The organism is Pontibacter roseus DSM 17521, from assembly GCF_000373265.1.
Lineage (GTDB): Bacteria > Bacteroidota > Bacteroidia > Cytophagales > Hymenobacteraceae > Pontibacter > Pontibacter roseus.
The window spans coordinates 1-230,686 of record NZ_KB890761.1 but is presented as its reverse complement, the minus strand read 5'-3'; the positions used below and the strand labels follow the sequence as shown (position 1 = coordinate 230,686).

General features: G+C 54.0%; 199 protein-coding genes, 1 tRNA gene and 1 riboswitch (1 of these 201 cut by a window edge). Of the genes, 98 read left to right on the top strand and 102 right to left on the bottom strand.

What is annotated here, in order from left to right:
* From B051_RS0101030 to B051_RS0101000, 7 genes are all read left to right on the top strand, one after another.
* A protein-coding gene (locus tag B051_RS0101030) for a class I SAM-dependent methyltransferase (RefSeq protein WP_018476311.1) crosses the window boundary here: on the top strand, positions 1-273 show its final stretch. The gene continues 537 nt to the left of window position 1, outside the view; 273 of the gene's 810 nt are visible here — the last part of the coding sequence; its start codon lies off the left edge, out of view; the stop codon is at positions 271-273.
* A 167-nt stretch (positions 274-440) separates the two neighbouring features.
* Positions 441-1,664, top strand: a complete 1,224-nt coding sequence (locus B051_RS0101025) for an ABC transporter permease (RefSeq protein WP_018476310.1) — start codon at positions 441-443, stop codon at positions 1,662-1,664.
* 238 nt (positions 1,665-1,902) lie between these two features.
* Positions 1,903-4,836: a DEAD/DEAH box helicase gene (locus tag B051_RS0101020; RefSeq protein WP_018476309.1), complete on the top strand. Its 2,934-nt coding sequence runs from the start codon at positions 1,903-1,905 to the stop codon at positions 4,834-4,836.
* A gap of 152 nt (positions 4,837-4,988) precedes the next feature.
* On the top strand, positions 4,989-5,435 hold the full coding sequence (locus B051_RS0101015; RefSeq protein ID WP_018476308.1) for an SRPBCC family protein: 447 nt from the start codon (positions 4,989-4,991) through the stop codon (positions 5,433-5,435).
* A gap of 68 nt (positions 5,436-5,503) precedes the next feature.
* Positions 5,504-7,000, top strand: coding sequence for a 1-hydroxycarotenoid 3,4-desaturase CrtD (crtD, locus tag B051_RS0101010; RefSeq protein ID WP_018476307.1), 1,497 nt, complete (start codon positions 5,504-5,506; stop codon positions 6,998-7,000).
* A complete protein-coding gene (locus B051_RS0101005; RefSeq protein WP_018476306.1) occupies positions 6,993-7,676 on the top strand; it encodes a carotenoid biosynthesis protein in 684 nt (227 codons plus the stop codon). Before crtD ends, B051_RS0101005 begins: the two co-directional genes overlap by 8 nt.
* A gap of 160 nt (positions 7,677-7,836) precedes the next feature.
* Entirely contained in the window at positions 7,837-8,445 is a 609-nt protein-coding gene (locus tag B051_RS0101000; RefSeq protein ID WP_018476305.1) for a hypothetical protein, read from the top strand.
* A 78-nt stretch (positions 8,446-8,523) separates the two neighbouring features.
* Here the strand turns inward: B051_RS0101000 and B051_RS0100995 are convergent, their stop codons facing one another.
* The 3 genes from B051_RS0100995 to B051_RS0100985 form a co-directional block, all read right to left on the bottom strand.
* Entirely contained in the window at positions 8,524-8,766 is a 243-nt protein-coding gene (locus B051_RS0100995; protein WP_018476304.1) for a DUF6952 family protein, read from the bottom strand.
* Positions 8,767-8,768: 2 nt separating this feature from the next.
* Positions 8,769-9,089, bottom strand: a complete 321-nt coding sequence (locus B051_RS0100990; protein ID WP_018476303.1) for a thioredoxin family protein — start codon at positions 9,087-9,089, stop codon at positions 8,769-8,771.
* Between the two features lie 132 nt (positions 9,090-9,221).
* Positions 9,222-9,845: a Tll0287-like domain-containing protein gene (locus tag B051_RS0100985; protein ID WP_018476302.1), complete on the bottom strand. Its 624-nt coding sequence runs from the start codon at positions 9,843-9,845 to the stop codon at positions 9,222-9,224.
* 232 nt (positions 9,846-10,077) lie between these two features.
* On the opposite strand from B051_RS0100985, the gene prfA reads away from it, so the two are divergent.
* The 3 genes from prfA (at position 10,078) to B051_RS0100970 (ending at position 13,618) form a co-directional block, all read left to right on the top strand.
* Entirely contained in the window at positions 10,078-11,154 is a 1,077-nt protein-coding gene (prfA, locus tag B051_RS0100980) for a peptide chain release factor 1 (protein ID WP_018476301.1), read from the top strand.
* 656 nt (positions 11,155-11,810) lie between these two features.
* On the top strand, positions 11,811-13,181 hold the full coding sequence (locus tag B051_RS0100975; protein ID WP_018476300.1) for a hypothetical protein: 1,371 nt from the start codon (positions 11,811-11,813) through the stop codon (positions 13,179-13,181).
* 11 nt (positions 13,182-13,192) lie between these two features.
* Complete coding sequence (locus tag B051_RS0100970) at positions 13,193-13,618, top strand: secondary thiamine-phosphate synthase enzyme YjbQ (protein ID WP_018476299.1); 426 nt, start codon at positions 13,193-13,195, stop codon at positions 13,616-13,618.
* A 3-nt stretch (positions 13,619-13,621) separates the two neighbouring features.
* On the opposite strand, the gene B051_RS20680 is transcribed toward B051_RS0100970, so the two are convergent.
* From B051_RS20680 to gpmI, 3 genes are all read right to left on the bottom strand, one after another.
* Positions 13,622-15,121, bottom strand: a complete 1,500-nt coding sequence (locus B051_RS20680) for a M43 family zinc metalloprotease (RefSeq protein WP_018476298.1) — start codon at positions 15,119-15,121, stop codon at positions 13,622-13,624.
* 126 nt (positions 15,122-15,247) lie between these two features.
* A complete protein-coding gene (locus tag B051_RS0100960; protein WP_157578446.1) occupies positions 15,248-15,820 on the bottom strand; it encodes a hypothetical protein in 573 nt (190 codons plus the stop codon).
* On the bottom strand, positions 15,813-17,354 hold the full coding sequence (gene gpmI, locus B051_RS0100955; RefSeq protein WP_026236110.1) for a 2,3-bisphosphoglycerate-independent phosphoglycerate mutase: 1,542 nt from the start codon (positions 17,352-17,354) through the stop codon (positions 15,813-15,815). The genes B051_RS0100960 and gpmI overlap by 8 nt, the downstream gene beginning before the upstream one ends.
* A gap of 303 nt (positions 17,355-17,657) precedes the next feature.
* On the opposite strand from gpmI, the gene B051_RS0100950 reads away from it, so the two are divergent.
* From B051_RS0100950 to B051_RS0100925, 6 genes are all read left to right on the top strand, one after another.
* On the top strand, positions 17,658-18,080 hold the full coding sequence (locus B051_RS0100950) for a DUF4783 domain-containing protein (RefSeq protein ID WP_018476295.1): 423 nt from the start codon (positions 17,658-17,660) through the stop codon (positions 18,078-18,080).
* Between the two features lie 66 nt (positions 18,081-18,146).
* Positions 18,147-19,004 (top strand): carboxylating nicotinate-nucleotide diphosphorylase, encoded by an 858-nt coding sequence (gene nadC, locus B051_RS0100945; RefSeq protein WP_018476294.1) that lies wholly within the window; start codon positions 18,147-18,149, stop codon positions 19,002-19,004.
* 61 nt (positions 19,005-19,065) lie between these two features.
* A complete protein-coding gene (locus B051_RS0100940) occupies positions 19,066-19,650 on the top strand; it encodes a hypothetical protein (RefSeq protein WP_245539550.1) in 585 nt (194 codons plus the stop codon).
* Positions 19,651-19,760: 110 nt separating this feature from the next.
* Positions 19,761-20,084: a hypothetical protein gene (locus B051_RS0100935; RefSeq protein ID WP_018476292.1), complete on the top strand. Its 324-nt coding sequence runs from the start codon at positions 19,761-19,763 to the stop codon at positions 20,082-20,084.
* 162 nt (positions 20,085-20,246) lie between these two features.
* Positions 20,247-20,981 carry an SAM-dependent methyltransferase gene (locus B051_RS0100930; RefSeq protein ID WP_018476290.1) on the top strand — a complete coding sequence of 245 codons (735 nt, stop codon included), beginning with the start codon at positions 20,247-20,249 and terminating at the stop codon, positions 20,979-20,981.
* 6 nt (positions 20,982-20,987) lie between these two features.
* Positions 20,988-21,743, top strand: coding sequence for a ZIP family metal transporter (locus tag B051_RS0100925; protein WP_018476289.1), 756 nt, complete (start codon positions 20,988-20,990; stop codon positions 21,741-21,743).
* A gap of 157 nt (positions 21,744-21,900) precedes the next feature.
* Here B051_RS0100925 and B051_RS0100920 read toward each other — a convergent pair whose 3' ends face one another.
* The 6 genes from B051_RS0100920 to B051_RS22560 form a co-directional block, all read right to left on the bottom strand.
* Positions 21,901-22,221, bottom strand: coding sequence for a hypothetical protein (locus B051_RS0100920; RefSeq protein ID WP_018476288.1), 321 nt, complete (start codon positions 22,219-22,221; stop codon positions 21,901-21,903).
* A 174-nt stretch (positions 22,222-22,395) separates the two neighbouring features.
* On the bottom strand, positions 22,396-22,800 hold the full coding sequence (locus B051_RS0100915; protein WP_018476287.1) for a septal ring lytic transglycosylase RlpA family protein: 405 nt from the start codon (positions 22,798-22,800) through the stop codon (positions 22,396-22,398).
* A gap of 35 nt (positions 22,801-22,835) precedes the next feature.
* On the bottom strand, positions 22,836-23,531 hold the full coding sequence (locus tag B051_RS0100910) for an alpha/beta fold hydrolase (protein ID WP_018476286.1): 696 nt from the start codon (positions 23,529-23,531) through the stop codon (positions 22,836-22,838).
* A gap of 41 nt (positions 23,532-23,572) precedes the next feature.
* Entirely contained in the window at positions 23,573-24,301 is a 729-nt protein-coding gene (locus tag B051_RS0100905) for a hypothetical protein (protein WP_018476285.1), read from the bottom strand.
* Positions 24,302-24,361: 60 nt separating this feature from the next.
* Positions 24,362-24,667, bottom strand: a complete 306-nt coding sequence (locus B051_RS0100900; protein ID WP_018476284.1) for a hypothetical protein — start codon at positions 24,665-24,667, stop codon at positions 24,362-24,364.
* Position 24,668: 1 nt separating this feature from the next.
* Entirely contained in the window at positions 24,669-24,812 is a 144-nt protein-coding gene (locus B051_RS22560; protein WP_169336186.1) for a GNAT family protein, read from the bottom strand.
* Between the two features lie 751 nt (positions 24,813-25,563).
* Between B051_RS22560 and B051_RS0100885 the strand changes: the two genes are divergently transcribed.
* Both B051_RS0100885 and B051_RS0100880 read left to right on the top strand, forming a co-directional pair.
* A complete protein-coding gene (locus B051_RS0100885) occupies positions 25,564-25,743 on the top strand; it encodes a hypothetical protein (protein WP_018476281.1) in 180 nt (59 codons plus the stop codon).
* Between the two features lie 152 nt (positions 25,744-25,895).
* A complete protein-coding gene (locus B051_RS0100880; protein ID WP_018476280.1) occupies positions 25,896-26,153 on the top strand; it encodes a hypothetical protein in 258 nt (85 codons plus the stop codon).
* Positions 26,154-26,231: 78 nt separating this feature from the next.
* On the opposite strand, the gene B051_RS0100875 is transcribed toward B051_RS0100880, so the two are convergent.
* The gene (locus B051_RS0100875; protein ID WP_245539549.1) at positions 26,232-26,618 is read right to left on the bottom strand and encodes an Hsp20/alpha crystallin family protein; all 387 of its coding nucleotides are present in this window, start codon (positions 26,616-26,618) and stop codon (positions 26,232-26,234) included.
* 406 nt (positions 26,619-27,024) lie between these two features.
* Between B051_RS0100875 and B051_RS20675 the strand changes: the two genes are divergently transcribed.
* Positions 27,025-27,447, top strand: a complete 423-nt coding sequence (locus tag B051_RS20675; RefSeq protein ID WP_033316662.1) for a hypothetical protein — start codon at positions 27,025-27,027, stop codon at positions 27,445-27,447.
* 107 nt (positions 27,448-27,554) lie between these two features.
* The gene (locus B051_RS20670) at positions 27,555-27,953 is read left to right on the top strand and encodes a hypothetical protein (protein ID WP_018476277.1); all 399 of its coding nucleotides are present in this window, start codon (positions 27,555-27,557) and stop codon (positions 27,951-27,953) included.
* 63 nt (positions 27,954-28,016) lie between these two features.
* Here the strand turns inward: B051_RS20670 and B051_RS0100860 are convergent, their stop codons facing one another.
* The 3 genes from B051_RS0100860 to B051_RS0100850 all read right to left on the bottom strand — a co-directional run bounded on the left by B051_RS0100860 (position 28,017) and on the right by B051_RS0100850 (position 32,807).
* Complete coding sequence (locus B051_RS0100860; RefSeq protein WP_018476276.1) at positions 28,017-28,988, bottom strand: hypothetical protein; 972 nt, start codon at positions 28,986-28,988, stop codon at positions 28,017-28,019.
* 135 nt (positions 28,989-29,123) lie between these two features.
* Entirely contained in the window at positions 29,124-31,502 is a 2,379-nt protein-coding gene (locus B051_RS0100855) for a ribonucleoside-diphosphate reductase subunit alpha (protein WP_018476275.1), read from the bottom strand.
* 345 nt (positions 31,503-31,847) lie between these two features.
* On the bottom strand, positions 31,848-32,807 hold the full coding sequence (locus B051_RS0100850; protein ID WP_026236109.1) for a ribonucleoside-diphosphate reductase small subunit: 960 nt from the start codon (positions 32,805-32,807) through the stop codon (positions 31,848-31,850).
* A gap of 648 nt (positions 32,808-33,455) precedes the next feature.
* On the opposite strand from B051_RS0100850, the gene rplU reads away from it, so the two are divergent.
* Positions 33,456-33,764 (top strand): 50S ribosomal protein L21, encoded by a 309-nt coding sequence (gene rplU / locus B051_RS0100845; protein WP_026236108.1) that lies wholly within the window; start codon positions 33,456-33,458, stop codon positions 33,762-33,764.
* Positions 33,765-33,836: 72 nt separating this feature from the next.
* Positions 33,837-34,106 carry a 50S ribosomal protein L27 gene (rpmA, locus tag B051_RS0100840; RefSeq protein ID WP_018476272.1) on the top strand — a complete coding sequence of 90 codons (270 nt, stop codon included), beginning with the start codon at positions 33,837-33,839 and terminating at the stop codon, positions 34,104-34,106.
* 84 nt (positions 34,107-34,190) lie between these two features.
* Here rpmA and B051_RS0100835 read toward each other — a convergent pair whose 3' ends face one another.
* Positions 34,191-34,814 carry a hypothetical protein gene (locus tag B051_RS0100835; protein WP_018476271.1) on the bottom strand — a complete coding sequence of 208 codons (624 nt, stop codon included), beginning with the start codon at positions 34,812-34,814 and terminating at the stop codon, positions 34,191-34,193.
* A 342-nt stretch (positions 34,815-35,156) separates the two neighbouring features.
* Positions 35,157-35,266, top strand: a riboswitch (SAM riboswitch).
* 65 nt (positions 35,267-35,331) lie between these two features.
* Between B051_RS0100835 and metH the strand changes: the two genes are divergently transcribed.
* Together metH and metF are read left to right on the top strand one after the other, a co-directional pair.
* Entirely contained in the window at positions 35,332-39,045 is a 3,714-nt protein-coding gene (metH, locus tag B051_RS0100830) for a methionine synthase (RefSeq protein WP_018476270.1), read from the top strand.
* A 46-nt stretch (positions 39,046-39,091) separates the two neighbouring features.
* Entirely contained in the window at positions 39,092-40,048 is a 957-nt protein-coding gene (gene metF / locus B051_RS0100825) for a methylenetetrahydrofolate reductase [NAD(P)H] (RefSeq protein ID WP_018476269.1), read from the top strand.
* A gap of 69 nt (positions 40,049-40,117) precedes the next feature.
* On the opposite strand, the gene B051_RS0100820 is transcribed toward metF, so the two are convergent.
* From B051_RS0100820 to hemW, 3 genes are all read right to left on the bottom strand, one after another.
* A complete protein-coding gene (locus tag B051_RS0100820; protein WP_018476268.1) occupies positions 40,118-40,891 on the bottom strand; it encodes a cyclase family protein in 774 nt (257 codons plus the stop codon).
* Positions 40,892-40,912: 21 nt separating this feature from the next.
* Complete coding sequence (locus B051_RS0100815; protein WP_018476267.1) at positions 40,913-41,323, bottom strand: hypothetical protein; 411 nt, start codon at positions 41,321-41,323, stop codon at positions 40,913-40,915.
* 79 nt (positions 41,324-41,402) lie between these two features.
* The gene (gene hemW / locus B051_RS0100810; RefSeq protein WP_018476266.1) at positions 41,403-42,530 is read right to left on the bottom strand and encodes a radical SAM family heme chaperone HemW; all 1,128 of its coding nucleotides are present in this window, start codon (positions 42,528-42,530) and stop codon (positions 41,403-41,405) included.
* A gap of 167 nt (positions 42,531-42,697) precedes the next feature.
* Here hemW and B051_RS0100805 point away from each other — a divergent pair, with 167 nt between their 5' ends.
* Positions 42,698-44,479 (top strand): BamA/OMP85 family outer membrane protein, encoded by a 1,782-nt coding sequence (locus B051_RS0100805; protein WP_157578444.1) that lies wholly within the window; start codon positions 42,698-42,700, stop codon positions 44,477-44,479.
* A gap of 83 nt (positions 44,480-44,562) precedes the next feature.
* Positions 44,563-44,635 (top strand) — tRNA-Met (locus B051_RS0100800).
* An 87-nt stretch (positions 44,636-44,722) separates the two neighbouring features.
* Here B051_RS0100800 and B051_RS20665 read toward each other — a convergent pair.
* The 3 genes from B051_RS20665 to B051_RS0100785 all read right to left on the bottom strand — a co-directional run bounded on the left by B051_RS20665 (position 44,723) and on the right by B051_RS0100785 (position 49,684).
* Positions 44,723-45,958, bottom strand: a complete 1,236-nt coding sequence (locus tag B051_RS20665; RefSeq protein WP_018476264.1) for a PepSY-associated TM helix domain-containing protein — start codon at positions 45,956-45,958, stop codon at positions 44,723-44,725.
* Between the two features lie 80 nt (positions 45,959-46,038).
* On the bottom strand, positions 46,039-47,259 hold the full coding sequence (locus B051_RS0100790; RefSeq protein ID WP_018476263.1) for a DUF4374 domain-containing protein: 1,221 nt from the start codon (positions 47,257-47,259) through the stop codon (positions 46,039-46,041).
* Between the two features lie 28 nt (positions 47,260-47,287).
* Positions 47,288-49,684 carry a TonB-dependent receptor gene (locus B051_RS0100785; RefSeq protein WP_157578442.1) on the bottom strand — a complete coding sequence of 799 codons (2,397 nt, stop codon included), beginning with the start codon at positions 49,682-49,684 and terminating at the stop codon, positions 47,288-47,290.
* Positions 49,685-50,227: 543 nt separating this feature from the next.
* On the opposite strand from B051_RS0100785, the gene B051_RS0100780 reads away from it, so the two are divergent.
* Entirely contained in the window at positions 50,228-50,572 is a 345-nt protein-coding gene (locus tag B051_RS0100780; protein WP_018476261.1) for a hypothetical protein, read from the top strand.
* Positions 50,573-50,683: 111 nt separating this feature from the next.
* Here the strand turns inward: B051_RS0100780 and B051_RS0100775 are convergent, their stop codons facing one another.
* Together B051_RS0100775 and B051_RS0100770 are read right to left on the bottom strand one after the other, a co-directional pair.
* On the bottom strand, positions 50,684-51,124 hold the full coding sequence (locus B051_RS0100775) for a hypothetical protein (protein ID WP_018476260.1): 441 nt from the start codon (positions 51,122-51,124) through the stop codon (positions 50,684-50,686).
* 339 nt (positions 51,125-51,463) lie between these two features.
* The gene (locus tag B051_RS0100770; RefSeq protein ID WP_018476259.1) at positions 51,464-51,790 is read right to left on the bottom strand and encodes a DMT family transporter; all 327 of its coding nucleotides are present in this window, start codon (positions 51,788-51,790) and stop codon (positions 51,464-51,466) included.
* Positions 51,791-52,004: 214 nt separating this feature from the next.
* On the opposite strand from B051_RS0100770, the gene B051_RS0100765 reads away from it, so the two are divergent.
* The 6 genes from B051_RS0100765 (at position 52,005) to B051_RS0100735 (ending at position 65,886) form a co-directional block, all read left to right on the top strand.
* Positions 52,005-53,093 carry a PAS domain-containing sensor histidine kinase gene (locus tag B051_RS0100765; RefSeq protein WP_018476258.1) on the top strand — a complete coding sequence of 363 codons (1,089 nt, stop codon included), beginning with the start codon at positions 52,005-52,007 and terminating at the stop codon, positions 53,091-53,093.
* Between the two features lie 455 nt (positions 53,094-53,548).
* Positions 53,549-57,238: an Ig-like domain-containing protein gene (locus tag B051_RS0100755; RefSeq protein ID WP_157578440.1), complete on the top strand. Its 3,690-nt coding sequence runs from the start codon at positions 53,549-53,551 to the stop codon at positions 57,236-57,238.
* A 6-nt stretch (positions 57,239-57,244) separates the two neighbouring features.
* Positions 57,245-58,204, top strand: coding sequence for a PorP/SprF family type IX secretion system membrane protein (locus tag B051_RS0100750; protein WP_018476255.1), 960 nt, complete (start codon positions 57,245-57,247; stop codon positions 58,202-58,204).
* A gap of 490 nt (positions 58,205-58,694) precedes the next feature.
* Positions 58,695-62,888, top strand: coding sequence for a T9SS C-terminal target domain-containing protein (locus B051_RS0100745; RefSeq protein ID WP_018476254.1), 4,194 nt, complete (start codon positions 58,695-58,697; stop codon positions 62,886-62,888).
* A 27-nt stretch (positions 62,889-62,915) separates the two neighbouring features.
* A complete protein-coding gene (locus B051_RS0100740) occupies positions 62,916-63,869 on the top strand; it encodes a PorP/SprF family type IX secretion system membrane protein (RefSeq protein ID WP_018476253.1) in 954 nt (317 codons plus the stop codon).
* Between the two features lie 16 nt (positions 63,870-63,885).
* On the top strand, positions 63,886-65,886 hold the full coding sequence (locus B051_RS0100735) for an OmpA family protein (RefSeq protein ID WP_083919404.1): 2,001 nt from the start codon (positions 63,886-63,888) through the stop codon (positions 65,884-65,886).
* 75 nt (positions 65,887-65,961) lie between these two features.
* Here the strand turns inward: B051_RS0100735 and B051_RS0100730 are convergent, their stop codons facing one another.
* From B051_RS0100730 to B051_RS0100700, 7 genes are all read right to left on the bottom strand, one after another.
* On the bottom strand, positions 65,962-66,729 hold the full coding sequence (locus tag B051_RS0100730) for a 3-hydroxybutyrate dehydrogenase (protein ID WP_018476251.1): 768 nt from the start codon (positions 66,727-66,729) through the stop codon (positions 65,962-65,964).
* Between the two features lie 107 nt (positions 66,730-66,836).
* The gene (locus B051_RS0100725; protein WP_018476250.1) at positions 66,837-69,338 is read right to left on the bottom strand and encodes a TonB-dependent receptor; all 2,502 of its coding nucleotides are present in this window, start codon (positions 69,336-69,338) and stop codon (positions 66,837-66,839) included.
* A gap of 51 nt (positions 69,339-69,389) precedes the next feature.
* Positions 69,390-70,355, bottom strand: a complete 966-nt coding sequence (locus tag B051_RS0100720; protein ID WP_157578438.1) for an alpha/beta fold hydrolase — start codon at positions 70,353-70,355, stop codon at positions 69,390-69,392.
* Positions 70,333-71,889 (bottom strand): sodium/pantothenate symporter, encoded by a 1,557-nt coding sequence (locus tag B051_RS0100715; RefSeq protein ID WP_018476248.1) that lies wholly within the window; start codon positions 71,887-71,889, stop codon positions 70,333-70,335. Before B051_RS0100715 ends, B051_RS0100720 begins: the two co-directional genes overlap by 23 nt.
* A gap of 300 nt (positions 71,890-72,189) precedes the next feature.
* Complete coding sequence (locus B051_RS0100710; RefSeq protein WP_157578436.1) at positions 72,190-72,546, bottom strand: hypothetical protein; 357 nt, start codon at positions 72,544-72,546, stop codon at positions 72,190-72,192.
* A 27-nt stretch (positions 72,547-72,573) separates the two neighbouring features.
* Positions 72,574-72,918 carry a hypothetical protein gene (locus B051_RS0100705; RefSeq protein WP_157578434.1) on the bottom strand — a complete coding sequence of 115 codons (345 nt, stop codon included), beginning with the start codon at positions 72,916-72,918 and terminating at the stop codon, positions 72,574-72,576.
* 6 nt (positions 72,919-72,924) lie between these two features.
* On the bottom strand, positions 72,925-73,695 hold the full coding sequence (locus B051_RS0100700; RefSeq protein ID WP_018476245.1) for a LytR/AlgR family response regulator transcription factor: 771 nt from the start codon (positions 73,693-73,695) through the stop codon (positions 72,925-72,927).
* A 134-nt stretch (positions 73,696-73,829) separates the two neighbouring features.
* Here B051_RS0100700 and B051_RS0100695 point away from each other — a divergent pair, with 134 nt between their 5' ends.
* Together B051_RS0100695 and B051_RS0100690 are read left to right on the top strand one after the other, a co-directional pair.
* Positions 73,830-76,001, top strand: a complete 2,172-nt coding sequence (locus tag B051_RS0100695) for a sensor histidine kinase (protein WP_157578432.1) — start codon at positions 73,830-73,832, stop codon at positions 75,999-76,001.
* An 87-nt stretch (positions 76,002-76,088) separates the two neighbouring features.
* Positions 76,089-76,904, top strand: a complete 816-nt coding sequence (locus B051_RS0100690; protein WP_018476243.1) for an alpha/beta fold hydrolase — start codon at positions 76,089-76,091, stop codon at positions 76,902-76,904.
* 43 nt (positions 76,905-76,947) lie between these two features.
* Here B051_RS0100690 and B051_RS0100685 read toward each other — a convergent pair whose 3' ends face one another.
* The 14 genes from B051_RS0100685 to B051_RS0100620 all read right to left on the bottom strand — a co-directional run bounded on the left by B051_RS0100685 (position 76,948) and on the right by B051_RS0100620 (position 93,719).
* Entirely contained in the window at positions 76,948-77,400 is a 453-nt protein-coding gene (locus tag B051_RS0100685; protein WP_018476242.1) for a GNAT family N-acetyltransferase, read from the bottom strand.
* A 94-nt stretch (positions 77,401-77,494) separates the two neighbouring features.
* The gene (locus B051_RS0100680; protein ID WP_018476241.1) at positions 77,495-78,220 is read right to left on the bottom strand and encodes an SIMPL domain-containing protein; all 726 of its coding nucleotides are present in this window, start codon (positions 78,218-78,220) and stop codon (positions 77,495-77,497) included.
* A gap of 94 nt (positions 78,221-78,314) precedes the next feature.
* Positions 78,315-78,833 (bottom strand): hypothetical protein, encoded by a 519-nt coding sequence (locus B051_RS0100675; RefSeq protein WP_018476240.1) that lies wholly within the window; start codon positions 78,831-78,833, stop codon positions 78,315-78,317.
* Between the two features lie 90 nt (positions 78,834-78,923).
* Positions 78,924-80,729 (bottom strand): hypothetical protein, encoded by a 1,806-nt coding sequence (locus B051_RS0100670; protein ID WP_018476239.1) that lies wholly within the window; start codon positions 80,727-80,729, stop codon positions 78,924-78,926.
* Between the two features lie 164 nt (positions 80,730-80,893).
* Positions 80,894-83,080, bottom strand: coding sequence for a DUF4175 family protein (locus B051_RS0100665; RefSeq protein WP_018476238.1), 2,187 nt, complete (start codon positions 83,078-83,080; stop codon positions 80,894-80,896).
* Complete coding sequence (locus tag B051_RS0100660) at positions 83,080-84,594, bottom strand: BatA domain-containing protein (protein WP_071594836.1); 1,515 nt, start codon at positions 84,592-84,594, stop codon at positions 83,080-83,082. Before B051_RS0100660 ends, B051_RS0100665 begins: the two co-directional genes overlap by 1 nt.
* A 155-nt stretch (positions 84,595-84,749) precedes the next feature.
* The gene (locus B051_RS0100655; RefSeq protein WP_018476236.1) at positions 84,750-85,643 is read right to left on the bottom strand and encodes a DUF58 domain-containing protein; all 894 of its coding nucleotides are present in this window, start codon (positions 85,641-85,643) and stop codon (positions 84,750-84,752) included.
* Positions 85,636-86,190: a hypothetical protein gene (locus B051_RS0100650; protein WP_018476235.1), complete on the bottom strand. Its 555-nt coding sequence runs from the start codon at positions 86,188-86,190 to the stop codon at positions 85,636-85,638. The genes B051_RS0100655 and B051_RS0100650 overlap by 8 nt, the downstream gene beginning before the upstream one ends.
* A 24-nt stretch (positions 86,191-86,214) precedes the next feature.
* A complete protein-coding gene (locus B051_RS0100645; protein WP_018476234.1) occupies positions 86,215-87,222 on the bottom strand; it encodes an AAA family ATPase in 1,008 nt (335 codons plus the stop codon).
* 3 nt (positions 87,223-87,225) lie between these two features.
* Positions 87,226-89,517 (bottom strand): S41 family peptidase, encoded by a 2,292-nt coding sequence (locus B051_RS0100640; RefSeq protein WP_018476233.1) that lies wholly within the window; start codon positions 89,515-89,517, stop codon positions 87,226-87,228.
* Between the two features lie 42 nt (positions 89,518-89,559).
* The gene (locus B051_RS0100635; RefSeq protein WP_018476232.1) at positions 89,560-90,177 is read right to left on the bottom strand and encodes a DUF4159 domain-containing protein; all 618 of its coding nucleotides are present in this window, start codon (positions 90,175-90,177) and stop codon (positions 89,560-89,562) included.
* A gap of 100 nt (positions 90,178-90,277) precedes the next feature.
* Complete coding sequence (locus B051_RS0100630; protein ID WP_018476231.1) at positions 90,278-91,594, bottom strand: TldD/PmbA family protein; 1,317 nt, start codon at positions 91,592-91,594, stop codon at positions 90,278-90,280.
* Between the two features lie 34 nt (positions 91,595-91,628).
* Entirely contained in the window at positions 91,629-92,024 is a 396-nt protein-coding gene (locus B051_RS0100625; protein ID WP_018476230.1) for a four helix bundle protein, read from the bottom strand.
* A 48-nt stretch (positions 92,025-92,072) separates the two neighbouring features.
* The gene (locus tag B051_RS0100620; RefSeq protein ID WP_026236105.1) at positions 92,073-93,719 is read right to left on the bottom strand and encodes a TldD/PmbA family protein; all 1,647 of its coding nucleotides are present in this window, start codon (positions 93,717-93,719) and stop codon (positions 92,073-92,075) included.
* A gap of 292 nt (positions 93,720-94,011) precedes the next feature.
* Here B051_RS0100620 and B051_RS0100615 point away from each other — a divergent pair, with 292 nt between their 5' ends.
* The 5 genes from B051_RS0100615 to B051_RS0100595 all read left to right on the top strand — a co-directional run bounded on the left by B051_RS0100615 (position 94,012) and on the right by B051_RS0100595 (position 98,707).
* Entirely contained in the window at positions 94,012-95,688 is a 1,677-nt protein-coding gene (locus B051_RS0100615; RefSeq protein ID WP_018476228.1) for a S41 family peptidase, read from the top strand.
* Positions 95,689-95,801: 113 nt separating this feature from the next.
* Positions 95,802-96,314: an RNA polymerase sigma factor gene (locus tag B051_RS0100610; RefSeq protein ID WP_018476227.1), complete on the top strand. Its 513-nt coding sequence runs from the start codon at positions 95,802-95,804 to the stop codon at positions 96,312-96,314.
* Positions 96,301-97,074 (top strand): HEAT repeat domain-containing protein, encoded by a 774-nt coding sequence (locus tag B051_RS0100605; RefSeq protein ID WP_018476226.1) that lies wholly within the window; start codon positions 96,301-96,303, stop codon positions 97,072-97,074. The genes B051_RS0100610 and B051_RS0100605 overlap by 14 nt, the downstream gene beginning before the upstream one ends.
* 33 nt (positions 97,075-97,107) lie before the next feature.
* Positions 97,108-97,965, top strand: a complete 858-nt coding sequence (locus B051_RS0100600; RefSeq protein ID WP_245539548.1) for a DUF4097 family beta strand repeat-containing protein — start codon at positions 97,108-97,110, stop codon at positions 97,963-97,965.
* Positions 97,966-97,999: 34 nt separating this feature from the next.
* Entirely contained in the window at positions 98,000-98,707 is a 708-nt protein-coding gene (locus B051_RS0100595; protein ID WP_018476224.1) for a DUF4097 family beta strand repeat-containing protein, read from the top strand.
* Between the two features lie 126 nt (positions 98,708-98,833).
* On the opposite strand, the gene B051_RS0100590 is transcribed toward B051_RS0100595, so the two are convergent.
* Complete coding sequence (locus tag B051_RS0100590; protein ID WP_018476223.1) at positions 98,834-99,490, bottom strand: septal ring lytic transglycosylase RlpA family protein; 657 nt, start codon at positions 99,488-99,490, stop codon at positions 98,834-98,836.
* Between the two features lie 320 nt (positions 99,491-99,810).
* Here B051_RS0100590 and B051_RS0100585 point away from each other — a divergent pair, with 320 nt between their 5' ends.
* Positions 99,811-100,725: a DUF72 domain-containing protein gene (locus B051_RS0100585; RefSeq protein ID WP_018476222.1), complete on the top strand. Its 915-nt coding sequence runs from the start codon at positions 99,811-99,813 to the stop codon at positions 100,723-100,725.
* 134 nt (positions 100,726-100,859) lie between these two features.
* Here the strand turns inward: B051_RS0100585 and dgt are convergent, their stop codons facing one another.
* Together dgt and B051_RS0100575 are read right to left on the bottom strand one after the other, a co-directional pair.
* A complete protein-coding gene (gene dgt / locus B051_RS0100580) occupies positions 100,860-102,227 on the bottom strand; it encodes a dGTP triphosphohydrolase (protein WP_018476221.1) in 1,368 nt (455 codons plus the stop codon).
* Positions 102,228-102,254: 27 nt separating this feature from the next.
* The gene (locus B051_RS0100575; RefSeq protein WP_245539547.1) at positions 102,255-103,160 is read right to left on the bottom strand and encodes a DUF3667 domain-containing protein; all 906 of its coding nucleotides are present in this window, start codon (positions 103,158-103,160) and stop codon (positions 102,255-102,257) included.
* 618 nt (positions 103,161-103,778) lie between these two features.
* Here B051_RS0100575 and B051_RS0100570 point away from each other — a divergent pair.
* Positions 103,779-104,249 carry an Hsp20/alpha crystallin family protein gene (locus B051_RS0100570; protein ID WP_245539546.1) on the top strand — a complete coding sequence of 157 codons (471 nt, stop codon included), beginning with the start codon at positions 103,779-103,781 and terminating at the stop codon, positions 104,247-104,249.
* A 67-nt stretch (positions 104,250-104,316) separates the two neighbouring features.
* On the opposite strand, the gene B051_RS0100565 is transcribed toward B051_RS0100570, so the two are convergent.
* The 5 genes from B051_RS0100565 to B051_RS0100545 all read right to left on the bottom strand — a co-directional run bounded on the left by B051_RS0100565 (position 104,317) and on the right by B051_RS0100545 (position 111,364).
* Entirely contained in the window at positions 104,317-106,449 is a 2,133-nt protein-coding gene (locus B051_RS0100565; RefSeq protein ID WP_018476218.1) for a T9SS type A sorting domain-containing protein, read from the bottom strand.
* A gap of 183 nt (positions 106,450-106,632) precedes the next feature.
* Positions 106,633-108,639 carry a M56 family metallopeptidase gene (locus tag B051_RS21865; RefSeq protein ID WP_018476217.1) on the bottom strand — a complete coding sequence of 669 codons (2,007 nt, stop codon included), beginning with the start codon at positions 108,637-108,639 and terminating at the stop codon, positions 106,633-106,635.
* Entirely contained in the window at positions 108,636-109,028 is a 393-nt protein-coding gene (locus tag B051_RS0100555; RefSeq protein ID WP_018476216.1) for a BlaI/MecI/CopY family transcriptional regulator, read from the bottom strand. Before B051_RS0100555 ends, B051_RS21865 begins: the two co-directional genes overlap by 4 nt.
* 213 nt (positions 109,029-109,241) lie before the next feature.
* Entirely contained in the window at positions 109,242-110,321 is a 1,080-nt protein-coding gene (locus B051_RS0100550; protein ID WP_018476215.1) for a site-2 protease family protein, read from the bottom strand.
* A gap of 68 nt (positions 110,322-110,389) precedes the next feature.
* Entirely contained in the window at positions 110,390-111,364 is a 975-nt protein-coding gene (locus B051_RS0100545) for a TIGR03885 family FMN-dependent LLM class oxidoreductase (RefSeq protein ID WP_018476214.1), read from the bottom strand.
* Between the two features lie 535 nt (positions 111,365-111,899).
* Here B051_RS0100545 and arfB point away from each other — a divergent pair.
* Entirely contained in the window at positions 111,900-112,316 is a 417-nt protein-coding gene (gene arfB, locus B051_RS0100535; RefSeq protein WP_018476212.1) for an alternative ribosome rescue aminoacyl-tRNA hydrolase ArfB, read from the top strand.
* A 218-nt stretch (positions 112,317-112,534) separates the two neighbouring features.
* Positions 112,535-113,188, top strand: a complete 654-nt coding sequence (locus tag B051_RS0100530) for a hypothetical protein (protein WP_026236104.1) — start codon at positions 112,535-112,537, stop codon at positions 113,186-113,188.
* A gap of 259 nt (positions 113,189-113,447) precedes the next feature.
* On the opposite strand, the gene B051_RS22330 is transcribed toward B051_RS0100530, so the two are convergent.
* The 3 genes from B051_RS22330 to B051_RS22320 are packed head-to-tail and all read right to left on the bottom strand — an operon-like array spanning position 113,448 to position 114,091.
* On the bottom strand, positions 113,448-113,612 hold the full coding sequence (locus B051_RS22330; protein WP_018476210.1) for a hypothetical protein: 165 nt from the start codon (positions 113,610-113,612) through the stop codon (positions 113,448-113,450).
* Positions 113,613-113,651: 39 nt separating this feature from the next.
* Positions 113,652-113,855, bottom strand: a complete 204-nt coding sequence (locus tag B051_RS22325; protein ID WP_157578428.1) for a hypothetical protein — start codon at positions 113,853-113,855, stop codon at positions 113,652-113,654.
* 59 nt (positions 113,856-113,914) lie between these two features.
* Complete coding sequence (locus tag B051_RS22320; protein WP_018476208.1) at positions 113,915-114,091, bottom strand: hypothetical protein; 177 nt, start codon at positions 114,089-114,091, stop codon at positions 113,915-113,917.
* 429 nt (positions 114,092-114,520) lie between these two features.
* Between B051_RS22320 and B051_RS20655 the strand changes: the two genes are divergently transcribed.
* Positions 114,521-115,366, top strand: coding sequence for a cyanophycinase (locus tag B051_RS20655; RefSeq protein WP_018476207.1), 846 nt, complete (start codon positions 114,521-114,523; stop codon positions 115,364-115,366).
* A 3-nt stretch (positions 115,367-115,369) separates the two neighbouring features.
* Here the strand turns inward: B051_RS20655 and B051_RS0100505 are convergent, their stop codons facing one another.
* Complete coding sequence (locus tag B051_RS0100505; RefSeq protein WP_018476206.1) at positions 115,370-116,284, bottom strand: NAD(P)/FAD-dependent oxidoreductase; 915 nt, start codon at positions 116,282-116,284, stop codon at positions 115,370-115,372.
* 294 nt (positions 116,285-116,578) lie between these two features.
* Between B051_RS0100505 and B051_RS0100495 the strand changes: the two genes are divergently transcribed.
* Together B051_RS0100495 and B051_RS0100490 are read left to right on the top strand one after the other, a co-directional pair.
* The gene (locus B051_RS0100495; RefSeq protein WP_026236103.1) at positions 116,579-117,817 is read left to right on the top strand and encodes an OmpP1/FadL family transporter; all 1,239 of its coding nucleotides are present in this window, start codon (positions 116,579-116,581) and stop codon (positions 117,815-117,817) included.
* Positions 117,818-117,834: 17 nt separating this feature from the next.
* Entirely contained in the window at positions 117,835-119,265 is a 1,431-nt protein-coding gene (locus B051_RS0100490) for an SGNH/GDSL hydrolase family protein (RefSeq protein ID WP_018476203.1), read from the top strand.
* Between the two features lie 115 nt (positions 119,266-119,380).
* Here the strand turns inward: B051_RS0100490 and polA are convergent, their stop codons facing one another.
* Positions 119,381-122,224 (bottom strand): DNA polymerase I, encoded by a 2,844-nt coding sequence (gene polA / locus B051_RS0100485; RefSeq protein WP_018476202.1) that lies wholly within the window; start codon positions 122,222-122,224, stop codon positions 119,381-119,383.
* A gap of 264 nt (positions 122,225-122,488) precedes the next feature.
* Between polA and B051_RS0100480 the strand changes: the two genes are divergently transcribed.
* The 3 genes from B051_RS0100480 to B051_RS0100470 all read left to right on the top strand — a co-directional run bounded on the left by B051_RS0100480 (position 122,489) and on the right by B051_RS0100470 (position 125,582).
* Complete coding sequence (locus tag B051_RS0100480) at positions 122,489-123,130, top strand: hypothetical protein (RefSeq protein WP_157578426.1); 642 nt, start codon at positions 122,489-122,491, stop codon at positions 123,128-123,130.
* 269 nt (positions 123,131-123,399) lie between these two features.
* Positions 123,400-123,966, top strand: coding sequence for a hypothetical protein (locus tag B051_RS0100475; protein ID WP_018476200.1), 567 nt, complete (start codon positions 123,400-123,402; stop codon positions 123,964-123,966).
* Between the two features lie 227 nt (positions 123,967-124,193).
* Complete coding sequence (locus B051_RS0100470; protein ID WP_026236102.1) at positions 124,194-125,582, top strand: sigma-54-dependent transcriptional regulator; 1,389 nt, start codon at positions 124,194-124,196, stop codon at positions 125,580-125,582.
* Here the strand turns inward: B051_RS0100470 and B051_RS0100465 are convergent.
* The 4 genes from B051_RS0100465 to B051_RS0100450 all read right to left on the bottom strand — a co-directional run bounded on the left by B051_RS0100465 (position 125,579) and on the right by B051_RS0100450 (position 130,277).
* On the bottom strand, positions 125,579-128,191 hold the full coding sequence (locus B051_RS0100465; protein WP_018476198.1) for an ATP-binding protein: 2,613 nt from the start codon (positions 128,189-128,191) through the stop codon (positions 125,579-125,581). The genes B051_RS0100470 and B051_RS0100465 overlap by 4 nt on opposite strands.
* A 199-nt stretch (positions 128,192-128,390) precedes the next feature.
* On the bottom strand, positions 128,391-129,161 hold the full coding sequence (locus B051_RS0100460; protein WP_018476197.1) for a TPM domain-containing protein: 771 nt from the start codon (positions 129,159-129,161) through the stop codon (positions 128,391-128,393).
* Positions 129,162-129,167: 6 nt separating this feature from the next.
* Positions 129,168-129,605, bottom strand: a complete 438-nt coding sequence (locus tag B051_RS0100455) for a TPM domain-containing protein (RefSeq protein ID WP_018476196.1) — start codon at positions 129,603-129,605, stop codon at positions 129,168-129,170.
* A 93-nt stretch (positions 129,606-129,698) separates the two neighbouring features.
* A complete protein-coding gene (locus B051_RS0100450; RefSeq protein ID WP_018476195.1) occupies positions 129,699-130,277 on the bottom strand; it encodes a LemA family protein in 579 nt (192 codons plus the stop codon).
* Between the two features lie 257 nt (positions 130,278-130,534).
* On the opposite strand from B051_RS0100450, the gene B051_RS0100445 reads away from it, so the two are divergent.
* From B051_RS0100445 to B051_RS0100420, 6 genes are all read left to right on the top strand, one after another.
* Positions 130,535-131,536, top strand: coding sequence for a sugar phosphate nucleotidyltransferase (locus tag B051_RS0100445; RefSeq protein WP_018476194.1), 1,002 nt, complete (start codon positions 130,535-130,537; stop codon positions 131,534-131,536).
* A 37-nt stretch (positions 131,537-131,573) separates the two neighbouring features.
* Complete coding sequence (locus B051_RS0100440) at positions 131,574-132,431, top strand: LytTR family DNA-binding domain-containing protein (RefSeq protein ID WP_018476193.1); 858 nt, start codon at positions 131,574-131,576, stop codon at positions 132,429-132,431.
* A 132-nt stretch (positions 132,432-132,563) separates the two neighbouring features.
* A complete protein-coding gene (locus tag B051_RS0100435) occupies positions 132,564-133,886 on the top strand; it encodes a TraB/GumN family protein (protein ID WP_018476192.1) in 1,323 nt (440 codons plus the stop codon).
* A gap of 96 nt (positions 133,887-133,982) precedes the next feature.
* Positions 133,983-136,190, top strand: a complete 2,208-nt coding sequence (locus B051_RS0100430; RefSeq protein ID WP_018476191.1) for a prolyl oligopeptidase family serine peptidase — start codon at positions 133,983-133,985, stop codon at positions 136,188-136,190.
* 174 nt (positions 136,191-136,364) lie between these two features.
* Complete coding sequence (locus B051_RS0100425; RefSeq protein ID WP_018476190.1) at positions 136,365-137,108, top strand: acyl-[acyl-carrier-protein] thioesterase; 744 nt, start codon at positions 136,365-136,367, stop codon at positions 137,106-137,108.
* Positions 137,109-137,241: 133 nt separating this feature from the next.
* On the top strand, positions 137,242-137,712 hold the full coding sequence (locus B051_RS0100420) for a GNAT family N-acetyltransferase (protein WP_018476189.1): 471 nt from the start codon (positions 137,242-137,244) through the stop codon (positions 137,710-137,712).
* 65 nt (positions 137,713-137,777) lie between these two features.
* Here the strand turns inward: B051_RS0100420 and B051_RS20650 are convergent, their stop codons facing one another.
* The 3 genes from B051_RS20650 to B051_RS0100405 form a co-directional block, all read right to left on the bottom strand.
* On the bottom strand, positions 137,778-138,119 hold the full coding sequence (locus tag B051_RS20650; protein WP_018476188.1) for a DUF4286 family protein: 342 nt from the start codon (positions 138,117-138,119) through the stop codon (positions 137,778-137,780).
* 149 nt (positions 138,120-138,268) lie between these two features.
* Positions 138,269-138,811: a hypothetical protein gene (locus B051_RS0100410; protein ID WP_018476187.1), complete on the bottom strand. Its 543-nt coding sequence runs from the start codon at positions 138,809-138,811 to the stop codon at positions 138,269-138,271.
* 164 nt (positions 138,812-138,975) lie between these two features.
* Complete coding sequence (locus B051_RS0100405; RefSeq protein ID WP_018476186.1) at positions 138,976-140,217, bottom strand: MFS transporter; 1,242 nt, start codon at positions 140,215-140,217, stop codon at positions 138,976-138,978.
* A gap of 135 nt (positions 140,218-140,352) precedes the next feature.
* Here B051_RS0100405 and B051_RS0100400 point away from each other — a divergent pair, with 135 nt between their 5' ends.
* Entirely contained in the window at positions 140,353-141,000 is a 648-nt protein-coding gene (locus B051_RS0100400) for a YdeI/OmpD-associated family protein (RefSeq protein ID WP_018476185.1), read from the top strand.
* Positions 141,001-141,246: 246 nt separating this feature from the next.
* On the opposite strand, the gene B051_RS0100395 is transcribed toward B051_RS0100400, so the two are convergent.
* The 4 genes from B051_RS0100395 to B051_RS0100380 all read right to left on the bottom strand — a co-directional run bounded on the left by B051_RS0100395 (position 141,247) and on the right by B051_RS0100380 (position 145,521).
* Entirely contained in the window at positions 141,247-141,810 is a 564-nt protein-coding gene (locus tag B051_RS0100395; RefSeq protein WP_018476184.1) for a hypothetical protein, read from the bottom strand.
* Between the two features lie 253 nt (positions 141,811-142,063).
* On the bottom strand, positions 142,064-142,633 hold the full coding sequence (locus B051_RS0100390; RefSeq protein ID WP_026236101.1) for a hypothetical protein: 570 nt from the start codon (positions 142,631-142,633) through the stop codon (positions 142,064-142,066).
* Positions 142,634-142,684: 51 nt separating this feature from the next.
* Positions 142,685-145,036 (bottom strand): TonB-dependent receptor, encoded by a 2,352-nt coding sequence (locus B051_RS0100385; protein WP_018476182.1) that lies wholly within the window; start codon positions 145,034-145,036, stop codon positions 142,685-142,687.
* A gap of 158 nt (positions 145,037-145,194) precedes the next feature.
* Positions 145,195-145,521 carry a hypothetical protein gene (locus B051_RS0100380; protein ID WP_018476181.1) on the bottom strand — a complete coding sequence of 109 codons (327 nt, stop codon included), beginning with the start codon at positions 145,519-145,521 and terminating at the stop codon, positions 145,195-145,197.
* Positions 145,522-145,822: 301 nt separating this feature from the next.
* Between B051_RS0100380 and htpG the strand changes: the two genes are divergently transcribed.
* Together htpG and B051_RS0100365 are read left to right on the top strand one after the other, a co-directional pair.
* Entirely contained in the window at positions 145,823-147,646 is a 1,824-nt protein-coding gene (gene htpG / locus B051_RS0100370) for a molecular chaperone HtpG (RefSeq protein ID WP_018476179.1), read from the top strand.
* Positions 147,647-147,872: 226 nt separating this feature from the next.
* On the top strand, positions 147,873-148,775 hold the full coding sequence (locus tag B051_RS0100365; RefSeq protein ID WP_018476178.1) for a toxin-antitoxin system YwqK family antitoxin: 903 nt from the start codon (positions 147,873-147,875) through the stop codon (positions 148,773-148,775).
* Here the strand turns inward: B051_RS0100365 and B051_RS0100360 are convergent.
* On the bottom strand, positions 148,772-149,134 hold the full coding sequence (locus tag B051_RS0100360) for a YraN family protein (protein ID WP_018476177.1): 363 nt from the start codon (positions 149,132-149,134) through the stop codon (positions 148,772-148,774). The genes B051_RS0100365 and B051_RS0100360 overlap by 4 nt on opposite strands.
* A gap of 232 nt (positions 149,135-149,366) precedes the next feature.
* On the opposite strand from B051_RS0100360, the gene lipB reads away from it, so the two are divergent.
* From lipB to porN, 9 genes are all read left to right on the top strand, one after another.
* On the top strand, positions 149,367-150,059 hold the full coding sequence (gene lipB / locus B051_RS0100355) for a lipoyl(octanoyl) transferase LipB (RefSeq protein ID WP_051080636.1): 693 nt from the start codon (positions 149,367-149,369) through the stop codon (positions 150,057-150,059).
* A complete protein-coding gene (locus B051_RS0100350) occupies positions 150,043-150,450 on the top strand; it encodes a hypothetical protein (protein ID WP_018476175.1) in 408 nt (135 codons plus the stop codon). The genes lipB and B051_RS0100350 overlap by 17 nt, the downstream gene beginning before the upstream one ends.
* Before the next feature lie 53 nt (positions 150,451-150,503).
* Positions 150,504-151,664 carry a DUF4271 domain-containing protein gene (locus B051_RS0100345; RefSeq protein WP_245539545.1) on the top strand — a complete coding sequence of 387 codons (1,161 nt, stop codon included), beginning with the start codon at positions 150,504-150,506 and terminating at the stop codon, positions 151,662-151,664.
* A 64-nt stretch (positions 151,665-151,728) separates the two neighbouring features.
* Positions 151,729-152,532: a uroporphyrinogen-III synthase gene (locus B051_RS0100340; protein ID WP_018476173.1), complete on the top strand. Its 804-nt coding sequence runs from the start codon at positions 151,729-151,731 to the stop codon at positions 152,530-152,532.
* 160 nt (positions 152,533-152,692) lie between these two features.
* Positions 152,693-153,652, top strand: a complete 960-nt coding sequence (locus B051_RS0100335; protein ID WP_018476172.1) for a PorP/SprF family type IX secretion system membrane protein — start codon at positions 152,693-152,695, stop codon at positions 153,650-153,652.
* A 229-nt stretch (positions 153,653-153,881) separates the two neighbouring features.
* The gene (porK, locus tag B051_RS0100330; protein WP_026236099.1) at positions 153,882-154,901 is read left to right on the top strand and encodes a T9SS ring complex lipoprotein PorK/GldK; all 1,020 of its coding nucleotides are present in this window, start codon (positions 153,882-153,884) and stop codon (positions 154,899-154,901) included.
* A 77-nt stretch (positions 154,902-154,978) separates the two neighbouring features.
* The gene (porL, locus tag B051_RS0100325) at positions 154,979-155,776 is read left to right on the top strand and encodes a type IX secretion system motor protein PorL/GldL (RefSeq protein WP_018476170.1); all 798 of its coding nucleotides are present in this window, start codon (positions 154,979-154,981) and stop codon (positions 155,774-155,776) included.
* 52 nt (positions 155,777-155,828) lie between these two features.
* Complete coding sequence (gene porM / locus B051_RS0100320; protein ID WP_018476169.1) at positions 155,829-157,424, top strand: type IX secretion system motor protein PorM/GldM; 1,596 nt, start codon at positions 155,829-155,831, stop codon at positions 157,422-157,424.
* A gap of 25 nt (positions 157,425-157,449) precedes the next feature.
* The gene (gene porN / locus B051_RS0100315) at positions 157,450-158,307 is read left to right on the top strand and encodes a type IX secretion system ring subunit PorN/GldN (protein ID WP_018476168.1); all 858 of its coding nucleotides are present in this window, start codon (positions 157,450-157,452) and stop codon (positions 158,305-158,307) included.
* 86 nt (positions 158,308-158,393) lie between these two features.
* Here porN and uvrC read toward each other — a convergent pair whose 3' ends face one another.
* From uvrC to porW, 3 genes are read right to left on the bottom strand one after another with little or no spacing between them, the layout of a single operon-like run.
* A complete protein-coding gene (gene uvrC / locus B051_RS0100310) occupies positions 158,394-160,205 on the bottom strand; it encodes an excinuclease ABC subunit UvrC (RefSeq protein ID WP_018476167.1) in 1,812 nt (603 codons plus the stop codon).
* Positions 160,206-160,216: 11 nt separating this feature from the next.
* The gene (locus tag B051_RS0100305) at positions 160,217-162,523 is read right to left on the bottom strand and encodes a penicillin-binding protein 1A (protein WP_018476166.1); all 2,307 of its coding nucleotides are present in this window, start codon (positions 162,521-162,523) and stop codon (positions 160,217-160,219) included.
* Between the two features lies 1 nt (position 162,524).
* Entirely contained in the window at positions 162,525-165,401 is a 2,877-nt protein-coding gene (gene porW, locus B051_RS0100300; protein WP_018476165.1) for a type IX secretion system periplasmic lipoprotein PorW/SprE, read from the bottom strand.
* Between the two features lie 358 nt (positions 165,402-165,759).
* On the opposite strand from porW, the gene B051_RS0100295 reads away from it, so the two are divergent.
* The 11 genes from B051_RS0100295 (at position 165,760) to B051_RS0100245 (ending at position 175,056) form a co-directional block, all read left to right on the top strand.
* Complete coding sequence (locus tag B051_RS0100295) at positions 165,760-165,993, top strand: AtpZ/AtpI family protein (RefSeq protein ID WP_033316658.1); 234 nt, start codon at positions 165,760-165,762, stop codon at positions 165,991-165,993.
* A 3-nt stretch (positions 165,994-165,996) separates the two neighbouring features.
* Complete coding sequence (locus B051_RS0100290; protein WP_018476163.1) at positions 165,997-166,386, top strand: hypothetical protein; 390 nt, start codon at positions 165,997-165,999, stop codon at positions 166,384-166,386.
* A 38-nt stretch (positions 166,387-166,424) separates the two neighbouring features.
* Entirely contained in the window at positions 166,425-167,459 is a 1,035-nt protein-coding gene (gene atpB / locus B051_RS0100285; RefSeq protein WP_018476162.1) for a F0F1 ATP synthase subunit A, read from the top strand.
* A 38-nt stretch (positions 167,460-167,497) separates the two neighbouring features.
* Entirely contained in the window at positions 167,498-167,761 is a 264-nt protein-coding gene (gene atpE / locus B051_RS0100280; protein ID WP_007653345.1) for an ATP synthase F0 subunit C, read from the top strand.
* Positions 167,762-167,898: 137 nt separating this feature from the next.
* Complete coding sequence (locus B051_RS0100275) at positions 167,899-168,393, top strand: F0F1 ATP synthase subunit B (RefSeq protein ID WP_018476161.1); 495 nt, start codon at positions 167,899-167,901, stop codon at positions 168,391-168,393.
* A 57-nt stretch (positions 168,394-168,450) separates the two neighbouring features.
* A complete protein-coding gene (atpH, locus tag B051_RS0100270; protein WP_018476160.1) occupies positions 168,451-169,008 on the top strand; it encodes an ATP synthase F1 subunit delta in 558 nt (185 codons plus the stop codon).
* A 2-nt stretch (positions 169,009-169,010) separates the two neighbouring features.
* Positions 169,011-170,591 carry a F0F1 ATP synthase subunit alpha gene (gene atpA / locus B051_RS0100265; protein WP_018476159.1) on the top strand — a complete coding sequence of 527 codons (1,581 nt, stop codon included), beginning with the start codon at positions 169,011-169,013 and terminating at the stop codon, positions 170,589-170,591.
* A 70-nt stretch (positions 170,592-170,661) separates the two neighbouring features.
* Positions 170,662-171,549 (top strand): ATP synthase F1 subunit gamma, encoded by an 888-nt coding sequence (gene atpG / locus B051_RS0100260; protein WP_026236097.1) that lies wholly within the window; start codon positions 170,662-170,664, stop codon positions 171,547-171,549.
* 166 nt (positions 171,550-171,715) lie between these two features.
* On the top strand, positions 171,716-173,419 hold the full coding sequence (pafA, locus tag B051_RS0100255; RefSeq protein WP_051080628.1) for an alkaline phosphatase PafA: 1,704 nt from the start codon (positions 171,716-171,718) through the stop codon (positions 173,417-173,419).
* 50 nt (positions 173,420-173,469) lie between these two features.
* A complete protein-coding gene (locus B051_RS0100250; RefSeq protein ID WP_018476156.1) occupies positions 173,470-174,045 on the top strand; it encodes an inorganic diphosphatase in 576 nt (191 codons plus the stop codon).
* A gap of 114 nt (positions 174,046-174,159) precedes the next feature.
* The gene (locus tag B051_RS0100245; protein WP_018476155.1) at positions 174,160-175,056 is read left to right on the top strand and encodes a UbiA prenyltransferase family protein; all 897 of its coding nucleotides are present in this window, start codon (positions 174,160-174,162) and stop codon (positions 175,054-175,056) included.
* On the opposite strand, the gene B051_RS0100240 is transcribed toward B051_RS0100245, so the two are convergent.
* The 4 genes from B051_RS0100240 to B051_RS0100225 form a co-directional block, all read right to left on the bottom strand.
* Positions 175,038-176,564: an NAD(P)H-hydrate dehydratase gene (locus B051_RS0100240; protein WP_018476154.1), complete on the bottom strand. Its 1,527-nt coding sequence runs from the start codon at positions 176,562-176,564 to the stop codon at positions 175,038-175,040. The two genes, B051_RS0100245 and B051_RS0100240, sit on opposite strands and share 19 nt — an antisense overlap.
* An 859-nt stretch (positions 176,565-177,423) precedes the next feature.
* Positions 177,424-179,835, bottom strand: coding sequence for a DUF5686 and carboxypeptidase-like regulatory domain-containing protein (locus tag B051_RS0100235; protein ID WP_026236095.1), 2,412 nt, complete (start codon positions 179,833-179,835; stop codon positions 177,424-177,426).
* Positions 179,836-179,916: 81 nt separating this feature from the next.
* The gene (locus B051_RS0100230; RefSeq protein ID WP_018476152.1) at positions 179,917-180,825 is read right to left on the bottom strand and encodes a phosphatase PAP2 family protein; all 909 of its coding nucleotides are present in this window, start codon (positions 180,823-180,825) and stop codon (positions 179,917-179,919) included.
* 88 nt (positions 180,826-180,913) lie between these two features.
* Positions 180,914-182,119 carry an NADH-quinone oxidoreductase subunit D gene (locus B051_RS0100225; RefSeq protein ID WP_018476151.1) on the bottom strand — a complete coding sequence of 402 codons (1,206 nt, stop codon included), beginning with the start codon at positions 182,117-182,119 and terminating at the stop codon, positions 180,914-180,916.
* A gap of 231 nt (positions 182,120-182,350) precedes the next feature.
* Here B051_RS0100225 and B051_RS0100220 point away from each other — a divergent pair, with 231 nt between their 5' ends.
* Both B051_RS0100220 and map read left to right on the top strand, forming a co-directional pair.
* Entirely contained in the window at positions 182,351-182,812 is a 462-nt protein-coding gene (locus tag B051_RS0100220; RefSeq protein WP_018476150.1) for a hypothetical protein, read from the top strand.
* 115 nt (positions 182,813-182,927) lie between these two features.
* A complete protein-coding gene (map, locus tag B051_RS0100215) occupies positions 182,928-183,692 on the top strand; it encodes a type I methionyl aminopeptidase (RefSeq protein ID WP_018476149.1) in 765 nt (254 codons plus the stop codon).
* A 314-nt stretch (positions 183,693-184,006) separates the two neighbouring features.
* Here the strand turns inward: map and rlmH are convergent, their stop codons facing one another.
* From rlmH to B051_RS0100195, 4 genes are all read right to left on the bottom strand, one after another.
* Positions 184,007-184,480, bottom strand: a complete 474-nt coding sequence (rlmH, locus tag B051_RS0100210) for a 23S rRNA (pseudouridine(1915)-N(3))-methyltransferase RlmH (protein ID WP_018476148.1) — start codon at positions 184,478-184,480, stop codon at positions 184,007-184,009.
* A gap of 120 nt (positions 184,481-184,600) precedes the next feature.
* Positions 184,601-185,194, bottom strand: coding sequence for an NADH-quinone oxidoreductase subunit C (locus B051_RS20645; RefSeq protein ID WP_018476147.1), 594 nt, complete (start codon positions 185,192-185,194; stop codon positions 184,601-184,603).
* 24 nt (positions 185,195-185,218) lie between these two features.
* Positions 185,219-185,800, bottom strand: a complete 582-nt coding sequence (nuoB, locus tag B051_RS0100200) for an NADH-quinone oxidoreductase subunit NuoB (protein ID WP_018476146.1) — start codon at positions 185,798-185,800, stop codon at positions 185,219-185,221.
* Between the two features lie 83 nt (positions 185,801-185,883).
* Positions 185,884-186,372 carry an NADH-quinone oxidoreductase subunit A gene (locus tag B051_RS0100195; RefSeq protein ID WP_018476145.1) on the bottom strand — a complete coding sequence of 163 codons (489 nt, stop codon included), beginning with the start codon at positions 186,370-186,372 and terminating at the stop codon, positions 185,884-185,886.
* Between the two features lie 748 nt (positions 186,373-187,120).
* Between B051_RS0100195 and B051_RS0100185 the strand changes: the two genes are divergently transcribed.
* The gene (locus B051_RS0100185; RefSeq protein ID WP_018476143.1) at positions 187,121-188,557 is read left to right on the top strand and encodes a thioredoxin-like domain-containing protein; all 1,437 of its coding nucleotides are present in this window, start codon (positions 187,121-187,123) and stop codon (positions 188,555-188,557) included.
* Positions 188,558-188,561: 4 nt separating this feature from the next.
* Here the strand turns inward: B051_RS0100185 and B051_RS0100180 are convergent, their stop codons facing one another.
* Together B051_RS0100180 and B051_RS0100175 are read right to left on the bottom strand one after the other, a co-directional pair.
* The gene (locus B051_RS0100180) at positions 188,562-189,188 is read right to left on the bottom strand and encodes a YczE/YyaS/YitT family protein (protein ID WP_018476142.1); all 627 of its coding nucleotides are present in this window, start codon (positions 189,186-189,188) and stop codon (positions 188,562-188,564) included.
* A gap of 110 nt (positions 189,189-189,298) precedes the next feature.
* Positions 189,299-189,868 (bottom strand): DinB family protein, encoded by a 570-nt coding sequence (locus tag B051_RS0100175; RefSeq protein WP_018476141.1) that lies wholly within the window; start codon positions 189,866-189,868, stop codon positions 189,299-189,301.
* Between the two features lie 182 nt (positions 189,869-190,050).
* On the opposite strand from B051_RS0100175, the gene B051_RS0100170 reads away from it, so the two are divergent.
* Entirely contained in the window at positions 190,051-190,731 is a 681-nt protein-coding gene (locus B051_RS0100170; protein WP_033316634.1) for a hypothetical protein, read from the top strand.
* Between the two features lie 60 nt (positions 190,732-190,791).
* Here the strand turns inward: B051_RS0100170 and B051_RS0100165 are convergent, their stop codons facing one another.
* Positions 190,792-191,076 carry an acylphosphatase gene (locus B051_RS0100165; RefSeq protein WP_018476139.1) on the bottom strand — a complete coding sequence of 95 codons (285 nt, stop codon included), beginning with the start codon at positions 191,074-191,076 and terminating at the stop codon, positions 190,792-190,794.
* A 123-nt stretch (positions 191,077-191,199) separates the two neighbouring features.
* The gene (locus B051_RS0100160) at positions 191,200-191,652 is read right to left on the bottom strand and encodes a hypothetical protein (protein WP_018476138.1); all 453 of its coding nucleotides are present in this window, start codon (positions 191,650-191,652) and stop codon (positions 191,200-191,202) included.
* A gap of 386 nt (positions 191,653-192,038) precedes the next feature.
* Between B051_RS0100160 and sdaAA the strand changes: the two genes are divergently transcribed.
* The 3 genes from sdaAA to B051_RS0100145 all read left to right on the top strand — a co-directional run bounded on the left by sdaAA (position 192,039) and on the right by B051_RS0100145 (position 195,348).
* Positions 192,039-192,947 carry an L-serine ammonia-lyase, iron-sulfur-dependent, subunit alpha gene (sdaAA, locus tag B051_RS0100155; RefSeq protein ID WP_018476137.1) on the top strand — a complete coding sequence of 303 codons (909 nt, stop codon included), beginning with the start codon at positions 192,039-192,041 and terminating at the stop codon, positions 192,945-192,947.
* A gap of 216 nt (positions 192,948-193,163) precedes the next feature.
* Positions 193,164-193,895, top strand: coding sequence for a hypothetical protein (locus B051_RS0100150; protein ID WP_018476136.1), 732 nt, complete (start codon positions 193,164-193,166; stop codon positions 193,893-193,895).
* Positions 193,896-194,091: 196 nt separating this feature from the next.
* Positions 194,092-195,348, top strand: coding sequence for a pyridoxal phosphate-dependent aminotransferase (locus B051_RS0100145; protein WP_026236094.1), 1,257 nt, complete (start codon positions 194,092-194,094; stop codon positions 195,346-195,348).
* Positions 195,349-195,407: 59 nt separating this feature from the next.
* On the opposite strand, the gene B051_RS0100140 is transcribed toward B051_RS0100145, so the two are convergent.
* Positions 195,408-195,866, bottom strand: a complete 459-nt coding sequence (locus B051_RS0100140) for an Lrp/AsnC ligand binding domain-containing protein (protein WP_018476134.1) — start codon at positions 195,864-195,866, stop codon at positions 195,408-195,410.
* Between the two features lie 156 nt (positions 195,867-196,022).
* Here B051_RS0100140 and B051_RS0100135 point away from each other — a divergent pair, with 156 nt between their 5' ends.
* Complete coding sequence (locus B051_RS0100135; protein ID WP_018476133.1) at positions 196,023-196,979, top strand: asparagine synthetase A; 957 nt, start codon at positions 196,023-196,025, stop codon at positions 196,977-196,979.
* A 269-nt stretch (positions 196,980-197,248) separates the two neighbouring features.
* Here B051_RS0100135 and B051_RS0100130 read toward each other — a convergent pair whose 3' ends face one another.
* The 10 genes from B051_RS0100130 to B051_RS0100085 all read right to left on the bottom strand — a co-directional run bounded on the left by B051_RS0100130 (position 197,249) and on the right by B051_RS0100085 (position 207,000).
* Complete coding sequence (locus B051_RS0100130) at positions 197,249-198,619, bottom strand: LutB/LldF family L-lactate oxidation iron-sulfur protein (RefSeq protein WP_018476132.1); 1,371 nt, start codon at positions 198,617-198,619, stop codon at positions 197,249-197,251.
* 150 nt (positions 198,620-198,769) lie between these two features.
* Positions 198,770-200,431 carry a M28 family peptidase gene (locus B051_RS0100125; RefSeq protein WP_018476131.1) on the bottom strand — a complete coding sequence of 554 codons (1,662 nt, stop codon included), beginning with the start codon at positions 200,429-200,431 and terminating at the stop codon, positions 198,770-198,772.
* A 33-nt stretch (positions 200,432-200,464) separates the two neighbouring features.
* The gene (gene ispF / locus B051_RS0100120; protein ID WP_018476130.1) at positions 200,465-200,950 is read right to left on the bottom strand and encodes a 2-C-methyl-D-erythritol 2,4-cyclodiphosphate synthase; all 486 of its coding nucleotides are present in this window, start codon (positions 200,948-200,950) and stop codon (positions 200,465-200,467) included.
* A 211-nt stretch (positions 200,951-201,161) separates the two neighbouring features.
* Positions 201,162-202,262 carry an alkene reductase gene (locus B051_RS0100115; protein WP_018476129.1) on the bottom strand — a complete coding sequence of 367 codons (1,101 nt, stop codon included), beginning with the start codon at positions 202,260-202,262 and terminating at the stop codon, positions 201,162-201,164.
* A 94-nt stretch (positions 202,263-202,356) separates the two neighbouring features.
* Complete coding sequence (locus B051_RS0100110) at positions 202,357-203,181, bottom strand: aldo/keto reductase (RefSeq protein WP_018476128.1); 825 nt, start codon at positions 203,179-203,181, stop codon at positions 202,357-202,359.
* A gap of 58 nt (positions 203,182-203,239) precedes the next feature.
* Positions 203,240-203,689, bottom strand: coding sequence for a MarR family winged helix-turn-helix transcriptional regulator (locus B051_RS0100105; RefSeq protein ID WP_026236093.1), 450 nt, complete (start codon positions 203,687-203,689; stop codon positions 203,240-203,242).
* 119 nt (positions 203,690-203,808) lie between these two features.
* Positions 203,809-204,246 (bottom strand): PepSY-like domain-containing protein, encoded by a 438-nt coding sequence (locus B051_RS0100100; protein WP_018476126.1) that lies wholly within the window; start codon positions 204,244-204,246, stop codon positions 203,809-203,811.
* Positions 204,247-204,467: 221 nt separating this feature from the next.
* Positions 204,468-204,914 (bottom strand): PepSY-like domain-containing protein, encoded by a 447-nt coding sequence (locus B051_RS0100095; protein WP_157578422.1) that lies wholly within the window; start codon positions 204,912-204,914, stop codon positions 204,468-204,470.
* A gap of 176 nt (positions 204,915-205,090) precedes the next feature.
* Positions 205,091-205,591 (bottom strand): hypothetical protein, encoded by a 501-nt coding sequence (locus tag B051_RS0100090; RefSeq protein ID WP_018476124.1) that lies wholly within the window; start codon positions 205,589-205,591, stop codon positions 205,091-205,093.
* Between the two features lie 143 nt (positions 205,592-205,734).
* Positions 205,735-207,000 carry a M16 family metallopeptidase gene (locus B051_RS0100085; RefSeq protein ID WP_018476123.1) on the bottom strand — a complete coding sequence of 422 codons (1,266 nt, stop codon included), beginning with the start codon at positions 206,998-207,000 and terminating at the stop codon, positions 205,735-205,737.
* 254 nt (positions 207,001-207,254) lie between these two features.
* On the opposite strand from B051_RS0100085, the gene B051_RS0100080 reads away from it, so the two are divergent.
* The 4 genes from B051_RS0100080 to ytxJ are packed head-to-tail and all read left to right on the top strand — an operon-like array spanning position 207,255 to position 210,233.
* On the top strand, positions 207,255-209,234 hold the full coding sequence (locus B051_RS0100080; protein WP_018476122.1) for an alpha-ketoacid dehydrogenase subunit alpha/beta: 1,980 nt from the start codon (positions 207,255-207,257) through the stop codon (positions 209,232-209,234).
* Positions 209,235-209,269: 35 nt separating this feature from the next.
* On the top strand, positions 209,270-209,470 hold the full coding sequence (locus tag B051_RS0100075; RefSeq protein ID WP_033316633.1) for a hypothetical protein: 201 nt from the start codon (positions 209,270-209,272) through the stop codon (positions 209,468-209,470).
* A 54-nt stretch (positions 209,471-209,524) separates the two neighbouring features.
* Complete coding sequence (locus tag B051_RS0100070; RefSeq protein WP_018476120.1) at positions 209,525-209,881, top strand: hypothetical protein; 357 nt, start codon at positions 209,525-209,527, stop codon at positions 209,879-209,881.
* 10 nt (positions 209,882-209,891) lie between these two features.
* On the top strand, positions 209,892-210,233 hold the full coding sequence (gene ytxJ, locus B051_RS0100065) for a bacillithiol system redox-active protein YtxJ (RefSeq protein ID WP_018476119.1): 342 nt from the start codon (positions 209,892-209,894) through the stop codon (positions 210,231-210,233).
* 31 nt (positions 210,234-210,264) lie between these two features.
* On the opposite strand, the gene B051_RS0100060 is transcribed toward ytxJ, so the two are convergent.
* On the bottom strand, positions 210,265-210,672 hold the full coding sequence (locus B051_RS0100060) for an OsmC family protein (protein WP_018476118.1): 408 nt from the start codon (positions 210,670-210,672) through the stop codon (positions 210,265-210,267).
* Positions 210,673-210,739: 67 nt separating this feature from the next.
* Here B051_RS0100060 and B051_RS0100055 point away from each other — a divergent pair, with 67 nt between their 5' ends.
* The 5 genes from B051_RS0100055 to B051_RS0100035 all read left to right on the top strand — a co-directional run bounded on the left by B051_RS0100055 (position 210,740) and on the right by B051_RS0100035 (position 220,856).
* Positions 210,740-211,471 carry a hypothetical protein gene (locus B051_RS0100055; protein WP_245539544.1) on the top strand — a complete coding sequence of 244 codons (732 nt, stop codon included), beginning with the start codon at positions 210,740-210,742 and terminating at the stop codon, positions 211,469-211,471.
* A gap of 125 nt (positions 211,472-211,596) precedes the next feature.
* The gene (lipA, locus tag B051_RS0100050; RefSeq protein WP_018476116.1) at positions 211,597-212,508 is read left to right on the top strand and encodes a lipoyl synthase; all 912 of its coding nucleotides are present in this window, start codon (positions 211,597-211,599) and stop codon (positions 212,506-212,508) included.
* 479 nt (positions 212,509-212,987) lie between these two features.
* A complete protein-coding gene (locus B051_RS21860) occupies positions 212,988-217,886 on the top strand; it encodes an ice-binding family protein (RefSeq protein ID WP_018476115.1) in 4,899 nt (1,632 codons plus the stop codon).
* A 35-nt stretch (positions 217,887-217,921) separates the two neighbouring features.
* Positions 217,922-218,857: a PorP/SprF family type IX secretion system membrane protein gene (locus tag B051_RS0100040; protein WP_018476114.1), complete on the top strand. Its 936-nt coding sequence runs from the start codon at positions 217,922-217,924 to the stop codon at positions 218,855-218,857.
* 19 nt (positions 218,858-218,876) lie between these two features.
* On the top strand, positions 218,877-220,856 hold the full coding sequence (locus tag B051_RS0100035; protein WP_018476113.1) for an OmpA family protein: 1,980 nt from the start codon (positions 218,877-218,879) through the stop codon (positions 220,854-220,856).
* 104 nt (positions 220,857-220,960) lie between these two features.
* Here B051_RS0100035 and B051_RS0100030 read toward each other — a convergent pair whose 3' ends face one another.
* On the bottom strand, positions 220,961-222,169 hold the full coding sequence (locus B051_RS0100030; protein WP_018476112.1) for a PQQ-dependent sugar dehydrogenase: 1,209 nt from the start codon (positions 222,167-222,169) through the stop codon (positions 220,961-220,963).
* A gap of 208 nt (positions 222,170-222,377) precedes the next feature.
* Between B051_RS0100030 and B051_RS0100020 the strand changes: the two genes are divergently transcribed.
* Positions 222,378-224,672 carry a TonB-dependent receptor domain-containing protein gene (locus B051_RS0100020; protein WP_071594835.1) on the top strand — a complete coding sequence of 765 codons (2,295 nt, stop codon included), beginning with the start codon at positions 222,378-222,380 and terminating at the stop codon, positions 224,670-224,672.
* An 11-nt stretch (positions 224,673-224,683) separates the two neighbouring features.
* Here the strand turns inward: B051_RS0100020 and B051_RS0100015 are convergent, their stop codons facing one another.
* Together B051_RS0100015 and gcvP are read right to left on the bottom strand one after the other, a co-directional pair.
* Positions 224,684-225,262 carry a DUF4136 domain-containing protein gene (locus B051_RS0100015; protein WP_018476109.1) on the bottom strand — a complete coding sequence of 193 codons (579 nt, stop codon included), beginning with the start codon at positions 225,260-225,262 and terminating at the stop codon, positions 224,684-224,686.
* A gap of 168 nt (positions 225,263-225,430) precedes the next feature.
* The gene (gene gcvP / locus B051_RS0100010) at positions 225,431-228,349 is read right to left on the bottom strand and encodes an aminomethyl-transferring glycine dehydrogenase (RefSeq protein WP_018476108.1); all 2,919 of its coding nucleotides are present in this window, start codon (positions 228,347-228,349) and stop codon (positions 225,431-225,433) included.
* 274 nt (positions 228,350-228,623) lie between these two features.
* Here gcvP and B051_RS0100005 point away from each other — a divergent pair, with 274 nt between their 5' ends.
* Entirely contained in the window at positions 228,624-229,844 is a 1,221-nt protein-coding gene (locus B051_RS0100005) for an NAD(P)-dependent oxidoreductase (RefSeq protein WP_018476107.1), read from the top strand.
* A 367-nt stretch (positions 229,845-230,211) separates the two neighbouring features.
* Here the strand turns inward: B051_RS0100005 and B051_RS22650 are convergent.
* On the bottom strand, positions 230,212-230,686 hold a 475-nt coding region (locus B051_RS22650; protein WP_211214309.1), incomplete at its 5' end, for a hypothetical protein.

Here is a 230,686-nt window from a genome sequence, read left to right as displayed (position 1 = left end):
GACGGCTATAACATCCAGGAGATACAGGACAAGCTGAAGCTGGCTGGTTTCAGCAGAGTGGAGGCCCGCTATTCGTACGGGAAGCCTGGCCAGGTGTCGTGGCGCCTGTCCATGAAGTACCCGCTGCTGATGCTGGGAGCCTCCAAAGCCTTCTTTTTAGTGCTGCCTTTCTACTACCTGCTCACCTTCCCGGTGTGCCTGGTGCTCAACTGGTTGGACGTGAATGGAAACCATCCGTCCGGCACCGGTTTGATTGTGAAGGCGTGGAAGTAAATTAAATTGCTAAATTGCTGAAGCGTTCTCTATTGCCATACCTACTCCTCTACCTTTGTAACAAAAGGAAATTGCCTGCTGCGGCAGTAAAAGGGAAAATGATGAGCAAGGTATACCACACAACTCAACAATCTAGCGATTTCATAATCAGCCATTAACACAACTAAATGAACGTTCCTTTTCTCATAGCGAAGCGGTATTTCTTCTCCAGGAAGAAGAGGAACATCATTAGCATTATCTCCAACATCGCCATGATTGGCGTGGCCGTGGGCACCATGTCGCTGATTATCGTGCTCTCGGTGTTCAATGGATTAGAGGATTTGATTCGGGCCATCTACAGCAGCTTTGACCCAGACCTGAAGATATCCGCGGCGGAGGGGAAATCCTTTGAGACCGATACCGAGTTCATGAACCGCATCCGGCGTACCCCAGGTATAGCCGTGGTGACGGAGGTGATTGAGGACAACGCCCTGCTGCGCTACAACGACCGCCAGATGGTGGTGAAGGTGAAAGGCGTGAGTGAGAACTTCTTTGAGCAGAATGACATCGACTCCGCTGTGGTGGAAGGCAGCCATAGCCTGTACCGCAAAGACGGCTACTTTGCCCTGATTGGGCGTGGCGTGCAGTACCAGCTCTCCATCCGAACGGGCAATCGGTTCACGCCCATGCAGTTCCTGTATCCGCGCAACACCAAATTCAACCCACTCAACCCGGAAGGGGCCTTCAACGAACTCAACATCACCTCGGGAGGCGTGTTCGCCATTGAGCGGCAGTACGACGACGCCTATGTGTTTGTGCCGCTGCAGTTTGCCGAGGAACTCATGGAGTATGGCCGCCGGCGGACTTCGCTCGAGATAAAGGTGGACAAAGGCTACCGGATTGAGGCCGTGAAGCGCTCGCTGCAGCAGTTGCTGGGAGAGTCGTTCAAGGTGCAGAACAGCGATGAGCAGCATACCAGCCTGCTACGTGCCGTGAAGGTGGAGAAGCTGTTCGTGTTCATCACCTTCGCCTTCATCCTGCTTATCGCCTCGCTCAACATCTTCTTCTCCCTCTCCATGCTGGTGATAGACAAGAAGAAGGACATTGCCATATTGGCCTCCATGGGGGCTACGAAGGAAACCATCCGCAACATCTTTCTAATGGAGGGAGCTTTGGTCGCCTTCATTGGTGCTGCCTACGGGCTTTCGCTGGGTATGCTCGTCTGCAACCTGCAGCAGACGTTTGGGTTGGTGTCTATGGGTATGGCCACGTCTGTGGTAGATTCCTATCCCGTCAAGATGGAGGTGGGAGATTTCGTGCTGACGGGGCTCGCCATTGTCGTCATCACCCTGCTCGTTTCTATCAGGCCGGCCCGCAAGGCGGCCGCCATGTCCGTCACAGAACACATCTAACCGGCAGGTATAGCCACACTTTCTCTCAGGCGGAGACGCCTCTTTCTCCTCGCAGCAGCATGGGTTGGCAAAGGCGCACCTGTATGGCATTGTAGGCCTTTATGAGCAATGATTCACGCACTTCGAAAGGAACCACTAGAAATATGATAATTTTTTGATTGTTAGGCTATTTAAACCAGTTGCAGGTAGGATATTTGGAGTTTAAAGGGTAAATTAGGGGTCCTAATATTGTACCTGTATGGAAGTATACACCACGCAACCTTTCCAGGCCATCTATTCGTTGTTCGAGCACGAGTACCTGGGATACCAGTTTGAGTCTTTTGTGGTGCAGATTAATACCAAGGGCCAGCTGACTTTGCAGCACCAGAATATTTCTGCCAAAAACGCCGATGAATTCGCCTCTCGCCTGGACGCCCGCGACTTCGAGCTGATTCCCCTGATTGACCAAATCCAGCAGGATGTAGTAATAAAGAAGTTCTCCGCGAAGAAGGTTTCCGCCGCCGATTTCTTCCTGAAGGTATATGACCCGGAAAAAGGTGACAAGGTTCTGCAGGAGAAAATAAGCCAGTACATACAGGTGCGCATGGGCAAGATTCTCGACTTGCTGGCCAACAAGAGGACCTTCATCATGGGCAAGGACGGCGACCCTACCTGGAAAGAAATTACCGTGGCCCCACAAAAGGCGACAGTGCTGTTCCACTTCAGGCGCAACGAGACCAACACGCACTACTTCCCTACCATCAAGTACCAGGGTGAGAAGCTTCATTTCCAGTACCGGGATGCCGTACTGGTATGTAACGAACCCGCCTGGCTGCTGCTGGATGGCGTGATTTACAGCTTCGAGAAAGGTATAGACGGCAAGAAGCTGCAGCCTTTCCTCAACAAGAAGTTTATTGTGATTCCGCGCACCGTGGAAGAGAACTATTACCGCAAGTTCATCACGCCGCTCGTCGAGTCGTTCGATGTGTACGCGGAGGGGTTCAACATCAAATCTGAGAAATATACGCCGAGCCCTTACCTGACCTTCTCAGAGATAAAGGACGCTGATGCGCCGGTTATGGCAGGCGGCAAAATGGCCGAAGCGGCCAAGGCAGCGCGTGTCGCAGCAGCCGATAAAATCCTTTTTAACCTATCGTTCCGTTACGGAGACCATGTGGTGCAGACGCAGGAGGCCAAGCGGGTGAGCGTGAGCATGGAAAAGACCACCGACTCCTACATCTTTCACCGGCTCATACGCGATGCCGTGCACGAGAAAGAGTATGTGAAGGAACTGGCCAAGCGGGAGCTGAAGGTGAAGAACGGGCAGGCGGTGCTGGAAAAAGGCGCGGCTTTCTCCTGGCTCAACAGCAACTTGAACGAACTGGAGAACCTGGGCTTTACGGTGGCCCAGGCCGAGAAGAACGGCAAGGACTACTTTATTGGCGAGGTATCGGTGCAGGTAGGTATAGCCGAGAACAACGACTGGTTCGATATTTACGGTACTGTGCGCTTCGGCGAGTTCGAAGTGCCTTTCATCCGCCTCAAAAACCACATCCTGACCCGCAACAATGAGTTCACGCTTCCGAACGGGCAGATAGCCATCATTCCGGAGGAGTGGTTCACCCAGTACATCGAACTGTTTGCATTTTCGGAGGGGGAGCAACAGCTGACGCTGCGCAAGCACCACATGGCGCTGGTGAACGACCTGCAGAACGGCAACTTGGCCCAAGTGACCATGACGCGCAAGCTGGAGAGGCTGCGCGAGTTCGACGCTATAGAAGACAAGCCGATGCCGGTGGGCTTCCAAGGGGAACTGCGCCCCTACCAGAAGGCGGGCTACAACTGGCTGCACTTTGTGAAAGACTACAAGTTTGGCGGCTGCCTGGCCGACGACATGGGGCTGGGCAAAACGGTGCAGACGCTGGCCATGCTGCAGCACCGCAAGGAGAGTGGCGCCGAGGCGGCATCGCTTCTGGTGATGCCCACCTCGCTGATATATAACTGGCTCAACGAGGCGCAGAAGTTTACGCCACAGCTGCGCATCCTGACTTATACCGGTACCTACCGCGACAAGAACGTGGAGTTGTTCAACGACTACGATTTGGTGCTGACCTCCTACGGCATAGTGCGTCTGGACTCCGAGCTGCTCCAATCCTATTTCTTTGATTACATTATACTGGACGAGTCGCAGGCCATCAAAAACCCGGATTCCAACACCTCCCGCTCGGTGAGGTCGCTCAAGTCGCGGCACCGCCTCATACTGACGGGTACTCCGGTGGAGAACAGCACCATGGACCTGTGGTCGCAGATGTCATTCATCAACCCAGGATTGCTGGGAACCAAGCATTTCTTCCGCAATGAGTTCCTCAAGCCCATTGAGAAGCAGAAGGACGAGCAGAAGACCCGCCGGCTGCATGCGCTTATCAAGCCTTTCATTTTGCGCAGGCACAAGTCGCAGGTGGCCAAGGAACTCCCGGCCAAGGTGGAGCATACCACTTTCTGCAGGATGACGGAGGAGCAGGAGCACGCCTACGAGGAAACCAAATCCTATTACCGTAACAAAATCCTGACGAGCCTGGAGGAGAACGGGGCGAACAACACGCAGTTCATGCTCTTGCAGGGCCTCATGAAACTACGGCAAATCGCCAACCACCCGTTTATGACAGACCCAGGCTACGAAGGAGAGTCGGGCAAGCTGAAGGAGGTGCTGCGGATGACGAGGAACGTGGTCGCGAAAGGACATAAAGTCCTTATCTTCAGTCAGTTCGTGAAGCACTTGGAAATCATTCGGCAGGCGCTGGACGACAAAGGTATCACCTATGCCTACCTGGATGGTAATACCAAGAACCGGCAGCAGCAGGTGGAGCTTTTCCAGAACAATGAAAGCATACAGACTTTCCTGATATCGCTGAAAGCAGGTGGCGTGGGCCTCAACCTGACAGCCGCCGACTATGTGTTCATCCTGGACCCGTGGTGGAACCCAGCCGTTGAGGCGCAGGCCGTGGACCGGGCACACCGCATCGGGCAGCAGAACACAGTGTTCACCTACAAGTTCATCACAAAAGACACGGTAGAGGAGAAGATACTGGCGCTGCAGAGTCGTAAGATACAACTCGTCACCGACCTCATCAGCACCGACGAAACCATCATCAAGAGCCTGACGAAGGACGATATAGACAATCTGCTGAGTTAAAGGCGGCCAGTGAAAACAATCTATACCTTAGGATGTTGATTGCTTGAAAGTGTAACGGAGCCGTAGCGCATCAGTGTGCTGCGGCTTTTTCTTTTGCGGCAGGTATAACCTTGGCCAAGCGAAGAGGTTAAAGAAGGACAAGACACGACCAAATGCGGCTTCACCTCAAAACCACTGTGCAGCAGGATTACCTCAGCGTTTTTCAGGCCTTTGATGAACGGCTGTTCAGGAGGCTGGCACCGCCCTACCCGCGCCTGAAGCTGTTGCGCTTCGATGGCAGCGAGCCGGGCAACGTGGTGGAAGTGGAGCTGCAGACAGGTGTCAAATCCTTCCGCTGGACGAGCCTGATTACGGAGCGTCAGATAACCGATACAGCGGCCTGGTTCGTGGACGAAGGGCAGGAACTGCCGCCTCCGCTGCGGCACTGGCGGCACAAGCACCTGGTCAGCAGGCAGGACACGGGCGCCACCATCCACGACATCATCGACTACAGTACCGGCAGCAAAGTATTGGACGCCCTGCTCTACCCGCTCATGCTGGCTGGCTTTGGCATGCGGAAGCCGGTGTACAGGAAGATTTTCGGGACAGGTAAGGTATAGCGGGTTTTCAAAACCTTTCCTATACCCTGTCAGTTAAGTGCAGAAGAAAATAAAGTGTATCTTAGGGTATGACGAAAGCAGTCATCATTGGGTCAGGTATAGGCGGCATCGCCACGGCCATCCGGCTGGCGGTGAAAGGGTATGCCGTGACCGTGTTTGAGGCCAATGCTTCGTTTGGCGGCAAAATGCACCAGTTCGACCTGGAAGGCTACCGCTTCGATGCCGGGCCTTCGCTGTTCACGCTGCCGCACTTGGTGGATGAGCTATTCACACTGGCGGGCCGCACCCCCTCCGACTACTTCACCTATACCCGCCTCGACCCCATCACCCACTACTTCTGGCCCGATGGCAGCCGGTTAAAAGCCCATGCCGACCCGGAGGCGTTCGCCGAAGAGGTGGAGCAGCAGTTGGGGGTGCCAAAGGAGGCAGTGCGGGAAGTGCTAGCCAAGAGCGCCAGGCTCTACAACGGCACCGCCGATACGTTTCTGCACAAGTCGCTGCACCGGCTGGATACCTACCTGAGCGCGGATGTGCTCAAGGCGTTGGGCTGCCTCTCTGATTTGGGCTTGACGACAACCATGCACAGCGCCAACGCGCAGCAGTTCAAGGACCCGCGCTTCGTGCAGTTGCTGGACCGCTTTGCCACCTACAACGGCTCTGACCCTTACCAAGCCCCCGGAACCCTCAACCTGATACCGCACCTGGAGCACAACATCGGCGCATTCTATCCGAAGGGCGGCATTTATTCCATTGCCAGCAGCCTAGTGAGGCTGGCAGAGGAACTGGGCGTGGAGTTCAGGTATAGCGAGCCAGTAGAGCGCATTCTAATAACAGGAAGCAGAGCGACAGGTATAGAGACACCGAAGGGCAGGTATAGCGCAGAAGTGGTGGTCAGCAACATGGACATTGTGCCAACCTACCGCCGCTTGCTCCCCGACCAGCCGGCGCCGGAACACACGCTGCAGCAGCCGCGTTCCAGCTCCGCCCTCATCTATTACTGGGGTATAGCGCATGAGTTCCCAGAGCTGCACCTGCACAACATCTTCTTCAGCCAGGATTACAAAACCGAGTTTGAGCATATCTTCCGGCACAAAACGATTAGTCCCGACCCGACGGTGTACGTCAACATCACCTCCAAGCTGGAGCCAGCCGATGCGCCGCCGGGTTGTGAGAACTGGTTTGTGATGGTGAACGTGCCACACCATCAGGGGCAGGACTGGGAGGCGCTCATCCAATTGACGCGGGAGGCTGTGGTAGGGAAACTGAGCCGCATGCTGGGTATAGACTTAAAACCGCTGATACAGTGTGAGCAGGTGCTGGACCCGCTGCTGATTGAGCGACAAACCTCCTCTTATGCCGGGGCCTTGTACGGGAGCAGCTCCAATAACCGGATGGCTGCCTTTCTGCGGCACCCGAACTTCAGTTCTAAACTCAAGGGCTTGTACTTCTGTGGCGGCAGCGTGCATCCGGGTGGTGGTATTCCGCTCTGCCTGCTGTCGGCCCGCATTGTGGGGCAGCTTGCGCCCACGGTAGCCCCTGTCAAAAAGCAACAGTTCCATGCCTGATACCATCGAGACGCAACATACAGCTATACCTGCCCTACACAAACTACGCCCTTATGCCTTCCCGGTGGCGTTGGCCGTATTGGTCATTTTCCATGCGGTGGGCTTCTGGGGGCTCCTGTTCAGCGGTGAATCGGAGTACTTCCAATCGCTCACGCCGCTCAACCTGCTGCTGACCTATGCGCTGCTGTTCAGTTTCCACAAGCGTTGGGATGGCACGTTTGTGCTGTTTGCCCTAGTGGTAGCGGCGGCTGGTTTCATGGCGGAGGTGGTGGGCATCCATACCGGCCTGCTCTTCGGTGACTATGTCTACGGCGAGGCCTTGGGCGCCAAACTCTGGGATGTGCCGCTACTCATTGGGCTCAACTGGCTGATGCTGGTCTACACCACAGGTCATATCGCCAACTTCACTTCCCTGCACTGGCTGCCGAAAGCGTTTCTGGCCGCGCTGCTGATGGTGGGGCTTGACTTCTTTATTGAGCCGGTGGCCATGCGATTCGACTTCTGGGACTGGAGCGGCAGCCACATCCCATTGTCAAACTACCTGGGTTGGCTGGGACTGTCGTTTCTGCTGCAGGTGTACTTCCAAAAAGTGGATATTTACAAGCGCAACCGGCTCGCGCCTTTTGTGTTCCTGGTGCAATTGGTTTTTTTCATCGCCCTATACCTGTTTCTATAAAGCGGGTAGCTTAATACGCTCAGGGTGTTGTACTTTGCTCCGATTTGCCATACCTTTGCAAGTTGTGGATAGAAAAACCGCTGTAGCTTTTCAGCTAAGTGAATTGTGACACGTAATCAATTCTTCCTGCGGATTGGCTTTACTTACAAGCAAGATACATATGACCTTTTTGGACACGATATTGGGGGAACTCCTGCAGATTTTCAGGCGGGAAGGTATAGAGGCGCATTCCGATGAGGACCTTATCCGAAAACTCGACATCCGGCAGTCATCGTTCAAGGAGCTTTTCTCCAGTAGGGCTGACATGGTACGGCAGGTTATTCTGTTCGATATCGAGCAGCAAAAGCGTGAGCAGGAGCAGCTGCTGGCGAAGGCCTCCAACCCGGTGGAAGAAATCATGATGCTGCTGCAAGACGGTATCAAGAAGATAAGGGAGATAGACCCGGTTTTCATTACAGACATGCAGCAGTACCCGCAGGCCTGGCAGCTGAGCATGGAGCATGTGAGCAGCAACAACCAGTATGTGAATGCCGACATCCTGAACAGGGGCATCCTGCAGGGCTACTTCCGGAAGGACATCAACCTGCAGCTGGTCACTAAGATTATCCTGGAGCAGTTCTTCATGATGATTAACCCCAGAATATTCCCACCAGAAAAGTACGACCTCTCAGAGGTGTTCCGGAGCATATACTTGTACTATGTGCGGGGCATCTGTACCGAGACAGGCGGCAAACTGGCAGAGGCGTATTTCTCCAGAAATATATTGTAGCCCTTGCTACAGCCCCAACAGAAAAGCGGCCTGCAGGTATACCTGCAGGCCGCTTTTCTGTTGGGGCTCTGCTCAGCCTTAGCTGATGGACACGCGCACCTTTTTGGTGTACTCACGGAGTGCCGTTTTGAAGTCAGCACCGGTGTCCTGCATGTGGTTCAGAATCCAGACAGCCGCCAGCACGTGCGTCAGCTGTTCGCCTTCGTCGTCACCCTCCACCTCGATGGTAAGCGGTTGCTCGTCTACGATGGCAGCCTCTGCGGCCATCAACTCGTCCAGCGACTGGTTCTCCACTAGTTTCTTGATTGCGGGTATCTTCATGTCTATACGGTCAGTTTGGTAATCAAATCACGTACGGCTTCCTCTTTGCTGGCTGCCACGGTGTCCACCAGCTTGCCGCCTTTGAAAATGGCGAAGAAAGGAAGGTTGGTCACGCCGGCCACTTTGCGGGCTTCCGGGCTTGTCTCAGCGTTCACGTCCACGAAGGCGATGTTGGCGAAGGCCTCATCATCTGACATGCGCTTGAACTTGGGGGAAAACAGGCGGCAGCTGCCACACCAGTCGGCGTAGTATTTCACCACCACGTTCTGGTTGGAGTTGAGCACGTTATCAAAATCACTATCGGTTGCTACGATTACAGCCATATCTCTATATTTAGAAATTGAACATCAGATTAGGTATGCCTAATCATACTGGGTACAAATTTAACTGTTTCAACCTTAAAAAGCAGGCCGAAAGTCTTAATAGTGATTTATACCGTCGTAGCGTCCAATTGTTTAGCGTCTTCTTCTGCTTTTCTTGGGCTGGTCGTTGAGGAAGGCCACAAAATCAGCTTTATCGAAGGTGATGTGCCACATGCCTATCAGGTCGCCCTTTTTGTAGTTGATGGCCTGGTCCTTGGGGTACTTCTCCTGAATCAGGGTATAGTCGGCTGGTGCCAGCTCCTTGCCCGGGGTGCCATGGCAGTTCAGGCAGTTCTCCTGCCGCACATAGATGGGGGCGGTATACAGCAGCTCCTCCTGGTTCAAGGCCACTACCTCAGCCGAGTCGCTTTGGCTTTGTGTATACCTTTGTAGGGTTGTGGTCACCTGCGCGTCGAGCTGGTTTTGCGGGTTGCGGGGACGGCCGCTGACACGCCGGGAAATAGCCCCGTATTTATGCTGCAGCGCCTCCACCTCCTCGTAGTTCTCGGGTTGGCAGTGGGGCATGGCGGCGGCTACACCGCCCTGTGTCAGCTGCTCTATCAGGCGTGCGTCCCATTGCTGCGTCGCCAGCGCCACCACCGAGTCACCGGCCTTGCGGGCGGCATTCAGAATGTCCTGCTGCGTGAGCCGCTTCACCTTGTGGCGCTCCGCCTCCTGGGCGATTTCCTTCCCGCCTTCAATCGGTTTTATTTTCACATCGCAGCCTGAAACTATACATGCTATGCAAAAGGTTATAGTAGCGGACAAAGAACGGGCGTTGAACATCTTTCCGGGCAAATTTGTAGTAGGGTAAATCAGTAGTAGGGCTGCACGGGCAGCGGGGAATAAGAGGTGGTTTTTTTGATATACCGTCTTTCCTCTTGCCACTTAAGTTTTACTACTTCAACGCCAATTTAGTATCTTTGCAGCTTAAAACCATAACAGAACGATGTTAGATAAATTAGAAGCCATTAATCAGCGATTTGAGGAAGTAAGCCAGCTGCTTATCCAGCCTGATGTGGCCAGCGACATGAAGAAATTCAAGGCGCTGAATAAAGAGTACAAAGACCTCGACAAGATAGTAGTAGAATATAAGAAGTACCTCAACATCCTGAGCAACATCGACAGCGCCAAGCAGGTGATTGCCACCGAGAAGGACGAGGAGTTCCGTGAGATGGCCAAGGAAGAACTGGATGAGTTGCTTCCGCAGCGCGACGCCATGGAGGATGCCCTGAAAGAGCTGCTCATACCGAAAGACCCCAACGACAGCAAAGACATCATCATGGAAATCCGTGCGGGTGCAGGTGGCGATGAGGCTTCTATCTTCGCCGGCGACCTATACCGCATGTACATCCGTTTCGCTGAAAAAATGGGTTGGCGCACGGAACTGATTGATGCAACGGAAGGCACATCGGGCGGTTATAAAGAAATCATCGTAGGCATGTCGGGAGAGGACGTGTATGGCAAGCTGAAGTTTGAGTCAGGCGTACACCGCGTGCAGCGCGTTCCTGCCACTGAGACGCAGGGCCGCATCCATACCTCGGTTGCCTCCGTGGTGGTGCTGCCTGAGGTGGAGGAGTTTGACATTGAGCTTGACATGAACGACATCCGCAAGGACCTCTTCTGTTCTTCCGGACCGGGCGGTCAGTCAGTGAACACGACCTACTCGGCCGTGCGCCTGACGCACATCCCTACCGGGTTGGTGGCGCAGTGCCAGGACCAGAAGTCACAGCTGAAGAACTTTGACAAGGCGCTAGCAGTGCTTCGCTCCCGTATCTACGAGCAGGAACTGGCTAAGAAGCTGGAGGCCGAAGGCGCCCAGCGTAAGAGCATGGTGGGCGGCGGCGACCGTTCCGACAAAATCCGCACGTACAATTACCCACAGGGCCGCGTGACGGACCACCGTATTGGCTACACCGTGTATAACCTGCCAGCCGTGATGGATGGCGGCATTGAGGACTTTGTGGAGGAGCTGCGCATAGCTGAGAACGCGGAGCGCCTGAAAGAAGGTGCCGCAGCGCAATAAGCTGCTTTTTTTAAGCTGAAGATATATTTAGGAATGTGGTGCAGCATGAGTAGCTGCGCTGCATTCCTTTTTTTTATTAGCTGAAGTAGCGGCGGCTTTGCTGTTTGCCCGCTGCACAGGCGAAGCTACAAACTCGCTGACCGCTCGAACAGTGGAGGGCCAGTTGGTGCACCTGGTTTAGACCACTGCTCCGTAGCATCCGTTGTAAGTATGTCTTGCTATACCTGCCAGTTTATACCTATACCGATATTGTCATTCCGACGAAAGGAGGAATCTGTTACCATAGCCACCGCCGGTACGAGCGCAGCGGGAACAGGCGGTGAAAACTGCGAGCCAGTCTGCACCTGACGTTTTCCCCTTCCCTACCGTCCTCAGAAAAGCCGCATCTGCGCTGGCGCTGGATGTGCGGCAGGTATGGTATGAGATTCCTTCTTTCGTCGGAATGATAATAATGCTTAATGGGATTTGTACAAGTGATTCCCCCTTTGAAGGGGGCAGGAGAATGTTCATGGCTGCGGGAATTCACTCACCACGAGGAGAACCAGGTATAGCAGCTACACCTGATTAAAACCGCTTCCTAACAACATTGCGTACCGAATTCCTGTTTTATTGCTAAATTGTAAGGGCATTCACCTGACTCGAAAAAACACTACTACTTGAAATACCTCCTCGCTATACTGCCCCTGCTCCTGTTGTTGTCGGTCATAGGCTGCGAACCGAAGGACGAGGTGATTACCTCTGACCCAAAGGCGGAGTTGCGCTTCTCCGGCGACACAGTGCTGTTCGATACCGTTTTCGTAACCCAGGGCAGCGTCACCAGGCGGCTCAAGGTATACAATCCCAACAAGAACGCGGTGCGCATCAGCAGCATCAACCTGGCAGGCGCCGCCTCTTCTCCCTACAAGCTCATCATCAACGGCCTGGAAACCCCGGTAGCGAACAACCTCGAACTGCGCGGCAAGGATAGCCTTTATATCCTAGTGCAGGTCCATGTGAACCCCATGGACCAAAACCTGCCTTTCCTGGTGGCTGACTCCATTTTGTTTGAAACGAACGGCAAGCGCCAGAACGTGAAGCTGGTAGCCTATGGGCAGGATGCCGTCTTCCATAGGAAAGGTGCGATAGGTAACTCCACCTGGTCTGCCGGGAAGCCACATGTGCTGCTAGACACAGTGCTAGTGCGCGAGGGGACTACCCTTACCATTGAGAAAGGCGCCCAGGTATATGCCGGCAACAAGGCGGTGCTGCTGGTAAACGGTACCTTGCGAGTAGAAGGCACACCGGGAGAGCGTGTGCGTTTTGCGGGGCTGAGACGGGAGGAGCAGTATGCCACGGCACCGGGCCAATGGGAAGGCATACGCATACTCGCTGCCAGCGCGAACAACCGCATCCGCTACGCAGACATCAGGAATACCATGAGGGGGCTGCAAATCGGAAATCCTGGCAAGGCGGGTACACTGGTAGAGGGTTGCGCCATTCAATATGCTTTTCTGGATGGAATTATTGCCTTTACATCGGATGTGAAGGTGGTGAATACACTGATTCAGAATTGCGGACAGTACAGTTTCGGAGGGCTGGGAGGCGGGAACTATGAGGTGCTCTACTCTACCGTCGTCAACTATAACAGCCAGATGCAACGCGAAACGCCCGCCTTTGTGGTAGTCGATTTTATTCCGGGCACCGACATCAAGGACCAGCCTACGACGTTGCGACTGGTCAACTCCATCGTGTACAGCGAAGGCTCCAGCTATGGCAATGAGGTCCTGCTGGAGGGGAACATGACAGCAGACATTGCCCACAACATACTACGCACAGATAAGTATAAGGAAACGCTGAACGTGAACGGCAATCAGCTGGACATCGACCCAAAGTTCAAGGAGGTGCGTAAGCAGAACTTCAGCCTGGACACGCTCTCCCCCGCCAGCGGCGCGGCGAAGGCACTGCCAGGTATAGCCAACGACATCAAAGGCGACAAAAGGAATGCAACAAAGCCCGACATAGGCGCTTTTGAACGGACAATAGATTAAAGACTTACCGCATGTGGTTTCAGAAAGAGATACGGCTGCCCGCCGTGAAACGCGGCTTTCACCTGATTACGGACCTGCTGACGGCGCAGCTGCCGGAGCTGGAGACGTATAAAGTCGGCTTGGCGCACATCTTCATCAAGCATACCTCCGCCAGCCTTTCCGTAAACGAGGATGCGGACCCCACCGTGCGGCAGGATTTTGAAAGCCACTTCAACCAGATGGTGCCCGAGAACGCCCCTTACTACCGCCATACCTCGGAAGGTCCGGATGACATGCCCGCTCACTTGAAAGCGGCCCTTCTGGGCAGTTCCGTCACGGTACCTATCTCCAATGGTGGCTTCAACTTGGGTACTTGGCAAGGGGTATACCTGTGCGAACACCGCAACCAAGCCTCCAAGAGAACGGTGGTGGTCACGCTGCAGGGCGAAAAATTCTAGATTTTACTTCACGATACTCACCTTTTTCACGCTCAGGCCATCGGTGCTGCTGATGCGAAGCACATACATGCCGGCTGGCAGTTCCCGCACATCCATCCGCACTACCCTGTCTTGTACCTGCTGGCGCAGCACGATTTGCCCATAGCGGTTGACCAGTTCCACCTGCTGTACCTGCTCGCGCGCGCTTTGCTCCAGTGTGATGAATCCAGTAGCCGGATTTGGGTAAACCAGCAGGTCCTCGGCTGTCACATAAATATACTCCTCCTTCTCTAAGGTATGGCTCATGTTCCCGTTGGAGGTGGTGAGGGTGACGCGGTATTTCCCAGGGCGGGTATAGCGTATAGTCGGGTTCTGCTCGGTGGAGGTGGCGGGTGTGCCGCCCTCAAAGTGCCATAGCCAGGAGGTCGGCTTGAAGCCCGCAGATGAACCTGCAAACTGCACCTGGTCCCCGGCTGCTACCAGCGTGTCCTGTGGTTGAGCGGTCTCGAAGCGGGAACGCAACTCGCCTGTGCAAGCCACGGAGTTGAAGATAGAGCCGCGTGCTGAACGGAGTACGCTTTGCATATAGATGGCCTGGCCCCTGGTGAAGAGGTTCATGCAGGCGTCGTTGGTATAATCCATGTAGTTCTGCCACATGTTGCCGTTCGGGCCATTCCGGCACGAGGTCACGGCCCCTTCCGGGCAGCCTACCGTCTCATTCAACTGGTTCGGGGTATCGTCAATGTCGTCGGAGTCGTTGCAGGTCATGCCCAGCCCCCAGATGTGCTTCAGGCCGAGCCAATGCCCCACCTCATGCGTGGCAGTGCGACCGAGGTTGTAAGACCAGGCGCTTTTATTGAACGGAGCCGTTCCCACAGAGCGGTAGTGTAGCACCACACCATCACGCTCGGGCAGGGCCCCAGGTGAAGACGAGTAACCCAGTTCATCGTTGGCCAAGTTGCAAATCCAGATATTGAGGTACTGGGTAGGGTCCCAGGCATCCGCGCCGCCGCTAGCGCTGGCCTTCACCTGGTCGGAGATGTAGCTGAAGGAGGTTTTGGTGGTCTGGGTGCGGTTGATGCCGGAGGTTGGATTCCCCTGCGGGTCCACGATGGCCAGGCAGAACTCAATCTCGGTGTCGGCGGCAAAGGCACGGAAGGGAGCAGGCGTGTTGGTGGTGTCGGCGTTCAACCGGCGGAAATCCTCATTCAGGACGGCCAGTTGCGAGAGTACCTGTGCATCGGGTATGTTCTCGCTCTCTTTGCTGTACACCACATGGAACACCACTGGTATGCTGATGGTGACTTGCCGTAGGTGCTGCCCCTCGGGCTGCTGCTGCAGCGCCTGTTGTACCGCCTCTAGAGCCTGCTGCCTGCGCTGCTCAAAGCCCGGGTCACGTTGCTGCATCACCTCCTGGTAACTGTCCGTGGCGCAGCCGCGGCCCCGCACGGGGGCTAGGTCCTGGGCAAGAGCCTGGGCCGCCGTCAGCAGGAGCAGAAGCAGGGAAAAGACACGAGTACGCATAAATCACATAACCAAGGGAAACCGCTATACCCTAACTCGCAAGTCATGAGCGGCTTAGTGTAGCAATATACTGATTTATGCTTTGAAAAGGTGCCTGCGCGAGGGCATATTAAGCCAGCATACAGATTATAGGTTGGCGTCGATGCGGTAACGGAGTGAATCGCCCAGCATGAGCTTCTGCACTCCCTCCACACGGTAACTGCCGATGTTGCCCGTTCCTGGCTCTGCGGTCAATGTGATTTCCCGTTCGGAATAGAAGAGGATGTTCTCTTCCAGCACCGTCGCTTTTAGCTGTTCCAGCTTCTGTTCAGGGGAAACGATGAGTTGGAGCCGCTGCACAGGGGCAGCCGCCTCCTCTGACTTGGTGAAGACGGTGAGGGTGCTGCCATCCGGAAGCGTCTGCTCCTCTTCCCGGTAGAAGTCGCGCAAAGCCGGGCGGCTCAGGTCCACCTCCTGGAAAATGGAAAGCTCCTTCTCCCAGTCCACCTCTGCCGTCTCGATGGTCTCAGTGGGTTTGCCTTGTGTAGTGACCGACTTCAGCACCATAGGCTTTTCCTGCTCTAGACGAGTGATTTGCTGCTGAAGGTAAGCCGTCAGGTTATACGTGGCCGCCCTGTCAGAAACAGGCGGTACGGGCTGCTCACAGGCTGCCGCGGCCCAAAGCAGGGCCAGTAATAATATGACGTTATACCTAGCCAATGTTTGCCTCTCTCTGAAGAAGTGATGCCCCTGACATTTCGATGGGCTTCTGTATACCCATCAAATCCAGGATAGTCGGAGCGATGTCTCCCAGTTTGCCGGGCACAAGCGTACCGGCGTAGTCGCTGCTCACCAGCACGCAAGGCACCAGGTTGGTGGTATGGGCGGTGTTGGGCGTGCCGTCTGGGTTTATCATGAAGTCCGCGTTGCCGTGGTCGGCTATCACAATGGTGTCATAGCCGTTCTGCAAGGCTGTGGTGATGACGGCTTCCGCGCAGCGGTCCACGGCCTCGCAGGCCTTCACGGCAGCCTCAAACACACCGGTATGGCCCACCATGTCGGGATTGGCGAAGTTGAGGCAGATGAAGTCGGCAGTCTTGTTTTGCAGCTCCGGCACAATGGCATCGCGGATGTCATAGGCGCTCATTTCGGGTTGCAGGTCGTAGGTGGCCACTTTGGGCGACGGGCAGAGCAGGCGCTTCTCTCCCTCAAAAGGCACCTCTCTTCCGCCGGAGAAGAAGAAGGTCACGTGCGGGTATTTCTCAGTCTCGGCAATGCGTATCTGCCTTTGACCTGCCTTGGCGATTACCTCCCCTAGTGTGTTGTTCAGGTTGTCCTTGTCAAAGATGGAATCCACTCCCACGAAGGTGTCGTCGTAGTTGGTCATGGTGACGTAGTGCAGGTTGAGCTTGCGCATGTTCTGCTCCGGGAAGTCCTGCTGCGTGAGCGCCTGTGTGATTTCGCGGCCACGGTCGGTGCGGAAGTTGAAGCAGATGACCACATCACCCTCCTTAATGGTAGCGACAGGTTGATGCTCGTGGTTCACCTTCACAAGGGGCTGTATGAATTCATCGGTCACGCCGGCGTTGTAGGAATCCAGCACGGATTTAATCAGGTTCTGGGAAGGGGTGCCTTTGCCGTGCACCAGCAGGTCATAGGCCAGCTTCACGCGCTCCCAGCGGTTGTCGCGGTCCATGGCGTAGTAGCGGCCTATCACAGAGGCGATGGTGCCACGGGTGTTCTCCAGGTGCTGCTCCAGTTCGTTGATATACTTTACGCCGCCCTTCGGGTCTGTGTCGCGGCCATCCATGAAGGCGTGGATGTACACGTGCTGCAGGCCATAGTCGGCTGCGACGGAGCAGAGTGCCTTGAGGTGTTCTATGTGGGAGTGCACGCCCCCATCAGACAGCAGGCCAATGAGGTGCACGTCTTTCTTGTTTTCTCTGGCGAAGGAGTAGGCGCCCGCGAGGGCAGGTATAGCCGCCAGCTTGTGTTCAGCTATGGTTTTGTTGATGCGCACCAGGTCCTGGTATACCACCCGGCCGGCTCCCAGGTTCATGTGGCCCACTTCCGAGTTGCCCATCTGCCCCTCTGGCAGGCCCACCGCCTCGCCGGAAGCCTGCAGGGTGGTGCAGGGGTACTGGGCCATGATGGCGTCAACAAAAGGCGTGTGTGCCTTGTGAATGGCTGAAACCTCTGGGTTGGTGGCGATACCCCAGCCATCCAGAATCATTAGCATTACCTTCTTATCCATACTGCAAATATAATATAATCTACGAGGGCCGACCAGCCAAGGAAGCTAATTATGTGTTGGCGCGAGACAGCGGTTTGAGGTCTTGATGCTTTAAATCATCGGCCAAGTGCCGTGGGCATCACAGGGCAGCTGCCTGTGCCAGGGCGCAGGTATACACAAGTTCACCTGAGGCCAGGGAACGTTGTTGCGGCGCTGGTGTTACCTATTTACAAATTGATAATATATCCTTACTTTTAAGGCCAAGAGTGGATTTTTGTTGGCATAGTTTTAGCTACTACCATGGCGAGGTTACAAACGAGATTTATGAAAAACTTTAAAAACATTGCTGTAGTACTTTTCCTGGCTTTGTCGGCTGTTTTCATCACAAGCGGACAGGCGGCTGCGCAGAAGGATGTGTTTGATGGCGTGGAGACGGCGCTTCGCGTGGGGGCGGCCAAAGACCTTGCCCGGCACTTCGATAGCAAGGTGAGCCTGTCGTTCGCTGACGAGAAGGCCACGGATTACAGCAAGACGCAGGCGGAGTTTGTGATGAAGAACTTTTTCAGCAAGAACCCTCCTACCGGCTTCTCTTACAACTTCCCTACCCCCAGTGAGTCGGTGAAGAAAGACAAGCGCTATGTGATTGGCACTTACACGCACCGCAACGGTTCTTACACCGTTTTGATTCGGGTGAAGGACGCAGGAGGTAAGTTCCTGATACATTCCATCGACTTTATAAAAGATTAAGAAGATAATAGTGAGATTTTTAGCAAGGCCCGGGTTATATACCGGGCCTTTTTTTATTTTTGCACCGTGAAAGCAACATACTTGACCGAACAAAGCATAACCGAGTTTATATCCAGGGCCCTGACCGAGGATGTAGGCGACGGAGACCACTCTTCACTGGCTTCCATTCCCAACGATGCCCAGAACCAGGCGCGCCTGCTGGTAAAGGGAGAAGGCATACTGGCCGGCGTGGAGCTGGCTGGCTATATCTTTAAGCAAGTGGACCCTGAACTGCAAGTGGAGGTGCTTCTGCAGGATGGCGCGCAGGTGAAGTTCGGCGACGTGGCTCTGACCGTGAAAGGTAAGGCGCAGTCTATCCTGACGGCCGAGCGACTGGTGCTGAACTGCATGCAGCGTATGAGCGGCATCGCCACCTATACCCATTACCTGAACACGCTGATAGCCGGCACGAAGGCCAAGCTGCTGGACACCCGCAAGACCACGCCTAACTTCCGCATCATGGAGAAGTGGGCCGTGCTGATTGGCGGCGGCGTGAACCATCGATTCGGGCTGTTCGATATGATTATCCTGAAGGACAACCACGTGGACTACGCCGGCGGCATACGTGAGGCGATTGAGGCCACGCAGCGTTACCTGAAGGAGAAGGGCAAGGACCTGCGCATTGAGGTGGAGACCCGTAGCCTGGAGGAAGTGCAAGAGGCGCTCGATACAGGCGGCATCCACCGCATTATGCTCGATAACATGACGCCGGAGATGATGCGCGAGGCGGTGGCACTCATTGGCGGCCGCTTCGAGACAGAGGCCTCCGGAGGTATAACCGAGGCCACGATAGGCGAAGTAGCCAAGTGCGGGGTGGATTTCATCTCGGTGGGGGCGCTGACGCACTCCATCAAGAGCATGGACCTTAGCCTGAAGGCTTACTAAACTTGTAAATTGCCCGGCTCTCATGAGCCAACGACATTCAAAATCTGATTTCAATTAGTTTATGCAACAACCAAACCAACGACACCGGATGCCGCAGGGCGCTGCCCCAAATGCAATCCGTACCAAGAAGTATCAACTGGAGAAGAACATGTTCACAGGTATAGCCTTGGGCAAGGTATGGCGCAAAGACTGGTGGATGGCCCTCATTCCGCTGGTGCTGTTTCTGCTGCCTGCCGTGTTCGCCTTTTCCTGGTGGTGGGTTGTGGGTGCCGTGCTGGTGACGCTTATCTTCGTGCTGCTCCGCTCAGCCCAGGTGATGGGGGTGACGCAGATGGAGCAGGGCAACCCGCTGTTCGAGAAGCTGAGCTACGAGATTGACCAGCGCCAGATTCTGATGAAGCGTAATGAGCGTGAAGGCATGGCCCTGAGCTGGGACATGATAAAGTCAGTTGACCGCAGAGCAGACTCTTACCTGCTGTGGCTCAAGCCCCCCACCGCAGAGCAACTGCCTGGCGGCTGGAAGGGCTGGGTAGCCAGAACGTTCCAGTCCCCTATCTTCGTGCTGCTGCCCTTCCGCATCTTCAACAGCCCGAATGACATCAAAATGATGGACTCGCTGCTGCGCCGCAAGAACCTGGTAGCGTAGCAGTGCCATAACCTTTGGTAGCACGCTTGTCGTAAATAATTAATAAAGAATGCTTTGCTGGCAGTTTGTCCAACAAGGTGACTATAGATAAAGTATAAAATCATACAAAAATGACTAAGAACATACTAGCAGTATTGGCGGCAGGCTGTGGCTTGTTTATGACTTCTTGTGAGACCCCTAAGGACTACAGACCGGAGTCCAAGGTATCGGTTGACTATGTGCAGCCGGGCACCCGCAGCACGTACAACGTATCAGACATGGGTGCTGACATGCCAGGAGACGTACATGATGCAGGCCATGCAAAACCAGAAACAACTGAAAAGCGTGAGGAAGTGATGCCAAATGCTGACTTGGGCGGCAACACCATTCAGCCAGGCGATAGCATCAAAGAGACGACTGAGACGAACTCCGAGGCGGGCGCCATCAAGCGTTAGTCCGGGATTGGAAAGCCTCTGAGCCTGCCGCTGCTGTAGCACAGTAGCGGCAGGCTTTTTTTATGGGAACAGGTATAGCCATACCCAAAGCCGGACATACCGTATACCCTTGTTCCAAAATAAACGGTATATTTGCAACCTTATTGCTTTTACAGCCCCGCTATGCCCGAACAGGAAGAATGGTTCAGTACATGGTTCGACTCGCCATACTATCACATATTATACAGCAATCGCGACGATAACGACGCTAAGCTGTTCCTAGACAACCTCCTGGTCTACCTGCACCCCAAACCCACTGAGAAGATACTGGACCTGGCCTGTGGCAAAGGCCGCCACTCCCTATACCTCAACGAGCGCGGCTACGACGTGACGGGAATCGACCTTTCGGAGCAGAGCATTGCCCACGCCAGGCGGTTTGAGAACAATCGGCTGCACTTTGCCGTGCACGACATGCGGGAAGTATACCAGCCGGAGGCGTTTGATTTCGTGCTCAACCTGTTCACCAGCTTCGGTTACTTCAACAACGAGACTGAGAACGTAGTTGCCCTTCACGCCGCCGCCAAGGCGCTCAAGCATGGCGGCAAGCTGGTCATCGATTTCATGAACACCGACCGCACCATCGCCCATCTGGTGGCGCACGAAGAGAAAGAAGTGCAGGGGATAAACTTCCGCATCAGCCGTGGCGTAGAAGATGGCTTTATCGTCAAAACGATATGTTTTACGGACAAGGGGCAGGACTATCGCTTTGAGGAGCGCGTGCGGGCGCTGCGGCAAGAAGACTTTCTGGAGTACTTCAAGATGGCGCAGCTCCGGCTGGTGGAGGAGTTCGGAGACTACCAGCTCAGGCCCTACTCCCGCGACAGCAGCGAGCGGATGATTTATGTTCTAAAGAAATAGCGTGACATGCTTATTGCTATACTTGTACTCTTCTTCACGGTAGTACTTTCTGGCTTTTTGGTGAAGGTGTTTCCTCCGGACAACATTAAGTGGCTGAAGATGGCGCTCGCTTTCAGTGGGGCCTACCTGTTCACCATCACCATCATCCACCTGCTGCCGGATGTGCTGCTCAGTAATAGCGACCCGCACCTGGTGGGCTACTGGATTCTGGCCGGTTTCTTTCTGCAATTGGTGCTGGAAATCTTCTCCCATGGGGTAGAGCACGGCCACATGCATACCCATGGGCACAGCCACGGGCGCGTCGGCTCCATGCCATTCCTGCTGCTGGGCTCTCTCTTCATCCACTCATTCCTGGAAGGTAGCATCCTGGTGGAGGGCGGCAGCCGTCACCTGAATCACAGCCACGACGGCGAAAACTTCTATGTGGTGCTGCTAGGTATAGCCATTCACCACGTGCCGGCGGCCTTCGCCCTGATGTCGGTGCTGCTGTTCCGCATCGGTAACTTTAGGAAGGCGTTTCTGTGGCTGCTTATATTCGCGGTTGGGGCTCCTCTGGGCATACTGGTGAGCAACGTGCTGCTGGCGCAACAGTCCAGTAGCGGCTTTGTGTACACGGCTCTTACGGGGCTGGTGGCAGGCAATTTCCTGCACATCTCTACTACCATTCTATTCGAAACCAGCCCAGAGCACCGGTTCAACCGCAACAAGCTCATAGCCACTTTGCTGGGTCTTATGTTGGCGCTGCTCACAGATTTCATCTAACTGGCAAGATAAGCCAGAAGGTATGGCCGGGAAGAGTCTTTGCAAAACTCTCCTTTTGTGAATCGATGACCAGGTATAGCGAAGTATGTATAGCGCGGAAACGAAAAAAGCTGGTATGACACCAGCTTAATCAGGGTTTAAAGCAAGAAGATGTGCTTTACATGATGGTGGAGAGCAGCGTTGCTACAAGCGCTTTCAAGGCCAGCATCATTACGCTGGGCTTCACGCTCATCTCTGACTCTTCATCGGCTGGGGTGATGTCTTTCAGGAAGGAAAGCGGGCTCTCCAGCGACTCGGCATCGAGTACGGATTTGCTCTTCTTCTGGGAAGTAGCAGCTGTTTTGTCAGCAGGTTTAGTGGCGTTGGCAGTACTTTCCACTTGGGCCGTCTGCGTGGCAGGCTCTACTGTCGTTTGAAGCGTGGCACAGCCGTTGTGCAAATCCGCGGCATGCGGAGCAGAAACCACTCCAAGCAACATGGCTGCTGATAAGGATGCGGTGACAAAAACGGTTTTCCACTTTCTAAACATGCCCAAATGTAAAGGATTCACTTCCAATTACCAAATATTTAGTTGGATAATTTAGAGAAATAACGCCTGTGATGGGCAAGCGGCTATCAGGAGTGGGTGTACGAAGTTACAGTATAGTTTTCTTCATCGAGCGGGTGCCGGCTTCACTACTTTGAGTTTGACAGGTATAACGCCAGCATCTAAAGAGTTGAGTCGCTTGGCGGCTGCCTCCGACAAATCCACTACCCGCCCTTTCACGAAAGGACCTCTATCCGTAATCTTCACCTTCACGGTTTTGTTCGTCTGCAGGTTCGTCACTTTAACCTTGGTGCCAAACGGCAGGGTACGGTGAGCCGCGGTCATTTTGCCTCTGTGGTAAGGGTCACCGTTGGCCATTTTGCGGCCATGCAACTTGTTGCTGTAATAAGATGCCTTGCCTTGCTCAGTGTAGCCGCGCTGCCCGGCAGCGGGCTTGCTGCTGCTGCACGAGCTGCCGCCTATTATTAGAAAGCCGAGCAACAGGATGATGTAAAAACGGAATGTATGCATAAGGTAATGAAAGTAGCGGTATGCTAATGTGTCGGTTAAACGGGATCAGGTATAAAGTATTGCCGAATTTCGTGCGAGAGTCGCTGTAGGTCCACCAGTTCCAGGGGGTGGCGGGTGGCGGGCAGCACAAGTAGCCGGGCGTTTGGCAGGTGCCGGAAGGCCCAAGCCGTCTCCTCCAAGCTCACCATCGTATCCTGGTCACCTACGCTCACCTGCACTGGGTTACTGACTTGGGGCAGTGTGTCTGCCGTAAGCGGTGGATGTTCTCCCAGGTGCCGCATCATCTCGGCAGTGTGGCGCATCACCTCCTGCCAGTCCTCCGGGTGGTGCCGCTCGGCCAGCGTAGCGGCGAATTGGGGCACCTTTTCGGCCACCTTCTCCGGCTGCAGCATTTTCACCTCCTTGGCGGCTGTCTCGGGTGACCAGGCAAATTTAGTAGCCAGTGTGAAGATGCGGCCAATCCGCTGCGGGTGGTGCAGGGCCAGGTATAGCGCCACGTAACCCCCCATGCTATACCCGAACACATCCACCTGAGGCAGGTCCTGCTGGTCCAGGTAGCGGAGCACGTCTTCGGCGAATTGTTCTATGCGGAAAGGCTGGTCAAGCGGCTGCCCGCCATGGCCTGAAAAGCTCAGGGTATGCATCGTAAAAGAAGCCTCCAGCAAGTTCCGGAGCGGGTGCAGGGTGGCTGCAGCGCCAAGGGCACCGTGCAGCAGAAGCAGGTGTTGCATGCGGTTAATCTAGGTATAGCCTGCGCCACGGCAGGCGGCTGTTACTGTCTTATCTGGTAGTTGTATACCTCCACTGCCTGGGTCAGCTTGTCTTTCTTGAAGAGCTGCATCACCAGCGGAATGGCAATTAGGCCGGCTCCGCCGTAAACCACAGGCGAGATGTTGAAGGAGTTGGGGTTGGTGGTGCTCTGGGACGAAGAAAGAATGCCCACCGTAACCAGGCCTGCCCCCGCTATACCCATGGCCGTGTAGATGAAACGCTCCCGCTTGTGGCGCTGAAGCAGCAGCATACTGGACGCATTGTCAGCCAAGGCCTGCTCCAGGTTGTCCTGGTTGAACGTCATGAGCGGGCCATTGTCTTTGGAGAAGAAGTAGATGCGGCGGCGGTTGGCACGCGGCATGCCATAGCCATAGGGAGAGTAACCCATGGACGAGTAGTCGAAGGTGGTGGTGTAGAACTTGGAAATGCGCGGACCTTCCGTGATGCGCTTCGCGAAAGAGTCGAACCGGTTGCCGGCGGCCACACGCGCAAAGTACCCATCGTCGCTCTGGTACACATCCACGAGCTCGGGGCTATACTTGAGGGAATCGTCGAGCAGGAAGAAGTCCTGTTTGAAAATGGGTGACTTGTACTGCAGCTTGTTGGCGTACACAACCTCACCATTGCGCAGTTGCACGAAATACCTGCCGGGGCGCTGCTGGGTGTCTTGCGCCTGTAGGCTGAAGCAGAGCAGGATGGCTGCTAGCAGCGTATAGAGTGACTTGTTCATGTGATGTATCTGAAATTCAGGATAAATGCTAGGGAATAAGAGGCATACGGAGCGACCGCGTCAAAAGATGAGTGCCAGCATGACCAGCATACCCACCAGCGACAGGTATACCCAACTCATGAGCTGCCCCCTGTGTTTGCTGGGCACCAGGTTGCTTACCATTACAACGGCAATGAGTACGCACAAAATATACAGCAGGATAAAAGTTACGGCTTTTACCCAATTCGGCACAATGGTGTTTTCTGCCTGGTACTGGTCATCCATGCCCATGTCTGCCACCAGGTAGCGCAGCCCGAAGAACACCACCACCTCAAACACAATAAAATAAAACAGGCCATACAGGCGGTTTTGATTGCTTGCAGACATGTTACAGGCTTTTGAAGAAGTGAAAGCTCTTAGTGTGATACCCTTCCCGGAAGTAAAAACTATGGGCGGCGCTGTTAGCTACGTAGGCATTCAGCGTCACAGTTTCTAACTGCTGGCTAGGTATAGGTTGTATCGCATTCTCCATCTTGGTTCATCGCTCATCTGCCGCCAGAGCCTTGTTTGAGGCCAGCAGCCTTTAAATATACCGCTCTTTTCCCTAAATATACTATCCGATTCAATAGGACGCCATACCTTATTATAAGCGGCCCATCAGCTGATTCCTAATGGTAATAATATGATAGGTGTCCAGTTAATCGATAGCAGGTATTTGCCTTAGGTGGAGGTATGGAAAAGCTACAGGATTTTGTACAAAACCCATGGCATCCATCGGCCTCTATATTCATATGCTGCCATATTGTTTGTTGCTGATATCAAGAGAGATAATAAAGTTTTAGTGCAGCTGCCTGTATTCTTAGTGAGGAGCAAATGTGCAATTTCTGGTAAAAAAAGAAGAATCTAGTTGCACATAGTTGATATTTGAAACAATCAAGATGATAAAGTCCGTTAAAATACCAGAAGTATGTAGGGATATGAGGCTATTGAAGAATATTAAATTAGACAATCACTATTTCAACTATAGTGATCAAACACGGAAAATCTTTAGTATAGGTTACGAAGATTTGACGACGCTTATCTATTATCAGGACGCCAACAACAACTACACGCTAGTAATTTCGAAAGAAGACGATCCACCGCTGGTTTTAGAAAAGAACATATCGCGCGCGGAAGCGTTCAGAATCATGAATACCCGGGTCTGACCCGGGTATTTTTGTTTACTGCCCTTGCCATACCTCAGCCTTGGTCCCCTATTCTTCCGATAGCCGTATGAACACTTCATGAGCACCTGGAACAAGTATTACAAAATCGCCTTCTTCGGATTTATTGCAAACCTACTCCTGCAAGTCATTGTTTCGCTGGCAGTAGACCCTTATCTCGCCGCTGTGCTCTCGCCCTTTTACCCTGTCTGGTTTATACTGGCGGTGGTTGGGTGGCGGAAAGAGCATCCGCGCAGGTAATTGCTGCAGAGCAGGTATACCAGTATTTGACTGCCCTAAGTTTGCTTTGTTTTTTTTGTGGAGTCTCGCTGATAGTACCAGATTATAGTGGCATGGCGGCACTTTTCTGGTCAATATTTTGCTTAGGTATAATTAGCCAAAGTAGAATAACCATGTCTGAATCAAACAACATGACGGATGTGAACGAAGTGCAGCACATGTTCCTGCAGGTAGAGAGCAGTGATGCTGTTTGCGTCCTAAACGTAGCCGGTCACCCGTACAGGCTGCGTGAGCTCATCTTTATGATGATAGAAAACGGGTGCCGCGTCATGAAGACGACCGCGGACCAATACAACATCTTCAGCTACGACAAAGAGACGGTAGAGGTGTTTGACTACCTGACGTCCATCATCAAAGCTAAGTTCGTGTAGAGCCGGTGCCAAACCCCATAAAGCAGGAAGGGCTACCATCATGGTAGCCCTTCCTGCTTTATGGGGTTTGGCTATGTATTATTTCTGCTTGATTTCAATCTCGCGCGGGTTCAGTGCTGAGTCGTGGTAAGGCAGCTTTACCAGGAGTTGGCCATCCTCATACACTGCTTCAATGCGGCTTAGGTCCACCTGAGGCGGAAGCATAAAAATGCGTGTAAACATAGGAGCCGCCATCTCTGGGTTGTCCTGGCTTTGCAGCACCGAGAACACCGTCACCTGGTTCTGGTGCAGCACCACACGGAATGCTTCCGGATTCACGCCGGCCGCCCATACCTCAATGACTGCCCCTTTCTTGTATTTCTTTATATCGGCATATGTCTCACTCACACCACCACCCAGCGTATTGAACAAGTCAATCTGGTGTGCAATGTTGCGTAGGAACTCTTTATTTTTTATGATTTTCATCTCTTTCTCCTCTTTCGTTTTCAAAGGCATTAATGCAAAATGAGTGCCAATAGGGGGATGCCACCCTCCAAGCGCTGCGATGGCAAAACATGCGTCAAAGTGGCTTGAACCATATTTAAAGTGCCAAGGAATCAGGTCAAATTGTCGTTCTTTCACGGCACCCATCAGGGAGTAGTGCAAAATGGCCCTTTACCAAGTTACAGTTTTGGCGAGGGTATACCTGAGTAAATATGGGGAAGGCCCGAGCATGGGAAAAAGTGGTCAGCTTTCCGGGGAAGAGGCGCTGCTTTTAAGCTGCAAGGCCATGGTGAAGGCAAAAGCCAGCTATTTGCAAACTATTCAACCCAATACTTGTATTTTGTCCTTATTTATCCATCATTTGTCACTCCAACAGTTGCCCCACTGCATGTTTGACCTTTACTTCAAAGACAATTTCGTTGCCATCTATTACAACAAGGAGTTGCGCCTGGGAAAAGCCATCTGGAATGGGCAGCTCAGTGGGGCCGAGTTTCGGGAGGCCACCTTGCTGTGTCTGGATTTGATAGACAGGTACGAGCTGAGCGGCTGGCTGGGCGACGACCGCAACATGCAATCCATTCTCCCCGCCGATTTGCAATGGAGCCTGGAGGTGTTCGTGCCCCGAATTGTGGCAGGCTCAGTGTTGCGCCTGGCGCTGTTGCCATCCGTGTTCAAGGAGAACCAGCAAGCGATGGAAGTCATGCACGAGAAAAGAAACAAACTGGGGCAGCAGCTGGTGATTCGGGAGTTTGCGCACGAACAAGACGCGCTGGCCTGGCTGCTGGAGCCGGTAGCTACGCAGCATACCTGAAGTTTAACTTTTCGCTTATATTTGCAGGTATAGGAATGGCAGCCAACGCTGCTTTATCCTGTAGTGACATGTTTTAGATTATACTTGGTAGATACGTGGCGGCTGCAATGCAACTTTTCTTTCAAAACAATTTCGTAAAGCTTTCTTTTGACAAGCAATCCCAGTTAGGTATAGCCGAGTGGACAGGTCGGTTGCATGGCGCAGAGCTGCGGGAGTCTTTCCTGCTGTGCCTGGAGATGATTAACCGCTTCTCCCTGACCAAGTGGCTGGCCGATGACAGACGCATGGGGCCAATCACGCCTGATGACTTGGAATGGAGCCTGGAGGTGCACGTGCCCAACATGGCGAAGAGCCCGCTGCAGCGCTACGCCCACCTCCCCTCTCAGTTTGACACCACCCGGGACTCGGTTGACAGCATGATTAACAAGGGACACACGTACGGTCTCAACCTCACACTCCGGGATTTCAAGAGCAAGCAGGAGGCTCTGGCCTGGTTGATGGAGTAGTGGGTATTGTAGCCGTTCCGGTCCAGACAATCGCAGGAACTGCGCACACTGCAAGGCTTTGGGCTATTTCACAAATGTTGCTATTCGCTCCTCATACCTAGCTCTAACAAAGTTATCTTTTGAATGACCTGGGAACGTTTCAACAATATTTAGGTATTTCCGATAGCCAATAGCTTTAGCTAAGTACGCCTCATGCATGAAGTTTAGATAATTGACAATGCTTATTAAGCAATTATGGAATTGGGTGAAATCAATTTCAGCATGCATAAAAGACTCTATATCATTATAATTTGCTTTAATTCTAAGCCTATAAAGAATGTCGAACATTGTAGTTGGGCCGAGATTATCTGTAATAAGCTTCCATTGGTTTTTATTGAAGCTCTGACATATCGCACCCGATTTTGTTGTGATTGGGACTGCAGACTTTTGTCTTTTCTCGCGGTGATACTTTGCAAGATTTGACCTAGTAGATTTAAGAAAGGTTGCTATTTGCGACTGCGCATCTGCATCGCTTTTTATTTGTGTGATAGCTGATTTTATATTGTGTAATGGAAGGTTGGAAATGGAATACTCCTCATAATTTCCTTCAGCAAAAAAACTTATAGAACCGGGATACTGCCTGTTTTTTACTCTATCCCCGAAAGCTCTAATCAAGTCTAGGTGGGATTCCCTCCGATCCCCAATAGCTAAGCAAAAAGCGTGCATATTAAGGTAACAAGTGTAATACGCTTGTGGGAAAGACCAATGTAAGGCGTGTCTATAATAATCTGGATTCCCTTGTTTTGCTGTTAGATGTAAGGCGTATTCGGTGCTCCAAGAATTCCATAGTATCTTCTTAATCCTCTCATATTGACAGTTAGGTTTACTAAAAAGTCGTGAATTAAAATATTTTACCTTTTCTAGGCTGTAGGCATCTGTATCATTTTCCAAGTGTTTGCATATAGCTTGGAAGTGATTTGAAAATACCTGCGCTGGAATAGAAAGCCTTTTCTTCAGTTCAGCTTCCACATAGGAAGCCGAGGTTACTTTCAACATGCTCTAGGGATTTTATCTAGTAATATAATTTTTAGACAACAGTATTCCACCCACTGACGGGGAATCAGCAGTAACATAGGATACACTTGCTTTGCGCAAAAAAGAAGGAGGGCAATAAGCCCTCCCTTCAGTTATTTACGATCCGCAAGCTTCGCAAGCGTCTGGATTATCCAGAGAGCAGCTCATGTCGCTGCGATTCTGGTCCTGGTTGTAAACTGGCTCCAGGGTTTCAGCGGCCTGTTTCTCCACCGTGAACTTGATGGCGTCAACAGCGGCCTTGGTGCGCAGGTAGTACATGCCGGTCTTCAGGCCTTTCTTCCACGAATGGAAGTGCATGGAAGTCAGCTTGCCGAAGTTCACGTTCTGCACGTGCAGGTTCAGCGACTGGCTCTGGCAGATGTAGGCACCGCGGTCGGCGCTCATGTCAATCACCGTGCGCTGGCTGATTTCCCATACCGTCTTGTACAGGTCTTTGATGTTCTGCGGAATAGTTTTAATCTCCTGCACCGAGCCGTTGGCCGCGATGATGTCCTGCTTCATCTTGTCGTTCCACAAACCTAGACCAATAAGGTCCTTCAGCAGGTGCTTGTTCACCACCATGAACTCTCCGGAAAGCACGCGGCGTACATAGATGTTGGAGGTATAAGGCTCAAACGATTCGTTGTTGCCCAAAATCTGAGCCGTAGAAGCCGTCGGCATTGGCGCTACCAACAGCGAGTTGCGCACGCCGTGTGTCATCACTTCCTGGCGCAGCTCTTCCCAATCCCAGCGGCCGCTGTCTGGTGTTATACCCCACATATCAAACTGGAACCTGCCTTCTGACAGCGGAGAGCCTTTGAAGGTCTCGTAGGCTCCATTCTTCTTGGCCAGGTCCTTAGAAGCCGTCATGGCCGCAAAGTAAATTGTCTCGAAGATGTCCTTGTTCAGGCCGCGTGCCTCTTCGCTCTCGAATGGCATACGCAGCGCAATGAAGGTATCCGCCAGGCCCTGCACACCCAGCCCGATTGGACGGTGGCGCATGTTGGAGTTCTTCGCCTCCGGCACCGGGTAGTAGTTGATATCAATTACCTTGTTCAGGTTTTTGGTCACGTGGTACGTCACGTCAAAAAGCTTCTGGTGGTCGAACACCTTATGGCCGTTCTCCTCCTTCACGTAGCGTGGCAGCGCCAGCGAGGCCAAGTTACATACCGCTACCTCGTCGTGGCTGGTATACTCCATAATCTCGGTGCAGAGGTTGGAGCTCTTGATGGTACCCAGGTTCTGCTGATTGCTCTTGCGGTTCGCGTGGTCCTTATAGAGCATGTACGGCGTGCCGGTTTCAATCTGCGACTCCAGTACGGCAAACCACAGGTCCTGCGCCTTCACCGTCTTGCGGGCACGGCCCTCGCGCTCATACTTTTCATAGAGGCGCTCGAAGTCCTGTCCCCAGCAGTCGCCAAGCCCAGGTGCCTCGTTCGGGCAGAACAGGCTCCAGCTGCCGTTCTCTTCCACGCGCTTCATGAACAGGTCTGGCGTCCAGAGGGCGTAGAACAGGTCACGGGCGCGGTTCTCTTCCTTGCCATGGTTCTTCTTCAGGTCCAGGAACTCGAAGATGTCGGCATGCCATGGCTCCAGGTATATCGCGAAAGCGCCTTTGCGCTTGCCGCCGCCCTGGTCCACATAGCGGGCCGTGTCGTTAAACACCTTCAGCATAGGTATAATGCCGTTGCTCGTGCCGTTGGTGCCCTTGATGTAGGAGCCCGTGGCGCGCACGTTGTGGATGCTCAGGCCGATGCCGCCGGCGCTTTGCGAAATCTGGGCACATTGCTTCAGCGTATCATAGATGCCCGGTATGCTGTCGTCCTGCATGGTGAGCAGGAAGCACGAGGACAGCTGCGGCTTTGGCGTGCCGGCATTGAATAACGTTGGTGTGGCGTGCGTAAACCACTTTTCAGACATGAGATTATAAGTCTCGATGGCAGATTCGATGTCCTCCTTGTGGATACCCACGGCCACACGCATCAACATATGCTGGGGCCGCTCCACTATCTTGCCGTCTAGGCGAAGCAGGTAGGAACGCTCCAGCGTCTTGTATCCAAAATAATCGTAGTTGTAGTCCCGGTCATAGATGATGGTCGAATCCAGCGTGTTGGCGTGCTTTCGGATGATTTCATACACATCCTTGGCCAACAGCGAAGCGTTCTCTCCCGTCTTCGGGTCCTCGTAGGTATAGAGGCGCTTCATGGTGTTGGAGAACGACTTGCTCGTCACCTTGTGCAGGCTCGAAATGGCCACGCGTGCCGCCAATACCGCGTAGTCGGGGTGCTTGGTGGTGAGCGAGGCGGCCGTCTCAGCCGCGAGGTTGTCCAACTCAATGGTCGTTACGCCGTCGTAGATGCCGTCAATGACTTTCTTGGCCACCTCAATCGGTGACACGTAGTCCATGTTCAGACCATAGCACAGCTTCTCGATGCGTGCGGTAATTTTGTCGAATTTGACGGATTCGCGTCTGCCGTCACGTTTAACTACTAACATAGCCTATACATTTAGCGGGTGTCAAGGGCCCGGGTGATTAATTAAAGATAGATATAGAAAAGCCGCTGCCGAAGGCAGCCGGTTGAAACATGCTAATATATTCATAAGGCGATACGCAGATATAGTCGTAAGCCGTTGGAATACTATACTTTATAAGTTAAGCCTAATGCTTTCACAGGTGTCGGGGCAGAACCTGCCCCAGTGGCGCTAAGGGCCGTTTTGATGTCGGAGCGGCAAGCGGAAACACATCGCTATACCTGCGCCCGACGAGTTGGTAATTCAGGAAGGGCAGGGCCGGATGCCCCGCTCCCTTTGTCTCCTAAACTTACTAAGTATTTCAAGTAGTTAAAAGTCCTCGTCCAGCGAGAACACGTTTTTGTCTTTGTCGCCCATCACGCCGGCTTTCTGGTACTCGCCCACGCGCTTCTCAAAAAAGTTGGTCTTGCCCTGCAGCGAAATCATCTCCATGAAATCGAAGGGGTTGGTAGCGTTGTAGAGCTTGCTGCAGCCCAGGGCCACCAGCAAGCGGTCGGCCACGAACTCGATGTACTGGCTCATGAGCTTGGCGTTCATGCCAATCAGGTCCACCGGCAATGCGTCCGTCACGAACTCCTTCTCGAATTCCACTGCATCACGTATAATCTCGTGCACACGGCTTTCAGGCAGCTTTTCGTTCAGCATGGAGTAGAGCAGGCAGGCGAAGTCACAATGCAGGCCCTCGTCACGGGAAATCAGTTCGTTGGAGAAGGTCAGCCCTGGCATCAGGCCACGTTTCTTGAGCCAGAAGATGGAGCAGAAAGAGCCGGAGAAGAAAATGCCCTCCACAGCCGCAAAGGCGATTAGCCGCTCGGTAAAGTTCTCGCTGTTAATCCACTTCAAGGCCCATTCGCCTTTCTTCTTCACGCACGGCACCGTCTCCAGCGCGTTGAACAGGTAATCCTTCTCGGACTGTTTCTTGATATAGGTATCAATCAGCAAGGAGTAGGTTTCCGCGTGGATGTTCTCCATCATAATCTGGAAGCCGTAGAAGCAGCGCGCCTCCGGTAGTTGTACCTCCTGCATGAAGTTGATGGCCAGGTTCTCGTTTACGATGCCGTCAGAGGCTGCGAAAAAGGCCAGCACATGGCTGATGAAGTGGCGCTCGCCGTCGTTCAGGTTCTCCCAGTCTTTCTGGTCCTGCGACAGGTCAATCTCTTCAGCGGTCCAGAAGCTGGCTTCTGCCTTCTTATACATTTGCCACACCTCATCGTGCTGTATCGGGAAAAGAACAAAGCGATTCGGGTTTTCTTGTAATATTGGCTCCATACACGTAAACTTTAATGGGTTTTAAGGCAGGCGGCAGGCCGCAACTGCTTACATCTTGATTGTTGTGCCTGTGGGTTGGCCCGGTGCTATGGGCGCTGCCGTCAGGTTAACAGGATTTCAAATATAGTGATAAGAACTTTAATTGGCGGGTGAAAGTTGTTCAATTTATTAACACCTTTCTAAGTGTCTGACATCCTGTGTTTTGATGAGAAATCAACACCAATATAAACATAATGTTGTGTATATATAGAACGTGATAAATATTGTAATTAAAATATTGTTTCCGGGTTAAGTGCCGAAAAATGCAAGATTAAGCGAGCAGGAGCGGGTTTTGGGGCGCACACGAAGCATAAAATGCAAAACGGAGTGCTGCCAAATGTCGTGACCGCAAGCCAAAGAATAAGTTCTTGCGGAGAGAATGTGGAAAATGTTGATTTCTGAAAACTTGGGTAAGCCTTTGCGGACTAGGGTGTTATAGCGGTTTTTAACAGGTGCAAAAAGTTTGGCCGTGGATTTCAACACCGTTATCCACATAACTGTGGATGGCCTGTGAAAAAACAGAAGGAATTAAGAAACAATGATTTGCATCTTAAATATAAGACCGCTAATTTTGCAGACTTAAATTTTCATAAACATACATTGAAGCTGATGTACGCAATTGTAGAAATCGCAGGTCAACAGACCAAGGTAGAGAGCGGTAAGTTCATCTACGCTAGCAAGCTTTCCGGCAATGATGGTGACGCCGTTGAGTTCACCAATGTTCTTCTTACTGATGATAATGGCAGCATTACTTTAGGTGCTCCTTTCGTTGACGGTGTTAAAGTGGTTGGAAAAATCCTTGGCAACGTGAAAGGCGACAAAGTAATCGTTTTCAAAAAGAAGAGAAGAAAAGGATACCGTAAGAAGAATGGCCACCGCCAGCACTACACGAAGGTCCTGATCGAGAGCATTGGTTAAGCAGTAGGAAGAAATTAATCGTAAAACCTTTTCGGGCTTAGGAAGCTAACCTGAATTAAATAGTAAAAGAAGATGGCACACAAAAAAGGAGCTGGTAGTTCTAATAACGGTCGCGAGTCACACTCCAAGAGACTAGGTGTTAAGATTTACGGTGGCCAGGACATCATCGCTGGTAACATCATTGTAAGACAAAGAGGCACTTCCCACCACCCAGGTAAGAACGTGGGTATGGGCAAAGACCACACGCTGTTCGCCATGGTGGACGGTGTAGTACAATTCAAAAAAGGCGTTAAGAACCGTTCATTCGTTTCTGTGGTTCCTAAAGTGGAAGCAGAAGCGTAAGGAGGTACGACACACGCCGCCGCCCTTGGGTGACGACAATAAAAAGGGGATGCGAGAGCATCCCCTTTTTATTTGTCAAGGTTTTCAATTTGAGGCGAGCATGGCCTCAGGTATAGCCGAGGGAATTTTCACCTGCTTTCCGGCGCGCCCGCCTTTCCAGTAGGTATAAAGGCCGGTGGCTATACCTGCCACAGTCAGGAAATAGGCGGCTGTAAGGCTTCGGAAGGAAAGCGGGATGCTGCCCAGCACCAGGCCCAGCCCCACCAGCCAGATTAGGCCATGCCGTATGGGTGAGTTAACCGCAGGCGCATAGGCCGTCCTGAACCCTACTAGGTGCAGGAGTTTGGGGGCCTCTGCTGCCAGCAGCACGAGGTTCAGCAGCAGGAAGAAAGCGAGCACGTATGGCGTGCCTTGCCAGTTCTGCGATATGGTGACCAGCAGGATGTTCAGGAGCATGGGGAGCAGCGCAATGGCGCCGAGCGTGCGGTAGCGGAGGGTCAGCAGGATGAACCCGACCACCACCTGGGAGTAGGCGATGAAGCGGGCGAAGAGGCCCAGTTGGAACTCCGCCAGTCTCTCCTCCAGCCACACCGGCCCGATGAGGCCCGGGAACCTATGCTCGTAGAAGAGCTTTGCCATACCTGCCGTAAAGAAGATGAGCCCCAGAAAAACGCTGATGCCATTGAGCGTGAATGTCTTGAAATTCATAGCCTCGATTTTTTGAACACTGCAAAACGTTAAAGTATAGCCTTTCATCAAAGTAGCAAAAGAATTATACCAACCCGCCGATTGTGTAGACAAGTAGGCTATACCTTAGCCGGAAGCACATTTATATGACGGAACAAGCTCTTGATTGAAAGTTTATTCAGATAACGGCAACAAGGCTATGTTGCCTCCCGTATACTTAAACATAAAGAGTTATAGAGTGAAAACAATTAAACTCTTTTAGGAAAAGGACACTTATGGTGTCCTTTTCTGTTTTCATATCATTTTTTGTATATCCATTCCGGCTGAGTTTCGTAATTCAAGGATATCTACATACATTGCAGCTTCTTATCAAGAAAGACCGAGGGATTGGGCCCTATGACGTCTTAGCAACCTTGTACCAGCTTGGTGCTAATTCCCTTCTCAGCCATACCTTGGTTGGGAGAAGATAAGAGAGTATATCCTATCCGGGTGTCCTTCTTGATAAGCTAGTACAGCAGAAGAAAGAGGAGAGACACCGATGAAAAACCACCACCCCATTTACGATTTGCTGCGCGAACGCGTGCTCGTGCTCGATGGTGCCATGGGCACCATGATTCAGCGCCACCAGCTCACAGAGGCTGGCTTCCGTGGCGAACGCTTCAAGAACCACGGTAGCGACCTGAAAGGCAACAACGATTTGCTGTCCATCACGCGCCCCGATATCATCAAAGCCATACACACGGAGTACCTGGAAGCCGGTGCCGACATCATCGAGACCAACACCTTCAGCGGCACCCGCATCGCCATGGCTGATTACAAGCTGGAGGAGCTGGTGTATGAGATGAACCATGAGTCGGCGAAGATAGCGCGGGAGGCAGCCGATGCGGTGGAGGCGAAGGTGCCCGGCAGACCGCGCTTCGTAGCCGGCGCCATCGGGCCAACCAACCGCACGGCCTCGCTCTCCCCGGACGTGAACAACCCCGGCTACCGCGCCATCACCTTCGACCAGTTGGTGGAGGCCTACTATGAGCAGGTGCGCGGCCTTGTAGATGGCGGCTCAGATTTGCTACTGGTGGAGACGGTGTTCGATACGCTTAACTGCAAGGCGGCCCTCTTCGCTATTATGCAGTATGTGCAGGACGGCGGCAAGGAGCTGCCCATCATGGTGTCTGGCACCATCACCGACGCCAGCGGCCGTACCTTGTCCGGGCAGACGGTGGAGGCCTTCTGGAATTCCATTTCGCATGCGCCTATCCTGAGCGTGGGTTTCAACTGCGCTTTGGGCGCGCGCCAGCTCAAGACCCACATACAGGAGCTCTCCCGCATCTCCGACTGTTACATCAGCGCCTACCCGAACGCCGGTCTGCCGAACGCCTTTGGCGGCTACGATGAGACGGCCCAGCAGATGGGGGCGATTGTGGAAGAATACCTGAAGGAAGGTCTGGTGAATATACTGGGTGGTTGTTGTGGCACTACGCCTATCCATACCAAAGTAATCGCAGACTTAGTGCAAAAGTATAAACCGCACACTCCCTCCCCGGTTCCTCCTCTCCCGCGCTACAGCGGTCTCGAGCCCCTCACCATCACCTCCGATACCTTGTTCGTGAACGTAGGCGAACGCACCAACGTAACCGGCTCCAAGAAGTTCTCCCGCCTCATCGTGGATGGCAAGTTCGAAGAAGCCCTCTCCGTTGCCCGGCAGCAGGTGGAAGGCGGCGCCCAAGTCATCGACGTGAACATGGACGAAGGTATGCTCGACTCAGAGCAGGCTATGACCAACTTCCTGAACCTCATCGCCTCCGAACCCGATATCTCCAAACTCCCCCTCATGATTGACTCCTCCAAGTGGAGTGTGATAGAGGCGGGCTTGAAATGTGTGCAGGGCAAGAGCATCGTCAATTCCATCTCACTCAAAGAAGGTGAAGACGCTTTCCGGAAGCTGGCCCGCAAAGTGCGGCAGTACGGAGCGGCCGTGGTGGTGATGGCGTTTGATGAGCAGGGGCAGGCCGATACCCTGGAGCGGCGCATCGAAATCTGTGAGCGCTCCTACCGCATACTCGTGGATGAGGTAGGCTTCCCGCCGCAGGACATCATCTTCGACCCGAACATACTCGCCATCGCCACAGGTATAGAGGAACACAATAACTACGCGGTAGACTACATAGAGGCCGTGAAGTGGATAAAGGCCAACCTGCCGCATGCCCAAGTGAGCGGCGGCGTGAGCAACCTGTCCTTCTCCTTCAGGGGCAACGACGTTGTGCGCGAGGCCATGCACACCATTTTCCTGTACCACGCCGTGCAAGCAGGTATGGACATGGGCATTGTGAATGCGGGCATGTTGGGCATCTATGAAGAAGTGCCGAAGGAGCTGCGCGATTTGATTGAGAATGTCATTTTCAACCGCCACCCGGATGCCACCGAGAAACTCGTGAATTATGCGGAGACTATCAAGGGCAAAGGCAAGACAGCCACTGCCGCCGACAATGCCTGGCGCGATGCTCCGGTGGAGGAGCGCCTGAAGCACGCGTTGGTGAAAGGTATAGTAGAATACATAGACGAGGACACTGAAGAGGCGCGTCAAAAAGCCACCAAGACGCTGGATGTGATTGAAGGCCCGTTGATGGCAGGTATGCAGGTGGTGGGTGATTTGTTCGGCGCCGGCAAGATGTTCCTGCCGCAGGTGGTGAAGAGCGCCCGCGTGATGAAGAAGTCGGTGGCCTACCTGTTGCCGTTCATGGAGCAGGAGAAGCTGGCATCCGACACCTCCAAGTCAACGGCGGGTACTATCCTGATGGCCACGGTGAAAGGCGACGTGCACGACATCGGCAAGAACATCGTGGGCGTGGTGCTGGCCTGCAACAACTACGAGGTGATAGACCTGGGCGTAATGGTGCAGCTGGATAAGATACTGTCGGAGGCCGCAGCGCAGCAGGTGGACATCATCGGCCTGAGCGGACTCATCACGCCGTCGCTGGACGAGATGGTCTACATTGCGCAGGAGATGGAACGACGGGGCATGACCATTCCGCTGCTCATCGGCGGAGCCACGACCTCGCGGGTGCATACCGCTGTCAAAATAGCACCGCAGTACAGCGGGCCGGTGGTGCACGTGCACGACGCCTCCCGCAGCGTGACGGTGGTGAGCAGCCTGCTGGGCAGCAACCGCGAAGAGTACATCGCTGAAATCAGAGCCGAGTACGAGAAGCTGCGCCAGGACCACCACAGCCGCACCAAAGACCGCGCCTTTGCCAGCATAGCCGACGCCCGCGCCAACAAGTACAAAGTGGATTGGGCTGCTACTGAGGTGACGAAGCCGAGCTTCATCGGCAACAAGACCTACCTGAACTACCCGCTTTCCGAAATCGTGCCGTACATCGACTGGACGCCCTTTTTCCATGCCTGGGAGCTCAAGCGGCAGTACCCAAAAATACTGGACGATGCCGAATATGGCACAGAGGCACGCAAACTCTTCGCCGATGCGCAGCAGATGCTGCAGGAAATCGTGGACAAGCAGCTGCTGGAAGCCCGTGCCGTCGTCGGGTTCTACCCAGCCAACGTGGAAGCAGATGATACCATTGAGGTATACGCCGACGATGCACGTGAAAACGTGCTGACGGAGTTCCATACCTTGCGGCAACAGGGCAAGAAGGGCGCCAACGTGCCGAACCTGGCCTTCTCTGATTTCCTGGCTCCGAAGGAAACAGGTATAGCAGACTACATTGGCGGCTTTGTGGTGTCGGCGGGATTTGGCATTGAGAAGCTGCTGGAGCAGTACGAAGCAGAGCACGACGACTACCGCAGCATCATGGTGAAAGCGCTGGCCGACCGTCTGGCGGAGGCCTTTGCCGAGCACATGCACGAGAAGGTGCGCAAAGAGCTGTGGGGTTACGCGCCCGAAGAAAATCTGGACAACGAGGGGCTGATTAAGGAGCAGTACAAAGGCATACGTCCGGCCCCCGGCTACCCCGGCTGCCCCGACCATACCGAGAAAATCACGCTCTTTAACCTGCTGGATGCCGAAAGGACATCGGGCGTCATCCTGACGGAAAACCTGGCCATGTATCCGGCATCCTCAGTGAGTGGTCTGTACTTCTCGCACCCGGAGTCTAGGTACTTCGGCTTAGGCAAGATTGGCGAGGACCAGGTGGCGGACATTGCGCAGCGCAAAGGCATGGCCAAAGAGGAGCTGGAGCGCTGGCTGTCGCCTAACCTGAACTACGAGCCAAAGCCGGTAGCGCAGCAGGCGGTATAAACACGAGTCAGGAACCAGACACATCATTCACCCAAATATTACCACGTTGAAAGTAACGGACCATTTCAGAAACGCCAACGGCAACACCCTGTTCACTTTTGAAATACTGCCTCCGCTGAAGGGCGAGAACATGAGGACGCTCTTCAGCCACATAGACCCGCTGATGGAGTTCAAGCCTCCCTTCATTGATGTGACCTATCACCGCGAGGAGTACATCTACAAGTCCAGGGAGAACGGACTGCTGGAGAAGCGCACGACCCGCAAGCGCCCTGGCACGGTGGGCATCTGTGCGGCCATCCAGAACCATTACAAGGTGGACACAGTGCCCCACCTGATTTGTGGCGGCTTCAGCCGGGAGGAGACCGAAAACGCCCTGATAGACCTGCACTTCTTGGGTATAGACAACGTGCTGGTGCTGCGTGGCGACTGCGTGAAAAGCGAGCAGCGATTCGTGGCGGAACCGGACGGGCACAACTACGCCTCAGAATTGATTGAACAGGTGGTAAACATGAACAACGGCTGCTACCTGGATGAGGAGCAGATGTACCACAACGGCACGGATTTCTGCATCGGGGTGGCGGGCTATCCGGAGAAGCACTTTGAGGCGCCCAACCTGAAGTCGGACATGCGGTGGCTCAAGAAGAAGATTGAGATGGGGGCCGACTACATCGTGACGCAGATGTTCTTCGACAACCAGAAGTACTTCGACTTTGTGAACGCCTGCCGCGCCGAAGGGATAACCGTGCCCATTATTCCGGGCCTGAAACCCATGACCACCAAGACGCAACTGACGCTGCTGCCCAGTCTGTTCCACATCGAAATCCCCTGTGACCTGGCCGACGCCATTGAGGAGTGCCCCGATAACAAAGCCGCTGCGCAGGTAGGCGTGGAGTGGGCCATACAGCAGTCGAAGGAGTTGATGGCCTTTGGCGTGCCCTGTCTGCACTACTACTCCATGGGCAAATCGGACTCGGTACGTAAAGTGGCTGAGGCGCTGTTTTAAGGTATAGCTATACCTGATTCGTGGCGTGCTTCTGACCCATGGATGAGTCCGCTACAGCCCAGGCTATACCTACAACTTTGGAAAATCGGGCGACAAAGCGTACAGCACCGGCTTGCTGGGGCTGGCATCCAGTTGCAGGCTGGCGATTTGCAGGTTGAGCAGGTATAGCCCGTCTTTGATGTGGTCAGGTGCGTAGATGAGCTCCGTGATGGTGGTGCCGCAACGGGTGCTGTGCGGATATTGCCAGAACGCGTGGTGGCACAGCAGCTTACCTTCGTCCAACTCGCGGTCTACCGAAGGCAAGTCGAGCAGCAGGTGCGCTATACCTTGCTGGGCCAGGTACTCCCCGATGGTATGCTCTAGGTAGGGCGGGTTGGTACCAGAGTAGTGGCGGGTGAGCTTGTCATCCGTGTTCGGCAGTGTGCGTAGAATGACGGCCTCTGGGCGTATTCCTTGCAGCTTTGTCTTCACGTCTTCTAACATTACCACGTCATCCCCGTTCTCTTGCTGCTGTGGCTGCACGGTTATGAGTTGGGCCACGAACAGAAAGCGCTTCAGGCAATTGTGGATAGTGGCGTTCTCATCCGCGGAGATGTGGCCGTAGCACTCGGTGTGGGTGCCGTTGCCGTGTGGTGTCAGGTGCACGCGCTTGTAATTGGTGCTGCCCCCCTCGGCCACGCTTCCCACGAAATCCCCTACCCGTATCACATCAAAGGCCACTGGCTCCGCCCAGAAGCACTCCGGCTGCGGCTGCCCGGCGTGTAGCGGCATGGAGATGTCCAGCGGCTCCAGCGGGTTGAAGCTATAGGCTTGATCGCGGTAGGTGATGGTGGCGCTTGTCATACCTGTGTGGGTTTGGGCGGGCTAGTCCAGCAGCCAACGCATGGCGGCCTGGTCACTGGAGAAGTTTTTCACCTCGAAGCTGATGGCTCCCAGTGCCTCGGCTCTGGTGACGACGGCTTCAAATGAGAGCTTGTTGAACAGGTTCTCCGGCAGCACACGGGCCAGCTTCTTCAGCCCCAGTTCAGAGAGGGATTTGTAATACGTGTTGGAAAGCCAGTCTTTGGTCTGCGGCAGCAGCGTCCCGATGTTCAGGGCACTCAGCAAAAGCTTGTCGGCCTTCGCCTCCCTTAGAAACCGGTTTATGCGCTCTCCCGTCTGTACCATCTCTTCGTGCCCGGCTTGCTTGAGCCAGGTATTGGTCACCAAGCCGTTGTCACGGTCGATGGCAATTCGACTGATGTCGTTAAGTAAGAGCGTTTCCAGTTGCGGCATAAAAGTTAAGGCCCCTGTGAGACCAGCTATCGTCAAATTTACGAATTAATCTAATGCATTGTACAGGGTGTGTTTCTGCTTACTCCACAAATAAATCCAGCGTAATCTGGTCGGCAAGCAGCTTGCCTTTGTCGGTCAAGTATAGCACATCGTCCTGAAGGGTAGCCAACCCCTTTTGCTGGAGCTCCTGCAGATAGGCGCTATGCGTTGCCTGCACGTCGTAGCTATACCTGTCGCGTAGGATGCCCAGGTCGCAGCCCCAGATGGTGCGGAGCGTGGTAAGCAGGTAGTCGTTGGCCTGGTCGGCAAGGGTGAGTTCCTCCAGTTCAAAAGGCACCACGTCCTGGCCAATGGCCTCAGTATACTTGCGGTTATGCGACACGTTGTACTGGCGGCTGTGGCCGTTGAAGGAATGCGCGCTCGGCCCCACACCTAGGTAATGCACGCCGCGCCAGTAGTTGCTGTTGTGCCTGGACTCATAACCTGGCTGGCTGAAGTTGGACACCTCGTACTGCACAAAGCCATGCTGCTTCATCTGCTCCAGCAGTATCTCGAACTGCTCTGCCGTGAACTCGTCTTCCGACGGTTTGAACGAGCCTTTCTTGCTCCAGCGGCCGAAGGCGGTGTCGGGTTCAATGGTGAGGCCATAACAGGAAACATGCTGCACGTTCAGGGAGAAGAGCGTCTGCAGGTCCTGCAGCCAGATGCTGTGGTCCGGCGCAGGTATACCATAAATCAAATCCACGGTGATGTTGTCGAAACCGGCCGCCTGCGCGTCTTTCACGCATTGCAGGCTCTCGGTGGCGGAGTGGGCGCGGTTCATCAGGCGCAGGTGTGGCTCATGGAACGACTGCAACCCGATGCTCAGGCGGTTGATGCCAGCCGCTTTCAACTCCAGCAGCTTCTCCGGCGACAAGTCATCCGGATTGGCCTCTAGGGTTATTTCGGCATCCTCCGAAACTATAAACAGCCCTTTAATGGTTTGCAGGAGTAGTTGCAATTCGCTCTGCGTGAGCAGCGAGGGCGTGCCGCCACCAAAGTAGATGGTGTGCACCGGCTGGCCCTGCAGGTAGTCCTGGCGTAGCGCCAATTCTCGGGCAATGGCCTGTATGGTGGCCTCCTTGTGCCCCATGGAGGTGCTGAAGTGGAAATCGCAGTAGTGGCAGGCCTGCTTACAGAAGGGAATATGGAGGTATATGCCGGACAAAATTTATAATCGCTAAATTGTTGGGTTGTTAAATTGCTGCTGGCTCTCCTGATGGACAAGGCGATAATCTGCGAGCACGCGCGTACCTTTGTAGATAAGCCAGGCAAGGCTCCTTGTTATAGGGTTAACAATTTAGCCGCCAAACAATTCAACAATACAAAACACAAATGTACAGAATCGCAGCCTTAGTCTGGTGCTTATTCGTGTGGCTGCCGCTGGTGCAGGCGCAGGAGAAGCCACAGCCGCCGGTGCCACAGCCGGTGGTGCCGCAGGCGAAGGCAGCGCTCAGGGTATACGCCACTGGCCCCGACCGACAGGTGCTGCGGCAGTATACCTACCGTACTCAAGTCCCTGACACAGTAGAGGCACGCAAAGAAGTACAAGCGCTGGTACAGCGGCTGCATCAGGATGCCTACCTCCTCGCCTCTGCTGACAGCTCTTACAAGCGCAACGATACGCTCCACGTGAAACTGCACATCGGCAACCGCTACGACTGGGCCGAACTGCGCAACGGCAACCTGAGCGAAGGCGTACTGGTGGAGTCAGGCTTCCGGGAGAAGTTCTATCGCAACGTGCCTTTCAAGCCAGCCGAGTATGCGAAGCTGCAGCAGCGCATCCTCGACTACGCCGAGCGCAACGGCTATCCCTTCGCCTCCGTCTGGCTGGACTCCATCCAAATCAAAGACAATAAGATATCCGCTGCCTTGATGGTGGAGAAAGCCTTTGTGGTGACTTATGACACGGTGCAGGTAATGGGCGGCAGCAAGACGCAGGCTAAGTTCCTGATGCGCTACCTGCAGCTATACCCTGGCCAGCCTTACAACCAGGACCAGGTGCTGGCCTCGCAGCGCATGCTCACGGCCCTGCCTTACATTAAAGTGGTGCGCCCGCCGCAGGTGCAGTTCGCCCGTGACAAAGCCCGGGTGATTTATTTTCTGGAGGACCGGCAGGCCAACCAGCTGGATGGCGTGGTGGGCTTCCTGCCCGACCCGGGCCGCAGCGACAACAAACTGCTCATCACGGGCGAGGCCAACATGAACATCCGCAACATCAGGGGCAGCGGCAAGCAACTGGGCCTGCAGTGGCGGCGCGTGAACAGGGGCTCCGTCATACTCAACGGCGAATACCTGCACCCCAACCTCTTCGGAACGCCTTTTGAGCTTGGCACACGCTTTGGCCTGCTCAAGCAGGATTCTTCCTTCATCACGGTGCAGCCGCGGGTGCAACTGGCCTACAACACCATCCGGTACGGCCGCTTCAGCGTGTTTACGGAGTGGCGCAACTCCCGCATCCTCTCTTCTGCCAACCCGCAGAGCCTGAAGGCGCTGGACCTGGCCGATGCCCGCACCAATACCTACGGCCTGAACTACCTCTGGAACAACCTCGACGATTTCTACTTCCCCCGGAAAGGACGGCTGGTGGAGCTGCAGCTGGCGGCCGGCCGCAAAAAACTGTTGCGCAACCCGGAGCTGGAGAAGGAGTTTTACGATACGTTGGAGGTGAATACGACACAGCTGAGCCTGGGCCTGCGGCTGGAGAACTTTTTCCGGGTTGGCAAGAACAGCGCGCTGCTGGCTAGGCTGCGGGGAGAAGCCCTCCTCAACGACCAGATTTTCCTCAATGACATGTACCGGCTGGGTGGATTGAATTCTTTGCGGGGCTTTGACGAGTACTTCTTTTATGCCTCCACCTACGGTGTGGGCACGTTGGAGTACCGCCTGTTCACGGCTGAAGACTCCTATGTGCTGTTGTTCTATGACCAGGGCTACTACCGCAGCGATTTGGAGGCCTCGCAGGCGGAGGGGCTGCCACTGGGGGTGGGTGGCGGTATCAGCTTCAGCACCGGCGCAGGTATTTTTCAGTTGGTGTATTCCGTCGGGCATTCGGAGCAACAGCCTATGTCCTTGAAATACTCGAAGATACACTTCGGGATAACCAGCAAATTTTAGAAATCAGCAAATCTTTTGCTTTTTTTGGTACGTATAGCTTGCATGGTACGAATGTTTATACTACTTTTGTAACACAATAACAGTGCGGGATGGAGCAGTTGGTAGCTCGTTGGGCTCATAACCCAAAGGTCACAGGTTCGAGTCCTGTTCCCGCTACAAAAGAGAGGCCTGATTCAGAAATGAGTCAGGCCTCTTTGCTTTAAAGGAAATCCTCCTCATTGTAGAGGAACCCAGACCGAGGGACTAAACTGTTGGAATTCCCGCTTCTGCTGCTGTCTTCTGTTGACGGCCTCCAACGGAGCCGGCTTTTTTCTTAGGTTTCTTTTTCTTGTTCCACCAAACCAGGAAACCTGTGATGGGTAGGCTGGCACAGATTAAACTGATGAAAAAGGCGAGAATCTTACCCGGCAAGCCCCATACAACCCCGATGTGCATATCATAGTTGAGCATGACCAACTGGTCAGCAACGCTGGCTTCTGAGTACCTGTCTCCCTTTACACGATAATGCTCCAAGGTATACTGGTCGTAATAGTACTCGTTGCGGTTGTACCACGACCCATGGTCCTGGTAGGCTGTGACTTCAATCGCATCTTCCTTGTCGTGGAGCTCAGGCGTCATATAGAAGCCCTGTGCATCAGGCTCCTGGGCCAGCGTCTTGTACCAAGCCTTATCCAATACCGAAATGGTGTCATTAGCCACCAGACCCGCTTTAGATACGTCTGAGTGCGGATGGTGATGCTCCGGCCTGGACTCTCCTCCTGAGGTGACGTAGTATACAGAATCAGCAAACCACTCAAAGCTCCAAACCAGACCTGTAACGGCCAGCACGAAGGCTAGAACCAGACTATAAAAGCCCAGGATGTTGTGCAGGTCGTAGTTTACACGCTTCAAGCTTCCATTCCACTTAATCTTAAAGCTTTTGTCAATGTTGGACTTGTTCCACTTTTTGGGCCACCACATAATCAAGCCTGTAAACAGCAGCACCACGAAAATAAGCGTAGCCGCGCCTACTATGGGCCTCCCAATCTCATAAGGCAGCCAGAGCGCGCGGTGTCCGTCAATGATGAACCGGAAGAAATCGAACTCCCCTTCCCCAAGACTCTGCTGTTTCTGCAAGAATTCGCCAGTATACGGATTCATGAAAACAGCGGTAAAGGTATGCTTGCCGTTCACCTCCCCTTCATACCCCACGGCTGCGGCTCCTTCCTTGTTACTGTAGGTCAGGCCGGTTGGCGCTGCGCCGGGCATGTATACCTGAGCCGTATCCAATAGCTGGCTGGGCGGCACAAATGGCTTGTTCTGGGCTTCCACGAAGCGCCAGGGCTCCATCGCATCTTTTATTTCCTGCTCAAAAGCATAAAAGCAGCCTGTGATGCTCACTATGAACACCACGCTGCCAGATGTAAGACCCAGCCAGAGGTGCAACCAATCATTCACCATTCTGAAAACACCCTTGCCGCTCTTCTTTTTGCTCTTCATCTTACTGAAACGGTAATGATTTGAATGAAATGATACCAGCCCCACCCGCAATTGATGGAGCTGGTATACCTGGCTGCTTGTTAGATTTTTGAGAAGCCGGCTACAAAGTTTGCCTGCACCTGGGCGCCTTTTGTCGCTGTGTAGTTCTGGGTATCGATTCTGTACACATAGATGCTGTTACCCTCCGGTATAGCCATGTATACAAAGTTGCCATCGTGCAGTGCCGCTAACCTACGGCCAACGCCTGCATGCTCCGGCAAGCCTTCGATGTAGGAAACCGTCTTGGTGTTCAGGTCAACTACGGCCGACTTCAACGGGCCGTCAGACCATCTGGCTTGCTGCGCACGATTAGTTGTGTTGATTTCCACGAATACCTTTCCGTTGCCCAGGTATAGCATATGGGATATCGTTTTGCCACCTGTAGCCGCTGCCACATCAAAGAAATAGGACTGGTCAAACTCTGTCTGACCGCTCTTGATGCGCAGGATGCCGGCTGGTTTAGTAGACTGGCTGTAACCGTTTGCCGGGTTGGAATGAGACGCCGCGTATATATCGCCTTTCTCGTCTTCGATGAGTCCGGTTTTGGTGTTGAATCCGCCAACCGGGCCGGTACGGGTGTCTTCTATGACTTTGTGGAACTGCAGGGCCGGATAGGTATACACGGCTATCTGCGCTTTGTCGGTGTGTGGCGTGTTGAAAGTGGTAGGGTCGCTGATGTAGTAGCTCAGGAAAAGGTGACCGCCACTGATGCGCATGCCGGCATAGGCAGGGGCCTTTAGGTTGGTGATGTCGGAAACCGGAAGCTCTTTGGTGCCCGTTACGGTAAGGGTGTTAGCGTTGAAGGTATGGAACTTAATCACATCCGAAGTACCTGCCATCTCTACCGCAACCAACGTATTGTCATCGGCTTTCACAATGTCAGAAAGGGGGTTGGCGAACGAGACATTCCCAATTTGCTTCAGCTCTCCTTTCTCATCTCTGGATATACCTACCACATTCCTGTCGTCCAGACCGCCAACGCTATAGAGGGTTTTGTCAATCTGTGTGAAGTCGAAATACCCTGGCTGCTCTATACCTTGGCCAACGGCAGAGAGTGTCCCCGTCATGACATCGTCAAACGGCACGGAGTAGTAGGTAAAGATGCCGTCGTTGCCCTGCAGCGCAAGTGAAACCACAAATTGCTCATTCTCTGTAGCTGGGTTAGCATTGGAATCATCATCGCTGCAGGAAGTGAATGCCGCTATCGCAAAAAGGCTCAGAAGCGGCAAAGCCAGGCGTCTGGTAAATTTAGTTAGGTTCATGTGTTTTATTTTATGAATAAAGTATAGATTAAAGGACGTATCGCAGCTTCAGGTAAAAGGCACGTCCAGGTTTTTGCAGGTAAAATTTATCGTAGAGGCGGGCATCTGTCAGGTTGCGGCACTCCGCTGCAATGTTATATCTTCCGTCAGCCAGGCTCAGGGAGATTTCCAGGTTATGGGATGCCTGTCTTGGGATGGCTACTTTGCCGTTCTTCGAGCCGTTCTGCGCCCAGCTCAAAAAATAACTCTCCACAAAATTGTAGTAATAGTTAATCCCTAGGGTTGATGCCGGAGCCACCACATCTTTGAAGGTGAGGCCGGCATTTGCATTAGCGAACAGGTATGGCTTGTTGGGCTGACGGAAGCCTTTGTTGAAGTTCCTCACCCAGCCGGAGTAGTCGTTGTAGAGCGAGTCAGCCTGGTCTGTTATGTCCTGGAATGTGGCGCTGCCGCCCAGGTGCAGCAGTTCACGCCATTGGTACTTCAGGCTTCCTTCCACACCCAAAGTGCGCACATCGCTTAGGTTGCCATACGTCGTGACCGGACTGGCCACTCTCACGTTCTGGTGAATGAGGTCTTTGGACTCGCGGTAGATAAAGCTGCTCCCCAGGTCAAACTGGTGGTCCTGGGCAAGCTTGAAACCATAGGCCGCCCCGATGTTGAAGTTGTCGCTCTGCTCCGGGCCCAGGTCCGGATTCGGGTTGATAAACAGCCCATCGCCAAAAATCTCGGCTGGCTCGGGTAGGCGGTACGTGTGCTCATATGAGGCCCTGAACTGAAGCGTTGGCAGCAGGAAATAGGAACTCGCCACACCATAGCCTACGTTCTGCTTGTGCACTTCAAAGGCATCCATACGCCTTGTCTCGCCGCCAAAGTCAAACTCTTTGCTGGTTTCAGCACGAAGCAGGTATAGCTTGCCAAAAAGCGTGGTGGTCCATTTTTCGGATGGGTCGAATTTGTAGGCGAAGCCGGCTACTTGTTTGTTCAGTGTCTTCGGGAATTGATTCTCAATCTTCTCGGGGTTCTCTGAGTCGAACGTCTCGCGGCGGAAATGCGAGACAGAGTAGTTAAGCGCCAGCGAATGCTGTGGATTGATGGTATAGCCGGCATTGAACTGGCTGTTGAAGTCGGTATCGTCCAGCGTGGTGAACGTGCGAGACTGCTCCCCGTCCCTGGAACCCGGTATTCTCGTGGCTTCTCCCAGCCAGTTGTAGGTCACGCCACTCAAGGTGTCAATCACTTCGCCCTGCGTGTAGTTGAAAGCGGCGTTCAGGCTGACGCTCAGGCCATCTGCAAACAAGTCGTCCTTGCTATACTTAAAGGTGGGCACTACAGAGGTGTTGTTGCGCATGATTCCTCCGTACACCGTTCCCATTGTGGCACCTGTCTGCACCTGCTGGTCGTTTCCGGATGCGATGACGCCAAACAACAGGTTGTCAGCATACCTGCGCCCCGTCCAGCCGGTCTCCAGCATAAGGGTACCCGAACGGTAGCGGTCGTGGAAACGCTCTACTTCGGCCGAATCTACTACGTTGGAGTTCCTGACAATCGGCACCCATACCTTGTAGTTGTTATCAGAGTAATTGTAGTTTCCGCTGCCCCGGAAGGTGAAGCCGTTTGTAGGATTGGTATAGGCCCCGTTCAACGACAACCGGTGTGTGTTGAAAGAGCCAACGGAATAAGAGGCGTCTAAGAAGTTATCCTTTTTGTTGGTGATGATGTTGACCGCTCCGCCCAGGGCGTCGGTGCCAAGCCATACCGGAACCACTCCTTTGTATACCTCTATCCTTTCAATCGTATTGACGGGTATGTCGCTCAGGCTGAGTGACGAAGAGAAGTTATCCATGGGGAGCCCATCCAAAAAGAACTTGACCTGGTCTCCGGAAAAGCCGTTTAAGCTGAAGCTTGCTCTGGAGCCCAATCCGCCTTCTTCCAGCACCCTTACACCGGACACGCGGTTCAATACCTCCTTCGCGTCGGATGTACTGTTGAGTAACTCCTTGGTGGAGACAGCGGTAACAGTATAGGCCTGCTCGTTTACCTGTGTGGTCGCCGATTTTCCAATCACTTCGACACCCTCAATTTCAAAGGTCCTTTCCTTCAGGCTGAAGTCAACCTGCAGGTTTTGCAAGGGTTTTAGCTCTATGGCTTTCTCTTGAGTTTCGAAACCCAAGAAGCTAGCTGTCAAAACGTAGTTTCCAGGCGATATGCCTGATAAGCTGAATTGGCCGTTTTGGTCTGTGGTGATTCCAACCTGCGTGCCTTTCACAACCACAGTAACGCCTGCCAAGGCCTCTCCCGAAGCTGAGCTTACTTTCCCAGAGACGCTAGCCTTGTCTATAGCCTGACTCCACGCGGTGGAACACAGGCAGAAAAGCGCCAGGAAGATTAAGAAAGCTATAATGGACTTGCTATACAGATGCAATGCTTGCTCTTATTTAGAATGAGTTTAAACTACTGCAAATGTAGAATGAAAACAGGAGCAGGCCAAACTATTTAGATTAAATCTAAATAGTTTTTAAAGGTAGCGGGTCTGCAACACCTTGATACTATGACAGGAAGCTAAACGCCAGGACGAATGGCTTATAATTCAGGTATGTTTGAAGCTATATCACAGCACTTGCCACAGAGATGGAACAAGGTCTTACAAAGGCATAGAATGGCAGCAAGGGCAGCTAACTCTTTCAAGAAAATACCCTAAATTGGAGTGACCTGGTATACCTCAGACTGACAGCGGGGCTTATAGGGAAGCAACCGGCAAGTCTTTGTTTTTTTAAGTTGACTGGACTCCCCTTCGGGAAGCTCCCCTGCAGGCAAGGATGCTTTTAACGTCAAATGCACTTGTTATAAATGCTGGTGCTCTTCACCGTTTCTAATCTGTTCGATTGGTAATAGGCACCATGCGTCTCTGCGATTCGGAGCACCATACAGGCATTCAAATTCAATAAACAACTTTCAATCAAGAAACATGGCACAGATTGACCCTTGGAAAATCACCTACGAAACAGAATGCTACGCCGCCGTGGAGGCAGAAGTGGGCTTTCATTGCGGACGCATCAAAGGCTGGAAACTGTACAGCTTGGGAAACCCTGACTTGAGCCGTACCCTCAGCCAAAGCCCCAGCGCGATACTGGCCGCTTTTGAGACGCAAGAGGAGTTGGAGCAGTGGCGAGAAAACCTGTACAAAGAACCGGAGCCAAAGAACCACGGGCAAGCTTCGCTGCACGACCTGATGAATGCCTCCGAGGATGAAGTGAAGCTGAAAACCATAGGCAGCGGGGAAAACAAGCTCATCATCAGCCAGATTCTTTAGCGTACAAGTTCCAGATAATGGCGACGTAGGTATGCGTTGCTAACGGCTCATGCGCCAGCGCATTGGCTGGGTACCCTCTAAGTTGACCTGCGCCTGCCCTTTAGTGGGGTGTTAGTGAAGGGATGGAGCTACTGGAGGAGAAGCCTTGCGCGATAACCACTGCAGGGCAGCCTCTCTGCTGGTGAAATTTTTTATCTGGTAGGCGCTAGGCGGGCTTTCCAGCACCTGCCCCTGTACCCTGACCGCCATCTCTTCCAGTTGCGGCCCGCTGCTGACAATGCGCGCCACCTTCTTCAGGCGGGTCTGTTTCAGCGCCATGGATACCTGGTAGATGAGCTTGTTGTATTCGGTTTCACTTACCTGCACCGAGGCTCCACTGGAATCCAGCAGCAGATTCCGGACATGGTAATTTTTGACATGCTCCAGCATGATGTCAAAGCACCGCCTCGCCTCGCTCAGGCCAGCCAGGCTCATGTCCGGTAAAGCCACAGACAGGATATCGGTGGGTGCATCATATTCGAGCTGGAAAAAGCCGTTGCTAAACAGAATCATGCCGTAAAGATACTGATTTTCTGAAACCTTACAGTTTCTTCACCAAGGGGCACAGCCTGAACGTCCCTACTGCCATGATAGCACACGATAAGTGTTGCAGCTTGTCACCACGTGGAAACCTGGCTTGGGCGCGAACAGGACGGAGAAATACGTTTGTTTACCGAGGTTCTGAGTATCGATTTCTAGAATGGCTTTGTCTCTGGCTATACCTAGCCTGAAACCATGCAAGAGGCGCAGCAAGAGAATACACCATCACTGCCAAACGAGGCTAGTCTTCCACACGCATCCTACATCAGCTGTATCCGCCAAGGTATAGGTACGCCCTTTCTCCCTGACGCTTTAGTGAGAGATGGACTTCAGCCCGATGATAGAGCCTATCAAGGTCATCAGGAAGAAGATTCTCCAGAAGCTGGCGGGGTCCTTGAACACGAGAATCCCCATAAGAGCCGTCCCTACTGCCCCTATACCCGTCCAAACTGCGTAGGCTGTCCCGATGGGCAGGGTCTGGGTCGCTTTCACCAACAGCACCATGCTGATGGTCAGCGAAACCAGAAAGCCGCCATACCACCAATACACATCATTTCCTGTGGCTTCTTTGGCTTTTCCCAGGCAAGAGGCGAAAGCCACTTCAAATAAACCCGCAATCACTAATATAATCCAATTCATAGCATCTGTTTTGATGCAAAGTTCCGGAATGGAATCGGGTTTACGTTTTACAAATGTTAAAAAACGAGGTGCTTCCCTGCAACTGCTCAGGCAGAAGCCGTCACTTCGCCGGTATACCCATGCGCCAGTGAAGGTATACAGCGTCTTCCAGGATGCCTAGGAAACATTCAGCGGGCAAACAAAGTAGACAAGTTGTACTGCAGAAGCATGTTGTATGGACGAAACGGACGACTACGAGATTTTCAGGAAGCTTATCAGCAGCATCAATAAAGTGGTGTTTTCCTATGATGTGGGTGCCGGCAGCATCACCTTCATCAACAACGCCTTCACCAAGGTATGGAAGCGGACCAGAGAGAGCATTATAGCCAACCCTGCCCTCCTCCTTTTGTCCGTTCACCCCGACGACAGAGCCTATCTGGCTAATGAGTACGAAGAGCTCCTGCACGGCATCCTGAAGCAGGACATAGCGTTCAGAATCCTGAGGCCGGACAAGTCGGTCAGAAGCCTGCTTGTGAGTCCGCAGCTTATCATTAAAAAGGACGGGACAAGGCACGTAGCCGGGCTGATAGACGATGTTACCGTAATCAGGAAGAACTACCAGGATTTGGAAAGGCACGGGGCGAAGAAGAACTCCATCCTTGAAATCCTCTCGCACGATTTGGCCGGACCCCTCGCAAACATACAATCGCTGGCAGAGCTGCTCTCTGCGGAGACACAAGGGTATAAGAACAGAGAGGTCGACAACATCATCGGCATTATCCAAAGGAGCTCGGAACAAAGCATTCAATTGATTCGGGAGTTTGTGCAGCAGGAGTTCATCGAGTCTGCTTCGGTGGAGCTGTTTAAGTCAAGGGTAGACCTGGTTGAGAAGATGCTGGAAATAGTGGAACAGTACAAGGCCAGCGAGGCGAAAATCAGGAAGGAGTTCAGGTTCAGTGCGTCCGGTGACAAAATCTATGCTCCAATAGACCCAAACAAGTTCATGCAGGTCATCAACAACCTCATCTCGAACGCCATCAAGTTCACGCACGACGGTGGCATCATCTCTATCGATTTGGAAGAGAAGGACTCTACCGTCCTGATGACCGTACAGGATAACGGCATCGGTATACCGGAGCGGTACCATCACCAGCTGTTTGACAAGTTCACGCAGGCGAGGCGCGATGGGTTGAAGGGGGAGCCTTCCACGGGCTTGGGCATGTCGATTATCAAGACCATTGTGGAGTGGCACGGAGGCCGCATCTGGTTTGATAGCCAAGAGAACGTGGGCACCACCTTCTACATAGAGATACCCAAGGAGTAGCAGACCTAGTTCCTATACCTATACCTATACCTATACCTGTTTGGTCTGCCTTATCCATACAGGTATAGCCCAGACACTTACAGCAGTATTCGCGTCCGCGCCTGAAAAGTAGAGGCTAGGGCCCTTAGGTCGTAGTTCTATTTAGTTGGCTTGTAATCAGCTAATTATATATAAGTGTAACTATATAGGTAGCGTAGGGCCTACAAATATCCTTCGGCTGCTGCAACCTTTTCAGGATTTTCACAATAGAGGTAAAAAGCATTTGTCCGCTCTATAGCGAACAGGTGTGTGAGCCAGTCCATCTGGAGCAATTTCTCCGCTCGCCATGAAAACCAAACTTCAGTTTTCTGACACGCACGTAGTACCACGAATTTAGGTTTGGCTCGATAAATCATAAATATTGGAAATTTCGTTATATCCGTGTAATAGCCAGTTCACCCTTTAACTCTGATCCGATGCGCCCATTTCTACACAGGCATCTGTTCTTTAGCTTGCTTGCTGCGTTTTTGTTTCTGATTGGACCGGCTACGGCGCAGACCGCGCCTAACTGCCCGGCTGTTATAACAGTAGAGGGACGCACCAACCTATGCCAGGGTGAAACCACTGTCCTCAGGGCCAGTACTGGTGCCGGACTGACATACGAATGGCTGAGAAACGGGACAGTGCTGGCAGGCTCTACGGGCGAAACTCTGCAAGTGAGCACGGCGGGCAATTACCAGGTGCGGGTATCGGGGGGTACCTGTACCACCAACACCTCCGCCGAGACGGCCATCACCGTAAACCAGCTTCCCAACACCCCTAACTTCATCGTAGACCCCACCACTGCCGCCTGCTCCGGCACCCCCCTTACTTTTTCAGTGAACGCGCCCCAGCAGGATGTCATCTATACCTGGGCCTTCGGGGATGGCAGCACGGCCAGAGGCCCCTCGGTGCAGCATACCTACGACTTGCGCGGCACCGGCATCCAAACCTTCGATGTGGAGGTGTTCGGCACCAGCACCGTTACAGGCTGTGAATCGGAGCGGGTGACGAAGCCCGTGCAGGTGCGGCCACTCCCCGAAATCTCCTTTACCGAAGAAAACAACTTCCAAACCTGTCTGCCCGACACCATCGCCGATGAGGACATCAGCGTGACAGCCGTCATCACCAACACCACGGAAGAGCCATACCTGAGCGATATCCGCAACTACTTCGTGGACTGGGGTGATGGCAGCGCGCCCGTGCAGTACCGCGCCTCCGACTTCCCGATATCCAACCCTAACCCCTATACCGAAGTGGGAGATTTCAAAATCACCATATCGGCCGTGGCGGGCAATGGCTGTACCGAGCCTTTTGTGCAGGTATACAGCGTGAGCAAAGAGCCTAAAGCGGGTTTTTCGCTAGGCAAGAAGCGGGCTGATGAGAGCCAGCAGCCGCCCTGCGTGCCTGTCATTGTGACGCCTACCGACAGTGCCACTGGCGGGGGACTCTCCTACCAGTGGTCGGTGCAGCCGGACATGGGCTATGTGCTGGAGTCAGGTACCCTGACCGACTCGCTCCCCATTTTCCGCTTCACCGAATCCGGCGTGTATACCATTGAGCAGATTGTGACGAACGGCTGCGACAGCGACACCGCCTCGCAAAGCATCGTGGTAGGCTGGCCACAGGTGTCGCCACCGCCAGGTGGGGTCTTCTGCGGTCCCCAGACCATTAACCTGAGCGCCACGGGTGCCGGAGGCGGAGGCGTTCCGGGGGGCGGAGGCGGTGGCCTCTTCATCGACAAGAACCTGGGCGAGAACATCACCGTGACTATTGCCATCACCGGCCCCAAGAGCGCAACTCGTACCTTCAACTCCGACAACTTCAGCTACTCCTTCGATTTTGACAGGCCGGGTACCTACAACATCACCGTAGAGGCCGTGAACGAGTGCGGTAGCTCCAATGCTATCTATCAGGGGCAGCCGCCACCGCCAACGCAGGTAGTCATTCTGCAGCAGCCGGGCCTGCCCACTATCCAGAACCCAGGTATAGTGTGCGAGGGAGACACCGTGCGCCTGACGCCTACGGCTCCTGGCCCGAATTATGCCTGGTTCGAAAGCAACGACCAGACGGCGCAGCCCATCTTCGTAGGGCCCTCTTTCACCACGCCTTCGCTTCCGGGTGGCATCACCAATTACTATGTGGCCGCGCTGGATACGGCACAGGGCGTCATCTGTATTGGCCCGCGCAAAGAAGTGACGGTGCGCGTGAATCCGCGGGTGGCCAATAACCTGATTGAGGGAGAGGCATCGCGTAGCGTGTGCAAAGGTGGCGTACTGGCTGAACTGACAGGAACGCGCCCAACCGGAGGCGATGAGAGCACCCCCTATACCTATACCTGGGTGCTCAGCACCACCGGGCCTAACCGCGGCTACGCGGCTGCACCGGGCGTGAACAACAACCAGAACTATACCCCCACGGAGCCGATTTCCACCACCACCTGGTTCAGGCGCGTGGTGCGGTCTGCCAACTGCTCCGCCGACTCCAGCAATGTGGTAGAGGTAGTGGCCGTGGACCCGGTGCCAGCCAGCGCCAACACCATCACTCCGGCCACACAGGAGATATGCGCAGGCGATGCACCCGCGCAACTGGTGGGCTCGCAGCCGACGGGTGGGGCCGGAGGGCCCTATACCTATCGTTGGGAGATTAGCACTACTGGGCCGACCACAGGCTTCGTGCCGGCGCCTACCCCAAATGAGGGCGAGAACTATACCGTGAGCATCAACCTGACGGGCGAGACCTGGTTCCGGCGCGTAGTGACATCCGGCAGCTGTGACTCGCCTTCCGAGGCTGTCAAAATCACGGTCTTCCCTGCCTTGGCCAACAACACCATCACGCCTACACAGCAGGATGTGTGTACGGGAACGGCTCCGGCGGCCCTGACTGGTTCTGCCCCTTCCGGCGGAAGCGGCAACTATACCTATGAGTGGCTGGTAAGTTCTACGGGCGCTGCCGGTAGTTTCACGGCTGCACCAGGCACCAACAACCAGCAGAGCTATACGCCAGGAGCCATCACCCAGACTACGTATTTCCAAAGGTTGGTTCGTTCCGGGCAGTGTTCCCCTAGCCTGAGTGAGCCAGTGGTGATAAACGTGCGGCCAAGCATCACCGGCAACAGCATCTCGGCACCACAGGAAGTGTGTACCGGGGTTCAGCCTGCGCCATTGACCGGCAGCACGCCATCCGGTGGCAGCGGCGCCATCACGTTCCGTTGGGAAAGCAGCATCAGTGGGCCTGACACGGGCTTCAACCCGGCTCCGGGCAACAACACTGGAGCGAGCTATACCCCACCGCCTCTTACCCGGGATACTTGGTTCCGGCGCGTGGCGCTGTCGCAAGGCTGCGACAATGCCTCAGAGGCTGTGCTGTTATCAGTGCTGCCTTTGCCGGAGGCACCGGTGCTCACGGTGCAGGATGCAAGGGCCTGCCTGGGCGGTTCGGCTACCCTGACCGTCGCCAATGCCAATGGCAGCACCATTGAGTGGTATGCTGCGCAGACGGGCGGTACACCTCTTTTTGTAGGTCCAACCTTCGTCACGCCGGAGCTGGCCCGCAACACGACCTTCTATGTGCAGGCTGTGAATAGCAACAACTGCGCAAGCGCCACCCGCACGCCGGTAGCCGTCACCATCGTGACAGCGCAGGCCGATGCCGGGCAGGACGTGACTATCATACAGGGCAACACAGTGGAACTGCGCGCCTCAGGCGGAGCCACCTACCAATGGGAGCCAGCCGAAGGGCTAAGCAATGCGTCGGTGGCTAACCCAGTAGCGAGCCCTGACGTGACGACCACCTATACCGTGACCGTGACTACGGAAGAAGGCTGTACCGCTACCGACGAGGTGACCGTGACCGTCATTCCGGCCATCTCGGTTCCCAATGCCTTCTCCCCGAACGGGGATGCCGTGAACGAGGTATGGGAAATCGGCAACATCCAGAACTTCCCGGATGCGCGGGTGGAGGTATACAACCGTTGGGGCAGCCAGATATTCAGCTCGACCGGCTACGGCTCCCCGTGGGACGGCACCTACAAAGGCGAGGCGCTGCCAGTGGCTACCTACTACTACATCATTTACCTCAACAGCTCCGAAAAACCGATTTCAGGGCATGTGACCATTATCAGATAATACCCTATGAAAAAGCTGCTCCTTCTTCTGGTGGCCTCTGTAGCTGTTGTAGTGCAGGCGTTTGCGCAGCAGCGCCCCCAGTATAGCCAATACATGGTCAACAACTACCTGCTCAACCCAGCCCTGACAGGCATAGAGGACTACGCCGATATACGCATCAGCAACCGGCAGCAGTGGGTGGGGCTGGAGGGTGCACCTGTCACCTACTATGCCACCGCGCACGTGCCGCTCAACAAAGGCATGTCGAGTACCTCGTATGCTAAGGCCCTGGCGCACCACGGGCTGGGCGTCATTTTCCATACCGACAAGACAGGGCCGCTGCGCCGCACCGGGCTTTCCGCCACCTATGCTTACCACCTGCCCCTCACACGCAGCATTAACGCCTCGGCCGGTGTGGGGGCAGGCGTTATCCGCAACTCCATCAACTCCTCTGACCTGCAGTTCAGCAACCCGAGCGACCCTTTGGTGGGAGGCGGCAGCATCAACCAGAATGTGCTGGATTTGTCGCTGGGCTTCTGGGTATACTCGCGGAACTTCTCGGTAGGTATAGCCGGCGCGCAGTTGCTGGAGAACGCGGGCACTTTCCGGTCCACTGAGAACAACAACGTGACGCTGGACCTGCAGCGCCACTATTTCCTGACGGGCAGTTACCGTTTCACCCCATTCGAACGCATTGACTTGATTCCTTCTTTCATGCTGAAACTGGCCGACCCGAGCCCGATGGCCGTGGACGTCAACCTGCGCGCTATGTACGATGAGCGGTTCTGGGTAGGAGCCTCCTACCGGCACAAAGACGCGGTGGTAGGTATGGTGGGGGTGTACATTAGCCCGTTGCTGGACATCTCCTACTCCTACGACGCCACCACCTCCAACCTGAACCGCGTGAGCGCAGGTACCCACGAAGTGGTGATAGGCTTCAAGCTCCTTAACGACCGCCGCATCATCTGTCCACAGTGGGTGTGGTAGCACCTCTTTACTAATCTGATTCACCCTGTCGCCTGGTCTTTTACTTCCTATGGTTGAGACTCGGGGAACAATTTTCTGCACCCTGATTATATTATCTAGGGAATAGCAGCTATTTTTGCCTTTCTTAAGAAGAAGGGCGTGTGGCTTCTGCAGCGCCTTTTCCAATTTTCTTCTTGGCCGAGTCCTTCGGCCATTCCTATACCTTGCCCGCCTCCGGCTATAGGATTACAACATTAATATATTTTAATTTTCAGGTAAAATTTGCTTTGTAGCGATAATTACTAAATTTTAGTGAATAATATAGGGAGAAGTGTATATTCTATACTTTAGGGAGCTTTTGATGTACTTTCCGGAGTACGCCTGAGGAGCCAAATTGGAATGTTAATGTAAAGACTGGGAAACAGGATGTGGGGAGATGACCAGGCTGTTGCTTATTCTATTGTACAAGATTAAACGCCCAAATCTATAACAAACTTATACGGATTATTTCATGACAAGCTTCTTTAGGAAAGCCTTGCTTCTTGCTCTGGGCTTTTGGTTGATGACGTTTGCTGTGTTGGCACAGCAGGCGCCTGCGCTTGGCACATTCTATGACTACAGCGTTGTTGGGTACCAGGGGGTTAACAATAAAGGAAGAACCATTGTGGGGGCGAGCCTGGGCGCTGTGCAGCAGGATGCCACCGGCTTTCCTCCCGGCATCATCAACCGGGAGCGACATGAAAGAAATGCCGCCGCCGCCAAAGCGCACCAGGATGCCGCCGCCGCCTTTGCGGCTGCTTCAGGCAAGCCTGCCACCACCACCCTCACCAATCCCAACCTAGGAGGCCGCACCTTTACGCCAGGGGTATACCGCCTGAATGGCGATGCCAACCTGGCCGGAGAGCTTACGCTGAGCGGCGAGAACAACCCTAACGCCGTCTTCATCTTTCACATCAAAGGGGATTTGGCCACCAACTTCAATGCGCAGATGGTGCTGACCCGGGATGCCAGCAGTGCCTACGTTTTCTGGGTAGTGGAAGGCGGCATCTCGTTTGGCGGCAGCTCCTCCCTGATAGGTAACTTCATTGCCAAGAAAAATGCCGTTTTGAATGATGGCGTAGCCCTCAAAGGCCGCGTGGCCTCGCTGCAAGGAGAGGTGGAGCTCAACAACAACCGACTGAGCATACCCGCTGACCTTTCTGTGACCATTGTTAAGACGCCAGGGGCCAACGGAACGAATCGCTATGTAGTGGGCGAGTCCATCACCTACACCATCACCGCCAAAAACCTAGGCCCTGTAGACGAGGACATGGTAAAGGTGACGGACATCCAGTTCACCGGCGAGTCGCCTAGCTATACCAGCACGGCGCCGGGTTCCGTGTTCGCCCGTGACCCTGTGACCGGCCGCTGGCTCTGGAACATAGGCAAACTGGAGTATGGGCAGGAAGTCAAATTGGTCATCACGACCACCATCACCGGCACCGGCAACGGCTTCATACGCGGTGTGATATCCGGAGCGGGTGTGGACGAGATTCGGTACAACAACAACGCGGAGCTGAACTTTTGTGTGGTGTTGCCTGATGCCGGTACCATCTCGGGCCCGAAGGAGCTGTGTGTGGGCGCCACTGGCGTGTACAGTGTTGAGCCGGTAGAAGGCGTGCCCAGCTACAACTGGATTGTGCCCTCTGACTGGGAATACAACATAGAGGACCCTGAAAAACCGTACATCATCACTGTAACGGCTGGCCGCAACAAAGGCGTGATTTCCGTGACGGTGAACAACACCTGCGGCGAAAGTTTACCAAGCAGGCTAGCTGTGAATAATTTCGCCGACCCTCCTGTCAAGCCGGGGCCAATTACCGCCAACGAAGGCATCTGTGCCGGTTCCTCAGCCACGTACTCCATTGCCCCGGTGGCCAACGCCTCTGCCTATACCTGGACCGTGCCTGCAGACTGGACCATCACCGCCGGCCAGGGAACAACAGATATCACTGTATTGGCTGGCAAGACAGCCGGCAAGGTGACCGTGATGGCTGAGAACGTATGCGGTTTCAGTCCGGCAAGCGAGCGCGAGGTGAAGCCTTTCCTGGAGAAGCCTGCTTTGCCAGGTGCCATCTCCGGCACCGGAACCGTCAGCTTCTGCGCCACTGCTGAGCGACTCACCTATACCATCAACGCGCAAGGCGATGCCACGGAATACCTGTGGGAGGTGCCGGCTTCCTGGACAATCATCGAAGGGCAGGGAACCACCACCATCGTCGTGAAACCTTCTCCAACGGGCGGCACAGTGTCAGTAAGAGCTGTGAACGCCTGCGGTCAGGGGCCAGCCAAAACATTTGAGGTGACGCCAGTGCCAGGCCCTCCGGCCGTGCCAGGCGTGATTTCAGGTGACTTCCCGGTATGTGCCGGCAGCAAGGGCGTCAAATATTCCATTGAGCCAGTGGCTACGGCTTCGGGCTATACCTGGTACGTGCCTTCCGGCTGGACCATCACCGCCGGGCAAGGTACCAACGAGATAACAGTAACAGTAGGAGCAGGCGCGACGGGCGGGAAGATTATCGTACAAGCCAACAACGTGTGCGGAGCCAGCGGCAGAAGCAGCAAAGATGTGACCATCACGACCGGGGCTCCCACGGCTCCTCTGGAAATACGCGGCAGCGCCTTTGGTTGTGCCGCCACCTCCGTCACCTACGAGACCGACCCAGTGGCCAACGCCTCCAGCTATACCTGGACCGTGCCGCAGGGCTGGACTATCACCGCCGGACAGGGAACGACCCGCATCACCGTAACGATGGGCACCCAGTCCGGAAACGTGACGGTGCGCGCCTCCAACTCCTGCGGTAACAGCCCCGAGAAATCATTGGCTGTGCGTCCATTCACCGCTCCTCCGGCCAAACCGTTCGCCATCAAAGGCAGCCTGGAGGTATGCATCGGACAGAAGACCGCCGTGTACAGCCTGGAGCCGGTAGACCACACCCTAGAGTATATCTGGGCAGTTCCACAGGGTTGGACCATCACGGCTGGGCAGGGCACCACCTCCATCACCGTAGCCGTGGGCACCACCAGTGGCAACATCACCGTAACGGCCTCGAACCCATGTGGTGACAGTGCGCCGGCAACCTTGGCTGTGACGCCTGTGCCGGATGTGCCTGCCGCCAAGCCGGGGGCCATCACCGGAGAGACACAGTATTGTGCCGGCACCAACCAGGTATACTTTATCGACAGAGTAGAAGGCGCGGTATCCTACCACTGGACGTTCCCGGGTGCCGATTGGGAGATTGTGTCCGGTCAGGGAACTACGCGTGTGACTGTGAAGGCCGGGGCATCAGCCGGTCAGGTGACGGTGGCGGCCATCAACAAATGCGGCACCCCAGGCACCAGCACAGGTTTGACCGTGAAAGCGGTGGGTGGGGTTCCGCCGGCTCCGTCCGCTATTATCAGCAGCACCTCTTCCTACTGCGCCAACACAACCAACCTGACTTTCCGTGTCAGTGCCGTGGCAAGCGCGCTGAGCTATACCTGGACCGTACCTGCAGGCTGGACCATTACCGCCGGACAAGGGACGACCCAAATCACAGTAAAGGCCGGAAACGCAGGTGGCGAGGTGACTGTAGTGGCTAACAATTCTTGCGGGCAGAGCCAGAGCACCAAACTCGTGACGGCGCCACAGCAGACATTGCCAACCCCTGGCGCCATCCAAGGTGCCAGTCTGCCCTGCGTGGGCAGCACAGAGCTGGTGTATACCGTGCCAGCCGTTGAAGGAGCCGAAACCTATCTTTGGACCGTGCCAGCTGACTGGGCTATCCTGGAGGGTGCAGGCACAAACCGCATCCGGGTGCGGGTAGGAGGCAAGGGAACCATCACAGTGAAAGCCCGCAACGCCTGCGGCACCACGGCAGCTTCTTCACTGGTGATTGATATCGTGGCGGCACGGCCGGGAGCTCCTGTGGCCATAAGTGGTGCAGGCACCGTCTGCGCCGGACGCACTGCGACTTATACGATTGGGGAAACAGCCAATTCCTCTTCCTATACCTGGACCGTGCCAGCTGGCTGGACTATCACCGTAGGCCAGGGCACTACCCGCATCACGGTGGTGGCTGGCACGACAGCAGGAGACATAACGGTAGAGGCCCTGAACGGCTGTGGCAAGAGCGCGGCGGCGAAGTTAGCCGTATCGGGCACGCAACTGTCCAGCGTCAGCCGCATCGTGGATAGAACGGTGCGTTGCGCCGGCGAGGCGGTGTATGAAGTGGAGCAGGCTATACCTGGCGTCACCTATACCTGGACAGTGCCTGCTGACTGGACCATCACCGCCGGCCAGGGCACTGGCTCTATCAGAGTGGCACCTGGCAAGTCAGTTGGCGAGATAGCCGTGGTGGCTGACAATGGCATCTGCCAGACCGAGCCTACCACCTTCAAGCCGGAACCATTCCAGCCGAACACGGAGCTGGTGCTGCCCAACGTGTTCACCCCGAACAACGACGGCAACAACGATGCCTGGGAGATTACCAACCTGCACGACTATCCGGACAACGACCTGGTGGTGATGAACCGCTGGGGCAACGAGGTATATAAGAGCAAATCTTACAAGAACAACTGGAGCGGCGATAACCTGGCCGAGGGTACTTATTACTACGTGTTGCGCGTGAAGCTATGCGATGGCGCAGACAAGGTATACAAGGGGTATGTGATGCTGGTTCGATAAGGAAACAAACGTATTAAGTCTATTACAATGCGAAAAATATGGGTGCTACTGGTGGTGGTGTTGCTGGCGAAGGAAGCGCATGCGCAGCAGGCGCCGCAATACACGCAGTATATCTTCAATGAGCTGATTATCAACCCAGCCTATGCCGGCAGCAAGGAGATTCTCAACATCAACGCCACGCACCGCAGCCAGTGGGTGGGTATGGAGGGCGCTCCCACGACACAGACCCTCAGCCTCGATGGTTCCTCGCGCAGTGGCCTGGTGGGCTACGGCTTCAACGCCATAAAAGACGAACTGGGTGCCCAGCGGCAGCTGGGGGTGCAGGGCAACGTGGCGGTGCGCCTGCAGGTGGGCGAGGCGTCCAAGTTGGCGCTGGGGTTTGCGGCGGGCGCGTCGCAGTATACCTTGGACGGCACGGTGCTCCGGCCCGGCAGCAACATACCAGACCCATCTGTTCCGCAGGGGCGGGCCTCTGAGGTGCTGCCTGATGCCAGGGCGGGGGTATTCTTCAACACAGAGCGGTTCTATGCCGGGGTATCGGTGGCCAACCTCATCAACTTCAAACAGGAGGACCTGGAGGTGACCACGCCACGCCGGCACTTCTTCCTCTCCTCGGGTTACGTGTTCAACGTGTCGCCTTTCGTCATCCTGAAGCCGAGCTTTCTGGTCAAGGAGGACTTTAACAGCCCTACCAGCCTGGACCTGAACACGTTCGTGCTGCTCGGGGAGCGCATCTGGCTGGGCGGCTCCTACCGCACGGCGGTGCAGGTGCACAACAAGTTCCCTGACGAGTACTCCCTGGACAAGCGAAACGCCTGGGCTGCCATCGCGCAGCTGTACGTAACGCCCAAGCTGCGACTGGGCTACTCCTACGATGTCAGTCTAAATGCGCTGAAGAGCCACCCGAGCCATGAAATCTCGATTGGCTATTCCTTCTTCAAAAAGCAGGATGCGCGCATGCTGACGCCCCGTTACTTCTAATCCATTCGAAACAGACATGAGAGTACAATCACTAATTCTCCTGGTCCTGCTGGCTGTAGGGTATAGCCTGCCGGCAACGGTGCAGGCGCAGAAAAAGGAGATGAAGCAGGCCGAGAAGTATTTCAACAGTTTTGAGTACGCCCTCGCCCTGGATGCCTATAAGAAGGTGCTGGAGCAGGAGGAACCCAACCCCTACACGTTGCAGCGCATCGCTGACAGTCACCGGCTCATGAACAACAGCAAAGAGGCGGAGTTCTGGTATGCGCAGCTGGCCGGATTCCCCGACGCCAGCCCCGCCAGCCTGTACTATTACGCCGAAGCCGCCAAGCGCAACGGCAACTACACCAAGGCCAAGGAACTGTTCCTGAAGTATGGCAGCCGCGTACCTGAGAAGGCGGACTTGGCCCAAGCACTGGCCGCCTCCTGTGACACGGCCATGCACTGGATGAAGACTCCAAAATCCTATAAGTTGGAGGAGGAAGAGCGCCTGAACTCTGCAGGAGTGGACTTCAGCCCTGTCAAAATGCCCAACGGCGGTATGATTTTCTCTTCGGACCGGCTGCAGGCACCTGAAGCTGCCAAGAAGAAGGAGCGCTTCAACTGGACAGGCAACGGCTACGTGCAGCTATACTTTGCACCATTGGATACGGCCTCGACCTGGGGGGCACCCGTGCCGCTCACCAAGGAAATCAACACGGATTATCACAACGGGCCGGCCTCCTACCTGGAGCAGGAAGGTATGCTCTTCTTCACCCGCACCAACAGCGTTCGGCAGGGCCGCAAAAAGAAAACCACCGACCCCACCAGCTGGGTAGGCGGGGCAAACGACAACCGTGCCTACATCAACAGACTGGAGATTTACACCGCCAAGCGAGACAACGACTCCTGGTCCAATATAAAGCCCTTCGCCTACAACAGGCCGCAGGAGTTCTCGGTGGGCCACCCGGCCGTGACGCCTGACGGCAGGCTGCTGTACTTCGTGTCAGACATGCCCGGCGGTATGGGCGAGACGGACATCTACTACAGCGAGCGCCAGAGCGATGGCAGCTGGGGAGCGCCTGTCAACGCGGGTTCCTCTATCAACACCAGCGGACGCGAGAGCTTCCCGGCCATAGGCGCCGATGGCAAACTGTACTTCTCCTCGGACGGTCACCTGGGTATGGGCGGCCTAGACATTTTCGTGGCGGAAGGCGCAGGCAAGGAATGGACATCGTTGCAGAACCTGCGCTACCCGCTCAACTCTTCCCACGACGACCTGGGCATCGCCATGGATTCCTCTGGCACCAAAGGCTGGCTCTCATCTGGCAGGGGCAGCGACAAAGGCTTTGACAACATCTACAGTTTCAAGGAAGTACCGGTGGAGTGCGTGCTGGTGGGCGAGACGATAGAGTTGGTAGCACAGCCCGGCACACACCTCAAAAAGAAGGTGAAAGTGGAGAATGTGCTGCTGCAGTTGTTCGAGGAGAACGTGGGCACCCTGGCTGAGTCGCACTCTGATTCGCTGGGCAACTTCAGGTATGGCGTGCAGGCAGGTATGCAGTATACCGTGCGGGGCAGCAAGAAAGGCTACCTCACGCAGACCATCCTGTTTACGCCCAACTGCCAGTACAGCATCGATTCGCTGCTGGTGGAGATGGTCCTGATACGCGATACGCCGAACGTGCCGATTGTGCTGGAGAACATTTTCTACGACCTGGACAAGCACGACATCCGGCCTGATGCCGCGCTGGAACTCGACAAGCTGGTGCGCATCCTCAAGGACAACCCAGGTATACGCATCGAGCTGAGCTCCCATACCGACAGCCGTCAGACGCAGCAGTACAACCAGAGCCTGTCTGAGCGCCGTGCCAAAGCAGCCGTAAACTACCTCATCTCGAAAGGTATAGACAGGAAGCGGTTGGTAGCCAAGGGCTACGGTGAGACGCAGTTGCGCAACAAGTGCGGTGACAATGTAGACTGCTCGGAAGAAGAGCACCAGGTCAACCGCCGAACCGAGTTCAAGATTATCGGCAAGTAATGAATTCTTTATAAGCAGAGAGCCCCGGCACTAGATAAGTGCCGGGGCTCTCTGCTTATCCCTATGGAACAGCGTTTATTGCGCCGTCCAACCGCCATCCACAGGAAGCATGGCGCCGGTCAGTTGGCCAGCCGTTTCAGAGGCCAGGTATAGCGCCAGGTTGCCGAGTGCCTGCACGTCCACAAATTGTTTGATGGGCTGCTTCTTCAGCATCACTTTCTCAATCACATCCGCCTCCGACATTTGGTGTGCACGTGCCTGGTCCGCTATCTGGGCATCCACCAAAGGGGTGCGCACATAGCCGGGGCAGATGGCGTTGCAGGTGATGCCGTGCGGCGCCCCCTCCAGTGCCAGCACCTTGGTGATGCCGGCTACACCGTGCTTGGCCGCCACGTAGGCTACCTTGTACTCCGATGCCCGCAGCGCATGGGCTGAGGCGATGTTGATGATGCGCCCAAAGCCCCGCTCCTTCATGCCCGGCCAAACAGCTTTGGAAGCATGGAATGTGGCCGACATGTTGATGGCCAGAATGGCATCCCAGCGGTCCTCCGGAAACTCCTCCACCGGTGCCACATACTGTATGCCGGCGTTGTTGATAAGCACATCCACCTGGCCTAGTTCCTGCTCGGCCTGCCGCACCATCTCGCGTATCTGTGCCGGATGTTGCAGATTGGCCGCGGAGTATGCTGTTTTCACCTGGTGTTCCTGGGCTAGTTCATCCGCCAGTTGTGGACCGTTCTTCTCCAGCCCGTTGAGCAGCAGGTTGTAGCCTTGGGCCGCGAACAGGCGCGCTATACCCAAACCTATACCGCTGGTGCCGCCTGTGATGATTACATTCTTCATGCGCGTTGCTTTGTGTCTTTATCGAAATAGTGGTTGCTATTGAGGTGAAGGAAGCAGTAAAAAGCCAGAGCGCCCTTGCGGGGCGCTCCGTACTCTACCTAACTCAACTATTTAACTTCACCTGTGCTTTTTTTGCCGCCGATGTCGAAGCGCAACTCAGCGGAGAAGAGGCGACCGATAACCGGGGAACCTACGAACTCACGCTGCTCTGTGTCGAATAGGTTGGACACGCTGGCACCCAGCGTAATCATTTTGCTGAACTTATAACCGGCGCTCAGGTCCACCGAGGTGAAGCCACCTAGCGGCCCGTAGTTGTACAGGAGTGGCGCCACACGCTTGTTCGCATTTTCCTTGGCCGCCACCTGAGAACCTGAGTAGAAGTTGTACTCCGGCAGGATGCGCACATTCACAGAGCCAAAGAACTTGTTGTTGAACAGGTCGCGGGCCGTGAAGTTGAAGTTATAGCGATGCTTGGGTGCGTTCAGGCTGCTCTCAGCGGCAGATACGATTTTGTCACCGTTCGCGTCATTCTCCATGTTGTCTTTGTCTGTGATGTCAGAGTTAAAGTAGGAGTACTTGGCGCCTACGCTGAAGTTGTTGCTCAGGTAATAGTTCAGGCCAAGGTCTGTTCCCCAGGAGTTCACGTTGCCATAGTTCAGGTACGTGAGGTAGTAGTTCAAGGCGTTGGAGGCTGCCTCTGTCACATCCTCGTCGCCTTTGCGAATCACTTTCTCTTTGCCCATAATCGGGGTGATGCCTGTCAGCGGCGAGATGAAATCCTTGGACTTGGAATACCAGGTGCTGAGGTCTACATAGAACTTCTCGGTTGGTGTTCCTTTGTAGCCGAACTCGAAGGTCTGCACACGCTCCGGTGCCAGTTCAGGTATGGTGCGGATGGCGCCAGTCTCGGTGTTCTGGATAGTCAGGCCGGCGCCGCTACCCAAGATGGCCAGTGAGCCGTTGTTTAGGTAGAACTCCTGGAACTGAATGGAAGGAGCAGAGTAGGCGCGGCCATAGGTGGCCCGGAATGTACCGGCCAGGGCATTCAAAGTCAAAGCGGCTTTCGGGCTGAACTGGTTGCCGTAGTTGTCGTGGCGGTCGAGGCGGGCTCCCACCACGGCACGCAGCCTGTCGGTGATGTTGCGTTCCACCTGCGCCACGGCGCCATACTGGTTCAGGATGATGTCGCCGTTGCGGTCGTCGAGGTATGTCTGGCGGCTGTAAGCCACATCACGCTGGAAGCTCAGGCCGGTCACCACATCAAAACCGGCGTAGGAGTTGTTGTACTGCACCTCCGCGTTCAGGCGGTGGCTCTTGTCAATGAAGCCTGGGAAAGCGATGGCCGGTGAGTTAGGGTATAGCTCTCCTCGGGCAGCACCTGTCTTGGATTTTTCGTGTGCCACCTCAGGCGACTGGCCCAGGGCACGCAGGGTATAGTAGTTGTTGGTGCGGGCATTGATTTGGTAAGTATCGCCGGCGTCGTTCCAGGTGTTGTATACCTGCGCGAACACACGCGGAGACACGTAACGGCCATGCAGGTACTGGAAAGTCCAGCCGTCAATCTGGTTGCGGCCGTTGTTAGTCACACCAATGTTCGTGCCCTGCCCGATGCCGTAATCCAGGATGATGTCAGACTTGGCAGTAGGGCTGTAGTAAAGGGCGGCACTCGCACGCTTCACATTGAAGTCGAAATCCACGTCATACTCCGGCAGTGCACCCAAGGTAGCGTTGTACACGGTGTCGATGAACTCGAAATCCTTGCCCTTGGTATACTCTGCATTCACTTTGTAGGCGAACTTGCTGTTGATGACACCGGCGTGGCGGGCACGGGCGGTCAGTACGCTCTGGTTGCCAGCTCCCAATGTAACCGTAGTGCCAGGGAAGCGGCGTGGGTCTTTGGTGATGGTGTTGATGATACCGTTGTGTGCGTTCGGGCCATACAGCGCCGAAGAGGGGCCCAAAATCACTTCCACTCGCTCAATGTCCTCCTTTATCACCGTGTTGTACAGGCCGGCCGGAAGACCAGTGCCGCCCGGCAGCATGGAGTTGCGGCCGTCGGTCAGCTGGTACATCTTCGTGTTGAAGGCGTTGTTGAAGCCGCGGGCATTGATGCCGATACCGGCCACACCCGAGCGCACCACTTCCACACCCTGCACCTTGTTCAGCAACTCACCCACGTTGAAGGACGGCAGCTCGGTCAAATCGCGGGAAGAGATGACGCTGATAGCGGCCGGAGCCTCCGTCAGCTTCTCAGGACGGCGGGAGGCCGTAACCACGATTTCTTCCCCCATCATCTGGGTAATGGTCATGCTGATGGTGCCGATGTCGGTAGTGCCGCCCTCTGTCACCGTCACCGATTGCCTCGGGAAGGTATAGCCCACAAAGGAAATGCGCAGGTTATAGGTGCCTGCAGGGACATCTGCAATGGCAAATTCCCCGGCAGTGTTGGTCGTGGCTCCTTTCGTAGTGCCTTCCAGCACCACAGTGGCGCCCATCAGGGGCTCGCGGGTATCAGCCCCAAGCACCCTTCCTCTGACACCGCCGCTCTGGGCCAGTGCCACCTGCGCCATGGAGAGGAGCGCGAGCAGGAGTAAGTAGACTTTTTTCATGGTAAGGTTGAGTTAGATGTTAAGATAGAGGTTATAAGTTAGGTCAATGCGTTAATCTAGGAAATTCCGGACGGCCTTGTTGAAGGCGGCCGGTTGCTCAAACTGCAGGAAATGCCCTGCCTCTGGCACCAGCACCAGTTGGCTGTTGGGAATGCGGCTGTGGCCACTTTCGGCTACGGCCTTCGTGGTGAGGCCGGGGTTGAGGTAGCGGTTAGGTATAAGCGCGTCCTGCTCTCCGAACAGAATCAGCGTTGGGACCTGCACCTGGGGCAGCTGCTCATACACCGGTTCGTCGACCATGGCGGCCACACTTCCTGCCACCGCTGCGCTATACTTCCCGAACTGCTCCGATGTCGCCATCTTCAGCCTGTCGTCCACCATGAACTGGGCATCGGCTGGCATCTTGTGAAAGTTGACTTTGATGTTGGCGGCGGCTTGTTCCGGTGTGGTCTTCTGGATGCTCTCTGGTGTCACAGTGGCCTTGAACAGCTGCTTCTGCTGCTCCGTGAATGTCTCGAAGCCGGCGGGAGCAGCCAGTATGAGTTTTTTCACGCGCTTGGGCTCCTGCAGCGCAGCGGTAATGGCGATTTGACCACCCATAGAATGACCTGCCAGCACCGCTTGCTTCAGTTTCAGGGCATCCATTAGTCCGAACACGGTGTTGGCGTAGCTTTCCATACCTGGCGCTATACCTTCTTTGCCTGACTTGCCATAACCGGGCAGGTCAAGGGCGATGCAGCGGTAGTGCTTGCGCAGCTCGGCTATGTTCTTGTCCCAGGCGGGCAGATAGCTACCCAGCCCGTGTATGAAAATGATGGTTTCTGGTCCTTTACCCTCGTCCACATAGGCGATGTGGGTCCCGTCCGGCAACGTCATTTTCCGGACTTCATAGCTGTAGTTCAACCCTTCAAAGACAGGGTCGGTGGCCGGCGCCGGTTTCGCCATCTGGCATTGGGCGCTCAGGCACAGCAGGCATAGGAAGGCCATTAATAGGCTATCTTTCAATCTCAGGCTCATAGGTTGGTTCGGTTAAAGCTGTTGTCGGTGTGCTGGCTGCCTCTTTGGCCGGGGAGCGGAAGGCGTAGTAGAAAATCAGACCTACTGCCACAGAGGCGAGTATGGCCAGCGCCGCCGCTATACCTGGGTTGCGCACCGGCGCCTGCATGTAAGTAGTCAGGCCGCCATAGTACACCCCAAAGTGCACAATGACAGATGTGATGGAGGCGGCCACAGGCGCAATAAGGGGCACCCGGCGTAGGAACATGCCAAACAGCACTGGCACGAAGGCAGCCGAGAAGTAGGCGTATACCCCGTTCTGGGCGAAGATGCCCACGCTCAGGTTCGGGTTCTGCAGTTGGTCGAATGTCAGCCAAATAGTCACGGCCGCCAGCACCACAATCACCAGGCGGTTAATCATCACGCCATGTTTGGTGATGCTTTCGCCCACTATCGGGCGCAGGATATCGGAGGTGATGGTGATGGAGAGCGACTGTATCAGCCCTTCCAGAGTGGACAGTCCGGCGGAAATCAGCCCCAGCAGCACCAGCAGCCCCATGTATACCGGGAACTCCTTCACCACGTAGGCTGACATGATGCTGTCCACGGACAGCGCCTGGCCATTCAGGGTCAGGTCCGGGAAGGAGAGGCGGGCATAGAGACCGGCAAACACCACCAGGAAAAACAATGCCTGCACCAGTATTCCTGTCAGCAGGTATAGGTTCACGTCCTTCTCGTTCCGGAGCAGGAGCGATTTGGTGATGATGTGCGGCTGGCAGACGATGGCCACCCCAATGATGACCTGGCAGAAGATGATTTCGAAGTTATCGCGGAAGAGGAAGCTTTGCGGGTTGGTGGGCTCCACCAGCAGCGGGTCTATAGCCGCCAGCTTGTCGAGAAAACCATGCACGCCGTTGCTGAAGTGCTCGTAGCCAGAGCCCAGCAGGATAAAGGCCACGATGAGCATGAGCACCGCCTGAATCATGTTGGTGTACACCATGGAATTGGCCCCGCCGAACATCATGTAGCCGAACACAAACACCACGATACCCACGCACACGTGCAGCTCATTTGCGTTGAGCACGCTGGCCAGCACTTTGGTGAGCCCCACGCAGATGAGCACGATGAAGGTGATGAGCAGCAGCGAGAGGAAAGCGAAGAACATGGCATAGCCGCGGCTCTTGTATGCCAGCCCCATCCACTGGGCCATGGTCTGCGCCTTCACGGCGGTTCCCATCTTCCGGAAGCCTTTGGTGAGCACCACCAGCGAGACGAGTGCGGCTAGTGGCAGGGCAATGGCCATGGAAATGACGCCGCTGATGCCGTACAAAGCCACGAAACCAGGGTTGATGATGAAGGTGGCGGCACTCGTCATGGAGGCAGCCAATGCCAGACCTACTGCCACAGGCGAAAAAGCCACGTTGCCGAGAGCATAGTCGGAGATGGAGCGAATGCGCAGCGCGCCCCGCACCACAAAAAACAAGATGACGCCTGCGTAAGCGAGTACGAGTACCCAAGCGGCTGTCACCAACTCCGAGGAGGCTAGACTAGTCATGCGTGAATGGTATAATGGATGAAGAAACGTTGGATTAATGTAGGGAATAACAAGCATTACTTAAAGTCTATACTTGCCAACACAACATATTTTGAGGTGAAATCGGAAAGCCAACAGGTGAGATATGTTGGAGGTGAGTGAGCAGGTACTCATTTAGAGGCGTGAGGCTGAAGTGTAACGGGAGGGCATTATAGTTTCACTTGCATCCTCTGCAGGAGTTGAAATGAGTGTTCTGCTTTCAGCGTATATCTTGCTCTTGTGGATTACGAGCGCAAGAAAGGTTTTATAAGCCAATTATATTTAAAGGTATATACCCTCCAGCTCCCATTCAAATGGCTTGTTAAGAGCCTCTAATGTCTTGAGGGCATCCAACTTGAATGTTCGCCATTCAACAGACTTGGGTTTGTCTTCCGCCATGTCTCCCTTTGTGATGCTCATCTTGCGGTTTGCAGAGTTGATGCTGTAGTCTGTAGTTTCTCCTGTTGCCCGGTGAGTCTCATTCGCGTCATAGCCAATCAGCTCAAACCTGTTGTTTTGAAATCGAAACCGGTAGGTATGGTTCGACATGGTCCAACTGCCAGCGCTATACCACAGACGAAAATCTATTTGAAGGACCCCTTTCTCTGAGATGCTTAAGCCGCTCAGAGGTTCATCCATGTCGGGCGAATCCCGCAGAAGAATAAACTAATTGGATTGAACCTGCTTGGTGAATTTTCCGGAGCTGCTACCAAAATATATGCCCAGTATTCGGGGGTTTAAATCCACAGTGTTCATACCTGGCCCCTCGCTCAGTTCTAGGTTACGCGCGTCAGTACCTTGCACAACAAAGACCAAATCAGAGATGCCATCTTTATTCAAGTCACCGGTGGTGCTATCTAAAAGCTTCCATCCTTTCGGAATCAAATCCTCCAAAGAGCTGCCTCTTGCATGAAGCTCGGCAATGGTACTTTGGCCAGCAACTGGCAAACTCAACAGCGTCAGTAACACAACTAGTATCCTGTGCATACCTTGGGTATAAGCAACTTTCAAAATCTTTTACAGAATCTGCAGCCGCTTCAGCAGCGCGTCTTTATGGGTGTTGCCTATCGGGATTTGCTTGCCTCCAATCAGGATGTTGTTGTCCTCGATGGCCTCAATGGCTGTTAGGTGCACGATGTAGGAACGGTGCACGCGCATGAACTGGCTGGGCGGGAGGCGCTGCTCCAGGTTTTTGAGGCTCTGGCTTACCAGGTATAGGCCGGTGCGGGTTTTGATGTTGCAGTAGATGTCCTGCGCCTCTATCCAGATGATGTCCTCCAGCGCCACTTTCTCCAGGCGGTTGCGCACCTTTACAAACAGCGTGTCGTGGAGCAGGAAATTATCCGTCTCATCTATTTCCGTTGCAACTGCCTGGCTAGGCGTAATCATATGGGCTTCGGGCTGCCGCTGTCGGGTGCCGGCATTGTGTATGGCCAGCTCGATGCTGCTCTGCAGTGTGCGGGCATCAAAAGGCTTGACTAGGTAGGCGTGTGGATTCGTCTGCTTGGCCCGGTCTATGGTTTCCTTGTCAGAGAAAGCCGTCATAAAAATGAACGGCACCCGCGTTGATTTAGCCAGCATGGCCGCTGTATCGATGCCATCCAGCTTTCCTTCGAGGGTGATGTCCAGGATGACCAAATCCGGTGTATGCTGGTGCACCGACAGCAGCAGTTCCTCACCGGTGCTCACCGTCTGGCATACCTCGTAGCCCATCTCCTCCAGCGACAGCGACAGGTTCTGGGCAATCACCACATCGTCTTCTGCTATAAGTAACTTGAGCCTGGCCATAGGTATAGGTTGCTTGGGTATGATACAAGTAGACGCAGGGGCGCATCAGCTAAATATACCACAAATACAATCAAGGACAAATTGCTATACCTGCCCAAGTATAGTATACTGAAGATTATTCTGTAAATTGAGGTATGGGTATACCTTGCCTGCCACGACGGCTCCTCCAATCGCTTCGGGTACTAAGCGCGCTGCTCTTGGTGGCGGCCATGCCGGTGCGCGCGCAAGTGTTGGCACCCGATACCGTGATGCTAGCCAATGAAAGGCAGCTTATCACCGCTCCGTTACAGGTATACCATGACCCCAGCGCCTCGCTGGTACAGGAGCAGGTGCAACGGCAGAAATTTACTGCGAACGATACCAATGCGGTGCTGGCGCCCGGCAAAACGGTCCATTGGGTGCGGGTGGTTCTGCAGAATACATCGGTAAGGGAACAGGAGCGCCTGCTGTACGCTGGTGACTGGAGCCACCTAGAGCTGTACGGGCAGCACGAAAACGGTGAGACAACAGTGCAGAAGACAGGCCAGCTGGTGCCCGTCGCGGTGCGCGATGTGGCCTCGTACAAGCCTTATGTGCGCCTGCGCCTGCCTCCTCGCAGCGCTACCACACTATACCTGCGCCTGCAAGGCGACATCGACCTCTACAAGCCCCGGGCGCTGAGCGTACAGCTGCTCCTGCCGGCACAGGTGGCGGCAGCCAACAACGACAGGCTTTTCGGGCAGGGCATCTTCATCGGCATCATCCTGGTGATGACGCTCTATAACCTGGTGCTGTTTGCCTCCGTGCGCGACCGCAGCTACCTGTATTACGTGCTGGCCCTGCTGGGCACGGGCCTGTACTTCATGTTCTACCACGGCTTCGCCCTTGAGCTGCTCTGGCCGCAGGCCCCTTTGTGGAACGCCCACAGCTTCCCATTCATCGTCACGTTCAATGGCCTGTTCCGGGTGCTGTTCACACGCCGCTACCTCAACACGCACCAGACCATGCCCATCTGGGACAAGCTGCTGATGCTGCTGGCGCTGCTCTACATTCTGCCGGTAGGTATGGGACTGCTTTCTTACCTGACGCCCCTCGATTTGCTGCAGGCTTGCGTCAGCTTCATTGGCATTATAGGCGGACTGGTGCTGGTGGCTATGCTGCTGGCAGGGCTGGCGTCGCTGCGGCAGGGGTACCGGCCGGCGCTCTATTTCCTGATTGCGAACGTGTTCTTCGTGGTGGGGGCGCTGCTCTTTATCCTGAAGGAGAACCAACTGGTGCCTGATAATGCCGTGACCGTGTATGCCGCACAGGTGGGCATCGTGGCGCAGGTGGTGCTCTTCTCGCTGGGCCTGGCTTACCGCCTGAACACCGTCACGAGCGAACTCAACACCAAGGTGCTGGAAAAAGAGCGACTGGAACGGGAGAAGGAGACGGAGCGAAAGCTGCTGATAGAGCAGCAGAAAAACGAGCTGGAGGTGATGGTGACCAACCGCACGGCCGCCCTGCGGCATCGGACGCAGGAGCTCAAGGACACGGTGCGGAAGCTGAAAGCATCGGAGCACAAGCTGCGGCGGCTCAACCATTTCAAGGACCGCTTCTTTTCCATCATCTCCCACGACATCCGTACCCCGCTGGCCACGTTGGAGTCTTTCCTGAACATCCTCATAAACTTTTCGGAGAAGATGAAGCCGGAGCAGATGCAGAAGCTGGCTTTGCATACGCAGCTGTCGGTGCGCAACCTGCAGGCCCTGCTCGAGAACCTGTTGCAGTGGTCCACGGCCCAGACAGCCTCGGGCCACCATGTGCGCTTCGAGCCGGCCACGCTGAAACTGATAGACATGGTAAATCAAAACGTGGCCTTGCTGAAGGACACCGCCGAGACCAAGCAGATACACTGGCAAGTGAACGTGCCGCCGGAAATGCAGGTGCGCGCCGATGCCCATATGCTCGACTTCGTCATTCGGAACCTGCTGCACAATGCCATCAAGTTCTCCTATCCGAGTGGGCTCATACAGGTAGGCGCTGTAGCCGGAGCGGAAGGTATGGCGACCGTAACTGTTACCGACGAAGGCACTGGCATCAGCCCGGATGTGCTGGCGACTCTCTTTAAATTGGAGATGCCAGCCATGGCCAAGAAAGGAACCGTCAACGAGAAGGGTACAGGTCTCGGGCTGCTGCTCTGCCGCTACTTTGTGGAGCGCCACGAGGGCAACATACAGGTAGAGACGGAGGTAGGGAAGGGCAGCTGCTTCCGGTTCACGGTGCCGCTGGCCAAGCAGGAGCAGCCCGAGAATCAGCAACAGCTGCTGGAAGGGGAAATCTGCTGAGCCATACCTGCTGCCCGCGGCCGTTTTGTCTTTCCATAATTTCGGTTAGATTTGTTTTTCATCACCTCATCCTAAAAGAACGACCCCATGAGACATCGCCTGCCCGACGGACTGGAACTGTACTATGAATTGCACGGAGACGCCAACGCCACCCAAGCCATGGTGTTTCTGAATGGCCTGTCGCAGTCGACGGCGGCCTGGGCGGGGCTGGTGCATGCGCTGGGCAAGAAGTACCGGCTGGTGCTGGTCGACCTGCTGTTCCAGGGGCAATCGGATGAGGCGCCGGAGCACCGCAGCTTCGAGGGGCACGCCGCCGATGTGGCGGATTTGCTCCGAACGCTGGATTTACCTGAAACGATTCTAGTGGGTATATCCTATGGTGGCGCAGTGGCGCAGCGCTTTCTGGTGAACCACCCGGAACTGGTGCAGCGTGGCGTGCTGCTCTCTACTTTCCCCTACAAGGACGCCTTCTTTGACGCCATCGGGTATAGTTGGAAGCAGGCGCTGCTGACGGGAGGCTACCCGCTGATGCTCGACGTGATGCTGCCGCTTGTGCTGGGCCGCAGCTATTTCCTCAACCCCATCATCACGATAGAGACCCTCAAGAACAGCAAAGCGAGCCAGAGCCCTACGCCGGAGCGGCTGCTGAAACTGGTGCGGGCTACTGAGGAGAGCGGCGACTACCTGGAGGAGTTAAAAAAGGTGCAGGTGCCGGTGCTGGTGGTGCACGGTGAGGAAGACCACCTCTGCACCGTGGAAATGGGCCGGGCCATGTACCAGTCACTGCCGCACGGCGAGTTGGAAATCATCCCCAAAGTAGGCCATACCCTGAACCTGGAGTGCATCCCGGATTTGATTCAGCTGCTGGACACCTTTGCCGCGAAGGTTGGGCAGACGGTATAGCACGCCTGAGATAGGTGCAGTTCGGGTGCCTATACCTGGCTTGTCAGGTGTTCTTGGGGTGAAGCGGGTAATAGAAATGCACGACTTGTTCTTCCGTAGCCCCGGTGGAGCGATAGAAATCAAGGGCGTAGTCATCCACCTTGTCAGCCTGCACAAACACCTCTTCAAACCCCCTTTGCTGGCAATAGTCCGTCACGCTTTGGATGAGGCGGCTTCCAATTCCCTGCCGTTGGAAGTCCCTTTTCACGGCAAGGTCATAGATGTATACCAGCGGCATTACGGAGTAATATTGGTGTAGTACATAGGCAGTCAGGCCTCCGACGACAGTGTTTTGCTCGAGTGCGGCGAAGGCCATGAAATCGGGCTTTGCCAGCAAGGCCTGCAGGTACTCTGTGTCGGGAATGGCGAAAGGCTCCATCTCAAATACGTCCTCAAACACGTGGACGAGCGCTATGAAGTGATGGATGTCCTGTTGTTCCAGCTTCAGTATCTCCATTGCGATGGACTATTAGAACTTCTTTATTTTCCGGGAATGACAGCGTAGCCGACTATGCAGGTGTAATGTTCCTTTTTTATCTATACTGACGTGCTTACTTTATTTGATACTCCACAAACAGGGTGGCAGTCACCAGCACAGTGCCTTTGCTTATGGCGATAGACCTGTTTTGTGCAGCAACAGCAGCTTCAGCCACCGCATACCCGTCTACTGCTCTCGATTGATTGGATTCAGGTATAGAAGCTGAAATTTCGACATTGCCTACCTTCAGGATTTCTTTTTCAGACGCCGGTAGTTCACCTAGAAGTTTGTCGGCCAGCGTGTTGGCCTTCTGCAGGGCATCGACATATGCTTCGTTTTTCAAACTATCTATTTTGGAATGGGCATACGCCAACCCACCCAAGTCAAGGTTCCTGTTCTCCAGCAGCTCTGTGTAAACCTGGTCCAGTTTGCCGATTTCCCGAAGTGTGACATGGATGGTGGTGGAGCTATTGTAACCTTCAAACACTTGCGCGTTATTCCTCCAGGTATAGCTTTTATTCATGTTGACGGAGGTCGTCAATATGTCGTCCTGTTTGATGCCCAAAGCAAGGAGCTTGCTGTTCAACTCATTGGATTTTTCAACTAGGCATTGTTTGGAGGCTTTCACGGATTTCTGAAGACAATTCAGATTGATATGAAATGTGGCTACGTCAGGAAGCGTCTCCACTTCACCAACTGATTTGATTAGGATGGTTTTGAACTTGGCAGGTGTAAGCGTAGGGTCGCTTTGGCAACTTGCCAGCATCACTGTGATTAATAGGCCAAGTATTTTTCTCATTACCTGTCGTTTTAGGTGACACAACGGACTAGTACATGCTTGAGGCAAGACGTAGCCGAAGCTTAAAGCATATGCGTGTTAGCGTATGTTTTTCTTATTTCTCTTTTTCTTGACCAGGTAAGTATGCCCAAAAATTGAAGTATAGGTTCCTGCCGTCAGCGATTAGAATTACCGTATGCTTATCAGGTTCTTCTTTTACCAATGAGTGATGAATCGCATTAATCCATACCATCTTTTGTCCGTTGTTGCCCATGACTGGAAGAAGCTGATAGTAGTATGACGCTGCCTCGAATAAGTACGTTGACTTTTCTAGCATCTCAGCGTGCTGCGGACTTTTACGGACCATGCCGTTGACTTCTGGTTCAATAGCTCTATTCTCTTTGACTATTTGCTCTGCGATTAGTTTGCTTAGTTCTTTTAACTCTTCTGTACTAAGCGCTGCTGGTGCAAGCGTATCCCTGCTTCCCACTAGTTCGATGTTTCCGTCGTAACTCAGCAGGCTATACCTCTCTGAACTGAGTGGGTCATTCAAAGAAATTCTTACGTCCTGACCTAAAGCAATGCCACTCATAGAAAGAAGTACTGCGAATAGTAGAATAGCACCTGTTTTCATAATGTAGAAATAAACTCTAACTAACAGTTAAACGGCATACCAGCTTTCGATGTAAGGATAACATAAACCAGCATCAGCGGTGGAACTTCCTTACAGCTTCTCCTCCAGCCACAGAAAGCCACTGCTCAGCACGAACAGCACGAAGAACCAAATCACCGGGACCTGCTCTTCTGTGAATGCCGTGGCCGTGGCGACTTCCTTTCTGTCCTGTTTTTTTGCAAACTGCAAAGTAGCCTCCCGTCTGGCTTGAATGGTCTGGTGTGGCCAGGCGGCGCTGTCCTGCACCAGGAAATGGAACGGCTCCACACCCGGCGACTCGACCACATGCCAGCCTGTGCGGCGGGGCCAGAAGGTGCCGCTGAACCGCTCCGGTTGGTGCGGATGCTGCTGCAGGGCCATACCTATCCGGGTGGTGTCGGCTATGCTTCGAACCGTGGCTGCAGGTATAGCCTGTGGGGTATCCAAGGTATAATCCGTGAGCGTGAGTGTGGTGGGCGTGTTTACCTGAGGCGCCTGCGGCGATGTCAGCTGCCAGAATCTGTCCTGCTCCTCTTTCCTGGCGACAGAAGAGAGCAAGTGTGCCCAGTAGCTGGCGTAGGTGCTTTGTTTGCCTTCCAGTTGCCAGCTGAAGGTCTGTGGTACCACCGTCAGGGCCACTGTGCCCCAGCCAGCTCTTCGGCCGGCAGCCAACAGGTTGTTGTTTTGTTCCTCCACAAGTCCAGTGACTGCTTCGCTGCTTACCAAGGTATAGGGCAAGGCGGGTATGGCGACGGTTGCCCCGTTCGTCCAGGAGGCGCGGGCGGTGCGGGTGTCCTGCTGCGAGAGGCGCTTGCTCTGGAAACCGGTGAAGAAAGCCGTGCCGCGATTGGCGGGTCGCTCGCCGGCGAGGGTCAGGATACCTAATCCGCCTTCGGTGACGGCCCGCTGCAGCGCAGCCCGTTCGGCGCTGCTGAGTTCCTGTAAAGCCTGGGGTTCTGTGATGACTACATCGAACCGCTCTAGCAGCTTGGGCGTGATGCGACTTAAATCGGTCTGCGGCATGTTGAGCCATTCGCTTTGGTGTATACCTTTGCTGACGGTGCTGCGCAGCGCCACCCGGTGCTGCAGTTGCCCGAGGTGGTTTTTCAGGAACTTGAATTCGAACACCGGGAAAGAAGCCACCAGCAGCACACCCAGTTTCTGATGCGCCAGCACCTGCACCGGCACCTGGCCGAGCGTATCTGTGCTGTCCCCTGATTTGGCGATTAAGGTATAGACATGGCGGCCTTCCTGTTTCGGGCTATAGCGTAGCTTGAAAGGTTGCTGCCCGGCATCTTCCAAGGCAATGGAATCCTGCATCCGGCCGGCCGCCTGCAGGTATAGCTTGCCCTTCTGGTTGTTGTTGAACTGCCCCGCCACCGTGACGGTTTCCCCCAAGGTGGAGGTGACAGGCCAAATTACGGTTGCTACGCCAGCAGGAAGGTCAGAAAGATGAGGGATAAGGCGGATGCCCTCCAGCGCTCGCAACTCCTGCGCCTCCAGCCCATGCCCCAGCACATGCACCGTCTGTACCTGCGGATGCTCCTGCCGGAAGGTATAGAAATCGGCTACGGCCTCTGCCTTGGCTGCCTCTGTTTTGTAGGTATAGACCAGCGGTTGCGCCTTCATTTGCCGGAGCAATGTGCTGAGCGTGTCCGGATGATAGCCTTCGGTGAGCAGAATGGCCTTGCCTGGGTCGAGTTCACGCTGGAAGGTGGGCGGGAAGAGCAGCAGCACCAGGCTTATACCTGCTACGACGCTAGCCATCAGCCGTACAACCAGCCAGCGCCGGTTGGGGCGCCGCCAGGCCAGCCATGCGAGCACCACTACCGCCAGGAGGGCAAGTAGCCAGGGAAGGTATGGAAGTTTGTCTAGCACTGGTGGGATGTTGGTTGCTAATTGTTAAATTATTGACTATTAGTTGGTTGTTGTTTTGTGCACGAGTCGGACAGTTGTGGCTTATTCCTACTGACAGTGGCCTGCCCATCACGACGATACCTTCCTAACTTAAACCTTTCAAACTTCTCAACTAAGAAAGCTTTCTACCTTTCTAACTCCTCCAGGTATCCCCTTGCCAGCTTGCTCCTTGTAGTGCCTTGCTTCTGCGGCGATGGGGCAACAGGCGGTAGCAATTCGGTCCAGGCCCGTTCTATAGTGATTAGGCATTCCGTGCAAAGGTCTTTATTAGCGTGGATGTCGGCGATGAGCGTGCGCAGGTCTTGCATAGCGCGGAGGTAGCGGCCTGGTTTGGCGAGCGCCTCCTGTGCCATTTCCTGCCCAGCCCGCTCCAGCAGCGCCACATCGGCTTGGCTATACCTGCCGCCCTGCTTCTGCCGCTCCAGCCACTGCAGTGCCTTCCGGGTTTGCGGCAACTTGGTCTCTGTTTCTATCGTCCTTCTTTCAGTCGGTGCTTTTATTTTGCTCAGGTCGCCGGTCATGCGCTTCTCGGGTTCCTTGAGTGGGGGTGGGTCGAAACCTGTTTTGGCAGCGTAGGCACGGGTGCTTTGCTGCACCTCCTTGAGCATGCGCAGCGCCTTGTATTCGTAGGGTAGGGCCTCTTTCGGGCGATGGGTGCGAAGCCGCAGCTCGGCCTCCCACATCTGTGCCAGTGCGCCCTTCAGCTTGGCTTTCACGGCGGGCTCAAAGAAGGTGGCCGCCTCTTCCTGGTCGTGCTTGTGCAGGTAGGGGTCCAACAGGGCCTCCGCACTGTTCTGGTCCTCGAACTCCGGGTGGTCGTGGCCGTCTCCAGAGAAATGCTCTTCTTCCCCATGGCCTTCCGCACCTTCGGGTATGCCGCCGCCCGGACCTATACCGGATTCAAACTCCTCGCCCAGGAACTTGCCGTAGCGCAGGCGCAGCAGCTTCTGGTCCACACCCAGGTTGTTGCCCCGCTCCTCGAAAACAGCTCGGCTCAGCGACTTTTGTTCTTTAATCAGCTTCTCGGTGTCGATGATAATCTGGCGCTGGCTGCGGAAGTACTCCGGCACGGGGTTCACGCCCATTGTCAGGTCATCCATGCTTTCCACGATGGTCGTGTCCTCTATCTGCACAAAGAACGTCTCGGAGCGGGTGTATCCGCGGTGGTTGTCCCAGGCCTGCACGTAGAAGTAGAGCTCATCGCCGTAGGTCATGCCCAGTTTCTGGAGGTCAATCGTTTTGTTGATGTTGAAGGTACGCGACTGTTTGCCGAAGCCCAGGCTGATTTTCTCTTCCCTAAACTTCACGGCCTCGCCCGTACCCTTGGCTACGGTAGCAATCATGTTGGCATCGCGCAGGCCGTAGTCATCCGACAGCTGCGCCTGCAGCGTCACCCGTTGCGGGTCTCCGAAGAGAATCTCGGTATACTGCTCCGGCTTTTTTATCTGCAGGACAGGGGCTTCGTCGGGTATGATTTCCAGTGTATAGTAAGCCGATTTCTGTCCGTTGACATTGATGTGGTACAGCGCGGGTTCCGTGAAAGCCTTCGACAAGGTATAGCTTCCGTTGCTGGCTTTCACGGCGATAGGTTTCTCCTCATTGAGGACCAGCTGCAGGGTTCTGGCGGGCCTGTTGGTCCGGATGCGCCAGCTGACGGTTGCCCCCTGCTCCACGCGCAGGTTTGGCTGGTCGGCTTTGTAGGATTTTTTGCCGGTATAGGAGGGCGGAGTGATGGTGATGTCGATTTCTTGAACGGAGACGGCAGTATCGGCCACCTCCTGGGGAGTGTCCGGGAACTCGAGCTGCACCTGTTCCGGAGGTGTGGTACTGGCTAGCGGCGCGGCAGGCAGGAAGACGATGCCTGTGGCTATCAGCAAGGCTATACCTAAGGCAGCGAGCGTTGGGTTCCTTTTCAGATAGAACACCTGTTGCGTTGCAGGTATAGCAGACTGGATATTAGCCGCCACCTTCTGCTGCTGCAGGCGCTCCAGCAGGTTGAGTTCCGTTGTGGGACGAAGCAGGAACTCAGCGCTGTCCTCGAGCTGCGGGTAGTTGCGGTTGAGATGGCGCGCCACCTGCCGCAGGTCTGTCTTTTGTATGCTTTTCCAGGCCCTGGCAAAATATACGATGGCACCCAGTATGAGTGCAAGTGCCAAGGCAGCCAATACTGGTACCTCTACCTGCCATTTATACAATATGGCAAAACCAAGCGCCACCACCGCCAATGCCTGCAGGGCATACAGCAACACCTTCTGCCGGACGTACTGCCGGCGGATGCGCTGCAAGGTATGGAGGCTGTCTGGTGTGGACATTAGGCGGTTACTCGTTTCGTGGTTATGAATCGCTCTACTAGAAATAAGAGAAAAGCCAGTAAAATCACCCAGGGCATCAGGCTCATGGGCGGTTCTTCTCTCGTTTCCTGCTCACCCACCGGCAGTATGAGAGGTTTCAGCTGTTCTTCGTCGAGCGCGCGGGCATCGTAGGCGCTGGCGGTTGGCTGAGGCAACAATAAAGGCAGCAGCAGTTCAGGGAACTGTACGCTCTGACCGAGTTGGCTCCACGCTGGACTAAAACCGCTCCGGAAATAGTAGACGCTGCCACGGCCCATCGGCTGTTTGCTGAGCAAAGTTTCTGCTGTGGTAGACTGCCATACCTGGCTTGCGTCAGTTGATGCACTGTTTTTTGCCGAAAGTTGGTGAACCCGGATTTTCTCTGTACCTGCCGTAGTCAGCTGTGTGCGGGTGGCTGCCGGCTCGGCGCCCGGCTGCACCCACAGATTGGCTCCTTTTTCCTGCACCTGCTCCAGCCACGCCGGCGGCACATCCGCACTGCTCAACCAGAACAGCCAGTTGGGTATAGAATCGGGCTGGGCAGTTGTGGAAAGCTGTCTGGTTTCGATTGGTATACCTGTGTAGTTGCTGATGGCTTGAATGGCTGCCTGCAAGTACCGTACTTCCGGCTGCTGTGCTTTTTCATGGGCTATATCTATGTGCAGCGGCTTTTGGAGAACCAGCACCCGCTCCTGGTCGCTGTTGCCCCAGGTGGCCCAGAGGCTGTCGCTTTGCGTTGCGAGACGCACCTGCAGACCATCCAGGTCTATACCTTGGCTCCTAAAAAAGGCGCTGGTGCGGCTGAACGTAGTGCCTTCGCGGGTGCTGTGGCCGAGTACGAACAGGATGCTGTCAGAGGAAGTGGCGTAGGCGGCCTGTACCCAGGTGGTGGAGGCTTCCAGGGCAACCGGTATCCATCGGATGTTTTCCTGCAGCGGGGCCGGTGCACCTACGAAATGGCGCTGTTGGTCGGAGATAAAGAGCCAAACGCTGTCCTGCATCCGGTTGTACCGTTGCGCCAGTGCGGGCAGCAGGCCCCAGTGGTTACCGCTGCGAATCACGGAGTCTGTCGGATTGCTACTGAGCGCCTGCCATTGCTCCGCAGGTATAGGGCTGAAGTTGGCGTCGTAGCGGTGTAAGGTATAGCCCCGGTGCAGCAGTGCGTCTACCGTTGGTTTGATAGAGCCAAGGGCCGTGCTATGCAGTACCTCCGGACTGATAAATACAGCTTTGTTTGCCTGCTTTTTCACGCTTCCGCCTTCCCAGACTGGCTTTGCCAGCGCCACCGCCAATAGTATCAGGATGCAACAGCGCAACACGAGCAGCCACACATCGCTTAGCTTGATGCTGCTCCAGCGCCTGCTCGCCGACGGCTCCAGCCAGCGAAGGCTGCCTACCTTCACCGTCTTCCCCTGCCGCTTGTTCCACAGGTGTATCGCAATCGGTACCAATATCGCCGACGACGCAAAAAGCCATATGGGGGAGAGGAGATTCAAGTTTAGGAGTTTGGGAGTTGAGAAGTTATAAAATTAATATGTTAGAAAGTTATTTCTATCATTCCGACGAAAGGAGGAGTCTGTTAAAGCAGGTTGTTTATATAAGATTCCTTCTTTCGTCGGAATGACAAAAAAGAGGTATAACAATCCAACCATCACCCATACACCAGCCTATTCTTCAAAAACGTCCGGAGGGCTTTGTCCAGCGGCTCGTCGGTGGCGAAGCGGTCGTAGGCGATTTGGCGGTTGCGCATGTCTTTCTCGGTCTGCTGTAGCCACTCCTTCAGTTTGGTCAGGTAGGTTCTGCGCTGCTCGGCTGTGCCTACCTGCATGGTTTCTCCTGTTTCCAGGTCCTCAAAGGTCAGGGTACCGTCAAAGCGGAAGTCGAGTTCGTTGCGGCTCATCAGGTGAAACAGCAGCAGCTCATGCCGCTGCGCGCCCAGCTTGTAGAGCAGGTCTTTTATCTCATCCTCGTATTCGTACAGGTCTGTAACAAACACGGTCAGCTCCTTCTGCCTTCGATCCGAAAACAGGTTGGCAGCGGTTTCAGCATCCGGGAACCTGCCTTTCGGCTTTACCTCCGTGAGCTGATGCCAGAAGCGCTGCAGGTGCATGTTGTCTGAGCGCGGCGTCAGATTGATGAGCTGCGTCTCGTGCAGCACGTACAGACCCACGGCATCGCCCTGCGTGGTGGCCAGGTAGGCCAATGAAGCGACCAGGAAACGCGCGTAGTCCAGCTTGCTCAGACCGTTCATATCCTCGTGCCCCATTGAGGCGCTGGCATCTAAAATGAAGCGCACAGTGATGTTGGTGTCCACCTCCGCCTCCCGGATGTAGTAGCGGTCCGATCGGGCGAACATCTTCCAGTCGAGCTGGCGCAGGTCATCGCCGGGCTGGTAGCTGCGGTACTGGCTGAACTCCAGCCCCGCCCCGCGCCGCAAGCTTTGGTTCTGCCCACTCAGGAACCCCTCCACCACAGTTTTGGCCAGTAGCGGCAGGTCTTTGATGGTGGCGAGTACTTTCGGGTCAATGAACTTCTCTTTAGACAAGGGTATAGCGGAGTTTCAGTTTCTTGATTTGGGACTCGATAAAGGCCTCGTCCAGTATGACGTCCACGCCGCCAATCAGCTCCTGCCTCGCCTGCAGCAGAATCTTCCGGCCGTGGGAGTAGAACACCATGGCGCAGTCGTGCAGCACGGTTTTCTCGCCGGCGTTGCTGCAGTTCTGGTAAATCTCAATCATCAGGATGGGGTCGGAGAAGATGCGCAGGCTGGAGAGTTTGCTGAACTGCAATGCCCCCTCCTGCCACAGCGGCGCGCTGCTCACATTCACCTCAAACTCGTAGTAAGTGGTGGCTTCCTGCGACGAAATCCTGTAGTCGGCGCTGATGTTGATGTAGGTTCTGAACCTGCCGGGTATGCTGTTGATGGTAGACAAAGCCAGGGCGAAACCGCTCGCCCAGAAAAGGAAACGACCGTTTGCCTCCTCCACCTGCAGCTTATCGGAGTAGAAAAAATATATCCGCTCGCCCAGGATGCTGCGCAGAATCTTTATCTGCGCATCCGAAATCTTGACTGTATCTACCTCTTCTCGCACAAGCTATATTTTTGTTTTCATAGGTTACACTAGTACCTGCTTTGGCAGCTGAATCGCCTGCAGCAGTTCTTCTACTACCTTGTCTGGGGTGATGCGCTCAGCCTCCGCTGTGAAGTTCACCAGGATGCGATGGCGCAACACCGGGAAGGCCATGGTCTGGACATCGGCAGCGGTCACGGCGAAGCGGCCGTGCAGCAGTGCCCTCGCCTTGGCCGTCAGGATGAGCGCCTGCCCTGCCCTCGGCCCGGCTCCCCAGCGCACGTAGCTCTTGATGAAGTCTACGGTTGTCGTGTCGGGGCGGGTGGTGCGTACCAGATGGTTTACGTAAGTCAGCAGGTCGTCGCTGATGCTGACCTCCCGTACCAGTTGCCGCAGTTGCAGAATCTCCTCACCGGTGATGGCCGGGTATACCTGCGCCTGCCGGGTGCCGGTGGTGCTGGTGAGTATGTTGAGTTCCTCCAACTCTGTGGGGTACTTTATCTTGATGTAGAGCAGGAAGCGGTCGAGTTGTGCCTCGGGCAGTGGGTAGGTGCCTGCCTGCTCAATCGGGTTTTGGGTGGCCAGCAGAAAAAACGGACGCGGCAGCAGGTAGGTCTTGCCCGCGTAGGTCACCTCGTGCTCCTGCATGGCCTCCAGCAGCGCCGCCTGTGTTTTGGGCGGTGTACGGTTTATCTCGTCGGCCAGTACGATGTTGGAGAAGATGGGCCCTTCGTTGAACTTGAAGAAGCGCTTGCCGGTGGCGTGGTCCTCCTCCAGCACCTCAGTCCCGAGTATGTCAGTCGGCATCAGGTCCGGCGTGAACTGAATCCGGCGGAAGCCCAGGTCCATGGCGCTGGCCAAAGTACGTACCAGCAAGGTCTTCGCTAGCCCGGGGACGCCCTCCAGCAAGCCGTGTCCGCCGGCCAGCAGCGTGATGAGCACCTCGTCAAGCACTTCCTCCTGCCCTACGATTATCTTCTGTATCTCCTGCTTGAGCTGCGGCAGCTTGCCGAGGAGGTTCTGTATGTCTTGTTCCGTCACGTTAGAAATCATGCTTTAAAGTGCTTCGCCTGCCAATTGGATTGCTTTCTCCAGAAACTCATCGCGGCCCTCGCGCACGCCTTGTATAGTCTTCTCGACATACACATCCGGTAGGATGCCCACGCCATGCAGTTGCGAGCCATCGTGTTTCTGTACTTTCATACCTGTCCAGGAAATCCTGTACCCGCCCGGCAGTGTGAAGGGATTGACATTCCCGTTGGTGCCCGCCGTGGGTTGCCCTACGATGGTAGCGAGTTTATAGTGCTCGATAAAGCTCATATAACTCTCGGCGTAGCTGATGGCCTGCCCATCAATCAGGAAAATTACTTTAGCCGTCAGGCGTGGCGACTTCGGCCTCAAGCCCCAGCTCGACTTCCTGTACCCTACCACTTTTTCCTGGTCGGGGTAGATGATGTGTGGGGTCTGCATCCACTGCGACGACGTGTCTTTTGCTGGCAACAGATACTGTATGAGCTCGTGATTACCGTTCGGGTAGCCCCGTAAATCGCAGATGATAGCCTTGCTCTGCTGCAAAGCCGGCATGGCTGCCTGAATGTCTTTCATGGGTGCTTTGCCGATGTTCACATACGTTACACCCTCAGCGACAGACCTGATATTCTCTGTGGAAGGTATAGCTGCACGGACCTGGTTGTGGGAGAATGTTCTCTTGAGTTGCAGGTCCGCTGTAGAGTTGTCTGCTTGGAGCACGGTCAGGTGCAACGTTGATTCAGGCTCACCCAATAGCGATTCTGATTTTGCTCTGTGGTTGAGCCAGCCTGGGGTGGCAGCCGATATGTACTGGTGCAGGTTTTCGAAATAAGCCTCTGGCGTCGTGCCGTCTATGCTGGTTACAATGTCGCCTTTGGCCAAAGGTATAGCTTCGTCATACACCGCCGTGATGACCAGTTTATTCTCTACCCATTCCCAGGCGATTGGTGGCAGGTGAGTGGCTTTGCTCTCAGAGGTAGTAACCCACACGTGCCCGTCTTTTAGTTTGGCGGTAAGCAGTTGCAGCGTTTTCTGGAAATCGGTCGCCGTTTGGTCGGTATAGGCGCTGGCCAGTGCCTGGTGCAGGTCCTGGTCCCAGTCTGTTTTGACGATGTCGAAGTATGGGTAGAAATGCTGGAATATGTTCCAGGTAATGGCCGTGCTACCAAGACGGGTATACAGGTTGGCCCCGTTGATGTCGCTGGCAGGTATAGCTTCCAGTTCTTGCTGAAGCTTCGTAAGCAAAGCCTTGTCAGAGGCTGGATAAGTCTGTGCATCGGTGCCGTAGAGGGCCAACGGGACCACAACTTTCAAGCCACCGGCTAAGGTTTTGGCTGTGTATTCCCCTGGCTTGGGATGTGGTTTGAAAAGCTGCGAAGGCTTCTTTGCTTTTAGAACGCTGGCCTCTTCGCTTTTAACAGATAGCCATTTGTCGTCCTTGCTGTTTTGTTGAATCGTGAACAGGTACCCGTTGCCAGGCTTCCAGCTTAAGCCACTAGAAAGTATCTTATCAGCTATACCTTCCTTTTCGCCTGTAAACTGCTCGTTGTATATTTCTTTCCAGTTGCCGTTATCGTTAACCTTGAGGCTCATGTCATCCAGCCACAGCTCTCCCTCGCCCATCAAAAAGGCGCCAACCACTATTTTATCAGCCCCTTTGTCTACTTTGCCTTTGATTTCATAAGTCGCCCATTGGTCTGATTGGATGGAGCGGCCTCCCATGTTGTCGAAGAACCCTGTGGACTTGTTTGTTTTATCTACTCTTACCCACAGGTGGCCTGTTCCTGAGCCTGTAGCCCGTTTCACTTTGCCTGTGAATATGAACTCCTTGCCCTGATACTCAGAAGCCGTTATAGCTTTCATAATTGGTCCGAACTGGGCGGAAGATGTTTTGTATAGCACAGGCCTGTTGAGGCGCAGGCTTTTGTAGGGGCTGTTCTTGCCGCCTTGCCCCATACCTTGATGCTGCCAGGCAATGGTTTTATATTTCTTAAGGCTAGGTGGCGTGATGTCTGCCGCATCGAACTTCACCTCCTCGTTCTCCAGGCATACCTTCACCGTCGGGGCGATGGGTTGGAACAGGGCAGTAAGTGTAGCTCTTAATTCCTCCGGGCTTTTGCAGCCCGCTATCTGTTTGCTGCCATAGATGGCGAAGCGGTCCCAGTCGATAGCGGCGGCTTCGTCACTTGGGTGGAAGTAGCGCACATAGCCGTAGAGCTGGGTAAAGGCAGCAGCGTTTTCAACCTTCCTGTCCTGCTGACCATATACCTGCCCGAAAGCGAGTAGAAGAAGGAGGAAGAAGAGCGATTTCTTTTTCATAGAGTATATTTTGTACGGTATATATTAAGCATTGCTAATATATTAACTCGTCAAGGCGTACATTATTATATTCACTCCAAACTTGGTATTATCCTCTGCCAGCCAGCGCTTGTTCCGGAAGTCGTAGTCCCATTCGCAGCCGTAGTCTTTGTTGCTGTAGAGTACCCCGATTCTGCCGTTTATTTCAACCGCCTTCAGATAGTCGTGCACCAAATCGTCGCCCCAGCCATTTAGCTCGAAGGAAGTCGTGGGTGGACCGTCGTCGAAGGTGAAGAAGCTGCGGTATACCTTGTGGTTGTTGGGAATCTTCTTCAAGGCACTCGGCCCGAATATCTGCTTCATCTGCTCCTCAAAAGACCTGGCAAAGAGCCCGTCGATGTCGTGGTTGCAATCGTCCACGAACACGAAGCCGCCATTGCGCACATAGGTCTCAAAGTTCTGCCGCTCCTTCTGGTTGAACTGCACCAGCCGGTGGCCGCTCATGTAGCTGAAGGGGTAGTTGAACAGCTCTGCGCTATCCAGCGGTATCACCTTCTCCTGCTCGTTCACCTTTACTGTGGTATACTCAATGAGCGAGTGCAGCAGGTTGCTTGGCATACGTGGGTCGGTATCCCAGTTGCCGGAGCGGTACTGCAGTCGTACGAAGGTGAAGGGTTGCAATTTTGAGTTCTGTGTTGTGAGTCCTGAGTCTCGGGTTATTTGTAAAAGGAATGCCGTACACAAAGCGCTGCATACGGCATTCAAGGTATAAGTTAGCTGACTACACCGCGTCAGACAAGCTGGTGAAGGTGAAGTCGCGGATTTTCATCGGCGGAACCAGGTTGCCGCCAATACGCTGCGGACGGCCCAGCGCCTCCAGGTTGTTGAGCATGATGATGGGGCTCTCGTTGAAGCGGAAGTTCTTCACCGGGTACTGGATTTTGCCGTTCTCGATGTAGAAGGTACCGTCGCGGGTGAGGCCGGTGTAGAGCAGCGTCTGCGGATCCACGGAGCGGATGTACCACAGGCGCGTCACCAGGATGCCGCGTTTCGTGTTCTTAATCATGTCTTCTAGCGAAGCGTTGCCGCCTTCCATCACCACGCCACCTGGGTTAGGGATAGATTTCGCGCCGGTTTTCTCGGCCCAGAAGCGGGAGTTGTACAGGTTTTTGATGACGCCCTTCTCAATCCAGGTCGTCTTCTCGCGCGGGCGCCCGTCGCCTGCGAAGGGCGCTGTCGGAATCTCAGGATGGGCCGGGTCGGAGTATACTGTGATGCGCTCATCCACCAGTTTCTCACCCAGTTTAGTCTTGCCGCCCGGCTTGCTCAGGAAGCTGCGGCCTTCTTCGGCGTTGCGCTGGTCCATGTTGTTGAACATGTTGCGCAGCAAGTCAATAGAAGCGGCTGGCTCTAGGATTACCGTGTACTTGCCTGGCTCAAGGGCTTTGGCGTTGCGGGAGTTCACCGCTTTGCTGGCCGCTATCTGGGAGGCGCTGCCGGTGTCGAGCTTGCTGGCGTCGCTGAAGTCCTGAGTCACATAGCCAGAGCCTGTTCCATCCTCGGTACGCATGGTCACAGAGAAGTCTACCACGGTGGACGGGTGGTAGGCGAACAGCCCTTTGGAGTTGAGCCGGGAGATGAAGCTGGTAGCGTGCTCCAGGAAGCCTGCGGCCGTCAGGCCTTTGTCGGCGGCAGCTTTTATGCTCTTGGCGGCGGCGTCCGCCCGGTAGGCTGGGTCAATCTTGGCCGTGGAATCGAAGTGCGCTTTGGTGGTGACATATTTCTGTGGACCGAGCATGGGCACGTACTCCGGGCTCTCCGGTGCGATGCGCGCAATCTCCTCGGCACGGCGTATCACCTTTTCCAGGGAGGCGTCATCGAACTCGTTGATGGTAGCCACGCCGGAGCGCTTGCCAAACCGCGACTCGACCGACATCGCCACGTTTTCGTCTGCCCCGCTGGTAGACACCTCGTTTCGGGCATAGCGGATGTTGCCGCCGATAGTACCGCTGAGCGTTACCTCACACTCATCGGCCTTTGAGTAAGCCAGGGCTTTTTTCAGCAGGGCCTCGGCTTGTTCTCTTGTATATATTGCCATTTTCTTTAGCTTCTTGTTTTAATTTCAAACTGGATTACTTGTTCAGTTCTGAGTCTCGAGTTCTGAATTCTGAGTTATTCTCTTTTTGCTGGGAAGTCAGGATGATGCTTTTCAGCATTCTTATTAATTCATCGCATTCACCATGTATACTTTTGAAGGCGTCTGGCTTGATAAACTCTGAATCTTTGAGAAGGCGCAGCCAGTAGCTAGTTTCTCGCGCTTCTTTTAAAGCTATACTTAACTTATGTCTGAAGTCAGCTTTGCTTTGTCCGCCTAAAGCCTCCTCTACATTAGCTCCAATAGATGTCCCGCTTCGTAGTACCTGCTTTGCTAGCACAAACTCACGTTGGTCCTGTGTGAGGTGTTTGTAAAGTTTTATTACACGCAAAGCAAAACCATAAGACTTGGCAGCAACGATACTCTCAGCCATATTACCAGGTATAACTCAAGACTCAGAACTCAGAACTCGTGACTCGCACTAGATTTTCCTAGCCGTATTAATCACGTTCACGCCGTTGAAGCGGGTGTGGGCCGAGCCGTGCGACACCGCACTCACCTGGCTTGGCTGGCCCTTGCCGTCGAAGAACGAACCGAACAGGCGGTAGTCGCTTTCGTCGCAGGAGCCGGCGCAGGAGTTCCAGAACTCCTGTGTGTTGCTCTGGTAGGCCACGTCCTCCAGCATACCTACAATCTTGCCCTTGCTGATTTCATAGAACACCGTGCCGCCGAACTGGAAGTTGTAGCGCTGCTGGTCAATGGAGTAAGAACCACGGCCGGCAATGTAGATGCCTTTGTCCACGCCGCTGATGAGCTGGTCCACATTCATCTTCTGCTTGCCCGGGGCCAGCGATACGTTCGGCATACGCTGGAACTGCACCGAGCTCCAGTTGTCGGCGTAGGCGCAGCCATGCGACTCCGGCTCATTGATGATGTGCGCCTGGTCGCGGATGGCCTGGTAGTTCACCAGCACGCCGTCCTTTATCAGGTCCCACTGTTTCGTCTTCACGCCTTCATCGTCCCATCCCACCAGGCCAAGCGAGCCTTTTTGGGTCTTGTCCGCGAAGATGTGTACTTTATCAGAACCATACTTGAAGTTCTTCGACTTCCACTTATCCAGTGTGGCGAAGGAAGTGCCGGCGTAGTTGGCTTCGTAACCCAGCACGCGGTCCAGTTCCAGCGGGTGCCCCACCGATTCGTGTATAGTCAGGCCGAGGTGGTTCGGGTCCAGTATGAGGTCATACTTGCCGGCAGCCACGGATTTAGCGGTCAGCTTTTCCTTGGCCTGCTTGGCGGCCAGGGCGGCGTCTTCGAGCATGTCGTAGGCGTAGCGGTAGCCCATCAGGCCGGTGCCCGCAGGGCCTGTCATCTTCTCTCCAGCTTTTGGAATCATGTATTCGTAGCCCATGCCCATAGGAGCGCTTAGCGCCTCGCGGGTCCTGAACTTGCCAGAGGCTTTGTCCACGGCCGTCACCGTGAAGTTTGGCCAGATGCGGTGGATGTCCTGGTCGATGTAGGAACCGTCGGTGGAGGCGAAGTATTTCTGTTCGTTTATCTGGAAGAGGGCGGAGTTGACGAAGTTAGCCCCGTTTTCCATTGCCTTCGCGTTAGCGGCCAGCAGGAGGTCGGCCTTCTCGTTGATAGGCACTTCAAAGGCGTTCTTCTCGATGGGCGTTTTCCAGCTTACCTCGCCGTAGCTCTTGACAGGAGCCAGCCTCACCGGCTCCTTCTGCAGCTTGGCGTTGGCCTTGGCAATGGCCACGGCCTCGTTGGTCGCCTTGGCTATACCTTTGTCTGTGACATCGGATGTGGCGGCAAAGCCCCAGGTGCCGTTGGCCAGCACCCGCACGCCCACGCCGTAAGACTCCGCGTTCACGATGTTCTGCACCTGCTTCTCGCGCGTGAACACATACTGCTGCAGGTAGCGGCCTATGCGCACATCGGCATAAGAGGCACCGCTTGACTTGGCTGTATTCAGGGCTACATCAGCCAGCCGCTTTTTCAGGGCTGGGTCTACCTGCTCCAGCGCTCTCTCCGGGGAGATGATATCGCCGAACACAGGTATGGAGGGCATCATGAGCCCGCCAAATCCCAGCGCCGATAGCTCGATAAAATGACGTCGTTTCAAAGTTCTTTCAGTTAAGGTTTAGATAAGGTTGGTTTTAGGTAACTAAGTTTAGGCAATTGCTCATTCAAATCAAAGCTCTGAAAGCAGTTTACGGCCTGTTAATGCATTTTAATCGATTAACTGCGGCTTCTGCTCTACTAGCAGGAGCTTCAGATGGCGACATGGGGGCAACAATCAGGTGTTGGAAAAAGGACGGGCCAGGCGCTGTAATGTTTCCGCACCTTAGTCGTCTCTGTAATGGAAGGGGACTGCGGCACTTCCCAAACATTACCTTTACCTAGCCTATACCACTATGAAGATTCTATTCCTGACCGGCTTCTTGTTGCTGCTCTCCCAAGGCCTGCTGCAGGCCCAACCGAAAGTGCTCAGCGTGGCACAGTGGCAAGCAGATGTGACAGCCCTGGCGGAACAGCTGCCCAAAATGCACCGGGAGCCTTTCAACAAGGTGTCGCGGCAGGCATTTGACAGTGCTGTGGCGGTGCTGCATACCCGGGTGCCCCAGCTGCAGGACCATGAAATTATCGTTGGCCTCGCCGGCCTGGTCGCGATGATAGGCGACGGCCATACCCGCCTCACCTTGCCACAGGATGCGGCAGTAGCCTACAGCCGCGCCCATTCCACCACGCCGCCCCCTGCCGATTCGAGCCTATACCTGAACCATCTGCCCGTGAAGCTGGCCTTGTTCGACGATGGGTTGTTCATCAAAGAAACCACACCGGAAATGCTATACCTGGTGGGGGCGCAGGTGCTGCAGATAGGTGCCACACCCGCCGCCGAGGCCCTGGAGAAGGTGCGCCCCGTGACGCATTATGACAACGAGATGGGTTTCAAACTGCTGGCGCCCACTTTTCTGGTAGTGCCTGAATTTTTAGCGGCGCTAGGTATAGCCGATGATGTGGAGCAGGTGACATTCAAGATAAAGACACGGGAAGGAGCGGTGGAAGACATCGTGCTGTCTCCGATTCCATTGTTTAAAAAGCAGTACTTTGTAGGTGCCCCGGAAGCACTGGGTATCGAGCCGCCTTTGAGCCAGCGGAACCTCAAGAACAAATATTGGCTGCATGTGTTGGAGGAGGAGCAGACGCTGTACGTGCAGGTGAACGAACTCTACAACAAAGAAGAGGAGTCGGTGGCTGCCTTTGTGGCGAAGATAGAGCGCATCGTGGCGGGAGGGCAGGTGAAGAAACTGGTGCTCGACCTGCGGCACAATCCGGGCGGCAGCAACTCCTTCAACCGCCCCATCGTGCTGGCCCTGGCACGTTCCGCCCGCATCAACCAGTTCGGCGGCCTGTACACGCTCATTGGCAGGGAAACCTTCTCGGCGGCCCAGATGCTGGCCAATGATTTAGAATATTATACCAATACCCTATTTGTAGGCGAGCCATCCGGTTCCTCCCCCAGTGCCTACGGCGACTCCAGGAAAATGCAGCTGCCGAACAGCAAGCTGACGGTGCGGGTCTCCACCATCTACTGGCGCGACTGGAACGGAGACGAGAAGCGGCCGTGGACAGCACCGGACATACCTGTCGCCTATACCTCAGGAGACTACCTGAAAGGAAGAGACCCTGCCCTGGAGGCCGTCCTGGACATGCCGCTTGAGACATCAATAACCAAAACGATACAGCAGGTATACGAGCGGGCAGGCTTCGACCAGGCCTTGTGGGTATACGCACGGTTCGCGCTGGACCCCCGCACAGACCAGGAGATGGTAGAGCCCGTAGAAAAGGAGTTCGGCGCATACCTGCTGCACCTTGAAAAAGCCGAGGAGGCGGCAGGCTGGTACGGGTACATGGGCACCTTGCACAAAGAAGCCGTGTGGCCGATGCTCGGCTTGGCACAGGCCCACCTACTCAGCAAAGAACCCCAAAAAGCGAAGGCTATACTGGAGAAAGCCATTCAACTGGAGCCAGCCAATAAGCAGGCGAAAGCATTGTTGGCAGCCATCAGGAAAGGGCAGTCCAGGGGGTGAGAGGCTGACCAAAAAAAGCGCCTGCCAGAAACAGTGGACGCTATACCCATCCCCCGGAATATTTTTGATAATATGCTGTAATGTTTCCCTGCCCACGTCGTCTCTTCTAATGAATGGAACTTCAAGAGTTTAAAACCAAGGTGCTCCCTGCCAAGCAAAAGCTGTATCGGCTGGCGCTGTTCCTGCTTCACGACAAGGAAGAAGCAGAGGACATGCTGCAGGATGTATTCCTGAAACTCTGGACGCAGAAGGACAAACTGCACGCTTACAACAGCATAGAGGCCTTCGCCATGAGCATTACCAAGAACCTGTGCCTCGATAAATTGAAGTCGCGCAAACGGAAGCAGATGGTGGATGTGGCGGACATGGACATACGCTCAGGAGACGCGACCCCTTACCAGCACTCGGAGCTGGCAGATAGCATGAGCAAGGTGAACATGCTGCTGGCGGCCCTGCCCGAGCAGCAAAAGCTGGTGCTGCACCTGCGTGACGTGGAAGGCTATTCCTTTGAAGAAATAGAACAGATTACGAACCTAACGGTGAACAACCTGCGGGTGATACTTTCGAGAGCCCGCAAAAGCGTGCGCGACGGCTATCTAAAACTAGAGAATTATGAAGTCGGATAACATAGAAGAGCTGCTGCAAAAGTATTACGAAGGCGAAACGGACTTAGCCGAGGAAAAGCAGCTGCAGGCGTTTTTCAACGACCCTGCGGAGTTGCCGGAGCACTTGAAGGCACAAGCCGCCCCCTTTCGATACTACGCCAAGCAGCAGGAAGAGCAGCCGGATGATGCCTTATCGGATGACTGGCTTTTCGAAAAGATAGAGCAGCAGGAGCCGCGAGCGAAACAACTGTTCTTCCCGGTAGTGCAGGGACTCGCTTCCTATTGGCGCGTGGCGGCGGGCATCCTGCTCGTCTTGGGGGCCTTTTGGGTTGGCAGGCAGTATGACCAGGGCACGGCGACAGAGCCAAATGCAGAACTGGCCGCCCTGCGGGAGGAAGTGCAGGAGATGAAACGGGCGCTGGCTTCGGGTGCCTCGGCAAGCGAGCGCATCCAGCTAGTGAGCCAGGAGTTCGGTGCCGAGCAGCCAGATGGGATAATCCAGGTGTTGATTACCACCATGAACGAGGACCCGAACGTGAACGTGCGGGTGGCAGCCTCGGAGGCGCTCTACCGGTTCCATCATAAAAAAGAAGTGCGCCAGGCCCTGGTGACGTCCTTAAGGCGCCAGACGGACCCGCTGATGCAGCTGACCCTGATTGACATGCTGGTAAGCATCAAAGAGAAGGAGGCCATCGGCGAGCTGGAGGACCTGACCCAGCGGAAAGACCTGCTGCCCATCGTGAAAGACAAAGCCGCTGAAGGCCTGGGTATACTGATATAAAGCATTTCACATCAACAATAGCAAATAAGCAATATGAAAAGACTAACACTAGTAGCAGCAGCTTGTCTCCTGCTCGGCACCACGCCTGTGCTTGCGCATGTAGGCAACAATGGACCTAATCCAATACAGTTTGGCTTTGCCGAACCAATGGAGGCATCACAAAACAAACCACTCGTCTACAAAAATAAGCTGGGCAACAGCAAGGGCAACCAAGTCATCATCCTGATGCATAACAGCGATGTGAAAGTGGTAGGGCATAACTCCGACGAGGTGGTCATAGAGGCCAGTAGCTATACTGCTCCGCCTGCCCGTGCCGCTGGGTTGAAACCCCTCTACAACCAGGCAGAGGATAACACAGGTATGGGCCTGTCCGTGGCAAAAGACAAAAACACGCTCACCATCACCAAGGCCTCCAGGCAGGATGGCAACTATACCATCCGAGTTCCTAAAAATGCCTCGGTAAGGTTCGAAGAGACGAACTGGACCGGTGGTGACTTAAGTATAAACGATGTGGCGGGCGAGATAGAACTGAAACTCAACAACGGCAACGCCACGCTCACCAATATCACAGGTCCTGTGGTAGCGAATGCCACCAGCAGCGACATGGTCATCAAGTTCGCCAGCCTGAACCAATCCAAGCCCAGCGCCATCTCCACGGTAGCCGGCACCGTGGACATCCACCTGCCGTCCAACACGAAGGCCGACTTCAAGCTGAAGACCATACAGGGCGAAATCTATTCAGACTTTGACATGAACATCGCCAAAGACTCCAAAAGCAACCTGCCTCGCGTGACGGGGGGCAACAACATTGAAGGCAAGACCAACGGCGGTGGCGTGGAGATGAACCTGTACACCATCAGCGGCGATATGTATATCCGCAAAAGCAAATAAAGAGACTTGGTAATCATATAAACTTATCCTGACTATGAAGAAGATATGGACAATGGCCTTGCTGTGGCTGGTGATGGCAACAGGCGTGCAGGCCCAGAGCAAAACAGTAGAGAAAACGTTGGAGGTGCCGGCCAACAAGAAAGTGGTCCTGCAGCTTAAATTCGGAGATAACATCAAAATCACTGCCTGGGACAAGAAGGAAGCCTCCATCAAAGTCACCTACCAGATAAACAGCGGCAAACTGAATGACGCACTGCAGCTGAAGTTTGAGAGCGACAACAACAGTGCCCGGGTGCTGGTAGACCTGGATCAGGAACTGACAAAGAAAGGTCAGGCAGCAGACTGTCCGGGCAGCAATCAATCCATCAATATCTCTGACAACGACGGAACCCGCAACTTTACCTGTGCAGATATCAACTACGAGATTTTTGTGCCCGCCAACGCCGACCTGACAGTCGAGACGATTAACGGTAATATAGAGTTGAGGGGCTTAACCGGCCCGGTAAGTGCCAAGTCCATCAGCGGGTTCGTGGACATGAACTGGTCAGCTAACAAAGGGGCTGCAGTGGCCCTGAAAACCATCACTGGCGAAGTGTACTCTGATTTGGACATTGACCTGGCTGGCAAAAAGCAGGAGGCTCCCATGGTAGGCTATGAGCTGATAGGGAACGTGGGCGGCGGAGGGTCGGCTATCAAACTGGAGAGTATCAGCAACGACATATACCTGCGGAGGAAGGAGTAGGAATCCTCGGCAAAGGCCAAACCAGTGAACCAGCACTCACTGCGCCGCATGAAATCGGATAAAGCAGAAGCGGGAGGCTTATCATGGGCCTCCCGCTTCTGCTTTATCCGTAAATGTATAGTCTCCTTAGGCTTCGCTTACCTTGCCTGCCAGGCCATCCTCTGCCAGCAGCTCATTGAAGGCTTCCGCCTCGCGCTTGTCCTGGAACTTGCCGGCTTTGACGCGCACCACTTTCCTTCCTCTGACACGCTCTTCCACAATCTCCAGCGGGAGGTGCTTGTCGAAGGCTTTCAGTTTCTGGCTGAGTGCGTAGGCGCGCTGGTGGTCAGTATAGGCGCCGGTTTCAATGGTATAGCTTGCTGCCTTGGCGCCACCGGTGGAGGCTGTCGCGGCTTTGCCTGGCTCTTCTATAACCTCTACCTTTACCCGGGCCACGCCTTCCTCATGTATGTCGAGTTTGCGGGCGGCGGCCTCCGATACATCAATAATGCGGTTGCCCACAAAAGGGCCACGGTCGTTGATGCGGAGGATGACGGACTCGTCGTTAGCGGGATTGGTGACCTTTACCTTGGTGCCGAATGGAAGGGTTTTGTGGGCGGCGGTCATGTCGTTCTTGTTGTAGCGCTCGCCGCTGCTGGTCTTTCTGCCGTGGTACTTACTGCCATACCAAGAGGCGGAACCGACCTGTGTCTTATCGTTGCCTTGTGCGAAAGTTGGATGACTAACTCCGATAAATAGAAAAATGATTACGGTTAGGAGAATGCACTTTCTATCGTTCTTCATATAGTTTTTGGTTGGTGAATCCGCAAAGATACGGAAAAGTTTTCAAATGAGGGCTTATACGCGCTGCCACGCAAATGGATGTAGGGGGATACACGCCGCCTCACAAAATCGCTATAAGTCATGTAATGATAAAAACGTCTTTATTGATTCGTATGGGCATATTTTCATATATATTTATAGCGATTGAGCTATTTTAGTTGACTTTGAAATATTTTTGTTTATGAAGTCAATCACTGAAGCCATAACGGGAACTTTTGGCAGGATATTTTGTTGAGGCCGAATCTTCTTCGTTAGCGTATATTCTATAAAAACATAGTGCCATGGATTTTGGAAAGCTTTCGGATATAAGCCAGGTTGACTTCTCTCTGCCGCCCGACCACCCGGACACGCTGCCCCTTCTAGTCAGGCATAAATCCGGAGCAGGAGAGCGGCCGAGGGTATACGTTGGATTGCCGGTGTGGGTGAACAAGGCCTGGGTGGGAGAGTACTATCCGACAGGTATGAAAGAGAAGGAGTCGTTGCTGTGGTATGGCAAGCAGTTCAACACCATCGAGTTAAACAGCACGCATTACCACATACCGGGCCCGGACACTATAGAGCGTTGGCGGCAGGCAGTGCCGCATGGATTTGCCTTCTGCCCCAAGTTTCCCCAGCTCATCAGCCACGAAGGTCCACTTGTGAGTTCGCTCGACATGACAGCCACCTTCTGCGAGGCCATTGCCGGACTGGAGGATAAGCTGGGATGCTCTTTCCTGCAACTGCCGCCCTATTTCGGCCCGAATCAGCTAAAAGATTTGGAGAAATTCGTGCAGTACATACCTGAGAGTGTGCCGCTGGCTGTGGAGCTGCGCCACCCGGATTGGTATGTGGATAACGTGGCCTCGCTGGAGCTGTTTGAGGTGCTGGAGAAGTACCGGGTGGGCACTGTGCTCACGGATGTTGCAGGCCGCCGCGACGTGCTGCACATGCGACTGACCACGCCCACCGCCATGGTACGGTTTGTTGGCAACGGCCTGCATCCCACCGACTATACCCGCATTGACGACTGGGTGAACAGAATCAAGGTATGGCTCGACGCGGGACTGCAGCAGCTCTACTTTTTCGTGCACGAACCGGATAACACCACCTCGCCACAATTAGCCACCTACCTGATGGAGAAGCTCAACAAGCTAGGCGGCCTGGATTTGAAACTCCCTAAGAAGTATGTGCAGGCGGTGCAGGGGAGTCTGTTTTGATGACCATTAACTTGAAGTTAATGTACCGACGCGGGTCGTGCCAAATATTTCAAATCAAAGAGGGGGCGCAGCTATTTTTAGCTGCGCCCCCTCTTCTTCTGTACTGCTATACCTGAGCCGGCTTACAGCGTGGGTTAGTACATCCGCGGCAATTCAATTCCTTTTATTTTCCGGTATAGCCCCAATGCGGCCTGGTCGGTGAGACTGGTGACGTAGTCGGTGATGTGGATGATGCGCTCGTAGTCTGAAGCGCCCTCCGGGAGCTGCAGGTACTGCGGCGGTATCAGGTCGGCGAGTTTGCGGTGGTGCTTTGACTCTTTCCTGAAAGCGGCTTTCATGCAGGCGTCCAGCAGGCCTCCCAGCACTTCGAAACCAGCCGCCTCTATCTCCAGCACCGGCCTGTTGCGGTAAATGAGCGAGATAGACAGGTCCTTGATTTCATCGAGTACGGGCTTGCAGGAAAGCTCGTTCACCAGGGGCTTGTCATAGGTGCCGGCCAGCATCTCAGGCTCATGCTGCAGGAATATCTGCGTCGTCTCGTGGATGAGCTTGCCGATGATGCGCGCCCGCAGGTAGCCTATTTCCTCTTTCCAGTCATAGAAGGTGAGGCTAGACACACGGTCGGGGGCGTCGTTGAGGATTTGGCGCAGCAGGCGCAGGCCCTGTTCCTGCGGCACGAGTCCCAGCCGGAGGCCGTCTTCAAAGTCGATGATGCGGTAGCAGATGTCGTCGGCGGCCTCTACCAGGAACGCCAGCGGATGGCGGTGGTAGAATACCTCTCCTGTCTCTCCTTTCTTCAGCAGCCCCAGTTCCTGCGCAATGGTGTTGAACCAAGCCTTCTCCGTCTGAAAAAAGCCATACTTCTTCTCGCTCGTGCTTTTGGTGTTTGGGATGACGGGCAGCGACTCCTTGGGGTATTTCGTGAAAGTGGCCAGCGTGGTATAGGTGAGGCTAAGTCCGCCGGGCAGGTTGCAGTGCGCCGGATAGGTATAGGTGAGCACCCGGAAGCCGGCCGCGTTACCTTCAAACTTCTGCAAATCTGCCTTTTGCGTCTCCGTCAGGTTGGTAAGGAAAGGCTGCGCCTCCTCGCTCAGAAAATAGGCGGAGATGGCGTCCTCGCCGGAATGGCCGAAGGGGGGATTGCCGATGTCGTGCGCCAGGCAGGCGGCCGCCACAACATCGCCGAAATCCGCCTCCTGTATGTTTTTCTCACCCATGAGTTCGGGGTGGCGCTCCAGTATGCTCTTGCCCACAATGCGGCCCAGGGAGCGGCCTACCACTGAGGTCTCCAGGCTGTGGGTGAGGCGGGTGTGCACGAAGTCGCTCTCGGGCATGGGCATTACCTGGGTCTTGTTCTGCAGGCGCCGGAACGCAGAGGAGAACACGATGCGGTCGTAGTCGCGCTGGAATTCGCCCCGCACCGATTCGTCGGTGATGTATTTCGTGTCCGTCGTTTCGAAGCGCTTCTTCGAGATAAGTTTGTCCCAGGTAGTGGTTGGCATAGGTATAGGTTGTTTATGAAATTGGAATCAGCTCAGCCACACGCTCACGGCGACAGTACTCAGAAAGAAGATTGTCAGCGTGAAAAGGTATGTGATGCCGAGTGGGATGAGCTTGATGAATGTAGACAGGTACGATTCTTTGTAGACGCGGCGCAGGGCAAGAAACAGATAGACGATGGATATCAAAAAGACCCATAGCGGCATGTCAAACCCTTCGAAGAAGAAATCTACGGCCAGTCCTGCTATGGTCAGCAGAAAAAAGAAGGTATGGAAATGGACAGAGAACATGAGGTGCTCGACGTAGTTGCGTCCCTGCCTGCGGTAGAACAGGTATAGAATGAAGCCGAAGAAAGGCATCAGGATGAACATCATGAAGGAAATGTTCTTGAACAGCTTTTGCCGGGCTTGCTCTTCGTTTTGTGTGAAGCGTTGGAACTTCGCCGAAAGCTCCTGGCCAAATTCGCCTTGGGAGTTCTGCGGGCTTATGCTCTGACCCAGGCGGTTGAGGGTGGCAGTCCTCAGTGAGTCGGCTTCGTGCAGTGCGGCCGCGGCCTTTGGGTCTGTTTTTGCAACTTCTGCCTGAACGTCTTGTTTTGGGGAGATTTTCAGACTGTTGCCTGCGAGAAGCGCCAGAACCGTGAAGAAGACGATGCTGACAAACACATACAGGCGGAAAGGCGGAACATAGGATGCACGCTTGCCCAGGTTGAACTTCTCCGTCAGCAGGCCCGGGCAGAACAGCAGGTACTTGAGCGTTTTCCAGAACTTGGTGTCGTAGTGCAGCGTGCTTTCCAGAAACTCCTCCGCCAGGTGCTTCACAGGCACGTTCAGGTCATGGTTTTCCTGGCCGCAGTTGGGGCAGTAGTTGTTAACCTCTTCGAAGGTATAGCCGCAATTGGGGCATTGGGTGAATTTCCTTCTGTTCTTAGCCATATGGATTAGGAAAGGGGCAGCGCCTTTCGCTCTCAAATATAGAATACCTGCTATTATTTTGCTATCAATTCGCCTGCTAAGATGCCCGATGCCTGCTGAGGCATTCTTTCCTAATTGCCACGCGATAAGGTATGGTGTTGTTACTTTTTTTAGGTATGGCGAGAGGTGTTATGCTTGTTAAGTCGCCTAGGGCAAGTTTAATACGGTCCTGTGTGAGGTTTTGCACCAAATTTACAAGTTACTTTTTTATGCAAACTATCCTTGAAAGCCAAGCTATACTTGGTAATCTTTGTTACACTGATACCGCACCTCTTTCCAAGCTATGTAAACATTCTTTCGCTTTCCAAGCTATGAAAACGAATTGCCACCTGTAAAAACTACATCTCAGCCAGCATCTGTCCCGCCTGATGACGGGGCGCATGTGAAGGCTGATTGAAAACAAACGGTTGTTGAACAAAAGACGAGTGAGGGCATCCTGCTGCCTTTGCTTGTCTTTTTGTTTTTAAATATAAGGTTAAACTATAACTAAATCAAGTCGTAGAAAAATAGGAAGGCGGTGTCCGAAAGCACGCCGAGGATAGTGCATTTTTGTTAAACCAAATGAAAGGAGGTAATACTATGAAGCCAATGAGGAGAGAGCGTGGAGGCGAAAGCCTTGCTCCCAAGTCTTTCTTTACCGATTTCTTTAGCGATGTTGACCGCTTTTTCGAAAATGACCTGTTCCGGATGCCTGCCCAGATAGGGCGCCAGCTCATGCGGAACATGCCGGCCACCAACATACGCGAGAACGAGCGGGACTTTACGATTGAACTGGCCGCCCCAGGTATGGCCAAGGATGATTTCAACATTGATATAGCAGAGGGCATGCTGACCATCAGTAGCCAGAAAGAGGAGAACACAACGCAGGAGGAGGAAAACTATACCCGGCGAGAGTATAATTACAGCTCTTTCAGCCGTTCGTTCCGCCTGCCGGATGCTGTGAATGCAGATGACATAAAAGCACGCTACGAGGAGGGAGTGCTGAAAATAACCGTTCCGAAGAAGGAAGACACCCAGACAGACAACCGCAAGCGGATTAACATAGAATAAGCATGGCGCGGTGCTAACATCAGAAGGGCGAGCAGGTATATCCTGCTCGCCCTTCTGGTTTGTTAAGCTACAGCTTGAGCACCCGCACCACACCGCTGCTGGTGCCCTCGCTCCAGCGCAGCAGGTATACACCCGCCGCCAGATTCGAGACATTGATTTCAACCAGGTCGGTGGCGTCGGTCAAAGTAGCTTCTGTCTCCCGCACCAGCTTGCCATGGGCGTCGTACAGTTGCAGGCTCAATTTCGTGTTGCTCCGCACCAGGTACTCCACCTGCAGAATCTCACGCGCTGGGTCTACCGGGTTGGGGTATACCAGCAAGTTGCGCAGGTTCTCCGGGTTGAGCACTTGTACCCGTGCCGAGAAAGCATCAGAGCCATTGGCATAGTGCACGCGCAGGCGGTAATAGCTCCTGCGGGGCAGCGGACTGGTATCATTGAAGGTATAGTTGCCGGGACCTTTGGCATCCACCTCGCCTATGTCCTCCCAATTTTGACCATCCGGGCTGCGCTGCACCTCGTAAAAATCGATGCCTGTTTCTGTGTTGGTGGTCCAAACCACATTGACCGTGTTGGAGGAGTTGAACGTGGCGTCGAAGGTATAGACTTCCTCGGCCAGGTTGCAGTCGCCTGACAGGTTAGGGGTCATGGGTGGCCGCTCGCAGATGTTGGCGACCGTGCTGCGGGCCATCACCAGGTTAGCTCCCCGGATATCAGCCGGACCCAAATCGCGGATGATTCTGCGCGACTCGATGGCGTAGTGCATGATGGCATTGGGCAGGATGACGTGACCCAGCTGGTGTGCGTGGCCTAACTCGTGCAGCACCACCGTCTCGTAGTCGAATTGGTTCGGGCCAGGCCCGCCGGGACCGTACTGCCAGTTGATGCCGCTGTTGATTTCCATGTCGAACTCGGTCAGCCAGAAGAGTGTATCGCCTTCGCAGATTCTGCCGTTGTAGCGGCTGATGGTACGGGCAAGCACGCCGCTGCCTACGTCAGAGCCTGATGCGAACCGAATCACGCTCCTGCCATCGTCCACGGTCGTCTCAGAGGTGGTGGGGGCGCCTATTTTCCAGTTCACGTTGGTAGTACACACCCAGCTGTTCATGGCGCGCCGGAAGCCCTCCTGGGCAGCCGCCCTGCCTTGTATGCTGGGGGCGAGCTGTATGGTATAGCCACCGTTCCTGTCGTTGTTTATCATGACCGGTTGCATGGCGCTGTCTCCGCCTTCGGCCACCACGTTGGAGTAGGCAAACTCAATGGTCAGTGTTCCAGGGCTGAGGCTGGACGTGCCGTCAGCGGCTGTCACCCGCACCTGGCCGGTGCCGGCAGTGCCTCCATCAGGCGTCGCGGAGGGCACCCGCACCCGTATCTGAGTATTTGACCAGGAAACGTAATCAGTAGGGTATGGCTTGACGAAGGTTTTGCCGCCATCATCGGCGTTGCGGAACTCCACAAAGCCATTGCCGCGTGAGTTGCCAAAGCCGGTGCCGTTGATGGTCAGGACAGCATTAGTGCCGGCGCTGGTGATGGCAGGCGAAAAGGTGGTGACGACGGGAGCCAAAGCAGCGGCCTGTACCTGCTGTTGCTGGCTCTGTTTCAGGGTGGCGTTTCGCAGGCGCACATTCTCCGCCACGGTGCTGTAGCTGCGGCCCGTTCTCTTGGTTACCGCTCCGTATACCTCCTGCACCGTGCCGTAGGTGTTGAAAGGGTCCGCTGCTGTGCCCTGTTCGGTGTCGTATCTCACAAAACCCTGCCGGCTGCCATAGGCGCTCATGACCTGAGCCGCTGCGCCGGCCGCTATACCTGCGCGTGCCCCCTTGGTCAGGAAGAACAAGCCCTGCTGCCCTGGGTATAGCTGCAGCGCAGACGAGACGGTGTGCCTGGTAAGACCAATGGTACCGCCTTCTGTTATCACCTCCACCTGCTGGGCGCGGGTTTCGCCCTTGAAAACCTTGTAAAGCCGGATGGTATTGCTTGTATAAATGTTCTCGCGGCGGGCGTCCCAGAAGGAGCGCTGTGCCACTACTTCTCCTTCCACTACCAGGTCCGCGGCCTTTGTCCGCTCTTCAATGGAAATAGGGACCATGTGGAGTCCTTCGGAGGCAAAAGCCTGGGTTGAAAGCACCGAAAGCAGTAACAAAAGAATAGCCGCAAATCGCAGAGACCCGGAGCTGATAGGCGTGAGGTATGAAGTGGTCATATAGTATGGTGCGAGGTGACTGTTTTTCTGGTAGCGTGTTGTATGGAAATATTGGTCAAAATTGGTGTATCGTCTTCTTACGCAAAAGAACAAGCAGGGGTGTGTTAAGTTTAAACCCAAATATAGTAAAAAAAGCCCTCACCTGTTTCAGGTGAGGGCTTCGGGAGCAAAGTGCTGGTCGGGCTACTGTTTTGAGTCGATTTGTACGTTGTCGCCGTCGCGCTTGTAGGTAAGGTCAAAGCTTTTGCCTTCTTTGGTTTTGAGGAGGTTGCGGTACTTGTTGTACAGGGCCTGCGACTGCTTCTGCCCATTGATGAAAAGGCCCTCGTCGCTGATGCTGAAGTCGGTAAGCTGCTCGTCTTTTTTCAGCAAGCCATCCTTCACCATCTCCTGCCGCGCCTTCTCTATGTTTTCCATCCGCTCCTCATGGGTGCGCATGTTGGCCTCGTGGCGGCGCATGTTCTCTGCATGCCGTTCCATATTCTCGCCGTGGCGCTTCATCATGTCCTCGTGCCGGCGCATATCGGGCACATGGGTTCTGGTGGACTCCACCTGGGCGGCGTACTGCTTCATTTTCTCGCCATACTGCTGCATCGCCTTTTCATACTTCTTCATCTCCTCCTCATGCTGCTTCTGGGCCTGTTTTTTAATCTTCTCATCTCCTTCACTGAAAGCCAAGGGAGGTATAAGAGGCATGGGAGGCATTGGCGGTATGGGTGGCACAGGCGGTACATCAAAATGGAAGTCCATGCTGTCGGGAACAGTGTAGTTGTAGCTGTAGCGCCAGGAGTTGCCGTTGCGGTCTACGTTGGCCATGGCCTCTTCTGTGGCCCGTAGGGCGGCAGCCCGTTCTTCCTGCTTTATGCGCGGAGCCCGCTTAGTAGCCTGCAGGCGCTGATTTATCAGCCCTTCAAACTGCGGGATGTCCTTTTTAGGGATGCGCTTGCCATTGACGTATAGCTCTGTGACTTTGCCTTTCTTGTTTTTGATGATAATCACATCCGTGGACCTGCCCAGCGAGTCCTGCATAGTAAGAGAGGTCGCCTCCAGCGCCTCGGTATCGGCTTCAGTCGTGGGGCTGGGCACTGGCGGTGCGGCCTCCTCTTCGGTTGTCAAGGTATAGCTCGGCTCCTCCACGGGCTGTTTCATGCCGGCCCATGCCCCGAAGGAAAGCAGCATGAAACCACCCACCACCACAAGTGCCGCCAGGAAACCTTCGCTGAAAGAGGGGCGCAGGTCAGCGCCGTACACCAGCCTTTTCACGCGGGTGAGCAGTGTGCCTTTGCTGCCGGTAAGCGCAACGGCATAGGTAGGCGCAGCGGGCATGCGCATCCCCTCCAGCTGTGCTAGGGCACGGGCATAGGTCACGCGGTCGCCGCAGGCTTTCACGGCCATGTCGTCGCAGCAATGCTCCCGCTCCGTACGCGCCATGCCCGACATCCACCACACAGCCGGGTGAAAGAAAAAGAGCGTCTCCATGACCTGCTGCAGCATGTTGAAGAGATAGTCGTGGCGCAACACATGGGCCAATTCGTGTGCCAGTACGGCCTCCACCTGCTGCTGGCTAAGCCCGGTAATGGCCCCTATGGGAAAAAGGATGACTGGTTTGAAATACCCAATGGCCATGGGTACCTGCACCAGCGCCGACTCCACGAACCGCACGCTGTGGTGCACGCCCATGCGCTGCTTGACCTGCTGCAGCGTCTCCTGCCAGTGCTGGCCTAGCGTATGGGTGCCGTAGTGGCGAAGGCGCTGCACATAGGCCAGACCGCCCATAAAACGGAGTGTCATGAGCAGCAGGCCAAGCAGCCAAAGGCTCACGAACAGGGGCAGGTGCGTGGTGAAATACAGTTTGCCCGTGTCCAAGAGCCGCTCCCATACCGTCATGGTCACTTCAGGGGCAGCTGCTGCCTCTGTTGGTATGTTGAATGTTAGTGTAGTACCGGCAACCATATTGGTAGTCGCTTCGCTGGAATAGTACCGGATGAAGGTGGCTACGAACAGTACGAGCTCTGTGGCCAACCCCAGCATGGAGACGGTATAGCGCAGTCTGGCGGAGTGCCGGTTGAGCAGGATGAGCAGCAGGGCCAGCACCAGGCCAGTCAAAGCGCCCTGCCACAGCGAGTGGAGCAGTGCCCAACCTAAGGCATTTGTCAGTGTTTCGGGTAGGAATCCAAGGTTGAAGTTCATTTGTCGCCTCCTTCCATTTTATCTAATAAATCGCGTATCTCGTCCAGTTCCTCTTTAGATGCTTTGTGGTTGCCGAGTGCCTGCAAGACCATTTTCATGGCGGAGCCCCGGAAGGTGGTGTCTAAGAAACGGTCCAACAGGCGGCGTTGGGTGTCCTCTTCCTGCAGTACCGGCTCGTACACGTGGGAGCGGGTGGCTTTGTCTACCTGCAGCATGCCTTTCTCGGCCATAATCTGCATGAGTTTGAGCGTAGTGGTATAGCCGGCGTCCTTGGTTTTGCTCAGTTCTTCGTGTACAAAGCGCACCGTGCTGGGCCCATGCTGCCACAGCACCTGCAGTATCTCCAGCTCCGAGTCTGTGGGTTTCTGGGATTGGTTCAGGTTCATCATAAGAAAGAGAGGTGACTTGTGAGGAAAGTTGCACTACCTCTTTATACGAAACGTTTCGTAAGATGGTAAAGTAAAGTACGATTATTTTCGTATTTTAAGTGAAGGGTTAGCAATTATAAGGTATAGCTGTAGCCAAAAAGGCACGCTGTAAGTATTCCGCGCTTGAATTTTGGGGGCTTTAATCAGCCGCAAGGTATAGCCGAGGCGGAATTGCTAATGTGACAGGGCGGACTTAATGAGGATGAACTCGTTGATGTTGTCGGTGTTGATGACCCCGGCGAGACGGCCGTTCTCCAGTACCGGGTATAGCGGGGCCTTTGTCTTCTGCAGCTCGGTATAAGCCTCCGCCAGTTTGTCCTGCACGTTGAAGGCCCGCACCTCCTGCGACATGACTTCCGACACAGAAGTGTCTATCTGTTCCTCCTTCACGGCCTGGATGAGCTGCATGCGGGTCAGCGTGCCCACCACCTGGCCGTCCTGCTCCACCACGAAGTCATGCTCCGAGCCGTTGAGGAGTTTGCTCAGGGCATCGCGCACCGTTTCGGTGGGAGCCAGGGTGACAAAGTTGGTCATCATGCCCTCGCGCACGAGGTGGCCGCGCAGGAACTCAAGATGCTGCACGATGATGTTCTCGGAGTAGGCCCCAAAGAAAACGAACAAGCCGATGAGTATCAGGAAAGGGTTGTAGAAGAAGCCGATGAACACAAAGAAGATGGCCAGCAGTTGCCCTAGGTTTGCCGCTATCTGCGTAGCCCGCACTCGCCCCAGTTTAAAAGCCAGCAGCGCCCGCAGCACACGGCCCCCATCCATCGGAAACGCAGGTATGGCGTTGAACACCACCAGCATAAGGTTGACGAAGAAGAGCAGGTATAGGAAATTGGCAGGCGTGATGCGGCTGAAGAACTCCTCGTTGGGGATGTCGCGCAGCGGAGGCAGCACCAGCCAGAGCACCAACGCAATCACTACGTTCACCGCGGGACCGGCAGCGGCTATGAGTAACTCCTGTTTGGGGTTTTCAGGTATACGCTCCAGGCTGGCCACGCCGCCTATGGGCAACAGCGTAATCATCTTGGTAGGAACGCCGAAGCGGCGGGCGGTGAGGGAGTGGCCCAGTTCGTGCAGCACCACACACAGGAAGATGGTGAGCACAAAGGCCAGTGACAGCAACGTGGTGGTGAAATCGCTGCCCCGCCGCATCTCCGAGAACACAATCCAGCCCAGGAGAATGAGGAAGGTCCAGTGCACCAGGATTTTGATGCCTGCTATTCTGCCCAGATTCAGCGACCATTTCATAGCGTTCCTATACCTGATGTGTTATACCTGTAACGCACAACTAAGCCTTAAGTTGAAGCCCCCTTGGCTCAGCGGAGGAGCTGCGGAATGACCTTGTCCCCGAACACCTCGATGTAGCGCTCCTGCTGCAGGTTGACATTGTGCAGCATCAGCTGGCTAAAGCCTAGTTCGATGTCCTGCTGCAGCCACTCCACGTGCTGGTTCGGGTCAGATGAGATGCGCACATGCTCCCGCAGGTCCTCCTCGCGCACGAACATGGCCGCCTGCTCCAGCTGCTCCGCCTTGCGCAGGTCAGAGAGCACCGCGCTTGGGAAGATATTGGAACGCCACTGCGCATGCGCCTCCTGCAGCGCCTGCTTCTCATCGTCGGCGTAGGACAGCTGCACCTTCAGGTACATGGGCTTGCCTTCGCCGCCGCCTCTGTGGAAGGCCTCCACCATCTTTTTCAGCTCCTTTGGCGGTTTGGATACGGTAATCAAACCATCGGCCCAGCCGCCCACCCACTCCGCTGTCTTCTCGGTGATGGCCGCCCCTATGATTTTGGGGGGTATGGGCGCACGCGTGTAGAGCTTCGCCTCCTCCACCTGCACGAGTCCGTGGTGCGTCACCGTCTCGCCAGCCCATAATGCCCGGATGATGTCAACGCATTCCTTGAGGCGGGCATTGCGGTCTTCCTTCACGGGCCAGTGCTCGCCGGTTATCTGCTCATTGATGTACTGTCCGCTGCCCATGGCTACCCAGAACCGTTCCGGGAACATCTCGGCTAGCGTGGCGGCGGCCTGCGCGATGATGGCCGGGTGGTAGCGCTGCCCGGGCGCGTTCACAATGCCGAACGATAAATCGGTGGCCTGCATAGCCGCCCCCAGCCAGGACCAGGCAAAGCCGCTTTCGCCCTGGTCGAGACTCCAGGGAGCGAAGTGGTCCGAGGAGAGAGAGGCGTTGAAGCCCGCCTGCTGGGCCAGTTGCACGTACTGTAGCAGCGCACTTGGTTTGAACTGCTCATGGGAGGCGTGGTAGCCTATTTTCAGTTTGTCGTCTTTCATAGGTATAGCCGTCTTGTTTGCGGGTTGTATTGCATACGGCTTAGTTTCAGACTTTGGTTACGGAAAGGCTTGTTCAAAAAAGAAGGAACCACCCCTTGCGACAGCGGCTCACGGTATACCTGACAACGGAAGAAACCTAATTCAAGAAACCAGAAAAGCTTGGATATGCTTCTGGAAGAGCTCCGGCTGCTCCTGGTAGGGACTGTGGTTTAAGTAGGTGGCGTTGGCAAACTTGGACAGAAGGTACTCGTCTGGCCCCACTCTAGATGAAACGATAGGATTAGCCCTCTCCGGCAACGCGCACGTATAGCTGCACACTAATTAGACAGAACATGGTTGAGCCCGCGACGCCATAGGCACAGCAAGCCAAGGAAGCAGCAGGCAGACAAGCAGGTATTTCTGCATGAGGTAGAAATCCGAAATCTCATAAAAAGCTGGAGGAAGTGTCAGAAAGACGTAACAGGAATGCAGTATATTTAGCGGAGGTATAGCCGGTGTAGGCCAATGATTCATGTAGAGCACTTATATACAACACGTGATAGATATAAAAGAACGCGATTTTGAGCCGGAACTGAGCTTTCAGGCTTCCAGAAGCGGCGGGGCAGGCGGACAGAATGTGAACAAAGTAGCCACCAAAGTGGAGCTGCGGTTCCACGTGGACAGCTCCGCCCTGCTCAGCGAGGAGGAGAAGGCGCTGGTGCAGGAGAAACTCGCCAACCGCATCAACGGCGAGGGGTATCTGCAGGTGGTTTGCCAGACGGAGCGCAGCCAGTTGCAGAACAAGGAGCGCTGTATGGAGCGTTTCTATGAATTGCTGCGGCAGGCCCTGACCCGGCAGAAAAAGCGCAAAGCCACCAAGCCAACCCATGCCTCGGTGCGGAAGCGCCTGGAAAGAAAACGCAAACAGTCGGAGAAGAAGTCAGGCCGCGGAGGCTTCAAAGGAGACTATTAGCCGCTGCAAGCTATGTTTTTAATCTGTAGAGGCAAGAACTACTGCCACCTTGCGTTACAGAGGCTGTTCCTTCGCACGCTGCCATACCCTTGGGTGGAAGTTTGGCGCTAAAATTTTGCATTGTTACCGCAAAGTGTAGAAAGCAGCGCGACAGGTATAGCAGTTTGCACAATAGGTAAGATATTTGTGAGGGAGCAAGCAGACTCCACAGACTTGAGATGAGAAGACTTTTTTTAGCAGTGCTCCTTGTGTTGGGAGTGGCCTCGGCAAGCCAGGCACAGAAATACAGAACAGCGGCAGGTATACGTTTAGGCGGCAACGAGTTTGGCGCCACCGTGCAGCAAAGGCTAGGTGATAAAAGCACACTGGAAGGTATGGCTTTGGTGGGCTCGCGCGAGTACAGCGGCACCCTGCTCTACCAACGGCATTTCCCTATTCTGGGCCAGCGCTTCAACTACTACCTGGGCGCCGGCGGGCATATAGGCAACCTCAAAGACCACGGCGTATTCACAGGTGTGGATGGCATCCTGGGAGTAGAGTATAAAATCAACGGGTTGCCCATCCTGTTGTCGGCAGATGTGAAGCCGGCCCTGCATATCAACCATGAGGACTGGGTCAAGCTGGCCACAGGCATCTCGATACGCTACGTGATACTGGCCGAGAAAAAGGAGAAGAAAAAACTCTGGCCATTTGGGAAGCAGGAAGTAGAAGAGGAGGAAGAGCGCTCCGGTTGGCCATTCGGTAAGAAGAAAGAAGAACCACCCAAGAAGAAGCGGGGCTGGCCATTTGGCAAGGAGCAGGAGGAGCCCGTGAAGCAGGAGCCTGAGAAGCGAATCGACCTCGACAAGATATTCAAGAAGCAGAACAACTAAGCCAAGCAGCCCGACCACCCAGGTCGGGCTGCTTGGCTATACCCTGGTCATTAAAAACGCCAGCCCGGAAAACATTTCCGGGCTGGCGAAGGGGGCACATAAATTTGTTGTTACAGCATCAGCTTTCAGAACTGAGCGCCATGTGCAGGCGCCGTTTATGCTTTGTGATAACATGAGACTGAAGAACGGAGAAACTGTGAACCGTTGATGGTGGGGCACCAGCAGGAGGCGGCTTTGCCGGGAGGCGCGGTAGCCCCGGCTACAGCAAAATCACCGTCCGGGGCTCTGGCGCTGTCTGCTCTGCCCAAGCCAGGCTGCGCTCTGTTTTGATGCGCTCGGCCAACAGTACGCGGGAGTCAAAGGTCTTTTTCATGGCGAAGCCGAAGGCTGCTACCAGTACAAGTAAAAGAAGTACGATTTTCATGGTTTTATTTTGGACTAATGGAGCGATTGGGTACTAAGCTTATTCTGGTGCAATCTCGTTTTTCTGTTCTGCTTCAGGGGCCACCCGTGGGGCGGTAATCACCACTTCGGGCAGAAGGTTAGGGTAAGTCTTGTACTCGCGCAGCTCGTTTCTGATAGCAATTTCTTTCAGGTCACTGGCTGTTTTTTTTCCGGCGGCGCCAAACGCGGCTGTCATTCCGAAAAGAAGAATTAAGATTTTCATGGTTTTGGTAGGTAATTGGTGATTAGGTTAAGCGCTCTATGTAGGGTATGGGAGTGGCGTTATGCGCGAGGCGCAACGATTACCACCTCTGGTAGAAGGTTTGGCTGCTGGCTGAACTCTTTCAGCTCCTGCTGGTGCTTGTACTTGATGGCGGTTACGGAAACATCATCTGCGGTTTTTTTGCAGGTGGCACCGAAACCTAGAACTATTGCGAAAAGAAGGACTAAGATTTTCATGGCTTTTATATTTTTATGGTGACTGTTTTTGTTTTCTAAGTACTTAATAGATAGTGCTTACAAGGGAAAGGTTGCTTGGTGCACTATAATTTTTTTTACTTTCATTTGAACCTATTACATTTTGTGTGCCACATGTATAAAACGTTGTAAGTCAGTGTGTTATGTAAGAGTTTAGTGATTGAGTGAAGGAGAAAGCGTCCGGGAGCGTACATATCAGTGTTCGGAAGCGAACAAATGTGCGGCGCGGACAGAGCCGCTAAAGAAAATAATCGCCTGAGGCAGAGCTCGAAACAACAAAAGAAAGGCATCCTTGTTACCCATCAGTCCAGGTAAGTCAGGCAAAAGCAGGGCTGATTTGGACGAATAGCTGCTGGCAAACCCCCGGGGCGCGTTGGCAGTATAACAAGGGTTTTCAACACAGCACACCATATGAGCAAAGGCACACTGATAGCACTTGGCGGCGGATACGACGATGACCTCATCAAGCTCATCCGGTCGGAAATATGCCCCATCAATTCCAATATTGAAATCATAGCGACGGCGGCCACAGAGCCCGCCGAGTCTGGCTTCGCCTACAAGGAAGCGTTTGAAGAGCTTGGCTGCGGCAAGGCGGAGTTCATGCTGATAGACGAGGAGCACGAAGCCGACAAGCCCGAGTACATAGAGCGTATCACCCAAGCCGACGTCATCTTCTTCACCGGGGGCGACCAGGTGCGGTTAATGGAGTTCATAGGCGGCACGCAGTTGCTGGACATCATGCGGAGGCGCTATCACGAGGAAGACATCATCATTGCCGGCACGAGCGCCGGAGCCGCGGTCATGTCAGACCGGATGATTTATGACGGCTACGGCCATTACTCACTCATCAAAGGAGAGATGAAAACCACCGAGGGTTTCGGCTTCATCCAGCACGTATACCTGGACACCCACTTTGTGGAGCGGGGCAGGTTCGGGCGATTGGCGCACGCCGTAGCCCACGACCCGCATTATGTAGGTATAGGTTTGAGCGAAGAGACCGGCATCATCATAAGAGGGGGAGATAAGGTGGAGGTGTTTGGTACAGGCGTGGTCACCATCATTGACGCCAGCAACATCCGCTTCTCCAACACGCGGCAGGTGCAGGAGAGTGAGCCCATTGCGGTGGAGCACCTCATCATGCACCTGCTCGTGGAAGGCTACCGGTACTGCCTGCAGGAACACCTCTTCCAGCCTGTGGAGCAGAATCGAAACCAAGGTATGGCGCAGCAGGCGAGCCATCAGGGCAAGGTGGCCTAGCGCCTATTCCCTTACCCGGTCCTCCTGCTGTAATTCCATGTTAATGGCCACGCCGGCTCTGGCCCCTTCGGCGGCGGCCACAATCACCAGCTGCATGTCGCGGGCGGCGTCGCCGGCCACGTAGAGGCCCGGTATGTTGGACCGCTGCAGACGGCGGGTCTTGATAACGCCCTTACCTGTGAACTCACAACCCAGCTGCTGCCCCAGGTCTGACTGCTGCTTTGTCTCGCCGGAGAAGAACAGGGCCTGCTGCTCCCGCGACTCCCCGTTTTTCAGCACAATGCGCTGCAGCATACCTTCCTCTCCCTCCAGGCGCGCGATGGCTCCGGTGCATACCTTTACACCGTTGAGTTTGAGCAGTTCCATGTCCTCTCGGCGGAGTTTCTCAGTGCCATCGGTATAAAGGGTCACGTCATCGCTCCAGTTTTTCATGGCCAACGCCTGCCCGATGCCGCTTCTGTCTTTGCCATACACCGCAATGGCCTTGTCGCTGTTTTCCCAGCCATCGCAGTAGGGGCAGTGGTGCACGCTCTTGCCGTACAGGGGCTCAATCCCTTCCAGTTCAGGTAATGTGTCTTTGAGGCCGGTGGCGAGCAGCAGCTTGCGCGAGTGGTATACCCTGTCTTCCACGTCGTTTACTACATATATGCCTTTGCTGTAGGTAGCGGTGGCCACTTCTATGTCTATAATCTCTACGTTGTATTTCCGAAGCTCCTCCCGGCCTTTCTGTATGAAGTCGCGTGGGTTGACGCCATCGCTCGATAGGAACCCGTTCATGTTGGTTGCCCACCGGTTGCGGGGTTTGCCGCTGTCAAACACCACCACTTTGCGCCTGGACCTGCCCAGTATCATGGCTGCGTTGAGTCCAGCCGCTCCTCCCCCGATGATGATGACGTCATACTTATTATTGTCGTGCATAGCATGTTCTTAGTGAGAGTATGTAAACGTAGAATGGTGTGCGGGGGTAAACCGGACGACAGAAAAATTACGCCTTCTCCTTGGACCTCACTGAAGAGATGGCCTGGACTCTGGAGCTAGGTATGGCAGTGGGTGCCGGCGCTGGTTTGGGGCGGCAGTTGAGGGTGCCCCTGATTTTTCGACTGATATTAAAATATATTTGAAAAAAGCGACGGGAGGAGCTTTTGCGATAGCTAATGTTTCCTATATTTGTTTAACCTTATTTTCACCCTACATTCAACTAATTCCCTTTATATGAAACGTAAAATCCTAGCCTTATTAGGTGGTACACTTCTCTCGGGCATGGCTATGGCCGGAGGTTACCAGGTGAACCTGGCCAGCCAGCGGCAAATTGGCATGGGCCATACCGGTACCGGCCTACTGACTGGTACTTCCAGCATCTTCTTCAACCCGGGTGCCATGAGCCACCTTGGCTACAGTGGCATAACGATAGGCGGTAGTGCGCTTGTCTCCAAAATCGCTTATTCTGCTCCTGAGTCTGGAGGTGTTACAGCCCGTACTGACAACCCGCTGGGCACTCCTTTCCAGGTGTATGGCGTTTACAACATAAATGAGAAATTCTCTGCCGGACTTGGTGTCTATACTCCGTTTGGTAGCACCGTGGAATGGGGCAACGAGTGGAGTGGCCGCTTCGGTCTGAACCAGCTGAAGCTTCAGGCGATTTACGTGCAGCCGACGCTGAGCTATGCCATTACAGATAAGCTAGGTATAGGCGCCGGTCTTACGTATGTGGTGGGCAGTGTAAACCTGCAGCGCAGCCTGCCTGTAGAGGGCCAGAACGGAGCCGAAGGCGCCATTGAACTGGATGGCAGCGCGGAGCCGGCTTTCGGTTTCAACGCGGGCATCTTCTACCAGGCGACCGAGAAACTCTCCATCGGCCTGAACTACCGCTCACAGGTTGACTTGAAAGTTGAAGGCGGAGATGTGATGTTCAGCAACATACCGGCAGGAGCCCGTTCAAACTTCCCAGAGGGCACTAGCTTTAACGCGGAGCTTCCTATGCCGTCTACCTTGTCACTGGGTGTTGGTTTCAAGCCAACGGAGCAGCTGACTTTGGCAGCTGACGTGAGCTACGTAGGGTGGGATGCTTACGAGACGCTTCGTTTCGACTTCAGCCAGAACGTAGCGGGCAGACCATCTTCTGAAGCAGCCAGAAACTATGATAACGCTTTCATTTACCGCATAGGCGCGGAATACAACGTGGCAGAAGGTCTGGCCCTGCGTGCGGGTGCTTACTTGGACAAGACCCCGGTACAAGAAGGCTACCTGACACCTGAAACACCAGACGCAGACTCACGCGGCTTGTCAGCAGGTATAGGCTACTCCATCTCTGACAACTTCAGCATCGATGCCTCCTTCCTGTATATTAACAAGAAAGAGAGAACAGATGCATCCAACCTCTCCAGTGGCATTGGAGGTACTTACAAATCTGTTGCCTATATCCCTGGCCTTGGTCTGAATTTCAAATTCTAATTTCCTCTTCAAAGCATATGAAAAAGTTTTTCTATAAATCCAGCACTCTGGCCCTTTTCGCTGCTGTGCTCCTGTCAAGCTGCGACCCTGAGATTGACACCCCATCGTCTAGCGCAGGTGAGGCCGATTTTGCCAAGTACGTGGCCGTAGGTAACTCCCTGACAGCTGGTTATTCTGATGGTGGCTTAAGCCGAGCCGGACAGCTAAGCTCCTACCCTGCAATCATGGCAGAGCAGTTCCAAGAAGTTGGTGGAGGTGAATTCGCGCAGCCGCTCTTCACAGAGGAGCAGCGTAATGGCTCAGGCTACCTGCGCCTGGCAGGCTTCACGCCACAAGGCTCACCTATTACTGCGAACGTTACCGAGAATCTGGCTATTCGGAGCTTAAGCCCTAGGCTGTACACCAAATACCTGGAGCCTATCAGTAATCTTGCGGTTCCGGATATCAAAGTTGCTGATGTGAAAACGGCAGGTTACGGCTCCACGCAGGGTAATCCATATTTTGAGCGCATTACGCCAGACAACAACACTTCACAGACTTACCTGCAACGTGTTCAGGCTGCCGACCATACCTTCTTCAGCATGTGGATTGGGAATAATGACGTGTTAGCCTATGCTACATCCGGTGGCGCATTCTCTGGTGGTATGTTGAACTCTCCCGCACGGTCAATCACACCGACAGCTGTATTCGATGCTAACTACTCTGAGTTGATAACCGCCTTGACTGCTGAGGGACAAAAAGGGGTGTTGGCAACAATTCCAAATGTCATGGCTCTCCCTTTCTTCACTACGGTAGGACCTTCTGTAAAGCAGACATTGGCTGCCAATAACATACCTGGTTTCGTTGCACTTACAGGCTCCGGTAATAGCAGAATCCAAGTGGCAGCAGAGCAGATAAATGCTGCCCAGAACGGTGTGTACATCCCGTTGACTGCCGCTGCTTATGCTCCTTTGTTAGGTCAACCAACGGGCAGGTACTGGAGAGACCTGGCTAGGCAGGTAAGCCCAAGCCAGGATGCGGCTGTGGTTAGATTAACGCTGGGAGGCCTTCTGCTGAACTTCCAGATTGATACTACGGCCATGTTTGGACTTTCTGCCCTTAATCCATTGCCAAGCGCCTTGTTGCTTGATAATACGGAACGACAATTGGTACAGGCAACAACAGAAGCTTTCAATGATATCATAAAAGCACAAGCTAATGCCAGAGGACTTGCCCTGTTTGATGCCAATACTTACTTCAATTCTATATTAGGTGGATTCTCAGCTAACGGAGTTAACTATTCTCCTGCTTTCATCACAGGCAACCTGTTTTCTCTTGATGGTGTCCACCCGACACCTCGAGGTTATGCAATCGTTGCGAATGAGATGATTAAGGCTATCAATACGAAGTATAACGCCAGAGTCCCTCAAACGGATATCACACAGTATGACGCCGTTCGCTTCCCTTAACCAGAACTAACGGTGTAAAAGCTGAAAAGGCGCCTTCCGCAAGGGAGGCGCCTTTTCTTTTTAGGAGTCAGGTATAGCGCTGAATCAAACTGCCTATAGCTGATGCAGCTGTACCTTAGTGGGCCTCCAGCCAGTTCTTGCCTACGCCCAGCCCCACTTCCATGGGAACGCTCAGCGGCAGGGCATTGGTCATGAGCTCCACAATCTTCGGCGTCACGATTTCCACCTCCTCCTTCGGGGTGTCGAACAGGAGTTCGTCATGCACCTGCAGAATCATGCGGGTGTTGAGCTTCTCGTGGCGCAGGTACTCGTGTATGTTAATCATCGCAATCTTGATGATGTCGGCGGCAGTGCCTTGGATGGGAGCGTTGATGGCGTTGCGCTCGGCAAAGCCCCGGATGGTGGCGTTGCGGGAGTTGATGTCGCGCAGGTAGCGGCGGCGGCCCAGCAGCGTCTCGGCATACTCCAGCTCCCGCGCTTTCTCCACGGCACTGTCCATGTATTCCTTTACCGCCGGAAACTCCTGGAAATAGGCCTCAATGATGTCCACAGCCTCGCGGCGAGGTATAGCCAGCCGCTCCGACAGGCCAAACGCGGAAATACCGTAGATGATGCCGAAGTTAATGGTTTTGGCCTTGCGGCGCATCTCGCTGTCCACCTGGTCGAGCGGCACCCGGAACACTTTGCTGGCCGTGGAGGCGTGGATGTCTAGCCCGTTCCGGAAGGCTTCCTTCATGGTAGGGTCACCGCTGAAATCAGCCATGATGCGCAGCTCAATCTGGGAATAGTCCGCCGAAATGATGAGGTGGCTGCTGTTGCGCGGCACAAAAGCCTTGCGAATCTCGCGGCCCCGCTCCGTGCGGATGGGGATGTTCTGCAGGTTCGGGTTGGTGGAGCTCAGGCGGCCTGTAGCGGTCACGGCCTGGTTAAAGGAAGTATGCACGCGGTTATCCAACTCGCATACCAGTTGCGGCAACGCATCCACGTACGTTGATTTGAGCTTGGTGAGCTCCCGGTGCTCCAGAATCAGGCGCACAATCTCGTGCTCGCCCGACAGCTTGGATAGGATTTCCTCCCCAGTGGCATACTGACCCGTCTTCGTTTTCTTGATTTTGGACTTACCGTGCAGTTCCATTCTGTCAAACAGCACCTCACCGAGCTGCTTGGGCGAGCCGATGTTGAACTCCGTCCCGGCTATTTCGAATATACGGGTCTCTATACCTTTGACTTCCAGCTCCAGCTGCATGGAAATATCCGCCAGGGCATTGGCGTCTATGGAGATGCCTTCCTTCTCGATGTCAGCCAGCACTGGCACCAGCGGGTTTTCCACCTCCTGGAACAGCTTCATGAGGCCCTGCTCCTGTAGCAGCGGTTCAAAGTAGTGCTTCAGGCGGAGCGTAATGTCCGCGTCCTCGCAGGCGTAGTCCTTCACCTGCTCCGGTGTCAGGTCGGCCATGGTGATTTGGTTTTTCCCTTTCGGGCCAATCAAGGCGGTGATGGGTACGGGGCTGTAGTTTAGGTAGGTTTCAGCGAGCACATCCATGTTATGGCGCATCTCAGGCTCCAGCAGGTAGTGAGCCAGCATGGTGTCAAAAATGGGGCCATCCACGGTGATGCCGTAGTTCTTCATCACTAGGATGTCATACTTGATGTTCTGGCCGATTTTGGCGATACTCGGGTTCTCCAGCACGTCCTTGAATTCGGCGGTGATGCGCCTGGCCTCTTCCTGGTCGTGCGGCGGTACTGGCACATAGTAAGCCTCGCCCGGCAGGTAGCTGAACGACATGCCCACGAGCTTTGCCGTGATGGGGTCGATGCTGCTCGTCTCCGTATCGAAGGAAAACTCCTGTTGCTTCTGCAGGTAGCGGATGAGGCTCTGGCGCAGCGCCGAGGTATCAATCAGGTGGTAGTCCTGTCGGGTGGAGTTCAGCGTCTGCAGCGGCTGCGGGTCTACGTACCCATTGGTATCGGTTACAACGGCTGTTTCGGGTGCCGCGGAGTCAAACAAAGACGTCTGCTGCTGGTTGGCGGGCTTGGTTTTGCGGCCAGCGGTTTTAGTAGCCGGAGCCTCCGCCATGGAAAGACCCAGCACGCGCTGCATCAGCTGCCGGAACTCCAGTTCAGCGAACAGTTCGGCCAGTTGCTCTTCGTTCGGGCCGTCGTAGTGCAGGGCCTCGGGGCTGAAGGGCAGCGGTACGTCGCGGTGGATGGTGGCCAGCTCCTTCGACATCATGCCCTGGTCAGCGAAATTGACCACGTTCTCTTTTTGCTTGCCTTTGAGCTGGTCGGCGTTGGCTATGAGGTTCTCCACGGTACCGTACTTCTGGATGAGCGACTTGGCCGTTTTCTCCCCTATACCTGGTATACCCGGAATGTTGTCCACGGCGTCGCCTTGCAGGCCCAATATGTCGATGACCTGCTCCACGCGCTCAATCTCGAACTTCTCCAGCACGCGCTGCACGTCCCATACCTCCACGGCATTGCCTAGGAAAGCCGGCTTGTACAGGAAAATGTGGTCCGTCACCAGTTGGCAGTAGTCCTTGTCGGGCGTCATCATGTACACGTCAAAGCCGTCTTTCTCGGCTTTGCAGGCCAAGGTGCCGATAATGTCGTCGGCTTCGTAGCCATCCAGGATGAGCACCGGTATGTTGAACGCCTCCACGATTTTCTTGCAGTAAGGTATAGCCAGGGAGATATCCTCGGGCATGGCCTGCCGATTGGCCTTGTATTCGGCGAAGTTGTCGTGGCGGAAGGTCTTGGCAGCCGAGTCAAAGGCCACCCCGATGTGGGTGGGTCGCTCTTTCTGCAGCACCTCGACCAGTGTGTTGGTGAAGCCGAGGGCTGCCCCGGTGTTCATTCCCTTGGAGTTGATGCGGGGGTTCTTGCTGAAGGCGAAATGTGCCCGGTATATCAGTGCCAGTGCGTCTAGCAGGAATAGTTTCTTTCGTGGTTCGCTCATGTTATAAAGGTATAGGCTGCTGGCTTCATGTGCAAATATGTTCCTGATTCTACCGTTTTAGCCGGTTTTGGTTCTGGTTTATGCCCTGATTGTTCCTACACGGTATCAGCGGGATTAGGATGGATGAAAATAGTTGATAGCTATACCTCTGCATTTCATATTTTTGGCATAATTTTTATATTATAATATTTTAATATAAGACAATCCTTTGTAAGTTAGTATTCATTTCAAAAAACAATTCAGGACAATTTTAGCATTTGGTCTATGGTCAATTTTTTACCCAGATTGGTCATGATGAGCCTTGCCCTCCTCATGACATGTGCAGCGGCCTATGGCCAAGACATCATCATCAAGAAAAGCGGAGAGGAGGTGGTTGCCAAAGTAGTGCGGGTGGACACGGACACCATCCATTACCGTATGCTGAGCGACACCAATGGCCCGATGCACTTCGTGCTGCGCCAGGACGTGGCCCAGCTGCAGCTCGCCACGGCACCCACCCAAAAACAACTGACGCAATTGCCGCAGGTGACCGATGAGTACGCCTCGGCATCGGCAAGCGCAGGAACGGTAGCGGCTAACACGGCCAATTACAACGCTGCTGAAATGATGCTAAAAGGGCGTCAGGATGCCGTGATGTACTACAAAGGCCAGGGAGCAATGTGGGGCACAGCCGGAGCGACCTTCCTATTCCCGCCGGCGGGTCTGGTGACAGGTATCATTGTGGCGGCCGTGCCACCGAACGTCTACACCACCTACAACCCCAACATACAGCTGATGCAGGACCCGACATACCGGGAAGCGTTCCAGAAGCAGGCGCACCGGCGCAAAGTAGGCAAGGCCGCTACCGGCATAGGCGTGGGTTTTGGCTCTCTACTGGCGCTCGCCTTGATGCTGAGCGCGCAGTAAGTACTAGCTGCTATACCTGAAATCCCCTCCTTCGGGAGCCGCTATCCCTGGTGGCCCCCAAAGGAGGGGATTTTGTTTCTGTGTGTAGTTCTCTCCACAACCTGTGGAATTATCTCCACAACGCTATTGTACATTCCACATATTGAGAATTCTATGTTTAAAACCAAGCCTCTATATGTCAGGCAGTTATGCGTCTGATAGTATGTGGCATGGTTTTGCCTATAAGCGCTGGTAGAAACTAGTGAACATACTTGCAACAAAATAAAACTATGAAAAAAATAACCTACCTGGCAGCAGCCATCGCCTTCTTCGGTTTCGCATCACTGGATGCCAACGCTCAGACAGACAAGAGCAAAAAGAAGTCTAAAAAGCAGAAGACAGAGCAGACAACAGAGGCGCAGACCACTACTGAGGCTGAAACTCAGACCCAGGTAAGCACCGACCAGCAGACGGAGGTGCAGTCTCAAGCGCAAACCCAAACTCAGACTCAAGGACAGGCTACAGCCCCAGGTCAGGAGGAGAAACGCGAGACCATCACTCAGGAGGAGCTTCCGGAAGCAGTGAAGCAGGCCCTGGCTTCTGAGACTTTCAAGAGCTGGCAGGTAACGGAGGTATACCGTATCTCCCCAAACGCCAACGCCGCCGGTGCCAACGCCCAGGGAACAGCCAACCAGGCAGAGCAGGCCGCTCAGAACTCCCAGGCTCAAACAGCACAGGCTGGTTCCCCAGCACAAGGTCCTAAAACGATGTATGAAATCTTCTTCTCCAACGAGCAGGGGCAGAACGCCAAAGTTCGCATCGACGAGCAAGGCAACATCATCAGAGACCAGAAATAAGCGCATACCTATATCAATAGCCTGATATCGTATAAATTAGAAGCCCACGCCATGCGTGGGCTTCTTTTATTTGGTTCAGTTCTGAGAAAGGAAGGGAAGTGCATTTTTCGGGGTGAGGCAAACCAAAATCTTTGGCTTGAGTAAACAGGCTGTGGTACGCTGATTGGGTAGGTTTTTTGGCACGGAACTTCCGGCCGGCCCCGAAGCTGCGTATATTGCTGATGATTATGCCAAAGATACTCCTGATTGACGACGACCCCACCTTCTGCCTCATGCTGAGCACCTTCCTGAAGCGCCAGCAATACGAGGTGAGCACAGCCTTCACAGCCAACGAAGGCCTGAAGCAGCTCAAGGCGGAGCCATTCGATGTGGTACTGACCGACTTCCGGCTGCCGGACAAGAACGGACTCGAGCTGCTGGAGCAAATCCGGGTGCTGACTACGGAGGTTCCCGTCATCCTCATGACGCACTACGCAGACATCCGGACGGCCGTGAAAGCCATCAAAATGGGTGCCTTTGAATACCTGGCCAAGCCCATCAACCCCGACGAAACCCTGCTGACCATCCGCAAAGCCCTCAGCCGTAATGCTGAAGGCGAGGAAGCGGCAAGTGAACCAACTGTGCCTTTGCGTGGTGGGTTTGCCTTTGTGAAGGGTGCCAGCTCGCAGTCGGTTCAGCTGGAGGAGTACATCGCGCTGATAGCCCCCACCAATATGTCGGTTATCATTGAAGGCGAGAGCGGCACGGGCAAGGAATATGTGGCCCGCAAAATCCATCAGAGCAGCAAGCGCCACAACAAGCCCTTCGTGGCCATTGACTGTGGCGCCCTGTCCAAAGAACTGGCGGGAAGCGAGCTGTTCGGGCACGTGAAAGGCTCGTTTACAGGTGCGATGGCTGACAAAGAAGGGCAGTTTGAGGCGGCTAACGGCGGCACGCTTTTCCTGGATGAGATTGGCAACCTGTCGTACGAGATACAGGTGAAGCTGCTGCGCGCCATACAGGAACGGAAAGTGCGGAAAATCGGCAGCAACCATGATTTGGATGTGGATGTGCGCATCATCGCCGCCACCAACGAGGACCTGGTGCAGGCCGTGAGCCGCGGCGAATTCCGGGAAGACCTATACCACCGCCTCAACGAGTTCAAGATAAACATCTCCCCGCTACGGGAGCGTACCGCTGATGTGCTGCAGTTCGCGGAGTATTTTCTGGAAGTGGCCAACCATGAGTTAGAGCGCAATGTGTCGGGTTTCGATGCGGCCGTCACCCTGGCGTTGGAACGCTATACCTGGCCTGGCAACCTGCGGGAGCTCAAGAATGTGGTGAAGCGGGCCGTGCTGCTGGCAAAAGGCACTGAGATAACACTAGATGACCTCCCGCCTGAAATCGCCTACCACATACCGGAGCCGACTTCCATCGTTGCGCAGCCCGATGCCACCCGGGTAGCCCTGCCACCCGCCATCACCGATTTGCGCAGTGCCACGGAGCGCAGCGAAAAGGAGCTGATTCTGGACATGCTGGAACGGGTGAAGTACAACAAATCGAAGGCGGCACGCCTGCTGAACATCGACCGAAAGACGCTCTACAACAAGATGCGGCAGTACAACATCGACGCCTAGGCCAAAGCCTCCTCCGGAGTGCGCATCTGCTCTAGTTCTGTCTCCAACGCATTAAGCACCAAGTCCGCGTCCTGCTGTAACTGGGTGGCTATGGCTGGCAAATGCGCCACTTGTGGCTGTTGCTGGTGCAGTAGCTGCTCCAACGCATCCAGTGCAGGCAGCACTGTATGCGCCTGCAGATGCCGGAAAGCCGTCTTCATTTTATGGGCCAACTCCCCCGCCTGAAGCCAATCCTGGATTTCCACTGCCTCCTGCAGCTGCAGGAGGCTCTGCCGATGGTCTGCCACCAGCACATCCAGAATAGCGACCAGCGCCTCCTGGTCATCGCCTGCAAAAGAACGAATCTCCTCCAAGGTATAGAGGCTTTGAGTTTCATGGGTGGGCGCTGTAGCTATACCTATACCTGTTGTTTCAGGAGCCGGTGCCGGAGCGGCAGCCAGCGCCTTGCTCAGCTTCTTGTGCAGGTCCTGCTCCGTGAATGGCTTGAGGAGGTAATCCGAGATGCCCGTTTTGGCGAAGAAGCGCCGGTTGGAGCTCATGATGTTGGCTGTGAGCGCAAGTATAGGTATAGCAGGGTTCTCTTTCCGGATGGCTCTTGCGACAGCCTTTCCGCTCATGCCCGGCAGTTGCACGTCCGTCAGCACCACGTCAAAATGCTTCGCTTTGATAGCTTGCAGCGCCTCCTGCCCGTCGTTGGCCAAGGTCACGTCCATGTGCCAGCGCGTGAGGATGAGTTGGCACAAGGTGCGGCTATAGGCATCGTCGTCAATCACCAGCACCGACTTGCCTGGCAGCACATCTGCCGCTGGTTGCGCCTGTGCGGGAGCCGCCACCTCTGCCGCAGCCACATCGGCGCGCTGCAGGGGCAGCACGATGGTGAAAGTGGTGCCTTGGTTGGGCGTGCTGCGCAGGGTGAGGGAGCCCGACTGCATCTCGACCAGCTTTTTGCTGATGGACAAGCCCAGTCCGGTGCCGCCATACTGCCGGATGATGGAGGCATCCGCTTGGTTGAACTCCCCAAACACATGCGCCGTCTGCTCCATGGGTATACCTATGCCTGTGTCAGATACCTCAATGGAAACCACCACCCGTCCACGCCGCTGTGACTTAAGCCGGCACTGCACCAGCACCTCCCCGTCATGCGTGAATTTGATGGCGTTGTCCACGAGGTTGAAGAGCACTTGCTTGAGGCGCAGGCAGTCGCCGAGCAGTTGGCCCTGCAGCTTTTCATCCAGCGTACAGCGGAAGCCTATGCCTTTGGTGCTGGCCTTGAGCCGGAATGCCTGTTCCACCTCCGTCAGGACCTGTTTCAGCTGGAAAGGCTCGAGGTGCAGGTGCAGCTTGCCTGCCTCTAGTTTGGAGAGGTCCAGCACGTCGTTCACGATGTGGAGCAGGTGCTCACCGGCGCTGCGGATGGCCTGCAGGTGCTCCTGCTGCTGTGTCTGTAGCGCCGTGTGGCCCAACTGCTCTGAGAAACCCAGCACCACGTTCAGCGGCGTCCGGATTTCATGACTGATGTTAGCCACAAACGATTCCTTGGCCCTGGCTAATTGGATAGCCTCCTTGCGGGAACGCCGCAACTCTGCTTTGTACTTGCTGCTGCGGCTCAAGTCGCGCAGAATGATGAAGATAAAAGCGATGCCGCTTGCCAGACCGAACACCCCCACCAATAGTAGGATGAGCGACGTTTTGCGGGCCACCTCCTGCGCCTGCTCGGAACTGTGTCTGGCCTGCTGCAGCTCGTGTTTCTCCAGGTCGTAAATCATGCGCCTGATTTGGTCCATTATCTGCTTGTCCTGCTGCAGCAGCGCCATTTCTTTGGCCACCAGTTCCTGCTCCTGCTTTTGCACCTCCCGTTGCACATTGTGCAGCACGTGGCGCACCTGGGCTATGGGGGCCATCTGCGTGGCGGGCGCCATGCTGGTATCACTGGAAAACTCCTGCTTTACCTTGATTTGCGGCACAGCTACGGGCTGCTGCGCTTCTTGCTCCTTGTTCTCAGAGCGTTTAGAGAATATCCTGCCCAGGAAGCCCTTTCTGCTTTCCGGCTGCTTTGTGTTTTCACCAGGGGCCTCCTCGTTCAAGGCCAGTCTGTCAGATATGGTCGTGGTGGTGCGCTGGTTGATGGTCGTGGTGGCCGGTTGGGCCGAGGCGGAGGAGGCAATCTGTCGGAGCGCTTTTCCGGAGTAGTCTTTCTGGCTGCGGTGTTGCCGCTTCAGGGCCACGTGCTGTTGCAAGCTCTTCTTCTTGGCCTGTAGTAGAAAAGTGATGGAATCAATTTGGGCCAGCTCCATGGGGTTTCCCTGCATGAGCGTGCACAGGGTGTCAATCTGGCTATTGATGGTCTCCAGGTTGTCCAGATACTCCTTGAAGTGCCGGTCTTCGGTGGTGAGGGTATAGGCCCGGATGGTGCTCTCGGCCGTCGCTATGTCGGCCAAGGTATGCTGCAGCTTGGCCAGTTTGGCGTTGGGCTGAGACAACACGGTAACAGAGCTTAGCAGCTGGGTAAAGCTGTTGTAGGTCAGGTAGATGGCGATGGCCATCACCGAAATGGCTAGCGTAAACCCGACAACTACTTTCGACTTTGTATTATCCTTGATGATTCTCATATGTGGCAGGCTTCCTCCTGATAATGCGGAGGAGCGAGTTTGGCTAATGCTATACCCTTAACGATAAATCGGCCAGAATGATATACCCCGTAACAGGAGGTGTGCTAAGAGCCGTGGCCTATCCTGGTGCAGGTATAGGCCACGGCCGCTGGGGCAATGCCCAAGTTGTTTATTGTAAGTTCAAGGTATAGCCTAAGGTTTACCAGCTGCTGCTGGCACCGCCCCCGCCGAACGAGCCCCCGCCGAAACCGCCGAAGCCTCCGCCTCCACCGCCGCCGCCAAACATGCCACCGCCGGTCCGGAAGGTGCCAAAGCCCCCCGGGATAAAGATAGGGCCACCAAATGTGCGGGAATAACCTCTGCCTCCTCTGCCACCACCTCCCTTGAAGCGGGAAATGATGAACACTATGATAAGTATGATGAGAATGATGGTAAACATGGAAGGACCTTCGCCATCGCCGCTCGCTGCCGGGTCAGCCTGGTACTCGCCACTGGCCAGGCTGATGATGAGGTTAGTGGCATCGTTCAAGCCTTTGTAAAACTCCCCCTGCTGGAAGTTGGGTTTGAGTGTGTTCTCCGTGATGCGCTTGGCAATGGCGTCCGGTATGATGTGTTCCATTCCGTAGCCCGTCTGGATAGCTACCCGGCGCGGCTCCAGCGACACCAGGATGATGATGCCATTGTCGTTCTTGCTGCCACCCACACCCCAGCGCTCGCCCAATTCGGCAGCGTATTGGTTGGCGTCATAGTCGCCGATGGACTTGATGGTGACGATGGCGATTTGGGTGGACGTGGTGTCGTTGTAGTTGACCAGTTTCTGCTCCAGGTCCTGCACCTCACCCTGGGTCAAGATGCCAGCCAAATCGTTTACCAGGCGCGGCGGGTTGGGCCGTGCCGGAAAATCATCGGTCTGGGCAAAAGCAAAGGTGCCTAGCAGGAACAGGTATAGGAGCAGGATGGGTCTTTTCATAGTGGGTTATTCTCCGAACGACACGTCATCGCTCAGTTCGTTTACATCGCCCTTGTGTTGGTAAGGGAAGTGTGATTTCAGCTGTTCGCCAGCCATAATGATGCCTTTGGAAAGGCCTTGGGCATACTCTTTCTTCTTGAAGTGGGAGATGACGTGTTCGGTGATGTCCTCCCAGAAGTGGTCCGGCACGATGGCATTGATGCCGGCGTCGCCCAGCACGGCAAACTGGTGGTCTTTGAGAGCCACGTAGAACAGCACGCCGTTGCGCTGCTTGGTCAGGTGCATGTGCAGCTGCGCGAACACCTCGGTGGCCCGGTCCAGGACGTCGCCTTCGCAGGTGTTCTCAATGTGCACCCGTATCTCGCCAGACGTGTTGCGCTCCGCCTCCTGTATGGCCTTTGTGATGACCTGCTCGTCAGCTTCGGTAATGGTGTCTTTGGGCATGGTGGGAATCGTTGATTGTTTGTTGCCGATTGTCAATCGTGTTTTCCTTAAAAAAGAGGCAAATCAGCGACTGACAATCGACAATGTATACCTTTAGAACTGCACCGTAGGAGCCTGTTGTGCGCCTGGGTCGGCCTGGAAGTGGCCTTTGCGCTCAAACCCGAAGATGCCGGCCATCAGGTTGTTAGGGAAGGAGCGCACAGTGGTATTATAGTCCTGCACGGCCTCGTTGAACTTGCGCCTCTCCACAGAGATGCGGTTCTCGGTGCCCTCCAGCTGCGCCTGCAGCTCCAGGAAGTTCTGGTTCGCCTTGAGGTCTGGGTATTTCTCCACCGTCACCAGCAGGCGGCTCAGGGCGCCACCCAGTTCGTTCTGCGCCGCCTGGAAACGCTGCAGGTTCTCCGGAGTCAGGTCATCGGCGTTCAGTTGCACGCTGGTAGCCTTGGCACGGGCGTTGATGACGCTCTCCAGTGTTTCACGCTCAAAGTTAGCGGCGCCTTTCACGGTGTTTACTAAGTTCGGGATAAGGTCCGCGCGGCGCTGATAGGCGTTTTGCACGTTCGCCCAGGCGGTTTCCACGGTTTCGTCTTTCTGCACCATGGTGTTGTAGCCGCACGATGACTGTGAAGCGAGAACGATAAAGCCGATGAGGTAAAAGAAGATTTTTTTCATGTTTATGTAGGGTATGGTTAGTATACGGTGCATTGTGCAAAGCCAAGCGATATGATTACGGAAAACATAGCGCTGCGTTGTTATTTGCCTCCTTCGCCACGTCAGGAAGGGTTAGGGATTGAGTAGACGTGTCGCCTGCCTGAGCAGAGGACTGTCATGACAGTGGGCTGCGACATCTGAAATTACGTGTTCTAAAATGCCGCTTCTCCCGCAAATTAAAAGGAAAAAATCAATATATTGCTGAAAAAGTGTAGTATATGAAAGTCGTTATACCTGTTGCTGGCATTGGCTCCAAACTCCGGCCACACACCCATACGCAGCCCAAGTCACTGGTGCCGGTGGCCGACAATACTATACTGGGGCACATTGTGGAGCGACTGCTGCAGGCGGGCATCCGCGACTATGTGTTCATCATCGGCTACCTCGGCGATAAGGTGGAGAGCTACGTGCGGCAGAAGTACCCCGACATAAACGCGGAGTTTGTGGTGCAGGAGCCCCGCGAAGGCCTGGGCCACGCCCTGTGGATTGCCCGCGAGACCTACCGACACGAAGACAGTGTGCTCATCATGCTGGGAGATGCCATCGTGGAGGTGGACCTTCCGGCCTTCATCGCGTCGCCCAACTCTGTGCTGGGTGTCAAGAAAGTGGCCAAGCCATCGCTCTTTGGCGTGACGGAAGTAGGCAACGACGAATACATTGTGAAGCTGGTAGAGAAGCCGCGCATCCCGAAATCGAACTTCGCGCTGGTGGGTCTGTACAAAATCATGCACCCGGAAAAGCTCGTCGCCTCGCTGGAGCACATCATACGCGAGGACATCCGCACGCACCACGAGTACCACCTGACCGATGCGCTCATGCACATGATTCGGCAGGGCGAGAAAATGGTGACCTGGAACGTGGACAACTGGTATGACTGCGGCCGCAAAGAGACTCTGCTTGAAGCCAATGCCAAGCTGCTGAGCCGCCCCAGGTTCAAGGAGAAGGACTACAACGGGCACTATCCGGGCAACATCATCATTCCGCCTGTCAGCATAGGGGCCAATTGCACGCTCGTGCACTCCATCATTGGGCCGAACGTGGCCATCGGGGACAACACCACCATCACCCGGTCCTCGCTGAGCAACTCCATCATTGGAGCTTACTCTGAGCTGCGCAACGCGGTGATGCACGACTCCATCATCGGCAGCGACGCAAGTTTCATCGGCCTCAGCCACAGCCTCAACATCGGCGACAGCACCGAACTCAACTTTGCGCAGTAGTCTATACCTGTTCCACCTATACCTGTAGCCTGCTTAAATGCTTGCCGTTCTCCGAGAACCGTACCCTGCCCGTGACCCGCGCTATTCCCGCGCTATGGTGCAAGCCCTGCTTTCTGGGTCCATGATTGCCTTCATCCTGGTGCTCCTGCAGCCCTTTGGCAGCTATAGCTGGCAGCACCCCTACAAAATCCCGATTCTGGCTGGCTTCGGGCTGGTGGCGGTGGTAGGCAATCTTACCGACTTTTTCGTGACACAGAAGCTATTTAAACCTTACTTCTCCGAAAGCAACTGGACGGTATGGAAAGAGATACTCCGCAACATGCTGGGGTTTGTGCTGGCCGGTTTCTTGTGCGTGGTATACGGTAATCTGGTAGGCTTCATGCCTTTCACCCTGACGCAGGTTGGCTACATGATAGCGATTTGCTTTGTAGTGGGCGCCTTGCCGGCCACTGTACTGATTTTGCTCAACTACGCCTACCTCGCGCGCAAGTACAGCGCCCCGCTTCTGGCAAGCCCGCCCGTGCAGCCCACAGCTGCTTTTGGAGAGGACACCATACTGGAATTGGTGGCGGAAAACGAGAAAGACCGCTTGGCTATACCTGCCGGCAATCTCCTTTTCATTTCTGCCAGCGACAACTACTGCACCGTGTACTATACCCGACAGGGGGAACTGCAAAGAGAACTTCTGCGGAGTAGCCTGAGCCGCCTCGAAAGCCAGATGGCCTCTCCCCGGATTGTGCGCTGCCACCGCTCCTATCTGGTCAACCTAGATAATGTGGCGGCGGCATCGGGCAACGCGCAAGGGTATAAGCTTCGGCTGAAGGCTGGCGCGGAACAGGTGCCGGTGTCGCGGGCCTACATCCCGTCGCTGAAGGCGCAGTTGCTGGTTTGCTAATCGCCCCTCGGACTTTCCATTCGCCCCTGTCGTTTACCAAAAGCCCCAAATCCTTGCGAAATAGCCCTTTTTCAGGCATCCTATTTTACACGCCTATACCTTTGGCCGTTGTAATCCTAAACCAAACACGCCATGAAAAAGACGCTGAAAAGAATCGCCGTCACCATCTTGTTGACCCCTTTCGTGCTGCTGGCACTGGGCTTTGTCGCTTACCTGTTGTATGCCCTCTTCTCGATAGGCGGTGAGAGCACCCGGCACCAGGTATACCTGAGGCAGCACATGCAGGAAATACAGCACGGCGCTGAGACCAGCTTCCAACTGTTCGACCAGGACTTCTATCAGAGCAAAGTCATTATGCTGGGCGAGGTGCACGGCTTTGCAGCGCCTCAGGAACTGGACTTCCAGTTGCTCCAACACCTGAACCAGAAAACGGGCTTGACGCATTACCTGGCTGAGGTAGATTACAGCCAGGCCTATTTCCTGAACCAGTACCTCCTGACAGGCGATGAAAGCCTTTTGGATTATGTGTTCCAGACGTGGGTGGAGTACAACGCGCAGTGGGCCAACCAGGAGCTCTACAACAAAATCCGCAACATCCATACCTTGAACCAGCGCCTGCCTGCGGCTGACAGGATACAGATTGTGGGGGTAGACAGGATACAGGATGTGCGGGTGACCAAGCGCCATTTGCAGCGCCTGCTGCAGGAGGCCAACCACAAACCCGGCACCCACAGCGCGCTGGATACGCTGGAAATGCTGGTAGCTGACAGCGCCCAAGCCAGCGAGCTGCAGGCATTCGCAACCAGGCATACAGCAAACCCAGAAACATTAACGCCATACCTGCCACAGCCTCTGCAAACCGATTTGCAGCATGTGCTCACCAACCTGCAATACCAGCATAACAATGTGAAGCGCGACAGCGTGATGTTCCTAAACCTGGTTCATCTGACCAAGGTGAACAAGTGGGAAAATGAGCAGTTCTATGGCATGTGGGGCCTGATGCACACGCTGCAAAATTCCGTTAACGAAGGCTATACCTCCTTTGCGGCCATCCTGAAGAAGGAAGACTCGCCTTTCAAGGGCAAGGTGACGTCCATCAACATCATGGCGACAGACAGCGAGAACATGATACCAGCGGCCTCTATGCCGCCGGCGCTGCACAAGGGGCAGGCCTACATCAACACGACCTGGGTGAACAGCGACGGCCCATTGGCCTTTGTGGCAGGTATAAAAGACTTGAAAGCCGTCACCAGACCACACACAACATCCCTTTTCAAAGTAGACAGCGAAGCCTCGCCTTACCGCACCTCCTCCCTGCTCGCCCAGACGAACATCCTGCTTCTCGGTCAAGGTATAGCACCCGACTCGCCAAACCCAACCATAACACAGGCTTGCCAGTATATAGTGCTGATTCGGAACTCCAAGGCTGCCACGCCCATCGAGGCAACTTTATAGGTACACATGCTGTTATGGGCAGGTATAGCCTGGTTCAGGATATTTGCCTATCTTAGCTTTCCTGAAACTCAACCTTATAACTGAAGGTATCAAACCATGAAAAAAACCACTGTCCTTTTGCTGGCTGGCGGCCTGACCGCTGTGACGGCCTGCAAATCCACCCAAACTGAAAGTACTGCCAACGGCATGAATACCGAAACAACGACTACGGCGCCCGCAACGGCCGCCGAAACACCCACGGAAACACAACTGAACTACCCGGAAACAAAAAAAGTAGACCATACCGATGACTACTTCGGTACAAAGGTGGCCGACCCCTACCGCTGGCTCGAAACCCACAACGAGGAAGTGGACAAGTGGGTGGAGGCGCAGAACAAAGTGACCTTCAACTACCTGGACGGCATTGAGTTCCGCGACAAAATCAAAGACCGCCTGACTAAAATCTGGAACTACGAGCGTTACGGTGCCCCGTTCGAGGAAGGTGGCAAGTACTACTTCTACAAAAACGACGGCCTGCAGAACCAGAGCGTGCTCTACGTGCAGAATTCTCTGGAAGGCGAGCCAAAGGTGTTCCTGGACCCGAACAAATTTTCTACGGATGGTACAGTGGCCTTGACCGCACTGGCTTTCGATAAAAATGCCAAGTACGTGGCTTACGGCACCTCCAGCGGCGGCTCCGATTGGAACACTTACGAGGTGATGGAAGTGGCCACGGGCAAGAAACTTAGCGATAAAGTGGAGTGGGTGAAGTTCTCCGGCCCGAGCTGGTACAAAGACGGCTTCTTCTACAGCCGCTATGACGCACCAACCGAAGGCAACAAACTGGCCAACAAGAACGAGTACCACAAGGTATACTACCACAAAATAGGCACGCCGCAGAGCCAGGACAAACTGGTGTACGAAGACAAGACCAAGCCGCTCCGTAACTTCTACGGCCAGACCACAGACGACGAGCGTTTCCTGATTCTGAACGTGTCAGAGGGAGCCAGCGGAGCCAACGCCCTGTACTACCGCGACCTGACCGATGCCAAGTCTACCATCAAACCGATTGTGGATAACTTCGAGTCGGAGTACAACGTGGTGGACAACATCGGTGACAAGCTGCTGGTGCGCACCAACAAAAACGCGCCGCGCTACCGCCTCGTGCTCATCGACCCGAAAAAGCCGCAGGAGCAGAACTGGAAAGTAGTGGTGCCGCAGAATGAGAACGTGATGAACAGCGTGTCCTTCGTGGGCGGCCGCATCATCGCCTCTTATATGAAAGACGCTGCCAGCGAAGTGGTGGTATTCGACACCAACGGCAAGCAACTGAACCGAGTGGAGTTACCATCCATCGGTACGGTTGGTGGTTTTGGCGGTGAGAAAGATGACAAAGAAACCTTCTTCACCTTCACGTCCTTCACCTACCCGCCGACCATCTACCGCTATGACGTGCCGAACAACAAAGTGTCCTTGTTCCGCAAAACGGAGGTGGACATCAACACGGAGGCGTTTGAGACCAAGCAGGTATTCTATACCTCTAAGGACGGTACCAAGGTGCCGATGTTCATCGTGCACAAGAAAGGTCTGGAGCTGAATGGCAACAACCCGACTTATCTCTACGCGTACGGCGGCTTCAACATCTCCATGACACCGGGCTTCAGCATTGCCAACATGCTGTGGCTCGAGAACGGCGGTGTGTACGCCATGCCGAACCTGCGCGGTGGCGGTGAGTACGGTGAAGACTGGCACAAGGCTGGTATGACGCCGAACAAGCAAAACGTATTTGATGACTTCATCGCAGCCGCCGAATACCTGATAGACAACAAGTATACTTCCAGCGAGAAACTGGCCGTGGGCGGTGGCTCGAACGGTGGTCTGCTGGTGGGTGCCTTCATGACGCAGCGTCCGGAGTTGGCGAAAGTGGCCCTTCCTGCCGTCGGTGTGATGGACATGCTCCGCTTCCACAAGTTCACCATCGGTTGGGCCTGGGTACCGGAGTACGGTTCTGCGGATGACGAGGCGCAGTTCAAAAACCTGTATGCTTTCTCGCCGCTGCACAACATCAAGGAAGGCGTGAAATACCCGGCCACTATGGTGAAGACCGCGGACCACGACGACCGTGTGGTGCCAGCGCACTCCTTCAAGTTCATCTCGGAGCTGCAGGACAAAGGCGCGCCAGGCAACCCTTACCTGATTCGTATTGATGTGCGTGCCGGTCACGGTGCCGGCAAACCGACTTCCCTGGTGATTCAGGAGTGGGCCGATACCTGGGCATTCATGTACAAGAACATGGGCGTAAATCCTTACGCGGGCCAGCAATAGGTATAGCTGCTAATTGAAAATAAGAAAAGCCGGTGCTACATCGATGTGGCACCGGCTTTTTGTTTGGGGAGCACTGATGCCGAAAACAAGCAATCTTCCAACGTTGCGGCTATACCCGGCTTGGCCTCAACCTCGATTCTTGCGTACCTTGCAACACAAACCATCCCATACGCAATGAAATCAACCACAGGGCAGAGCCAGTTCACGGTGCGCTCCACCGAAACAGACCAGAGCGGGCAGGCGACGCTCCCGGCGCTGGTCGGTTATATGCAGGAGGCTGCCTGGGACAACACGGCCACTATGGGCATCTCCATGTACGAGCTGCTAGAACAGGGTTTGACCTGGGTGCTGCAGCGCATGCGCATCGAAGTGTTCCGCTACCCCACCCACCGCGAAGGTATCACCGTCGAGACCTGGGCCTCGGGCCGGGAGCGGGTGTTCCTGCACCGCGATTTCCGGGTATACAGTGCCGAGCGGGAACTGCTGGGGCAGGCGACGAGCGTATGGCTGGTGATGGACGTGGTGAAGCGGCAGATGGTTTCCGTACCTGATTTCATTACAGCCATAGAAGTAGTGCCGGGTCAGGAGGCCTTGCCTTTTGCCAAAGGAAAACTACCGCAACTGGAGGAGCCTAAATATGAAGAGCAAATGCCCGTACGCTGGCACGACATCGACCTCAACCGCCATGTCACCAACACGCGTTACCTGCAGTGGGTATTGGAAACGCTACCCGTGGAGGTGCTCGAAAAGCAGCAGCTAAGTGAAATAGACATTGTTTTCAAAGCAGAGAGCACCCTGGGCGACACCATACTAGCTGCCGCGGGCCCTGCAGAAGAGGCAAACAGCTTCCTGCACAGACTCAGCAGCACGGAGTCAGGAAAAGAGCTGGTGCAGGCCAGGACAAGATGGAGTCAGTGAGATTTTGAAAGCAGACAGGTATAGGTTTGGATGGCTAAGGGTATTGTTTCAAGAGAATAAACCGTGATTTAGCAAGGTCCTTCCTAAAAGCTATTCCCATTCAACAAGCAACAAGAAGCAAGCAACAAGCAATATGATAAACATACGAAAAGGAACAATAGACGACTTGCCGCAGGTTCATGCGCTGATTAAGGAACTGGCGGTGTATGAGAAGGCTCCGGATGAAGTGACCACTACCGTAGACGAGATGCGGTGGGACGGCTTTGGGGAGAACCCGATTTTCAGGTTTTTCGTGGCGGAGTCAGAAGAGGGTATCGTAGGTATAGCGCTTTACTACACCGCTTATTCGACCTGGAAGGGCAAGATGATTTTCCTGGAGGACCTGGTAGTGACGGAGCGCCTGCGCCGTAGCGGTATTGGCAGACAGCTATTCAACGCGGTGGCCCGTGAGGCGAAGGAGGTAGGGGCCAAGCGCTTCAAATGGCAGGTGCTGGAGTGGAACGAGCCCGCGATTGCCTTCTACAAGAAAATAGGCGCCAACCTGGATAGCGAATGGATTAACTGCAACATGACTGAGGAGCAAATCAATGCCTACAGCGCCTGACAGGTTATAGCTATACCTGCTAAAGAATAAGCCCCTTGCTGCACTGCACGCAAGGGGCTTATTTGTTACGCTTCTGTTGATTTGCCGGGGCGTTCCACATCCCGGGCCACTATTTCCAGCAGGGAGCGGAAGGCCACGTACTTGTCAGGGTAGCGCTCCGTCACCTTGGCCTGCAGCGCCGGGGCATGGTCCCGCTGGTATTCTTCCAGGTCCTCAATGCTGCGGCAGGTATACTGCACGGCATACGTGGTGCCCCCATTGTCCTCTTCGTGCATCAGGCGCGCTATCTGGTTGTTCAGGAAAAAGCCTGTGGCCATCACCTCCGGAATATGGGTATGCTGCATCCAATCCAGCCACTCCTCCGCCACGCTGTTGTCTATGTTTATCGTTACGTTGTATATAATCATGCCCAAAAATACGAAGTTTAACGGGTGAGTGCCCGGTATGGCTGGCAAAATTTAGTGTATGGTCTAATCCTCTTGCTGCGCTTGCTGTGTTTGCCCGGTGTAGAGGTGGTCGCCTGTTTCCATACCTGCGGTACTAAGATGGCATTCGGCTACTTGCACTGCCAGCTTCCATAGGAGTCGTTTTGTTGCGTTCCCTGCTCCGGTGCGTGGTAAGCCACCAGGATAGGCGCATTGCCGGTTTTGGGAATCAATTGCAAATCGCCTTCCTGTAACTGTACCCGCAGCACGCCCGCCTCATCAAACACGGCTTTGAGCGCGTCTGTGCCGCCCCACAGGGTATAGAAGCTGTTGGAGTTCAGGCCGGTGGCGGTGAGGTCCCGCAGCTCGTATACCTTGTGCCTGGTGACGGCGCCTGCCTCGCTAAGGGCCACCCTGTCGGTGCTCTCTACCTTGCCCCCTATCCACAGGTCTTCACCCAGGCAGGCCGAGGTGTTAGCAATCAAATCGAAATAGGCCGCCTCTGTAGGCTCTTCTATCGCGGCGACAGTTAGAATTTCGGTGGGCCTACCAGTGTCCGTGTGCCTGCTATCCGCCTCCTGCTCCACAGGTGGGGAGCAGGCCGGGAACAGGAGCATGCAAAAAAGTGCCGCAAAGGAGACACCTGAGGCCTTCGGAGTAGCAGTTTTAGACATAGGCCAGCTGAGTTTGAGTTGCTATTTAGTATAGCTATACTCGCTTCAGTGCCTCGTCGTTGCTCCTACGGCTGCTGTTATAATAATTAAGTGGTTGGAAGTGAAAACGTTGTAGAAAGTTCTCCAAAATCAGGGTAGTATACGCTGGGTTGGAATTGCCTTTGCTACAGTGGCTCCATGTAGTTGAGGTCCTTGCCATACGTCTCGTCCAGCGTCAGGATGGAGACCACGGCTATGGCCAGGCACAGCACACCCAGCAGCAACGCTCCCGGTACCAGGCCCACGCCGTCTTTCAAGGCACTGAAGGCAAGAGTGAGCGGCACGACGGCCCCCCGCACAAAATTAGGCACGGTGGTGGTGACCGTGGCCCGGATGTTGGTGCCGAACTGCTCGGCCGCTATCGTTACGAACACAGCCCAGTAGCCTCCGGCAAAGCCCAGCGCCACACACAAGGTATAGAAGGCCGTCAGGCTGAAGTTGCGCCCCAGCAGGTATACGCCGATGAAGATGCCGGTGAGGAGCAGAAAAGCCAATACGATGTTGCGCCTGCTCCGAAAGTGCTGGCTCAGGAAGCCGCTGGCGAAGTCGCCGAACACCAGCCCAAGGTAGCAGAATCCCACCGCCCGGGCAGCCGATACCGTGTCCGATACCCCAAGTGCCAGCCCGAACTCCGGGGAGAACGTAATCAGGATGCCCACCACATACCAGATAGGCACACCGATGAGGATGCACTTGAGGTACTTCCAGAATCGCTTGCTGTTGGTAAAGAGCGAAAGGAAGTTTCCACGTGTAACACTGGTCTGTTTCAGATTGTTGAACATGCCCGACTCAAACACGCCCACGCGCAGGAACAGCAGCAGCATACCCAATCCGCCCCCGATGAAGTAAGCCGTGCGCCACCCGAAAAACTCGCCCACAAAGCCAGCCAGAATAGCCCCGGATATGCCGATGGTCGCCACCACCATGGTGCCGTAGCCCCGTTTCTCCTTCGGTAGCACCTCAGACACCAGCGTGATGCCCGCGCCCAACTCTCCCGCCAGCCCCACGCCCGCCACGAAGCGCAAGACCGCATACATGGGTATGGTGGTCACGAAACCGTTGAGGATGTTGGCAATGGAATACAGGAAAATGGAGCCGAAGAGGACAGAGAGCCTGCCTTTTTTATCGCCGAGCACGCCCCAGGCTATACCTCCCAGCAGCATGCCTGCCATCTGCATGTTCAGCAGCAGCACGCCTTCTTCCAGCAGGGCGGTCGGGTCGGTGACGCCCAGCGACTGCAGGCTGGGTATGCGCACAATGCTGAACAGCACCAAGTCATAGATGTCCACGAAGTAGCCGAGCGCGGCAACAATCACGGAGGCGTTCAGGAGATAATGTCTTTGAGCGGAAGGCTTCAGTGTCGGCATAAGGGTCAGAGTTAGACGGCGTTAAATATAGCGTTTTGCACATAATCACCAAAGTCTGGTGCCGGACCTGCTCATTTTTCAGACAATTCCCCTAGATTAGAGGCTGCTTGTACACCCAGACAAAACCCTATACCTATGCAACCCCTGAGCAAGAAACTGCAACTGAAGCCGGAGCAACACCTACTGGCCCTGAACGCCCCGGACACGTTCACAGAAACCCTCCAGGCAGAAGGCTGTACCGTGACAGCGGCCTCCGCAATACCTGCCACTGGCGATACTTATGACGCTGTGCAGGTATTCGTGAAAGACAGCAGCGAACTCAACCATTTTGCGCCGCTGGCCGTGGCGGCGCTCAAACCCGGCGGCATGCTGTGGATTGCCTATCCCAAAAAGACTTCGAAAGTGAAAACGGACCTAACACGTGACGAAGGCTGGAAGACGGTGGCAGAACTGGGCTACGCCGGCGTGCGACAGATTGCTATTGATGACACCTGGTCATCGTTGCGCTTCCGGCATACCTCTGAAAGAAAGGAGCCCTCCACGTTTGGGGTTGACAAACCAAGTATAGACCGCAGGGCCCGCACTGTGGAAATACCGCAGGACCTGCGCGAGGCGCTGGAGGCGATGGACCTGCTGGAGGTGTTTGAGAAACTAGCGTTCACGCACCGCAAAGAGTGCGTGCTGGCGGTGCAGGAGGCCAAGCGACCAGAGACCCGAGCCAGCCGCATCGGCAAGACCATTGAGCAGGTACTGGCGTTGTCGCAGCGTGTGAAGGGACTCTAAGGTATAAAAAGAAAAATCGCAACGGGCTGAGCTCGCTGCGATTTATAGGATACAAGTGTAATTGAAATACAAATTAGGGTGCTGCTTCGCGCAGCATGGCCAGGTATAAGTTTCCTTCCCCTGGGTATGCGGTAGCGACCATTTCTATAGTCTATCCGGTATATTTATGGTAGCTAATATTATGCCAGAAATCTTTGGCGCCCTTGCAGCCTGTGTCTTTTGTCTGGAGGACTAATGGGCAACGCGTTACTGCTGGACAATCGTCTCGAACGCCACGTCTACGTCAGTTTCTCCCTTGGTCGCGTCACCGGTCTTCAAACCGCCGGGTTGGTGCTTCAGCACCACTCGCAGCCTGCCCGCCCCCACATTGCTTCCAGTTGATAACTTGGCCGCGAGGCCAACTGTACGGTTGTTTCGGTCAAAATCTGTCTTCTCAACAGTCACAGTGGCCGTGCTGTTGGCGTCCGGAGTGAAGGTATAGAACAGTTCGTGCTCGTCGTTCTCCTGGTTCACTTCCTGAGTGATATCAACTGCCGGGTTCTTGCTCTCATCCCTTAGCGTGATAACGGCATTATATACGGTGTTTGGCCGGAGCACCAACGGGGCATTCTGGCTCGGTGTGCCGCTCAGCGTGCTAATGGTAGCGGACGCGTCCTGGCCTTTGCCCTCAGGTGTGAGTGCCAACATCACCGTCGTAACCACCTCTCCTTCGTCAGTCGGCGCAGGGTCATCATCGTCCTTACAGGAGGTCGTCACCAGTAAGGCGCCCATTAGCAACAGGGCAAAGTACGGTCTGAATAGCTTGTTCATGTAGTTTAGTTTCTTAGTGATACGCTATACCTAGGATGTTCTATATGGTTACCCACAAGGCGAACCTGCGAAGCCCGTGACAGATGGGTTCCTGAGTAACCGGACTTACGCCAATTGCCAGTATGTTGTTATCTGCCCTTCCGCCTGTTGGCCAGGTGCTGTCTGCACAGGTAGATTACCCAAGGCCTTGCTTTCATGCACCAAGCGGACACCCAATGATGTCCGCTTGGTGCATGAAAGAGGCAGCTACAGACTATTGAACTTTAGTGTCAAAAGTGATATCCACGTCAGTTTCGCCTGTGTTCTCGTTACTAGTGCTGCTCTTGGTGCCCGGTTGGTGCTTGAGTATGATGCGCGCTTTACCCTGGCCAGCTGCCGTGGTGGTAGCCGTTGTTTCTAAACCGATGGGGCGGCCGTTTGCGTCTTTGTCGGTCTTGCTGAAGGTGACCAGATTCTGTGGCGTCACCAGGTAGAAGATCTCGTGCGCCGTCCCTTCTGCACGGATATCTGCTGTCAGGTCATGCGTGTCGTGATGGTCGCCGTGTGCTTCTTCGGAGGCAAAGGCTATAGCGCCGGTATACGTGGTGTTGGCGCTGAGCACCAGCTCATCTATTGTAGGAGCGTTGCCGCCCGGGCCATCCAGGTCTTCCCAGGTAGCAGTAACTGCTTCACCACCATTGGAAGGCGTAAGCGTCAGGGTCACAGTCGTCACCACATCGTGTTCGTGGTCTGGCTCAGGTTCCTCTTCATCTTTGCAAGCTGAAAATGTAAGTAAGCTGCCCATTAGCAGAAATGCGAGGTATGGTCTGAATGATTTCTTCATGATAAATAAACTGTTTGAGGTTTAATTAATTGAATTCTTTGATTGATGTGACTACAGCGGAACCTTGATGCGGAACATAATCATGCGGCCCATCTCGTCGGCAAAGTACCGGAGGCGGTTCTGATAATCGCGGTAGCTGGTGTTGAGCAGGTTGCTGCCCACTATACCTAGCTCCACCTGTTGCTTCCCGAACTGCAGTTGCGTGCCCGCCTCGGCATGTAGCAGGAAGTAAGCATCAGGTGCCGCTAACACAGGGTCCGACTGCGCATCAGAACGGCTCTGGCGACCTACATACAGCCCTCCAAGCGCCAGGTAGCTGTCAGAGAGCCTGGAGGCATTTCTGTTCTCGAAGCTGTAGCGGAGAGTATTGTCGGTGCGGCCAGGCGTAATGAACGGCAGATAGCTGTCTGTTTCCCGGTTTTTGGCATACACCAGCGACGTTTTGTTGTTCAGTGTCAGCCGGTTGGTCAGGGCGTAATCGAAATTGAGGTCCGCTCCCCAGAACCGGGCATCGGCCTGCTTGTATTCTGCTAGCAGATAAGCACCGCTCACGAGCAGTATATATTCTGGTGCTTGCTGCAGGTATATGTAATTGTTAATGGTGTTGTAATAGAGACTGAGCTCCCCGTTCAGGCGGAGGTTAGAATGATAGTTAAGCGTCGCCATGGTATTCACGGCGTCTTCCGACACCAGCTCCGGGTTGCCGCGCTCGAAGGAGGCCGCGCTGTTGTGCAGCCCGTTAGCGAACAACTCATACGAATGCGGTGCACGGGAGGCATAGCCGACATTGGCGCTCAACGTAACGTGGTAGCCCAGGTCGTACAGTGCGCCGAAGCTTCCGGAAAAGTTATGAAACGTATAAGACGGGCGTAGCACGCCTTCCGTACGATTCCACCGCTTAATGTCGAGCGATTTATTGTCGTAGCGGATGCCGGCCTCCAGCTGCAGGTTATCCTTTCGCCATTTCTCCGAAACAAAAGCACCGATGGTGGTATTGATGAAGTAAGGCAGCAGAGGCCTGGTGTTGGCAGCATAAGAGTTGTTCTGCCAGATGGTAGAAGCCCCCATGCTTCCGGAGAGATTGGCAAACGGCTTGTGCTCCCATACCAGCTCGGTGGTGTGTGTCTGCAGGTCCAAATCCAGCTGCGGACGGTCGCCGGTGTTGCGGTGCCTGTCGTACTCCTGCCGCACGTTCTGCTGCAGCCCGTAGGTGAACTGCAACTCACCTACCTCGCCAGTCTGGTAGGAAGCCTTGGCCTTGAGCAGGTGGTGCGTCACATCCTGGTAAGGGCGGGCGATGGTATAGGTAAAGCTGCCCGTCTCCTCCGGCCGCTCCCGCCCGATGGCGTTTGCCAAATCCGTCAGGTTGCCGATGTGTGCCGATGACAAAAAGCCCAGCTTGGTGTGGAAATAGCTGTAATACAGTTCTGCCCCGAAGCGCTGTCGCTTATACCCTAGCATGGCTGCCAGGTTCTGCTCCTCAAAGCCGGTGTTGTCCAAGTTATACTTGGGTGCTTGCGCACTACCCGCTTTCTTAACAGAGGTATGCAGGCGCCAGCTTAGTGGCAACTGCCGAAGCTTGCCTTCTACCATGCCGGCCACCGTGCCCATACGGTTGTTGGTACTGCCAATCAGGGAGACTTCGCCGCCTATACCTGCCGAGTCCGGTAGCGTGCTGGGCTCCACCAAAACTATACCCCCGATGGCATCGGAACCGTAGCGTACGCCTGCCGCACCCTTGATTACCCGCATCTGCTGGGCGTTCAGCGGGTCAATTTCCGGGGCGTGCTCGTTTCCCCACTGCTGCGATTCGTGCCGGACACCGTTGTTCATAATCACGACGCGGTTACCGAACAGTCCGTGTATGACGGGCTTGGAAACGGTAGGGCCAGTCTGCACAGAGCTTACGCCCGTAAGCTTTTTGAGCGACTCGCCTAGCGACAGACCGCGGGTTTCCTCCAGCTCGCGCCCCTGAAGCGTTTCGGTTGCCTGCGCCTGCTCCTGCAGGCGGGTGCCGGTAATCTCGACCTGGGCCAGCCGCTGCGCATCGATGTGCAGCGTCAGGTTACGCACCGTGGAGATACTCATCCGAGTGGACAGGCGCTCCGGCTCATACCCGATATAGGTCACCTTCAAGGTATAGCTGCCCCGGCAGAGGTGGTGGAAATGGTAGTTGCCATACTCATCCGACAGCGTGGCCCGCTGCAGCTCCTCTATGTAAATGGTGGCGCCAATCAACGGCTCCCGCGTGTCATGGTCCAGCACTTTGCCCGAAAGCGTGAGGCCGCAGTCCTGCTCCGGCTCCTCGGCATCGGTGTACGACTGCTCCTGGGCGAGCGCGCTGCCCGCCACAAAGAGTAGTAGCCATACCTGCACCAGGATAAATAAGTTGATTCTATACACAGTTGATGGTATAAGAAACAGTGCATCTGTTCCGCTGCAGCCGCAGGAGAAAGCGATACACAAAATGAAAAAGTAAATAAAGTGGAATCAGCTATACCCTACACTGTACCTCCTCTGAGCAGGCAGTGTGAGTATCAATAAAGCTGACAGGGGAAGGATTAGGCCACAGCCGGTGGGCCACGCTGCTGCGTGTGCGAAGCAGAGATAGATTTCCAGCTGCTATAATAGCTGGCAACGTGCTCCTTTAAAAGAATAGGTTCAGTAAAGGAAACAACGGCAGAGCTGTTCTGGAAAGGTGCTCCGAACAAATCCTCTACCGGGCAATGGGTGTGCTTCTTGTCGACATGCGCCTGGTTGTGGTCGCCTGGGTGGCTGTGCTCTGTGTGGGCATGGCTGTGCAGACTCAGCAGCAGCTGGTCCGGCACCATGGCCCTGACAAACAGCAGGAGCAGAAAAAGGGCGATATATGTCGTAAAGCGGTGCACCTACAGCAGGTCAATCAAAACAAATATAGTGCTTTTTTCAATCTTGTTGCATTTACGGAGAAATAATCCAGTAGTTCCGATTCCGTTGTACGGTGGCGGTTCTTTTAAAATATGCCAGAAAAGCCTGCGCGTGCAGCAGATAGAAGGCCTCTTGTTGCAGAATTTCCACTTTCTCTGACATCCTGTCACAAAACCGACTGCCGCTCTGGTATGGAACAGGATTTGAAACCTCCGAAACGAATAGAGGCCTGTCCTTAGCTGAGACATCACTTGTTGAAATATAGATTTAAAAGTATAGCACATGGAAGAAAGAGGTAATATTTCGATTCACACCGAGAACATTTTCCCCATCATCAAGAAGTTCCTGTACTCCGACCACGAGATTTTCCTGCGTGAGCTGGTGAGCAATGCCGTGGACGCCACCCAGAAAATGAAGCGCCTGTCCGCCATCGGCGAGTACAAAGGCGACCTGGGAGAGCTGAAAGTGACGGTGAAAGTGGACAAAGACGCCCGCACCATCACCATCTCTGACAACGGTATCGGTATGACGGCCGAGGAAATCAAGAAGTACATCAACCAGATTGCCTTTTCGGGTGCCGCTGAGTTCGTGGAGCGCTACAAGGATGCCGGCGAGCAGAACCAGATTATCGGTCAGTTCGGTCTGGGCTTCTACTCGGCTTTCATGGTGGCGGACCGTGTGGAGATAATCACCAAGTCTTACAGAGAGGGTACGGAAGCAGCTCACTGGACCTGTGACGGCAGCACCGAGTTTGCTATAGCGCCTGCTCACAAGGAAGACCAGGGAACGAACGTGATTCTGAACGTGGCAGCAGATTCAGACGAGTTTTTGGAGGCGGCCCGCATCCGCACCATCCTGGACAAGTACTGCAAGTTCCTGCCGGTGCCAGTGGAGTTCGAAGGCGACATCATCAACAACCCAAACCCTATTTGGACCAAGCAGCCGTCTGAGCTGACCGATGAGGATTACAAGAACTTCTACAAGGAGCTATACCCGTTCTCGGAGGCGCCGCTGTTCTGGATTCACCTCAACGTGGACTACCCGTTCAACCTGACTGGTATACTGTACTTCCCCAAGCTCAAGAACGACTTCGAGATACAGCGCAACAAAATCCAGCTGTACTCCCGCCAGGTGTTCATCACCGATGAGGTGAAGGACGTGGTGCCTGAATTCCTGATGCTGCTGCACGGCGTTATTGACTCTCCGGACATCCCATTGAACGTGAGCCGTTCCTTCCTGCAGGCCGACTCCAATGTGAAGAAGATTAATACCTACATCACCAAAAAGGTAGCCGACAAGCTGAACGAGATTTTCAAGAAGGACAGAGCCACATTTGAGAACAACTGGGAAGACATCAATGTGTTCGTGAAGTACGGCATGCTCTCCGACGACAAGTTCTATGAGAAGGCCAAGGACTTCGTGCTGCTGCAGAACACTGAGGGAAAATACTATACCCTGGAGGAGTACAAGGCCCTGACCCAGGCGAACCAGACCGACAAGAACGGCCAGCTGGTGCTGCTCTATACCACCGACGCTGACAAGCAGCATGCTTTCGTAGAGTCGGCCCAGAACCGCGCTTACGATGTGCTCAAGCTGGATTCTGTTATCGATAGCCACTTCATAGGTATGCTGGAGCAGAAGCTCGAGAAGACGACTCTGAAACGTGTGGACTCTGAGACCATCGACAAGCTGGTGGAGAAAGATGAGTCAAAGGAAAGCGTGCTGAATGATGCCGAGAAGGAAGACCTGAAGAAGATATACGAGCAGGCCATCAGCAACCAGAACATGCAGGTGGAGGTAGCGCCGATGTCGCCGGACGACGCGCCGGTCATCATCACGCTGCCGGAGTTCATGCGCCGCATGAAGGACATGAGCAAGGCTGGCGGTGGCGGCATGATGTTCATGGGCAACATGCCAGATACCTACAACGTGACCATCAACGCGAACCACAGCATCAACCAGCGCATCCTCAAGGCCAAGGACGACAACAAAGAGCGCATTGCGCGCCAGGCCTTCGATTTGGCGCTGCTGTCGCAGAACATGCTCTCCGGCTCCGCCCTGACCGCCTTCGTGAAGCGCAGCGTGGACCTGATTGACAAAGAGTAGCATACCTTTTCATAATACATACCTAACCATTGGAAAGCGGCACCTGCTGGGTGCCGCTTTTTGTTTTGGCGCTTTGGCCGCTGCCGCGTGAACTAAGCCACCTGCCTAAAAGTTATAGGGGCTATACCTGCTAGCGGTTTGTGGTGTATATGAATTATCCGCATATTTACGTTACATCAAGGAGTTGTCTATTTTCACCGGAACACACGCACCCCGAAATCATACCATGAAGCAACCTCTTCATCTTGTCTGGCTTAGTCTGCTGTTCGTGCTGGTGCTGTCAAGCTGCAGCTCCTCCAAGTACAACAGTGACTACAACCTGAGCCGAGCCTCTCTGAAAGAGAGCGCCAAAGCAGAGGCTATTGCGCTGGCAGACACGGCCAAGCCGTCTGTGGAGACGGCTTTGGAAGCGGAGGAGGGTGAAGGCGAGCAGGAGAAGAAGCGCAAGAAGAAAGCCAACAAACGCTATTTCATGGGCTCAAAGGTGGCCAAAGGCTTCATCAAGTCCGGTGGCAAAGGCGATAGGCAGGTGCTGGAGACCTTCACCTACCTGGTACAGCACGAAGACCCAAACCCATACGCACCCGAAAAATACTACTACGACACCAAGAGACGCAAGCTCTACAGAACACGTGGTGAGGTGGACCCGGAGCGCCACAAGGTGCTGCACGGCCCTTACAAGAAAAAGCAAGGCGACGAGGTGGTGGAGGAAGGTTACTTTTACGCCGGCACCAAGCACCTGCGCTGGGAGCGCTACAACCGCAACGGCATCCTGATAGGCAAAGAGCATTATGAAAAGGGCTTTCTACGCGATGCCGTCGTGACGTACTACGGCGATACCAAAAAGATAAAGGAGGTTATACCTTATGCCTACGGCGAGGTGCAGGGCATGTACTACCGTTTCTATGAGAACGGGCAACTGGAATGGTCAGGGCAGTACCAGAAGGGCCGCAAGGTAGGCATCTGGATCAAGCACTACGACTTCCGAAATCGTCGCCACTCCGAGTACCAGTACCCCGAGACGCCCTACGACCCACCGGCCGAGCCTTACCTGGTCAAGCAGTACGACCGACACGGCACGCTGGTCTACGAGAAGGACAAGCTGGACAAGCGCGCCTCGAGCCGCTAATGAAAGGCATCCTCAATGTGAAACAGCTCCGGCGGCTTGCCCAAAGTGATGGAGATGATATCAAAGCGGATGTCGTGCTGCCAACCTGTTTCGGAAATGTAGGCATCAGCTGCGTTGAGTAACATCTGCTGCTTACGCGCACTCACTGCTTCCTCTGGAAATCCATAAACATCGTTGGCCCGCGTTTTCACCTCCACAAACACCAGTATACCTCCTTTCTGGGCGATAATATCCACCTCAGCTTTGCCTGTGCGGTAGTTGCGGCGAAGGACGTCATAGCCCTGCTCCCGGAGATAGGCTGCAGCCTGGTCTTCGCCTTGAGAGCCGGTGGAGAGATGGGATACCCGTGTTTTAGCCATGCATGATGCTTTCTGCCTTAAACTTAATTGCCAGGAATCGGGTTTTGAGAAGGAATAGCCAAGGTATAGCGTGACAAGCCAGTGGAGGAGCGGGTTTGCGTATGCCCATTATCAGGTTTATCTTTGTGGAAAATAAAGGGATACAAGGCCTTGTCGGCTGCCGGTATACCTTTGATAGGAGAAACAACACGTGTCACAGAACAAAGCGATAAAGTTTGAGCACCTGGGGCTGATGGACTACAAAGAGGCTTGGGATTACCAGGACAGTCTCTTTACCAGCATCCTCGACATCAAGTCCAGCAACCGGAGCGCGGCGCCGGAGGAGCAACAGGTTACGCCCAATTACCTGCTGTTCTGCTCACACCCGCACGTCTATACCTTGGGCAAGAGTGGACACGAGTCGCATCTGCTCATCAACGAGGCGGGGTTGAAGGCCAAGGGAGCCACGTTCTATAAGATAAACCGTGGCGGCGATATTACCTACCACGGCCCCGGCCAGATAGTGGGCTACCCTATCCTGGACCTGGACAACTTCTTTACCGATATCCACAAGTACCTGCGCTTCCTGGAAGAGGCCATCATCCTGACGCTGAACGACTACGGCATCACGGCCGGGCGTATAGCTGGTCTTACAGGGGTATGGCTGGACCATGAGGAGCAGAAAAACCCGCGCAAAATCTGCGCGATGGGTGTGAAGTGCAGCCGCTGGGTGACCATGCACGGCTTCGCCTTCAACATCAACACCGACCTGGATTATTTTAACAACATCGTGCCCTGCGGCATCACCGACAAGCAGGTGACCTCGCTGGCAAAAGAACTAGGCCATGAAGTGCCCCTGGCGGAAGTAGAGGAAAAACTGCTGCGCCACCTGGCCGGGCTCTTCGAGGCGACTATCACAACAGAAGTACATGAAAAAAGATATTGATTTCACTCCCGTAGAGGGTGTAGCGGTGGCGATAGCCGCAACTGGTGACATTCCGCAGGAGCGCACCTGGAATGTATATTTCATCAACAACAACCCGATTCCGCTGGACAATGTGTTCATCACCTCCAAAGGGTATGGCACTTCGGAAGATGGCGAAGAGGTGAAGACCTCAGTGCTGCGGCACATGTTTGAGCAGGTGGCCCCCAAGAGCTTTGTGCAGGTAGAGCTCATCGACCCAAGCGTTTTTCACATCAACAACGAGTACTTCGTGAGCTACTACATCGACGGGCAGATATACGACAAGCGGTTCGTGTTCGTGCCCGATTCCATCACCGAGGACCACCTGATAGAAATCAGCATGCTGCAGATGCAGGGTGTGCTGCATTCCTAGCGGCAGTAAATCGGTTTAAATCAGTTAAGATAGTTTAGCAGGCGGTTCTGAGCGTGTTTCAAAGGTATAGCAATGGATTGGGTTGGTGGCTGGTGCTACTGCTGTTGGTGCTTACGTGCCCGGCGCGGGCGCAGGTGTTGCCGCTGGAGCAGAAGAACACCATCAGCGGCGACTGGCAGGTATACGATGACGGCAACCTGGTGCCATACGTGTCTAATCTGCACACAGGATATACGGCCGTGCACCAGTGGGTGTCCATCGCGCCGAAGCAGCCTTTCCAGATTGAGTTCACGGCCCGCAAGGAGCTTTGCCTGTTCCTGAACAACCAGTTGGTGTTCGTAGCCGATTCCGCCTCCGCCTATACCCTCGATTTGGCAAAGCACAGCAGCGGTGTCAAGCCGGTGAATGGCAAATACCTGCTCTCGGTGTGGCATCCGTCACAGCAGCCCAACATAGGCACCTTCAAAAACAGGGTGCAGACGGTGGATGCCGTGGAGCAGGAAATCAAAGGCAGTTTCTCCATCCGGCTGCGTGAGTACGTGAACCAGAACGCCTTCATCATCTTCATGCTGTTGATTGGCCTTATCTACGGCAGTCTCAAGACGAACTTCCCCAACGACTTCCACAGTGTGTTTGGCGTGCAGTCCTTTCTGCGTACTAGGTCGCTGGAGGAAGGCATCCTGTCCAAGCCGCTGAACACCTGGTCCAGCATCCTATTCATTCTGGCTTTTTCCCTGTCACTGGCCTTGCTCATTGCCGCCATCCATACCAATGTGCAGCATGTGCGGCTGTTTAATAGACTATTTCCGGTTTCGGAAGCCGATATCACCACTAAAATCCTCTTCTATACCCTGCTGATATTCTTCATCATCCTGATAAAGTACCTTTTCGTGAAACTGATGGGCTACATCTTCGGTCTGGAGCAGGTGGGGCGGCTGCAATACAGTGAGTTTCTGAGGTCTCTGCTGTTCCTGGGCCTGTTTCTGCCTGTGGTGATGCTGCTATACCTGGCGCTCAACAACACAGTACCTGAGACGGTGCTGACCGTGTCTAGCCTGGCGGTGTCCTTGGTGTTGGTAATCACCATCCTCCGGGTCTTTGTCACAGTAAATAAGAAAGCTTCTGTGATAAATTTGCATTTATTTTCATACCTTTGCGCCACAGAAGTGATTCCGCTGGCAATCATGCTGAAGTTCATCGTGTTCAACTTTTAAAAACACAAAATCAGCAGAACAGGCGGCAAGGCAGGTTACATTAAACAACAGACTACCATACTCTATGGCTGAAAGCAAAGAAAAAGCATGGGCTAATCCTGAGAGGCACAGCATTCCGATTAAAAGTATCCTCGTTACTCAACCACAGCCTACTACTGACAACTCCCCTTATCTGTCTATTGCGGATAAGTACGGCATCAAGGTAGACTTCCGTGCTTTTATTGAGGTAGAGCCTGTCGCCAACAAAGAGTTCCGCAAAGACAAAGTGGACATCTTGGCGCATACGGCGGTCATTTTCACCAGCCGCAATGCGGTAGACCACTTCTTCAGAATCTGCCAGGAGAGCAAGATAGAGATGCCTGCTGACATGAAGTACTTCTGTATTTCGGACCAGACGGCCTATTACCTGCAAAAGTACATCGTGCTGCGCAAGCGTAAGCTGTTCGTGGGCGAGAAGACGGCTAAGGACCTGTTCGAGGTAATCAAGAAGCACAAGAACGAGAAGTTCCTGTACCCTTGCTCCAACATCCGCAAAGACGACATCCCGAGCTTCATGGAGGCGAACAAGATAAAGTTCACGGAGGCTGTCATCTACAAGACGGTAGCCGCAGACCTGTCCGACCTGGATGACGTGACCTACGACTGCATCGCGTTCTTCAGCCCGTCAGGCATCACCTCCCTGTTCATCAACTTCCCGGATTTCAAGCAGAACAACACCCGCATCGCGGCATTTGGCCCCACCACAGCCAAGGCCGTGCGAGACGCAGGGCTGGAACTGGACATTGAGGCACCTATGCCAAACGCGCCTTCTATGACAGGGGCCATCGAGGTATACATCCAAAACCAGAAGCAGACACAGAAAAGATAAGACTTTGGTTTAAAATCAGTTTCGATTCAGCAACAGTAAAACGCAAAAGAGAGTAGAATCAACCATCTACTCTCTTTTGCGTTTTACTGTTTAATATATATATTTGATTGAATTCGGGCGTTATACCGTACACTGCTCTCTTGCCTAGCTGCAACAGCCTATGAAAAAGATTATACCTGCTGTTTTACTGCTGTTTGTCTGCCACCTGACCTCCTGGGCGCAGCAGCAGCCCCAGTTTACGCACTATGGGTTCAATGGCATGTACATCAGCCCGGCATATGCAGGTATAACCAATCGACCGGAAGTACTCTCATTATATAGGTACCAGTGGCTGAACTACGACGCCACCTTCGATGACGGGGGCTCTCCCCAGACCCTGCTCCTGACAGCCCATACGCCCGTGCGCCTGCTGAGAGGTGGCCTAGGCATCAGCCTAGTGCAGGACCGCATCGCCAACACCCGCATTCAGCAAGCCGCCATTTCCTACTCCTTCCATATCAACTTAGGAGAGGGCCGTCTAGGGGTAGGCTTACAGGGGAACGTCAACAACATCCGCAAGGGCAGCTACCGCGCCATTGACGAAGGCGACCCGAACGTGCCGTTCAACAGTTCGGACAGCAAGTATGATGTAGGCGCGGGGCTTTGGTACGAATCTGAGTTGTTTTATGCAGGCGGTGGGGTAACGAACCTGCTGCGCTCCACCTATGAGTTCGCCGACTCTGCGAACACTGGCCGGGGCCGCGTGCTGGGTGAAAACCACATCTACGCGACAGCAGGATACCACTTTGCCCTCACCAACGACCTGATAGTAACACCAACTGTACTTCTCAAGCACGACACAGAGACATTTTCATTTGATGCAGGCGGCAGGGTGACTTTCGCAGAAAAATATTGGGGCGGATTGAATTATCGGCACCAGGAAGCTGTTAGTGCCCTATTAGGAATTGCGTTGTTGCAGGACAATGCGCTGCGGGTTGGATATGCGTTTGATTTCACGACATTTAACAGAGATGCCAAAGCACCCACCTCCCACGAGGTGATGCTCTCCTATAGACTACCAGAGCCCATTGTAAGGTTCCGCCCACCAGTGCGAACTCCTCGCTACAACTTCCCTAAATAAATTTGCTTAGCATAGGATTTATCACGGAAAAGCTGTATTCTTGAAAAAATACACTCTAATTTTTTGACCCCGCAGGTATAATATTCCTTGTATTGTACCGTTGGAAAATTATAAATTGGTGTCTTATTTGATAGTTTTTGTTTTATTTCGAAAACTCGATATATTTGCTACACCAGTCAAAGTGTGCTAAAAAACATTGCTAAAAAATTTACTTTTTCCTAAAGTCATCATGAACAAACTATTAAAGCTGTCTTCCTTCGCTTTGGCGGTGGTACTGCTTGCGAGCTGTGGGTTGAAAAGAGGACCGCAAGGTGATCTAGTCGGCTCTGAAGATCGTCCAGACTACAATCCACAAGCTGTTCCCTACGGTATGGTCATCTGTCCTGGTGGAACATTCCACATGGGTCAGGCAGATCAGGACATAGCAGCCACTATGGCCAACCTGAACAAGCAGGTGACAATAGGCGGCTTCTATATGGATGAAACTGAGATTACGAACAATGAATACCGTCAGTTCATCGAGGTAATGGTGAACGACTCCATTGACGTGCTCGGAGAGGACTTCGTGATGACGGAGCTATACCCGGATACAACAGTATGGGTACGCGACTTCACATACCACATGGGCGATCCGCTGATGGAGTATTACTTCTCCCACCCAGCGTTTGACGAATACCCGGTGGTGGGTGTCGATTGGTTCGCGGCCAAGTATTTCAGCGACTGGCGCACCAAGCACAAGAACCAGGCGAACGCTGATAACGGTATGGCGCCAATGCCAATGTTCCGCCTGCCGTCTGAGGCTGAGTGGGAATATGCCGCAAGAGGCGGTCGCGATATGTCTGTATACCCTTGGGGTGGCCCATACCTGCGCAACGCCAAAGGCTGTCTGTTAGCTAACTTCAAGCCAGGCCGTGGTGACTACTACAGCGATGGCTTTACTTACACGGCTCCTGTAGCCCAGTTCTTCCCGAACGACTTTGGCCTGTATGACATGGCTGGTAACGTGGCGGAGTGGACAGAGGATGCCTATGCCGACGCTACCGTTCCGATTACCTGGGACTTGAACCCAGTATATTATGATGACAATGAGCCTCGCAAGGTTGTAAGAGGCGGTTCCTGGAAGGACATCGCGTACTTCCTGGAGACTGGCACACGTAACTTCGAATATCAGGACTCAGCCCGCTCTTATGTTGGTTTCCGTAATGCCATGATTTACCTTGGCCGTTCATCCGGAAGAGAGTTCAGATAGTCCAAAGAAGTCAACACTAATTCAAAACACACAATTTTAAAAAACCCAATCGTTCACATTTAATTTTTGAAAACAAAATGAGCAAAGCTAGAGGTCGCAGTTTCTTGTACGACGTGTTGATGCCAAAAATCTATGGCATAGGTGCTGCAGTCGTTATTATTGGAGCGTTGTTTAAAATCATGCACTGGGAGGGAGCAAACTGGATGCTTATCATCGGTTTGGGAACAGAAGCTGTTATCTTCTTCCTGAGCGCGTTCCAGCCACAGCCACACGATCCGGATTGGGCAAGAGTTTACCCACAGTTAGCCGATGATTATGTGGGCGAAGGCCTCGTTCCTGCCACTGCCACTGGTGGTACGTCCGTTACGAAGAAACTGGATGATATGCTGCGTGACGCGGACATCACTCCTGAGACCATAAACACACTAGGCATTGGCCTGAACAGACTGAGCGAAACCACTGCTCAAATGGCTGACCTGAGCCAGGCAACTGCCGCTACAAACGACTATAACGTACGCGTAAGAGCAGCCGGCGATCAGCTAGAGAAGATTACACAAGCCTACTCTACAACAGCGGATGCACTTGCCCAAATGGCAGGCTCAACTGTTGATGCGCAGGAATACCACCAGCAAGTACAGAGCATGACCAGAAACCTGGGAGCACTGAACGCTGTGTATGAAATGGAGCTTCAGGATGCCAACAACCACCTGAAAGCGATGAACAAGTTCTATGGTAACCTGAGCATGGCAATGGAGAACCTGACCGATGCCAGCAAGGACACAGAGCAGTTCAAGCACGAAGTTTCTAAGCTGACGCATAACCTACACTCACTGAACACAGTGTATGGTAACATGCTGACAGCCATGAAAGGCTAGTTCCGACGCATTTTATAAATCAACAAGAAAACAACAGTAATCTAAGTATAAAATGGCTGGAGTTAAAGAGACACCTCGGCAGAAGATGATCGGTATGATGTACCTGGTACTGACCGCACTTCTTGCCCTACAAGTGAGCTCCGCAATCCTGTTAAAGTTTCAGTTTCTCGACGAAAGTCTAAAAGAAGTAAACGATAAAACAATAACAGATAATGCCGGAGTAGTATCCAACATTAAGTCGAAGGTCAGCGAAGGCGGTAATAGAGATAAAGATAAAACCGTATTATCTGACGCTGAGGCAGTAAGACAGCAAACTTCAGAGCTGGTAAATTATATCCGTGGCCTTCGCACTATGCTGGTTGAAAAATCAGGTGGCTTGAATGAGGAAGGCCACTATGCAAACCCAAGTGCAGAGGATATAGTAGCCATCAACATGATAGGTGCAGCCAACGAGAAAAACGGGGCGGCCTATGAACTGAAGCAGAAGCTGAACGACTACGCTAAATTCATGCGTAAGTACAACGAGGGCATGCCGGAGAGCCTGGCCAGAGATGGCAAGGAAGACCCAGTGGCGAGCAAAGACCGCGACCAGCGCAACAAAGACTTCGCTCAACTGAACTTTGAGGCTACCCCTATGGTAGCTGCATTGGCCACTCTTTCTCAGAAAGAAGCAGAAGTATTGAAGTACGAAGCTGATGCGCTACAGAACCTGGCTCAAAAAGTAGGTGCTGACATCATCAAGTTCGAGAAAATCTTCGCAATGGCGCGTGCTGAGTCCAAGACAGTAGCAGCTGGTACCAAGTACAAAGCTGAGATGTTCATTGCGGCTTCATCTGATGCGATTACACCAACTATGACGTTCCAGGGTAAGCCGGTGAACGTAGTGAATGGCAAAGGTATGATTGAGTTCACTGCTGCTGCCTCAAACTACGACGCAGACGGTAACTCAAAGCAGACTTGGAAAGGTGAGGTAATCATCGACAAGAACGGTGAGCAGGAAAGACTCCCTATCGTAGAAGAGTACATTGTAGCTAAGCCGGTAATCCAAGTACAATCTGCTTCGGTTCAAGCACTTTATTTCCAGTGCGCAAATGAGCTGAACGTACAGGTTCCTGCGTTGGGTGCTGTATACGATCCTAGCTTCTCAGCTAATGGTGGTTCTGCCATCAAGGGTTCTAAGAAAGGACAGGTAACTATCATCCCTACTTCAACTGAAGTGAAACTGAACGTGAGCAGCGGCGGCAACGCCATTGGTTCAGAGACATTCAAAGTTCGTCCTATCCCAAGACCATCACTGGTTACTTTGGTGAACGGTAGAGCAGTTGACCAGAAGAGAGGTATACCTGCCCAGTCTATTAGAGCGGTAGAGATTCAGGCAGTAGCGGACGAAGGATTTAAGCAATTTTTGCCTCAGGAAGCTCGTTATAGGGTAACCAAGTGGAGAGCGTTCCTAGTTAGAGGTTCGCAGCCAGTAGACCAGGCAGAATTCAACGGACCATCTGGTGACTTGAGCAGATTCGCTGCGAAAGCAGGCAAAGGCGACCGAGTAACCATTGAAGTGATGGAAGTGAAACGCCTGAACTACCAAGGTAACCCTGTTGCAGCCAATGCATCTGGTGACGGTATCTTCACTATACCGCTTAACTAAACAAGATTAGAAGCTTACAAGGAGTATGAAAGTTATAAAAGCAATAGGTGTAGCAGCTGGTATCATGCTCTCTTTCGGAGCAATGGCACAGCAAGTGTCTACCACGCAGTCAAGCAATCCATCAGCAAGACCTATTCCGGAGTCAGATGTTCTGTTCAAGAAGACCGTGTGGCGTAAGATAGATTTGCGTGAAAAGCAAAACCGCCCCATGTTCTCGGAAAACAGAGAAATCACGAAGATTATCATCAACGCTGTGAAAAGCGGCGAGTTGGTAGCCTACAAGACTGACTCTGTAAATGTGCCGATGACAACGCAGGAATTCCTGGAAAACATGACGCAGAAAGACACTGGCGGCGGTTTGACTGAGGAAGAGATAGCGGCTGGTTTCGGTAAGGACGAGGAAGAAGAGGATGCTTGGGGCGAGGCACTTGGAAGCCAAGCAACGGCTGACGCTGCTCCTGTAAGCAATGAATACTTCGCAAAACAGCTGTACCTGCTGGAGATGAAGGAGAACGTGGTGTTTGATAAAAAGCGTTCACGCATGTACCACGACATCCAGACTATCAGCATCAAGGTGCCTTCTACCCTCAATGCCCTGGGTTTTGAGTCGAATGTAGGAAGCTTTAAGATGAGTGACCTGGTACGCGTATTCAGAAACAATCCTGAACTGGCCATCTGGTACAACGCACAGAACGATGCACAGCACAAGAACCTAGCTGACGCATTTGACTTGTGGTTGTTCAGCTCTTACATCACCAAGATATCAAACCCAGGCGATAGAGCATTGGGAGACATCTACGGCGGTGGCAAGAAAGGACTGCTTGCTGCTCAGGACGCGCTTGAGGCACTGATTGAGTACGAATACAGCCTGTGGAGCTACTAAGCACAAATGCTAAAAATGAAAAAAGGAGACTCGAAAGAGTCTCCTTTTTTTGTGCCTATACCTACAGTAGTTGATAGGAACTGCCGCTAAGAATTATCAAGATGGAAATAATCGAAGAGGATGGAAGCTTTACGCTTCCCTACTTCAGAGATAAGCTCCTCTAGAGAAAGTTCTTTTAACTTCTTAACTGACCTATATTTTTTCAACAGAGCATCAGCGGTAGAGGGGCCTATACCTTTTACATCTGTGAGTTCTGTCTTCAGGGTGCCGGCGTCGCGTTTGGAGCGATGGAACGTGATGGCAAACCGGTGTGCCTCATTCCGAATACGTTGGATGAGCATCAACGATTCTGACTTCTTATCGATGTAGAGTGGCAGTGTGTCACCCGGATAGAAAATCTCCTCCAGGCGCTTGGCTATACCTACAATGGCTACTTTACCCCAAATATTCAAGTCTTTAAGTGCCTGCACCGCAAAACTCAACTGGCCCTTTCCACCGTCAATCACTATGAGCTGAGGCAGCGACTGGTTCTCATCCAGGAGGCGTCTATACCTGCGCGTTACCACCTCGTACATTGACTCAAAATCATTGGGTCCAACGACAGACTTGATGTGGTAGTGTCGATAGTCTTTCTTGCTGGGCTTGCCGTTCTTGAAGCAGACCATAGAAGCAACAGGGTTGTCGCCCTGGAAGTTAGAGTTGTCAAAGCACTCAATGTGGCGTGGCAGCTCCGTCAGGCGAAGGTCTTTCTTCAACGTTTCCAGCACACGGAGTTCGCGCTGCTCCGTCAGGCTCTTGTTTTGCTCCTGCCGCCCTTCCCGCTCTTTGCGCAGGTATAGCGCATTCTTCAACGAGAGGTTGAGCAGCTTGCGCTTATCGCCAATCTGGGGCTGCGTGACAGTGATGTTATCCAGAGGAAGCGCTAATTCAATATTCGTGATGATTTCGCGGGAGGTACTCTCAAACTCATGGCGCAGCTGGACGATAACCGTAGCCAAAAGCTCTTCATCTGTCTCATCCAGCTTCTTCTGCAATTCCAGTGACTGGGTCTGTATGATAGACCCGTTCATAACCTTCAAGTAGTTCACGAAAGCGCACTTCTCGTTCGAGGAGATAGTGAACACATCGATGTTGGTGAGGGTGTTACTTACCACAGTCGACTTAGCCTGGAAATCATCGAGCATATCCAGTTTCTGCTTGTACTGGTGCGCCACCTCAAACTGATACTCCTCAGCCGCCGCCGCCATACGCTCTTTGAAGTAGTTCTTCGCGATAGACAAATTGCCGGAAAGGATGCTCCTGATTTGGGAGATATAGTGGTTGTAGGTAGCCTCATTCACCAAATCCTCACAGGGGCCTTTGCAGTTGCCAATGTGGTACTCCAGGCATACCTTGAACTTACCAGCGGCTATGTTCTCAGGAGATAAGTTGTAGGTGCAGGTACGCAGCGGGTATAGCGTCCGGATGAGGTCCAGGATGACGTGCATGGCCGTACCGCTTGGGTATGGACCGAAGTAGCGGGAGCCGTCATTGATTTTATTGCGAGTGCTAATGACACGCGGGAAACGCTCGTTGACAATACAGATGTAGGGGTACGTCTTGCCGTCCTTCAACAGGATGTTATACTTAGGCTGGTACTGCTTGATGAGGTTGTTCTCCAGCAGGAAAGCGTCCGCCTCCGTGTCTACGATGGTAAACTCGATGTCCTGTATCTGGGAGATGAGCTTGAGCGTTTTCTTGTTATGCTGAGCAGAGCGATTGAAATAGGAACTGACGCGCTTCCTGATGTCAATCGCTTTGCCAACATAGATGATTCCCTTGCCATCAAAGAATTTATAGATGCCCGGCTTATGCGGCAGGTGCGCTATTTTGTCCTTCAGCTTTTCGGTTACAGCCATTATACCTCCTGTTAGAAAGCATCCAGGTCAATCTCAGTGGGCAATTGATAGAACTCATCCTGCTGGGCAGAGTCCACCTGAATGCCACCGTTGTACTTGGAGCAATCTAATTCTACCGATAAAGGCACAGAAGGTTTAGGGAAAGGGTCTTTCGATACATCCAACGATTTATCAGCGTATACCTTCTTCATGAAACTACCATAGATAGGCATGGCCAGTTTGTTACCCTGACCCAGCGCAATGGTTCGGAAGTGAATAGAGCGGTCGTCACCACCCACCCAAGCACCAGCCACCAAATCAGGAGTAATGCCCATGAACCAGGCATCGGAGTAATTCTGGGTCGTTCCGGTTTTACCGCCAATCTCATTTTTGAGGCCGTTACGGTGACGTAGCCCATAGTAGGCCGTTCCGCCGGGCTCGGCTGCAGCTTTGAGCATGTGCACCATCATGTAAGCCGTCTCTTCGCTCAGAGCCTCGACTGAACGAGGTACAAAATCAGCCAGCACGTTGCCATGCTTGTCTTCGATACGGGTGATAAAATTCGGCTCCGTCCAAGTACCATTGTTTACGTAGGTGCCATACGCACCCACCATATCGTACAGCGTCACATCATTCACTCCCAAGGCCAGAGAAGGATTCGCTTCCAGCGGAGTCGTAATGCCCATGCGTTTCGCAGTCTTCACCAATGTCTCGGCTCCTAACTTGTTGACCAGGAAGGCAGAGATGGAGTTGACAGACTCAGCAAGGGCCTTACGCAGCGTGAATTTCTCGCCAGAGAACTTGTTGTCAGCGTTGTTCGGGCACCACATGGTACCGTCTGGCAGCGGTATGCATACCTGTGTGTCTATGACCTCGTAGCAGGGGTAGTAGCCATTTTCGATAGCGGCTGTGTACAGGAACGGCTTGAAAACAGAACCCGGCTGACGGGCGCCTTGCTTCACGTGGTCGTACTTGAAGTGCTTGTAGTTGATGCCACCCACCCAGGCTTTGATGTGGCCCGTCTGCGGCTCCATGGCCATGAAACCAGTCTGCAGGAAGTGCTTGTAATGCTTCAGCGAATCCATTGGGCTCATCACCACTTCTTTCTCCCCGTCCCAGGTGAAAATGGTCATCGGGGTTTTCTTGTTCAGGTAGTAGTTAATGGAATCCTGATTGCCGTCAAAGCGCTCGTTTAGTCTGCGGTAGCGGTCAGTGCGTTTGATAGCCGAAGTCAGGTAATTCGGGATTTCCTTGCCTTGGCGGTCAATCCAGGGGTTACGGCCTTTCCAGTGGGAGAAGAACTCCTTTTGGCGGTCCTTCATGTGCTCCTCCACGGCCTGCTCGGCGTAGCGCTGCATACGTGAGTCAATGGTGGTATAGATTTTCAGACCATCGGCGTAGAGGTCGTAGCCATTCTCGCGGCACCACTTGAGCAGGAACTTGCTGGCCTCAGTACGGAAATAAGGAGCTAAACCAATGTTCTGGTTTTCGACGCGGTAATCGAGTTTGATATCGGTTTCTTTCAGTTTCTCATACTCCTCGGCTGGCAGGAAACCATACTTCACCATCTGTGACATCACCACGTTGCGGCGGCGCTTTGAGTTCTCCGGATTGAACTTGGGGCTATAGAAGTTCGGGTTTTTGAACAGACCAACCAGCACAGCCGACTCCTGCACTTCCAAATCCTGTGGGTTCTTGTTGAAAAACGTTTTGGAGGCGGACTGGATACCAAAGGCGTTGCTTCCAAACTCGAAAATGTTCAGGTACATGACCATGATTTCCTGCTTGGTATAGGACTGCTCCAGCTTCACGGCCATAATCCACTCTTTAGTTTTGTGGATGAGGGTGCGAAGTCCAGGGGTATGGTTGAGCAGGCCGTTGTTGAGCTCTTCACCGCGCGTCTTGAAGAGGTTCTTGGCCAGCTGCTGCGTGATGGTACTGCCCCCGCCCTTGGAGGTGCCTATCATCAAAGAGCCGACAACACGTCCCATGGCCTCGGGGTCTATACCTGAGTGCTCTTCATACCGGATATCTTCTGTTGCCACAAGGGCATCCACAAAGTTTTGGGGCAGGTCCTCAAAGTCTATTGGGGTACGGTTCTCGCGGAAGTACTTGCCGAGTAGGGCATTGTCAGCGGAGTAAAGCTCAGAAGACAGGGCGCTTTTAGGGTTCTCGAGCGTACGCATGTTAGGCAGCTCCCCAAACAGGTTCAGGAAGTTGATGCTGACCGCATAGATGTACAGAATTAAGGTAACGATGCCGCCCAGGAACAGCAGCCACAGACCAGTGATAACCCTTGGGTAAACTTTGTTGGATTTTTGACGTGTCGTCGTAGTCATGTTAATTGTTGGTTCTGAAGTAATTCAGATAAGCTTCTAAATCTTTCTTCTGCAGCAACTTCTGGAAGTTGGCAGATGAGATGACAAAGGTAGTGAATTCTACGCCTCTGATTTTACCTATCGGCGATTGCGGGCCTTTTTGTTTGATGTTGAATGACTGGGCCGATTTCAGGTCAGGGAACGGGCGCGCAAGCAGCATTACCTGCCCTGCTTCATAAGGCTGTGTCTCCATCTGCAGCCCCAGATTCTTGAAATAGGTGTTGTTATACTTGCTATACCTAGCCTCTACCTCTTTGAAAGAAGCATGCCCTTCGGGGTAAACCAACACAAAATAATAAGCGGTATCCGATTCACTGGTATAAGCCAGCGGGTCTGCAGGAGGCACGGCCGCTGTTAACGTATCGGCAGGAAGAGCAGGGCTGGCTGTTGTGGTATCAGGCACCCCGGGCCTTGTGGCAGGCTGGCTGTTGGCAGTTGCCAGTGTCGTGTCCGGGACCTGGGCTACAGGCGGTGTGTCCGTCTCGGCGGTTGCAGGACGTTTAACTTGGTTCGTTCCTCTGGCGGTGGCTAGCGCTACCCGCGTACTGACTTTCTGCTCCGGCGTTCTGGTATCATTTGTCTTGGAAGTGCTGGCAGTAGCGGGCTGTGGAGCCTCCTTTCGGAGTAGCTGTTTCTCCTCAAGGGTAGTGTAGTTTGCCAGCAGCTGTTCTGCTCGTGGCAGCAGCGGGCTAGCCGGATACTTCGCCTTGAAAGCAAGCAACTGTTCCCGCAGCAGCGCAGGCTTCTCCGTACGGGCCGTTATCATCACGCGCAGGAAAGCCACTTTGTCCTGTATGTCGTGCCTTGGGTATTGGCTGTTGAGGTCAGTCAGCAACGTAGCGGCCTGTGCATACTCGCCCTGCTCATACACGGTGAAGGCAGAGTCGTAGAGGGTGTGCGCCTTCACGTTCTCCAGTGCGTTCTTGCTCAGGAAAGTGGGGTCATCTACCAGCATGGCGTAGGTAGTGCCAGGAAACTGCTGCTTTATCTTATCATAGTAGACGTTTTTGCGTTCGTCACCCGTCCTGCCATAGATAAGGTATAGACTGTAATAGGCTTCGGGAGCATATTCTGTATGCAGGAAGCGCTGGAGCAGTTGTTCATACTGGGCAATGGCCTTCTCGGGGTCGTTCAGCTTCTGGGCATATATGTTGGCCAGACGGAACATCGCGTCCTCTACCATCTTCTCAGATTGCTGTATGGCCAGCGTCGTGGAAGGTATGTTCTGCAGGTAGGTCTGCACCTGCGACTGCAGGCGCGCCTGTATGGTTTCCTCTGTTTCGGCTGCAGCTTCGGCCGGCTGCTCCAGCGCTACGGCCTCTTCTTGTCCAGTCGTCTCGCCCCTGCTGCGCAAACGCCAATTGTCCTGCAGCGGCCGGTCTCCCCAGCGGCGCACAAACTCAGAGCGGGCGGTGGCCATGGCCGCTGGATTATCAAAGTAGAAGATGCCCGTGTTGCTGCCGTTCTCAGGTATAGCGGTGTTGTTTCGGTTGGCTAGGGTGGTAGTGTTCTGTTGCCGCTCCTCGCGACGGCTTGTCTTCTGCTGCTCCTGCTGCCGCGCCAGTTCCTGCTGCCGCAGTTCCTCCTCGCGCTGCACCAGGCTCTCTACAAAGGCCAGGCGCTCGGCCTCGCTCATCTGGGCCAGGCGCTGCAGACTGTCCTCTGTTTGTATGGTCAGGTGCTGCTTGGCAAAGTCAGCCAATACATCCCGGCGTTCTGCCAGTGCCTCATATTCAGGCGCCTGCTGCGGGTATACCTGCACGGCGCTGTCGTAGTAGGCTTGCGCCAAATCGTATTTGTTCAGGTTCTCGAAATAGATTCGCCCCGCCTCCAGGTAGGTATAGGCTTTCTGGTTGGGAAGGGAGCCTTGGTTTTTGATGGACTCGTTCAGGTACTCCAGCGCCTTGTCGTAGTTCTGCTGTCGTCGCTCGAACACCGCCATCTCGTAATAGATTTTGTCTCTGTACTCGGTGTTCTTCTCGTCCTTCAGCATTTTCTGGTAATAGCCGGCAATGCGGTCAAGGTCCTGTGCATCTGACAGCTCAGACACCTGCCCCAGGTATAGCCGGCTGAAGAAGCCTAGGTCATAGGGCGGGTTGCGGCGCAGCAGGCGGGTGTACTGCTTGTAGGCCTCCTGGTTCTGACCCTGCTCCTGGTAGAGGCGCGCCAGCGAGAAACGTACCCGCGACTGGTCATCCTTCTTCTCAAAGTTAGGCAGCGATAAGGCCAGGTTCTCCACCATACCGGTCGTGTCGTTCTGCAGCAGGTGGAACTGGGCGCGTGCCAGGTATAGCTCCCGGGCATTATCTTTGTTCAGGCGCTCCTTTCGCAGGAACTCCGATACCTGCTGGGCATTGTCCATCTCCCCCATCTGCATGAACGAGCGCATGAGCCATACCAGCGCCTCATGCTGCACGTGGCGGTCTTTGCCCACGGAGTTCACGTACTTGAATGTTTTGGCCGCATCGGGGAAGTTAAGCTCATAGAAGCGTACCTTGCCGATGAGCAGGTAGCTGTCGTCCACCCACTTGCTGTTCTGGTGGTACTGTATCGGGAAAGAGGCCTTCTTGACTACATCCTCCAAATCGGCTGCATGTGCCTTATAAGTAGTGGAGTCAAGGGGCGGGAAGATGGGGAGTATCCGGTTGTAATCGTATACCGTCTGGTCCTGTATGCTTTTCTCTATGGCGTTGAGCTTCTCCTTGGCCAGGAAATAGCCATTGTAGCGGGCCGTGGTGTTATGGTAGGCCTTGCTCAACGGGTTGTTGCGCTCAGCAGAGCAGCCCGCCAGCAGCAGTCCGGCCAGCACCAGGAGTATGTGAAACGATTGTTTGCTCAAAATATCAGATAATGTGCAGCGTGTGTGTCGGCAGCAGGTTACCAGCCATAGTATTCTATATAACGCCTTCGGTATACGCTTCAGTATTTAGGTATAATCGCGCTTAGGCTGGCCAGAGCAGTTATGCCTCGTACAAAAATACAATAATATGTCAATAATAGAAGAGGCTCCAGATAAAGGCGTATGCTGTGCGCAGAGGCCTGCTATTGAACTATAGAAAAGTTGAAATGGTTTCAGGCGAAGCGTTGCCGGCACACTGGGGAACAGAAGCGGCAGAAATAACAGCTAATTCAGGAGAGGGTGCTGATAACACCATAAAAATGAGTACTTTTGCAGGCCATTGATAAACGTGGAGCATATGCCAGAGCCAGAAGAGCAGAAACCCAAGCGGGAAGATTCCTTTAAGCCCTACTTGAAGTACTCGGGCCTGGCTTTCCAAATGATTGGCGCGCTGGTGCTGGCCGCCTGGGCAGGCATGAAGCTGGACGAGGCGATGGGGAACGAAAACCCCTGGATGACCATACTGTTGCTGGTGGTGGCAGTGGTGGCTTCCATGGTGCTGGTCGTGGTATCTTTAAACAAAAAACAGTAACGAGTGAATTTCATCAGAAACCTATTGATTTTGACAGGCGTGGCGGCCATTGTAATCGGCCTGCTTGCCCATTTCACCGGCAGTGCCCTGTTGCATCCGTTCATCTGGTTCATCCTGGGCTTCTTTGTGGTGATTACGGGTGCCACCTTTTATATAGCGCGCCTGGGTATCAGCTATGACAGCGACAATTTCCAGTTATACTACTTTGGTTCGATGGGCTTCCGGATGATACTGAGCATCGCGGTGATAGTCGTCTACATCTTCCTGTTTCCGGAGAATCAGTTGCAGTTCGTCTTCAATTTCTTTGCGTTATATTTTCTATTTACCGGGTTTGAAATCTACAGCTTATTGGCTAACTTGCGCCCGCATTTGAAAAAGCACAACGAAGTATAGCTTTACTATTTATAAAGGTTGCTTCTAAATCTCTCTTAATGAAGAAGTTATTTATTTTACTGTTTTCCTTCCTGACGATTTCCGCCCATGCGGAGGCTGCAGCGGAAGGCGGCGAGTTCAAGCCAGGCGACATGATTACGCATCACATCGCTGATGATTACAGCTGGCATTTCGCTGATGGTGCAACGCTTTATCTGCCAGTAATCCTGATAGATAACGGCCAACTGAATGTTTTTTCATCCAGCAACTTCTACAACGAGAACCACGAGCTCGTGCCTTACAACGGCTTTGTGCTGGACCACGGGCATATTTACCGTGCCGATGCCTCAGGTGAGCCGGCAGCTGACCAAGCTGGCCTGTTGGATTTCTCTATAACTAAGAACGTGGCCTCTCTCTTCCTTAGTGTGGCGCTGTTGTTTTTGGTGTTCCTTACCATCGCCTCCAGCTATAAGAAGAACCACGGCAAGGCACCTAGAGGTATACAGTCCTTCTTTGAGCCCATCATCATATTTGTCCGCGACGAAATCGCGAAGGCCAACATTGGTCCTAAGTATGAGCGCTACATGCCATACCTGCTCACCATCTTCTTCTTCATCTGGTTCAACAACCTGCTCGGTTTGATGCCAGGTGGTGCTAACCTGACAGGCAATATCGCGGTGACGCTGGTGCTGGCCACTATGACCTTGCTTATCACCGTGTTCAGTGGCAATAAGAGCTACTGGAAGCACATTTTTGCTACGCCTGGTGTGCCGGTATGGCTGGCTCCTATCATGATTCCGGTAGAATTGATTGGTATCATCACCAAGCCGTTCTCCCTGATGGTTCGACTTTTCGCCAACATCACGGCGGGTCACATCATCATCTTGTCCCTGTTCAGCTTGATTTTCATTTTCCAGAGCATCGCAGTGGGTCCATTGAGCGTGGCGTTCGCCACCTTCATGTTCTTCCTAGAACTGTTCGTGGCGCTGCTGCAGGCTTATATCTTCACGCTGCTTTCAGCAATGTACTTCGGTGGCGCAGTAGAGGAGCATGACCACGTAGGAGACCACGGCCACGGAGACGGAGCGCATTAATCAGAATTCCTTTTTTTTAACTATATATAACTATAATTATGTTAGCAATTTTGCTTCAAGCAGTAGCAGCGACAACCGACTTCGGTCTAGCTATCATGGGTGCCGGTATCGGTGCTGGTCTGGTTGCCCTGGGCGCTGGTTTGGGTATCGGTAGAATCGGTGGCTCTGCCATGGAATCTATCGCACGTCAGCCTGAGGCTGGTGGTAAAATCCAGACTGCCATGATTATCGCAGCTGCCCTTATCGAAGGTGTTGCACTCTTCGGTGTGGTTGTTTGCTTGCTAATCTCTTTCAAAGGCTAATCCAGCTTTTGATTAATCTCTCGTCCGGACGCATGGTCCGGACGGAGAGATTAAACCCATAGTTAAATAGTTAAAGCACAACTGGCAGCAATGCCGGTACTAGTAAAAAAAGAACCTAATATTCAAATTCATACAAAATGGAATTAGTAACCCCAGGTGTAGGTTTAATTTTCTGGCAGACGGTGACCTTTATCATCGTGCTGTTCCTGCTCTCCAAATTCGCTTGGAAGCCTATCATGAGTGCGTTGAGTGAGCGTGAGGCATCAATCGAAAAAGCACTGAGCGCTGCCGAGAAGGCGAAGCTTGAAATGCAGGGTTTGAAAGCAGAAAATGAGAAGCTGCTAGCAGAAGCTCGCATGGAGCGCGACAAAATCTTGAAGGAGGCTTCTGATGCAGGCAACGCCATGATTGAAAGTGCTAGAAACAAGGCCAATGAAGAAGGGGGCCGTATGATAGCACAGGCGCGTGAGGCGATTGAGAATGAGAAGCGTGCTGCCATCACAGAAGTGAAAAACATGGCTGCCGCCCTTTCAGTTGATATTGCAGAGCGCATCCTGAGAAAAGAACTGAGCAATCCGCAGGCGCAGCAGGAGCTGGCACAGGATTATATCAGAGAAGTAACGCTTAACTAATTAGTAAACATAGCTGGTGCTGCCCATAGGGTGGTGTCCTGATTATATAAAAGCAAAATGTCAGAAATTAGAGTTGCTTCCAGATACGCAAAGTCACTGATTGAACTGGCGCAGGAGAAAGGGGTGTTGGAGCAGGTGAATGAGGATATGAAGCTCTTCACGAAGGTAGCCTCCCAAAATAGGGACCTGCACCTGCTGCTGCGTAACCCGATAGTGAAGTCAGATAAGAAGATGGCTGTGCTCAACGCAGTGTTCAAGGGCAAGATGAATGACCTGACGCTGGCCTTTTTCAATATCGTAGCACGCAAGAACCGTGAGTCGTTGCTGGAGTTCATCGCAACAGAATTCAAGTCGCAGTACAATGTGTACAAAGGCATCAAAGAAGCCAGTGTGACCACTGCCGTTCCGCTTACGCCGGCCCTGCGCAACGAACTGGGACAGCGCCTGGCCGTTCAGACAGGACACTCCATTGAACTAGAAGAGAAAATTGACCCGTCACTTATAGGAGGCTTTGTGCTCCGTGTTGGCGATCAGCAGATAGACAGCTCTGTGAAGTACAACCTGAACAAGCTGAGAAATAAATTTAAAGACAACCCCTATATCAATAAATTATAATCATGGCAGAAGTAAGACCTGACGAAGTATCAGCCATACTAAGAGAGCAGCTATCAAACTTCCGTTCTGAGGCAGAACTGGAAGAAGTTGGTACAGTGCTGCAAGTGGGTGACGGTGTTGCGCGTATCTATGGCCTCTCCAAAGCACAATCCGGTGAGCTGTTAGAGTTTGAAAACGGACTTCAGGCGCTTGTGCTGAACCTGGAAGAAGACAACGTAGGTGCCGTAATGCTCGGTGACTACAGCGAAATCAAAGAAGGAGCCACTGTAAGAAGAACCAACCGCATCGCCTCTGTACGAGTAGGTGACGGCATCATTGGACGTGTGGTGAACACACTGGGTCAACCAATAGACGGTAGAGGCCCTATCGCTGGAGAGCTGTACGAAATGCCGCTGGAGCGTAAAGCGCCAGGTGTGGTATTCCGCCAGCCGGTAAACGAGCCAATGCAGACAGGTATCAAGGCTATTGACTCCATGATTCCAATAGGCCGTGGCCAGCGTGAACTTATCATCGGTGACCGTCAGACAGGTAAGTCTGCCGTTGCGATTGATACAATCCTGAACCAGCGTGAGTTCTTCGAAAAAGGACAGCCTGTGTTCTGTATATATGTTGCCGTTGGACAGAAAGCATCAACTGTAGCGCAGGTGGTAAAAGCCCTGACGGAAGGTGGTGCGATGGATTACACAGTAGTAGTTGCGGCTTCTGCTTCTGATCCGGCTCCAATGCAGTTCTTTGCGCCATTCACAGGTGCTGCTATCGGTGAGTTCTTCCGTGATACCGGACGTCCTGCACTGGTGGTTTACGATGACCTTTCCAAGCAAGCGGTAGCTTACCGTGAGGTGTCTCTTCTGCTAAGAAGACCTCCAGGGCGTGAAGCATATCCTGGTGACGTATTCTACCTCCACTCCCGTCTGTTAGAGCGTGCTGCGAAAATCAACGCATCTGATGTGATTGCCAGCAACATGAACGACCTGCCAGAGTCCATCCGTCACTTAGTGCGTGGTGGTGGTTCTTTGACGGCGCTTCCAATTATTGAGACACAAGCTGGTGACGTTTCGGCGTATATCCCAACCAACGTAATCTCTATTACAGACGGCCAGATATTCCTGGAGACGAACCTCTTCAACTCAGGTATACGCCCGGCAATTAACGTGGGTATATCAGTATCGCGTGTGGGTGGTAACGCTCAGATTAAAGCGATGAAGAAAGTATCTGGTACGTTGAAGCTGGATCAGGCGCAGTTCCGTGAACTGGAAGCGTTTGCCAAGTTCGGTTCTGACCTGGATGCTGCTACCAAGCTGACGATTGAGCGTGGTCGCCGTAACTTGGAAATCCTGAAGCAGCCGCAGTTCTCTCCGGTGTCAGTAGCAGAGCAGGTAGCCATCATTTACTGCGCTACAAACGGTCTGCTGGACAACGTGCCTGTGAACGAAGTAAGAGCCTTCGAAAAAGACTTCCTGCGTACCATGCGTGCTCAGCACCAGGACACCCTGAATGCGCTGCTGGCTGGTAAACTGGACGACGAGACGACAGGTGTGATTAAGCAGGTAGCCAGAGAGCTTTCTGCTAGATACAAGAAGTAATATTTAGTTATGAGTTAGAGGTTGCAGGAACATCATCCGCAGCCTCTGACTTTATGCTCATAAACAGAATATGGCAAGTTTAAAAGAGGTTAGAAGCCGCATCACATCGGTATCGTCGACACAGCAGATTACCAAAGCTATGAAAATGGTGGCGGCTGCCAAGCTAAGACGTGCTCAGGACAGCATCCTGCGCATGCGCCCTTACGCACAGCGCTTAGGCGGAATACTGACGAACCTGTCTTCGCTGACTGAAGGCTCTGTGACGAACGTTTACTCAGAGAAGCGCGAAGCCAACAGAGTGCTCGTTATTGTGGTGACTTCTGACCGTGGTTTAGCTGGTGCTTTTAACTCTAACATCATCAAAGCCGCTGTCACACTGGCCAACACCAGGTATAGCAGCCAGATGCAGGCAGGCAACGTTACGTTCCTGACCATCGGCCGCAAAGGCAACGAGGCACTCACGAAGAGAGGCTATAAAGTGATAGGCGACTTCACTGGTACTTTCCTCAACCTGTCGTTTGACACGGTGCGTGCGGCAGCTGAACGAGCCATGGCCGGTTTCGTGGCGGGAGAGTTTGACCAGGTAGACCTTATATACAACGAGTTCAAAAACGTGGCTACTCAGATTGTGCGTACGGAGCAGTTCCTTCCAATTGAAGAGAAGCCTGTAGAGGAGACAGCATCTGCGGTTATACCAGACTATACCTTTGAACCGTCTAAAGAGCAAATCATTGAAGAGCTTATACCTAAGTCGCTGAAGATACAGGTATACAAGGCGGTACTCGAGTCAAATGCCTCGGAGCACGGTGCCCGTATGACGGCGATGGATAAGGCGACAGAAAACGCAGGTGAGCTTCTGAAAGAACTGAAACTGACCTACAACAGAACCAGGCAGGCTGCCATTACGAAAGAGATTCTCGAGATTGTGGGTGGCGCCGAAGCTCTGGCTTCAAAATAAGAAGAAAGACTATCATAAATAAAAGCAACGCCCATCAATCCGGTGGGCGTTCTTTTTTGGCACAAACCCCTGATGTTATCCTACTGTTAAATCACGGTAAAAGCTGCGGCATCAGACAGAGCAAGTGGAGTAAGCAGCTTATCTTTGGGGAAACGAGCAAAAGAACATGAGCAACCGAATAATAGCTGGAGCAAGGTCACTTTTGGCCATAGCCATCTTGTTTGTCGTGCAGGCCTGTGTCAGCACAAACAGCACCACTACGGTACAGAAGAGTGAGCAACAGGCTATTCCAGGCGTGGCTTCCAGACCAAAGCTAGTGGTAGGCATAGTGGTAGACCAGATGCGCTATGACTTCCTGTACCGATACTGGGACAAGTATGGCGAGGGCGGCATCAAAAAGTTGGTGACGCAAGGGTTCAATTTCAAGAACAACCATTATAGCTACGTGCCTACCTATACCGGTCCTGGCCATGCCTCGGTGTATACCGGAAGTGTTCCAGCTCTCAATGGCATTATTGGCAACTCCTGGTACGACAGAACCACAGGTTCTACGGTTTACTGCGTAGAGGACAAAACCGTGAAAACGGTAGGCAGTACTTCTGATGCGGGGCTGATGTCGCCGAAGAACCTGCTGACCACTACGATTACTGATGAGCTGCGCCTTTCCAACAACATGCAATCCAAGGTAATCGGCATTGCCCTTAAAGACAGAGGAGCGATACTTCCGGCTGGCCACACCGCCAACGGCGCCTACTGGTTTGACTCCCCATCGGGCAACTGGATTACGAGCACGTTCTACAGCAACGAGCTGCCAAAGTGGGTGCAGGAATTCAATGGACAGAAGCACCCAGACAGGCTGATGAGCGAGGTATGGAACACGCTGTTGCCTATTGAGCAATACACGGAGAGCACAGCCGATGACATGCCCTGGGAGCAGACGCTAAAAGGAGAGGAGCGCCCTGTGTTCCCGCACAACATACCTGCCCTCAAAGGAAAAGACTACGAACTGATTCGCTCTATACCTGCAGGCAACACCATCACGAAAGACTTCGCACTAGCGGCACTACGTGGTGAGAAACTGGGTAAGGGCGATTATACCGATTTTCTGGCTTTGAGCTTCTCTACACCGGACTACACGGGGCATTCCTTTGGGCCAAATTCAATTGAGGTGCAGGACGTATACCTGCGACTGGACAAGGAACTGGAGGAGCTGATAAATGTACTGGAGAAAGAGATAGGCAAAGACAATGTGCTGATTTTCCTTACGGCAGACCATGGCGCAGCCCATGTGCCGGCATACCTGAAGTCTTTGAAACTGCCGGCCGGCGTCGCAAAATCAGGCGTGGTGCGTGATTCAGTGGAGCAGTACCTGGACAAAACATACGGCAATGGCAACTGGGTGGAGCGCTACACCAACCAGCAGGTATACCTGAACCGTAATCAGATTGAGGCTAAGAAAATTGACAGGATAGAGGTACAGGAGAAGGTCGCCAACTATGTGTTGCGCTTCGAAGGCGTGGCCAGAGCCATCACAGCAGATGCCATTCAGCGTGTAGGCTGGACAGGCGGCCTGATGTCGCGATTGGAAAGCGGCTATAACGCGCAACGCTCCGGCGACGTAATTGTGGTGCTGCAGCCCGGCTGGTTTGAAGGCTACGGCAGCGGAGAGCCCAAAGGAACCACCCACGGCTCTTACAGCAATTATGACACGCATGTACCGCTGGTATGGTATGGCTGGCAGGTGAAGCCGGGCGAGAGCTCGGTGGAGACGGCGGTAGCCGATATAGCGCCTACCATCGCCTCCTGGCTCTACATACAGGAGCCAAACGGCAGCGTGGGAAGACCCCTGCAGGAATTGATGAAAAAATAAGTTTACGTGTCGGACCGCATTGGCCGGCACCTGTTTAAGTATATTGAGATATGATGATGGAGAACATTGAGAAAAATAACCCTTGGCATAGCGTGAGCTTCGGTGAAGAGGCCCCTGCGGTAGTGACTGCCATAATCGAGATTCCGAAAGGTTCTAAGGCGAAGTATGAGTTGGACAAAGAGAGCGGGATGCTGAAACTGGACAGAGTGCTTTTCTCTTCGGTGAACTACCCGGCCAACTATGGCTTTATACCTAGAACCTACTGCGACGATAAAGACCCGCTTGACGTGCTGGTGATATGCTCCCTTGAAGTGGTGCCTATGTGCCTGATTGATGCGAAAGTGATTGGCGTGATGCGCATGATTGACAACAACGAAGAGGACGACAAAATCATAGCCGTGGCGAACAACGACATGTCGGTGCGTCACATCAATGACATCTCTGAGTTGCCACCGCATACCTTGCTGGAGATGCGCCGTTTCTTTGAAGACTATAAGAAACTGGAGCACAAAGAGGTGATTGTGGAGCAGTTCCTGGGTCGTGAGCCGGCTTATGAAATCATAAGACAGAGCATTGAGCTGTACAATGCCACCTTTGGAGTGCCGCAGCAGAACAACTTGATTTAACACATTACTTTTCCTGTGAAGCCTGACGTAGCGTTATACCTGCATCAGGCTTTTCTCATTTATAGGCCAAGCGATTTGAATGCGGCTCCAGGAGTTCCGTACTTGCAAAGGAAGATGGAAAACAGACAGACTATAGCGCGTAGCAAAAGCACCCTCCTGACCTACACCAGGCAGGGAGTGGAGGCCTTGCTGTACAGCAGTGTGTTCATCTCCGCCTGCGCCTTCTGCCTGACCATCGAGACATACCTGCTCACAGGAACTGAGGTCTCCATACCTATGGCGATTTTCGTTTTTCTGGCGACCCTCTTCACCTATAACCTGAGCAGCGTATACCAGGTGCTGCGCCGCAGCACTAAAAAAAGAGAAAGGCAATCGTTGCCGTGGTCGCTCCGCAACAGGGAGGCGCTGGCACTACTGGGTATAACCAGCCTGGTAGGGGCGGTTGTGCTCTATTTTGTGTACGGGCTACGGGTAGACTTCTGGTTTGTGCTCCTGCTGGCCCTGATATCGGTAGGGTATACGGTGCCGCTGCTTTACCAACAGAAGCGGGCTAAGCCGCTGCGGAGCGTGCCGCTGCTGAAGGTGTTTCTAATTGCCATTGTGTGGTCGGCGGTGACGGTGCTTTTTCCGCTGGTGGATGCCGGCGTGGAGGTATGGCAACAGTCGGTGCTGCTGCTTTGGCTGCGACGGATGCTGTTCATCCTGGCCCTGGCGCTGCTCTTCGATATACGGGACTATACCTATGACCGCAACACGCGTACCCTTACTTTCCCCGGACTTATCGGGGAAGGCTACACCCGGCTGCTGTCGTTGCTGCTGCTGCTGTTCTACCTGTTGCTGGCTATTACCATGGAGCGGGATGGGGTGCTGGTGAGCCTGGTGAGCAGCGCCGTGGTGGCAGGCCTGGTGGTGTGGAACGCCTCTGAGAACAAACCCCGGATTTACTACGCTTTGCTGGCAGATGGCGCCATGCTGGTGCATTTCGCCTTCGTTTACCTGGCCACCTCCTGATGGCAGGTCAGGTGCTGGAATGCCCTCGGCAGGTGGTCTACTACGTCTGAAGCAATCAAGGCGATTTCCCCTACCGATACCTTGGCCAAATCTCCGGCCAAACCGTGCACATACACACCCAAAAGACAGGCTTCTTTCAAGGTATACTGTTGTGCCACCAGCGCCGTGATAACGCCCGTCAATACATCGCCTGTGCCCCCTGTCGCCATACCTGCGTTGCCGGTTGTGTTGAAGTAGATATCACCTTCCGGGCAGCAGATGGCGGAGTGGCTTCCTTTCAGCACGACATAGCAGCGGTATACCCGACAGAATTCCCGCATTTCCTCCAGGCGGTCGTACTCATTCTTGGTTTTGCCGACCAGGCGTTCAAATTCTTTCGGGTGTGGCGTGAAGATGACTTTGTCCGGAGGGAGTTGCGCCTTCAGTTTCTCGCTGCTGGCGATGAGGTTGATGGCGTCTGCATCCAGCACCAGGGGATGCTCCGCTGTAGCCAGCAACTGGCCCAGCAGCGTCTTCGTCACCCGCTCCGTCCCAATGCCAGGTCCCACTCCGATAGCAGTGTACCGTTCCATCTCTTCGGGAAGAGCAGACAAGTGCCTCCGGTTAGAGTCGGGAAGCAGCATGGCTTCCGGCACTGCCGTCTGCAGCACATCGTAGCCGATGCTGGGTGCCTGCACCGTGAGCAGCCCCACGCCGCTCCGCAGGCAAGCTCTGGAAGCCAATACAGCAGCCCCTATCTTGCCGTACCCGCCGCAAAGCAAAAGTGCGTGTCCGTAGGTGCCTTTGTGGGAGAACTTTCCGCGAGGCTTCAGCAGCCGCTGCACCTCTTCTTGTGTGGTATAGAAGTGGTTTGTCTTCGCTTGCTGGATGTAAGCCGGGCTGAGGCCAATCGGCACCACGTGCCACTCTCCTACATATTTCTCATGTTGAGGCAGAAAGAAAGCAAGCTTGGGCAACTCAAAGCTGACGGTATAATTTGCCTGCACAATAGCCCCTTCGGCAGGAGTCTGTTTGTCTGAATAGAGGCCGGAAGGTAAATCAATGGCAACCACGCAGGCCTCACTCGCATGGATGCTGGCAATTACTTCGGCAAAGAGCCCTGCAACCGGACGCGCTAAGCCCGTTCCGAATAAGGCATCCACCACACAAGTATCAGCAGGTATAGCCGGTAGGTCAGCGCTTGTTTTGATAGATTGCTGCTTTACCTCCTCCGGAAGCCGCTCTAGGTTAATTTGAAAGTCCGGTGAGGTTTTGGCATCACTACCCACTAGGTATACCTGCACATCGTACAGGCGCTGGTGCAGCAGGCGAGCCACTACCAACCCGTCGCCGCCGTTGTTGCCCGGGCCGCAGAAAATCCATACCGGATGCTGTGTCGTGAACTTGTTCTCAAACCAGCCCGCGAACGCCCTTCCTGCCCGTTCCATCAGGTCGACTGAGGCAATGCCTTCCTCGCGTATGGTCTGTGCATCGGCTTCTCTGGTTTGTATAGCGGATAAGATTTTCATATTGATTTTTATACTTTATAAACCAGAGTTAGTTGTAGGCGGTGATGCCGTCTCACATTCGTATAAAGGGAGTTTCTTTATGTTATCTGTTTTTGCTTTGTAGGGGTGGCTTTTGCTTCTTGCCCGCTGAGTCGCTTCGTAGCTTGCCCTGGCCGGGCGGGCCTTACTTTTTTCCTTGATGAAAATCGAGGGCCCCTACCCCCAAAGTAGGCAAAAAAATCAAGACGCTTTTGAACTCGCTGACCGCTCGAACAAAAAATCGTCATTATTGCACCTGGCTCAGGCCGCTGCTGCGTGGCCTAGGTTGTAAGTATGACTTGCTATACCTGTCACTCCGTTCTCCTATTATTCCACCCGTCTCTGTCATTCCGACGAAAGGAGGAATCTGTTACCACAGCCACCGCCGGTGCGAGCGCAGCGGGAACCGGCGGTGAAAGATGCGAGCTATTCAGCACCTTGGTTGTTCCTCTGTTCCCTTCCCCTCACAAAAGCCGCATCTGCGCTGGCGCTGGATGTTCGGCCCGTAGGACGTGAGATTCCTCCTTTCGTCGGAATGACAGGATGGGATACTCATGCCTTCCAAGACTCATGCAGGAGATTCACCTCCTCGGAGGGGCAGGTGTGGTTGGATTTGGAACTGCCCCTACCCCCCTTGAGAGGGGGTAGGGGGTAAAGTGAGCATGAGAATTCAGAGGCTGACTCTACAACACCTACACCTTCCGACTGTAACGGCAGAAGAGTCCCCCTTCGAAGGGGGCAGGGGGATGTTCATGACTGCGGACTCTCCTCCCAAGTAGGGAATCAGGTATAGCTGCGTAGAGACAGTCTGGAGCTATATGAAACTTACCAACTTCTCAACTCAAAAAGCCAGCGTCGCCGTCAATTTGATTTTGAGGTTGTCCTTTGCCTTTGGCAGGGCATAGGGGCCGTAGCGGTAGAAAGCGCCGATGCCTATACCGGAGAAGGCAGAGCTGATGACATTGTTGAGCAGCAGGCCCGACTCGAAGAAGCCTTTGCGCATGTTGCCGTACTCTAGCGGAAGCAGGTCAGGGACGGGTTGCTTCAGGTCGCCGATGCCGATGTTCTGGGCCAGAACGATATCTGGATGGAAGAGCTTGGTGCGCAGCAGGCGCTTGCCCAGGTTCTGGCGCAGAAACAGGGCGGCGTAGCGGTCAGAGAAGAACTCATACGGGCGCATCGTCTCGAAACCCTCTCCTGCATACACAATGTAGTTGGAGCTGTAGCTGCCGTAACCGTTATAAAGGCTTACAAAAGGCGCATCGCCGTGCACCCATCCCCCTGCCAATACGACCTGCGTCTCGCCGAGGCTGCGCTGCCGGAAGGTGCCCTCTGCACGCAAATCAACTTTGTTATAGGTATAACCATCGCTGTCCAGTCCGTCAATGCCCTGGGTATACTGTAGCCAGAGCACTGGGAAAGGCGTGGCCAGCGGCATGGTCTGGTTGAAGAGCTGCATGTATTGTTCGCCATAAGCGAATCGCATCCCCACCGTCGCCTCCGAGATGTTGAACACCGGGCTTTGCACTTCCGGCTCGGGAGAGAAGAAAGGCAATGTGGGGCGCCGCTGCTCATGGCGGAGCGCGGCCTGCAGTTGCACATACCTGAGCAAACGGCCACTAAGCGCGACACTGCCCTGGGTGGTGTAGTCCAGGTATGGGAGGAGGGCCGGACGCAGGTTGCTGAGCAAACCACGCTGCAGGAAGGGCAACCGGCGGCCTCCCGGCTCTTCCACATCCTCGGCATAGAGCACCGAGAGCGTCAACTCCGATGGCTTGTGCAGTTTCAGCGCTACGTCCGCGCCGTATTTGTGCTCCTTGTCGCGCAGGCCGTAGCCCCAGTAGCCTCCCACCGTAAAGTGCTCCGACAGCAGTGCATTGGTGTGGGCTCCTATACCCAGGCGCAGCCCCTCAAACCGGCTCACGCGGAACAGGCGGTTCAAATCGAGGCTCAGAAGGCCAATGGGCAGCTGCTTCGCCACCAGGAATTCCATGGTGCGGATGGTGCGGTCTAGTTTCTGCTCCCGGCCCACGCTGTCGAGACGCTGGTACGTAATCTGCTCTTTGGCTGTGAGTGAGTCAGGGCGATGCTGCTCCCATACCTGCTCGGGCTGCCGTCCGGCAAAAGGGCTCTGCTCCAGTGTAATGATGCCAAAGTCGCTCTTCCGCAAATTGGGGTTTAGTTTCACGTTGGTGATATAGGTGCGAATATGCGCGTAAGGCTGGTGCCCCCGCATGTAAATCTGCTGCACCGTGAGCTCCACATCCAACTCCGACGGAAACCACTGCGCATCATTAACCTTCACAAACTGCTGTTGCAGCTTCAGCCCGCGCTTCTCATCGGCCGGTGACTCGGCTATCACGTTCTGCACCGCCCAGCCGTCGCTGTTGATGTAGAGCAGACCTTTCAGGCCATCGAAATTCTTGCCAGGCTGTGGCGCGTACGAGATGATAAAGACGGTATCCTGGCCTACCACAGTCGTCTCCTGCAGCACAAAATCATAGCGCCGAATGCTGCCATTGCTCAGGGGACTGAGGTAGCGCTTGCCGAAAAACACAGGCATGTCTTCATACACCGAAAACTCCCGGGCCTCAGCGGCGACCACCCCAAAGCTCGGTTGCTGCAGCCCGGAAACACGTGTGGCCAGTATGGTCTCCTTGGAGAAGTTAGGGCTGAGGTGGGCATAGTCAGTGATGCTTTCCATCAGGAAGAGGTGCTGCTTGGCCAGCAGGTCGCGCATGTTCAGGTAAGAGGAATCCTGCTCCGAGAGGCTGAGCGTATCACTCAAATCCAGGTCATCGGGGGCAGTGGCGGTCAGGATGAACTTGTTGTAGGTGCGGTAGGTATAGGCGGGGATGTTGTCTAAGCGGTGGCGCTCCCGGTTTTGGTTTGCCAGTCGGATGATGCGGTGCGCCGGGTTGATGCCCGAGCGGATGACCACCTCGCGCAGCTGCGCCGGCGCCGGGTATAGCAACACATCCAGCTGCGAAACAGAATCGGGTAGAAGCGTTTGTGGGGCATAGCCTACATAACTGAAGCGCAGGCTGGTGATGGGGCTGCTGTGCCGGAGCTGGTACTGCCCATCCAGGTTGGTAGTGGTGCCGGCCTCGCCGCCATTTACCACGATGCTCACAAATGGCAGCTTTTCCCGATTGTTGCCATCGCGCACGGTGCCTTGCATCGCGTATACCTGGGCGGTGGCCAAAGTAGGCAGAAAAAGGCACAGCAGGAGCAACAGGCGGGGTAGAGACATAACGTAAATATATAAAAAAGAATTGGCGCCCCTCCAGTTGCTGGAGAGGCGCCAATGTTTACTTTACAGAATGGGGTAAGGTTAGAACCGGAGCGACATGCCCAAGCCGGGCTGGCCTGTCGGAAGCACCACCGGCACTACTGTGGTATTGTAGCCTTTGTCCTGGAAAAGCTTGTCGTGCAGCCAGTATACCGTGTTCACAGACAGAATGCCTACACCGGCACCGGCCAGCACATCGGCCATCCAATGCTTGTTGTTCATGACGCGCAGCACGCCAGTGGCGCCCGCCAAGGTATAGCTGCCTACACTTATCCAGGGGCTCTTGTGCCGGAACTCCTTGTCCACTACCGTAGCAATGGTAAAGGCATACGCCGTGTGGCCGGATGGGAATGCGTGGTCTTCGCCGTTGGGGCGGTCGATGTTCGTAATTTTCTTCATGGGCCACACAATGGCCGAGGTCAACGCGCCCGATGCCAACAACAGGGCTGTCTGGCGCGGCATCTCGTGGCGGTTCTGGGACGAGAAGGCGTTGAAGCCATACATGTAGGCCACCGGCAGGAACATCAGGTAGTCATCTACCTTAGTGCTGAAATTGGGGGCGGTCCTGTGGCGGAGGTCGCGGGCATCGTGACTGCTGTAGAAGCCATTGTCCTGCATGGTATAGACGCCAGCGCCAATGAGGGCAGCGGCAGGCAGCACGGCACGCATAAGGTAGCGCTTGTTGTTGCCTTCCTGTAGCTGTGACTTCGTGAATGGCTTTTTCTGGCCAGGATAGATGGTGTCGGCAGGTATGGTGACCAGCGTCCGGACAGTGTCGTGCAGCTCAACGGCTGGTGTGCCGGAAGGAAGGAAATCAGTGGTGTCAGGTATAGCGGGGGCACTAGCGCCAAGGGGTTGCGGCAGGTACTGCGCCTGCATCTGGGCCATAACCGGGCTTGCCAGCACACTCATCCACAGCAAGTGCACCGTCAGGATTTTCGATAGTTTCAAGTCGTTTGAAAGGCTTTAGATGAAAGATATCTTACTAAACCCTCTGACCATAAAAATCGTGCCGTAGCAGCCTAGGTTTTTGCTGCCGCTATCGGTCCAGCTCGCCCAACACAATGTCTACAGAGCCCACAATGGCAATCAAATCGGCCACCATGCAGCCTTTGGCGATTTCGTGCAGCACCGACAGATTGGAGAAACAAGGGGAGCGGCCGTGGCAGCGGAAAGGCACATCACTGCGGTCGGTGGTGCGGAAAAAGTAGCCCAGTTCGCCACGTGGCGTTTCGCCCCGGAAGTAAAGTTCCTGCGTGCCCGTCATGCGCATCTTTTTGGGACAGGCTGCCTGTGGGTCAAAGTCTGGGGTACGTTTGTGCTCGCCCAGCAGCTTGTCCAGGCACTGGCTGATAATCTTCACCGACTCACGGCACTCCAGCGCCCGCACGTAGTTGCGGTCCCAACAATCGCCGGTGGTACCCATAGTTCCCTCGCCTATGGGTACCTCAAACTCCAACTCCGGGTATACGCTGTAGCCATCGACGCGGCGCAGGTCGTGGCGCAGGCCGGAGCCACGTAGCATGGGGCCGGAGCAGCCGTAGTTGATGGCCACATCCAGGGGCAGGATGCCTACGTTGGCGGTGCGGTCAATGAATATCTTGTTGGTGAGCAGGATGGTGTCGAGCTCGTCCAGCTTGGGCTGCAGGTAGTGGATGAACTCGCGGCAGCGCTCCTCAAAGCCAATGGGCAAATCATAGTATAGGCCGCCCACCCAGATGTAGTTGTACAGCATGCGGGCCCCGCTGGTCCACTCCAACAGGCGCTGTATGTGCTCGCGGTCGCGCAGCAGCCACAGGAAAGGCGTAAACGCCCCAATGTCGATGGCATAGGTGCCAATAGCCAGGAAGTGGGAGGCGATGCGGTTGAGCTCCGTCACCAGCACCCGGATGTACTCTACCCGCTTCGGTATCTGGTCGGTGATGCCTAGCAGTTTCTCCACGCCCATACACCACACATGTTCTGAGTTCATGGCGGCCAGGTAGTCCATGCGGTCCACATAGGGGATGGCCTGGTTGTAAGCCATGCTCTCGGCGTGCTTCTCGAAGCAGCGGTGCAGGTAGCCCACGTGCGGTGCCACATCAGTGATGATTTCCCCATCCGTCACCACCTCCAGGCGCAGCACGCCGTGCGTACTGGGGTGCTGCGGGCCCATATTCACAATCATCTCGCCGGCCTGCAGGTTGTCCAGGCTGAACTTGTTCGGCTCCGATTGCAGCAGGTAGTTTCTGTGGAGTGTGGACACGGGTTTGGGAACTAGCTGTTAAGGTCTGTGTGAAGCAAAGTTCGGAAAATTAAGGGAATTAAACAGCGGTTTGTCAGCAGGATAGGAGGAACACATTTAGATAAGACTGATTCTTAATTCAAGAATTAGTATATAGTATATTCGTTAATGCAGTTACGGTTATCTGTCAATTTCGACAATAAACCGTATGTTTATTCCTGTTATCCAGTAGTTAGGGGTAATAACAAATAGATGAAAATTTTAGGAGACATCAGGTTCTTGATTGTAACAGTTTCTATTATTGTAGCTGTGGCAATTCTTTATTTTGCTTTTGCGCCTACACCTGAAGTTAGCCTTAGAAAAGACATTAATAAAAATCCTGAAAAATATCAGAGAATAGTTCAGGCTGTATTTGAACATAAAAACCAGTTACCATCAGGCAAGTTGGTAGATTATAAAAGAATACCAGCCACTCTTAGAAATGAATTAGACAAGGTAAATATTAATCAAGACCTACATTACATTTCCGTTAGAAATGCTCCTGAATGTGACGTAGTCAACATCAAATTAATCTATGGGAAATATGAAGTTGATTATACCCCTTGCCCTGATACTGTAATAACTCAAGAAGGTGATTATTATAAAAATGGGTTTATTGAAGTGTGGACAATCAATGAGCATTGGAGTGTCATGCTGGATAGTGATTTCATATAAAAAATTAAAACCCCTAACCAAGTACATGAGCAAAGCTGCGGCTGCGCCTTGCCCACCTCATGTACAAGCCGTTAGAAATCAGAAGCAAGTTAATGCCAGGTATAAATCACAGCATATGTCCATAACAAGCGAGTCGGAGTTGGAAGGGATGCAAAAGGTTAGCGAAGCGGTAGCCTATGCACTCAACAAAATGAGGCAGTACGCCCAGCCTGGAATGACCACAAACGAGCTGGATGAGTATGGAGGGAAAATACTTGCTGGATTCGGGGCTCAGTCAGCACCCCGCCTGACGTATGGTTTCCCGGGTTGGACCTGCATCAGTGTCGACAATGAATTCTGCCACGGTATCCCGTCAAATAAGCGGATATTGAAGGAGGGGGATTTGATAAACATTGATGTTTCTGCGGAGCTCAATGGCTTTTGGGCCGATAATGGAGGCTCGTTCGTCATTGGTGCTGACATCCACCAGCATCAGAAACTGGTCGACGCATCAAAGGAAATACTCCGGAAAGCCATTCATTCTATCAAAGGAGGTGTGAGAATAGCAGACATCGGCAACCTGATAGAAACAGAAGCTAAGAAGAGAGGCTACCGGGTGATAAAGAACTTGGGCGGCCACGGCATTGGCAGAAGCCTGCACGAGCAACCGGACGAACTGCTCAACTACAGAAACAGACATGACCAGAGGCGGTTCAGGAAAAACTCAGTGGTTGCCATCGAGACATTCATTTCCACCACATCAACCTATACCAAAGAACTGAGTGACGGATGGACGCTGGTCGGAAACAATGGAGGCTACATGGCGCAGCACGAACACACGCTTGTGGTAACCGATGGAGAGCCACTCATCCTGACTGAGAACAACGGTATTTTTGATTAGCCACCAAGCCGAGAAACTAAGCCCAAACTGCTGACATGCTACAAACGCCAGCCCAGGGCCCACTTACACAAGGCCGTTGAGCCAAATGCTTGAAATGAAAAAACGCGTGATAACCCTACTGTTGGCCGTATTGGTATTTGGTCTGGTTGCCCTGTTTACCTTATACCAGGTTCTTAGAATGTATGGTTGTGTGGAAGGAGGAGGAACTTGGAGTTGGGCAAAGCTTACGTGTACGCCCTATCAAGACCTGCCACAGTAACCTGTATTCCCGCTACCCCGCCTGTGTGAGCCTTTTCATGCCCTATACATTTTAGCTAGTCGTGGTGGTACTTCTCGCCCCTCAGGATGGTGAAGCCGCGGTAAAGCTGCTCGGTGAAGAAGAGACGGACCATCTGGTGGGAGAAAGTCATCTCAGAAAGGGAGATTTTGTCGTTGGCCCGCTGGTACACGGCAGCAGAGAAACCAAAGGCGCCGCCGATGACGAAAACCAGGTTGGTAGTGACGGCATTGAGCTTTTTCTGGAGGAAACTGGCGAACTCAGAGGAGGTAAATGTCTTGCCTTTCTCATCGAGCAGGATGAGGTGGTCGCCCTCCTGCACCTTCTGCAGAATCAGTTTCCCCTCGGCCTCCTTCAGGTTGTCCGCTGTGAACTTGCCGCCCTGCTTGATGTCAGGAATGATGATGAACTCGACAGGGTGGTAATGCTTGAGCCTCTTGAGGTATTTTTCTATACCTTCCTCCAGGAACTTCTCGTCAGTTTTCCCTATCGCAATGAGTTTGATTTTCATCTGATGCTATACCTGCTTTTTCGGCAATATCGGCTTATACAGGAGTTTTTGCAACAGCGCCGCTGAAATGGAACAGTTGAATGCTAGCCGGAAGCCCAACAACAGGTATAGCAGCCTGCCCTAGCTTGGCTTCTCGCGCTTGTCTGAAAACGGGGTAGGTATACCTGTCAGTTGCACAGGCTCGCCCCGGAAGCCGCTGTTCTCGTTGTGGTTGTCGTAGGGAACCTTGATGCCGTGGTAGTAGTCCTGCAGCTTGTAATCTTTGCGGAGCGGGTGGCCCTCCCAGTCGGCGGAGCAGAGGATGCGGCGCATGTCGGGGTGGTCTTTGAACAGGATGCCCACCAAATCGAAAATCTCCCGCTCATGCCAGTCGGCGGTGCGCCAGATATGGCTTACGGTCGGCACCACAGGTATAGGTTCTCCTTCCGCGTTGCGTGGCACGATGACCTTGAGCATCAGGGAGTGGTCGTAAGGTATAGAATAGAGGTTGTAGGCCACCTCCATGGTGCCGGCCTCCGGGCCGTTGTCTATACCTGTCACGCAGGCGAGAAAGTCGAAGTAGGTCCGCTCGTTGTCGTGCAGCTCCAGGCATACCTCCGCCAGGCGCTCTGTCTGGAGCACCAGGTAGGGTTGCAGGTTGTCAGGCTTTTCGGAGACGATTGCCTCCTGCCCAAACTGCGCTACTATGAAATCCTTTAGCTCCTCAAACGACACGGCTTTTGAATTATGATTTATTAATTAGGTATGGGAAGTCGGCTCTTCTACTGATGTGTCAGCATCGGCGATTGGCTGCTCCTGTTGTTGCGCCCGTTTCGCCATGATTTGCTGCACGGCCCGCGGTGCGCGTATGGTCTCTTTGCGGATGATTTCCTGCAGGCGCAGGAAGCCGCCAATCAGCGCCTCCGGCCTGGGCGGGCAACCCGGTACGTACACATCCACGGGTATGACGCGGTCTACGCCCTTCACCACATGGTAGCCGTGCTCCCAATAGGGTCCGCCGCAGTTGGAGCAGCTGCCCATGGAAATCACATAGCGCGGCTCCGGCATCTGCTCGTAGAGGCGGCGCACGCGGTCAGCCATCTTGAACGTGACGGTTCCTGCCACAATCATCACATCGGACTGGCGCGGCGAGGCACGCGGAATGATGCCGAAGCGGTCCAAGTCATACCCGGAGGCGTAGGCGCCCATCATCTCAATGGCGCAGCAGGCTAAGCCAAAACCCATCGGGAACAGCGAGGTCAGTCGTGCCCAGTTGAGCAGGTCATCCAGCTTGGTGATAATCACACCGCCTTCTCCGGTTTTGTCTTGTGTAATGTTCAAATGTGGAATGATGAGTTAGAAACTATGTATTATGAATGGCAGCGAAATTAATCCCTTTTCTCTTCCATGTTCTTCATCAGAACTTATTTCCTCACTTCGTACTTCCGCTCGTTTACACGTTGGTATACGTTCATCGGTATTTTGGAGCGGCTCTGCGGCACCACGGGTTTCGGCTTTATCCAGTCGAGGTGGCCTTTCGCCCAGGCATAGGCCAGGCCCAGCACCAGCACGCCAATGAAGATGAACATCTCAATCAGGGCAAACCAACCCCACACGCCATCGGTCGCCTCTATCAGGTCGCGCCGGCCAAACACGGTAGCCCACGGAAACAGGAACGCCAGTTCCACGTCGAAGATGATGAAGATGAGCGCCACCACGTAAAAGCGCGGATTGAACTGCACCCAAGAGTTGCCAATCGGCTCCTCCCCCGACTCATAGGTCGTCAGCTTCTCTGGGTTCGGGCGGCTGGGGCGTATCAGCTTAGCGGTAAACAGACCGATGACCACGAAAATAGCGCCGCCTATCAGGAAGAGCAGGATGGTTCCGAAGTCAGAGAGGTAGGTTTCCGCCATAGCGTTGTAGCTGTTTCACACAAATTTAAGATAAAATCACGGGATTTACTTGATGTGGATGTAACGGGTACGAATCAGGTTATTGCCTGATAGCTTGGTGCTGGTTTGCTGCGTAGCTACTATGATTGCTGCTTGCAAGCTGAGTTGTTTCATAGCCTCGCCTGGCCGGCGGGGCCTCACTTTTTGTCTTGACACAAAAAGTAAGCAAAAAAGTCAAGACGCTCCAAACTCGCTGACCGCTCGAACAGTGGAGCGTCGTTTGGTGCACCTGGCAGTTTCTATACCTTCGTAGCCGCTGTTGTAAGTATGCTTTTCTATACCTGTCGGCTATACCTATACCAATATTGTCATTCCGACGAAAGGAGGAATCTGTTACCCTGATTGCCGCCGGTCAAGCGCAGCGGGAACCGGCGGTGGAAAATGAGAGTCGGTCTGCACCTGGCGTTTTCCTCTGTTTCCTCTTTCACCGTCTGTATAAAGGCCGCATCTGCGCTGGCGCTAGATATGCGGCCGGAAGTGTATAAGATTTCTCCTCTCGTCGAAATGACAGAAATAATAAAGAATGACAGTTAGTGCAGGAGGAGCCCCTCTTCGAAGAGATAAGGGGTATCAACCGTTCCCGACTCCCCTGTGGGTATAGCGCAGCAGCATCGGCATCGGCCAAGAAGAAACCTTCTCTAGGCTGGCACCAAAGCAACATTTCCCTACCCATCCCTGTAACACATAAGACAAATAAAGCCCCATACCCATGCTCACCGGACGCGTCAATGCACCAGAAATTAATACTTCCCACGGCTGGCTCAACACCGACCGTGCCTGGTCCATCAAAGACTTCAGGGGCAAAATCGTGCTGCTGGATTTCTGGACTCTCGGCTGCATCAACTGCCAGCACATAGTGCCGGACCTGGAGCGGCTGGAAGAGGAATTTTCCGAAGTGCTGGTGGTCATCGGTGTACATTCGGCCAAGTTCGATGCCGAGAAGCAGAGCGAGACAATCCTGCAGGCCATGCAGAAATTCGGAATAAAGCACCCTGTGGTGAACGATGCGGATATGGAGGTATGGGACCAATACGGGGTAAAAGCCTGGCCCACCACAGTGCTCATCGACCCGAACGGGAAGGTGGTAGGGCAGCATGCCGGCGAAGGCGTGTATGACACGGTGCGGCCGTACATCCAGAAGATGCGGGAAGAGTTCAAGGGAGAACTGAGCCGGGAACCACTAGACTTTCACGTGGAGCAGCCAGCGGAGGCAGTGCTCAGTTTCCCTTCCAAGCTCATCAACGATGGCGAAGGCAACCTATACCTGTCTGACAGCGGGCACCACCGCATCCTCAAACTTAACCAGGAGGGGCAGGTGCTGGAGGTGATTGGCAGCGGGGAACGTGGTTTCCGCAACGGCGGGTATGGCGACGCTACTTTCAATGAGCCGCATGGCTTGGCGCTGCACGACAGTGTGCTCTATGTAGCCGATGCCAAAAACAACGCCATCCGGAAGGTGGACCTCCAGCACCGGATGGTCAGCACGGCCGCCGGCACCGGAGAGTTAGACTACTATTTTTATGAAGACAGTCTCGATGAATCCGTAAGCCCCAACAGCCCCTGGGACCTACTCCTTTATGGCCAAAGTCTGTTTATTGCCAGTGCCGGCAACCACCAGCTACTGCGCATGGACCTGGAGACGGAGCAGGTATACCGGTTTGCCGGCAACGGACGTGAGGCGCTCATGGACGGTCCACTGCGCGATGCTGCGTTCAACCAGCCCAGCGGATTGGGTATCAATGGTGATGTACTATACGTGGCTGATGCCGAGGCCAGTGCCATACGCACCGTGAACGTGACAACCGGTATGGTGCTCACGCCACTCGGCCGTGGCCTCTTCGACTTCGGTGACGTAGACGGCGACGCAGACGATGCGCTGCTGCAGCATTGCGTAGGGCTAACCATCATCGACAGCGACGTGTACATCGCCGACACCTACAACGGCAAGGTGAAGGTGCTGGACATGGAGCGGCGGCGCGTACGCACCCTGACCGACGGTCTCAGCGAACCTAACGACGTGCATTTCCTGAACGGCCAGCTCTGGGTGACCAGCACCAACAGCCACCAGCTCTTCAAAGTGGACCTGCATTCAGGAGAAAAGCAGGAGGTGGTGGTGAAGTTAGGAAGCCCAAAAGGTATGAATTAGAAGGTTATACCTCCACCCGCTGCTCAATCAACTGCATGCGCAGCCTTTGGAAAAACCGGAGCGTCACCTGGAAAATCGGGCTCATGATAAAGGTATAGAAGAAGGTCGCAATGAAAATCGGCCCTCCCAGCACATAGCCTATCGCCAGTATGACACACTCCACCAGGATGCGGGTGCGGCTCACAGAGAGCTTTACCCTCTCCGACACAGCCAGCATAAAGCCATCGCGCGGGCCAGCGCCCACACCGCCCGCCACGTACATGCCACCGGCTATACCTGCAATGATGACCGAGCAGGCCAGGTTGATGTAGTCGAACGGCGTGTTGGTAGCCGAGGGAGGTATGTCGAGCCACAGGAACATGTCCATGAACGGGCCTACCAGCAAGGCGTTCAGGAAAGTGCCGATGTTGATGTATTTGCGGTTAACGAACCAGGACACAGCCACAAAAAACAGCCCCACGATGGCGCTCCAGGTGCCGATGGTGAAGCCTAGTTTCTGAAACAAAGCCACGTTGAGCACCTCCCATGGGTGAAGGCCCAGGTACTGCACCTTCACGGCCAGAGCGTTGGCAAAGCCGAACAACAGCAGGCCCAAAAAGAAAAAACTATAACTAACTACTTTCTCGCGCATACTATATTAGGTCCCTTTAAGAGCGGGACAACCCTCAGAACAAACCGGGGCGCAAGAAAGTTAATTCCGGGCTAATAAGCCTGAAAATAAGCGCGACGGTGCAGATAACCTCACCCGATTATAGAGCCACTCGCCTGCTCTTGCAGCTGCTGCTTCACCCGTAGGGCCTGCTGCACGTGGCGCTCCTGGTGCAACACCACAAACTCCAGCGCCTCCCCGATGCGCAGCTTCAGCAGCCGGAAGAACTCTATAGGTATAGCCCTCCGGTTAAGGTCAACAGAATGGGCTCTGTCGAGCAACTGCAGCAACTCCGACTGGTGGCGCAGGAATTCCTGTATTGCCCCGGGGCCCAGCTGGCTGTTGTGGGGGTTCATGTGTTTTATTGTTTTGCTCTTCTTGCCATTGCCAGGCCGCACCACATCCAACGATTTCTTTCCGAGCCAACTGTAGCGGATGGGCTGCTGGTCTGTTGTGACCGGACTGCGATGTATGGCTTTGGCCAAAGCGGGGTTGTAGTAGCGGCTGTAGCGGTTCAGGTGTTCCAGGCACTCCAGTATGCTCCAGCTATCGGGGCCAGGCTTGTGGTTGAGCAGGGGCAGGTCCAGCGCCGAGAACTCGATTGTCACAATCTGTTGCAGGCGGCTGGTGGCTTGGGCGAGTTGCGTTATGGTACTGGGCATGGCGGTTCCGTTTTATCCTGTAAAGCCAAAGGCATGGGTCATGCTGATGAATTGAGTCAGGCGCACAGGTGGCGGCTCGCTTCGTCTACCAGCTTCATCCCCATACGTTTGCCAGGTATAGCTATAGGTAAATCTAAGATTTTTTTGTAGATTCAGCTTCTGAAGACAAATATACCTAGCATATGAGAAAGACGGTACTACGATTTGCTTTGACCGTGCTTGCCTGCGGTTTCTTCTGCCTGGATGCCGCCGCGCAGTACACCCACACCAACGACATGGAAGGCCGTGCCGTGCATGAGTACAACACCATCAGCATGGACGGCTCGCCCTATCTGTACACGGATTGGGCGAAGGGAAGCATCACCCTCAGCAACGGCACCATCTACCAGGGCGTGAATATGATGTACGACCAGGTGAAGGACGTGGTGCTTTTCAAGTCGAAGGATGGGCAGGTGAAGGAGCTGATAGAGCCGGTGCAGGAATTCAAAATCAACTTCATCCAAGCCAACCAGGCAACCGAGAAGACCTTCCGCAAGGGCTTCAGCGGCGAGGGTGTGTCGCCCGACGCATTCCTGGAGGTGCTGGCAGATGGCAAAGCAATGCTGCTCAAGCGTACCGGCAAGAAAATATTTGACCGAAAGAGTTACAACTCGGCCACCATCAACCGGGAGGTGCAGGTAAGCGAGGACTATTACGTAGCCACCGGAAACAAACTGGTGAAGGTAAAGAAGTCCAAAAGTTCGTTGCTGGCCGCCATGCCCGAAAAATCAGACTATCTGGAGACCTACATCAAGTCCAACGCCCTGAACCTGCGCAGCGACAGCGACCTAGCGAAGGTGGTAGCTTATTATAATTCGCTGTAATTTTATAGTTGATTATCTTAAAAAAGGGAGCTTTACGTGTGTAGGGCTCCCTTACTTATTTCACCTGCGCTGCTCAAACTTTTCAAACCCCTGCAGTTCGTCCTTCTTCCTTACCTCCAGGTGCTCTACCCGGGCCCTCCGAGGGCCGATGTGCAGCCAGGCTTCCAGCGCCTGAAGGGCTTCCACGTCTCCTTCTGCCTCCAGGTATACGGTGCCGTCGGGCTCGTTCTGTACAAAGCCGGTCAGGCCGAGTTCCTCTGCTTTCTCCTGGGCGCTAGCCCGGAAGAAGACGCCCTGCACTTTGCCATGCACCCGGATGGCGACGTGTTTTCTGTTGTTGCTCATAGTCGGTGATTAAGGTATAAGAGGTTAATTCTACCAACAGAAACGGATGCCGCAGGAGCAGGTTTGTAAAACCAAAGAGCCACTCTGGCAGGAGTGGCTCTTTGGTACTAACAGCGTGTCTTTTTATTCGGGGAAGTAAGCCATGCTCCGGTTGGTGTAGCTCATCAGGCCGCTCTTGTAGCTGAAGTCGTTGAGCAGCCGCACGAACTCGGCCCGCTCCCGCTCACTCAGTTTGGACATGAAGCCATTTTTGTCCCGCTGCTGCACCTTGAACAGGCCGTGCCGGATGGTCAGGTTCACGCTCACCTCATAGGGGTACAGGTCGTACTTGTCTTGGATGACCTTCCAGTACTTCACCGCTGTGTGGCTTCGGTACTTGCCATACCTGGGCTGGATGTCGTTTCTGTAGTAGTTCTCCAGCCGCGTATCGCAGGTGTTCTGACTCAGGAGATGCACAATGGTGAGCACCTCCAAGCGAGGGTCATCCGATTGCCCCATGGCAGGCGCCTTGTCCTGTGCCCAGCTACTGAGTACCAGACCGAAAAGCAGCAACAGCAGTAAACTCACTCTACTCATAGTTTCGTTTTGTATCTAATGGCGCATCGCCCTGCAACTAATCAAGCGGAAAGCAATGCAAAGCTATGGTGATTAAATCATATATGATATAAATAAGTCGTTATTTGAGTGAATCATTGCCTGCTGTGGGTTGACGATATGAATTAGTGAGGCGACAATACGAAGCTGCTGAATAGCAGTTGGTTATACTTTGATTTTGTTATTTTAGCTATGAAAGCCGCGCCTGATGCACATGCGCTGGTACAGGTGTAGAATTTAGGTATGGCAGCACGATATCACCTCTATCTGTGTTATAGCGGGAAGGCAGGTATAGCTGATTCCTTAAATTTGGTTTATCTTTAACAGCTCTCAGGCTACGGCAGCGGGGCAGGTATAAGAAAAATAATATGTCATTACTATTCAACGATTTCAAGAGCTGGGAAAAGCATTGCGCTGAGACTGGCGAACCCCTATACCAGCCGGTGCTGGAGTACGAAATAGAGCAGAAGGGCCGTACCGAGGAATTCATCTGGGAGAACATCGCCAAGGCCTACGAGGTGATGAAAGACGCCGTACACACCGGCCTCACCGAGGACATGACCTCCCGCTCCGGCATGGTGAACAACAGCGCAAAGAAAGTGGCCAGGTCGCCGGTGACGGTGCTCTCGCCGCAGTTCCAGATGCTGGTGTCGCGGGCGCTGGGAGCCAAGGAGGTGAACTCCTGCATGGGCCGTGTCGTGGCGGCTCCAACGGCAGGTGCCTCCGGTATACTGCCTGGCACCCTCACCACGCTGCAGGAGCTGCACGGCCTTGAAGACCGCAGCATCCACGAAGGGCTGTTGGTGGCGGCAGGTATAGCCCTCATCATCGAGCAGAACGCCTCGCTGGCAGGTGCCGTAGGCGGTTGCCAAGCCGAGACGGGCAGCGCCGCAGCCATGGCGGCCGGTGCCATCGTGTACTGCCTGGGCGGCAACGTGGACCAGGTGTTCACGGCAGTGGCCATTACCATACAGTGTATGCTGGGCCTGGTATGCGACCCGGTGGCCGGTCTCGTGGAAGTGCCCTGCATCGTGCGCAACGCCAGTGCGGCGGCCATAGCCTTCTCCTCGGCGCAGCTGGCCATTGCCGGCGTAAATGCCGTCATTCCGGTAGACCAGTGTGTGGCCGCCCTTGGCGAGGTAGGCGAGAGCATGGAGCGCAAGTACAAAGAGACTGCCCTCGGCGGACTGGCCAACACCCCTAGAGCCCGCGAAATAGAGAAGTTCGTGCTGGTGCAGGACGTGGAGATTCTGCCCGATGAAAACGAAGAAAGCTAAGGAGCTAGCACTCTATAGGAAATGAGGAAAGGCAGTGGCTATAAAGTCGCTGCCTTTTTCTTTTGCCCGCTATACCTGCTGTTCCTATACCTTCGTCCTATAAATCCTGCCATCCTGAGAAACCGCAGGTGCGCCAACACTTCCTGGCATATTATGTGGTAAGGCTATATAGGCAACAGCTATGTTGCCTATATACACCGCTTTACCTTAAGAACCATGAAGAAGATATTACTCAGTGTAGCATTGGCCGGAGCGCTGGTGCTGCCATCCTGCCAAGTGGCAAACGTGGCTCTGGAACCCGGTTTCCAGCAGCAGGCGCAGGAACTCTCGGTGCAGGGCCGCAAAGCCTTCAAGCCAAACGGCGACTTCCAAGTAGGGGACTACCAGGTAGGCCATGTAAACCGGGGCTGGACACGCGTCGGCGGCTTCTCCCTGCTGGGCTACGAGAACATCAAGACGAGCCAGCAGTATGAGTTCAGCCTGCAGGATGCCGCCGGGCAGCAATGGTATGTGTTTGCGGCCAGCAGGCTGCAGGAGAAGAACCTGCAGTCCGACAACGGAGTCGCCTTGGCTGTCGGCAAGAACTTGGAGTACTTCGCCAGCTACTTCACCTCCCCTTTGAGCGGCCAATGGCGCCTGCTTACCGTGGACCCAGGGCAGTACCTCATGCGCAAGAAATTCAAAGGCGAGCTGAGCAACGGCGATGAGGTTTTCCAGGTGCTTCCGCTGTATAAGACTGAGGCTTCCCAACTGCCCTCCTCTGACATCATAGGATATGCCTTCCTGCGGGATGGCGAGCAGGTGGCGGTGGTGCAGGTCATCAACAACGGCAAGGTATGGCTAGGCTCTGAGCTGGACGAGGATTCCCGCATGGTGTTAGCAAGCGCAGCCTCCTCGCTGCTGCTTTACGACAAACTGCACGGCAAGGCAGAGATGGCTGGCCTTTAGGAGCATCTATTTTCGGGGCGATGGCACCTTCCGCCCGTGCCTGCCGTTATTAAGTTTAATTCCTGTTTTCATAAATGCCTGTGAGTCGTAGAATGCTCACAGGCATTTTTTTGCCCGTCCCGGAGGCTAAGCCGCTCAGTGGGTGCGAGAAGAATGTCGGATTTTGCTAACTTGCCACGTACCAAAACACAGGCACATGACTGTTTCAAAAATGGCTCAGAACCTCATCGGTTCCGAGATTATAAAGCTGGCTGGAGAGGTGAACGCAATGATTGCCAAAGGCGAGCAAATCTGCAACCTGACCATCGGCGACTTCGACCCCAGCCTATACCCTATACCTGGCGAACTGCGCGCGGGCATCACCGAGGCCTATGCCGAAGGGCATACTAACTACCCGCCCGCCAACGGTGTGGCCGTGCTGCGCAAAGCCGTTGTAGACTTCACCCGAGACAGACTGGGCCTCACCTATCCCGAGAACGACATACTGGTGGCCGGCGGTTCGCGCCCGCTCATCTACGCCACTTACCTGGCCCTGGTAGACCCAGGCGACAAAGTGGTATTCCCGACGCCTTCCTGGAACAACAACCACTACTGCCACCTATCGGGCGCTACGCCGGTGATGGTTGAGACCAGCCCGGACAACAACTTCATGCCGACGGCCGCTGATGTGGCGCCGCATCTGGAGGGTGCGACCCTGCTGGCGCTGTGCTCGCCGCTCAACCCCACAGGCACCATGTTCTCCCGCAAAGACCTGGAGGAAATCTGTGACTTGGTGATTGCCGAGAACAAGACACGCGCGGAAGGAGAGAAGCCACTCTACATCTTGTATGACCAGATTTACTGGATGCTGACTTTTGGCAACACGGAGCATTACGACCCGGTAAACCTGCGCCCGGAACTGCGGGACTACGTCATCTACATCGACGGCATCTCCAAATGTTTTGCGGCTACCGGCGTGCGTGTAGGCTATGCCTTCGGCCCGACCGTGGTGATGGACAAGATGAAATCCATACTGGGTCACGTAGGCGCCTGGGCACCGAAGGCCGAGCAAATCGCGACAGCCCGTTTCCTGCACCAGGTAGACGCCGTGGACGTGTTTCTGGACGAGTTCAAGACGCAGGTGCGCGAAAGTCTGGATGTGCTGTACGAAGGCTTCAAAGAATTGAAGAACGACGGGTATAGCGTGGATGCCATCGAGCCGATGGGTGCTATCTACCTGTCTGCCAAACTCGACCTGGCCGGTAAGACAACACCGGGCGGCCATACCTTGCAGACGAGCAAAGACATAAGCTTTTATATATTGGAAGAAGCCAAACTGGCCGTGGTGCCTTTCTCCGCCTTCGGCTCTGATGCCAGCCTGGGCTGGTTCCGGCTGTCTGTAGGCGGTGCCTCCCTCGATAGCATACAGGCCTCCCTAGGCAGGCTGCGTGCGGCACTGCAGCAACTGAATTAGACAATTCCAATCATATTAAGAATAAACAGCGCCGCTGGGGTATACCTCAGCGGCGCTGTTTATTCTATGGCTATCTGCCGCGAAATGCTCTCTTCCAGTGAGATGAACGTTTCGGTGCGCTGCACGCCGTCTATCACCTGCATTTTTTCGTTCAGGACCTCCCGCAGGTGCTTGGTGTCGCGGCAGATGATTTTGGCGAACATGCTGTAGGAGCCGGTAGTATAATGCAACTCCACAATCTCGGGAATCTGGCGCATCTGCTCCACGGCTTTCTTGTATTCCGAGCCCTTCTCCAGAAACACCCCAATAAAAGCACAGACGTCATACCCGATGGCCGCCGGATTAACCTGTAGCTGCGCCCCCTGCACAATGCCCATCTCGGTCAACTTCTTGAGTCGCACGTGTATGGTTCCGCCCGAAACGCCTAGTTCTTTGGCGATATCGGTATAGGCACGGTTCACATTCTGCATCAGCAGGCGCAGTAACTGTTTGTCGAGATTATCAATTTGGTAATGCATGAAGGAATTGTAAAGGTTGATTTAACAAATTGTTAATGAAGTAAGCTATATGTTAAATGATTTACCAATATAAGAATTAAGAGTTAAATAATTTTCAATGGAGTACCCTCCTCTTTAGCTTTGTGTAGTTCAAATCACTCATTTTAAACAATCCTGATGATGGAATTGCAGACGCTCACAGAGCCGACGGTGCTGGAAACAACTATGAAGCACCTCATGCGGCCTACCCTGACCAAGGTGCTGAAAGTGCAGCAGGGAATTATCCGTGCCACGCACGACTTTATGTTCAAAAAAGGACTGACACAGCTCATGCCGCTGATGCTCTCGCCAATCACGGACCCGCTCAACCAAGGGGTGGTGGATGCCTCTATTGGCTATGCCGACCAACGCTGGAGCCTCACCAAGTCTATGATTTTCCACAAGCAGCTGGCGCTGGTGAACCCGGAGCTGGATAGCCTCTACATCGTGTCGCCTAACGTGCGCCTGGAGTTCGCTGACCGCGCCGATACCGGCCGACACCTCTTTGAATTCACACAGGTGGATTTCGAGTTTCGGGGCAAAGACCGCTTTTTTGTGATGGAATTCATGGAAGAGCTGGTGAACTTCATCTTTGCCCGCCTCAACCAGGAGCTACCCGAAATCCTGCTGGAGTTGCGCGGGGAGCTGCTGCCGCAATACGAGAAATGGCCCGTATACCGCACCGAGAAGCTGGAGGCAGCCTTAGGTCCGGACTATGAGAAACTGAAGTCAGAGGAGGCGGAGGAGCCGTTTTGGCTCATCAACCACAAACGCGAATTCTACGATAAGGAAGACCCGGCCAAGCGCGGCACCTACCTCAATTACGACATCATCTGGCCTGAAGGCTTCGGCGAAGGCCTGTCCGGTGCCGAGCGGGAGCATGACTACAAGCAGATACTGAAACGCATGGAGGAACTAGGCACCGATACCGATACTTTCCGGCATTACCTGGCAGTAGCCCGAGCAGGCTTATTGCCCAAGACAGCCGGGGGTGGCTTCGGGGTAGAGCGTATGACGCGCTTCATCTGCCGCCTCCAGGACGTGGACGAAGCCACTGTCTTCTCCCGCAAACCCTGTACCCCTGCCATTTTCTAAACCTACAGGTATGGATGACGATAACAATAATTGCCTGGGCGACCAGGCGCAGCACACCGGAATGTAAAAGGCCTGCAATGGAGATTGCAGGCCTTTTGTTTTTAGTGGAGTATAACGCGTCCTCGTTCGTGTTTCATATAGTTGGGCCTACGGCCCTTTAGGCATGATTAACACACCCCTGCCCCTTTCAAGAGGGGAATTACATAGGAGATATTCCCCCTCTTGAGAGGGGCAGGGGTGTGTTAAATTCAAACAGGCTGCCACGTACCTTACTTCCTTTCCTTCCAAAGCTGGTTAAATGACTTGGGTGCCACTTTCAGCGGTTCGCGGCGTTTGCTCCAGGTGTCTTTGAGGACTTGCTTCAGCACGAAGTTCTTTACGCCGGCCGGGGCCATGTTCAGGAGCTTGCGGCTCTTCATGGCCTTGAGCCAGAGCTTGAAGGTGGTGCGCTCGTTCTTTTCGGTGAAGCCCTGTTCCACACTCTGGCGGCGGTTGAGCAGCAGCAGGTTGTGGATGTTGATTTTGACCGGGCAAACAGAGGTGCAGGCGCCACAAAGTGAACTGGCAAAACTCAGGTGTTTGTTCTCAGCCATACCGTTGTAGTGCGGAGTTATCACCGAGCCGATGGGGCCGCTATACGTGCTCTCGTAGGTATGGCCGCCGATATTTTTGTACACCGGGCACACGTTGAGGCAGGCGCCGCAGCGGATGCAGTTGAGCGCCTCCCGCTTCTCGGGTAGGGCCAGCAAATCGGTGCGGCCGTTGTCGAGCAGGATGACGTACATCTCCTCCGGACCGTCTTTCTCCCTTGGCTGGCGTGGACCAGTGAAAATGGTATTGTAGATGGTAACTTGCTGCCCGGTGCCGCTGGTGCTGAGCAGAGGCCAGAACAAATCTAGGTCCATTACGGAGGGGAGCATCTTCTCTATACCTACAATGGCAATGTGCGTCTTCGGGAAAGCGGTGGATAGGCGTCCGTTGCCTTCGTTCTCGGTCACGGCCACGCCGCCAATGTCAGCCAGCAGGAAGTTGCCGCCGGTTATACCTACCTCGGCCTCCGTATACTTGTCGCGCAGCAGGCGGCGGGCTGTGGCCACCAGTTCCTCGGCGCTCTCCGTAGGAGCAATCTTAAGCTTCCGCACAAACAGGTCGGCTATGTCCTTCTTGGACATGTGCATGGCCGGTGTCACAATGTGGTACGGGCGCTGCTCGGCCAGTTGCACGATGTACTCGCCCAGGTCCGTCTCTACCGTCTCAATGCCATTCTTCTCCAGGAAGTCGTTCAGGTGAATTTCCTCCGTGGTCATGGACTTGGATTTCACAACCGACTTGGCACGCCGGCGCTTCATAATCTGTCCAATCTCCTTCAGTGCCTCCTCGGCGTTGCGGGCCCAAATAACCTTGCCGCCACGTGCGGTGAAGTTGGCCTCGAACTCCATCAGGTACTTATCGAGGTTGTTGATGGCATTGGTCTTTATAAAAGAAGCCCGCTCACGGGCCAGTTCATGGTCGCTGTATTGGGTGAGGCCACGCTCGACAGCGGCGTTATACTTGCCGATGTTGAACTTGATGGTCGAGCGGTGGCCCAGGTCAAATGCTTTCGTTTCTGAATCCTGCAGAAACTGTTTTAGTCTACTCATAAGATAAACCCTGCGGTCTTTCCTGAACCTGAGTGTGTTCAGAAGGTGCTATAAAAAAGGAAAACACCCTTAAAGTTAGGGTGTTTTCCTTAAAGCTAGCAAATGCAGCTCGTTTTTATGTTAAACGGCCATTCATGCGGGTTTAGTATGTTACTTTTTATTGCTGTCAACCACAATGCGATTATCACGGTTGGCTAGTTCCCAAGTCACGTGGAACGCCAGGCGGGCTACCTTCTCAGCGCTTTCAAATATAATTTTGTCTACCGTGTCGGTGTGCTTGTGGTAATCGGCGTGCACGCCGTTGAAGTAGAACACGATTGGAATACCGTGCTTGGCGAAGTTGTAATGGTCAGAGCGGTAGTAGAAGCGGTTCGGGTCGTTCTCGTCGTTGAACTTGTAATCCAGCTTCAGGTTCACGTGCTTCTGGTTCATCTCCTCGTTAATCTGGTGCAGCTCTGAGGAGAGTTTGTCGGCGCCAATCACGTAGATGTAGTTGCTGTCGTTTTTCTTCTCGTAGTCGAAGTCCATGCGGCCAATCATGTCAATGTTCACGTTGGCTACTGTGTTCTCCAGCGGGAAAATCGGGTTGTTGGCATAGTACTCAGAACCCAACAGGCCTTTCTCCTCGGCCGTCACCAGCATGAACAGAACGCTGCGGCGAGGACCCACGCCGTCTTTCTTAGCCTGCGCGAAAGCCTCTGCCAACTCCACCACGGCTACTGTACCGGAACCGTCGTCGTTAGCGCCATTGAAGATTTCGCCGTCCTCAACGCCTACGTGGTCGTAGTGCGCAGTAACCACAATCACTTCGTCCTTCTTGTCAGTGCCTTCAATGAAGCCTAGTACGTTCTCGCTTGGGAGCGCGTTGCTCACACGCTCCGTCTTGATTTTCACGTCCTTTACGGCAGTGAAGGTGCCTGGGGTAGGCTTGCCCGCTTTAGCTACGGAGTTAGCGTATGCCAGCATTTTTTCCGGTGTGGTGCCCAGCAAGGCAGCGCCTACCTGTGGCGATACGTACAGAGAAGCCGCGTTTGACTGTGTGCTGCTGTTCTTCAACCCGATGGATGGACGCGTCAGGAAGTTCTTGTAACGCTGGGTCAGGCTGTTGAATTCGTCGGCTGTGGTGCCCGTCACGATGAGCACGCTTTTGGCTCCGCGCTTGGTGGCAGCATTGCGCTTAGTACGGAAGTCGTTGCCCCAATCGGAGGCTTTGTCAGAACCGCTCACCAGGTATTTGCCATCGGCTGTCTTTGGCTCGCCGCCCAGCACCACAACCATCTTACCGGTCACGTCCAGGTTGGCGTAGTCAGAATAAGTGTCGGAGTCGATGCCGTAGCCGGCGAACACCACCTCAGCGGTCTGCTCGGTCTGGTAAGGAGAGGCGCCCAGTACGAAGAAGTCCTGGCCCATCATGAACTTCTGCTTGCCCACCATGATGTAGCCATCGCCCCACTGGCTGCGCTCCAGGTCAACAGGCTGGTAATACGGGTTGCTGTTGTTTTTCACAGGTCCGGTCAGCCCGTCTTCCTTGAACTCCTTTGAGATGTACTCAGCAGCCATCTTCAGGCCTTTGGAGCCTGTGTCGCGGCCTTCGTACGCGTCAGAGGCGATGATGTTCAGGTGCTTGGACAAGTCGGCGGCGGTGATGGTACCCGCATACTTCGGTGCGGCCTCACGCAGGCGGGCAGCATCGGTTACCGGTGCTGCCGGAGCCTCAGCCGTGGTGCTAGTTGAGGTGGAGGTAGGCGAAGTGGCGCAGCCTGTGGTCAGGAGGGCCGCCAGCGCGTACACATAGAACTTGTTATACTTCATATTGGTGTAAGGTGGTGGAAATAGGTTAGCGATTTATTGTTTGATGATTAATACAGTAGCAAAAGCGGCCACGCCCTCTTTCTTGCCCACAAAGCCCAGGTGCTCGGTGGTGGTGGCTTTGATGGAGATGTCGCTCTCAGGTATACCCATCACGCTGGCCAGGCAGGTTTTCATGGCAGGTATGTGCGGGTTCACTTTGGGCTCCTGCAGGCAGATGGTGGAGTCGATGTTGCCGATTTCGTAGCCCTCTAAAGCCAGCAGGTGCACTACCTCTTTCAGCAGAATCTTGCTGTCGATGCCCTTGTACTTGGGGTCCTTGTCAGAGAAGTGGAAGCCGATATCACGCATGTTGGCGGCACCCAGCAAGGCATCGCAAATCACATGGACGAGTACGTCAGCATCGGAATGGCCCAGGGCGCCGTGCGTGTGCGGCACCTTAATGCCGCCCAGCCAAAAGTCCAGCCCCTCCTGCAGTTGGTGCACGTCGTAGCCAAAGCCGGTTCTTATTTTAAGCTTCATGGTGTAGGTATGGTACAGAATTCAGGTATAGCCCAGGCCTTATACGGCGGGTTAAAAAGTAAATATAGTCCCTTTTGACTTTTAGTTGCTACCGGTCCCTGCTTTTTTGGGAGTATAGACTCGAAATAAGCGACAAGGTTTAAAAAGTAACAGCCAACCACCCGGATGGGCAGCTGGCTGTTGGCAATTTGAACGGAAAAGAAGTTCTTGTTTAGGCTTTCGCTTCCTCTAGCGTAGGGTAGTCGATGTAGCCTTGGGCACCCGGCGTATAGAAAGTGTTCTTATCGGCTGTCTGCAGCTCCTCATTCTGGCGGAAACGCTCGGGCAGGTCCGGGTTGGCGATGAACGGAACCCCGAAAGCCACCATGTCCGCCTCTCCGGCCTCAATAACGGCATTGCCTTTCTCCTGTGTGAAACCGGCGTTGATGATAAGGTTGCCTTTGTACACCGGGCGGTAGCGCTTGGCAACGTTCTGCTCAGCGTAAGGTATGGCGCTCACATCGGTGAACGGCTCCGACAGGTGCAGGTAAGCCAGGTTGTAGTTGTTCAGCTTCTCGATGATGTAGTCGAAAGTCGGGATGGTCTCCTCGTCCAGGGTCATGCCGAAGACGCCGTGCAGACTCGGGTTTAGGCGAACGCCTACTCGCTCTACCGGCATCACCTGCTGGATAGCCTCAATCACCTCAAACAGGATGCGGGCACGGTTTTCCTTGGAGCCGCCGTACTCGTCCGTGCGGATGTTGGAAGTCGCGTTGAAGAACTGGTGCAGCAGGTATCCGTTAGATGCATGAATTTCCACACCATCAAAGCCGGCTTCCACCGCGTTCTTGGCAGCCTGCTTGAAATCCTGCACAATCTGCTTGATTTCAGGTATAGTCAGGGCGCGAGGCGTCACAGTGCTTTTGAATCCTTCGGGAGTGAAGGCCTGCGCGTTGGGGTTGATGGCGGACGGGGCCACCGGAAACTCGCCGTTGTGGAAGTCCGGGTGCGACATGCGGCCCACGTGCCACAACTGCAGGAAGATTTTGCCTCCCTCGGCATGCACGGCATCCGTCACCTTCTTCCAGCCTGCTACCTGCTCCTGGGTATAGATGCCCGGCGTGTTGATGTAGCCTACCGCCTGTCTGGATATCTGGGAGCCTTCTGAAATGATGAGGCCTGCACTCGCGCGCTGGGCATAATACGTCACCATGAGGTCGTTGGGAACGTTGCCGTGGTTGTCGGCGCGGCTGCGGGTCATGGGCGCCATGATGACGCGGTTGTTCAGCTCAAGGTCTTGTAACTGTATGGGTCTTAAAAGTGCTTGTGACATATTTTTATTTAATGGGTTGGGGAGTTCGAGAGTTTGGGAGTTGAGTTCCTTATACCCTTTCACTCATTTATAATCCTTAATTCGTGATTCTTAATTAAACAATGTCCCAGTCCGGGGCGAAAGGCGGGTTCACCACGCGCTTGTTCTGTTGCTTCAACTGGTCAATCTGGGCGACTTCCTCGGCTGTCAATTCAAAGTCGAAGATGTTCAGGTTGTCTTTCAGACGCTCCGCTTTGGATGTTCTAGGTATGGCCATAACACCTTCCTGCTGGATGAGCCAGCGCAGCGATACCTGCACCTCGTTCTTGCCATATTTCTCGGCTATACCTTTCAGCGTCTCGTTGCCAAGCACCTGGCCTTGCGCAATCGGGCTATAGGCCGTCAGGGAAATGCCGTGCTCACGCAGGTAGGTATAGAGCTTGGTCTGGTTGATGAGCGGGTGGTACTCCACCTGGTTGGTGATGATGTCGGCACCGGTCGCCAGCACCTCGTCGAGCAGGGCGGTCGGGTGGTTGCTCACCCCGATGTGCTTCGTGTAGCCCTTGCGCTGCGCCTCCATGAGTTGGTCCATGTACTCGGCCACCGGCACGTTGCGGTTGGGCCAGTGGATGAGCAGCAGGTCCACGTAATTGGTCTTGAGCTTGCGCAGGCTCTCCTCTACAGACGGCATGAAATCCTTTGTGTAGAGGCTCTCGCGGAACACCTTCGTGGTCAGGAAAATCTGGTCGCGTGCTATACCTGAGTTTTTGATGGCCGTGCCCACGCCCGACTCGTTCTGGTAAATCTGCGCCGTGTCGATGTGGCGGTAACCTGCTGAGAGCGCGGCGGCCGTTATCTCACGGGCCGTGTCATCTGGGAGTTGGAAAGTACCAAGTCCGAGTGCCGGTATGGTGGCGCCTTTTATGGTGATGTGCTTCATGTGCTAATTTTCGTTTATACTTTATTTGTGTATACAAACATTGAAGTAAAAAAATAGTTTATCCTCGGAGCTTGTCGAGCAGTTGGCTCGCCAGAACAGCTTCCTCCTGCGTCAGGTTATGGAAACGCTGGAAAAAAGAAGGCATCTGCTCGTCTATCTGCTGGAGCTTGTCCATACCTGCCGGAGTCAGGCGCACCTCTATCATGCGGCGGTTGGCCTGGCAGATGTCACGGGTGGCGTAGCCTTTGTCAATGAGTTTATCCACAAGACGGGTCACGTTGGAGTTGCGGTCCACCATGCGTTCCTGCAACTCCCCGAAGCAGACAGGCTGTGGGTGCTGCCCCCGCAGGATGCTCAGGACATTGTGCTGCTGCAGTGTGAGCCCAAACTGCCGGAAGAAGGGGATAAACTGCTGGTTCAGCCAGTTGTTCGTGAACAACAGGTTGACTACCAGGCGACGGTGGTCGTCTTTGAAGTCCTTCTGCTGTATCTCGTCTTCTATGCGCATGGGCTGCTGGTTGGGGTACAAATGTAAAGTAGTTATTTGTATATACAAATGTCAGCCCAGAAAAGTTTCGCTAAAATGCCTTTACTCCCGGCAAAGTCCGGGAGCAAAGGTATGGACGATTAATCCCAGAAAGGCAGTTGGGCTGGTTGTCCGTTTGGCTGGAGCACGAGCTGCTCTTCGCTTGTAGCGCTCTCGAGTTCCACCTGATAGAAGGTGCCTTCATCTTTCAATAGCTTCTCCACTTCATCCAGCGCATACCCCTTGAAGTTCTGGTTCAGAGTGGCTGTTACTTCGCCTGGAAGTTCCGTCTCAGGTATAGCTTGCTTGTGCATGAGCAAACTGCCTGTCGGGTTCAGTAGGGCCGTGTGCGTCCTCCGGTCCAGCTGGAAGTCTGCTTCATAGTCCTTGCCGTTCTTGTCCCACTCAATGTAAGAGGAATTGGGGAAGGCGTCCAACAGCGCCTGCCGTACCTCCACGGGCACTTCGTCGGGTTGTACATCGTCGTCACAGGCGGGCAGCAGGCCGGTGAGCAGCAGTGCCAAGGCAAGTCCTTTCATGGTTCGTGGTTTAGATTTGTCTGATTACAGCGGAAATCTAACGCCCGATTCTGAAGGAAAATTGTAGCAGAAGGGCTCCTGAACAGGTATAGCCGTTTTTTTTCGCTGCCTGCATATGTCAGAGCAGGTATAGGAGGAGCGTCTTAAGCGAAATCCTCCTAAAGCGAAAAGCCCGTAGCTGCTAACTACGGGCTTTTTTTATGCTTAATCAGGTATGGAGGTTAGTCCCAATAGTCCTGTTGCACCAGTTGTCCGTCAGCTGAATAGACAAGCTTCTCCTCACGGGTGTTGTCGTCGAGCTCCACCTGATACAATGTGGTCTGGCCCTGCAGCAACAGTTCGGAGTCGTCTATCTTGTAGCCGGCGTAAGCTCCTTCAATAGCCGTTCTCACGGCCTCTGGAAGCTCTGTCTCAAGTATGTCCTGTTTCTGCTTGAGCAGACTGCCAGACGAATTGATAAGCGCGCTGTAGTCCACTGTGTCCACGTCGAAATCTGCCTCAAAGTCTTCTCCCAACTTTTCCCAATCTACATCAGTCGCGTTAGGGAAGCTGGTCAGCAAAGTCTCCTTCACAGCGGCGGGTACGTCATCAGGTTTCACGTCATCGTTGTCGTCGCAGGAGAACAGGGCTCCTGCCATCAATAGGAATGCAAATGCGGTATTTTTCATGGTATAGCGCGTTAGGTTGTAAAATGTATACCGCCAAGGTACGCGCTGATTCTGAAGGAAATTTGAAGGTAGGACCTAACGGGTCGGGAAAGCAGGAACGGCCATACCCGACAGAGCGAGTATATGCCTCTGACCTAGTAGAACAACTATAAAGAGTAGAGATATGCTGTTGAAGCTTACTGTTCAAGGGTAAACACCCTGTCAAAGGTGATTCGTTTGGGCTGCTGGTCAGGCCTTAGGGGTGTGGTGGTGACGTCCGCCTTCACGCGCCACTGGTTTGCCGAGATTTTGGAGCCCTCTATGAGGCCGCTTCCAATGTTCTGGTACTGGTTGCTGACCCAAGCGCCAAATTCCAGGACGACTCCCTTGGTTAAGGCCAGTTCACTGCCTTCAAACCGAAACTTATCAGCGGCTTTGTCTATCTCAAAATCGAAATTGAAACCATACTCATCATCCAGTACGTCCTCACACTCAGCCCTGGTGTGGCTATACCTGAACACAAGGTTCTCGCCCGAATGGACGCTATAGAATCTATAGTCATCAGCCTGGTAATAATAGGTGGTAATGGCTCTGTCCTTGCCAAAGACGGCAATGTTCTGCTCCGGCGTACAGTTATCCTTCTTGCAGCCAGAAAGTGCGGCAACTACAGTCAAATACAGGACTAGAAATTTTTTCATAAGGCTTAGGTATGGCAGAGGCGTTCTGGGTTGGCTCAGCTGACTGGTTATGAATTGCAAAGGTATAGCAACCATGCTAAATTAAATAAAAAGGCGGCTACAGTGTATGCTGCAGCCGCATTTTTATGTCAGCTATACCTAGTTTATGCCTCTTGCTCTACAGGCTTCTCTTTCTTTTCCGCTTTATATAATAGTGTAGAGCAGTTGTTTGGGTCCAAAACCTGTTTGGCGCAGCGCTGGATGTCCTGCGGCGTGACAGCCTGAATCTTCTCGCCCTCGGTGTTCACGAAGTTAGCGTCGCCGAGCAGTTTGCCATAGGCCAGGTTCATGGCACGGTTCAGGAGCTCAATCTCAGAGAACACAAGCGAGGTCTCGGCCTGGTTCTTCACCTTATTCAGCTCCTCTTCCTCCACCAGCTGCTCCATCAGTTCCTGGTTGATGGCCTCAATGGCTCGGTTCGCCTCGTGCAGGTCCACGCCTTCGTTCAGCTTGCCCTGTATAATCAGCAAACCCGGCTCAATGGACCCCGTCACGGAGGCGGCGATGGAGTTGAACAGCTTCTGCTCCTTCACCAGATTCTCGTATAGGCGCGAGGATTTTCCACGGCCCAGGATGTCGCTGATGAGGTCAATGGCGTAGTAGTCTTCATGGGTGCGGTGAGGCATGTGATAAGCCTTGTAGATGGCGCTGAGCGGGACATCCGCCGTGGTTTCGAGCACCCGTGGGCCAGGCTGCTTTGGTTCGGCAGGTATGGCACGGGTGTATTTCTCGCCGGCAGGTATAGGTCCGAACCATTTTTCGGTCAGTTCCTTCGCCTTCTCAAACGTCACGTTGCCTGCCACCACCAGTATGGCGTTGCTGGGCGAGTAATGTTTCCTGTGGAACGCTTTCACAATGTCCATGGTCGCCTCCTCGATGTGGGAAATCTCTTTGCCGATGGTCGCCCATTTGTAGGGGTGCTGCTCGTAGGCCAGCGGGCGCAGCTTGAGCCATACATCGCCGTAGGGCTGGTTCAGGTAGTTCTGCTTGAACTCCTCTACCACCACCTTGCGCTGCACCTCCAGCCCCTGCTCGCTGAAAGCCAGGTCCAGCATGCGGTCTGACTCTAGCCAGAACCCGGTTTCGATGTTCTGCGCCGGCAGGGAAAGGTAGTAATTGGTAATGTCGGGACTGGTGAAGGCGTTGTTCTCGCCGCCCACGCGCTGCAGGGGCTCGTCGTATACAGGTATGTGCTTGGAGCCACTGAACATCAGGTGTTCGAATAGGTGTGCAAAACCGGTGTGCGCCTCTTCCTCGTCGCGGGAGCCCACGTCGTATAGCACGTTGAGCACGGCCATAGGAGAGGTGTGGTCCTCGTGCACAATCACACGCAGCCCGTTGTCGAGGGTAAATTCTTTGAACTGTATCATAATCTTCTTTCTTGAAAGGCGGCCCAGGTATAGCCACCGTGCTGCCTGTATTAAATCAAATCCGGCAATAACTTGCAGGCTTTGCTGGTTTTCTGTAGCTTTTGCTCTCTTTACGAGGCTTAGGTTGCGCCGTGTTGCGCCTCCTGTATACCTGTGCCTCCTGAAGTACAGAACAAATGTATAAATTAGCACCATAATAAGAGGATAAAGCGCGCTTTAACCTTCCATACGACAACGAACTTCCTTTTCTCAAGATGAACTTTAACCGCAAAGAATACTCTGACGACGAACTGATAGCCCTTTACAAAGGCATCCTGAAGCCCCGCATGATTGAAGAGCGCATGCTGGTGCTGCTGCGCCAGGGCAGGGTGAGCAAATGGTTCTCCGGCATTGGCCAAGAAGCCATCTCGGTAGGCTCAGCCATGGCGCTGGAAGACGATGAATACATACTGCCCCTGCACCGCAACCTGGGCGTGTTCACCAGCCGCAACGTGCCCTTGGACAGGCTATTCGCGCAGTTTCAGGGCAAAAAGACCGGCTTCACCAAAGGCCGTGACCGCTCCTTCCACTTCGGCTCCAACGAGCACCACATCGTGGGCATGATTTCGCACCTGGGTCCGCAGTTGGCTGTGGCCGATGGCATTGCGCTGGCCGACCTGCTGGACAAGCGGGAGAAGGTATCGCTGGTGTTCAGCGGCGACGGCGGCGCCAGCGAAGGCGACTTCCATGAGGCGCTCAACGTAGCAGCGGTCTGGAACCTGCCCGTGATTTTCATGATAGAGAACAACGGCTACGGTCTTTCCACACCCAGCAACGAGCAGTTCAAATTCAAGCACTTCATCGACAAAGGCCCGGCCTACGGTATAGACGCGCTGCAGATAGACGGCAACAACATCCTGGAGGTATACGACACGGTACGTCAGGCCGCCTACAGCATGCGCAAAAACCCGCGCCCGATGCTCATCGAGGCCATCACCTTCAGGATGCGCGGCCACGAAGAGGCCAGCGGGACCAAGTACGTACCGCAGGAGCTGTTTGAGAAGTGGGCCAAAAAAGACCCAGTAGAGACCTTCGAACGCTACCTGCTGGAAGAGCTCGTTCTCACGCAAAAAGCCATGGAAGGTATACGCGAGGAAATAAAGGCAGAGATTGAAGAAGGCCTGCAGACCGCCTTCGCCACCCCAATGCCAGAGGCGAACCGCGAGGAGGAAATCAACGACATGTACCTGCCCTTCGAGCAGGAAGTCATAAAACCAGCATCTGATGCCAAAACCGAGAAACGCTATGTGGATGCCATATCAGATGGATTGCGCCAGAGCATGGAGCGCTTCCCAGACTTGGTGCTCATGGGCCAGGACATCGCTGAGTATGGTGGCGTTTTCAAAATAACCGAGGGCTTTGTGGATGCTTTTGGGAAAGACCGCGTGCGCAACACCCCGCTCTGCGAATCAGCTATTTTAGGTATAGGACTGGGTATGTCGGTGAAAGGCAAGAAGAGCATGGTGGAGATGCAGTTCGCAGACTTCGTGAGTGCAGGCTTCAGCCAGATTGTGAACAACCTGGCCAAGAGCCACTACCGCTGGGGCCAGAACGCCGACGTGGTGGTGCGCATGCCAACGGGCGCGGGCACGGCCGCCGGTCCTTTCCACTCCCAGAGCAACGAGGCTTGGTTCTTCCACACCCCTGGCCTGAAGATTGTATACCCGTCCTCGCCTTACGATGCCAAAGGCTTGCTGAATGCGGCCATCGAGGACCCGAACCCGGTGATGTACTTTGAGCACAAGCTGCTCTACCGCTCCATCTCCCAGGAGATTCCAGACGATTACTATACCGTTGAGATTGGCAAGGCCAAGCGTGTGGCCGAGGGCACCGACCTCTCCATCATCACCTATGGTATGGGTGTGCATTGGGCCAAGCAGCTGCAGCAGGATATGCCGGAAATCAGCATTGACATCCTGGACCTGCGCTCCCTGCTGCCTTGGGATAAAGAAGCCGTGCGCGATACCGTGGCCCGTACCGGACGCGTTATAGTGCTGCACGAAGACACTATGACTGGCGGCATTGGCGGTGAGATAGCAGCCTGGATTGGCGAACATTGCTTCGAACTGCTGGATGGTCCGGTATCGCGGGTAGCCAGCCTGGACACGGCGGTGCCGTTCGCGCCGCCGCTGGAGCAGGAGTTCCTGCCCAAGCAGCGCCTGCGCGAAAAAGTGGAGAGTATACTGGCGTTCTAAGGCATTTCACACAGAGAATCCTAACTTGCAGCGTTATGCAGAAAAGTAGATTATTGATTTTGCCACTGCTTTGCGTGGCGCTGCTGTTTGGCTCTGGCTGCCAGCGCAAAGGTATACCCTGCCCTAAACCAGGCAAAACTTCCAAAATACAAGGCAAGAACTCGGGAGGCCTAGAGGCTGTTAAGGTCAGCATGGATAAAAACGGCCGCGTGAAGAAGCGCAGAGGAATCTTCTAGAGAGTAACTAGAGTCCATGAATTCAGTATAACAACTATATAAGAGGTGGGTGTTATGGAAAAGCGAGAATCGGAAAAGCGACTGAAGCGCGGCCTGTGCGTGCTCGGACTGCTGTTGGCGATAGCCAGTCCCGCCATGGGGCAAATCAGCTTCAAAACAGTGGACAAGCATGAGCAGCTGAAGCGGAAATCGCTGAAGGAGGCCAGTAAGGCAGACGCCAGCTACAAAGATACGCACCTGAACATGGACGCCTATACCTTCAAGAAAGGAGCGGCTGCAAAGGCTGACAACAGACCTGCCCTATCTCTACTCCGCCCCACCGATGCGCCTGACAAGGAAACGGTACAGCGCAAGGCCGCCAAAGGGGAAAGGAAGTTCAGGCTGTTCCGCAAAAAGAATAAAACAAACTAAAGGAGAATCTATGAACTGGCATCCACTCACGAGTGCAGAGCAGCTAGAAGTCGTAAAAGAAGAGTCTAAGAGCACCCCGGTGGTGATATTCAAACATAGTACGTCCTGTGCCATCAGCTCGACTGCCAAGAGCAGGTTGGAGCGACAGTGGGACGGGGCTGGGTTAGACCATGTGAAGCCCTACTACCTGGACCTGCTCCGGTATAGGCCTGTCTCCAACGAGATAGCCGACGTTTTCCAGGTACAGCACCAGTCACCGCAACTGCTGCTGATACAGGACGGCATGTGTACCTATGACGCCTCACACTTGGGCATCAACCTGGACTCGGTGAAGAAAAAAGTTACAGCGTAGCTTCGTGACAACAAGGCTACGCTGTTGTTAGTTATTGATAGAGAAACGTTACTGTCTGCTTCACGTCAGGATGCAGGCTGAGGGCAACAGGGCAGGTGCGGGCGGCATTCTCCAGCATCGCCTTCTCCTTGTCAGTATACCCGTTGGCAGGCATCTGGATGTTCAGCACAACCTCCGCAATGCGGCGCGGCTCTGCTGACATGATTTTGGTGGTCTCAATTCGCATTCCCTCCAGCTGGATGCCGTTGCGGTTCGCCACAATGCCCATGATGGTCATCATGCAGCTGCCCAGTGCGGCGCAGACCAGGTCGGTAGGAGAGAAAGCCTCGCCACGGCCGTTGTTGTCAATGGGAGCGTCAGTGATGATGGTGTTGCCAGAGGCAAGGTGGCTTGCGGTGGTGCGCAGTTCGCCGGTATAGGTGTTGTGGATGGTCGCCATATGCGTTGAAAAGAAAAGTGTACGCGTAAAATTAGTCAGTTTTCATCAAACTCTAACGGTATTGAAGGTGGTAAGGAACCTGGTATTCACTCTCGTCATTGCCCTGGTGGCAGCATGGCCCGCCGCAGCGCAGTCTGATGACGACTTCAGCAACGAGTTGAGCTATGGCATCAACCTGAACTCCAACGGCGGGCTGTTGGGTGGGGCTTTTGTCCGCAGTTCCTACTTTGTGAAAGAGCGTCTGTACCAGTTCGGGGGTCTGGAGATAGTGGAGGTGAAGCATCCTAAGGAGAACCGCTATTACAGCCTCGAGACCGGTGACCATTTCATAGCCGGCAAGCAGAACTACATGTTCGTGGTGCGCCCGCACTACGGGGCGGAGTACGTGCTGTTCCGAAAGGCTGCCGAATCGGGGGTGCAGGTGAATGCCGTGGGGGCCGCAGGTCCGTCGCTTGGGCTGCTGGTGCCATACTACATCCGCTACAACTACGGCACCGGCCTGGGTGGGCAGGATATCCGCACGGAGCAGTACGACCCGGAGCGGCATCGCAATTTTGACAGCATACATGGCAACGCCAACGTGTTCACCGGGTTGGGAGAAGCTAACCTGAACATGGGTATACACGCCAAGGCAGGCCTCAGCTTTGAGTACGGACGGTACAAGGAGAGCATCACAGGTATAGAGGTGGGCTTTCTGGTGGAGCAGTACTTCAAAGACATGATTATCATACCCCAGACCAAGAACAACAGCACCTTCGCTTCGGTATACCTGAACATCTACTACGGCCGAAGAAAGTAACTCCCGCCAAACCATTTCTTCCTTTCGCTGTTTCCTAAGTAGGCATTCTGCTCATCAGCAGGATACCTGTACTTTTCTTGTCGGTTTTGCCAACCTCTTAACCTATAAGTTCCTATCTTTGTACCATGGATGAACTATTGACACTTCCGGTTATACAACCCAATGCGACGCCCGAGGGGCTGAACGCGCTGGGACAGCCTCGCAAGCCAAACTGGCTGCGCGTGAAGCTACCGGTGGGGAAAGAGTACGCGAAGGTAAGAAGCATAGTAGACGAATATAAGCTGCATACCATCTGTGAGAGTGGAAACTGCCCGAACATGGGCGAGTGCTGGGGAGCTGGTACGGCTACTTTCATGATATTGGGAAACGTGTGCACCCGCAGCTGCTCGTTCTGTGCAGTAGCCACGGGCCGCCCCAACGAGTATGATACCGATGAGCCCCGCCGTGTGGCAGAGGCCATTCAACTGATGGGCGTAAAGCATGCCGTTATCACCTCCGTGAACCGCGATGAGCTGAAGGACCGGGGTGCCGCCATCTGGCATGAGACAGTGGCCCTGGTAAAACAACTTTCTCCTGCTACCACCATCGAAACGCTCATACCTGACGTGAAAGCCAACTGGGATGCCTTGATTACCATGATTTCGGCAGGCCAAGAGGTGGTGTCACACAACATGGAGACCGTGAAGGAGTTATACCGCCGCGTGCGCCCGCAGGCCAAGTACGAGCGCAGCCTAGAGCAGATTCGCCGCACCAAGGAGTATGGCAAGCGCACCAAGACCGGTATCATGCTGGGGCTGGGCGAGACAAGGGAGCAGGTATACCAGGCGATGGATGACCTGGCGGCCAACGGCTGCGACATCCTAACGCTGGGGCAGTACCTGCAGCCGACCAAGCTGCACATCGAGGTGGCGGAGTTCATTCACCCCGACCTGTTTGACCACTACCGTGAAGAGGGTTTGAGACGAGGTATCAAGTATGTAGAGTCAGGTCCATTAGTCCGCTCCTCCTACCATGCTGAACGACATGTGCATGTATAAACTTTCTTAGAACTTTCTGAATTTTGTTTTGGAAGGTTTGTGGGTCATTGCTATCAAAACTATAGCAATGACCCACTTTTTTTTTGCACTGGTTTCAAATACTCTGCTTTTAAATTCTACCTTTGCAGCCCGTTAATATTGACTTATCAAATATAACATTAGCTGAAGAGAAAGCACTGAAACGCAATAACTATATAAATAGATTAACATATTCAAATATACTAATGTGAATTTTGATTTAAGTGTGTCTGCTACTCTCTTGGACTGAACTTTAGGGAGAATAAAAAAAAGTTTAGGAGCAGGTGTGTAGGAATAGTATAACTCTATCGGCGTTATAACATCCTATTCTTGATTTTATATTGCATTTTTTATATCGGATTAAACTAAGCTAAAAAAAATTAGTAACAGCAGATATAAAAAGTATATGATAATATGTCTATATTTATGACCATTATAATATTTTATTTCAAATTATCTATATGAGTAGAATTTTACTGCTAGTCTTTCTCTTCCTGACTGTCAGCACCACCCTTACCTACGGACAGCCAGACCTGAACCTGAACAGCGCAGAGGACTACGCCATCTTGGCGGCTTCGCGTGTCACGAACCAAGGAGCCACGGACGTGTACGGAGACCTGGGCGTTGTATCAGGGACCCCTGTTGTAGACACAGGCGTGTTGAAAGTCGACGGTGACAAGGAAATCGGTACTCCTATTGCTGCCCAGGCGCTTGAGGATGCACAAAGCCTATATAACAGTCTGCTCAATTACCCGAATCCTACCCCCCTGTTTTCCTCCATTCTTGGTAACTACCAGAAACTGTTCGCCGGGGTGTACAAAATCAGCGGCAATGCTACGCTGCGAGAAGGCCTGACACTGGACGGGCAAGGTAATCCGGACGCTACCTTTGTCATCATCATTGATGGCAACCTGAATTCCAATACAGACAAGACCTACATCAACCTGATTAATGGTGCACAGCCCAAAAATGTGTACTGGATAGTGAGGGGCAGCGTGGATACAGGCAAGACCAGTCTTTTCCAAGGTACTGTCATCGCACAGAATTCCATTAAGATTGGCGGCGGCGGCGTGATGATTGGTCGTGCCATATCGCTTGCAGGTGAGGTGAACCTGGAAGCGAACTTGGTTTTCATGCCCAATATCGTCATCGCGAACCTAAGTGTGCAGAAGGAAGCCGAGGAGAAGGAGTATAACCTGGGCTCATTCGTTACCTATACCATCAGAGCGACCAACCTAGGGCCAGACAACGCAACGGGTGTTGTCGTGAAGGAGGACATTCCGGCAGGGCTGCAGTTTGTAAGAGTGGAGTCTGCAACCAAGGGCACGTACAACACCAACACGAACCAGTGGCTGGTAGGAAACCTGGCAGTAGGAGAGGTTGAGACACTCAGATTGACCTTCCGCATCATAAGTACCGGGAACATCCGCAACAGAGTCGTCATCATTGGTGAAAATCCGGACCCGTCTCCGGACGAGGACGAGGACGAGGTAACTATCAAACTGCCTGATTTAGCTATAGACAAAACAGTGAACGGCGGACCTACTTACGTTGTGGGTCAGAACGTGCAGTATAGCGTCACAGTTAACAACAAGGGCGAAGGAACTGAGAGAAATGTGAAAGTAAGGGAAAAACTGCCACAGGGATTGGAATTTGTGAGCTATGAGGCTAGTGCAGGTGCCACTTATAATCCTGAAACAGGCCTTTTCTACATCCCGTCTATTGCAGGCAAATCATCTGCGACTCTAACTATCACTGCTAAGCTGGTGAAAGCAGGAAGAATAGAGAACATCGCCTTCCTCATCGACCGCGATAAAAATCCAGACAACCCGAATAATCCTGACAATCCGAATAACCCGGATGACCCAAATAACCCGGATAATCCAAACAACCCAGAGGACCCGAATAACCCGACTGACCCAGGCGATGGGGGGTACACAGACGCGGACCCTGACAACGACAAGGATGTCGTGGTGATTCCTGATGTGAAATGCCCTACTTTGACAGCGGCCATCACGGGTGAAACAACAATCTGTGCTAATACGCAGCAGACTTTCACCGTGACGCCAGTCATAGGAGCTACCTATGCCTTTACACTGCCATTGGGTTGGACGCTGGCTGAGCCGCAAGCGGGCAATACTATCAAAGTGAACGTAGGCCCTGCAGGAGGAGCCAAAGTCATTAAGGTAACAGTGACTGACCAATGCAAGAACAAAGTAACCGCTGAGTTGAATGTGCAGGTGACTGGATTGCCGGTTGTGCCTGTGATTACGGGCGGTGCGTCCCTCTGCTTCAACACCGAAGGCGTGACCTTCACAGCGACAGGCGTAGCCGAAGGCCTTGCCTATACCTGGTCAGTTGACGAGAACCTGGAAATTGTAGGTGGAAACACAGGAGCCAGTGTGGTAGTGAAAGCAAAAGGCGGAAGCCTGTCAGGGGGCATAGTATCGTTGAAAGTGACGAACAACTGTGGTCTCGAGAGCATCGCCACCAAAGTGATAGTTGTGACACCAGCGCCTGTTGCTCCAGTGTCTATTATAGGTGACATAGAAGTATGTGCAGGCAAGCAGATGACCTTCAGGACCGCTGCCATCACGGGAGCCACCAGCTATACCTGGACACTTCCTGCCGGATGGGAATTCGCGCAGAACACAGCCACTAACACGAACCAGGTGACGGTAGTAGCCGGAACAACCGGTGGTACTATAAGTGTGACGGCGAACAACGCCTGCACCAGCAGTGCAGCTGCATCCTTGGCTGTGACGGTGACCAACGCACCGGCTGCCCCTGCAGCGATATCAGGAGAGACAACCCCTTGTATCGGCTCAGAGCAGGAATACTCTGTAGCAGCAGTAGAAGGTGCGACAGGCTATGTATGGACACTGCCTTCCAGCTGGTCCTTTATCGGTGACAACACCGGTAACACCATTCGTGTGAAAGTAGGTACGAGCACCAGCACCGTGACCATCAAAGCCGCCGTGAAAAACAAATGCTTCACAGGCGAACAGGCGACCTTGGAAATCAATCCAAACAAGAAGCCAGAAACTCCCGGAGCCATCACTGGTCCAACAGCAGGCGTATGTGGTACAAGCACGGGCAATGTCTACTCCATTGATGCGGTACCGGGTACCACTGGCTATACCTGGGATGTGCCGGCAGGCTGGACCATAACAGAAGGACAGGGCACGACCCGCATTGTAGTGACAGCCGGAACAACGGGCGGTACTGTGAGTGTAATAGCCTCCAATGCCTGTGGCAACAGCGCACCAAGAACCTTTACTGCGACCGTAGTTACTATTCCGGCAGCGCCTGTCAGCATCTCGGGCAGTGCCGCTGTGTGTGCAGGAACAGAAACGACCTACTCCGTGGCAGCAACTGCAGGCATAACCTATACCTGGACGGTTCCGGCCGGATGGGAGATAGTAAGTGGCCAAGGCACTGCGCAGGTTCGAGTGAGATTTGGGACGGGTTCAGGTAACGTGGAGGTAGTAGCGGGTAACGCCTGTGGCATCAGCAGCAAGGCTAGCCGTGCAGTGAGTGTATCAGATGTGCCAGCCGCGCCAGCCGCTATCAGTGGCCTGACCACACCATGTGCGGGCACAGAAGTGACCTACACTACCAACGCAATAGAAGGAGCCACCGGCTATACCTGGGACATACCGACAGGATGGGCCGTGAAAGGAAGCCGTACCACCAACACCATTACTATAGTGGTAGGCAGCACCCCGGGAACATTGAAAGTAGCAGCCGCAAATGCCTGTGGCGCGAGTGCTCAGGCAAGCCTGGCTATCACGCCTGCCACGATACCAGCACGGCCAGGCGCCATCAACAGCCCGGAAGCAGTCTGCTCCATGAGCCAGGGCAACGTATTCAGCATAACAGCCGTGCCAGGTGCCACCAGCTATACCTGGACGGTGCCTACCGGATGGGAAATCACAGCGGGCCAGGGCACAACAAGCATCACCGTATCAAGCAACGCAACAGGCGGTACTGTAAAAGTGAAGGCCTCTAATGAGTGCGGAACTAGCGAAGAGAGAACAACGACTATCAATGTCTCTACCATACCTGCCGTGCCTGTGGCCATCTCTGGTAACAATGACCTGTGCGCCGGTGTGGAAGCAACTTACTCCGTGACAGCAGTTTCAGGCGTGACTTACAACTGGACAGTTCCTGCTACAGGGGGATGGGAAATCCTGAGCGGCCAAGGTACAGCGCAGGTCCGTGTTAAAATCGGAACGACCTCTGGAAGCGTGGAAGTATCTGCTTCTAATGCTTGCGGCGCCAGCAGCAAAGCCAGCCGTGCCGTAGCCGTGACCAACACGCTGGATGCGCCAGTAGCCATCACAGGAAACACTACGGCCTGTATCGGCACAGAACTGACCTACAGCATTGATGCAGTAGCCGGTGCGGCAGGCTATACCTGGAAGGTGCCGGCCACCTGGACCCTGATAGGCAGCGCGACAGGCACCAGCATCCGCGTACGAGTGGGTGCGGGAGCAGGTGAAATCAGAGCAGCCGTGAACAACCGATGTGGTGCAGGCTCTGAAGCTGTTCTGGCGGTAGCGCCTACGCTTGCTCCGGAAACACCAGGTGCTATCACCAATGTATCGGATGTTTGTATCAGCAGTGCAGGCAACGTGTTGAGCGTAGCAGCTGTGCCAGGCGCCACATCTTATACCTGGACAGTGCCTGCAGGTTGGGTCATTACAGGCGGACAAGGCACTAACAACATCACAGTGACCGCCACTGCAACAGGCGGTGCCGTGAGTGTGACAGCCTCGAATGACTGCGGTACCAGCCCAGCCTCTACCCGCAACATCGACATCACGATACCTCCGGCAGCGGTAGGCCGCATAACCGACAGAAGCAACGTGTGCGACGGACTTGTATTCACGGCAGACGCTGTGGAAGGCGCCACCTCCTATACCTGGTCTGTGTCGCCTGGCTTCACCATTGTGGCAGGTCAGGGTACTGCCACTGTCACTGTGAAGGCTGACTCTCCGAAGGCAACCGGGCAGGTGACCGTAACCGCCAACAACGGCGACTGCGCCAGCTCAGTAGAAGCAAGCGCCCCAATAGACGCTACTCTGGCAGACGGCCAGCTTGAATTCCCGAAAGCCTTCAGCCCGAACGGCGACGGCAAGAACGACAACTGGACTATTCCGAATCTGCTCAAGTTTCCGGACAACGAGGTGGTGATATTCAACCGCTGGGGCTCTGAGGTGTACAAGCAGCGCGCTTACAAGAATGACTGGATGGGCAGAGGCCTGGAGCAGGGTACTTACTTCTATAAGGTAAGGGTGAAACTGTGTGATGGTGTGTACAAGGAATACTCCGGATACGTGGCCATCTTCCGCTAAGAGTGACAGCAAAATATCTGAATAACTTTTTTACAATGAGAATACTTTATACCCTGCTGGCCCTATTGCTCACATTTGCGGCTAGTGCCCAGCAAAACCCGCAGTACTCACAGTACATCTTCAACAGTATGGCCATCAACCCGGCTTATACCGGTACCAAAGGTGTGCTTAACATCAACGCGTTCCACCGTTCCCAGTGGACGGGCCTGGAAGGAGCCCCTACCACACAGGCGCTGAGCGTGGATGGGATTCCCGCACACGATAGGCTGGGACTGGGTCTGAACATCACCCGCGACAAAATCGGTGCCTACTCCACGCTGTCGGCCTATGCCAATGCAGCCACCCGGATTTCGGTGAGCGAGCATGGCGTGCTGAGCCTGGGTGTGGCTGCCGGTATCGTGCAGAACGTGATGGATGGAACCGAACTGGGCGTGCCGGATGACCCGAGCATACCGAGCGGCAAAGAAGTGACTTACCGCCCGGACGTGAAGCTGGGCATGTACTTCCACACGCCACGCTTCTACGCTGGTCTCTCCGCCTCTGACCTGATACAGTACAAGGATATTCTGCAGATAGAACCCAAGCGCCATTACTATTTCACAACCGGCTATGTGTTCGACGTGAGCAGCTTTGTGAAGCTCAAGCCGAGCATCCTGGTAAAAGAAGACTTCCATGCGCCAGCCAACATTGACCTGAACGGCTTTGTGCTACTGGGCGACAAGCTGTGGCTAGGAACCTCCTACCGTACCAGTGCCCCCATCTTCAACAAAAACCAGGAGGAGCTGGAAGTGAACAAGCGCACGGCCCTGGCGTTGATTGCACAACTGCAGGTGACCAACGCACTGCGCCTGGGTTATTCTTACGACAAGATGCTGAACGACCTGAACGGCTTCCATTCGCACGAGATTTCAGTGGGTTACTACTTCTTCAAGAAGCAGGATACGAAAATGTTGACGCCTCAATACTTTTAATCCTTAGCTTTTACCGCATATGAACTATAAATACATACCCTTATACCTTGTAGTAAGCTTCATGCTAGGTGTAGCCCCTGCCGCCCAGGCGCAGCAGGAGCTTCGCAAAGCGAACAAACATTTCGAGAAATATGAGTTCTCGCTGGCGCTGGAGCAATACCAGAAAGCCTCCGAGAAACGCATGCCCGATGTGGTGACCACGGAGCGTATCGCCACTTCTTACCGTCTGACCAGGCGCTCTGCCGAGGCGGAGAAGTGGTACGGACAGGTAGTTGCGATGCCAGGCCGTGACCCGATGAATGTATACCACTTCGCTGAGGCATTGCGCAGCAACGGAAAGTATGAACCGGCTAAGGAGCAGTACATGAAGTGGGGCGAGGAGATGCCGGAGATGGAAGAACGTGCGCAGATGCTGATGGAAGCCTGTGACAAGGCCGTGAGCTGGATGAAACAGCTGCCCGTGGCGGAGGTAGAGCACCTAAGTGGCCTGAGTGCCAAAGGATTTTCTGACTTCAGCCCCATGAACTACGGGCAGGGCATCATCTTCACGTCAGACCGTGGCACCAACGCAGGCGGCAAAGCAGCCGGCACCTACGGTTGGACAGGCCGGCCATACCTGCAGCTGTTCACGGCCAGCCGCGACAGCAAGGGCAACTGGGGCGCGCCAACCGCCATGCACGAGATGATTAACGGGGAGTACCACAACGCGACGGCTTCTGCTACGGAAGACGGTCAGGCGCTCTACTTCACCAGAACTAAACTGGTGCAGAAGCGCAACACCGGAAACACCGACCCCACCAGTTGGATAGCAAACCCGAATCAGGCTACAGAATACATCAACCGACTGGAGATTTACACGGCTCAGAAGCGAGGCGCCACTTGGTCTGATATTAAGCCTTTCGCCTATAATAACGTGGAAGAGTACTCAGTAGGGCACCCCGCCCTGTCACCGGATGGCAAAATCATGTATTTTGCATCGGATATGCCAGGAGGTATAGGCGAGACGGATATCTACTACTCGTTGCGCCAGCAGGATGGCAGCTGGGGAGAGCCTGTCAATGCCGGAATCCTCATCAACACCACTGGTCGTGAGAGCTTCCCCTACATCGACAATGCTGGCAAACTGCATTTCGCTTCTGACGGACACAGCGGTATGGGTGGCCTGGACATTTTCACAACCGAGGGCAAGCACGCCGCCTGGACGGCTGTGAAGAATATGGGCTATCCTATCAATTCCCCTAAGAATGACTACGGCATCATGTTCGATGGGGAAGGAGAGACTGGTCTTCTGTCCTCTAACCGTGACGCGAACGATGGGACAGACGACATCTATAGCTTCAAAATGCTGCAGAAACCAGTGGTTTTGGCCGTGACGACATTGGAGCGCAAGCAGAATGAGCAGAAGAAAAACGTACAGGTAATTCTGCCGCAGGTGCAGTTAGTTATATCCCAAAAGAACCTAAACGACACGTCTACGGTTATGACAAATAGGAGGGGGCAGTATTTCATGGATGGCCGCAAAGGAAATTCCTATACCTTCCTTGGTACCAAGCAAGGCTACCTGAACCAGAACACGACTGTGAACGTGCCAACCACAGCGGGAGACACCGTGCAGGTGGCGCTGCTGTTCGACAGGGACGAGAAAGACAAGGCCATCGTGCTGGAGAACATCTACTACGACCTGGACAAATGGGATATCCGCCCGGATGCCGCCACAGAACTGGACAAGCTGGCGGCGATACTGGAGGCCAACCCGAACGTCAAAATCGAGTTGAGCTCCCACACCGACAGCCGCGAGAGCCTGAAATACAACCAGCTGCTTTCGGAGCGCAGAGCCCAGGCAGCCGTGGATTATCTGATAACCAAAGGTATAGCCAGTGACAGGCTCACGGCCAAAGGCTACGGCAAAACCAGGCTAGTGAATGATTGTATCGACGGTGTGCAGTGTCCTGAGGAGCTGCACCAGCAGAACAGAAGAACAGAGTTCCGAATCAAGTAAGGGCTCTGACCGAAAAAGACTCAAGATTTTTATTAGCTTTCATAGTTTGGAAAGGCTCCGCAGATTCTGTCGGAGCTTTTTTACTTTTTAGGTATAGCGGGGGCTTACTTCTTCTGCTGTCCGCCAGTATGCGACACACGGTATACCACACCATTGGCGTCATCGGTAACCAGCAGCGAGCCATCTGTGTGCGTAGCCAAACCTACTACGCGTCCAAACTGCGCCTTGCCGCCGTCCACCAGAAAGCCGGTCACGAAATCCTGAAACTCCTTGGGCTGCCCCTTCTCGAACCGGACGCGCACCACTTTGTAGCCAACAGGCTTGGACCGGTTCCAGGACCCATGAAAGGCCACAAAGGCATCACCCTGGTATTCTTGCGGAAACTGCTTCCCGCTGTAGAACTTCATGTCAAGACCGGAACTGTGGGCATCGTAAGTGAGGAGGGGGTACTTGGTTTTCTTCTTGTATGCTTCGTAGCTCATGTCCTTTGGCTGGTCGCCGGGGTTTTCCTTTCCTTCGCCGTAGATGTAAGGCCAGCCATAGTCGGCGCCTTCTTCAATCTTATTCAGCTCTTCGCGCTGCTCGTCATCACCCAGCCAATCGATGCCGTGGTCCATACCAAACATTTCTTTGGTCTGCGGGTGCCAATCAAAACCAAGCGTGTTGCGGAGGCCTTTTGCGTATACCTTTCGGTTTTTGCCGTCAAGGTCAGCTTGCAGAATAGCGCCGTGCTCCTTGTTAGGCTCCTCGCAGGAGTTGCAGGTGCTGCCAATGGAGATGTAGAGTTTGTTGTCGTTGCCAATGCGGAGGGTTCGATTGGGGTGCTGTCCGCCATCAGGGAGGTCATTGATTATCATCTGCAGCTCTGACAGCGTTCCGTCCTTGTTGATGTTGGCTGTATAGACCTCTTTGATGGTGGCGAGCCATACCTTGTTGTCGCGGAGCGCGATGCCGTGCATGTGCTCTTTGGTGGCGACTACTTTCTGTTCATCAGCTTTGCCGTCTTTGTTGGTATCGCGCAACATGGTCACGGTGCCCTTATCACGGTCCGTCACATATACCACGCCCTCGTTGCTGACGGCTATCATGCGGGGCTTGTTGAGGTTCTCGGCGAACTTGGTGATTTGGAAGCCGGCTGGAACTTTCAATTGTTTAACGCGGGCATCAGTGGCATCCACTTGTGCCGGTTTAAAAATATGGCCTTCGACAGAAGCGGAGATAGGCTTTTGATTTTGCTGGGCGAAAAGTGGAGATGGCGCCGTGCAGGCAGCCAAAGCCATAGACAGCAGGAAGGTAGGAGTATTTTTTTTCATAGCTTTTTTCTCAGGATACAGTGTGCCAGCTGTCGGTTCTCAAACCAATAGCCTATACCTTGGTTTGAAGTATTACAAGGTAATGGTGCAATTTGTTGCAGAACGGCAGGTGGAGGCGCTTCGCTTGGAGCTGAGCGGTCAAGGTATAGCGACCTAATCCTTAACTTTACTGTGCCCGGCACCGTTGGGAAAAGCTACCTATCAAATTATGAAGAACCCATTCCGATTTCGATTCTTAGCACTTGCATTGCTGTGCTACCTGTTGCCTTACCAGCTGCTGGCACAGCAACTGCTGCAAGGCCGCACGCTGGATGCACGCAGTCGCTTGCCATTAGAAGGAGTGACGGTGACGGCGAGCACAGGAGAACAGGCAATTACAAACGAAAGCGGCCGGTTCGCGCTGACAGTACGGCAACAGGGTGTAGCATTGACTTTCAGTTATCTAGGGTATAGCACACAAACCTTAACAGCAGCTAATTCAACAGAAGAGCTGCAGGTACTACTCCAGCCCACAGCGGCGAATTTGGCTGAGGTGGTGGTGACAGGCTATGAGAGCAACCGCCCGCTGCTGCAGACGGCCGGTGCCTTGAGTGTGGTGGAGCCGGAGGTGCTGCAGCGCTTTGATGAAAGCTCTTTGGTTCGTGCCGTAAACACGGTGCCTGGCGTACGCATGGAGGAAAGAGCCACGGCCAGCTACCGACTCTCCATACGAGGCAGCAGCCTGCGCTCACCTTATGGCATCCGAAATGTCAAGGTATACCTGGGCGAGATTCCCCTGACGGAGGCCAATGGCATCACGAACCTGAACCTGCTGGATGCCGCTAACTTCAATCGCATCGAAATCATCAAAGGGCCTACGGGCAGCATCTATGGGGCAGGCACAGGCGGAACGATTCTGCTGGAACCGCGCCGGGCGACTCCCGGCGAGCGCGTGCTGCAAGCAGGAACCACCTTTGGCTCCTTCGGGCTGCAACGCTATACGGCCAGTGCCAGTATGGGGAGCGAGAAAAGCAGCCTGCTGGTGCAGTATACCCGGCAAAGGTATGGCGGCTACCGCGAGCAATCGGCCATGGACCGCGAGACTTTGCTGCTGACCTCCTCCTTCTACCCATCTGCCAAGAGCACCATCAACGCCAACATCATTTATTCGGACCTATACTACGAGCTGCCAGGAGGCCTGACACGGGAGCAATACGAACAGGACCCACGGCAGGCGCGCGGCGGTATGTTTGGCAGTGTGGTGCAGAATGCCTCTATGAATCAAAAAGGAGTGAACATGGGACTGTCGCAGGAGTACCGGTTCAGTGACAGTTGGAAGAACACCACCGCCCTTTACGGCCTGTTCCGGTTTCGGGACCACCCCTTCAACACCGATTACGAACGAAATGCAAACCAGGAGTATGGCGGTCGAAGCCGATTTGTCTATACCTCCAATATGGGCGCAGTGGGCACGACGGTGACTTTCGGAGGGGAATACCAGCGCGGCTTCGAAGCAGCTCGCACCTACGACAATAACCTGGGCCGACCCGACAGCCTGCGCACCGACGATGAAGTTCTCGCTAAAACGGGCCTGTTGTTTTCGCAGGCTGAGTTTACATTGCCTAGTAACTGGATAGCCACTGCGGCCCTGAGCCTCAACGACACCCGCTATGAAATCACTAGGCTGCGACAGGCGGCAAGTGGAGGGGCGTACCAGTATAGTCGTGATTTCAAAGCGGTGCTTTCGCCGCGAGTGGCGTTGCTGAAGCGGCTGTCGGAGCGGCTGTCGGTGCATGGCAGTGTCAGTTCCGGCTTCTCGCCGCCGAGCGACGAGGAGTTGCTCACCTCGGATGGTGTGCTGAATCAGGAACTGGAGGCGGAAAAGGGTATTAACTACGAGGCAGGTATACGCGGCTATACCCTGCATGAGAAACTCCACTTCGATGTAGTGGCTTTCCATTTCCGGCTGCGGGAAACTATCGTGAGCCGGCAGGACCTGTCCAGCATTGCTGTGTTCCGGAATGTGGGGGCGACGGAGCAAAGTGGGCTCGAGACTGCGGTAGGCTATACCTTCTTGCAAGATGAAGCGCTTCCCGTAAGTCTGTTCAAGGTATGGGGGAGCTATACCTACAGCCACTTCCGTTTTAAAGACTACCAGCGGGATGGCACGGATTTGAACGGCAACAGACTCACAGGCGTAGCGCCCCACACGGCCACCGCCGGGCTGGACCTGGCTACACGCTTTGGGCTATACCTGTACCTGACGGCCAACTATGCAGATGCCATACCGCTCAACGATGAAAACACTGTCTATGCCGATGCCTATGTCGTAGCCGGAGCCCGACTGGGATTCAAAAGGGAGCTCGGGCAGCAGTTCCAATTAAATGTGTTTGGCGGAGCTGAGAACCTGACAGACGAGAAATACAGTCTGGGCAATGACCTCAACGCCTTCGGGGCACGCTATTTTCAACCTGCCGCTCCACGAAATTTCTACGGAGGACTGTCGCTGTCCTACAAACTGTAGGCTGGAATAGGCTACCTGCCGGGTGGGTACTGCGCCAGGATAGCCGCAATGGACCGTCTGATTTTGCTTTCCTCGGTCAGCCCTGCGTCGATTTCCCCTTCCGCAGCCCCCCGCCACACCAGTTCGTTGGTGCCTGGGTCTATTAAATCAATCACCAAAGTTCCTACCGGATAGGCATCAATCGTCCTGATAGAAGGGAACGCGGTGGAGCGGTAGGTATAGCGGTAGCCGTACCAGGCGCTGTAACTACCAGTATCAGGCGAGTTAGGCGCCGGCGCGACAGCCACATCGTAGGCCACTAGCAAGTCTGGGCTTTCTGCATCGGGAGACAGGCCCTTCTTCACCAGTTCAGCCGCTACGGCGTCCCGCACGCGCCTGTCCAGCAGCGGTTCGTAGGCTGTGGGGTTGGCATTGGTTCCTGCCGCCTCCGGTTCAATGATGGAAAATGTCCGGTAGGTCTGGAAATTAGCTCCTCTGTCAAAGTCACTGGTGGCCATGATGGAAGGAAGGCAACTACTAAGCCCGAACAGTATCAGGAAGAGCAATAAGATACCTAAGGCGGTAGGCGGAGGAGTATACCTATGGTTCATAGCTGCGCGTGGTTGTGAGGATGACCCTAAGGTATACGCTTTGAAAGAAACAGAGGGTTGTATACATGGGTATGCTTGACTCAGGCTATTTAACTGCAAGAGACTGACAGCAACAAAAAAGCCTGACCAACGGGTGGCCAGGCTTTTAGAATGTATGCAATGATTCGGTTAGCCGATGGCTACCATCTCACCGCCATTCTCATTATAGGATTCTATCGGAGCGCAGGAGCAAACCAGGTTACGGTCGCCGTAGGCGCTGTCGATGCGGCTAACGGTTGGCCATACCTTGTTATCGCGCAGGTAGGCCATCGGGAACACAGCCTTCTCACGGGAGTAAGGTCTGCTCCACTCTTCGGTCATCACCACTTTCAAGGTATGCGGCGCATGCTTCAGCACGTTCTCCTTCTGGTCTGCTTTGCCTTCCTCAATCTCACGAATCTCCTCACGGATGGAAATCATCACGTCGCAGAATCTGTCCAGTTCTTCCTGAGCCTCTGACTCCGTAGGCTCCACCATCAGCGTGCCCGCAACCGGGAACGACACAGTTGGTGCATGGAAGCCATAGTCCATCAAGCGCTTGGCGATGTCCTCTACCTCAACGCCCACTTTCTTGAACTGGCGGCAATCCAGAATCATCTCGTGCGCGCAACGGCCGTTGGCACCCACATACAATACCGGGTAGTGCTGCTCCAGACGCGCCTTGATGTAGTTGGCGTTCAGGATAGCCACTTTGGTCGCCTCCGTCAGCCCCTCACCGCCCATCATCGCGATGTAGGCATAAGAGATAGGTAGGATAGAAGCAGAGCCCCAAGGTGCAGCCGAAACAGCATGTATAGCCTCAGAACGGCCTAAATCCACAACAGCGTGGCCAGGCAGGAATGGAGCCAGGTCTTTCACCACACCGATAGGGCCCATGCCAGGACCACCGCCACCGTGAGGTATACAGAAGGTCTTGTGCAGGTTCAGGTGGCAAACGTCAGCGCCGATGTGGGCTGGTGAGGTCAAACCTACCTGAGCGTTCATGTTGGCACCGTCCATGTACACACGGCCACCGTTCTCATGGATGGCTTTGCAAATCTCGATGATGCTCTCTTCATACACACCATGTGTGGATGGGTACGTCACCATGAGGCAAGATAATTCATTTTTATACTGCTCTGCCTTTGCGCGCAGGTCGGCCACATCAATGTTGCCGCGCTCGTCGCACTTCACAATCACCACTTTCATGCCGGCCATCACCGCAGAAGCTGGGTTGGTGCCGTGTGCAGAAGATGGGATAAGAGCGATGTTCCGGTGGTGGTCGCCACGTGACTCGTGGTAGGCACGGATTACCATCAGACCCGCATACTCGCCCTGCGCACCAGAGTTCGGCTGCAGCGATACCGCATCAAAACGGGTGATTTCGCACAGCCAGGCCTCCAGGTCAGCAAAAATCTGCTTGTAACCCAGTGTCTGGTCAGCGGGAGCGAATGGGTGCAACTGTCCAATCTCAGGCCAGGTCACCGGAATCATCTCTGAAGTCGCGTTCAGCTTCATGGTACAAGAGCCGAGCGGAATCATGGAGTGTACCAGCGAGATGTCTTTGTTCTCGAGGTGCTTCATGTAGCGCAGCATCTCGTGTTCAGAATGGTGCTTGTTGAACACCTCGTGCGTGAGGTACTCGCTCTTGCGAATCAGGCTGTCAGACCAGGTGATTTCCGTCTCTTCCGGAAGCTCGTCTATACCTAGTACGTCACCAGACTTGCCGGCCACTTTCGCGAATACCGCGAGCACAGCCTTCACGTCTTCCAAATCAGTGTTCTGGTGAAGCGAAATACCAATCTGGTTCTCTTCAAAATAACGGAAGTTGATACCCGCTGCCTCAGCCTCCGTGCGGATAGCGTTTTTCAGGTCAGCGTTTTCAACGGCTATTTTCAGGGTATCGAAGTAGTGTTGGTTCAGTTGCTCAAAGCCCAATGCTTGCAAACCTTTTTCCAGTTGCTGTGCCAGCGCGTGGGTGTTCAGGCCGATGTACTTCAGGCGACGCGGACCGTGGTATACCGCATACATACCGGCGATAACTGCCAGCAGTACCTGGGCGGTACAGATGTTGGAGGTCGCTTTCTCTCGGCGGATGTGCTGCTCACGTGTCTGCAGGGCCATGCGATAAGCTCTGTTCCCCTCTGCATCCACAGAAAGACCAATGATACGGCCTGGAATCACACGCTTGAAGGCATCCTTCGTAGCAAAGTAACCCGCATGCGGGCCACCAAAGCCCATCGGCACGCCAAAGCGTTGGGTCGTGCCCACTACCGCATCGGCACCCATCTCACCTGGAGGCGTCAGCAATGTAAGCGAAAGGATATCAGCCGAAACGGCTACGAACATCTCCTGCTCGTGCGCCTTCGCGATAAAATCAGTATAGTCGAACACTTCACCGTCGGCGGCAGGGTACTGCACCAGGGCACCGAACAGTGTGTCGTCAGAAAAATCCACCTCGCGGTGGTCGCTAATCACCAGTTCAATTCCGATTGGCGTGGCACGGGAAGCCAAAACATCCAGCGTCTGCGGCAGCACCTGCTCTGACACGAAGAAGCGGTTGGCATTCTTGCGGGCGCCTTTGCGCTGGGCGTAGAACATGCCCATGGCCTCGGCGGCTGCAGTGCCTTCATCCAGCAACGAGGCGTTGGCAATCTCCATACCTGTCAGGTCCATCACCATGGTCTGGTAGTTAATCAGGGCCTCCAGTCGGCCTTGTGCTATCTCAGCCTGGTATGGCGTATAGGCGGTATACCAGCCTGGGTTCTCCATGATGTTGCGGAGAATGACAGGAGGCATGATGGTGTCGTTATAACCCAGGCCGATGTAAGACTTATATACCTTGTTCTGTCTGGCAATCTCCCCGAACTTCTTCAGGAAATCCCTCTCAGAAAGTGCCTTTGGCAGGTTAAGTGGCTTCTTCAGTCGAATGGCGGCCGGTACGGTCTCCTCAATCAGCTGGTCCAATGAGTCTACCCCAATGGTTTTAAGCATATCCTGCATCTGTTCCTTATCAGGGCCGTTGTGACGCTCCTTGAAGGTGTCAGCAGGTTTTGTTTTAAGTATCATAATGATGAAGTATTGATTGGGAATTTGGGTTTCAATTTTGCTGAGGAAGACAAGCCAAAGGCCCTCTTTCAGTAATTTCTACAAAAGTAATAGTTATTGTTTATTATATTGAAGCATGAAAGCTAAATAGTTCTGGGTGTGGCAGGTGCCTTTTCAAGTATAACACGGTAAGGTATAGCACATAAAAAGAGCAGCTGCCATTAGGGTGGTGGGTATACCCCGCCTCCCCCTGCCAAACATTAAACATCAAAGAAGAATTCAGAAAGACGTGCATATGCAGAAACATAAGATAGGTATCATCAAAGAAGGAAAAATACCGGTTGACAAGCGGGTGCCGCTCACTCCTAAAAAGTGCGTAGAGGCCATGCAGGAGTTTCCGTATGCCGAATTGGTGGTACAGCCAAGCGAGGTGAGGTGCTTTACCGATCAGGAATACGAGGAGCTGGGAATCTCCATGCAGCAGGACCTGAGCGACTGCCAGGTGCTGATGGGCGTGAAGGAGGTTCCAATTGACCAACTGATTCCGAACAAAACCTACTTCTTCTTTTCGCACACCATCAAGAAGCAGCCGCACAACGCCAAGCTGCTGCGCGCCATCCTTGACAAGAACATTACACTTATAGATTACGAGCTGCTCACCAATGATAAAGGGCAGCGGGTGGTAGCCTTCGGCAGGTATGCCGGTATAGTGGGGGCCTACAATGGCATTCTTACCTATGGCAGAAAGTGGAAGCTGTTTGACCTGAAGCCAGCCTACCAGTGCCACGAGATGGAGGACATGCAGGAGGAGTACTTCAAGGTGAAACTGCCCCCCATCAAGATAGCCGTGACTGGTGGAGGCCGTGTGGCAGGCGGCGCCATGGAGGTGCTCGACAAAATGGAGATAAGAAAGGTGAGCGTGTTTGATTACCTATACAAGCAGTTCAATGAGCCGGTATACGCCCAATTGCACTCCGGCGACTACAACAACCGCCCCGATGTGGAGGTATGGGACTCGCCTGATTTCTACGCGCACCCAGAGCTATACCAGTCCACGTTCCGCAAGTTCACCAAAGTAACCGACCTCCTGATGGCATGTGCCTATTGGGACCCCAATGCACCCAAGCTCTTCACGGAGGAGGATACCCGGCAACCCGACTTCAAAATAGACACCATTGCTGATATCACCTGCGATGTGGATGGCTCTATACCTACCACCAAGCGCTCTACTACTATAATAGACCCAGCCTACGATTACAACCCGGAGACAGGGGAGCTGGAGCCAGCCTTCAGTAGGAAAGAGAATATCACTGTGATGGCCGTCGATAATCTTCCATGCGAACTTCCGCGCAACGCCTCCCGCGATTTCGGCCGTAATATAATAGACTATGTGTTCCCACAAATTTTTAACAACGACAAGGGAGGTATGCTAGAGAGAGCTACAATAGCTAGAGGCGGTGAACTTACTGAGAAGTATAGGTATCTGCAGGGATACGCTGCGGCTTCTGTAGTATAAGCTGCTATTATATATAGAAAGAAGAGCCAGTAGAAATATAAGCCTCATATAAAAGGTATAGTCAGGTAATGGCTATACCTTTTGTGATTTAATAACTCTTTTAGATTAATAGAGGAGAGACTTCCAAGGATAATGCGAGCTGCAGGAGCCATTGTGAAAGCCGATATAATAACTGAGAATAAACTCTAAAGTATTTTTAAAGAATTTGATGTTGCAACTCAAGAAGTTGAAGGAAACTGATTAGCAACAACAGCGAGAGTTCGTCCCAGGCGCTTGCGGTTGAGGAAACGTTTCCTACCTTTGCACTCCCAACCCGGTCCAACGGGGCGGGGGGAAGGGAGCGAAGCGGCGGCCGGCAGGGCGGCCGTCAGAGGATGAAAGCGAGACCGAAGGCATCTGAACGATTACTGAAAAAAAACTTTGGCCGGGTGCTTGCGGAAACGAAACTTCTGCCTACCTTTGCAGCCCGCTTCAGCAGGAGGCGTTCGGAGGCCTCTTCCTGACAGGGGCGGCCGGAGAAAAAAGAGAGAAAAAGTTTCGCCTGGCTGTTTGCAGGTTCAAAAAGGTTGCTTACCTTTGCAACCCGCTCTGAAACGAAGGTTTCGAAGGGGCCTCCCAGCCAGACGGGCCGGGGAGAAAGAGAAAAAAAAGTCAGTGTTTTTGTTGCAAAGAGGAAAATGTTTCCTACCTTTGCACTCCGCAAACGAGGGCAGCCCGGTTCGGAGACAACGACAACACGAGTGAGTGGCCTGCGGGCCGGCCCTGCAGAAGAGCAGGGCGCAACTGGGAGAGGTAGTCTTCCGGAAAGTTCTTTGAGAGACTGTGAGATAGAAGATAGAAAG

Coding starts and splice junctions, on each gene's coding strand:
- B051_RS0101025 (WP_018476310.1), top strand. CDS start 441: ATGAACGTTCCTTTTCTCATAGCGAAGCGGTATTTCTTCTCCAGGAAG.
- B051_RS0101020 (WP_018476309.1), top strand. CDS start 1,903: ATGGAAGTATACACCACGCAACCTTTCCAGGCCATCTATTCGTTGTTC.
- B051_RS0101015 (WP_018476308.1), top strand. CDS start 4,989: ATGCGGCTTCACCTCAAAACCACTGTGCAGCAGGATTACCTCAGCGTT.
- crtD (WP_018476307.1), top strand. CDS start 5,504: ATGACGAAAGCAGTCATCATTGGGTCAGGTATAGGCGGCATCGCCACG.
- B051_RS0101005 (WP_018476306.1), top strand. CDS start 6,993: ATGCCTGATACCATCGAGACGCAACATACAGCTATACCTGCCCTACAC.
- B051_RS0101000 (WP_018476305.1), top strand. CDS start 7,837: ATGACCTTTTTGGACACGATATTGGGGGAACTCCTGCAGATTTTCAGG.
- B051_RS0100995 (WP_018476304.1), bottom strand. CDS start 8,766: ATGAAGATACCCGCAATCAAGAAACTAGTGGAGAACCAGTCGCTGGAC.
- B051_RS0100990 (WP_018476303.1), bottom strand. CDS start 9,089: ATGGCTGTAATCGTAGCAACCGATAGTGATTTTGATAACGTGCTCAAC.
- prfA (WP_018476301.1), top strand. CDS start 10,078: ATGTTAGATAAATTAGAAGCCATTAATCAGCGATTTGAGGAAGTAAGC.
- B051_RS0100970 (WP_018476299.1), top strand. CDS start 13,193: ATGTGGTTTCAGAAAGAGATACGGCTGCCCGCCGTGAAACGCGGCTTT.
- B051_RS20680 (WP_018476298.1), bottom strand. CDS start 15,121: ATGCGTACTCGTGTCTTTTCCCTGCTTCTGCTCCTGCTGACGGCGGCC.
- gpmI (WP_026236110.1), bottom strand. CDS start 17,354: ATGGATAAGAAGGTAATGCTAATGATTCTGGATGGCTGGGGTATCGCC.
- B051_RS0100950 (WP_018476295.1), top strand. CDS start 17,658: ATGAAAAACTTTAAAAACATTGCTGTAGTACTTTTCCTGGCTTTGTCG.
- B051_RS0100940 (WP_245539550.1), top strand. CDS start 19,066: ATGCAACAACCAAACCAACGACACCGGATGCCGCAGGGCGCTGCCCCA.
- B051_RS0100935 (WP_018476292.1), top strand. CDS start 19,761: ATGACTAAGAACATACTAGCAGTATTGGCGGCAGGCTGTGGCTTGTTT.
- B051_RS0100930 (WP_018476290.1), top strand. CDS start 20,247: ATGCCCGAACAGGAAGAATGGTTCAGTACATGGTTCGACTCGCCATAC.
- B051_RS0100925 (WP_018476289.1), top strand. CDS start 20,988: ATGCTTATTGCTATACTTGTACTCTTCTTCACGGTAGTACTTTCTGGC.
- B051_RS0100920 (WP_018476288.1), bottom strand. CDS start 22,221: ATGTTGCTTGGAGTGGTTTCTGCTCCGCATGCCGCGGATTTGCACAAC.
- B051_RS0100915 (WP_018476287.1), bottom strand. CDS start 22,800: ATGCATACATTCCGTTTTTACATCATCCTGTTGCTCGGCTTTCTAATA.
- B051_RS0100910 (WP_018476286.1), bottom strand. CDS start 23,531: ATGCAACACCTGCTTCTGCTGCACGGTGCCCTTGGCGCTGCAGCCACC.
- B051_RS0100905 (WP_018476285.1), bottom strand. CDS start 24,301: ATGAACAAGTCACTCTATACGCTGCTAGCAGCCATCCTGCTCTGCTTC.
- B051_RS0100900 (WP_018476284.1), bottom strand. CDS start 24,667: ATGTCTGCAAGCAATCAAAACCGCCTGTATGGCCTGTTTTATTTTATT.
- B051_RS22560 (WP_169336186.1), bottom strand. CDS start 24,812: ATGGAGAATGCGATACAACCTATACCTAGCCAGCAGTTAGAAACTGTG.
- B051_RS0100885 (WP_018476281.1), top strand. CDS start 25,564: ATGAGCACCTGGAACAAGTATTACAAAATCGCCTTCTTCGGATTTATT.
- B051_RS0100880 (WP_018476280.1), top strand. CDS start 25,896: ATGTCTGAATCAAACAACATGACGGATGTGAACGAAGTGCAGCACATG.
- B051_RS0100875 (WP_245539549.1), bottom strand. CDS start 26,618: ATGAAAATCATAAAAAATAAAGAGTTCCTACGCAACATTGCACACCAG.
- B051_RS20675 (WP_033316662.1), top strand. CDS start 27,025: ATGTTTGACCTTTACTTCAAAGACAATTTCGTTGCCATCTATTACAAC.
- B051_RS20670 (WP_018476277.1), top strand. CDS start 27,555: ATGCAACTTTTCTTTCAAAACAATTTCGTAAAGCTTTCTTTTGACAAG.
- B051_RS0100860 (WP_018476276.1), bottom strand. CDS start 28,988: ATGTTGAAAGTAACCTCGGCTTCCTATGTGGAAGCTGAACTGAAGAAA.
- B051_RS0100855 (WP_018476275.1), bottom strand. CDS start 31,502: ATGTTAGTAGTTAAACGTGACGGCAGACGCGAATCCGTCAAATTCGAC.
- B051_RS0100850 (WP_026236109.1), bottom strand. CDS start 32,807: ATGGAGCCAATATTACAAGAAAACCCGAATCGCTTTGTTCTTTTCCCG.
- rplU (WP_026236108.1), top strand. CDS start 33,456: ATGTACGCAATTGTAGAAATCGCAGGTCAACAGACCAAGGTAGAGAGC.
- rpmA (WP_018476272.1), top strand. CDS start 33,837: ATGGCACACAAAAAAGGAGCTGGTAGTTCTAATAACGGTCGCGAGTCA.
- B051_RS0100835 (WP_018476271.1), bottom strand. CDS start 34,814: ATGAATTTCAAGACATTCACGCTCAATGGCATCAGCGTTTTTCTGGGG.
- metH (WP_018476270.1), top strand. CDS start 35,332: ATGAAAAACCACCACCCCATTTACGATTTGCTGCGCGAACGCGTGCTC.
- B051_RS0100820 (WP_018476268.1), bottom strand. CDS start 40,891: ATGACAAGCGCCACCATCACCTACCGCGATCAAGCCTATAGCTTCAAC.
- B051_RS0100815 (WP_018476267.1), bottom strand. CDS start 41,323: ATGCCGCAACTGGAAACGCTCTTACTTAACGACATCAGTCGAATTGCC.
- B051_RS0100805 (WP_157578444.1), top strand. CDS start 42,698: ATGTACAGAATCGCAGCCTTAGTCTGGTGCTTATTCGTGTGGCTGCCG.
- B051_RS20665 (WP_018476264.1), bottom strand. CDS start 45,958: ATGAAGAGCAAAAAGAAGAGCGGCAAGGGTGTTTTCAGAATGGTGAAT.
- B051_RS0100790 (WP_018476263.1), bottom strand. CDS start 47,259: ATGAACCTAACTAAATTTACCAGACGCCTGGCTTTGCCGCTTCTGAGC.
- B051_RS0100780 (WP_018476261.1), top strand. CDS start 50,228: ATGGCACAGATTGACCCTTGGAAAATCACCTACGAAACAGAATGCTAC.
- B051_RS0100775 (WP_018476260.1), bottom strand. CDS start 51,124: ATGATTCTGTTTAGCAACGGCTTTTTCCAGCTCGAATATGATGCACCC.
- B051_RS0100770 (WP_018476259.1), bottom strand. CDS start 51,790: ATGAATTGGATTATATTAGTGATTGCGGGTTTATTTGAAGTGGCTTTC.
- B051_RS0100765 (WP_018476258.1), top strand. CDS start 52,005: ATGGACGAAACGGACGACTACGAGATTTTCAGGAAGCTTATCAGCAGC.
- B051_RS0100755 (WP_157578440.1), top strand. CDS start 53,549: ATGCGCCCATTTCTACACAGGCATCTGTTCTTTAGCTTGCTTGCTGCG.
- B051_RS0100750 (WP_018476255.1), top strand. CDS start 57,245: ATGAAAAAGCTGCTCCTTCTTCTGGTGGCCTCTGTAGCTGTTGTAGTG.
- B051_RS0100745 (WP_018476254.1), top strand. CDS start 58,695: ATGACAAGCTTCTTTAGGAAAGCCTTGCTTCTTGCTCTGGGCTTTTGG.
- B051_RS0100740 (WP_018476253.1), top strand. CDS start 62,916: ATGCGAAAAATATGGGTGCTACTGGTGGTGGTGTTGCTGGCGAAGGAA.
- B051_RS0100735 (WP_083919404.1), top strand. CDS start 63,886: ATGAGAGTACAATCACTAATTCTCCTGGTCCTGCTGGCTGTAGGGTAT.
- B051_RS0100730 (WP_018476251.1), bottom strand. CDS start 66,729: ATGAAGAATGTAATCATCACAGGCGGCACCAGCGGTATAGGTTTGGGT.
- B051_RS0100725 (WP_018476250.1), bottom strand. CDS start 69,338: ATGAAAAAAGTCTACTTACTCCTGCTCGCGCTCCTCTCCATGGCGCAG.
- B051_RS0100720 (WP_157578438.1), bottom strand. CDS start 70,355: ATGAGCCTGAGATTGAAAGATAGCCTATTAATGGCCTTCCTATGCCTG.
- B051_RS0100715 (WP_018476248.1), bottom strand. CDS start 71,889: ATGACTAGTCTAGCCTCCTCGGAGTTGGTGACAGCCGCTTGGGTACTC.
- B051_RS0100710 (WP_157578436.1), bottom strand. CDS start 72,546: ATGGATGAACCTCTGAGCGGCTTAAGCATCTCAGAGAAAGGGGTCCTT.
- B051_RS0100700 (WP_018476245.1), bottom strand. CDS start 73,695: ATGGCCAGGCTCAAGTTACTTATAGCAGAAGACGATGTGGTGATTGCC.
- B051_RS0100695 (WP_157578432.1), top strand. CDS start 73,830: ATGGGTATACCTTGCCTGCCACGACGGCTCCTCCAATCGCTTCGGGTA.
- B051_RS0100690 (WP_018476243.1), top strand. CDS start 76,089: ATGAGACATCGCCTGCCCGACGGACTGGAACTGTACTATGAATTGCAC.
- B051_RS0100685 (WP_018476242.1), bottom strand. CDS start 77,400: ATGGAGATACTGAAGCTGGAACAACAGGACATCCATCACTTCATAGCG.
- B051_RS0100680 (WP_018476241.1), bottom strand. CDS start 78,220: ATGAGAAAAATACTTGGCCTATTAATCACAGTGATGCTGGCAAGTTGC.
- B051_RS0100675 (WP_018476240.1), bottom strand. CDS start 78,833: ATGAAAACAGGTGCTATTCTACTATTCGCAGTACTTCTTTCTATGAGT.
- B051_RS0100665 (WP_018476238.1), bottom strand. CDS start 83,080: ATGTCCACACCAGACAGCCTCCATACCTTGCAGCGCATCCGCCGGCAG.
- B051_RS0100645 (WP_018476234.1), bottom strand. CDS start 87,222: ATGATTTCTAACGTGACGGAACAAGACATACAGAACCTCCTCGGCAAG.
- B051_RS0100640 (WP_018476233.1), bottom strand. CDS start 89,517: ATGAAAAAGAAATCGCTCTTCTTCCTCCTTCTTCTACTCGCTTTCGGG.
- B051_RS0100630 (WP_018476231.1), bottom strand. CDS start 91,594: ATGGCAATATATACAAGAGAACAAGCCGAGGCCCTGCTGAAAAAAGCC.
- B051_RS0100625 (WP_018476230.1), bottom strand. CDS start 92,024: ATGGCTGAGAGTATCGTTGCTGCCAAGTCTTATGGTTTTGCTTTGCGT.
- B051_RS0100615 (WP_018476228.1), top strand. CDS start 94,012: ATGAAGATTCTATTCCTGACCGGCTTCTTGTTGCTGCTCTCCCAAGGC.
- B051_RS0100610 (WP_018476227.1), top strand. CDS start 95,802: ATGGAACTTCAAGAGTTTAAAACCAAGGTGCTCCCTGCCAAGCAAAAG.
- B051_RS0100605 (WP_018476226.1), top strand. CDS start 96,301: ATGAAGTCGGATAACATAGAAGAGCTGCTGCAAAAGTATTACGAAGGC.
- B051_RS0100600 (WP_245539548.1), top strand. CDS start 97,108: ATGAAAAGACTAACACTAGTAGCAGCAGCTTGTCTCCTGCTCGGCACC.
- B051_RS0100595 (WP_018476224.1), top strand. CDS start 98,000: ATGAAGAAGATATGGACAATGGCCTTGCTGTGGCTGGTGATGGCAACA.
- B051_RS0100590 (WP_018476223.1), bottom strand. CDS start 99,490: ATGAAGAACGATAGAAAGTGCATTCTCCTAACCGTAATCATTTTTCTA.
- B051_RS0100585 (WP_018476222.1), top strand. CDS start 99,811: ATGGATTTTGGAAAGCTTTCGGATATAAGCCAGGTTGACTTCTCTCTG.
- dgt (WP_018476221.1), bottom strand. CDS start 102,227: ATGCCAACCACTACCTGGGACAAACTTATCTCGAAGAAGCGCTTCGAA.
- B051_RS0100575 (WP_245539547.1), bottom strand. CDS start 103,160: ATGGCTAAGAACAGAAGGAAATTCACCCAATGCCCCAATTGCGGCTAT.
- B051_RS0100570 (WP_245539546.1), top strand. CDS start 103,779: ATGAAGCCAATGAGGAGAGAGCGTGGAGGCGAAAGCCTTGCTCCCAAG.
- B051_RS0100565 (WP_018476218.1), bottom strand. CDS start 106,449: ATGACCACTTCATACCTCACGCCTATCAGCTCCGGGTCTCTGCGATTT.
- B051_RS21865 (WP_018476217.1), bottom strand. CDS start 108,639: ATGAACTTCAACCTTGGATTCCTACCCGAAACACTGACAAATGCCTTA.
- B051_RS0100555 (WP_018476216.1), bottom strand. CDS start 109,028: ATGATGAACCTGAACCAATCCCAGAAACCCACAGACTCGGAGCTGGAG.
- B051_RS0100550 (WP_018476215.1), bottom strand. CDS start 110,321: ATGAAATGGTCGCTGAATCTGGGCAGAATAGCAGGCATCAAAATCCTG.
- B051_RS0100545 (WP_018476214.1), bottom strand. CDS start 111,364: ATGAAAGACGACAAACTGAAAATAGGCTACCACGCCTCCCATGAGCAG.
- B051_RS0100530 (WP_026236104.1), top strand. CDS start 112,535: ATGAGAAGACTTTTTTTAGCAGTGCTCCTTGTGTTGGGAGTGGCCTCG.
- B051_RS22330 (WP_018476210.1), bottom strand. CDS start 113,612: ATGAAAATCGTACTTCTTTTACTTGTACTGGTAGCAGCCTTCGGCTTC.
- B051_RS22325 (WP_157578428.1), bottom strand. CDS start 113,855: ATGAAAATCTTAATTCTTCTTTTCGGAATGACAGCCGCGTTTGGCGCC.
- B051_RS22320 (WP_018476208.1), bottom strand. CDS start 114,091: ATGAAAATCTTAGTCCTTCTTTTCGCAATAGTTCTAGGTTTCGGTGCC.
- B051_RS20655 (WP_018476207.1), top strand. CDS start 114,521: ATGAGCAAAGGCACACTGATAGCACTTGGCGGCGGATACGACGATGAC.
- B051_RS0100505 (WP_018476206.1), bottom strand. CDS start 116,284: ATGCACGACAATAATAAGTATGACGTCATCATCATCGGGGGAGGAGCG.
- B051_RS0100495 (WP_026236103.1), top strand. CDS start 116,579: ATGAAACGTAAAATCCTAGCCTTATTAGGTGGTACACTTCTCTCGGGC.
- B051_RS0100490 (WP_018476203.1), top strand. CDS start 117,835: ATGAAAAAGTTTTTCTATAAATCCAGCACTCTGGCCCTTTTCGCTGCT.
- polA (WP_018476202.1), bottom strand. CDS start 122,224: ATGAGCGAACCACGAAAGAAACTATTCCTGCTAGACGCACTGGCACTG.
- B051_RS0100480 (WP_157578426.1), top strand. CDS start 122,489: ATGGTCAATTTTTTACCCAGATTGGTCATGATGAGCCTTGCCCTCCTC.
- B051_RS0100475 (WP_018476200.1), top strand. CDS start 123,400: ATGAAAAAAATAACCTACCTGGCAGCAGCCATCGCCTTCTTCGGTTTC.
- B051_RS0100470 (WP_026236102.1), top strand. CDS start 124,194: ATGCCAAAGATACTCCTGATTGACGACGACCCCACCTTCTGCCTCATG.
- B051_RS0100465 (WP_018476198.1), bottom strand. CDS start 128,191: ATGAGAATCATCAAGGATAATACAAAGTCGAAAGTAGTTGTCGGGTTT.
- B051_RS0100460 (WP_018476197.1), bottom strand. CDS start 129,161: ATGAAAAGACCCATCCTGCTCCTATACCTGTTCCTGCTAGGCACCTTT.
- B051_RS0100455 (WP_018476196.1), bottom strand. CDS start 129,605: ATGCCCAAAGACACCATTACCGAAGCTGACGAGCAGGTCATCACAAAG.
- B051_RS0100450 (WP_018476195.1), bottom strand. CDS start 130,277: ATGAAAAAAATCTTCTTTTACCTCATCGGCTTTATCGTTCTCGCTTCA.
- B051_RS0100445 (WP_018476194.1), top strand. CDS start 130,535: ATGAAAGTCGTTATACCTGTTGCTGGCATTGGCTCCAAACTCCGGCCA.
- B051_RS0100440 (WP_018476193.1), top strand. CDS start 131,574: ATGCTTGCCGTTCTCCGAGAACCGTACCCTGCCCGTGACCCGCGCTAT.
- B051_RS0100435 (WP_018476192.1), top strand. CDS start 132,564: ATGAAAAAGACGCTGAAAAGAATCGCCGTCACCATCTTGTTGACCCCT.
- B051_RS0100430 (WP_018476191.1), top strand. CDS start 133,983: ATGAAAAAAACCACTGTCCTTTTGCTGGCTGGCGGCCTGACCGCTGTG.
- B051_RS0100425 (WP_018476190.1), top strand. CDS start 136,365: ATGAAATCAACCACAGGGCAGAGCCAGTTCACGGTGCGCTCCACCGAA.
- B051_RS0100420 (WP_018476189.1), top strand. CDS start 137,242: ATGATAAACATACGAAAAGGAACAATAGACGACTTGCCGCAGGTTCAT.
- B051_RS20650 (WP_018476188.1), bottom strand. CDS start 138,119: ATGATTATATACAACGTAACGATAAACATAGACAACAGCGTGGCGGAG.
- B051_RS0100410 (WP_018476187.1), bottom strand. CDS start 138,811: ATGTCTAAAACTGCTACTCCGAAGGCCTCAGGTGTCTCCTTTGCGGCA.
- B051_RS0100405 (WP_018476186.1), bottom strand. CDS start 140,217: ATGCCGACACTGAAGCCTTCCGCTCAAAGACATTATCTCCTGAACGCC.
- B051_RS0100400 (WP_018476185.1), top strand. CDS start 140,353: ATGCAACCCCTGAGCAAGAAACTGCAACTGAAGCCGGAGCAACACCTA.
- B051_RS0100395 (WP_018476184.1), bottom strand. CDS start 141,810: ATGAACAAGCTATTCAGACCGTACTTTGCCCTGTTGCTAATGGGCGCC.
- B051_RS0100390 (WP_026236101.1), bottom strand. CDS start 142,633: ATGAAGAAATCATTCAGACCATACCTCGCATTTCTGCTAATGGGCAGC.
- htpG (WP_018476179.1), top strand. CDS start 145,823: ATGGAAGAAAGAGGTAATATTTCGATTCACACCGAGAACATTTTCCCC.
- B051_RS0100365 (WP_018476178.1), top strand. CDS start 147,873: ATGAAGCAACCTCTTCATCTTGTCTGGCTTAGTCTGCTGTTCGTGCTG.
- B051_RS0100360 (WP_018476177.1), bottom strand. CDS start 149,134: ATGGCTAAAACACGGGTATCCCATCTCTCCACCGGCTCTCAAGGCGAA.
- lipB (WP_051080636.1), top strand. CDS start 149,367: ATGGACTACAAAGAGGCTTGGGATTACCAGGACAGTCTCTTTACCAGC.
- B051_RS0100350 (WP_018476175.1), top strand. CDS start 150,043: ATGAAAAAAGATATTGATTTCACTCCCGTAGAGGGTGTAGCGGTGGCG.
- B051_RS0100340 (WP_018476173.1), top strand. CDS start 151,729: ATGGCTGAAAGCAAAGAAAAAGCATGGGCTAATCCTGAGAGGCACAGC.
- B051_RS0100335 (WP_018476172.1), top strand. CDS start 152,693: ATGAAAAAGATTATACCTGCTGTTTTACTGCTGTTTGTCTGCCACCTG.
- porK (WP_026236099.1), top strand. CDS start 153,882: ATGAACAAACTATTAAAGCTGTCTTCCTTCGCTTTGGCGGTGGTACTG.
- porL (WP_018476170.1), top strand. CDS start 154,979: ATGAGCAAAGCTAGAGGTCGCAGTTTCTTGTACGACGTGTTGATGCCA.
- porM (WP_018476169.1), top strand. CDS start 155,829: ATGGCTGGAGTTAAAGAGACACCTCGGCAGAAGATGATCGGTATGATG.
- porN (WP_018476168.1), top strand. CDS start 157,450: ATGAAAGTTATAAAAGCAATAGGTGTAGCAGCTGGTATCATGCTCTCT.
- uvrC (WP_018476167.1), bottom strand. CDS start 160,205: ATGGCTGTAACCGAAAAGCTGAAGGACAAAATAGCGCACCTGCCGCAT.
- B051_RS0100305 (WP_018476166.1), bottom strand. CDS start 162,523: ATGACTACGACGACACGTCAAAAATCCAACAAAGTTTACCCAAGGGTT.
- B051_RS0100295 (WP_033316658.1), top strand. CDS start 165,760: ATGCCAGAGCCAGAAGAGCAGAAACCCAAGCGGGAAGATTCCTTTAAG.
- atpB (WP_018476162.1), top strand. CDS start 166,425: ATGAAGAAGTTATTTATTTTACTGTTTTCCTTCCTGACGATTTCCGCC.
- atpE (WP_007653345.1), top strand. CDS start 167,498: ATGTTAGCAATTTTGCTTCAAGCAGTAGCAGCGACAACCGACTTCGGT.
- B051_RS0100275 (WP_018476161.1), top strand. CDS start 167,899: ATGGAATTAGTAACCCCAGGTGTAGGTTTAATTTTCTGGCAGACGGTG.
- atpH (WP_018476160.1), top strand. CDS start 168,451: ATGTCAGAAATTAGAGTTGCTTCCAGATACGCAAAGTCACTGATTGAA.
- atpA (WP_018476159.1), top strand. CDS start 169,011: ATGGCAGAAGTAAGACCTGACGAAGTATCAGCCATACTAAGAGAGCAG.
- atpG (WP_026236097.1), top strand. CDS start 170,662: ATGGCAAGTTTAAAAGAGGTTAGAAGCCGCATCACATCGGTATCGTCG.
- pafA (WP_051080628.1), top strand. CDS start 171,716: ATGAGCAACCGAATAATAGCTGGAGCAAGGTCACTTTTGGCCATAGCC.
- B051_RS0100250 (WP_018476156.1), top strand. CDS start 173,470: ATGATGATGGAGAACATTGAGAAAAATAACCCTTGGCATAGCGTGAGC.
- B051_RS0100245 (WP_018476155.1), top strand. CDS start 174,160: ATGGAAAACAGACAGACTATAGCGCGTAGCAAAAGCACCCTCCTGACC.
- B051_RS0100240 (WP_018476154.1), bottom strand. CDS start 176,564: ATGAAAATCTTATCCGCTATACAAACCAGAGAAGCCGATGCACAGACC.
- B051_RS0100235 (WP_026236095.1), bottom strand. CDS start 179,835: ATGTCTCTACCCCGCCTGTTGCTCCTGCTGTGCCTTTTTCTGCCTACT.
- B051_RS0100220 (WP_018476150.1), top strand. CDS start 182,351: ATGAAAATTTTAGGAGACATCAGGTTCTTGATTGTAACAGTTTCTATT.
- map (WP_018476149.1), top strand. CDS start 182,928: ATGTCCATAACAAGCGAGTCGGAGTTGGAAGGGATGCAAAAGGTTAGC.
- rlmH (WP_018476148.1), bottom strand. CDS start 184,480: ATGAAAATCAAACTCATTGCGATAGGGAAAACTGACGAGAAGTTCCTG.
- B051_RS0100195 (WP_018476145.1), bottom strand. CDS start 186,372: ATGGCGGAAACCTACCTCTCTGACTTCGGAACCATCCTGCTCTTCCTG.
- B051_RS0100185 (WP_018476143.1), top strand. CDS start 187,121: ATGCTCACCGGACGCGTCAATGCACCAGAAATTAATACTTCCCACGGC.
- B051_RS0100180 (WP_018476142.1), bottom strand. CDS start 189,188: ATGCGCGAGAAAGTAGTTAGTTATAGTTTTTTCTTTTTGGGCCTGCTG.
- B051_RS0100175 (WP_018476141.1), bottom strand. CDS start 189,868: ATGCCCAGTACCATAACGCAACTCGCCCAAGCCACCAGCCGCCTGCAA.
- B051_RS0100170 (WP_033316634.1), top strand. CDS start 190,051: ATGAGAAAGACGGTACTACGATTTGCTTTGACCGTGCTTGCCTGCGGT.
- B051_RS0100165 (WP_018476139.1), bottom strand. CDS start 191,076: ATGAGCAACAACAGAAAACACGTCGCCATCCGGGTGCATGGCAAAGTG.
- B051_RS0100160 (WP_018476138.1), bottom strand. CDS start 191,652: ATGAGTAGAGTGAGTTTACTGCTGTTGCTGCTTTTCGGTCTGGTACTC.
- sdaAA (WP_018476137.1), top strand. CDS start 192,039: ATGTCATTACTATTCAACGATTTCAAGAGCTGGGAAAAGCATTGCGCT.
- B051_RS0100150 (WP_018476136.1), top strand. CDS start 193,164: ATGAAGAAGATATTACTCAGTGTAGCATTGGCCGGAGCGCTGGTGCTG.
- B051_RS0100145 (WP_026236094.1), top strand. CDS start 194,092: ATGACTGTTTCAAAAATGGCTCAGAACCTCATCGGTTCCGAGATTATA.
- B051_RS0100140 (WP_018476134.1), bottom strand. CDS start 195,866: ATGCATTACCAAATTGATAATCTCGACAAACAGTTACTGCGCCTGCTG.
- B051_RS0100135 (WP_018476133.1), top strand. CDS start 196,023: ATGATGGAATTGCAGACGCTCACAGAGCCGACGGTGCTGGAAACAACT.
- B051_RS0100130 (WP_018476132.1), bottom strand. CDS start 198,619: ATGAGTAGACTAAAACAGTTTCTGCAGGATTCAGAAACGAAAGCATTT.
- B051_RS0100125 (WP_018476131.1), bottom strand. CDS start 200,431: ATGAAGTATAACAAGTTCTATGTGTACGCGCTGGCGGCCCTCCTGACC.
- ispF (WP_018476130.1), bottom strand. CDS start 200,950: ATGAAGCTTAAAATAAGAACCGGCTTTGGCTACGACGTGCACCAACTG.
- B051_RS0100115 (WP_018476129.1), bottom strand. CDS start 202,262: ATGTCACAAGCACTTTTAAGACCCATACAGTTACAAGACCTTGAGCTG.
- B051_RS0100110 (WP_018476128.1), bottom strand. CDS start 203,181: ATGAAGCACATCACCATAAAAGGCGCCACCATACCGGCACTCGGACTT.
- B051_RS0100105 (WP_026236093.1), bottom strand. CDS start 203,689: ATGCGCATAGAAGACGAGATACAGCAGAAGGACTTCAAAGACGACCAC.
- B051_RS0100100 (WP_018476126.1), bottom strand. CDS start 204,246: ATGAAAGGACTTGCCTTGGCACTGCTGCTCACCGGCCTGCTGCCCGCC.
- B051_RS0100095 (WP_157578422.1), bottom strand. CDS start 204,914: ATGAAAAATACCGCATTTGCATTCCTATTGATGGCAGGAGCCCTGTTC.
- B051_RS0100090 (WP_018476124.1), bottom strand. CDS start 205,591: ATGAAAAAATTTCTAGTCCTGTATTTGACTGTAGTTGCCGCACTTTCT.
- B051_RS0100085 (WP_018476123.1), bottom strand. CDS start 207,000: ATGATACAGTTCAAAGAATTTACCCTCGACAACGGGCTGCGTGTGATT.
- B051_RS0100080 (WP_018476122.1), top strand. CDS start 207,255: ATGAACTTTAACCGCAAAGAATACTCTGACGACGAACTGATAGCCCTT.
- B051_RS0100075 (WP_033316633.1), top strand. CDS start 209,270: ATGCAGAAAAGTAGATTATTGATTTTGCCACTGCTTTGCGTGGCGCTG.
- B051_RS0100070 (WP_018476120.1), top strand. CDS start 209,525: ATGGAAAAGCGAGAATCGGAAAAGCGACTGAAGCGCGGCCTGTGCGTG.
- ytxJ (WP_018476119.1), top strand. CDS start 209,892: ATGAACTGGCATCCACTCACGAGTGCAGAGCAGCTAGAAGTCGTAAAA.
- B051_RS0100060 (WP_018476118.1), bottom strand. CDS start 210,672: ATGGCGACCATCCACAACACCTATACCGGCGAACTGCGCACCACCGCA.
- lipA (WP_018476116.1), top strand. CDS start 211,597: ATGGATGAACTATTGACACTTCCGGTTATACAACCCAATGCGACGCCC.
- B051_RS21860 (WP_018476115.1), top strand. CDS start 212,988: ATGAGTAGAATTTTACTGCTAGTCTTTCTCTTCCTGACTGTCAGCACC.
- B051_RS0100040 (WP_018476114.1), top strand. CDS start 217,922: ATGAGAATACTTTATACCCTGCTGGCCCTATTGCTCACATTTGCGGCT.
- B051_RS0100035 (WP_018476113.1), top strand. CDS start 218,877: ATGAACTATAAATACATACCCTTATACCTTGTAGTAAGCTTCATGCTA.
- B051_RS0100030 (WP_018476112.1), bottom strand. CDS start 222,169: ATGAAAAAAAATACTCCTACCTTCCTGCTGTCTATGGCTTTGGCTGCC.
- B051_RS0100020 (WP_071594835.1), top strand. CDS start 222,378: ATGAAGAACCCATTCCGATTTCGATTCTTAGCACTTGCATTGCTGTGC.
- B051_RS0100015 (WP_018476109.1), bottom strand. CDS start 225,262: ATGAACCATAGGTATACTCCTCCGCCTACCGCCTTAGGTATCTTATTG.
- gcvP (WP_018476108.1), bottom strand. CDS start 228,349: ATGATACTTAAAACAAAACCTGCTGACACCTTCAAGGAGCGTCACAAC.
- B051_RS0100005 (WP_018476107.1), top strand. CDS start 228,624: ATGCAGAAACATAAGATAGGTATCATCAAAGAAGGAAAAATACCGGTT.